This is a genomic window from Phyllobacterium sp. GQ127 (assembly GCF_059758635.1).
The window spans coordinates 112,157-335,707 of record NZ_JCAXDZ010000002.1; the positions used below are offsets into that span (position 1 = coordinate 112,157).

The following is a 223,551-nucleotide window of genomic DNA, read 5'->3' on the forward strand; positions in this document are numbered from 1 at the left end:
CCAGTGAGGTGCTGAAATACCCCGAAAAGCTGAAATCGCTGGACCTATATGAGGCCGATTTCGAAGCGCTGGAAGCTGCGAAAACCAATATTACGGGTGGCGCAATACCCGTTAAGTTCCACTGGCATGATGTAAATAGCGAAGCAATTACAGAGATTTACGACACGATCGTGATGAATCCGCCATTTCATGCCGGGCGAAGCGCCGATCCCACAATGGGGCAGGGATTTATCGCAGCGGCTGCAAAACGAATGAAGCCGGGTGGTCGGCTCCTACTCGTTGCCAACCGGCAAATGCCCTACGAAGCAGGACTGAAATCGTTGTTCAAGCACGTGACGCCCATTGAGGACAATTCCGGGTACAAAATCATTGAAGCGAAGAAGTAGCTCTACCGCACGCAACTAATTTTCGATCTAGGGTAGAGAATTCTCGGTCATTTTCGATGGTTTTTCGGTGAAAATCTGCCGATTCTCTAAATTTTAGGTTCAAACCGGCAGATCAGTTCTCAATTATAGATACTGGCTGGAGATTATTCCTTGCCGTCATCGGATTTTTTCAGCTCTTCCAATGTAGGCATTGAAACAATGTTATAGCCGGAGTCCACATAGTGGATTTCGCCAGTCACGCCGCTTGATAGATCTGACAGGAGATAGAGGGCCGAACGGCCAACGTCGCCAATATCAACCGTGCGTCGCAAAGGTGCGTTGCGCTGCTGATAGGAGAACATGGCGCGGGCATCGCCAATGCCAGCACCCGCTAAAGTCCGCACAGGACCCGCAGAGATTGCATTGACGCGAATTCCTTCTGGACCATAATCAGCGGCCAGATAACGCACCATGGCTTCAAGAGCGGCCTTGGCGACACCCATGACATTGTAGTTCGGCATAACGCGGGTGGAGCCGCCATAGGTCAGCGTCAGGATAGAGCCACCTTCCTTCATCAGCTTTGAAGCGCGCTGCGCAACCTCGGTGAAGGAATAGGCTGAAATAACCATTGTCCGCGAGAAGTTATCGCGCGTGGTTACATCCGCATAGCGGCCCTTCAATTGTGATTTGTCGGAAAAACCGATGGCATGCACGACAAAATCGATCGTACCCCATTCTTTTTCCAGCGTCTCGAAAACAGCATCGACTGTTGCAATGTCTTCGACATCACAGGGGAGCAGCAACTTGGAGCCAAGCTGTTCGGCCAAAGGTGCCACACGCTTGCCAAATGCATCACCCTGATAGGTGAAGGCAAGCTCAGCACCATTGTCGGCGAGTTCCTTGGCAATGCCCCAGGCAATGGAATGGCTGTTCGCGACTCCCATGATGAGACCGCGCTTGCCCTTCATCAGATCACCCATTTTGATTCCTCAACCCTCGTAGCGCTGGAAGACCAGCGACGCATTCGTGCCGCCAAATCCGAAGGAATTGGTCAGGACTGTGTTTAATTTTACATTGTCGATGCGCTTGCGCACGATTGGCATATCTTCAAATGCCGGATCGAGTTCTTCGATATTGGCGCTTTCCGCGATAAAATCATTGTTGAGCATCAGCAGCGAATAGATCGACTCATGCACGCCTGTCGCGCCCTGCGAATGGCCGGTCAAAGATTTGGTGGCAGAAATCGGCGGGCACTGATCGCCGGAGCCGAAAACTTCGCGGATCGCCTCAATTTCCTTCAGATCCCCAACAGGTGTAGAGGTCGCATGGGGATTGATATAATCGACCTTGCCCTTGACGTTGGCGATAGCCATACGCATGCAGCGTGCAGCGCCTTCGCCGCTCGGTGCAACCATATCGGCCCCGTCAGAGGTCACGCCATAGCCGACCAGTTCGCCGTAAATTTTGGCGCCGCGCGCTTTGGCATGTTCCAGCTCTTCAAGAACGAGAACACCTGCGCCACCGGAAATGACAAAGCCATCGCGATTCTTATCATAGGCACGCGAGGCGACGGCGGGCCGGTCATTGAATTTCGATGACATCGCGCCCATTCCGTCAAATAGCACGGAGAGCGTCCAGTCCAGATCTTCGCAGCCACCAGCAAACATCATGTCCTGTTTGCCATATTGGATCATCTCATAGGCATTGCCGACGCAATGGTTGGAGGTCGCGCAAGCCGAAGAGATAGAATAATTCACGCCTTTGATCTTGAACCATGTAGCAAGCGTTGCCGACGCAGTTGAAGACATGGCCTTTGGCACAGCGAAGGGCCCGACTTTTTTGCTGGAGCCGGATTCAATGGTCTTCTCAGCGGCCTCAACAATCGTTCGTGTGGAGGAGCCGCCAGAGCCCATGATGATGCCGGTGCGCTCATTGGAGATATGGCTCTCGTCAAGGCCGGCATCAGCAATGGCCTGATCCATGGCTACATGGTTCCATGCCGTGCCGCCGCCGTGAAAACGCATGGCGCGCCGGTCAACCAGAGTAGACGGGTCGAGCGTTGGAGCGCCCTTGACCTGGCTGCGAAAACCATGGGCTGCATATTCTTCTGCGAAGACGATGCCCGATTTCGCTGTACGCAGGGATTCGAGAACCTCCTGCACATTATTGCCTATAGAGGACACAATACCCATGCCCGTCACAACCACTCGCCGCATTGCGATCTCCTTAAAGGTATTGCATCGGCTTACGCCGCGCTTTCCTTGAACAAGCCAACCCGCAGGTCGGTTGCCTTGTAGATAGTCTCGCCATCGACCTTTAGCCAGCCATCGGCAATGCCAAGGACCAGACGACCGCGCATTACACGCTTGAAATCAATGCCATATTCGACAAGTTTATTTTTTGGCGTAACCATTCCGGTGAATTTTACCTCGCCCGTGGATAGAGCGCGGCCTTTGCCAGGCTCGCCGAGCCAGCCGAGATAAAAGCCGGTCAATTGCCACATTGCATCGAGTCCGAGACAACCTGGCATGACCGGATCGCCAATGAAGTGGCAGGGAAAGAACCAGAGGTCAGGCTTGATATCAAATTCAGCGCGGATATAGCCCTTGCCGTTTTCACCGCCCGTTTCAGAAATCTCGGTAATGCGGTCGAACATCAGCATAGGTGGTGCTGGCAGTTGGGCATTGCCCTGACCGAACATCTCTCCACGGGCGCAAGCCAGGAGCTCTTCGTAGCCGTAGCTTGATTTCTGTTCTGGCATTCTTTCTCCCATCGGTAACTTCAAATCTTGCGCTTGGGGCACACGACATCCAGGCTGCAGGACCCTATCATAGAGTGTTTCCGCCTGAAAACGCTTCCTAGAGCAAACCACGCGCAAATGGAACCCTTGCTTTCACTGGAAACAGTGCGAAACTTATGTGACTGAATCCTTGGCAAAGCACATATTATCGGCGTATTTGCTGCCTATTGATCGATTTCGCAAGACGGCATATATGAATGGTGTAGCACGCTGAATAAAAATCTGTTGTGCGACTTTGGATATCAGTTAACGGAGTGGCACAAGCGCCATGCATATTTCTTATGAAATTGACGCCGACGTTCCCTTACAGGAGCGCCTGCGCTTTGCTGGTCTGAGGCCCACCCGTCAGCGTATTGCCCTTGCAAACCTTATTTTCTCCAAAGGCGACCGCCATCTTTCAGCCGAAGAGCTGCACGAAGAGGCGCTTGGCGCCGATGTGCCCGTTTCGCTGGCGACGGTCTACAATACACTGCATCAATTCACGCAAGCCGGAATGTTGCGTATTCTGGCGGTTGAAGGTGCAAAGACTTATTTCGATACCAATACCTCCGACCATCATCACTTTTTCGTTGAAGGTGAAAACGAGGTCATCGATATTCCAGATGGCTCCGCCATGGTAGGTCATCTGCCGCCTGTTCCTGAGGGCATGGAAATCGTCAACGTCGATATCGTCATTCGACTGCGCAAGAAGCGCGGCTGAAGCGCAGAACGGTCGAGCGTCCACGGGAAAGCTTGATACGCATCTTTCTGTAAAGCGCCGACGCTGTAAACATCGCCTTCCGCCTCTTAACTTCGCTTTCAATGATGCGCTTTCCTGCCTATGCCGGAACCGTAATCTTTTGTGATTGCATGGGCGCACGGGACATTTCTTCGATCATTTTGCCAAATTCACAGGCCGCATCAGTTTTATTGCCTTCGCTCCATGCAAGAACAAAAGCAGCGTCGGGCAGCGGCGGCAAGCCATATTGACCATCAACAATTCGCATGCCGGGCCTCACATCATCATCGGGCATGATGGTAATTGCCAGTCCCGAGAGAACAGCGGCGTGAAGGCCATGCTGGCTTGGCGAGGTGAAAACAATGTGCCAGCCCAAATTGGTCTCTTCAAGGGCAGTGGCGCAGGCACGCCGATGAAAACAGGGCGAAGGGGACAAGGCAAGCGGCAGCGATGCACCGGGAGCAAGCGTAAAATTGTCAGCTGCTACCCATACTTGCCGTGTTTTACGCAGGACGGAACCACAATCAGCGTCATTTTCCTTGCATAGCAGCACTGCCAAATCGAGTTGCCCGGCGGCAACCATCGCTGTCAAATCAAGATTGGGGCTGACATTCACATCAAGGGTAATGGAGGGATATGTGCGGCCGAACTGGCAAAGCAGATGCGCCAATTTATCACCCAGGAAATTTTCGATAACGCCGAACCGTACGATCCCTGTGACTGGCGACGGATTGAACCGCTGGGACAGACTGTCCAGCATCACAATAATCTGTTTGGCGCATTGCAAGAAATCGACGCCGCTCGGGGTCAAAGTTAAAGCGCGCGTTGTCCTGTAGAGCAGAGGCGTGCCGACCTGCTCCTCCAAACGTCTTATCTGATGGCTGATTGCCGATTGGGTCAGGTGCAAGCGTTGCGCTGCATGAGTGAAGCTGCCGGTATCGACAACGGCAATGAAAGCACGCAAAAGCGGGGGATCAAAGTCGGGATTCATTTCATGACCAGTGTTAATTAATACGCGAAATTATATCATTTCTATCATAAGACATCTCCCTTTACAACGATAGCCACAGGGCACCTGCTGTTTGGCCCTCCGGCATCGTTTAACCAGAGAGTATTTACCCATGATCAGTTCTACCTCGGCCAGAACACCGCTTGCTTTGGCAGCGGTCTGTTTGGCTTCGCTCATGTTTGGGCTGGAAATCTCCAGCGTCCCGGTCATCTTGTCAGTCCTGGAGCAGGTTTTGCACGGCAGTTTCAATGAGCTGCAATGGGTCATGACCGCCTATACGCTGGCTTGCACCTCGGTCCTGATGGCAGCAGGGACGCTTGCTGACCGGTTTGGCCGCAAGCGGGTCTTTTTGATCAGTATTGTAATGTTCGGTGTGACATCGCTGGTTTGTGGTTTGGCACAAAATATGGCTGTGCTGATTGCCGCCAGATTTCTGCAAGGGATCAGCGGCGGCATCATGCTGATCGGTCATATATCGGTTCTGTCGCATTTATTTTCCGACGCCAAACAGCGCGCCCGTGCCTTTGCTGTATGGGGCGTCATTTTTGGCATAGGCCTAGGATTCGGACCCATTATTGGCGGTATGATTCTGGCATTGCTGGATTGGAAATGGGTGTTTCTGGTTCACGCGGTTGTCGCAGCTGTAACCTTTGTACTTGCCTATGCGGGCGTGACGGAATCCTCGGATCAGGAAGCCAAGTCGCTCGACTTTTTTGGCATGGGAACCTACTCGGTTGCGGTTTTCTGCCTCGTATTTTTCATCACGCAGGGGCCTGTTACCGGGTTTGCCAGCACTCTTGCTCTGAGCGCGATCGGGCTGTCTCTAGCTGGTCTTTTCGCCTTTGTAATGATCGAGCGGCACCATCCCTATCCCATGTTTGATTTTTCGGTCTTCAAGGTGCGGAGTTTTTCCGGTGCAATGTTTGGCTCCATGGGCATGAATTTTTGTTTCTGGCCATTCATGATTTATCTGCCGCTCTATTTTCAGGCCGCGCTTGGCTATAGCAATGTGGCGACGGGACTTGCCGTCCTTGCCTATACGCTGCCAACCTTGATTGTCCCGCCTATTGCCGAAAAGCTGACCCTGCGATTCGGACCCGGTACTGTCATTCCGATGGGACTTTTCATCATCGGTCTTGGCTTTGTTTTCATGTGGTTGGGATCAGGCATGGAAAATACAAGCTGGCTAACCATGCTGCCCGGTGCGGTGCTCGCGGGAACAGGCTTGGGCCTGACCAATACGCCAGTCACCAACACTGCAACTGGAGCTGTGGCAAGCAACCGTGCCGGCATGGCGTCGGGGATTGATATGAGTGCGCGCCTGACTGCGCTTGCAATCAACATAGCGCTTATGGGCTTTATCCTTATCAGTGGTGTTTCGGCGCATTTGCAAAGCGTTGCGCAAGAGGCTCTGTCCGGAACGACGCTCTATTCGGCAGCAGAGCGCATCGCATCAGGAAACCTTGCGGCAATAGCAACCGAATTGCCGGGCCTTTCCGCCTCGGTCATTCGGTCTGCGCTTATCCATGGCTATGGCTGGGTGCTGCTTTACGGTGCAGTCTCGGTGTGGATTCTGGCGCTTTGCAGCTATTTGGTTTTCCGGCCAAAGCAATTGTCGGAAAAAATAGCCTCGGCCTAATCCTCGAATTTCTCGCCGGGATAGGCACCCCAAATCTCGTTCTGGCGCATCCAGCCGCTTGCGCCACCAAAAACCACACGGCAGTAATCACCATTGCAATTCTTCAATGTGCCAAGAACACCCGGCTGTACTTTCGCAACAACGGGTGTCTTGTCATCTGCCTTGGCAAAGACATTGAGCATGACCCCGTCCTTGTCCTTTTGCCAAGGTGCAGTCATGCCGGTCCGTTTGCCTGACAGCAATGATTGATACACCCAGCCCTCAGTGCCTTCCGAATCGCGTATCCGCCGCCAATTATCATATTCCTGGACAATTTCGACTGGCAGTCCGGATTTAAGAAACAGCCATGTCACCGCATAATCGCGTCCGGGGCCAACACGAAGATTGACGCGTCCGGGCTTGAGGCTGACGAAACGCGGCAGGGGTAACCCACTGGGGCCGATCTGCCCGGCGGCCTCGGCTTTGACAAGCGCGGGCAGGCTCAGCGGTGCTGCCGTAACGAGCGCTGCGGCAAGACTTGTGGAAACGGCGAAAAGGTGGAATTTCTTAATCGTCAACAATATTGGTCCTTCATCGTTCCGTTCAACCTGGTGATTTTCATCTGATCGCGGAACGATCCTTGTTTTTCTTTGTCTTCTATGTCTGGCCTTGGTAGACAGTTGTTCAGGCGTGACAAGTTTCGCGCCAGAGCGGCATAACAGCAATTGCAGTTTGCAATGGTTTGGTTAAAGAGCTCTCAATATTGCAGGCGAAAGGGAGGGGAATATCGGTGAGCAAAAAGCCTCTGGTCGTAATTACCCGCAAATTGCCGGACCCCATCGAAACGCGCATGCGCGAACTTTTCGAGGCACGGTTGAATGTTGATGATCGGCGGTTGACCAAGGCGGAGTTGATCGAGGCGGTTTCGCAGGCCAATGTTCTCGTGCCGACCGTAACCGATCGTATTGATGAAGAGGTCATCAAGGCGGCAGGTCCAAATCTCAAGCTGATCGCCAATTTCGGCAATGGCACCGACAATATTGATGTTGTAGCCGCGGCTGCACGCGGCATCACTGTAACCAATACCCCAAACGTTTTAACCGAAGACACTGCCGACATGACCATGGCACTGATGCTGGCAGTACCGCGTCGTCTCGTAGAGGGTGCGTCCATTCTGCTCGATGACGGAAAATGGGAGGGCTGGGGTCCAACCTGGATGCTCGGCCGCCGTATCTGGGGCAAACGTCTCGGCATTGTTGGCATGGGCCGCATCGGCACTGCCGTTGCCCGCCGCGCCAAGGCCTTTGGCCTTTCAATCCATTATCATAACCGCAAGCCGGTGAGCCCGAAGACCGAAGAAGAGCTGGAGGCGACCTATTGGGAAAGCCTCGACCAGATGCTGGCGCGCATGGATATTATCTCGGTCAATTGTCCCTCGACACCCGCGACATTCCATTTGCTCTCTGCCCGCCGCATTGCGCTGATGCAGCCAACTGCCTTTATCGTTAATACGGCACGCGGCCAGATCATTGATGAGCAGGCGCTGATCGACCAATTGGATCAGGGCAAATTGTCAGGTGCGGCGCTGGACGTGTTTGAACATGAGCCAGCCGTTAATTCCAAGCTGCGCAAGCTGGCAAAAGCCGGCAAGGTGGTCATCCTGCCGCATATGGGCTCCGCTACGCTGGAAGGCCGTATCGATATGGGCGAGAAGGTCATCATTAATATCCGCACCTTTATTGATGGGCATAGACCGCCCGATCGCGTGCTGCCAAGGGACCGGTGAGAATTTATCGAGATTTGGCAAACCTGTTTTGCGTGGTTCGCCCTTCGACAAGCTCAGGATGAGCTCACCATGAGGAAGATTGGCTGATTGCAAGAGAACCAGAACGCAGAGAGCTAACAAGTTGGCTCTATCTGCTGCATCCCACCACATTCCTCATGGTGAGCCCCGTCGAACCGCGCACAGAGCCAATGCTAGGATTTAAATAACGCTGATCGAACCGTCGGCGCTTATACAAAGCTCCCGCTCAACAAACCCTGCAAAGTCTCCGCGATCCATCCGCAGGGCCATCGGCGTTGCATGGCCCATTTCCTGGGCAACGATGAGGCCAAGCAGCAAAATTGCGTCGGGCTCGTGCAGGACGATTGCGGCAGGCGCCAGACCCGCCGATACCAGTTCCAGCAAAACGGCTGCTGCCGAAGATGAGCCAATCGTTCCCGGCAGGCAAAGCACTTTGCCGGTGATCGAAACACGATGCTGCGGATGGCGGACATCGGCGATCAAGCCTGTCTTGGGGTTAACCCCGCCCCAGAAGCTGATCGGCGCGGTCAGCACCAGCGCATCGGCACGCGTCGCTTGCCCCTGAACCAGAATTTCCACCCTCATGCCGATGCACCAAAGACAGGACGCGCCAATACAGCGCTTTCCACGCACTCAGCCATGGAGCCGTAAATGACGCCATAGCCCGTATTGCCAGGTGCGTAATGCGCGAATTTGCCGGAATTGGTCATAAGCACCGCGCCTTCAATATCCGGCAGGATCGGCGTAACCACAACGCAGGTATCAGCGACAATGACCACGCCCGACGCCTCCAGCGACTGGCGGCGGCCATTGCTCTCTAATGCGGCAAGCGCGTGGCGTCCGGTGCAGGCGTAAAGCGGAATCTTGAGTTTGCGCCCGGCAATGAGGGTTTCAAGCCGGTCGAATTCACTAGCGGAAAGATGAGGGCTGCCAATGGCGACGGCATCAATGCGCTCCATATTACGCGCAGTGGAAAGACGCCGACGCGAATCCGCAATCATCCCGTTCGTTACATGGATGACCGCTTGCGGCGCTTGATGATGTAGCGCGGTCGCCAGATCCGGCGCTTCCGGTGTCACGCCTGCTACATGGAAAAGTCCGACAGCGCCCGCCGAAGCCGATGCAGCGCCGAAAGCTTTCAAGGCATCTTCCCCGGGATGGGCATGGACACCAGCCACAACGCCAATGGCATCGCCAATCTCGCGGCCAAACAGACTGCCAAGAATGGGCCATGCAACTTCCGAGCGCAAAAATGCCGGATCAATCGCACCGACGTCAAAAATGATTGTGGCGCGGCGATTTTCTGGCCGGTGCAACCCGTAATAGGGGGCAAAACCGGCGATGGCGCAGGCAATATCGAGAAAATCGCCATAGCGATTGGTGCGTGCGCCCAGCACTGAGTTGCAGAACACAACCGCATTGGATTCGCCCCATGCGACATCGCTGCCAAGCGCCGGACGATGACCGGCCTGATAGGGCGCGCAGGTCCAGCTTGGCTCGCAGCCAAGCACACGATAGGCGTCCATCATTCGCCGCGCCATATCGCGCTCATGGGCTGGCAAGCGATTTTTAGAACAGCCGGTAAGATCAAGCGAGCCGACATTCAGCGTGGCGCGTACGGCAACCTTGGCGCCGCCCTCAACCAGCTTTTCTGCGAAAAGCGTGCCGCTATCACCGTGGTAAAGCGCGCCGTCAATATGCGCTGAGGCAATCGGGATCAGCGATGGCGCACCCATTAGCCGCGCTGTCGCAGCAACGATGCGCATGGCCATGGCGGAACCTTCGCCGCGCGAACCGCTGGCGATTGCGCGCTGTTCCTCGGAAAGTTCAAGCGCCATCGGCTTTTCTGGCCCGGTATTTGATTGTTTCAAAGCGAGAGGTCAGCGCATCGTAAAGCAGGAGCTTGCCGATCAGCGGCTCGCCTATGCCGGTGACAAGCTTGATGACCTCGGTTGCCTGTAAGGTGCCGATGACGCCGGGAAGGACGCCAAGCACCCCCGCTTCGGCGCAGGCAGGAACAAGCCCGGGTGGCGGCGGGTTTGGAAAAAGATCGCGGTAGGAGGGATTTGAACCCCCGTCGCTGTTGGTGGCATAGGGCATGAGTGTTGTCAGCGATCCGTCAAACCGCCCCAGCGCTGCCGAAACCAGCGGGCGCTTTTGAGCAAGGCAAGTATCGGCCAGCAGATAGCGCGTATCGAAATTATCTGAGCCATCGACAACAATATCGTAGCGGCAAACGAGATCGGCGGCATTGTCGGGCGCAAGGCGCATATCATGCACCTCGGCGATGACATGCGGATTAATCGCTGCGATTGCTCGCGCCGCGCTTTCTCCCTTGGGGGAGCCGACCAGCTCGGTTGAATGGATGATCTGCCTTTGCAGATTTGACAGGGAAACACGGTCATCATCGACAATGCCGAGTGTGCCAATGCCCGCCGCAGCCAGATATTGCAGCACAGGCGCACCAAGCCCACCCGCGCCCACCACGAGCACGCGGGCGCGCTTCAGCTTTTGCTGACCAGGGCCGCCAATTTCACCAAGAATGATATGGCGGGCATAGCGTTCAACTTCAGAAGAGGAAAGGGCAGTATTCGGCTGATCGATCATGCTGCTACTCTAGGGGATGATGAACCTGAAACCAATGCGCCGAATTATCCCTCCCTCAAGGAAAACACCACCACCTCTTCGTCATCCTCGGGCTTGACCCGAGGATCCAATTTTCTACCATCTGTCTTTGGACCCTCGGATCAAGCCCGAGGGTGACGGAGAGGTGGTCTGGATGGAATGTCACGGAGATGCCCGCGGTATTATTGCGATCATCCCACCTTTCTTACGGTGAACCCCCTGAGCTTGTTGAAGGGCGAACCACCCAATATTTATGTGCAGCTCTCGTGCTACGCCAAAAACTTCAGCCCGCCGATACCGGCAACAATCAACCCGATACAGACAAGCCGCATTACAGTAGCAGGCTCGCCGAAAATATACATGCCAAGCAGCGCGGTGCCCACTGTGCCAATGCCGGTCCACACCGCATAGGCGCTACCAACTGGCAGATCGCGTAGGGCAATACCAAGAAGCACGACGCTGATAATCATGCTGCCAGCGGTGAGAATTGAAGGCGTAAACTTGGTAAAGCCATCGGTATATTTGAGCCCGATGGCCCAGCCGATTTCGAAAAGTCCTGCGGTTATGAGAATAATCCAGGCCATGACGACCATCCTTTTGAACTGTCGGGCCGTCCCGGATTTGTCTGAAGCGCATTATCGCGTGAAGGTCGTCCTTCACAGATTGATTTAAGGTCGGACGGCGAATTAGGCAAGCCAGCGACGCGATGAGTATTTTTGGTGTTTAACATCAAGGGGAGTGAAAGAGCAGAACAGTCCTTCCCACAAACGGTTTGAAACTATATTCTCCAACTCAGTCGCGAGGGTTTCTCGCCGCAAAAGCAAGGCAAGAGCCGGGGGAGAACGGATGCCATGCCCGAAACGCGCCGCAAGCTGACCACGATCTTTTCCGCAGATGTGCAGGATTATACGCGCATGATGCGCGCTGACGAAGAAGGCACGCTTGACACGCTCAAGCTTTACAGGGAAGCGATGAGCAGGCTGATTGAGGCACATTACGGCCGGGTCATCAACACTTGGGGCGATGGGTTGATCGCGGAGTTTTCCAGCGTCGTGGAGGCGGTGCGCGCTGCCCTCGATGTGCAAACGGAACTTGCCGGTTATAATGCCGACCGTCCGGATGAAACCCGCATGCTGTTTCGTATCGGCATCAATCTTGGCGATGTGATTGCAGAAGGCGACGATATTTACGGGGACGGCGTGAATGTTGCTGCGCGCTTGCAGGCATCGGCTTCTGCTGGCGGCATCGTTATATCCAATACGGTCTATGATCAGGTTCGCAACAAACTGGCGGTCGGATTTGAATGCCTCGGGCAACTTCAGGTCAAGAATATTGAGGGTGGCGTTCTCAGCTATGCGGTGCGGATTGGTGAAGACACAAAGCAGGCGCAGCCTGTTACTCCTGCAGTAAATGACGGGTACAGAGCTGATTTGACCAGAACAGGCGCGACGGCCGCAGCATCTAAAAGCACAAGCCTGGCTTTGCTTGCGATCATTGCCATCGGACTGGTCGGCATCAATTTTCTCTCATGGGACGGCACCTTCTGGTCGCGCTGGCCGCTTCTTGTGTTGGCAGCAATATGGGGGCTGCGCTGGGCTAAAACGGCGGAGCGCATTGATCGCTTTATTGCCGCTCTTGTGGTCATCGGACTGACAATAGCGGGCATCAACATGATTTCCTGGGAAGGGAGATTCTGGGCGGCATGGCCATTACTCGCCATAGCAGTTATTGGAGGTATTCGTTGGGTCATGCGCTATCGCCGCAGTGCTGGCGGTTGATTACCGGCTTGCACCGGGAGCGAAGAAGGACTTCAGACTGAATTTTCTCCCCATCAACCACTTGGTAACCAAGTTTCTTCATTCTCTGTTCTCATCAGTACCTGCCATGGGCGCATGTTTTGCCCTCGGCCTCAATCCTGCCTTGTAAGCAGTGATTTTGCGGGGCGCTGATATGTATCGAGTAAGAGTTCGGGAAGCTTGTATCATGGCGTTTGCAGTCAAGACGGTTGGAGGCGCCAAGCCTGAAGCCAAAAAGGGCCGTCAGCCGGCGCGCGGCTTCCTTTCCGCGGCTATTCTTGCCGGTTTCGGGGTCGTTGGATCACTGGGCACGGTTGCCGCTGTCGTCAGCCTGCAGCGCGCCTTTATCCCCCACGTTTCGGCAAGTGCCGGTGGCCAGGCTTTCAGCCCATTTTCCGGGCATGCCATGCAACATGTTGCCTATGATGCCAATCCAAGCGCACCAAAGTTCCCGCGTGTGCCGGAGTTGAACCGGACTGGCTGGCAGGTCAGTGACATGGATGAAGGCTCGGTTATCGGGAAGAACGGCGAAGTCATTGTCATTACCCCGCCCAAGCCGAAAGTGGTGGTGGCAGCAAAGCCGCCGCTTGAGGCAGATGCGTTCGATGCGCGGGCTGCAGGGCTTGATACAATGCAGGTTTCGTCAATCTATACGCCTGTCCGATCCTATAGTTCTCTGGACGCGCCTGCTCCTGCCGAAATCGTCGCCTTGCAGGAGCCCGGCCCAGCCCTTGGCACGTCGCCGCAAGAACCATTCAGCCTTGTTCTGGCGGAGACTGACGTCGAGACGGAAGTTCCATTGCCCGGCATGAAGCCAAAGCGGCTTGCGGATGCGGCAAAGCGCGACGCGCAAGTCATGGCTTACGCGCCGCAGGAAAACAACATTCAGGATATGGCGCCGAGCTACAAGCCCGCTCCTGTTATTACGGCTCGCGCTCGAACGGCGATCTACAGTATCGAGCAGAAGACGGTCTATATGCCGAGTGGGGAGCGTCTTGAAGCACATTCGGGTCTGGGGCCAATGCTAGACGACCCACGCTTCGTGCATAAGAAAATGCGCGGTGCGACGCCGCCACATACCTATAAGCTGACCATGCGGGAAGCCCTATTCCATGGAGTGGAAGCAATCCGGCTCAACCCGGTCGACCCGAGCAAGATTTTCGGGCGCGATGGCTTGCTGGCTCACACTTACATGCTGGGCAAGCGCGGCGATTCCAATGGTTGCCTCGTGTTCAAGGACTACAAGCGCTTCCTTGCCGCTTTCAAACGTGGCGAAATTACACAGCTGGTCGTGGTCGCCCGTTTGCCTGGCGGATCCACAAGTGTTGCGTCACGGTAAAGCCGTTGGTCTTGTGCAATTCCTGACGCAAAACCGCTGACGCTCTCGCTGCAATTGCTCCAAATGTTTTGCAAACTCAGTAATTTTGCATGGATGTTGTGCGTGCTTCGACAAGCTCAGCCTGAGGAAAGAAGTGGATTACAATGTCTACTTGCGACGTCTCAGACTAGGCTCCCTGCCAGTCTCTACATTCCTCATGCTGAGCTTGTCGAAGCACGCACTAGCCATTTACTGGTCAAACGCAAGATACTCCAGGCGGTATGACCGCCTACCAGCTTACTTTAAGGCCAATATTGCCTTCGAAGACCTCACGTTTGTCGCCATCAATATCAAACGTATAGTCAGCCACAGCGAAAGCGCTGACCGATTTGTTGAAACTGTGAACGATACCACCGCCAAGTTCCAGCGAGGTGTTTTCACCTTCCGTGACAATATCATCGCCGCCAAACTTCACGCTGTCCTTGGTTTTGAACGAATGCCAGAGATTGGCCTTCACATAAGGTTGGAACAGACCGGATGATGTCTGATAATTGCCTTGCAGCCTTGCGCCGACACGGCCTGTCCAGCCATCATCGGCGTCGAAGGCGATATCAGAAAACTCATCCGCCTGATCGTCCAGGGAGATATGCTGCCAGATGATCTGCGCCTGCGGCTCCAAAACCCAATTATCACTGAGCTTGAACGGATAACCACCCTCCAGCGATGCCGTTACGCCATTGCCCTCCACGTCAACGCCAACGCCCCGATCCGAACGGGCGGTACCGCTGAACCAGCTTCCCATGACAACGGCATCGACATACCAGTTTGTGGGACCGATATGGGTCCAATAAGCACCGGCGCTGTGGGTGTCCGTATCCATCTTGCCGGTCTTCAGATTGTTCCAACCAAGTGCTTGTCCCCGAATATCGGCATCAAGCGAAGCAAATCCGTAGAATAGCCCGGCTGTATCCTTATGGCCGCTCTCGCTCTCATAGCGCAGAATGTCGAGTCCTGCCTGTACGCCCCAGAGCGTACCATCGATGGTCGGGGAAACGGTGCCGCCCCAACCCTGTTCGACGTCTTCGCCAAAGACACGGGCCCATGCGGCTGAACCGATCTCGCCCGGAGCAAGAATTTCCTGAGCGCCGCGCCGCTCGTGGAATGTGCTGAGCGTTGCAAAGGCTGTCTGCCGCAGTGCTGGAATTGCTGCCGAATAGGTTGGCACTTCGATACGGTATAGAGACACAATATCGCCAAGGACGCGGGTTGCACCAGGCGTCGGCGGGGCTGAACCAGCCCCGGGCACCGGCGCCGGATTTCCGGGTATAGGCGGTGCGGATGGCGGCGGCGTTGGCGCTGCCGCTTCCGCCGGTGGTGGAGGCGCGACCGGTGCTATGTCTCCCGGCTGCACAGGCGGCGAGGGATCGACCGGATTCGGGTCGTCCGGATTTACCGGCAAAGGTGGCGCTGGCTCTTGCTGTGGTGGTGGCGGTGGCGGAGATACTTCCGGCGGTTGCGGCTCGACGACCGGGCCAGGATCAACAGGCGAGGGTGCCGGAGCCGGGGCAGGTGGCTCAGGGGCGCTTACCAGCGTGGAGCGCAGATACCAGTTTTGTTCGCTGCCGTCGCTGATGCCGCCCTTGAAGAGGTAATATTCATAGGCACCTGCCGCGACAGCATTGTTGAGCGCAAATGTATTGCTGGTGGTCGTTGCACCATTGACGGTTTCTACCAGAAGAATGCCGTCCTGTGTCGTGCTGGCGCCGGTGCCGCCATTATTGATAACGCTGATGCCAGTCGTACCGGAAGCAACGCCGCCGTCAATGATGAGCTTATCGGAAGCTGAACTGTCATCGCCAAGCACAGTGTCTAGAAACAGCAGCCCACCATTACCGGTATAATTACCGGCAATGCGGAAGCTGTCACTTGTGCCGGTGCCATTGGTCAGATCAATGCGGCCTGCATTGGCTACATTGACGAACTGGCCAGCCACGAAGGATGCAACGGCTGAGTTTGCGCCGCCGCCAAATATAGTGCTGGTTGAATCAACCGAGAGGTTGCCCGTCTGCGTACCCGCATCGCCCAGTGTCAAGGCGCCGTTGAAAGTAAGCTCGGTGTCATTGGTCGCAGCGATGTTTTCCCAATTTTGAAACCGCGAAACATTGTCTGCAGCGACATTGCTGAAGGTCAACGCGTCGCTGCCTGCGCCGCCCGTAATCTGTGTCGTCGCGCCAATATTTGCAGCGGTCAGATTGGTGAGTGTGGCAACGTCATTGTCGCCGCCCAGATCAATCGCTCCATAGATAATACCGCCACTGTCCCAGTTGAATGTGTCAGTGCCGAAACTGAGAAGGATGCTACCGCCGACGCTGCCGCCTGTAACTGTAACGCTGTCAGTGCCTCCGCTCACGCTGATATTGCCGCCGATCGTTCCGTTGGACAGTATGATCGTATCGTTGCCGAAGCCAGTAACAAGATTGCGGTCAATGACACCGCCGGACATATCGAACAGATTGTCATCGAGCTTCATGTTGACGCGCCCGATGCGACCGCCAGTCATGATTGCCCGGTCGCCGTCATCAAAGGCATCGATGATATGTCCGCCCGACATGAAGAAGGTATCGAGATTGTCACCCTGGTTGAGGGAGCCGACAGAGCCGCCAGTCATACTGAAATTGTCTATGCCGCTGCCCTGCTGGACATTGCCGGTAATTGTACCGGAGCCAATTGTCACATTGTCGGCGCCTGCGCCAAAAACAATGCTTCCATTGACCGCGCCGCTGCCACCCGCAGGCATGGTAAGCGTATTGTTGCCGGTATTATCGGTGAGGCCGGTGCTGACGCCGCTATCGCAGACATAGGTGCTGTCGCCAGCTGTCGGCGTAAGATCGCAGGCTGCTTGCGCAACGCCGGAGAATGCGAGAAGCCCAAATGTTGATGTAGTTGAGGCAAGAAGGATGCCGGTTAGTATCGTCCTGTGGAATCCATTGCACAAGACAGGTTTGCCGCGCAGAAAATCCAGAACCATCTACTTCCCCCCAAGTGCGATGTAGTGAACTCGATGCGGAAGTTAGGTAATACTTTAGGTGTAGACAAGCCATTTTATTGAAGAATTGTAGATTAACTTAATAAAACCGGCAGAGGTGCGAACATCTCTGCCGGTTTCTTTGTGATGCTGGCAGTTAAACAGCTGTTTTGAGCTGTACCTGCGGCTTGGGGCCGTATCTGAGGCAGAAGGCAAAGGCGGCGACGAATGCAAGCACGCCAGCGCCTACCGAAACATAGAAACCGCGGCTTGCGCCATATTCGTCAATTACCCAGCCTGAAAGGGAAGAGCCTAGCGCCATGCCGATCATGACGCCCGTCATTGCCCATGTGATGCCTTCGGTCAGTTTCGCCGCTGGAACGATACGCTCGATCAGGCCCATGGAGATGATAATGGTTGGGGATACCGCAGCGCCTGCCAGAAAAAGAGCAATAGAGAGGCCGCCAATGCCCTCGACGATGAGCAGGGGCAGCGTCGTCAGCATGGCAAGGCCGATTGCCAGCAGGAACTGTTTTGCCAAAGGCATCTGGAGCTTTAGAGCACCAAAGACGAGGCCAACAATGAGCGAACCTGCGGCGTAGCTCGCAAGCGTAATACCGGCGGCGGCCTTCTGGCCCTGCCCTTCGGCAAAGGCGATGGCGGTGACTTCGGCCGTACCGAACAGCGCTCCGATAGCTGCCAGTGTGACAGCGATAATTTGCAGCGATGGCAGGCGGATTACCGAGGCGTTGTCTGTGCGGTCCTGCGGATGGATGGCGGGTTCAGTGGATTTCTGTGCAACGAACAGTGCACTCCCGACAGCGAGAAGCAAAGTTGCGGCAAGAGGCCCAGCTTGCGGGAAAAGAGCAACACTGAAGCCGATGGCGATGATCGGGCCAACCATATAGATCACCTCGTCAACGACCGACTCAAAGGCAAAGGCTGTGCGCAACTTTGGTGTATCGCGATAAATTTCCGTCCAGCGTGCACGAACGAGTGCCGTCATGCTGGGCATGAAGCCGGCGAGCATGGCGAACAGGAACAATGTCCAGTCGGGGGTGCGATAGTGAGCGGCCAGCATAAGTCCGGCGAGCGCAGCGATTGTGATAAGGGACGAAATCGGCAGAACGCGGCTTTGACCGAAACGGTCCATAAGACGCGATACCTGCGGCGCAATGAGCGCATTGGACAATGCGAATGTCGCGGAGACTGCGCCGGCAAGCCAATAGGTGCCGTGAGTCTGCGATAGCATGGTGACAATGCCGAGCGTTACCATGCCGAGTGGCAGGCGGGCGATGAACCCAGATGCCGAGAAAGCGACGCTTCCCGGCGCAGCGAAAATTTCTTTATATGGATTTGCCATGAAAGACATCCTTTGTTGAACAGCCGCCATTTACATACGCGGCGTATATAAATGAAATAGTTGCATACGCCGCGTATGTCAACTAATATACGTTGCGTATGTGAAAGGAAATTTGATGGCCCATAAGCCCCGCAGTGAAATGATCGTCGAAACCCGAGCAAAACTATTGGCTTCTGCCCGGCACGCCTTTGGTACAGTGGGCTATGCGGACGCATCAATGGACGATTTCACCTCTTCGGCGGGGCTTACCCGCGGGGCGCTCTATCACCATTTTGGAGACAAAAAGGGATTGCTCGAAGCTGTTATCAAACAGATCGATGCGGAGATGAATGACCGCTTGATCAAGGTCAATGAGAAAGCAACCAACCGCTGGCAGGGCTATGTCGATGAATGCGTGGCCTATGTCGAAATGGCGATCGAGCCGGAAATACAGCGTATTGTATTGTTGGATGGGCCTGCCGTTCTGGGCGACCCGGCAAACTGGCCAACGACAAATAGCTGTATTCGCTCCATGACCGACAGCCTGACGCAACTTCGTGATGAAGGGGCGATAAGGGATGTCGAGCCGGAAGCAATGGCCCGCATTCTCAATGGAGCGCTAACCCACGCTTCGCTTTGGGTCGCGAATTCCACAGAGCCGGAAGCCACGTTGCGCAAGGCAGTCAAGGCCATCCGGCAGTTGCTGGATGGATTATTGCCAAAACCCTCAGCGCTCGACAAACACTCTTAAGCGTTCCAAAGCATCATCCCATTGCCGGGAAACGCCATCAAGGTAAGCACGAATATCTTTGATCGGCTCCGGCCGGAACGCAAAATGGCTCTCCCGGCCCACCTTGGTGCTGATCACCAATCCAGCGTCCTCAAGAACCTTGAGATGCTTGGTGACAGCCTGACGGGTAATCTGCGCATCCGAAGAAAGGCCCGCAATTGAACGAGTTTGGCCGTCGCTGAGCTTGGTCAGCAGCGACAGGCGGGTTCGATCACCCAAGGCCGCAAATAAAGGTGCGGGATCGGGATGGCTATCGTTCAACATAGGTCTTGATATTCATTATCTGTTCATCCCAACCGCCGTCATTTGAGCGGAGAGCTTCGTCGCGGCGATAGGCGGGCAGGGCGTCAAATCCGGACTCGGTGACGGTCAACCGCGTTCCCTTATCCGAAGGCTGCAAGCGAAACTCGACCAAGGTCGGTGTCTCATCTGAATAATCCACATCGGGATCAATTGCGTGGGGGTGCCACGTAAAACTGAACAGACGAGGCGCGTCCATAGCTTTCACCGTCGCGTGCCACTTCACATGTTCATAGCCCGGATAGGTAATATGGCCAGTGGAAACTTTACCGGGAACAAAGGGCCCATCAAGCTTGACACGAAACCATTCGCCAAATGCGAGATGATCGGTGAGCGCGCGCCAAACCTTTTCGACAGGCGCATTCAGTTCAATGTTCTTTTCAATTCGGTCAGACATTATGCAACCTCCTGGTTGCATTTAATCTGGCAGATCAAGAAAAGAAATGCAACCAAAAAGTTGCGGTTCTGGTTTGAATAGGCAGATCGGAATTTTCCTGATTAATATGTCTTTAGAGATCGACAGGAAGAACTATGACGAAATTCTATAATGGCAACACGGTTGAATGGAATTGGGGCAATGGTACCGGCAGCGGTAAAATTGTTCATACGTTCACGAGCAAGGTGACGCGGAAAATAAAAGGCGCGGAGGTAACACGCAAAGCTTCCAAGGAAGATCCTGCCTATCTGATCGAACAGGAAAATGGCGACAAGGTTCTCAAAAGCGGGTCGGAACTGAAGCCTGCTGAGTAACAGACAAGGCTCTAAATTGATATGGCAAGTCAACAAACCGAAAATTGGTTTCAAGCTGAACCAAACGACCCTTAGCGCGTTGCCCTTTCACGATAAAAGGGAGAAAACCATGAGCAAGAACATTTCCTATCTGGCAGAGAAGATGCGTGACATCGATATTTGCATGCTGATGACCCATACCAAAAACGGGGCAATTGCAGGACGCCCCATGAGCAATAATCGTGATGTCGAATATGATGGGGATTCCTACTTTTTCACTTGGGATGACTCTCACATGGTTTCAGATATCCAGGGAAATCCCAAGGTGGCTCTGACTTTTCAAGGTGAAAAGGCTTTTTCCATTTCTCTCGAAGGGAAAGCCGAGATCATCAAAGACAAGAAGAAATTTGAGGAACATTGGACACCGGATCTCGATGATTGGTTCAAGGACGGTGTCGATACAAAAGGAATGGCGATGATAAGGGTTAGCGCTGAGCGCGCTCATTATTGGGATGGCATGGAAGAGGGCGAAATAAAAATCTGATGCTTCCAACAAAAGGCGCTGCCGTAAGCAGCGCCTTTTGTTGTGCCATTATCGATCAATCAAGGCGGTGTCACGATCATCCAGGTGAAGACATAGGCCTGTAGCATGACGAGGATGCCAACGAGACAGGCCAGCACAATCGAGTGCTTGAAGACGAAGCGCAGGATTGTTCCTTCATGCCCGTACCAATTGGTCGCCGTGGAGGCGACAACAATGGATTGAGCGTCGATCATCTTGCCCATGACGCCGCCGGATGAATTGGCTGCACCCATGAGGATTGGTGATAGGCCAAGTTGCTCGGAGGTAATTTTCTGCAGATTGCCGAACAGAACATTGGATGCGGTATCGGAGCCTGTGAGCGCCACCCCGAGCCAACCAAGCAACGTGCCGAAGAACGGGTAGAGAACGCCGGTTGTCGCAAAAGCCAGCCCGAGGGTAGCATCTATGCCGGACAGCCGTGTGAGCGTGCCGATTGCCAGCATGGCGGAAATGGTAATGAGTGAATAGGAGCAGAGCTTGAGTGTGCGTCCATAGCTACGGACAAGCTCGCCCGGCGTATAGCCCATGAGAAAGCCGGAAATGATCGCCGCAATCAACATGCCCGAACCCGTATAAGAGAGCCATGTGAAGGCGAATACGGCTTTTTCCGGTGTCGGCGTTGCGGCAATTGGCGCGACCTTCATGATCTGCTCATTAAGACCGGGTACGGGATAGCTCCAGGTGGCCCACGGGTTGACCATGCCTTTGAACCAGTCAGTGCCCCACACCAAAAGCACGGCGCAGACAATGATCCATGGTGTCAAGGAAGCCCAGACTTCCGCTCTCGTAGGCTCTTTCTTTGTCTGTTTGACCGGCGGTACCTGGCTGGCGGAATCATCGCGGATGCGCAAGGCTGTCGATGTCCAGATGACCTTTGGCTGCCAGATGCGCAGGAAGCCAATTAGACAGGCCATCGAAATCAACGAAGCGCCAATATCAACGATCCATGGATTAACATAGTTGGAAATCAGGAATTGCGGGATGGCGAAGGACAGGCCGGTGACCAGAATGGCGGGCCAAACTTCCTTCATACCCCTGTAGCCCGCAAAGGCCCACACCACCCAGAACGGGATAATCACCGAAAAGAATGGCAATTGCCGCCCGACCATCGCGCCGAGCAAAAATGGATCGATTCCCGTCACGCTCGAAAGACCGGCTATCGGGGTACCAAGAGCGCCATAGGCAACAGGAGCGGTATTGGCGATCAACGATAGACCGGATGCCGCGAGCGGCGAGAAACCTAGGCCGATGAGAATGGCCGCCGTGACAGCGACCGGCGTGCCGAAGCCGGATGCGCCTTCAAAAAAGGCCCCGAACGAAAAGGCGATAAGCAGGATTTGCAGGCGCCTGTCGCGCGTCACGCCGCCAATCGTGTTCTGTAAGGTCTCGAAGACACCTTTCTCAACCGTTAGCCGGTAGAGAAAAATGACATTGAGAACGATCCAGCCGATCGGGAAAAAGCCCGTGATGACCCCCAAAAGCGAAGCGCGCAGGGACAGATCAGCAGGCATGGTGAAAATATAGATCGCAACCAGATTGGCAGCGATAAGCGCAATAATCGCGGCCAGATGCACTTTGACCTTGTTTGACGCTATCAGCGCAAGCAGAATGACGACAGGTATAGCTGCGGCAAGCGTCGACAGAACAGCATTGTTGAAGGGATTGTAAACCTGATTCCACATAATGAATGCTCTCCCATCATTAATATATGTGTCAGATTCGCTTAGTAGTTACGCGATCAGGAGATATTGCAAGCGCAACTTGTAAGTCATGGGATGTAGAGGGCATTAATCCACTTGATATTGCACCATGGGCTGCAAATGATGTGGTGTAACGCTATTTAGACGCCAGTTACCTCGCCATGCGACACATCGAAAAACTGCGCACGTCCTTCAAGGCTTTTAAACAGTGCTTGGTCCGTGCCAGTCATGAAAGCCTGACCGCCCAGCTCTTCGATAATGTCAAAGAGCGCCGCCCGGCGCCCTTCATCCAGATGGGCCGCAATTTCATCAAGCAGCAGGATCGGAGCCATCCCTGCAAGTTCGCCAGTGAGGCGAGCATGGGAAAGGATCAATCCTATCAGCAGTGCTTTTTGTTCACCGGTAGAGCAAAGTTCCGCAGGCATGGATTTGGGCCGATGGCGCACGAGCAGGTCGGACCGATGCGGTCCGTCAAGCGTGCGCCCCGCTGCCCGGTCACGCGAGCGGCCATCATGCAGCGCGCGGCGGAATGTTTCTTCCACATCCGTCGCGGACTCTATGCCAATGCGCTGTTCCAGCTCGCCCTCAAGCAGGCAGTCAGCCTTGGGGAAGGGGGTGTCGTCAGGCATTCGCTCTATCATGCCATTGATGAGGCGCATCAATTCCGCACGCGCCGCAGCAATAGCGATGCCAAGTTCAGCCATGGGCGTCTCGATCGCATCAAGCCATGAAGCGTTGGCACGCTCCTCTGTAAGCAGGCGGTTACGGCTTCGCATCGACTTTTCATAGTCTAGAACACGCTTGCCGTGGGCCGGATCGATGGCAAGGACCATGCGATCCAGAAAACGCCGCCTGTCACCGGCAGGGCCGGTAAACAACCCATCCATGGCGGGGACGAGCCAGAGAATGCGTGAATAGTCGAGAAGATCGTCTGCGCTGGTGGCCGTTACGCCATTAACGCGGACGCGGCGGGCCGTATCGCCTGGTGCATTTCCGGCCAAGCCTGTTCCAACATCGACCGTACCTTCGGCTGTGTCGATAGACGCATGAATGGCAAAGCCGTCAGTTGCACTATTGCGGGTAACATCAGTGTAGGTCGCGCGGCGCAGACCCCGACCTGGAGACAGAAACGAAACAGCTTCAAGCAAATTGGTCTTGCCTGCACCATTTTCGCCCGTCAACACCACATGCGAAGGCGCCAGCCGTAAGGACAAGCTTTCATAATTGCGGAAATTGCTGAGCTTCAGCCTGCTGATCGAAACGCGGGCTGGCTTGCCCGCGTCCATAGGGGGATCATCGGCCATGAGACTGCAAGGTGCAGCTAGACCCGCATCGGCATGAGCACATAAAGCGCATTCTCATCGCCCGTATCACGCACCAATGTTGGTGAGCCGGCATCGGCAAGCATGAAGATCGCTTCGGAGCCCGTCAGCTGGGCCGTGATATCGAGGAGGTATTTGGCATTAAAACCAATCTCGATAGCATCTGAATCATAGTCTGCCGCCAGCTCGTCAGTGGCACTGCCAGAGTCCGGATTATTAACCGTAAGCGTAACCTGACCTTCGGCGATCGTCAGTTTGACGGCGCGACCGCGTTCGCTCGAAATTGTCGAAACGCGGTCAACGGCGGCGGCGAAGCTCTGCCTGTCAATTGTGAGCTTCTTGTCGTTGCCTGATGGAATAACGCGCTGATAATCCGGGAATGTGCCATCGATCAGCTTGGATGTAAGAACAACGGAGCCAATCGTGAAGCGAATTTTGGTTTCCGATAATTCAACCGTCACCACAACATCGGGATCGTCGACGAGTTTTTGCAATTCAGCCACGGTCTTGCGCGGAATGATGATGCCGGGCATGCCCTCACTACCGGCGGGAGCCTCAAGCTCGGCCCGGGCAAGACGGTGTCCGTCCGTTGCAACGGCGCGGAGCTTCAGTGTGCCGTCGCTTTCAATGGTATGGAAATAGATGCCATTGAGATAATAGCGGGTTTCTTCGGTGGATATTGCAAACTGCGTACGGTCGATCAAGCCTTTGATGGCGCTCGACGGCAGCCGGAATGTATGGGTGAAGGTACCTGCTGTAAGCTCAGGGAAATCCGATTGCGGCAGGCACTGGAGACGAAAGCTTGAGCGACCGGACGTCACGGCCATGGAATTGCCATCCGCATTGGTTGCGAGCATGACTTCCGCACCATCGGGCAATTTGCGGACAATATCGTAAAGCAGATGTGCCGGAACGGTGGTGGCGCCCGCCTGCTCGATCTGTGCCGCAGTCGCTTCGGTCACTTCAAGGTCAAGATCAGTTGCTTTCAGAGCCAGGCTGGCCCCGTCGGCATGGAGAAGAACGTTCGACAGGATCGGAATAGTGTTGCGCCGTTCGACCACGCGGTGGACATGGTTGAGCGACTTCAAAAGGTTGGAACGTTCAAGAGTTACACGCATGATAAACCGGTCTCACTGACTTTTGCCAAACAAGTGTCTGGTGGTGGGGAGGCATTCCCCTTAGGTCAAGCAAATTGGCAGAAAACAGACGTAAAAAGCAAGCCTGCGGGGAGCAACACACGTTCTCGCCGCAGGCTTTCTGTTGATAAGCTGTTGAATGGCGCTGCTTATTGCGCCTGATCGTTGATGAGGCGCTTGAGTAGTTCAAGTTCCTGCGACAGTTTTTGATCCTTGCCGACAATATCCTCGATCTTGCGCACGGCATGGAGCACAGTTGTGTGATCCCGTCCGCCGAAACGGCGACCGATCTCGGGAAGCGAGCGTGGTGTGAGCATCTTTGCCAGATACATGGCAATCTGGCGTGGCTTGACGATGGTCCGCGTGCGTCGGTTCGACAGAAGATCCTGCTTGGAAACATTATAGTGACGCGAAACGATGCGCTGAATTTCTTCGATGCGAATACGCTTGGCTTCACCGCCACGCATCAGGTGGCTTAAAAGCTCGTCAACGCGATCAACCGAAAGATTGGGCTCGAAAGTCTGGCGGAACAGAAGCTGATTGAACGCGCCCTCAAGCTCGCGACCACTACCGGTAACGGAACGTGCGACGTGATCAAGAATTTCCGGCGTGATATCCAGCGACTTGTCCTCCGCCTGCGCAGCCACAAGCCGGCGCTGGAGAATTTCAAGGCGCATTGCATAGTCTGGCGAGATCATTTCGAGCGCGACGCCGCCCTGAAGACGCGAACGGACGCGTGGATCAAGCGATTCCAGCTCTGATGGGGGACGGTCGGCCGCAACAACGACCTGCTTGGCGCTGTCGAGCAGCGTATTGATAAGATGGCAGAACTCATGCTGGATCGACTTACCCTGCAGGAACTGCATGTCATCAATGATGAGAAGGTCGATATCGCGCAACTGCTCCTTGAAAGACAGCGCGTTATTGTCGCGAATAGCGGTTGCAAAGCGCCACATGAAATATTCAGCGGTAAGGTAGACAACGCGGGCGCGTTCTGGCCGCTTCAAGGCTTCGGCTGCAATGGCTTGCAGGAGATGGGTCTTGCCGAGGCCAACCGAGGCGTGAATGAACAGCGGATTGAAGCGGACAGCACTGGCGCCGGCATCCGCTATGGTGCGGGCAGCAGCCAAAGCGACACGGTTTGGTGTGCCGTCGACAAAGGTGTCGAATGTATAGCGGGGATCAAGCGGCGAGCCGAAAACAGCATTTTGCGCACGGTCGGTGAAGTGGGCAGGCGTTTTCTTGTCGGAAGCAAGGTTGCCCACCGGGAATACCGGCTTTTCGCGGGCGAAGCTGGACTTGTCAGATCCGGCGCGATCAGCTCCAGAGGCTTCGCTGCGCAATGCACTTTCATCGCAGGATGGGCGGATAGCGGCCCGGCTTGCGCTACGGAAAACGATCTCGACCTTGAGAACCTGTTCGTCTTCTTCGCGCCATAGCGCTGCAATCATGTCCGCGTAGTGATTGTTGATCCACGACCGGAGAAACGCTGTGGGGACAGACAGGCGAACGATGCTCTTTGATGTTTCATCCAGCTTCAGGCGGCCAAACCAGCTCGAATAAACTTCGCTTCCCAGTTTTGCTTTCAGTTTGAGTTTTACACGCTCAAAGATCGCTTCGCCCGGACTGGTGGCTATCTCCATAGCTTTCCCCTCACCCATATGGAGCGGGACTATGGCTGCTTTTGCGCCGTTTTCCATTATTCCGCTGTTCATTGTCATTCGCCTCATCCTGAAAGATATGTATCGGGTCTTTTTGTTTTGCCCGTGGTTTTTGCGTGCCAGCTTTCACCGCACAGTAAATCCGGACGTTCAGCTTTGCGAACGGTCCGTTCATTTTAAGCTAGTTGTTGAAGTTTGAAACGCTGACACGCATTTGGAATGAAGACCCGTATTGCGAATTTTCGATCAATGTCACCGTTCTATCCTTCTCAAGTTTTGAGCGCGACAAGACTCACGCCCGGCTCTCGCCAGCGCCGTCAACGCCCTCGTTTAATGAAATGACTCCAAGTCCGTTGGACCTGAGCACTGACAAAAACTACCCGTTACGCAAACTAGAAATCTGCGTTCACAACCAAAATTTTATAAGCCTGTTAATTGGGTTTTTCCCACCCCGTCGATGTCTGGACCTTACAAAAACCTTTGCGGTCAGGGCAAGGGCGAGTCGCGGGATTTTTAATGAAGCAAGGGTTAACGGAATTGCATTTTTTTTAACTGTTGTCGGGGCAAACGGGAAAAAGCGTTCGGATTCAACGCCTTTTTTAGAGCTCACATTTTGTTGCAGTGCGGAGTCCGACGACCAAAAAAAAATAATAAATATTCGCTTGACAGTAGCTCCAGCCGGAGAATCCGAACCCTCCATTTGATCTATGGAGACTACCTTCGCTAACTTATTGAAAATAAACGATAAAGAGTGGCTGTCGCTTTCTGTCTTACATTGCTTGTGACAAGCATATGACATTGCATGGGCAAGCCGTATTGTTTTCCTCGGGAAACGAATTTATTCCCAAAAAAACGCCAATAAAAAAACCCGGCTAAGGAATAGCCGGGTTTTCATATGTAAATTTAGAATGGTTTTAAGCAGTCATGCCCTTCAGGCGCGATGACAAGCGCGATACCTTGCGCGAAGCGGTGTTCTTGTGGAAGACACCCTTCGATGCAGCGCGCATTACTTCTGGTTCCACTGCCTTGAAGGCAAGAGCAGCAGCTGCCTGATCGCCACTTGCTACCGCATCTTCGAACTTGCGAAGGAATGTACGCACGCGCGAACGGCGGGACTTGTTTACTTCGGTGCGGGCTTCGATCTTACGCGCCGCTTTCTTGGCCGAAGGAGTGTTGGCCATGATGCCTCTCTTTTCTGTCAGCTAATCGACAGCTTCAGGCTGTCGTCACAAAATAATAGGGCGGCCAAGGGCCACCGAACGTTGACGGGCTTATAGATGAGGTTTGCTTATGCGTCAACTTGGAATCTGTGGAGAGTTCCCGCAAATTCGCAAGGTCGGCATCGACAGGCTGATCGGAGGGCAAAAAGGGCACTGGATCCGCCTGTCGAGCAATAGTTTTTACCTGTCCTTGAAGTTGGCGGCGCGTTTTTCGGCAAAAGCGGCCATGCCTTCTTTCTGGTCTTCCAGTGCAAACATGGAATGGAACACGCGCCGCTCAAAACGCAGACCTTCAGTCAGCGTCGTCTCATAAGCCCGGTTCACCGTCTCCTTTGTCATCATGACGACAGGCAGGGAGAAGGACGCGATCTTTTGGGCGGCCTTCAGCGCTTCCTCAACAAGTTCATTTGCTGGAACCACGCGGGAAACCAGCCCGCTGCGTTCTGCTTCATTCGCATCCATCATTCGGCCTGTCAGGCACATGTCCATGGCTTTGGATTTGCCAACAAAGCGAGTGAGCCGCTGTGAGCCGCCCATGCCGGGCATCACGCCGAGGGTAATCTCCGGCTGCCCGAACTTGGCCGTATCAGCAGCAATGATGAAATCGCACATCATGGCGAGTTCACAGCCGCCGCCCAGCGCATATCCGGCCACAGCTGCGATCATGGGTTTGCGGATAGCGGTAACGCGCTCCCAGCCGCTGAAATAGTCACCCGTATAGGCATCGGCAAACTGCAACGTTTGCATTTCCTTGATATCGGCGCCAGCAGCAAAGGCTTTTTCAGAGCCCGTAATCACGATTGCGCCTATTCGTGCGTTGGACTCAAAGAGTTCGAGCGCCGTTGTCAATTCGGCCAGCAAAGCGGAGTTCAACGCATTGAGCGCTTTGGGCCGGTTGAGCTGAATAAAACCAACCTTCTCCCGCGTCTCGACGATGATGTTCTCATAGGCCATGAATAAATCTCCTAATGCTGGCAGACAGGACAATAAAATGTTGAACGGCCGCTTTGGACAATGCGCGATATCGTGCCACCGCAGCCATTGCGGGGGCAAGGGGAACCTTCGCGATCATAGACAGAAAACGAGTGCTGGAAATATCCAAGCTCGCCATTGGTCTGTGCATAGTCTTTAAGACTGGAACCGCCTGCCTTGATCGCATCGGCGATAACAGCCCGGACCGATGTCGCGAGCCGATCGGACATGGGCGTCGCTTCGCCGTCCTTGCCCACAATACTGCCAGCCATGCGCACCGGAGAAAGCTCTGCACGCCACAATGCTTCACAGACATATATGTTGCCAAGTCCGGCAATGAGCTTCTGGTCAAGCAATGCTGCTTTCAAGGGCGCAGACTTGCCTGCAAAAAGCCTGGCGATCAGTGAGCCATCCAGGCGATTTCCCGTGGGCTCTGTTCCAAGGTCTTTTATAAGAGGGTGGGTATTGAGTTGGTCCGGCTCGGCAAAAAGCATGAATCCGAACCGCCGTGGATCATTATAGACGACACGGCGGTTAATACCGTCGACTCCTGCCAGATGCAGGATCACATGATCATGAGCGGAAAGTTTCGAGCGCTCGTGATGGAAGCTGCCGGGAATATCGCTGCCATCTTCCTGTTCGATACGGTAGGAGCCAGACATTCCAAGATGGCTTATGAGGCCAAGGCCATTATCGAGATGAAATATGAGATATTTTGCCCTCCGCTCCAGCGAAGAGATTCGGTGGCCGGTCAGTCGTTCTGCAAACTTTTCCGGAAAGGGGAAACGCAGATCAGGACGCCGCTGCTCCACCTGGCGAATGGTTGCGCCCTCCATTGAGGGTTGCAAGCCGCGCTTTACAGTTTCTACTTCGGGTAATTCAGGCATCGGTGCCCTTCAAAAAGCTTTTACCATGCTTGCCAGCGGCAATATTCAGATGGGCGGCAATCGTCTCGCCAATATCTGCGAAGCTGAGGCGAAGCCCCAATGAGGCATGGGGCAGGCCAGTCCCTGCGCACAGAACCGGAACCCGCTCACGCGTATGATCGGTTCCCTTATAGGTTGGATCACAGCCATGATCAGCCGTCAGGATCATGAGGTCGCCGGGTTTCAGCTTGGCAAGGGCTTCAGGAAGACGACGATCAAACGCCTCAAGCGCGGCCGCATAGCCCGCAACATCACGGCGATGGCCATACAGCATATCGAAATCGACAAAATTGGTGAAAACCAAGTCGCCATCCTTTGCTTCATCCATTGCTTTCAACGTCTCGTCGAACAGCGCCATATTGCCATTCGCCTTGCGCACATGGCTTACCCCGCGATGGGCATAGATGTCGCCAATCTTGCCGATAGCAAAGACAGTGCGCCCAGCCTCGGTGAGCCTGTCCAAAAGCGTCGGTTCCGGCGGTGGAACGGAGTAGTCACGGCGATTGCCAGTCCGCTCAAATGTGCTTTTGCTTTCCCCCAGAAAGGGTCGCGCTATGACGCGTCCGATATTGAGCGGGTCAACTAGCTCGCGCACGATCTGGCAAAGGTCATAAAGCCGTTGCAGTCCGAAATGTGTTTCGTGAGCGGCGATCTGGATCACGCTATCGGTGGATGTATAGAAGATGGGCTTGCCGGTCCGAATGTGTTCCTCGCCGAACTCATCTATAATATCCGTGCCGGATGCATGTTTGTCTCCAAGAATTCCGGGCAGGCTGGCACGCTGTACAGCCGCGCTGACAAGGCTTGCCGGAAAGGCGGGTATCGTTTGCGGAAAATAACCCCAGTTGAAAGTCACCGGCACACCAGCAATTTCCCAATGGCCGGACGGCGTGTCCTTGCCGTTGGAGACTTCCTGCGCTGCACCCCATAGGCCGGTAAGTTCTAGAGGCTGGGGTGGTAATTGAAAGCCGGAAGCCAGGTGGGCGGCGTGGGCCAGCCCGAGCGCACTGAGGTTAGGCAATGAAAGCGGGCCCGAGCGAAGTCCGGCTTTGTCGCCTCGTCCCGCCTCGCAAGCTTCAGCAATATGGCCATAGGTATTGGAACCCTCGTCGCCAAAGGCTGCGGCATCCGGCGCGCCACCAATGCCAAAACTATCCAGTACAAAAAGAAAAGCGCGAGACATGGCCCACTCCACGAAAGTTTGAGCAGATCTTGTTTTGCTCCAAAAACCACAGATAGGTGAAACGGCGCCCAAAGACAAATTGTGGATACATCATGCCTTTGAGTATGGATTTTTCAGGATCCGGGCAGACGTGCCAAGGCTCCTCGGCGTCGATAATTTTCTCGGATCAGCGATGTGCGGGGGGTCTGGATAAAATTACTAATTGCGCCCTGAGGTACGGTCGACAATCATGCAAGTGGAATGCAACCCTAACGCTATTTCGCCCTTGAAATACTCTTTACAGACTATCTCAGGTTGATCTGATCAAGCGAGATCGGACGAATGGGTTCAAGGGCAATCTTTAGAAGTTTCAGTTTGAATTAATATGCTTGCGCATTTACTGAAACTTGGTGGCGCTAAATACCGGTAAAACTACTGAGCATTCTGAAGAATAGCGGTTGCCGTTGTCAGGAAAAAATGGATTTGCGGAAGTAAATTTCGATTTTGGCATAGGATAGATTCTCGGAAGTTTATTTCTAATGTATACTTAACACGGTTCAAATTATTAAGTATTAAAAGTGCAATAATAAGTTGGAAATGATAAAAATTTAACAATTTGTCACAAGTATAGTAAAAACTTGTCACGAAATCCCAGATAAAATTCTATTAAAACTTGATGATTTTCATAAAATAGGTATCCGTACGGATAGAGTTGATGGTGAGGGCGGTATATATTTGTGGGGTATGTAAATATACAGACGTTGCTTTACTCAGTGCTCACGCTTCAGACAATTCATTCGCCTATAATGCAGATCAAAATAGAATCCTGATTTTCGCAAATCCGATGCCAAGTGAAAGATAGGTTGCGTTTTCTGCCCGGAAGGGTCTTGGCCAAGCTGAAGCATCGGCTTGAAAAGTGGAATTCCGGTTTTCGGATGATCTGATGCTAAGACAAAAGGAAAGGTTGCCATCTTGCGTCCGTGAGGAGGCCCGGCGATCTAGAGTTTTTGACAGGAGATAAGTGCAGTTCCAACAAACGTGAAGTGTTAGTTGGAATTTGTAAAAGCAAAGAATTGGAGCATTTGCTTGGCTCCATCTTCGCTGGAAACACTTGCAGATAGCCGTTGCTATGGCGCGAGGCGGAATGGAATGGGTGAAGGCGATGCGGACTGTCCCCTTTGAAAGAAGGTGCCATGTTAGTTTACTCTTATGCCCCCGCATTTGCGCGACATGATCCCCGCCGCGCTGTTTTCATAAAACCGGCGAAATTGGCTGCGTCGCTCTTGGTGGGCGTTGCATATATTTTCGTCGATTCCCAAAGCACCTGGGCACAGTGGGTTACGGCCGACGGTGTGGAGAAAAGCGTAAGCGGAACCATTGATACGGGATTTTGGTTGGGCGGCGCATCGGGCTATGCCTTGGCAGCCCGGAACAATGGGAAAATCTCAAGCAACGGCCCTCTTAGACTCGTAACAAGCGGCTTGTATGCAAGGGCTGTCTCTGCCGATGGCGGCGTGATCGACCTTACAGGGGCTGAAATTGAGACGCGGGGTTTCGAGGGTGTAGGCTTACATGCTGAAAACAACGGTATATTGACGATTGCGAATAGTAAAGTAACAACGGGCAACGCTCATACTGCTATCGGTTGGACGGGAGGTAAACTCACTGTTACGGGTGGCTCACTAGTCAGCAATGGAAGCAGGTCTAGGGCTGTTTGGGCCAATGGCGGAACTGTCGAACTGGATGGAGTGACGGTCACTACATCCCAGGAGGAGGCACATGGTCTGTGTTCGGGGTCGGGCAATAGCAAGCTTACGGCAAAAAATAACACCAAGGTAAATACACTTGGCGAACGTGCAAGGGCTGTCTCTGCCGCTGGCGGCGAGATCGACATTACAGCGGCTGAAATTGAGACAAAGGGGCGCGAATCTCCGGCCCTCTATGCTGCTGAGTCTGGCATATTGAAGGCCACAAATAGCATTGCGACAGCGGTTAATGGTTATGGCGCTTTCAGCGAGTCGGGAGGTAAAGTTAATATTACAGGCGGCTCACTGACCACCAATAGCGATGGGAACTATGGCGCCTTTGCCAAAAGTGGAACTATCGATTTCATATCAAGTGAAGTTCAGACGAAGGGATCTGGCTCTACCGGCCTATATGTTGAATATACTGGAGTATTGACGACTACGAATACCAAAGTGACGGCCGAGAAAGGCCATGCTGCTGCCAGCTATGCGGGAGGTAATCTGCGTGTAACTGGTGGCTCAATGAGCGCCAACGGAGACAATCGTTATGGTGCTTGGGCCAATGGCGGAACGATCGAGCTTGATGGAGCCACGGTCACCACGTTGGGTAAGAGCGCATATGGTCTGAGTTCGGAGGACGACAAGAGCAAGATTACGGCAAAGAATAATACCAAGGTGACAACAAATGGCCACCAGGCATCAGGCGTCTATGTCAAAGGCGGCGTGGTCGATATTACAGCCGCTGAGATTGAAACAATGGGTCCTAATTCTACAGGTCTATATATTGCCAACGGAGAATTGAAGGCCAAGGACACCAAAGTGACAACGACTACAGGTCATGGTGCTGCCAGTGATGGAGGCAAACTCAACATAAGTGGCGGCTCTGTAACTGCCAATGGCGATGAACATCGTGGTGTTTGGGCATTAGGCGGCGCGATCGAGCTTGATGGAGCCACGGTCACCACGTTGGGTAAGAGCGCATATGGTCTGAGTTCGGAGAACGGCAAGAGCAAGATTACGGCAAAAAATAATACCAAGGTGACAACAAATGGCTACCAGGCATCAGGCGCATATGCCTATGGCGGTGTGATCAATATTACAGACTCCGAGATTGAAACAAAGGGTTCCGATTCTACGGGTCTATGTATTATCAACGGAGAATTGAAGGCCAAGGACACCAAAGTGACAACGACTACAGGTCATGGTGCTGCCAGTGATGGAGGCAAGCTCAACATAAGTGGCGGCTCACTGACTGCCAATGGCGAAGGATTTCAAGGCACTTGGGCCAATGGCGGAACGGTGAAACTTGATGGAGTGACGGTTTCGACATCGGGTAAGAAGGCATATGGGCTGCGTTCCGTAAAGGCTGGTACATCACTGACAGCAACGAAAACAATAATAAGCACCAATGGGAATATGGCTCATGCGGTTTCCAGTGAAAATGGAGCAGAACTGCGGCTTGTCGATAGTACTGCTACTTCCCTTGGAACAGAAGCTGTTGGTATTTTTAGCGCGGGCGATGTTTCGACACCTCTTTCAAAGGTTTTCCTTACCAATAGCCGGGTGGAATCAACCTTGAATCCTGGAGCCCACACGAGCGGCGCTCCTTTGGAGATATTTGCGAGCAGTTCTTCCATAATAAAGGGAAAGGAGGCGGCACTTGTTGCAGTTGCCGGGGCGAAACTTAATGTAACCCTTGATGGATCGACGCTGGATGGTACGACATCCTTCGTCGACCCATCGACTCTTAATCTTACCTTGAAAAACAAGTCGCTCTGGTTGGTTCCCGGAGCAAGCTCTTTGTCTTCCCTGGTGACCGATGGGGCAACGCTACATTATGGCAGCCCTGCCAATGTGCGGGTTTTTAATACTGCCACTATAGGCTCTCAAGGAATTGACGTCGATACGAAGGGTTTCAATTCAAGTATCAACGCAGATTTCAGCTCAATTGGCGGCCTGACCAAGTCCGGACCTGGGCAACTAACCCTGCTTGGTCAGAACACATATACCGGCACTACGACGGTGAATGGCGGTGAGCTTTTGATCAATCAGGGCGGAAAAATTGACTCCGCTTCTATTGTCAACAAGGACGCTCTTCTCACTATTGCTGGCACAAGCAAAGATATTGAGGTGGCTGATGGGGGGAGGCTTGCCGTATTGGCAAGCGGCGTCTCCGGCAATCTGCTGCTGAATGGTGGTTCTGTAACGGTAAACGGGAAGGCGGGCAAGGCAACAATTAATGCAAGTGGCATACTTGGCGGCAATGGCAGCATTGATAAGCTGTTCGTGAATAGCGGTGGCATATCGCTGGAAAATTCGACCGACTTATTAAAAGTGAAGGGAGATGCAACCTTCGCCAAGGATAGTATTTTTGGCATCAAGATTGCCCCGGACACAAGCACAGCAAGCAAGGTCGCAATAAGCGGAAAAGCCTATCTTCTAGGCGGCGTTATCATGGTCACGATGGCTGATGATGCCGTAGTGCTTAGTGAAGAACAGATAGTCGATCTGACCGGCAAGAGTTTTGAGATTTTGACGGCAGGCAATGGAATCTCGGATCAGGGCTGTTTTGAGGACGTGATGCCAATGACCTCTGTCAAGGGCAAGGTCGCTTGTAGCGGCAACAAGGTTATTCTCGGTTTTGAACGGATACCGGAGCCCACGCCAAGCAAATCAGAAAATCCGGTGGACTTGGAATTCTCCATCGTTCCACCGATCAAGCCGAAAGTGGACGAAGAGGCCAAGTTGAGGGCGGAGCAAGAAGCCAAGCTGTGGGCCGAGCAAGAGGCCAAGCAGAAGGCTGAGGAAGAGGCCAAGCTGAAAGAGACTGTTGTTTCGCTGGTTGAGACTAAGGAGACTTTTGTCGCGCCGGTTGAGCCGAAGGAGACTGTTGCTCCGCCAGTTGAGACTAAGGAGGCTGTTGTTTCGCCGACCGAGCCAACGGAGACTGTTGCTCCACCGGTCGAGCCAACGGAGACTGTTGCTTCACCGACTGAGCCGAAGGAGGCTATTGCTCCGCCAGTTGAGGCTAAGGAGGCTGTTGTTTCGCCGACCGAGCCGAAGGAGACTATTGCTCCACCCGTTGAGACTAAGGAGACTGTCGCGCCACCGGTCGAGCCGAAGGAGGCAGACACTCCTCCTGCAGCTCCGCAAGTGGCTGCCATTCAGCCAACTGAGGTGGCCGCGACTGCTGATTCGATTGCCGGGAAGAAAGCTGAGCGAGTTGAGATTCAGATTCGTGATTTTGAATTGATTGGCGCAAACAGCGCAAACCAGAAAAGCGTAGGCGGAGCGATCAAGTCGTTGGGCCTTGGCAATGATCTGTTCACGGATCTACTCAGATCATCAAGAAACTCGACCCCCGATTATGATCTGTTGAGTGGTGAAATCCATGCAACACTCGCCGGTGTGCTTATCCAGGACAGCCGTTTCATCTCGAATATAGCCGCGAGCCGATTACGTGACGCCTTTGGAGATAACGCCGCTTTGAAGCAGGCAGTCGTGCAGCCACTCGCCTATGGCACTCAAAGCAAACCGCAAAGTTCGGGCGCAGCATTCAAGGCAATCACGCAGCGTGACGCAGCAATGGATACGAGCCTGGCTGTATGGGGGCAGACCTATGGTTCCTGGGCCAATGCGGCAGAAAATGGCAATGCGGACGGTTACAGTCGCACTGTCAGCGGGATCGTGACCGGCCTTGACGGTGCAGTTTCAGACACATGGCGTTTCGGACTTCTGGCGGGGTATAGCACGACCTCTCTGTCGACGCGCAATGGGGTCGCCTCCGTGAACAGCTATCACATGGGAGCCTATGGTGGCGCGCAGTGGGATGTTGCAGGCAATCCGCTAGGATTACGTTTTGGCGTCAATCTCGGACGTCACGACATCAGCACCGATCGGCAAGCAGAATGGTTTGCAACAGTGGACGGCAACCATGCCATCTATGGAGCGACAACTGTGCAAGGCTTTGGTGAAATTAGCTATGCGATCAACACGTCCTATGGGGTGATTGAGCCCTTTGCAGGGATCAGCCATGTGTATTTGAAGAGTGACGGCTTTTGGGAAGAGGGGGGGCGTACAGCTCTATCCGGGCGGTCAGGAAATTATAATGTTACAACGACAACGCTGGGTCTGAGAGCTTCGCATCACTTCCAGTTAAGCGAGAAGACCACGCTGACCGCTCACGGCATGGTCGGATGGAATCATGCAATGGGAGACGTGACAGTGACGGGGCAGCATGCCTTTGCAGGCGGCGGAAATTTCGCCATCCAAGGCTTGCCGATTGCAAAGGACGCGCTCAATGTTGAAGCTGGAATTGATATCGACATTGGTAAAAGTACCCGTCTTGGCATCAAATATACCGGGCAATTTTCACAACAAAGCCGCGATAATGCGGTCAAGGCAAATTTGTCGCTCAGGTTTTGAGTAGTCTATACAGTCCGAACCCGCCAGGTGGTGAGTTTGGACTGCACTTCGCATCTCGGCCGCCAGCCGGGTGATCGGCAAAACTTGCGCTAGGACTGCCTATCGGCTGTCATGATGATTTGAGCAAATTCGGCGGGAGATCTGGTCCCCAGTTTCTCACAAATATGGACGCGATGCGCATCCACAGTTCGCAGGGAAATATCCAGTGCTACGGAGATTTCCCGCGATCCCCACCCACGGCAAATGAGCCTGACAATCTCATCTTCGCGCGGTGTCAATGTTGCGAGAATTGCGCGTGCTTTTTCCACCTCAACCAGCGCTTCAAGCACTTGATCGGCTTTTTGGAGCGCTTCAAAAAGCAGACCAGAATCGATGGGTTTCGAGAGAAAGTCAATCATGCCGGATTTAAACGCAACCCGACAATGATGCACATCTCCGTGCCCGGTAATCATGATAATGGGCCATCGAAATCCACGCTGCAGGAGTTCGGCTTGCAGCTCCAATCCGGTCAGATGAGGCATCTGCAAATCAAGAATTAAACAGCCGGGTTTTGCACTGGGAATAGAGCGAAGAAAACCAACAGGGTCTTCATATGCCAGGGCTTTTCTGTCATGGGCCTCAAAGAGAATGCACAGCCCATTGCGAACGGCTGCATCATCATCGACCAAATAAACAGGATAATGCTTCGTCATGCGGCAGCCGGATCAGCACCAGCATCGGTCAAGCCGACCAGCTTCGGCAGAGCTATTGTAAAAACCGCGCCATCTGCACTTGCTGCGTGAAGGGTGCCTCCCACCCGCTCGAGCAATTTCGAGCAAAGGGACAAACCAAGGCCCATGCCATTTGTCTTCGTGGTGAAGAAAGGCTCGAATATTTTTGAAAGGACATGCTCCTTTATTCCGGGTCCATTGTCAGAGATACGGATGATATTCATCGGACCCACCATGTCTGTTTTTATTATGATTTTTTTCGCGAGCTGAGTTGTGGTTCCCAATGCATCCGTCGCGTTACGAATGAGGTTATGAATCACCTGCTCAAGCTCTATGGCACTGAAATTCGACCGGGGGGACGGTTGCAACAGCTGCAATTCAAGTACCACGTTTTGTTTATCCAGTTCACCCTGCAAGAGGTTGACGGTGTTGCTGACGACAATATTGAGGTCTAGCTCTTCATAAATAACGGGCTTTTTTACAATGTAATCTCTGATGCGATCCATGATCTCACCGGCTCGCTTGGCTTCAATAATATTGGCGCTCAAAGCCCGATTTAATAAATCATCGGTGATCTGAAGCTTTTCCATAATCATGATGCCGGCCTGGCTTTGGCTCAGGAGCGCCGAAAGTGGTTGTGTCAGCTCATGGATTATGCCGGACGCCAATTCGCCCACCTGATTGACCCGTGCGGCGTGACTGAGACGATTTTCGTGTTCGAGCATTGCCGAGCGTTTGATTGCTTTTTCCTCAGCTTGCTTTGATTGCCGGGAAACCAAGGTCTGATACCGCCCATAAGAGACGCCTAAAATGGTGGCCAGCGACAATAAGGCGAAGCGTATCACTTCGGGCAAAGTGACCAATTCACCAAACTCAATGGGGCGATGTACATGGATCTTGAAACGATAGCCGGACCGATCCCAATCAAGATCCGCATATAGAGCATTCTTGAGAATGGATGAAATATCCTTCTCATGATCGTGGCGTCCATTGTCATGGTCTGTGCTGCCAAAAACAAGCACGTCATTCAGGGTGAGATTAATTTCCGGAGGATATGATGCCGGGGGCAAATCGAAAAGTTTTGTTGAGTCGATTAGCAAAACCACTGCAATGAGGCCTTGCCGGTTATTCGAAACCATCGTCGAAAGATAATGATTGGGGATTGCCGGCGCATCATAGACGCGCACTTCGTTTGTCTCTTGTCTGGGCAAGGCATTCAAAACCGACATCGGAAATGCCGGGCTTTTGCTGGGAGCCTCATAGAGCAATTCAGGCTTTGCACTATAGGAACGGGAATCGAACCGGTAGATTTTGACGCTTTGAATTCTTGGGTAATTTTTGAAGACGTTTGACGTGAGCCGTTGGAAAATCTTGTCGGACGTGCCTCTCGTCAAAGCTTTGAGCGATCCCATGATCGCTTCATGATGGGCTAATCGATTGGAAACCAATTCCGCGATCTTTTGGTTTTGCTCAAGGAACTCGTCCGATATGGAGCTCCAGGCAATAAATCCCGATATAAGAATGTTGCCGATTTGAGCAGCAATCCACACTGTTAATACAAGAATTAGAAAACGTCTGGGGTTCATGAAATCTCATAAAGCAAAATCAAAACGTCATTAAAAAAATCTACAATAACAAGTCTCGCGCCAGATAACAGCGCCGAGCGGTTGAAATGCTGGTGCCGCACCGCTGAATTTCTGAGTTTCAGGCGATCGCGAATAAAATGAGGGTTTCCCGCAAGCTGGATAAGATCAGCAATCCGAGCATGTGGTTGACGATTGACCGATTCTGACGCGTCCGAACGATTGATCGGAAAGCCCAATACCGACAGCGGCACTGCCATCTGCCTTTTCGACCGCACCAGTTATGGTCCATGCGATCATGGGGACATAGGCGATGCTCATATCCACCCGTATCACGGATGTTTTCTTGATAAGCAGATTGGAATCGAGCGTAACCACTGTTCCCTTGGTAAAGGGCCGCGTCTCAATTCCGTTTACTTTTCGACGCGACCACTCGACGGTGGCTACACCTGCGTCAGAAACATTGATGGAGGTAACGGTTATCTTTGGCGTATCGCGTGTATAGGGTAGCAGCGTGGCTGTCCCGATATTCATGATATCGCTAATTTTCGCCTTGGTGATCGTGCCTTTTTCCTGAGTAAGCAAAGCAGACATCATCGTTGCTGCACGATTTAATTTGCGGTCGACATCCACGCCTGTGATTGTCTCCACGCTGCCCATGTACATCAGGATTAGTACGGGGGCGATGAGCGCAAATTCCATCGCCGCAACACCGCGCTGGTCAATACAAAACCGCTTGCCGGAGCGAAAGAGGCGTCCCATGGCCGAACTCATTTTATAAATAGGATTCATTTCGCCACGTCGCACTTGAGAAAAGGAGAATACGTGTTGTTCCAGTGATCCGCCGTGTCAGGAAATCCGTCACGACGGGATAACGGTAAAACACCCGCAAATGATTGATCGTACCGGCCCCGCCCGGCGTGCTGACAAACCCCGTACTGTTCACGTCACCAGTTGATGTTATGGGCAAGGTTTTGGGTATGGCTGCAAAGTTTGCATAGGACCGAAGATCAACCACCAGATTTGGGCAATCTTTTTCGGGCATGAGCAATCCAGCGCAAATCTTCGCCTTGAGGGAAGTCATCGTCAGGTCGGCAGGACGCAATTGCCCGGTGAGAACTTGGCGAGCCACAATATCGGTAGAATTGGCCATGGCCTGTTGCGCGGTAAAGCCGACGCCCACTTCCATAATCGAAAAGATCATGAAGAAGAACGGCAACGCGATCATTCCAAATTCAATTGCAACGGTGCCGCGCCGGTTGCCCCAAAACCGCGTCAGTAAACCCTGCCTATGGGGTGTTTTTCTTTTTATGGGCGACATGCATTTCCCCGCATTTTATTTCGGGGGAGAATTAACATGCCAATCGTTAGAAACCGGTTCCGGGAACCCCGTAAATTGCGAGCGGAGGATTCACTATTTCTCAACCTTGAAGTGTGGAGGGTTGAGGGTGTTTCCGATTAAACCAGGTCTCGCGAATGCTTTACTCGCTCGTGCCGATTGTGCGGTCAGACTCTTTTTCAGCGTCGGTCTTTTGCGCTGTTTCGCAATAGGGGGTGCAGGAAAGAGTTTGTACATTGGCGCGGCGATATACGCGCGTCGTATTGACGACGCTACGGCTGACCATGATCTCGTCGTCGACGATGGCCCCGCCCTCGGCGTCAAGAATAACAATATTGGTGATTCCGAAGCCTTTGCCCGTAAGGACGACAGTGCGGGCATCCTTCACAACAGCATCTGCAATCGCGGGGTCGCCGACCACAACCGTGTCAGCCGGGCGAGCAAGCTTGAGGATACGCGCTTGATTCATAACGACGTGAATACCGGTATCGGCCTGTGCGACAGGCAGTGGACCGAGCAAGGCTACGAGCAATGCCATTCCATATATTTGTATTGGCTGGAATTTAGTATAAAACATGGGAAGCCCTTCACCCGAAACTGTCGGCTATAGAATGGATAGTATTCATGAAGGAAGATTTAAATCTGCAATGAAATATTAAGCATAATATCGCGGGTATCAGCGCAGCAATAAACGTTGTTGAGCGGAATTTACTATTTCCTAAGTCTGTTTCTTAAACTGATTGCAATGCCGAAACGATATTTTTGGACCAGACAATATCCAAGAAGATGTGAGGCTGAAGATGAAGCGCGGCGTTAATCGCTTTCCTGCCATACTGGCCAAGCTTTTCAAGGAAGATTCAGGCACAACGGTCATTGAGTATACGCTCATCGCCTCCATCGTCAGCATAGGTATTCTAGCTGGTGCGAATTCCATGGGCAGAGCCGTAAACACGCTTTTCACCGATGTTGCGACGGAAGTCACCGCCTCTACGGGGAAATGAAAGATGATTGAAGCTGCAATCCTTATCATTTTCCCCTTTGCCATGGTTTTTGCTGCCATATCCGACTTGCTCTCCATGACAATTCAGAATCGCGTGTCAATTATACTGCTTGTATCGTTCGTTATCCTTGCGCCTTTAACGGGCATGGGTTGGGATGCCTATGCCATGCATTTCGTTGCCGGAGCCGCGGTGCTGGCGGCAACCTTCGGGCTCTTCGCGACCGGCACCATGGGCGGTGGTGACGCAAAGCTCATGTCCGCAACTGCGATATGGCTCGGATGGAATCTTGAACTCGTCAGCTATCTGTTGACGCTCTCGCTATTGGGCGGGGTTCTTACACTCGCAATCCTGAGTTATCGCAACTCACAGACCATTATTGTATTCGCCGCACGCTTTGCTTTCATGCGACGCCTTGCCCAGAAAGAAGAAGGCGTTCCATACGGTGTTGCATTGGGTCTCGCTGGACTGCTGAGTTTTCCCGCATCGCCGCTTGGCTCCTGGGTCGTGCAGCAACTAGCGAACTCCTGACCTAGAGCAGGTTTTCTCTATCGGCCTTCAAGACTTATGCTTTGATCTTCTTGGCGTAAAAGTAATACCCGCATAATCGCGCGAAAAATTAAGACGTTAAGCGACATTAATCATACTTATAAGCGTTTTATTAACCATAAATACACGAATGGCGGGCATTCTGCGACCTTAGTATCAAGACAAAAGTCTAACGGGGCGCATAAATGCAAAAAGCACGACTGGTCATCCTGATCGTGGCAGTGGCTGCTGCGGGTGCGGCCGGATATCTGGCCATGAACATGAAGCCGCAAGCGACCGTCGTTCAGCCCGCAGAGAAGCCACAGCTGGAACTTCAGGATATCTTGGTCGCCACGGAAAGTCTCGGTGTCGGAGCTGAAATGCAGGACCAGATGCGGTGGCAGGCCTGGCCTGTTTCAGCTCTTGCGGAAGGGTACATCACCCGCTCGGAACGCCCTAGCGCCGAAGAGGAGCTGAAAGGTTCCACCGTTCGTCTTCAGATATTTCCAGGAGAACCAATTCGCGAAGCCAAACTGATCGGCAAAGGTCAAAGCTTCATGTCAGCCCAGCTTCCAGCTGGCATGCGCGCAGTAGCGACGCAAATTGCGGCAGATACTTCGGCAGGCGGGTTCATTCTCCCCAATGATTATGTCGATGTCATCATGATCCGCCAGATGGAAGGCGAGCAGAAGCAATATGTTACGGAAACAATTCTAAGCAACATCCGCGTGCTGGCGATCGACCAGACCATTCAGGAAGATGAATCGGGTGAAAAAACAAAAGTCGGCTCAACGGCGACGCTTGAATTGACGCCGGAGCAGGCGGAAATCCTGACTGTCTCGCAACAGATGGCAACGCGCCTCGCGCTGGTGCTGCGTTCTATTCAGGATGCGCAGGAAGCAACCGGTCCTGGAGCTGGATATCTTGTCAATTCTCCCGGCCGTGCCGGCAATGTCAAACTCATCAAGTCCGGTACAGTCACCGAAATTCTGGGGCGCAAATAACATGGCAAACAAGCCAGGCAGGGTTTTCTCACGCGAGTATAAGAGTTCGATAGCAGCAAAATTTGCAGCAGCGGCCATGGGCTGTTTGCTCGCGTCAATAGCTGTGCATAGCCCAGCAACAGCACAGAGTAATGTCGTTCGACTCAATCAGGGGCATGGCGAGGCCAAACGCATCAATCTTGGCCTCAACAAGTCGCTGGTTGTCGATCTTCCAGCCGATGCCTATGACATTCTGGTTGCCAATCCGGGTGTTGCAGATGCGGTTACCCGCACAGCAAGGCGGATCTATCTGTTTGGCAAGCAGGTCGGCCAAACGAATGTTTTCGTTTTCGGCCCCAATGGCGAGCAGCTCGCCAGCTTCGATCTGGTGATTGAACGCGACGTGGCCGGTCTGGAAGGCAGTCTGAAAAAGTACATTCCGGATTCCGATATCAAGGTCGAGTTGATGAATGACAATGTCATTCTTACGGGAACGGTGCAGACCCCGCTTGATGCCAAACGCGCTTCAGAACTTGCCAATCTTTTGGTTTCAGGTGGTGAAGCCACGACGGGCCAATACGCCCAAACCTCGGTTAGTGCGGGCAATGGCGGTACGAGCGTCGTTGTCGGTGACCAGGACGAAGAGCGCCGGACGAGCAAGATCGTCAATCTCATTCAAATTGCCGGTGAAGATCAGGTGACGCTTAAAGTTACCGTGGCTGAAGTCAGTCGCACCGTCATGAAACAGCTTGGTGTCAATCTGGTTGCCTCGGGCTCAAGCAACGGCATCGAGTATGGCGCCATATCGCAAAACGCCACGGGACTGGGGCAGACCTTGAGCGGCTCAGGTCTGGGTCTATCCGGCTCCATCGGGAACACGTCCATTGGGGCCTACATGAATGCCATGGAACTGGCAGGCGTCATGAAGACGCTGGCCGAGCCTACATTGACCGCCATCTCCGGAGAGAAAGCCACGTTCAAAGTAGGCGGCGAGTACAATGTTCTGTCGGGGCAGGAAGTCGACGATAAGGGACAGATCACCCGCGAGCATGAAAAAATTGAATATGGCATTGCTCTCGAGTTTTTGCCCGTCGTGCTTTCACCCGGGCGTATCAGTCTGAGAGTGCGGACATCCGTTTCAGAACCTACGGTTGAAGGATCGCTCACCGTTGGAACTTCTGTCCGGGAGCCTAACGCCAACCTTATCTCAATCCGCAAGCGGCTTGCCGATACGGCGGTTGAACTTCCCTCTGGCGGTTCCATGATGATCGCCGGATTGATGCGGGATGAGTCACGACAGGCAATCTCCGGCTTTCCCGGATTGGCAAAGGTTCCGATCCTCGGAACTCTTTTTCGCAGCCGTGATTTTGTAAGAAACGAAACCGAACTGGTCGTCATCATCACGCCTTATCTGGTTCGCCCGGTGGCGCGCACTGCGCTGGCGAGACCGGATGACAATCTTAATCTGGCCAGCGATGCGGCCGGGATATTCCTCGGCCAGGTTAACCGCGTCTACGGGTCCAGAGAGGCAAAACTGCCTGATGCCCGTTACGAGGGCAATGTCGGATATATCTACAAATGAACAAGGACAGGATCATGTTCGACACCGCAAAGCGTTCGTATTGCAAGACTGTACTGGCTATCCTCGCCATGGCTTTGCTGGCGGGATGCGCATCAAAGAGCAATACGACCGGCAGCATTCCGGACGATTATCGTACGAACCATCCCATCGTCATTTCCGAACAGGAACAAGTTGCAGACATTCCTGTCGGCCATGCAGATAAGCGCTTGTCCATTACGCAGCGCAGCATCGTGGAGCGGGTCATCAGCAACTACCACGCCAACGGATCCGGCGTTATTCATATTCTGACGCCTGCCGGTTCGCCAAATGAGCGTGCGGCGGCAGCGTTGCGTAACGATATTACCGCTACTTTGAGGCGTGGTGGTGTGAAGCCGTTCAATATTTCCAGCGAAACATACCAAGCCCCGGGAGCTTCTGCGCCCGTGCGTTTGTCCTATTCGGCGATGACTGCCTCGACAAATCAATGTGGCCAGTGGCCCAAAGATATTTTGGATACGGCAGACAATAAACACTACGCGAATTTTGGCTGTGCCAGCCAAAATAACCTTGCTGCGCAGATTGCCAATCCCGCCGACTTGCTCGGACCGCGGGCATCTTCGCCGATTGATGCGGAGCGGCGCGGTACCGTCATTGATGGATACCGTAAAGCGCCAACATGGGTCTACAAGCCCGAAATGGAAGTAACCTATTAATCCCACCGGTGGAAACGACAATGAGTCAATTGGCCTTGGACACAGACCCATATTTGGAAGAGGCAAACCGTGTCGCTCATGTAGGGCGGCTGAATGCCCACAGGCCGATTCCGCGCATTTCGATACAGATATTCTGCGAAACGGAAGCGGTTGCTGAGCAAATGTCTCGCGCGCGTGACGACCGCCGCATGGCGAAAACTCATGCCCAGATTCATATGGGCGGGCTGGAAACTGCCGTTGAACTTTTCCAAACGGTGCCGACGCCAAACCTCATTCTGCTGGAAACAGGCGCGGCGCCCAAGGAAATGCTTGCGGCATTGGCTGCCCTGTCAGAAGTTTGCGACCCGAGCACCAAAGTCATCATTATCGGTCACTACAATGATGTGTGGCTGTATCGCGAACTGATGCGCAACGGCATTTCGGAATATATGGTCGCCCCGATCGATCTATCGGATATTATCGGCGTCATTGGCGGTTTGTACAGCGATCCGGGCCTGAAGCCGCTGGGTAGTTCGATTGCCTTCATCGGTGCAAAAGGCGGCGTCGGCGCTTCGACCATTGCTCATAATGTTGGCTGGGCCATTTCCTCGCTATTTAAAAGCGAAGTCGTGATTGCCGATATGGATTTACCCTATGGCACGGCGAATATAAACTTCGATCAGGATCCGGCTCAGGGTATCGCGGAAGCGGTGTTTTCCCCCGAACGCATCGACGACGTTTACCTTGATCGGTTGCTGGCACAATGTGCCGAAAATCTTTCGCTCCTGGCAGCTCCATCCAGTCTGGAACGCGTGTTCGATTTTCGCGATGACTCATTTGCGCATCTGATCGACATAGCGCAGCGTTCGGTTCCACATGTCATCCTTGATGTTCCGCATACATGGAACGGCTGGACACGCACGACGCTGGCCCGCGCAGATGAGGTGGTTATTGTCGCATCGCCGGAACTTGCCAATCTGCGCAACACGAAAAATCTCATCGACGCTTTAAAGCAATTGCGTCCGAACGATACGCCGCCGCAGCTTGTTCTTAATCAGGTGGGTATTCCAAAACGTCCGGAGATAGCTCCCACTGATTTTTGCAGCCCGCTTGGACTCAAGGCCATCGCGACAATCGCTTTTGACCCCGGCCTGTTCGGTCAGGCTTCCAACAATGGACGCATGCTGGGTGAAACGGAGCCAGCAAATCCAGTGGTCCAGAGCATCAATGAGATCGCCCATATTCTGACAGGACGGCAAAAGGTCAGTCCGCGGAAGAAGGCCGGTTTGGGTTCGGTGTTCTCGAAGTTAAAACGCAAGAAATAGTTGTGAGCAGGTAAAGCGACATCATGTTCGGTAAACGCGGTAATGCCCAGCCAAGTGAGTTCAGAGCTCCAACACCACCCCTCGCGTCAATCAAGCCGGAGGCGGGACGGCTGCCGCGCGATATTTTGGAGCCCAAACGCTCACCGATAGAGGTGCCGAAGATCGCCATGCCGGTGCGCGAGAGAAACGAGGCCTATTACGATACAAAGTCGCAGGTTTTTACCGCTCTTATCGATGCGATTGATCTGGCACAATTATCGAAGCTCGATCCGCAAGTGGCGCGCGAAGAAATCCGCGATATCGTCAATGACATTATTGCAATCAAGAATTTTGCCATGTCGATCTCGGAGCAGGAGGAACTGCTCGACGATATCTGCAACGATGTGCTGGGATACGGTCCGCTGGAGCCATTGCTGGCTCGCGATGAGATTTCCGACATCATGGTCAATGGTGCTCGCAAGACCTATATCGAAATTCTCGGGAAGGTTGAGGAATCTGGTGTCCGGTTCCGTGACAATCAGCAACTTTTGAATATTTGCCAGCGCATTGTCAGCCAGGTGGGGCGGCGTGTCGATGAATCCAGCCCGATATGCGACGCGCGTCTGCCGGATGGTTCGCGCGTCAATGTGATTGCTCCGCCACTGGCCATTGATGGCCCTGTTCTGACAATCCGCAAATTTAAAAAGGACAAGCTGACGCTGGATCAACTCGTGCGGTTTGGAGCTATTTCTCCGGCAGGAGCCGAGCTTCTCCAAATTATCGGACGTGTCCGCTGCAATATCGTGATTTCCGGCGGCACGGGTTCCGGCAAGACCACGCTGTTGAATTGCCTGACCAATTACATCGACAAGGATGAGCGCATCATCACCTGCGAAGATTCAGCTGAATTGCAATTACAGCAGCCGCATGTGGTACGCCTCGAAACACGCCCCGCTAACCTCGAAGGCGAAGGCGAAATTACCATGCGAGACCTCGTTAAAAACTGCCTGCGCATGCGCCCCGAACGGATCATTGTCGGCGAAGTACGCGGGCCTGAAGTTTTCGACCTCTTGTCTGCCATGAATACCGGCCATGACGGCTCCATGGGTACGATCCACTCCAATAGTCCACGCGAGTGTCTGAGCCGTATCGAGTCGATGATCGCCATGGGTGGTTTTGCGTTGCCGCAGCGAACAGTGCGCGAAATCATCGTCGGTTCGGTCGACATCATTATTCAGGCGGCTCGCCTGCGCGACGGTTCACGGCGGATTACCCATGTGACCGAGGTCATAGGCATGGAGGGCGACGTGATCATTACGCAGGATCTTCTGACCTATGAGATTACCGGCGAGGACGCCAATGGCAAGCTTACCGGACATCATGTCTCTACGGGGATCAGCCGGCCGCATATGTGGGAGAGGGCGCGGTATTACAATGAAGACAGGCGGCTCGCCAACGCACTCGACTCCATGGAAAAGGCCAAGCTATGAGCTTAGCCCGTATAGAAGGACAGTCGAATGGCCGGGCTTGATCTGACACAGCTGGCCTTCATCGGTCTGGTGGCATTCACTTTTGCTGCCTTGGCCTATGTCTTCCTCTTTGACTCGATGGCGCGTCAGAAGAAAACCGAGGAACGTCTCAGCACGATCAAATTGGCCAATGCCGAGTCTTTTGGCAAGTTCGCCATACGTGACAAGCAGGCCGAGGCGAACAAGCGTCGCAAGTCAGTTCAAGATACGCTGAAAGATATCGAGCAGCGCCAGAAATTGCGCGACAAGAATATCAAGTCACCTCCGCTGAAAATGCTTATTCAGCAGGCGGGCATGCGCGTGTCTCCATCGCGTTTCTATCTTTATTCAGCGATAGCCGGACTCGTCGTTGCGGTGCTGGGGCTGTTCTTTGGCTCGCCGCTTTATCTGCTGCCCGGGCTTTTCATTGCCGGAACAGTGGGCTTGCCACGCTGGTATGTCTATTTTCGTCGTGGCCGGCGGATCAAGGCATTCTTGCATGAATTTCCGAACGCCATCGACGTTATTGTCCGGGCCATTCGTTCGGGCCTACCCTTGAATGACGGTATCCGGCTTATTGCGCAGGAGGCGCACGAGCCGGTGAAGACCGAATTCCGGCGCATCGTCGACCAGCAGCAGGTGGGGATAAGCATCCCGGATGCCGCTATGCGCATGTCAGAATATATGCCCTGTTCGGAAGCAAGCTTCTTCGGCATCGTCATCCAGATACAATCACAGGCCGGTGGCAATCTTTCAGAAGCGCTGGGCAATCTTTCGCGGGTTTTGCGCGATCGCAAGAAGATGGCGGCCAAGGTACAGGCGCTTTCAATGGAAGCGAAAGCCTCTGCTTATATTATTGGCGCATTGCCCTTTGTTGTCGCCGCGCTGGTCTATCTGACAAGCCCCGATTACATTATGATCCTTTTCACAACTTCCAGCGGGAATTTCGTTCTGGCATGTGCAGGGACGTGGATGTCGATTGGCATCATGATCATGAAAAAGATGATCAACTTCAAATTCTAGTAGCGTGGGTATGCCATGATCAACACCTTCACCAAAGCCATTCACGATCCAGCCTTCATTTTTGCTGTTTTGGTGGCAGTGTCCATTTTCGGGACAATCGTGACGCTGCTCATGCCGGTGTTTTCTGGCTCCACGCTAAAATCGAGAATGAAGTCCGTTGCACTGGAACGGGATCAGATCCGCACGCGCGAACGAGCGCGATTGGCGACAGAAAGCGATAGCAAGCGGAAAAGCTCTTCGAATTCTCTACGCCGGGTTGAGCGGGAAGGCATTCGCCAATTCGTGGAACGACTTGATCTTCAACGTGCCCTGGCGGATGAGAAAACCGCAGGGGCACTGCGGATTGCTGGCTTTCGCGGGCAAAATGCTCTCAACATTTTTCTCGCGGCCCGTTTTGGCTTGCCTTTCCTGACGCTCGGAATTGCTGCATTCTGGATATTCGCGATGGGGGGGCTTGCCCATCAGAACACATTTGTCCGGATGGCCGCATGTTTCGCCGGGGCCTATGTCGGCTTCTATTTGCCCAATCTCTACGTGAAGAATGCCGGAACCAAACGTCAGACAGCGATACAGGCCGCATGGCCGGATGCGCTTGATCTTCTGTTAATCTGCGTCGAATCCGGTATGTCGATTGAGGCGGCATTCAAAAAAGTATCGGAGGAGATTGGCGTCCAATCTGCTGAGCTTGCCGAGGAACTTGTTCTGACCAATGCGGAGCTATCATTTCTGTCTGAGCGTCGTCAGGCCTATGAAAACCTGGCCCTGCGTACCGGGCTGGAAACGGTCAAATCGGTGGTGCAGGCGCTGACACAATCTGAACGCTATGGCACATCGATTGGTGGAGCGCTGCGGGTGCTTTCAGATGAAAGCCGCGAAATGCGATTGATGGCTGCGGAAAAGAAGGCAGCCGCATTGCCGCCGAAGCTTACGGTGCCCATGATCGTGTTTCTTTTGCCGGTATTGTTCTGCGTCATTCTTGGCCCGGCAATCATCCAGATCAACGCGCAAGGCGGCATTTTCGGTCACGCCACAGCGAAATAGCGGTGGAAGCCGCTATATACCGGAGGTCGCAGATCAGACGATCAGCCTTTCGGCGACTTCTTGTCCTTGAGCATGTTCCATGAATTCTGCTGCGAGAGCATGGACCGCAAATACTGAACATTTGTTTTTGCCTGCTGGGCGGAAAGCTCCTGACTGGCAATCTGTTCGGCTTCATCGAAGCGACCCTGCAAGCCGACAACAAGCGCGAGGTTTTGGCGAACACGGCTATCCGAACCCGGTGCACCAACTGCCTTACGCATATAGGTTTCAGCTGTACTCAGCTCGCCCGAGAGAACGTAGGACATCCCCATGTTGGAAAGGATGGAAGCTTCATCGGGCTTGACCTGCAAGGCCTTGCGGTAGAGGTCACGCGCTTCTCCAGTCTTGCCGAGCTGGTCGAGGATTGCGCCTTCAGCCGATAGCAATCTCCAGTCCGGATATTCCGGTGTTTGCGCCCGGCGCAAAGAGTCCAGCGCGGCTTCAAACTGGCCACTGCTCGCCAGTGCCTTGCCATAGGCCGCCAGAACATCGCGATCTTTGGGATAGGCGATGGCAAGACTGCGCATGACAGCCAATGCCTGATCGCTCCGATTTGTCATGCGAAGGACAGTGGCATAATTGATTGCAGTCGCTTTATCTTTCGGATTGCTTTGATAGCGTGTTCCAAGACTAGTCGATGCCTGCATCAATTGTTGCTGGTTCATCTGGTCGAAATTGCCGGCTGGCATTGTGGGTGAACTGCTGGCCGCCGGACTTATGGAACCGGTCGTCGTTTTATCCGTGGTGGAACACCCGGATATGCCGCTCAACAGAGCGATTAACGCTACTGACAAAATGAAACTGCGCTTACGTTGAATAAAAGCTGGACCTGTCATAATTTGCCCCACGCGCAGTTTATCGTCTGCGACTCATTCCCGTATGAAAGAAATAATCTGTTAACCCTAATGGACTCTTAACAACGTCGATCCGGGATGCAGAAGTTTGATCAGGAGAAACCCATGGCCGCCGAAATTACAGCGAGAAAGTCGCGTGACAGCAAACCCATATGGTTTGTACGCAAGGGCGAGTTGGAAACAGCCGGTCTTGAAAGCGCAACACTCAGCTGGGCAAAAGCAAATGGCTTTGAAGGACAGGCTGGACGTGTGTTGACGGTTCCTGGCGTGAACGGCGAAATTGCTGGTGCGCTCTTCGGTTTGGGTAAGGACGAAAATCGACTTGCAGCGGGGAAACTTGCAACGGCTTTGCCGGAAGGGGCCTGGCATATTGCAGGCGCTGTTAACGAACCTGATTTGACAGCTTTGAGCTTCCTTCTTGGAGGATACAAGTTCACCCGCTACACCAAAAAGGACAAGACAAGCATCAACCTGACGCTGCCCGAAGGCGCGGACAAGGCAGATGTAAAGCGCTTGGCCAAGGCAGTCGCCCTCGCGCGCGATCTCATCAATACGCCAACCAATGATATGGGGCCGGTTGCGCTTGAAGCTGCAGTCCGCGATGTTGCCGACGAGCATAAAGCCTCGGTCAATGTCGTAAAGGGCGATGCCCTGTTGAAGAAGAACTTTCCTATGATCCATGCGGTAGGGCGCGCTGGCAGCGAGGAACCCCGGCTGATTGATCTGGAATGGGGAAAAAAGAACGCGCCGAAAGTAACTCTGGTAGGAAAGGGCGTCTGTTTCGATACGGGCGGTCTGGATATCAAACCAGCCAGCAGCATGCTTCTGATGAAAAAGGATATGGGCGGCGCAGCCAATGTACTGGCGCTTGCGCAACTCATCATGGACGCGAAATTGCCGGTGCGCCTGCGGCTGTTAATACCGGCTGTTGAAAATTCGATAGCTGCCAATGCTTTCAGGCCGAGCGACGTGCTGACCAGCCGCAAGGGGTTGACGGTAGAAATTGGCAATACTGATGCAGAGGGCCGGCTGGTTCTGGCCGACGCGCTGGCGCTTGCCGATGAAGAAGAGCCTGAGATTCTCATCGACATGGCGACGTTGACCGGTGCTGCACGTGTGGCGCTTGGACCCGACCTGCCGCCATTTTACTCCAACGATGATGCTTTTGCCTGGGACGTGGCTGCCAGTGCAACCGCTGTTGCCGATCCGGTTTGGCGCATGCCGCTTTGGACACCTTACGAGGCCAAGCTTTCCTCGCGTGTCGCGGACATGAACAATGTCACCACGGATGGGTTTGCCGGCTCGATTACGGCCGCCTTGTTCCTGCAGCGCTTTGTGACCAAGACGAAGACTTGGGCCCATTTCGATATATTTGGCTGGAACCCGGTAGAGAAAGCGCATTCACCCATTGGCGGAGAGGCCCAAGCCATAAGGGCGCTTTACCGTCTTTTGAAAGAACGCTATCCAGCAAGTTGAGCGGCTTGCATCGCAAATGTGACAGAGTAGAATGGAACGGAACCGAAATGATTGCGGAAGCCGTTCATGCTTGAACTCAAGCCCTTGCAGGCACTGACATTGTGGAAGGAAATCGCCCTTTCAGAAGTGCGTGATGACGCCCATGATCTGACCATGCGCCAGCTTGCAATCCTGCTTACGATCTATCTGGAGCCGCCGCCGCACACGATCCGCGCGATGGCTGCAAAGCTGGCCGTAACAAAACCGGTCATCACCCGTGCTCTCGACACAATGGGCGCCTATGGTTTGGTTGATCGTCACCGTGACGAAAAGGACAAGCGCAACGTTCTCGTCAAGAGAACAGTAAAAGGTGCGCTCTATGTTGAAAGGCTCGGTGATCTTGTGATCGCCAAAGCGAGAGGATTGCCACTTTGAAATCACCCGAGAAACTCGACAAGCGGCTGAATGCATATAGGCCTGATCTTGCCGACGAAAGTCTGCGCGGGCTTGTCGAGGCTGAGCGCTTCGTCGAAGGCAAGCCGATGCGCATCGCCGACCCTGTGGTGGATGTCCGTTCCGAGCCGCGCGGCGATGCAGGCATGACAACGCAGTTTCTTTACGGCGATGATGTCCTTGTTTTCGAAGACGATAATGGCTGGTGCTGGGTGCAGAACGAGCGCGATGGTTATGTCGGTTATGTGGTGGATACATCGCTTGATCGCCGCGCCGATGAAGCGACGCATATTGTCATTGCCCCCCGTACATTCGTTTATGTCGGCTCCGATCTGCGTTATCCGCGATCCCGGGCCTTATCGATGGGTTCCCTCGTGACAATCACTGGCGGGCAGGAGCGTCGCGGCACGCTTTACGCCATGCTGCCAAGCGGTGAGGCGGTCATTGCCAAGCATCTCGTGCCTATTGATGAAGTGGCACAGGACCATGTCGCCGTGGCCGAAAGCCTTATGCACACGCCCTATCTTTGGGGAGGCGTTTCCGGCTTTGGCATTGATTGCTCAGGTCTGGTGCAACTGTCTCTGTTGATGACCGGTCAAGGCGTTTTGCGGGACACGGACTTGCAGGAGGGATCTGTCGGCGAATTGATCGAGCCCGATGAACATTACAAGAATCTCAAGCGCGGCGATTTCGTATTCTGGAAAGGCCATGTGGGCATCATGGCCAGCCATTCCACGCTGCTTCACGCAAGCGGCCATACAATGAGCGTAACACTAGAGCCTTTATCGGAGGCGATAGAGCGCATCGCCTATTTGTATGGAAAGCCAACAGCTGTTCGGCGGTAATAGGATTGGCAGTCATGTGGTGCGTGGTTCGCCCTTCGACTAGCTCAGGATAGCTCACCATGAGGGAGGTGGGTTCCTTGCAGGAACATAGCGCGTTAAATTGCGATTGTCGTTGCAACCAGCCCACATTCCTCATAGTGAGCCCCGTCGAACCACGCACCATTGATTATGCAAGCTTAGTATTGCGCAGCCTTATCGACAATGTTCTTTAAAGGCTCACCGCGCTCATAGGATTCGATCTGGGCGACGATTTCAGGCACCAGTGCTTGCGGGCTTGAACTTGCAGCTGCATGCGGTGTGACAATGACCTGCGGATGAGTCCAGAGAGGACTGTCCTTCGGCAATGGTTCCTTGTTGAACACGTCGAGGGTCACGGCAGAGAGCATGCCGCGATCAAGCGCTGCCAGAATATCCGCCTCATTTTGCAGGCCGCCGCGTCCGGCATTGATAAGGACAGGCGCGCCGAGAGGGCCTTCCGGCTTCAGCTGCGCAAATATGTTCATCGACAGGATGTTCTTCGTGTCCGGCGTCAAGGGAAGCAGGCAGACAAGAATATCTACATCCTTGAGAAAATCCTTCAATCCATCCTTGCCATAATGGGTTGTAACCCCTTCGATGGTTTGCAGGCGGCGGCTCCAGCCACTGACGCGGAACCCGAGCGTGCGAAGCTTTTGCGCGGCGTCACGTCCAAGCACACCAAGACCGAGAATGCCCACATTCACTTCATGAGCGGCTGGCTGGCGCCGATCTTCATGCCACACGCGCTGCTTTTGCTGCTCGCGGTAGCGAAGACCAAGACGGTGATGGTCCAACACCTGCCAGACCACATATTCGCTCATGCGCATGGTAAGATCAGGCGAGACAATACGGACGATTGGAACATCAGGGATTTGCGTGTCATGAAACACATGATCGACGCCTGCACCCAATGAGAAAATCACTTCGAGCTTGGGCAGATTCATCAGCGAACCGGGGCGCTGTTTCCAGACAAGTGCATAGCGAACATCATTCTTGTCAGCTTCACTATCAAGCACGAGTTTGCGCTTGGGCGCTGATTTAGCGAATTCCGTCTGCCAAACCTCCGGGTCCCAGCCGGTTACCGCCAGCAGGATCTTATCACTCTCCAAGCTTGTCATTCGCTAACCGCTCCCTGTTCGGCCGTTTCTATCCTGAAGGCCGCGGCCATCAGGGCTTTTGTATAATCTGTCTTCGGACGTGCGAAGATTTCCTCCGATGGTCCATATTCCACCGCCTTGCCATTGCGCATCACGAGAACATCATTGGCAAGCGCCCTGACAACTTTCAAATCATGGCTGATGAAAAGATACGCCAGATTATGCTTCTGCTGCAATGAACGCAAAAGATCGACAACCTGTGCCTGGACGCTCATGTCGAGCGCAGATGTGGGCTCGTCCAGCATGACGAAACGCGGGTTAAGCACCATGGCGCGCGCAATGGCGATGCGCTGGCGCTGACCACCGGAAAATTCGTGCGGATAGCGGAAACGATTTTCCGGATCAAGGTTCACTTCCTTAAGAGCAGTCACGACGCGCGCATCGCGTTCATCGGCAGAAAGTTTCGGCTCATGAACCTTCAAACCTTCTGCGATAATCTCTGCGATGGACATGCGCGGCGATAGCGAGCCGAACGGGTCCTGAAACACGATCTGCATTTCGCGCCGCAAGGGACGCATCTGTTTGAAGGAAAACTGGTTGATATCCTTTTCGCCGAAACGGATGACACCTTCCGAAGAAATCATGCGTGACAGGGCAAGGCCGAGCGTGGTCTTGCCGGAACCGGATTCGCCCACGACGCCCAATGTCTGACCGGCGCGAATGGTCACGTCGATGCCGTCAACGGCCTTCACATGGTCGATTGTGCGGCGGAAAAAGCCCTGCTTGATAGGAAACCAGACCTTCATATTCTCGCCGCGCATGACAGGCTCAGCCGAAAGATCAGCCGAAGGCGGATTGCCTTTCGGTTCGGCTGCAAGCAGATGCTTGGTATAGGCGTGTTGAGGATTGTCGAATATTTCCTTTGTCGGCCCCGTTTCGACAATTTTGCCACCTGTCATGACGCAGACGCGATCCGCGATTTTACGGACAATGCCAAGATCATGGGTGATGAAGAGCATCGACATGCCTTGCGCAGATTTCAGCTCCGCAAGGAGTTTGAGAATTTGGGCCTGCACGGTCACGTCAAGTGCCGTTGTCGGTTCATCGGCGATCAAAAGCTTTGGCTTGTTGGCGAGAGCCATGGCAATCATGACGCGCTGCCTCTGCCCGCCGGAAAGCTGGTGCGGATAGGCGTCCAGACGCTTTTCTGGCTCGCGAATGCCCACTTCTTCAAGCAGTTCAAGAGTGCGTTTGCGCGCAGCCTGATCACGCATGCCCTGATGCAGCTTGAGAACTTCAACGATCTGCTTCTCAATCGTGTGGAGCGGATTGAGCGAGGTCATCGGCTCCTGGAAGATCATCGTAATGTCATTGCCGCGCACACGGCGCAGGTCAGTTTCATCCTTGTCGAGTAAATCCTCGCCATTGAACAGAATCTGGCCTGAAGGATGCGAAGCAGGCGGGTAGGGCAGAAGCTTCAGCACTGAAAGGGCCGAGACGGATTTACCCGAACCGGATTCGCCAACCAGAGCGACCGTCTCACCCTCAGCAATATCGAAAGAAATATGATCAACCGCGAGTGTTTCCCGCCCGTTTTGCGTGAAGGCAACGGAGAGATCGCGGACGGAGAGGAGGGGAGCTTTGGTCATTTGAAAGCCTTGCGTGGATCAAAGGCGTCACGTGTTGCCTCACCGACAAAGATCAGCAGTGACAACATCAACGAAATCACGGCGAAGCCAGTAATGCCCAGCCAGGGAGCCTGCAGATTGTTCTTGCCTTGTGCGAGCAGCTCGCCAAGCGATGCCGAGCCCGGAGGCAGGCCGAAACCGAGAAAATCCAGCGAGGTCAATGTGGTGATTGATCCATTGAGGATGAAGGGCAGGAAGGTCAGTGTCGTCACCATGGCATTGGGCAGAAGGTGACGGAACATGATTGTCCGGTCGGGGACGCCAAGCGCACGCGCTGCGTTCACATATTCGAAATTACGAGCGCGCAAAAATTCGGCACGGACAATGCCAACAAAGCTGACCCAGGAAAATAGCAGCAGGATACCGAGCAAAATCCAGAAGCCGGGAGGCAATATGGATGACATGATAAGCAGGAGGTAGAGCGTGGGTACCGAAGACCAGATTTCGATGAAACGCTGGGCGATAAGATCGACCCAGCCACCGAAATAGCCTTGCAGTGCGCCCGCAGTAACACCAATGACCGCGGAGCAGGCGGTCAGGATAAGGCCGAACAGCACAGAAATGCGAAAGCCATAAAGTGCCCGGGCAAAGACATCGCGGGCCTGATCGTCCGTCCCGAGAATATTCATATTGCCGAAAGTGCAATTGGGATCATTGACGCCGAGCGCATAGCGATTGCAACGCTCTTCAGGCGTATAGAGCCAGAAGGGTTTTGAAGGCGCGGTTTCCGGCAGTTCATTATTGACTGTCCTGTAGGAGTAGCGCACCGGCGGCCAGATGGCCCAGCCATTGGCATTGATCTCATCCTGAATGACCGGATCGCGGTAATCCGTAACCGCATAAAAGCCGTTGAACTTTTCTTCTGGGTAATCGACCAGAACCGGAAAGAGAATCTCGCCTTTGTAGGAGACGATGATCGGCTTGTCATTGGCAACAAGTTCCGCACAGAGCGAGACAGCAAACAGGAAAAGGAAAATCCAAAGCGCCCACCAGCCGCGCCGGTTTGCCTTGAAGTTTTGCCAGCGTCGCGCATTGAGCGGCGAAAGGCGCGGTCGCTTCACGGAGGCGGGAGCGGTTCCCACGATATCGGTCATCACACGTCCCTCCGCTCAAAGTCGATGCGCGGATCAATCCAAGTGTAAAGCAGGTCAGATAACAGGGTCATGAGAATGCCGATAAGGGCAAAAATATACACGGTGGCTATAACCACGGGATAATCGCGGTTGAGGATCGACTCATAGCCAAGAAGGCCAAGGCCATCGAGAGAGAAGATGGCCTCGATAAGCAGCTGACCGGTGAAGAAAATCGAGATGAAAGCGCTTGGAAAACCGGAGATCACAATCAGCATGGCATTGCGGAAAACATGGCCATAAAGAATTTTTCGTTCCGAGAGGCCCTTCGCCCGTGCCGTCGTGACATATTGTTTGCGAATCTCATCAAGAAATGAATTCTTGGTCAGCAGGGTGGTCGTGGCAAAGGCCGACAGGAGTATCGCTGTCAAAGGCAGAACAAGGTGCCAGGCGTAATCCACGATCTTCTCAAACCCGGATAGCTGGCTAAAATTATTTGAGGTCAAGCCGCGCAGCGGAAACCAATCAAAGAACGAGCCGCCTGCAAAAAACACGATGAGCATGATACCGAACAGGAAGCCGGGAATCGCATAGCCAATGATGATAATTCCGCTGGTCCAGATATCGAAGGATGATCCGTCTTTGATGGCCTTGCGAATGCCCAAGGGTATTGAAATCATGTAGGACAGCAGGGTCGTCCACAAACCAAGCGATATGGAGACCGGCAGTTTTTCCTTTATCAGCTCGATCACACTTATATCGCGGAAATAGCTTCGCCCGAAATCGAAGCGGATATAATTCCAGACCAGAAGGCCGAAGCGCTCCAATGGCGGCTTATCAAGACCAAATTGTTTCTCAAGGCTGGCGATAAAGGCCGGGTCGAGGCCCTGTGCGCCGCGATATTTGGAGTTGCCCAATCCCGTCCCAAGCTGATCCTGAGCCTGGCCAATATCGCCGCCGCCACCGCTGATGCGGTCCATGGCATTGCCGCCCTGTCCGGTCAGTTGGCTGATAATACGCTCAACCGGCCCACCGGGTACGAATTGCACGATGACGAAGCAGACAAGCAAAATGCCGAACAATGTCGGTATCATCAGCAGAAGGCGTCGCAGAACATAGGCTCCCATCAGGGGCGCCCTCTCATCGCTTTCAGTCCATCAAACTTTGCCAATTGCCTTCGCCTTTGCTTCGTCGAACCACCACAGCGTTTCAACCGGGAAACCATAATCGGGTTTGGGCTCCTTGAAGCCGAACATGTCCCAATAGGCGATCGGATGATTCGCTGAGTACCAGTTTGGAATCCAATCACGCCTGATACGCAAGAGCCGATCTAAAACCCGCAATAGCGAAACCAGCTCGTCACGCGTTTTTGCATCGCTCACTTTAGCGATAAGCGCATCGACAACCGGATCGGCTGTGCCGGGAAAATTATACGAACCCGGGATATCCCTGCCCTTGGAGCCGAATATCTCCTCCAGTGATTCTCGTGTTGGCGTAGGGGAGAGTTGCACCGCCAAACCGATCATGTCGAAATCAAAATTCTGAATGCGGCTTTGATATTGCGCGGGATCGGCCAAGCGCAGATAGGCGTTGATGCCCAAGGCCTTCAGATTGTTTACGAAAGGTGAGTAACTGCGGGTGAAGACTTCAGCATAAATCAAGAGTTCAAGATTGAGCGGTCGGCCTTGCGCATCCACCAACTTGTCACCATCCCGTTTGAATCCCGCCTGATTTAAAAGGTCGGATGCCCGCTTCAAGTTTTTGCGGTCACGCCCGCTGCCATCAGAAGGTGTTTGCAACAATGCATCGCCGAATATGGCCTCGGGCAGCCTGTCACGAAAAGGCTCCAGAATGGCGAGTTCTTCCGCAGAGGGCTTTCCGCTTGCCCGGAAATCCGATTGCTCAAACACTGAATGGGAGCGCTCATATGCACCATAGAAAAGATTTTTCTGGGTCCACTCAAAATCAAAGCACAGTGCAATAGCTTCGCGTACCTGGGGGGCGCGGAAATGCTCGCGGCGCTGATTAATGGCCCAAGCCTGCAATTGCGGGCGCTTTTCCGTTGTAAACTTGCGTTTAATGACACGTTTCTGTTGTACCGCAGGGAAATTGTACTCTGTCGCCCATGTTTTTGCGGTTGCCTCATATCGCCAGAAAATATCGCCTTTTTTGAAAGCCTCGAATTCCGGTTGGCGCTCCCGGTAGAAATCAATTTTAATGCGATCAAAGTGGTTTTGACCGCGTTGTACATTCAGGTCCTTGGCCCAATAATCCGCCACGCGTTCATACTCTATGGTTTGGCCAGGAGCGACACGACCAACACGATATGCCCCCGAGCCAAGCGGCGGTTCCATTGTTGATGCCGCAAAGTCCCGGGTGGCGTACCATTTTTGGGAAAAAATAGGTATTGAGGCAATATCGAGTATCGCACGGTCAGAATGCTTGCCTGAAAAAATCAGCTGCACGGTATGCGCGTCCAGTGCAGCAATTTTGCTCAACTCCGTCAGAACCAGACGGAGTTGGGGATGCCCTTTGTCCTTGAGGGTTTCAAAGCTGAAAACAACATCTTCCGCAGTGATTGGCGAGCCGTCATGGAAGCGGGCTTCCTGCCGCAGTTTGAAGGTGAAGCTATTGCGATCGGCGGAAACGGTAACTGTTTCTGCCACCAGACCATAAATCGAGTCCGGTTCGTCCAGTGCAGATGCCATCAGCGTATCGAAACAGAGTTCCATACGGGGCGGAGCATCTCCCTTGTTCGAGAACGTATTGAGCGTATTGAAGGTTTGGGGCGACTGATTAAAAACCCACGTATTGGGCGAAAAAGCGAAGGTTCCGCCCTTGGGCGCATCGGGACTGGCATAGTCAAAATGCGTAAAATCCTTCGGGTATTTCAACTCGCCAAACGCAGAGAGGCCATGAAGCGGAACGTCCGTCTGCACATCTGCCAAGGCCAATTTTGGAGCCATGGCAGTGAGCATTGCAGCGCCCGAAAGCTTCATAAGTTCGCGGCGGTTAAATCCCGTCATTGGGCGCGCGCTTTCAAAGCCTGTTCCTTTGCGGTGTCGATCCACCATGAAAAGGGATCCATGCCAATATAGTCGGGCTGTTTTTCCGGCATTCCGAATTTGTTCCAGTATGCCACCCTGCTTCGGTCGTCATACCATTGCGGTACGACGTAGTAATTCCACAGGAGTACACGATCCAGCGCATGGGTTGCGGCAATAAGCTCTTCGCGATCCTTAGCAAGGATTACCTTGTCAATGAGTTTGTCGATGGCGGGGTTTTTAATGCCCATATAATTGCGCCCCCCCTTTACGTCCGCATTGGCTGAACCCCAGTAATCGCGTTGTTCATTGCCGGGAGAAAGCGTTTGTCCAATACCCATAATTGCCAAAACATCATAATCAAAATCATTCACTCTTGCCGCATATTGCGCGGCATCGACAGCTCTTATTTGTGCATCGATTCCCAGTTTGCGTAAACTGGCCATGAACGGCCCGATTGTTCGCTCATCACGAGGATCATCACCAAGAAACTCAATGGTCATTGGCTGGCCGGCTTGATTGACCAGCTTGCCATTCTTCTGTTCATACCCAGCCTCACGCAACAATCCCACTGCCTTGCGCAAATTCTCACGCAACGCTTGCGGTGTATCAGAAACCGGATTCTTGAATTCCTGAGTGAATACTTCTTCGGGGACTTCGCCTTTGACAGTTTGGAGGATTTCCAGCTCCTTGCCTTGAGGAAGTCCGCTCGAAGCGAGTTCTGTACCTGAGAAATAGCTGTTGATGCGCTTGTATTCGCCAAAGAACATATTCTTGCTCATGGTCTCAAAGTCGAAAGCCAGGTTTAGCGCCTGCCGAACTCGTATATCCTTGAACTTGTCGCGCCGTGTATTGAGCAGGAAACCCTGCATCCGGCCCGAAGATCGGGTCGGAAAGATCGTTTTAATGACATCTCCCCGGACAATTGCCGGAAAGTCATATTCACGTGTCCAGCGTCCAATGCTGGGTTCGCCACGAAAATCCTGAAAGCCACCCTTCTTGAAAGCTTCCCAGCTGGCATTGGCATCCCGAAAATATTCATACCGGATACGCTCAAAATTGTTGCGTCCAAGAACGGTCGGAGCATTCTTTGCCCAGTAATCAGCGACACGAACCCAGATGATTGTCTTACCGAAATCGACGCTTTCAATTTTATAGGGGCCAGAGCCCAACGGGATTTCCGATGTAGGCTTTGTTATATCGCGCTTATTGCCGTTTTTATCGGTTCCTTCCCACCAATGCTTTGGAAGTACCGGAAACTCACCGATGATACTTGGAAGTTCACGATTGCCCTTAACGCCAAAGGTGAATGTCACTTCACGTTCCCCTGTTTTCTCGGCCTTGGTCACGTCGTGATAATATTTGTTATATAGCGGGCTTTGCTCTTTCAGCACATTGAATGACCATATTACATCGTCGACCGTAATCGGCTGACCATCGTGCCATTTTGCTGTCGGGGTTAATCGGAACTTGGCCCATGAAAAGTCTTCAGGATAAGAGACCGCTTCGGCGAGCAAACCATAGCTCGTGGCGGGTTCGTCAAGGGCACGGTCGAGCAACGTATCGTAGAGATGCCCTCCCATAATTGTACCGCCGGGAAGGCCCGCAGCAGAGGTTCCTTGCACGATGAATGGGTTCAGACTGTCAAAGGAACCTTGAGCTATGAGATTGAGAGTTCCACCTTTGGGTGCATCCGGATTGACGAAGTCATAATGCTTGAAACCGGCCTTATATTTGGGCTCGCCCAAGGCACTCGTAGCATGACGCCATTCCGGTTCCGCCGCATGTGCAATCTGAAGGGTGCCAAGGGTTGTGGCAGCGAGCAGCGCAAGGCTGATAACGAAGCGGCGAAATCTCAAAACAGGTCTCCACAGTTCTATCTGACAGGCAGTCTAAGAGAAAATGCGGCAGAGAACAGGCCTTCGCTTAAAAAACACGGGGAGTTGATACAAAAAAGCCGGGCATTGAGCCCGGCTTTTAGATCGATATGAGTAGGTTTTAGTGTGCTGGCGCTGGCTGAGCAGGCGCTGCGGGTGTTTCGCCCGCTGGTGCCGGAGCGGCAGGTGCAGCGCCTTCAGCAGGCTTTTCACCGGCTGGAGCAGCATCAGCTGCAGGGAATGGCTTCGGGCTATCTGAAAGCGTCTGCAGATAGGCGATCAAATCGGCACGCTCCGGATCTTTCTTGTCACCCGCAAAGCCCATGGCGGTGCCTTTGATATAGCCCTTTGGCGAGGTCAGGAAGTGATTGAGGTGATCATAGGTCCACTTCTCCTGGCCACCCTTGGAGAATTCCTTCATGGCGCCGGAATAGCTGAAACCTTCATGGGTCGCGATCGGGCGCTCAACAATGTCCCAAAGATTCGGGCCGACCTTGTTAGCGCCGCCCTTTTCTGCGGTGTGGCAAGCAGCGCAACGCTTGAACACAGCTTCACCGCGCTTCGCATCAGCTGAAGCGAGCAGGGTTGCCACCGGCACCGCTGCGGCAGGAGCCTCTGCGCCTGCGGTTGCTTCGCCGCCCTCAGGTGCTTCAATAATAAAGCCTGGCTTTTCGGGAGCGTGCGAATTGAACAGGGAGTCGGACATGATGGCCGCGGACATGACAACGAACACTGTTGCCAGAAACGCCATGGCGTACTTATTAAATGCGGATCCCATCGTCGCTCATTACTCCTCTTGCGGAGGGCTTCAATATCTGATCAATGCAAACCGCTGCATTTGTGGCAGAAACCCCTCGTGATTGCGCGGAAACTAGGGGTTTTATCTCCCACTTGCAACACATATAAGGGCGGTTCTGCCTGAGACTTTTTGACACCGTAGGGGTGTGAGGAATGATGAGAATATTGAACCTGATACCGGCAAGAATGGCTTCGACACGGCTTCCCAACAAGCCTTTGGCCGATATTGCAGGCAAGCCGATGATTGTTCACGTTGCTGAGCGCGCCATAGCTGCGGGCCTTGGCCGCACCGTTGTGGCCACTGATACGGCTGAGGTAAAGTTGGCAGTCGAAGCTTACGGGCTGGAAGCTGTCATGACCCGAAGCGATCACGAATCCGGCTCCGACCGCATCTATGAAGCGCTGCAAGCACTCGACCCTGATGGGAATATTGATGCGGTTGTTAATGTGCAGGGTGACCTGCCAACCATCGAACCGGATGTTATAAAGCGCGCTCTATTGCCATTGCTCAATGGTCCTGCCGATATTGGTACGCTGGCGGTCGAGATTCGCCACGAAGCGGAAAAGACCAATCCCAATGTGGTCAAGATCATCGGCTCGCCTTTGAGTGAAACCCAGTTGCGCGCACTCTATTTCACGCGTGCGACAGCCCCTTGGGGCGAGGGGCCGCTTTACCACCATATCGGGCTTTATGCCTATCGCCGGGCCGCTCTTGAGCGTTTTGTCAGGCTTGGCCCTTCGCCGCTGGAGCGGCGTGAGCGGCTGGAGCAACTGCGCGCGCTTGAGGCTGGGATGCGCATTGATGTCGAGATTGTCGATTCTGTGCCGCTGGGTGTGGACACCCAGGAAGATCTGGATCGCGCCCGCGAATTATTGAATATGAAACAAGGCCAAGGATAATGACCAAGACCAACCGCATCTCTTTTCAGGGTGAACCCGGAGCAAATTCCGATACGGCTTGCCGCAACATGTTTCCAACGATGGAACCTATGCCTTGCCCGACCTTTGAAGATGCGTTCAATGCGGTTGAAAGCGGTGCAGCCGATCTGGCAATGATTCCAATTGAAAATACCATTGCCGGACGTGTTGCCGATATCCACCATCTGTTACCGGAATCGCGACTACACATTGTTGGCGAATATTTTCTGCCGATCCATTTTCAGCTGATGGTTCTACCGGGCACGAAGCGCAGCGAGATCACCTCTGTCCACAGCCATATCCATGCACTTGGCCAATGCCGCAAATATATTCGCAAGAATGGCTGGAAGCCGGTGATCGCTGGCGACACCGCCGGTGCAGCGCGGCTGGTCGCGGAAGTCAAGGACAGGACGATGGCTGCTTTGGCGCCGCGTCTGGCATCAAGCCTCTATGGTTTGGATATTCTCGAAGAGGATGTCGAGGACACTGAAAACAATGTCACGCGCTTCGTCGTGCTGACAAAAACCAAAAAATGGGCACCGCGTACCTCCGATGCGCTGATGATGACCACTTTTGTATTCCGCGTCCGCAACGTTCCGGCTGCACTTTATAAAGCGATGGGCGGTTTTGCCACGAACATGGTGAATATGACCAAGCTGGAAAGCTACCAGATCGACGGTAAATTCACGGCGACGCAGTTTTACGCGGACATTGAAGGCCATCCGGACGATAAGAATGTCGCCCAGGCGCTGGAGGAGCTGGAATTCTTCTCGAAGGAAGTGCGTGTATTGGGTGTCTACCCAGCTGACACGACATTCCGAAGCTCGCAAATAAGCGAAGACTAATTATTGAGCTGAGATTCGGTCGAGAAATTGCTGGACTGCTTGATTGAATTGGTCAGGCCGTTGCAGCGGCGCGAAGTGACTGACGCCCTGTAGCAGGAGAAACTCTGCGCCCGGGATGGTGCGCGCGAGATATTCGGCATGTTCCTGCTTGATAAATTCATCATGCTCGCTTTGAACGACAGTGACCGGCACCGTAATCTTCGCCAGCTCGGCGGCACCATAATTAGGTTCCGTTTTCATCATTCTGCCGACGGCTGCCAGAAAGTCCTCGAACTGATCAGGCGTTGCCGATAACTCGGCATAATCCTTGACATGGCGGCTGAAGCAACGATCGAGCGCTAGGCTTGGCTGGACTTCCTTGGTGCCGCTCGGGTCCATGTTGCAGCCAAAGAAAAAGACACCGGTGACGCGATGCGATGCCTTTATGCCGAGCACCATTGATGTGCAGGCGCCGTCGCTCCAGCCAAGTAGAGCGGCCTTGGCAATGCTCAATCGATCCATGACCGCAAGCACATCGGATGCCATCAGCTCATAGCTATAGGGTTTACTGTCACGCGTGCTGCGGCCATGTCCACGGCTGTCGATGAGAAGCGCGCGGTGTCCGGCATCGACAAGAGCTGGAACCTGATAGCCCCAATTGCCGCCATGGCCCAATCCGCCATGAAGCAGGATTACCGGCGCTCCGGCACCATAGGCAGAATAGTGGATGCTGGCTCCATCGTTCTCAACGAAACCCTCGTCGGTCGCGTCCGGTAATGGCAGCGCACCATTGGCTTCAAAGTTTTTCAGCTCATCATCGCGAAAGTCCACAGGCGTCGCCTTTCTATCCAATGATTAAAACTTGCTCTCCACCCAGCTGCGGATGAGGTGGGCTGCAATGGCCCCTGCGGGCGGCGTCATAAGGCCATCTGGATGCGTACGGTCCATCATGGTCCTGACTTCTTCGCGGCTGAACCAGCGTCCAGCCTCAAGCTCTGCCGTATCCAATATATAATCGTCCGAGAGGGCTTCGGCATGGCAACCGATCATCAAAGAATAGGGGAAGGGCCAAGGCTGGCTGGCATGATAGAGAACACGCCCTACAGGCAGGTTGGTTTCTTCCATGGTTTCGCGGCGCACTGCATTTTCGATAGTCTCTCCGGGTTCGATAAACCCGGCGAGGCAGGAATACATGCCGGTCCCAAAATGCGCCCCGCGCGCCAGCAGGCACTTGTCGCCGCGCACGACCATCATGATTGCCACCGGGTCTGTGCGCGGAAAATGCTGAGCCTCGCAATTGGGGCATGTACGACGATAGCCGCCATCCCGCATGACGGTTTCATGGCCGCAGCGCCCGCAAAACTTGTGGGTGTCATGCCATGAGAGCAGTGACACGGCTTGCGCCATGGCTCCTATCTGATCTGGGGGAATAAGCCCTTGCGTATAGGCCGAACGATAGTCAACCGCCTCAATGCCCATAGGTAGCGCTTCCGGAGAAAGGCCGCTCGGTCCTGCCAATATTGGCATATCGTCTTGAAGGCCGAGATAAATTGTCTTGTTCAACCCCGGGAGAAGCACCGAGGCTGCTTCCATCCCGAAAAACGCATTCCCTTCCGAGGCGCTGCGATCAACCAGTATCTTGCCATCGCCCACCAGCAACATGCGCGCATCGGCATTTGCCAGCGCAAGGGTGACAACGTCGTCACTCCGTTTTTCCGAATGCCGATTGATCCTGTTCCCGGCGAATCCCACAAAATGGCTGGGCTCGGCTAGCGGAGCATCAAAAAGACGAAACGACATGAATGGAAGCTCCAGAACGGGGAAACTGGACGGGGATTGTTTAAATAGCGTCGAGAATCGTTTTCGCAAAGACCTTTGCGTCGTTTTTGCTGTAAGGCTCGCGTGTTCCATGGCCCCAGACCGGCCCAGGCCATGCCGGATCGCCAGTGTTCCGTGCAATGACATGCACGTGTAGTTGGCGAACTATATTGCCAAGTGCAGCCGTATTGATCTTTTCGCAATTGGTAATCGACTTGAGTGCCTGCGCCGCGATGCCCGCCTCGAATGTCAACATCGTCTGATCGAGCGGCGTCAATTCATGAACTTCAGTGATTCCCGGTCTTTGCGGCACAAGAATAAGCCATGGCCAACGCCGGTCATTCATCAAGCGTAGGTCACAAAGACCCAGTTTAACGATGGGGAAGGTATCTGCGTTTAGTTTTGCGTCGAGTGCGAATGTCATGATGTACGAGTAAATAGCAGTTTTTTTCTGTGTGCGCTTGCTTTTTGCGTTGGGATTGCCGATATGAAAACCGGGAGGTTGGTGGTGGACGAGCCACTCGCCAACCGGGTCAGGTCCGGAAGGAAGCAGCCCCAACGAGCCAGGCACGGGTCGCCGTGCCAGCCTCCCACCCTTTTTATGTGTACCTGCCTGTGTCAAAGCCGCAACCGGCATTGACGCTATGGTGCATGGCGGTCCAAACTTGCGCCATATACAAGAAGTAAATGCAGGAGCGGAAACAAACGCGATGGACACGAAAAAGCCAGACAGCGCCTATCGCGTGCTCGCCCGTAAATATCGCCCCGAAAATTTCAACGATCTGATTGGCCAGGAGCCAATGGTCAGGACGCTGACCAATGCGTTCGAGACAGGACGGATCGCGCAAGCGTGGATGCTGACGGGTGTGCGCGGTGTCGGCAAGACCACGACTGCGCGAATTCTTGGCCGCGCCCTCAATTACAAGAATGGCGATATAGACAAGCCAACCATCGACCTCTCTGTCATGGGCGAGCATTGTCAAGCTATCATGGAAGGCAGGCATGTCGACGTGATCGAGATGGATGCTGCCTCCCATACGGGCATTGATGATATTCGCGAGATTATCGAACAGGTTCGTTATCGTCCGGTATCGGCCCGCTACAAGGTCTACATCATCGATGAGGTGCACATGCTCTCCAATCAGGCCTTTAACGGCCTGTTGAAGACGCTTGAAGAGCCGCCGCCCCATGTGAAATTCATTTTTGCGACGACGGAAATCCGCAAGGTTCCCATCACCGTTCTGTCGCGCTGCCAGCGTTTCGATTTGCGCCGCATAGATACCAGCCTGTTGACCGCGCATTTACGCAAGATCGCAGGTCTGGAAAACATAACGGTGGACGATACCTCGCTGTCCATGATCGCGCGGGCAGGCGAGGGTTCCGTGCGTGATTCGCTGTCTATTTTCGATCAGGCCATAGCGCATGGAGCAGGCACAGTGAATGGCGAGGCTGTGCGTTCGATGCTCGGCTTGGCGGATCGTGCGCGGATCATTGATTTGTTCGAAATGCTGATGCGCGGCGACGTGGCTTCGGCATTGCGTGAGTTCCGCTCGCAATATGATGTTGGAGCTGATCCCAGCGTAGTGTTGACCGACCTTGCCGACTTCAATCATTTGGTCACACGCATCCGTTTTACCCCGGATGTTGCCGACGATATTTCATTGTCAGAAGATGAGCGGCTGCGCGGACGTGATTTTGCAGAGAAATTGTCCATTCGCGTCCTTTCCCGGACTTGGCAGATGTTGCTGAAGGGTATGGCCGAGGTCGAGAATTCAAATCGCCCCGTTCAGGCAGCCGAAATGCTGCTCATCCGCATTGCCCATGCCGCAGATTTGCCCACGCTTGATGAAGCATTGAAGTCGCTGGATGACGGCACAGCTTTGCCTGGTACCGCCGGCGACAATAATGGGCCGCGTCCGAATCCGGGCAATGGCGGTGCCTCAATGGCACGTGCCAGCGATGCGGTGGCAACTGCTCGCGGCACTGTGAACGCGAGTGGCGGCGCAACCATGCGGCTGGTTGAACCAGCTATCCAACCGGAACCGGCCATGCTCGCTTCGCCGCAGATTGTTGAAGAGGCCGTGCCTTCGGTTCAGATAGGCAGTATTGAAGATATCATCGCACTTGCAGACAAGCAGCGTGATATGCAGTTCAAGATCATGGTCAAGAATTGCGTGCGGCTGGTCAGTATCAAGCCCGGGCGTCTTGAGATTAACCTGACCGAAGCTGCGCCGAAAACCCTGCTTACAGATTTGTCACAAAAGCTTGGCGAGTGGACCGGTATTCGCTGGATGGTTTCGCTTTCGCGCGAGGAAGGCAGCAAGACTCTCAACGAAGTCGAAACGGCAAAGCGTGAAGGCTTGCTGAGCGATGCGCGTGCAGATCCGGATGTGGCCGCCATACTTTCGAAGTTTCCGGGCGCCAAGATTATCAACGTGCGCATAGCCACGCCCGCGGGGCAAGCCGATGATGAATTATCTGCAGGTGCAGGTGATGATACGTTGGCGCCCGTTGAAGAAGATGATTGAACGATAGGAGATAACCCATGCGTGACATAATGGGCATGATGAAACAGGCCAAGGAAATGCAGGCGAAGATGGCTTCGATGCAGGAGGAAATTTCCGCACTTGAGGCCGAAGGGCAGGCGGGTGGCGGGCTTGTCACTGTCAAGCTTTCCGGCAAAGGCGCACTGACTGCACTGACCATTGATCCTTCACTCTTCAAGGAAGATGATATCGAAGTCATTGAGGATCTCATCATCGCTGCGCACAATGAGGCCAAGGCGAAGGTCGAGGCAATCATGGCAGAAAAAACGCAAGCCTTGACTGCGGGCCTGCCAATTCCTCCGGGATTCAAGTTGCCGTTTTAATCCTATTCGAAAGCAACCAGAAGTTTATTGGAAAGAATGTCTTATTAAGATAGACTGTTCTTGGAGTAGGGAACGAGCTTTCGCCCGTCCCCTGGTCTCATTTTGAAAATTGAACCCGGAATGTCAGTGACCAGCTGGTCCGGGTTCTTTTCACAATAAGAGTTACGCTAAACGGAAATCTCCGCATAGTTTCACCTCCAAGTCGAGAGCATGGCTGATGCCGCAGTTGGAGAAGCCCGTCCTCTCCAATACACTGGCTGGCACCGTGCTGCTGCTTTTGCCCTCAAACCCGTTGCGATCACCGATACGATCCTTATCGGGTCTTGGAGCCGGAACAACCAATCCAAGATTGTATTATTTCGACCAAAATGTTGGATGGGTTGAACACTCCGCCGGTCTTTGATTCCCTAAAGCCGCGAATTGCTCTAAACCGGCGATATGTCGAAACGAATCGCCGGTCCAGAAATTGAGCGCCTAATCCAGCTCCTAGCCAAAGTGCCGGGGCTTGGTCCGCGTTCTGCCAGGCGCGCCGCCCTGCACCTTATCAAGAAGAAAGAAGCGCTGCTGATTCCTCTTGGCACCGCGATGCAGGATGCGGCCGAGAAGGTGCGCATCTGCTCAACATGTGGAAATGTGGATACATCCGACCCCTGCATGATTTGCACCGATCCACGCCGCGAACGCGCGACACTGATCGTGGTCGAGGATGTTTCCGATCTTTGGGCGTTGGAACGTGCCGGGTCGATGAATGTCCGTTATCATGTTCTTGGCGGACGCCTCTCTCCGCTTGATGGTATCGGCCCGGATGATCTCAATATTGCGACGCTTGTCGGACGGGTTGCCGAAGGGGAGATCAAGGAGATTATTCTTGCGGTGAATGCGACTGTCGAGGGTCAGACAACAGCACACTATATCACCGATCAGCTGGCAGATTTTGATGTCCGAATTACCAGGCTTGCTCATGGCGTGCCGGTTGGGGGTGAGCTTGACTATCTTGACGAAGGAACATTAACGGCTGCCTTGCGCGCAAGAACCACACTGTGAAGCCGCTAACTTGTCTTTTTCGAGATTTATGGTCGTTATACTAAAATGCGATAGGACCGAAAAATTTCGGGGCCGGGCAACAGGGGCGAAGTTTCATGATTATCCAGGATATGACGCAGCAGGAAATCAAGGAGTTTCTGGCACGCGCAACAATCGGGCGATTGGCGTGCGCGAAAGATAATCAACCCTACGTTATTCCCCTGAGTTTCGCTTACGATGCCGTTTCTCTTTATTCACTCACGTCAGCGGGCACGAAAGTCGACTGGATGCGTGAAAATCCCAAAGTGTGCATAGAGTTTGATGAGATCGTTGCCACTAATAATTGGCAAAGCGTCGTCGTCACCGGAATTTTCGAAGAGCTGACAAGCGAACCCGGCCATATAGAGGCGCGCAATAATGCGCATCGTCTTTTGAGCCGAACGGCTGAGTGGTGGGAACCGGCCTATGTAAAAACGATTTCAAGAAATCATGTCCGTCCGCTGGAACCGGTATATTTCCGTGTTGCCATCATTCATACCACCGGCCACAAAACCGTTGCCAGTTAAGACGCCAACAGTGCGGGACTCAAAGATTTGATGAAAAAGCATTTTATCATTGGGTTGCGTATTGTGCTTGTGCTGAGCACAAGCACATTATCTGCCTTGGCGGCGTCCAAGCCCGAGGTTGATGCGCAATTCCAAAACTGGCTTGCCAATGATCTTTGGCCTGATGCCAAGACAGCGGGCATTTCGAAAGCAGTGTTCGATCAGGCTTTTGCCGGCGTATCGCCCAATCTGGACTTGCCTGATCTGATTCTGCCGGGCGAAAAGCCAAAGACACCAAAGAAGCAGGCTCAGTCCGAGTTCGGCTCGCCGGGAAAATACTTCAATGATAAGACCATAAATGCCACAACTGCTGGCGGCGTGGCGCGGGCAGGGCAATATGCCCGGACCCTGAAGGCCGTCGAAAGCAAATATGGTGTCCCGGGTGAGGTCGTGCTTGCAGTCTGGGGACGCGAGAGCGGATATGGCAGCGTAAAAATTCCAAATAACGCCTTTACCGTACTTGGTACAAAAGCATTTCTAGCCTCGCGAAAGGAAATGTTCCGCAAGGAACTGATGGCTGCGCTGGAGATTGTCCAGAAGGGATATATTGACGCTGGTGCCATGAAAAGCTCCTGGGCCGGAGCGCTCGGTCAGCCGCAATTCATGCCGACCTCTTACCTGCAACATGCGGTGGATTTTGACGGTGATGGCAAACGGGATATCTGGAACTCAGTGCCGGACACGCTGGGTTCTATCGGTCATTATCTCAAGCAATATGGCTGGCAGGCAGGGCGGGACTGGGGCTATGAGGTCACCGTGCCGGAAACCGTGAGCTGTTCCCTGGAGGGGCCGGATCAGGGCAAGCTGTTTTCCGCCTGGGAACAACTGGGTATCAGCCGGGTCAATGGCAAGGCTTTTCCGTCCAGCGAGATGAAGCGTGAAGGCTTCCTTTTGATGCCCGCCGGAAGGCACGGGCCTGCATTCATCGTTACCAAGAATTTTTATGTCCTAAAAGAGTACAATATGAGTGATCTATATGCTCTATTCATCGGGCATATTGGTGATCGGATTGCCCATGGTGCAAAAGGATTCAGCACTGGCTGGGGCGATGTTGGCGGACTTTATCGCTCTGACATTGCCAGCATGCAAAAGACGCTGGAAAAGCAGGGATATGACGCAGGCGGCGCGGATGGGTTTCCCGGTTTCAAGACGCGGCGGTCAATTGGAGCATGGCAGGCAAAACAGGGAATGGAGCCAACCTGTTTTCCGGACAATGCGCTGGTCAAAGCGATCAGATAAACGCTTATCCTGACCGTTTGCGCTGCTCAAATCCATTTTGGTTCAGGCTTGGATGCGAATTGATCGCGGTAATGACCGCCAAGGCAGCCAGAGAATTAATATCCTTATTGCCGCGGTTGAAGGCTGTCATAACAGTTTCTGCAATGATCTTGGCGTCGTCATCGGTACTCGACTTTACAACGAGCGTTTTGGCGGCTTTGTCGTAGGCCGCCTGCATGATATTCCAGTCTTCTTGCGAGTAAATTGACTTCGATGCATTATCGAAAGGCATCCTGTGGGCTCCTCCTCAGACCGAACCGAAGCAGCAAATTACCCTGCCAAATGTGGCATGGCAAACCTCAAGCATGTTTGTTCCGGTACAATGGTTCCGAGCGAGGAAGGCTCTAAATCGTTGATTCTGTCTCGGATGCTTGCCGGATATGCCGTGAAAGCCGGGACCACCTTTGGCTAAACCACGGGGTTACCAGCGATATTTTCTCAAAACGCCTGTTGGTAAATGTTGGAGCGTTCTCTTCGAACGTCCAGACTTTGAAATTGGTCAATTCATGCGGGCCAAACGTATAAATGAGGGGCGTGTCCGCTGCATCACGGCCGCGGGCAACGACAATCCGGCCGATGCGGCGCTGATTATGGCGGGCATCAAACGTGTGCCATTTGCCACCTAGAAAGACTTCGAACCATGCATTGAAATCCATCGGGGCCGGATCAGCGGGTACGCCAATATCGCCCATATAGCCATTCACGTAACGGGCAGGAATATTCATGCAACGGCAGAAGGCCACGGCAAGATGAGCGAAATCCCGGCACACGCCGACACGTTCTTCATGGGCCTGTGCAGCCGTGCGTGTGGCCCTTGCAAAACCATAGCTGAATGTCAGGCGTTGATTGACGTAATCGCAGATTGTCTGAACTCGTGTCCAACCCGGTTTGACATGCCCGAACAGGCTCCAAGCAAGATTGCTCAACTCGTCTGTTTCACAATAGCGGCTGGCAGAAAGGTAAGCCAGGCATTCCGTGGGAAGTTTGTCGACGGAAACTTCTTCGGCATTTTCATCGACCGGATCTGGCAGGCCATCATCGTTGACAACAGCATCATATTTCAGTGACAAATTGCCAGCCGGTGCAACCAGCCGCAGACAATTATTTCCAAACAGATCTGTGAATGTTTCCAGATTAACCTCTGGCGTTGCCGTGGGTCCACGTTCGCATTGAACATCTTTCAGCCGTGCGGATTCCAGATTTAGATAGGTCGTCATAGGGGTTGGCTCGTTGCAACGAATTCCTATCTCGTAACCAACACGGATCAACATGGGCATATCCTTTAATCTTTTCAGAACAACGCCGGGACGGGATGCTGGTTCCGCAGCCTTGAATTTTTTGCGTAGAAGGATTTTGCAATTCGGTTGATTCATAAACTGTTGACTATAAATCGCGGCAATTCGAACCAAATCAGCTTATTTGAGTTATGCTAGTACGGTGCGAGATGCGCCGCATGGAGTGGATTGGAATGATCATGGCACGACATCCAGTGAACGACCGGACTGCAAATGTGCTTCGCGAGCAGGTCGTGCGCGCTGATTATCGCCGAACGATCGAAACGGCCCGTCCATCAAAAGTTGAAAAGAATATTCCGGACGTTCTACGTGATCTTTTGCAAAGACTTGATGCGGCTGAAAAGAAGCAAATCCGTTAGCAGCGTGGCTATCTTATTAAAAACAGGTCATCAGGCTCAGTTTTTGATTTGCATCAAGCTGTCATGATAGGGCGCACGTCCTGATTTTGCATTGTGCACGAAGGATCCGAACGAGAGTGCAAAGGCGAAGAATATTACAAATACGATGCCAAGACGCTGAACAAGCATGACAAATCCCGTCGCTATTTGCTGCGAATAGTAACGCGCGCAGCAGTTGAATTTTTACAAATTATGTGTCGCAATATGAACGCCGCCTGAACCTCTTGTTCATCGAGCATTTGTGTTGTCGGTCGATCGCGAATTCAACGGGGGTTGGACTTTTATGATCATTACATGTGCACTTCTGATTGGTATCATTGCAGGTTTGCGAGCGATGACGGCACCGGCGGCTGTAAGCTGGGCTGCCTATTTGGGTTGGCTCAATCTGGGTGATAGCTGGCTGGCGTTTTTGGGCTATGCCCTCACGCCCTGGATCATTTCAATACTTGCCATTGGCGAGCTCATCACAGATCAGTTGCCATCGACCCCGAGTCGAAAAGTGCCGGTGCAATTTGGCACACGCGTTCTAATGGGCGCAGTCAGTGGCGCTGCCATAGGCATTGCCGGCGGCATGTTGGTTGCCGGGTTGATTGCCGGGGCAATAGGCGCTGTCATCGGCACCTATGGTGGTGCTTATATCCGTAGCGCGCTTGCTGCCCGCTTCGGACAGGATCGGCCTGCGGCATTGATCGAGGACGCAGTGGCTATTATCGGTGCCTATCTGATTGTTGCTTCGCTGCCATGAGTAATTCTTTCGACGCGATCATTATTGGGGCGGGGCAGGCGGGGCCCGCGCTGGCAGGAAGACTTACAAGCGCCGGCAGAAAGGTTTTACTCATTGAGCGGAAGCTTTTCGGCGGCACCTGCGTTAACACTGGCTGTATGCCGACCAAGGCGCTGGTGGCAAGCGCCTATGCAGCGCATTTGGCGCGACGTGGCGCTGATTTTGGCGTTACGATCGACACGCCCATCCGCATTAACATGAAACGCATATGGCAACGAGCCGATACGGTTTCCTCAACCGCCCGAAATAATATCGAGAGTTGGCTGAAGGGCATGGATAATTGCACCATTGTGCAGGGTCATGCGAAATTTATCGGTCCGCATGAAATAGTCGTTGGCGGCGAAACCTATACGGCGCCTCAAATATTCATCAATACCGGCGGACGCGCCGTCATTCCGGATATGCCCGGAATTGATGAGATCGATTATCTGACCAATACCGGCATCTTGCAGCTGGACACACTTCCCGAACATCTGGTCGTGATCGGCGGAAGCTATATCGGACTCGAATTTGCACAGATGTACCGCCGGTTCGGTGCAAAAGTGACAATTGTCGAGAAGGGTCCGCGACTGGTTTCCCGGGAAGATGAAGATGTTTCCGAGGCAATCAGACAGATAATTGAGGCCGAGGGCATTGAATGTCGTCTGAATGCCGAATGTATTTCGTTCAAACGTCATGCGAAGGGCGCGCAAGTCAGTGTCGATTGCAGTTCGGGCGCACCGGCTATCGTCGGTTCGCATGTGCTTTTGGCTATCGGGAGGCTACCCAATACCGATGATCTGGATGTAGAAAAAGCCGGTATCGAGATGGACGAACGCGGCTACATCAAGGTCCATGATGATCTTTCGACCAGCGCGGATGGAATTTGGGCGCTTGGTGATTGCAACGGGCGAGGGGCCTTCACGCATACGGCCTATAATGATTTTGAGATTGTCGCAGCCAATTTGCTCGATGGAGAAGATCGCAAGGTCAGCGCGCGTATTCCGGGCTATGCGCTTTATATCGACCCGCCGCTTGGCCGAGTAGGTTTGAACGAAACACAGGCGCGCAAGTCAGGCCGACCACTTCTGATTTCCAAGAGGCCGATGATACGCGTCGGGCGCGCAATTGAAAAGGATGAGACCAAGGGTTTCATGAAAGTTATTGTCGATGCGGAAACAAAGAAGATTCTAGGTGCCGCAATTTTGGGAACCGGCGGTGATGAGGCCATTCATGGCATACTCGACATGATGAATGCCGATGTCGATTATGGGAAATTGCAATGGGCAGTGCCTATCCACCCTACCGTTTCGGAGCTGATTCCCACCTTGCTTGGTGATTTGAAGCCTGTCGATAACTAGACAGACATTCATAATCGGATACATTTGCTTAAATGGACATACAAACGTATTGACAACTGCCGTATGATCTGGAAAGTCAAATGAAACGTTTCATATTGAAGAAACGGCGATGACCGGATGAATTCAAAAGAATGATTGCGGTTGTCAGGGAGAGATGGAGTTGGCGGGTTTGTGCTCGCTCCGAAAGAGCAACCAAGGGAGGAAGCCTCGTGAAGAAACTTTTAGCATTACTGGCAATAACGCTGGCACTGGCCGTGCCGGCGCTGGCTGAGGGTCCCGTCGACACCTCGAAGGTCAACAAGGAATATGTGACCGGAGCCGACGGCAAGTCCTATACGATCGCAACTGTCGTCAAGGTCGATGGCATTGCCTGGTTCGACCGCATGCGCGAGGGTGTCGAGCAGTTCAAATCCGAAACAGGCGCTGACGTCTGGATGGTCGGTCCTAGCTCTGCGGATGCTGCTGCACAGGTGCAGATCGTAGAAAATCTTATTGCCCAGGGCGTAGATGCCATTTGCATCGTGCCATTCTCGGTAGAGGCTGTTGAGCCGGTTCTGAAAAAAGCACGCGAGCGCGGCATCGTCGTGATTGCGCATGAAGCTTCGAACATCGTCAACGCTGATTATGTCCTGGAAGCATTTGACAACAAGGCCTACGGGGCCAAGTTGATGGAAGTTCTGGGTAAATCCATGGACGGCAAGGGTAAGTATCTTGCTACCGTCGGCAGCTTGACATCGAAATCGCAGATGGACTGGATTGACGGCGCCATTGAATATCAGAAGAAGAATTTCCCCGACATGTCGCTCGCGACAGAACGTCTGGAAACCTATGATGATGCCAATCAGGATTACACCAAGCTGAAGGAAGCCATGACGACCTATCCGGACGTCAAAGGTATCCTCGGCGCACCAATGCCGACCTCTGCCGGTGCTGGACGCCTGATCTCTGAAGGCGGATTAAAGGGCAAAGTCTTCTTTGCTGGTACAGGTCTTGTTTCGGTTGCAGGCGAATATCTCAAGAATGGCGATATCCAGTACATTCAGTTTTGGGATCCAGCAGTAGCCGGTTATGCCATGAATGAACTGGCTGTCATGGCCCTCAACAAAAAGACGGACCTTATTAAGGCCGGTCTCAATCTCGGACTGCCCGGCTATGACAATCTGCTGGCTCCAGATGCATCCAGACCAAATGTACTTTTTGGTGCCGGTTGGGTTGGTGTTACCGCAGACAATATGAATTCATATAATTTCTGATTTTTAACGTGACAGGAAAGCGGGGGCGTTGCAGAAGGCCCCCGCTTTCCTGATATTCGCGGATCTCCACCATAGCGGGGAAAGCATGAGCGAAAACCTTCTGGAACTTAAGAATATCAGCAAGCGGTTTGGCGGCCTTGTGGCGCTCGATAATGTTTCGCTTGTTGTGAAGCCCGGGGAAATCCACTGCCTTGCGGGTGAAAACGGCTGCGGCAAGTCGACGATCATCAAGACCATAGCAGGCGTGTATACACCCACCGAGGGGGAGATCCTGATTGACGGTAAGCCGGTAACAGGATTTACGCCTGCGCGGTCCGTACAACAGGGCATCCAAGTTATCTATCAGGATTTTTCTCTGTTCGGGAACTTGACCGTTGCAGAAAATCTGGCGCTGAACACGCTGCTTCTTGAAGGCAAAAAGTCAGTCAGCTGGAAACGGATTCGCGATCTGGCGACCAAAGCCCTGGCGCGTCTTGGCGTCACCATGGACCTTGATGCCGACGTGGAATCGCTACCGACATCCGGCAAGCAGATCGTGGCAATTGCCCGCGCCATGATGGGTGATGCCAGGCTTATCATCATGGATGAGCCGACAACTGCCCTTACACGCCCAGAAGTTGACGCCTTGTTCCGTATTGTCCGCGATATTCAGGCTCAGGGAATTGCAGTGCTTTTCGTCAGCCATAAAATGCGCGAAATGCTGGAAATCAGCGAGCGGTTGACTGTTCTTCGCAATGGCAAAAAAGTTGCAGAAGGCCCGATCAGCGATTTTAACGAGGCGGCCATTACCCGCGCTATGACAGGGCATGACCTCACGGATCAGACCTATGAATGGACGCCTGTAAAAGGTGATGAGCAGCCGCGTCTGAATGTCAAACAGTTGAGTATTCCGGGCACGTTGGAGAATATTGACCTGACATTGCGCGCGGGCGAAATCGTCGGCTTATCCGGTCTGATCGGCTCCGGTCGTACAGAGCTTGCGCTGGCACTTTTCGGGATGAACCCAAAATATACGGGTTCGGTGACAATTGACGGCAAGGCCGTCCACCCGAAGACCGTACAGGACGCCATCGCCAGCGGTCTTGCCTATGTGCCCGAGGACCGTCTGACCGAAGGGCTGTTTCTTACCCAGTCAATCGAGCGCAATATGCTCGCTACCTCCTTCGAAAACTTCGTCAGCGGTATGTTCATTGACCGCAAAAAAGCGGATGCGGCGACGAAAGCCATGTTTGGAGCGATGCAGATTGCAGCGCCCGGTCCCCAGACTCCGGTCAACCATCTTTCCGGTGGTAACCAGCAGCGCGTGGTGCTTGCCCGGTGGTTGTTGACAGGCGCGCGTGTCCTTATCCTCAACGGCCCTACCGTTGGCGTCGATGTGGGCTCCAAAGCCCAAATTCATCGGAAAATCCGTGAGCTGGCTACCGAGAATGGTTTGGCTGTGCTGATGATATCTGACGATGTTCCCGAACTCGTGCAGAATTGTAACCGTGTCATTGTCATGCATCGCGGACGTTTTGTTGATGAAGTCGCCGCAGATGCATTGAACGAAGACGCATTAAACGACCGGTTGAAGGCTTTGAAATGACGATTTTTCGCCGATCAGAATTTATCATCGCCGCCATTCTACTGGTCGCCATGATCTTTATTGGATTGATTAACCCGGCCTTCTGGTCGCTGGACAATATGTTCGGGTTGCTCCGCAGCAATGTCATTATCGGTATCATGGCGCTGGGCGTCCTTGTCGTAATGATTTCCGGCGGTATCGACGTATCCTTCACCGCCTTTGCGGTGGCGGCGATGTATCTGACCGTCAAGGGCATGCTCTATTTCGGTTATGAAGGCGTGCTTGTGCCCTTTATAGCTGCAACCCTTATCGGCCTCGTTCTTGGCGCGTTCAATGCGTTTTTCATTCATACATTCCGGATGATTCCGCTCATTGTCACGCTTGGAACCGGCAGTGTCGTGCGCGGTCTGTTGCTCGGCCTGGTCGGTACCAGCATCATCAATATCGATAAGATGCCGCCGGAGCTGATCAATTTTGCCAAGGTCAATCTCGTCAATTCAACATCGGCGACCGGAACGAATTTCGGCTTGACGGCCATGATCCTCATCTATCTCGGCCTTGCGCTCGTGACGCATCTTTTTCTGCGCTACACGATGATCGGGCGCAGCATTTTTGCCTATGGCGGTGCGCCGGAAGCTGCCAAGCGCGTGGGCTTCGATACGCGCAAGACATTGTTCTTTGTCTATTGTTTTGCAGGCGCTCTGGCAGGATTTGCCGGTCTTTTGCAGGGCTCGATGATCTGGCAAGCGAACCCGCGTGATTTCGCAGGTTTCGAGCTTGATGTCATTGCAGCGGTCGTGCTGGGCGGCGCATCGATCTTTGGTGGACGCGGCAGCGTTGCCGGAACCTTGCTCGGAGTGTTCATGCTCGTCATGGTCAAGAATAGCCTGATCATCATGAAGGTCGATACAACATGGCAACGCGTTGTCGTCGGCTTGATTATCGTTGGAGCGACTGCGCTGACAGCGTGGCGCGATCGCAAGAAACTGGTGTGAGAAGCACAATGTCAGACCGTTCAATCGCCAAACGTATTTTCGGGCAGGATCGCAATATCCTGCAGCTTATTGCCATCACCATTCTGGTTTTTGCACTGATGTCATGGCTGAATCCGGACAAGTTCCTGCGCTACTATAATTTTGAGTCCATTACCTACATCATGCCTGAGCTTGGCATTCTGGCGATTGCCATGATGATTGCCATGCTGACCGGCGGCATCGATCTGTCGGTGGTAGGCATTGCCAATCTTGCCGGTATTCTTGCCGGCGTATTCTTCCACTCGGTCATTGTCGGAACAGATCAATCCACCGGGATGATCCTGCTCTATACAGGTATCGGCATATTGCTCGCGCTCGGCATCGGATTGCTGGCGGGATTATTGAACGGGTTCCTGATTTCGAAGCTGCGGATTACGCCTATCCTTGCGACGCTGGGAACTGGACAGATTTTCACTGGTCTTGCCGTGGTTCTCACCGGCGGTCCCGCAATCACGGGCTTTCCGGATGGCTGGAACTTCATTGGCAATGGCAAGGTGCTGGGCTTGGCAACGCCATTCGTGCTGTTCGTTATCGTAGCAGGTGCAGTCGCCATCCTGCTGACGCGTACAACCTTCGGCGTCAACCTGATGCTCATCGGTACCAACCCCCGCGCTGCAATTTTTGCCGGTCTGCGCAAGGATCGCATGATCCTTTATTCTTATATGCTGACAGGCATGATGGCCGCCATCGCCGGGATTATCCTTTCCGGCCGCACAAATGCTGCCAAGTCGGATTATGGTGCATCCTATCTTCTGCAAGCTGTTTTGATTGCCGTTCTTGGAGGCACCAACCCTGCGGGCGGCAAAGGCAGGGTGCTTGGCGTCTCCATCGCATTGATTGCGCTGATGTTGCTTTCTTCCGGCTTCCAGATATTGCGGTTCTCCAACCATCTGATCGATTTCATATGGGGTGGATTTCTGCTCATCGTTATTGCCCTGAATGCTTTCCGCAATACAGATAGATAAGAGTTGTAATTTGAGGGACATACATATGGCACGACGCATCGCAGTGGTCGGCAGCAACATGACTGATCTGGTCACATCGATCATCCGCATGCCTGCACCCGGTGAAACACTGGAAGCGCCTGAGTTTTCCATGGGCTTTGGCGGCAAGGGCGCAAATCAGGCTGTTGCTGCGGCAAGACTTGGTGCTGACGTTTTGATGCTCACCAAAGTAGGTGATGATGTTTTTGGTCAAAGCACGATCAATAATCTCAAAGACAACGGAATTGATATCTCCCATGTCGGGACAGTTCCCGGCAAATCGAGCGGCGTTGCGCCAATATTCGTTGATGAAACGGGTGAAAACTCCATCCTCATTATCAAGGGTGCCAATAATGATCTGAAGCCTGCTGACATTGATGCGGCGGCGGACGATTTGAAAAAGTGCAGTCTGATACTGATGCAGTTGGAAGTGCCGCTGGAAACTGTGTATTACACGCTCGCCTTTGCCGAAAAACATGGAATTGAAACAATTCTCAATCCGGCACCTGCTGCACCGGATTTGGATCCTTCAAAAGTCACAACAGCCACTTTCGTCGTTCCTAACGAGTCTGAGCTGGCCTTGTTGACCGGATTGCCGACGGGAACAGATGACGAAATCGAACAAGCAGCGCGGTCGCTGATCGCCAAAGGTATACGCACAGTCATCGTCACGCTGGGCGCGCGCGGAGCCCGCTTGATAACAAAAGATCAATCAACAATGATTGCTCCGATCAAGGTCACGCCGAAAGATACAACCGGCGCTGGCGATGCCTTTATAGGCAGCTTCGCGCGGTTCTATGTCGAAACCGGTGAACTTGAACCATCGCTGAAGAAAGCTGCCATTTATGCGGCAGATTCCATCACACGCCCAGGCACGCAGAAGTCCTATGCCACAGCCAGGGAATTCGAGCAGTTTCTGACCACCCAATCCGCTTAAATGAAGAGGTAAGCAACCGTGCTGAAGAATCTCGATCCGCTGCTGAATGCCGATGTTCTCTACGCCCTGAAATCCATGGGGCATGGTGACCGGCTTGTTATTTGCGACACCAATTTCCCGGGCGATTCCATCGCACGGCAAACGAAATTGGGCCGTCTTTTGCGTATCGACGCCGTAACGGCGCCACGTGCTGCCCGAGCGATCCTTTCGGTTATGCCGCTTGATACATTCATCGACGACGCAGCGGCGCGAATGGAGATTGTCGGAAGCCCTGACGAAGTGCCGGATGTGCAAATCGAAATGCAGGCGGAGATTGATCAGGCTGAAGGTAAGCATTGGCCAATGGTTTCAATCGACCGGATGGCGTTTTATGAACATGCCAAAAACGCCTACTGCGTTATCGCAACAGGTGAGCGCCGCTTTTATGGATGCTTTATCCTGACGAAGGGCGTCATTGCGCCGGATAATGCTTGAGCCTGGAGCAAAGGCCGCTCCACTAGATGCTTACGAGTGTTTTAGCGCGGTGCAGCCGTTGAATTGCGTATAACCAAAGTCGCATCAAGCAATCCGGCGTTGGTACCCGCGGCGTTTTCACCGATAACAAACGCCACTGCTCGCGCTGCGATTTGTTCCACAGGCTGGCTGATCGTGGTCAGTCTTGGCGTGATCAGATTAGCGAGCGGAATATCGTCGAATCCGATGATTGAGAGATTATCGGGAACTTTAAGATCAAGATCGCTTGCCGCGCGCATCAAGCCAATAGCTTGCTGGTCGCTGGCGGTAGCGATTGCGGTGGGGCGGACGTCTTCAGGACTGCTCAGCAAGTGTTTTCCCAGAACCTCGCCCGACTGATAATCGAAATGCCCCTCTACAACCTCTGGCTGAATGCCGGCGGCAATAAGTGTATCTAGAAACCCTTTGCGTCGCTCCCGGGAAACGGGGGATTCATTGGGCCCCGCAATGTAGGCAATACGCCTATGGCCGAGTTGCAAAAGGTGCTGCGCGGCAAGGCCAGCACCCGCATAATGATCCACCGAAATCAGCGGATAATTTTTCAAGCGGCGGTCTACCGCAACAGTCGCAATATCGCTCTGCCACTTTGCAGGTGCGCCAAATTGCGTGGGAACGACGATCAAGCCGGTCGGATAACTGCGAAGCAGAGTTTCTATCTGTGAAAGCTCGATCTTCGGATCATCATTGGTGATGGACAGCAAAACGGAAAAACCGGCTTGCGACGCGCTGGCTTCCACGTGTTTTGCAAGTTCTGCGAAAAACGGATTGGTAATATCGGGAATAACCAGACCGATCATATCGGTTCGGCTGCGTCTCAAGCCCCTTGCAACGCCGCTTGGTCGGAAGTTCAGCTCCCGGATGGTTGCCTCTACCAGCTCGCGCAGTTCTTTCCCGACAGTTTCGTTTTTGGCCAGCACGCGAGAGACTGTACCGACGGAAACATTGGCCCGCGCCGCTACGTCCTTAATGTTGACCATCGAGAACCTTTTCCGAATCGCTAGTGGAGTGAATTTGATACTTGTATCCCATCCGGTCGCAAACTCTTATACAAATGTCAAATTCGTAAACGCCACCAGATACATATACTTAACTGAAGCCTTGTTGACGCTAACATTCGCTACGAGCCTGCCCAAGACAGTTAGAATCAGACAACCAGCTGACAATTGGTGTCAGCCTTACTCCAATCGCATGCTCTATTCCCGTGAGGCCAGCTCAGCCATATTTGCGTAAGTGCTCGCCAGCTCTTTGCAGGCCCCACTCAAGCAATTGTTCGGCCCGTGTATCAGTTGCAGCTTCCGCATAGCAGCGCAATTCTGGCGCATTGCCTGAGGCGCGATAATGGACCACCTCACCAGTCGCAAAAACAATGCGTATGCCATCAATGGCGTCATTAGCCTCAATAATGCCGAGCTGGGCAAAAAAGCTTGCGCGTTGCTCATCGTCAAGCAAAGCCTGCAGGAATGGGCTGCTCTTGCTGGATTCAACATGCTCAATGCGGCCGCTCCGCGTGAAGCGCGCGGGAAGGTCTTCCAGCAATTTCGACACCTGCACCTTGTCTCTCGCCGCCATACCAAGCACCGCGATGATCGGCAGCATGGCATCGCGCGTAGGCAATGCCACCACAATGCCGTCGCCCAAATCAACATTTGAACCCAGCAGCACACCGCCATTGGCCTCAAAGCCGACGATCCGCTGATAGCCATCCCTGGCAGCCTGTTGCATCGCCTCAATGACATAGGGCGAGCCTACTTTTGTGCGATAGACCTTGGCAAAAAGGCCACTTAGCTCAATAGCTGTATTGGAGGTGACGGGTGTCACGACGGCATCGGCATTCAAAAAGCGCGCCGTCAGCAAGCCAAGACTATCGCCGCGAATAAAGGTCCCGGTTTCGTCGGCAACCAGCGGGCGATCCGCATCGCCATCGGTTGAGACCATTGCATCGAGTCGGTATTTTTCGGCAGCGCCAGCGGCCAGCGTAATATCTTCAGGCCGCAATGCTTCCGTATCCACTGGCACAAATACATCCGAACGGGCGATGGCGACCGTTTCCGCGCCCAGTGCGCCGAGCACGCGCACGATCAGATCGCGCCCGACCGAGCTATGCTGATAGACGCCGATGCGCTTGCCTGCAAGTGCTCCGGCGTCGAGCATGGATATGCACCGGTTTTCATATTCTGCCAGCGCCTTTGGCGAAATATCCCCGGCATCATCGGGAACGGAGATATCATTCCCGGCAAGGTCGAGCACGGCGAGAATACCCGCCTCATCGCTCTTGTCGATCTCGCCATCCGGCCGATAGAATTTCAAGCCATTGCGGTCAGCGGGAATGTGGCTGCCAGTAACCATGATAGCCGGAAGCTTTTGGGCAAGCGCCCGCAGAGCCAGCGCAGGCGTCGGTAGAGGGCCGCTATTTTCAACCTCCATACCGAAAACCCGGGCAGCGTCGATACAGGCGGCGGCGATTCGCGGGCTGCTCTCGCGCAGATCATAACCGACCAGCAGCTTGCCGCCTGGCGCAATAGCATGAGCCTTTTGCATGTGATGCAGGAATGCCAGCGTATAGGCCCGGCAAATCGCATCGGGAAGTTCGCTTACCAGACCGCGAAGGCCGCTCGTTCCAAATTTCAAGCTTGTCATTGTTTATTCTTCATGCCCCCGGGCCTGCGCATATGTGGTAATGCACATATATAACAGTTTATGATCAGGGCAGCCTTTTCGACAAGATAAAACAATTGTCCAAAAGATGCGATCAAGGGGTTTGCAAGCCGATTGATTTCAACTATATGACGACCCGCATCACTGTTGTCCCTCGGGCAACTGTTGGGGAATAGGTTAACGGTAGACCCACGGACTCTGACTCCGTTAGTCCTGGTTCGAATCCAGGTTCCCCAGCCAACATTTTCCAGTGTAAAATCAGTTAGTTAAACCAAGGCAGGTGCTTGCCGTAGGCCAATTTCATGTTGCAACTCGATGCAACATGATACCATTGATTTACAAGGGTTTTCACTCAGGCACGGCAAATCCATGCGACATGAACTGCAACATGGATTGACGGACGCCATGGCTTCGTGTGCTGATATGGCAAAGGGGAGGGAAGTTTCCTCTGCAAGGTTGAGCGGACAGGGAGAAAAAAATGACTGACAGTCAATTTCCGGGACGATTTATTGAAGATGTTCCTTACACTGGTTTAGTAGAATGCCTTGCCAAGTTATCCGTCGTAATCGAGATGATTAACACGATTGGCAGCAAATGGGATGTCGAGACCATGCGCGAAGTCATGATCGCGGCGGATGAACACGTGCGGCATGCTTTGATCTTCTCCAAAATAGCTCCTGACGAGCTCAAGGATGTCATGGAAAAGATGGCCGCTGCTGTGAGTATAGCGTTGGAACGAACACACTAAAGTACAAGCGAATCTGCAATGACTTGTTTATTGGGAGTAAACATGCGGCGAACATCATTGGCAGTGGCGATTGTATTTGTGCCTTGGTTGGCCCAAGCTGATTCCCTTTCTGACTCTAATTTACGCAATGCAGGTCATCTCTATGCCTACAAACCCATATGCAATGGTGACGGGGATAGGCTCGCTCGGAGATACCGCGACCTTGCAATCAAGGGCGGTGTTAGCCGAAAGACTGCAGATCGTACGATAGCAAAGATATCAGGCGGTCTTGTCGCCAAGTCCAAGAAGGACAGCGAATTTATGCTTGGGTATTGTCTGGAAACGGAAAAGAACCTCCCCAACTTTAGCGCTGCTCTTGAAGATGGGAACAATGATCCGAGTCACAATCCTGTCGTGCCGGTCGTGGTCATTAGTCAAGCTGAAGCTGACTGTCGCGCCGTAGTGCCAGCGCGAACCAACGCAGAGCGACTCGCGCTCTATGATGAGTGTGTCGAAAGCCAAATTCAGATTTGGCGCATGCAACAGCGTTACAATTGATGGAACCGATCGCTGACAATGCAAGCGCTTGGTCGTGGTATGCTATCGTTACACTGGTCGTGGCCACTGGATTGGTTTCCGCACTATTTTCAACTGGAGTTGATGCGGTAAAAGCTTGGTGGCAAAAAAGGGATGACGCGAAATATGGTGCTATGAGGGCCGCGGTGGCACTCGAGCGATACGCTGTGGACTGCTGGTATATTTTCATTATGGGAGAGGGAGAGTATCAGAATCACCGCGATATGACGTCTATGCCTTTGCCAACTGCTCCAGATCTGGCAGACGACATTAATTGGAAGGCGTTAGATAAGAGTATCGCTGACGATATCCTCTCTTTTATGAACCAAACTGGCATAGTCGAAGCGTTGGCAGACTACGCAAATGCTTGGGAGCAGAATCCCTATGATTTTCATTCCGCAGCCAAAGAACGGGGGTTGGCAGCTTTGAAGTTGGCGGGGCGCATTAGAAATAATGCCAATATGAACGGTCGAAATGATTTCGATCGGCTATGGAAAGATTTCACAAAATAAGGCGCGAAATCTAGGCTTTCTCTTTACTCCACTCTAATAGTTCTGCTGTAACAAGGACAGGCCGATTGCTGTAAATGTGAGACAGAAGCTTTAGGCGGTCCAAATGCTTTTGATCAAGTGCTGCGCTGACATCGAAATCATCTAAGAAACGACGTGACGAATTTTCCCATAGATCCAGAACGTATTGGGCAAGATTTCCGTTGGCTGACAGATTGAATTGATCGTCAATGTTAGTTTGAATGCGTCTAAGGATGTCCAAGCGTTTGCCAAAACCTTCCGAGTCTTTAATCGGGCTGCCAAATTCTTTATGGATTAGCTGGCTGGCTTCCGAATTGGCTGAATTTAATGCATGGGTGATGGCGGACACATGCGGCGACGATAGATCGAATAAGAAATAATCGTCCATCGTTTTCTTAACATCAGAAAAGTCGATCTTTTGCCCCAATACGGCGTGCTGATTCACAAGGTCATCATAGAGTTTCCAGTGAGATTGCCAATCGGCACCGCTTCCCCATCGCCCTGCGGATACCTTCCCGATGATCACTTCTCTGGTGTATATGGCTACAACATTCTTCAGTCGTTCAATGAGATCAGCTGCCTCTTTTTGCTTATCCTCCCAAAGTTCGCCCTCAAAACCTAGTCCTTTGAAGCGTTTAAAGCGGGCAAGATTGGCATAAATGAAACTCAGGAAGCCGAGGCCGAACACGACAGCTGCGTTTGTTATCTTGTCCTCGTAGATTAGGAAGAGGGAGTATCCCAGCAGCGTTAGCCCAGCCAATGAGAAAACGATCCTCTCCCAATTCTTAGCGGCGAGCAGAGCATTCTGTTTAAAAGAGTTCATGAGGCGACCAATGTTGAGGGGAGTGTTTACAACTCCTTATCGGATACGCGGGGATTTGTCCTCGATATCTCGCGTCACACAGACTCACTGAGTGCGTTCTCGATCTCACAAGTCATATTCACCGGATTTTGCCCTCTGGCGTGTGGTGGCTTGATACGGGCCATTCTGTCGGCTTCCGCATGTCCATCAATGATTGACCCGAGCCTGTAGCAACATATACGAGCACTTGCAGCGATATAGCTTTCCCGAACCAAATGTCTTGAATGTGCGCGGATTGAAGTGGATGATCTGCGGCCCATCACGAACGAAGCAATCCAGTCACGAACGCAGCGCTGTGCGGATAAATGGCCATCGAAATTACCCGGACTGGAGCTAAGAATGCGGCCTCGATGGTCTTTGCGCCCACTCTTCGTAGTTCATCCTGCTGCTCCATCCCTTGTGAGTAGAAGATCTGCAAGCGAACTTATGGCGGCTTCGCGCAGTGTGATATCAGGATCATCGCCCTTATACTCCAGCAGCACCATGAGAGCCGCAAACATGGCCATTCGCTGAGCCTGTTCAATCTTGTACTGGCCTCCAGACCCGACGCAGCGTAACAACTCCTTGCTATGAGCCTCAACCATCTTGTTAAACAGATCTATCATACAGCTTCCCTTTCCATCCAATCCAATAGATCACCCTGCATCGGTGCGTAAAACCGCGGCGATAGTAACACTCGTAACACGTGGGTCGTGGCTATGTATTCTGGATTGGTCCACGCCCTTATCCACCTTGAAAAATTACAGACCACCTCCTGATTAGTCTGTGAGTAATGTCGTGTTTCCCACACTAGAGCCGCTTGACGTTCTCGATAATCAACTCCCTATTGGTCGATCATATTGAAAGATCGGGCAATGAGATTCGCAGAAAACGGCCCCTCAATACCAAACGAACTACTCACACTCCGTGATCAAGGAGAGGTAGTGTTTTTTTGCGGGGCGGGTGTTTCGAAACCCGCGGGGCTTCTAAGCTTCTTTGAGCTGACAGTTCAGGTGATGAAAAGGCTAGGTGTCTCTCCAACATCAAAGGTTGGGGCTCAGATGGCGAAGGCAATCGAAGAGAATGATCCCGAGCTTGCTCCACCGTTCGACCAGATTTTCGGGTTGCTTCAAAGAGAATACACCTCGGGAAAAGTCGAGAAAGAGGTAACCACGCTCTTAAAGACTCCACGCAACGCTCATGTCGACAACCATGATATCGTCTTGAGACTATCCAAGGACGCGACTGGAAATCCATTTGTGGTTACAACAAATTTCGATCTCCTTTTCGAACGCGCAAGGTCCGGTTTGAAAAAGTGGCATCCTCCGATGTTGCCTCCTGTGTCGGGAGATCAAATTCATTCCGGAATTGTATATCTTCACGGTCGCCTGGCAAATCCATTGCCGGCCGGTGCTTCAAATTCTCTAATCCTAGGCTCTAGTGATTTTGGACGAGCATACTTGGCGGACGGTTGGGCGACGACATTTATAAGGCAATTGCTAGAACGACGAGTTGTCGTTCTTCTTGGCTATTCCGCCGGCGATCCGCCCATCCGATATCTTCTAGAAGGGTTGCACGCCAGCACTTCTGCAAAACTGAGAACGATTTATGCATTCGACAGGGGTGAGGAAAGCGAAGTTGAAGCCAAGTGGCGCGATCTAGGTGTTATTGGGATTCCATTCGATCGTTTCGAAGATCTTTGGGCAACTCTAAAAATGTGGGCTGAGCGCGCTGATGACCCACAGATGTGGAGACAGACCACCCTATTGTTGACCCACGGATCTCCTCGTTGTCTCAAACCATACCAACGCGGACAAATTGCTGCGATAGCGGCGACCGCGGACGGTGCAAAGGCCTTTGCTGATACGATTCCGCCTCCTTGTGCCGAGTGGCTGTGCGTGTTTGATCGTCACGTCCGCTATGCTCAGCCTGCCCCCGAAGGATATGGAAAAGACAAAGTAGAAATAGACCCACTCGAGGAGTATGGATTAGACGACGATCCGCCCAGGCCGACGAATGCCATAACCCAAGCCGCCGGCATCGACCTTTTGTCAACTCTATTGGTTGATACCGACCAGAATACATTCACTCGACTTGCGGGTTTTTTACCGAACCGTCGTGGCCTTGTGCCACGCCGACTTTGGTCATTGGCGCGATGGTTCGAGGCCATCGCACATCAACCGGCTGCTATTTGGTGGGCCTCAAGGCAGCTTAATTTGCATCCTGATCTTATTTGGGGAGTGAATAGGCGATTAACCGGTCATGGCGAGAAATTTGATGACGTAGCGTGGCGGACGTGGGTTCTTTTATCAGAAGTCCAACAGCATAGTCATGATGATATTCATGATCTTGAATGGTTCGATTTTGTGGCTCTTCTGAAACGCGCTGGATGGACGAACACTACATTCCGCGCTTTCGAAAAGGCGATTTCGCCAAGACTCGTCATCGATACCTTCGATCTCACCAAATTGCCGCCATCAGTTGGTGACGATCAAGACTTGCACAATGTGGTTAGCTTTAGGGTCCATTGCCCATCTCGGCATGGTCAAGCAATTGAGATACCCGAAGATGCACTTTCGCGGGCCTTCTCAATATTAAGGAAAAGTTTGGAAAGCACGATCGTACTTCTGGAGGAGACGGGGCGTTCCGCTTCTTTCTTTCGCCTTCCATCGATTGAACCGGACAGCCGACCTGGTGAGCGATACGTGAGTACCGATGGGCCTGACGCGAATTTCCTGTGGGCTGTAGAACTTTTCGAATCGCTAACAAAGTTTGATCCGGCGTCGGCACTTCTCGAGGTCGCGAAATGGCCAGAGAACGATGGATATTTTTTCGATAAGTTTAGGCTATATGCGTGGAAGATCGAGAATCTCTTCACGACTGACTCTGTTTATTTAGGGCTCTTGAATCTTCAAGAGGGCTCCTTCTGGAGCCCCTATCTCCAACGGGACCTGCTTCATCTTCTTCGCGCAAGATGGCGCGATTTTTTACCTGAGTGGCGCCAAGAACTAGAAAAACGAATCTTTAAGGTCCCAAGTGCATTGTTGGACGTTGACTCCGATAAAATTACATCGAGAAGGCGGAACTACATTGGCAGCCGTCTTGGCTGGCTATATCAAAACAATTGCGCACTCTCCCCTGAGGCCTTGAGGATTCTCGAAGCATGCAGAAATCAGCCTGGTTGGCGAATTGCTTGGGAAGCCAACGCTGACGACGATATGGAAGGACGAGGCGGTGCGGTTGAACGGCGACTCGATGCAAGTGGGCTAACGCACATAAAGACTTCCGAAGTCATCGCGAAAGCTACCGAGTTATCTGGTCATGACTATGCCATGTTGGTGGAGTCTGCTCCGTTTGAGGGGTTAGTGCGTGAAAGCCCGGCTCGTGCTCTCGCCGCGTTAGCCGCAGAGAGCCGCAGAGGCAATTTTCCTAATCAGTTTTGGCAACAGATTCTTTCGAGTTGGCCCGATGAGACACCACCACGTCTCCTTGGTCTCTGTGGTAGGCGGATAGCGGCGCTGCCACTAAGTTCGCAAAAGGAATTGCGTTATTACACGACCAGCTGGATTGAGACCCATTTGGCTACGATTGCAGTTCGGGATAGCAAAACATTTTACCGGGTCTGGGACGCGGTGTTTGATGCTCTGTTAGATGGTGGCGAAGAAGTCACGGTCAGTGGGGTGGGGGACGCACGGATCGGTGGGCGGATAGTGGAGCGGTCTAGGAAGACGCTGATTCATGCGATCAATGCCCCAATAGGACATCTGGTGTGTGCACTGTTTAAGTCGCTCGGTGGGCGAAAATTCAAGCGCAATGAAGGACTTCCTGAGGACTTTACGAGGCGAGTTGAAAGATGCCTCTTGTCCTTAGGGGAAGGTGCTGACCACGCAGCATCCTTGGTCGGTGAGCAGCTCGATTGGCTTTACGCCGTCGATAAGTCTTGGGCGACGAAAGCAGTTCTGCCAATCTTTGATATTGCATCGCCACGTGGTGAGGCCTCATGGAACGGGCTATTATCTCGAGAACGCGTTCCCCAATCAGCGGAGCTCTTTGGCTTAATAAAAAAGAACTTTTTGAAAATATTTGATGAGCGATTGGATTGGCTAAGGGACGAGGAATTACAACGGCACACAGCTAAATTCTTAATACTTGCGACGTTCTGGAATAAACATGATCAACGATATCCAAGTGATGTCGAATGTAGAACGGCATTGCAAGGTATAGACGACATCGGCCGCCAATCAGCGCTGTGGATGCTCCACAAAATTGTTTCAGAAGATGACCAGTGGCCGTCGTTTGGGAAAAAATTCTTTTCAGCAATTTGGCCTCAAGAAGCCAGGTTCCAAACCGGGAATGCGAGCGAAACAATGGTGCGAATTGCGGAAGATAACCCTGACCGGTTCCCCGAGGTCGTTTCGGTGATTATCGACTATTTGAGACCAGTAGAACATCCAGATATGTTTATCTTTCGTCAAAGGCGCCAGAATGCCGAAGACGATCGCCAGACGCTAGCAAAGCGATGGCCCCGGGAGGTGCTAGCTGTTGCAGATCATATCATTGCGGCAGAGCCAGCCTACTCTCCGAACGAGCTCGCCAAGCTCTTAGATGATATTGCAGTCTCCGCACCAGACATGCGCAATACAAGAGCTTGGAGACGTCTGCGCGACCTGGTATCGAGGTGAACCTTCAGCAAGACATACAGGCTAGGTTGGCTTCAGAGGAACCCGTCACCGGCATGATCTTTGAACCGATCGGCACGTCTAACATAGGTTTCTACGGTGCGCGGGTCGCGGTGGCGCGTCACTTCCATAATGCGAGAGATGCTTGCACGGTTTTCGGCCGCTGAGGTCACGAAGCCGGCACGCAAGGAATGGCCGGACAGCTTCGACATGTCCAATCCAGCAGCGTCAGCATACCTTTTAACGATCAGTGCCACAGACTGCCCCGTAAGTGTGCCTGCGAGAACGTTACCGCCACGACTAATCGGCCGGAACAATGAACCAGTGGTTATGTTGGCCGCGGATAGCCATTCTTTGAGCTTATCAACTGGCGCCAGTGCTTTGCCATTGAGCAGTGCCACAGACTGCCCTTTGCCTTCCTGATCGGTTTTTGAGCGCGGGAGAAAGACATCGACGCCTAGTTCGTTGAATGTCAGGTCCTCGACATTGATCGCTACCAGCTCAGAGCGCCGGAATGCACCTGCAAAGCCGATTAGCAGCAATGCGCGATCCCGCTTGCCCTGAAGGGTGTTGCGCGGCACCTGAGCCAATAGAGCATGAATAACGTCTACGGTCGCCGGGGCCTTCTGGTGAGGTGCTGTGCCGACTGTGCGGCGTATTCCCTTGAGAATGGCCGCCACGCCAGCATGATCGGCTGGATTATCCATATCGGCGGCACGATGAAAGAAACGGATCGCTGCAAGCTTACGGGCGATTGTCGGCACCTTCTTACCGTCGCTGGCCAGCATCGAGGCGAAATTCGCTACAGTGGCCGGTAGAGCTGGCAGCGATGAACGCTCACGTGCCGCGCACCAAGTCTGAAACTCTTTCCAATCAGCTTTGTAGGCTCGGGTGGTGTTGGTCGACAAAGCGGCGCTACCGAAGTCACGCGATGTCTGGCTGAGTTCCTCGGCCGCAGAAACGGCGTTCGGTTCAAGGATGGCTATGGATTGGACAGCGTTCATTGTTTGCAAACCCTCCAGTCAGCATTGGTAGCGATAAGTGGTATTCGCGATATCTAGTCGACGCCCTTGCGCGATTCCTCTTCAAAGCCGTTTTCAAAGGCCTCATAAAGGTCGGTCCCGTGCGTAAAGGGGTTTCGGTCTAATCCGCTCACTGGATCATCCTGATAAGCTTCGCGTCCAAAATTCCATGCGCCGTCTAGCTCGCGTTGAGAGGATGGCGGTGCGTCGGTGTTGACAGCTAAGCGAACGCCCGGCTTCCCATGGTTCAAAAATTCAATACCAGCTACCTCAAGGATACGCTGTACAGTTTGGACATTCTGGGCTCGACCGGCAATCTGGTTTGATCCTGCCGCTTCCATGTTTCGAATTGTATTCACGTTGACCCCAGCGCGAACGGACAAGTCTGTCTGATCCATCCCGATCAAAGCGCGCGCTGCCTTTAGTTGATTTCCAGTAGTAAGCATGGATTACCCTATTTTCACTATTAAACTAGTTATGACACATAATTTGACGTTGACAAACCTTTTCTGCCTGTCATAGTTAACATAATACCAAATCTAGTTATTAAACACAAATAAGGAATCGACAATGCCGAAACAATCGTTTCCGGCGACCTGCGAAGCTTTGTCTACAGCTCGCCTCGCCACCATCACCAGCCTGAAAACGCTTCTAATTCAGCCGAAGAAATATGTCGGCCGTGCTGAGGGGTCAATGAAATGGCGCCGCAATCTCGAACGCCTCAGCAAAGGAGGCAATTAAAATGGTCAACTTTGCGCCGGATCTCACTCTTCTAAGCATCGAAGAACTAGCAACTGTGCACGAGCAGTTCCAGACCATCTCTCAAGTGGCAGCAGGCCTCGAAAGTCAACCGCGCTCGCTAAGCTCGGAACGAAAGTTTACGTTGAACAAGGCTGGCGAACTAATGAATGACCTTCTGGAGATGGTGAACGGCGTTCTAGGTGATGTCGTACGAGAAGCGAGAACACGGGTTCCATCATCAAGAAGCGAGCGAGGACGCTGGTTCTTTCTCGCAATAACGGACGAAGTTTGGACTAATGCCAATCCTGAGTTTGTGGCCGAGGTTGCGCAAAAGTTGATTACCGAAATGCCATCATGGCAAGAGCGGGAGACACGGCCATGAACGCCCGCGATAACATGATCGATGTGCAGGATAGTCTCCAGAAGGGCTTGGATATTACTCGCACTGCATGGGTCGCGTTGAACACAACGAGCCTTCTCACCGATGAAATGCTGGGGTCTGTTGCCAATACGCTATGTGGAGCGATTGAAGCCTTCGAGCGTGCAGAACAGGAGTTGAGAAATACCATATCGGCGGTGCAATTATGAGCGGAGCAAAGCACACTCTATTCATGCCGGTGACGCGATCTATGCGCAAAAGGCTGGAAAGCGCTATAGAAAGCCTTGTCGCACTCCTAGACGAGATAGACGGCGATCCTGACTACGAGGACGATGAACGCGAACTAGACCACGCTGAGGACGGCGTGGCTGATGGCCAGGCGTTAGACATCATAGAACACGCCTTGCATCCCGAAAGCCGTCAAGGGGCTTGGCGATGAGGTTATTTCGCATATGGCTGGCAATAGCGATCCTGCGGCTTGCACAAAGGCTGCAGGGTACTTCCGAACGCATGCTGGACCAGGTTGAGGATGAGCTCATACAGGAGCGCGTTTCGCGGATGTGGAAATAACCTCTTTCCATTAAGCCTAATTCGCAGCTCAGACGTCATTCGCATTGGTCTGTTTGCAATCTGGCATATCGAGCACACGGGCACGATTGGAACGAATATGCTGACGGACGCGATAGTAGGGCATGGTACTTCTGCTAGCTCTACGGACAGCGATAATGAAGTTGCTAGCTTGTGGTGGAATTTTGCTCACTCTATCTGGCGATGTTGGACGGCCAGGTTCGGAAAATTCTCCCCCTGTTAACAAAGACGTATAGTCTGATAAGACCTCGTCTGTGTTATCCAAAGCAAGTTTATGCAAACTTTCTCGAATGTCCGCATAGGTTCCGTCTATAAGAGATTGGATTCCCTTAATATGAGCCTCAGCGACAGCGAACTTGACAGTTTCTTTCCCTGAGGAAAAGTCATCCGACCAATATGCTACTCCTAACGCCGCCGAGTCACTTACGATCTTGCATAGGTCATCGCATCTTTTGTCAAACTCGTCCCGGCTGTGCTTCCAAAGATTGAAAAACAATGTAACGGTCGCGCCAAGGAATGCACCAAAGAGACCTGATAAAAGCAGCACTACGAATGCATCACTTGTGACGTAGATGCTTTAGCTTGTCGCTTTCTCTCTTCCTCAATGTACTTCAAGGCCGTAACTTTGTGGTGTTGAAAACGATTGGTACGCGCTTCGATACGCAGATGGCTCATGACATTTTCGTAGGAAAATCCATTGCGTAGTAACCCAGCAAACGCTTCGTCTAAAAACGATGAGCCGTAGCCTGCAACCTCATCCAACACTACGGTAACTATCGAAGAATCTTCAATAGCTTTCGTTAGTGCCGGTGCCAAAATGTTAATGCGGAACAGTTCGCCGCTGTCTGGGCCGTGAACCTCATAGCGAGGCCCTGGAAACTGCGAAAATTCCCTTGAAATGAAAATGGTGCGATCGGTCATCAACACGTCCATTAGAGCTTGAGCTTCCATTCGATCAGAGTTCCACCAATAGGAAATTCATGGGTAGAAATTTTCGGCTTTCTGCCTTTTTCCCAAATATAATCGCCGTTTCGGCTCATAATCCTTAGCCGCCCCGACTTTGCTCTTTCCACAACTTCTACCATACTATGTAGACCTTTTCCATGCTGTGGTAACCCTGTCGCTGACTTTGCAATCTTCATTGCGAGTGCAATAGCAACGCCGTCATTAGTATAATGATCCACTGGGTGTAGGATTTTTGCGCGCACCGCGAGTTTTTGAGCTCTCCGTTTTAGAAGTGGCCAATGTTCCCATTTGGGCAAGCTCACTGGTATTGATACTCCTTGATCAAATACCATAACCGTAACTAACTTTTCTTTAAAATTGACGGAACCGGTCATCCACCATCGCTTTAGCTGCGGAAAATCCCACTCCATATCGTTCGGATAAGCCCAACTGCGGGAGTTAAGTATTGCTTCGAGCATACCAGCGTACGGCTCAACATCCAGTAGACGTTCACCTTCCTGGTCGGGAAGAAGTTTTACCAAAGCACTTTGGATAGCACCGGCAGATGAACCGTCAGCCTGATCGCCTGAGACGAATTCCAGTATCCGCACGTTGTTATCTTTATGCACGGCTGGACTGTTCCGTTTCATCTCAAGCAATTGGTGAAAGCCTAGTGATTTTAGAACATTGAGTACATAAGGATCCCAAAGGTGCTCATCAACGGTGTTCAGCCGTCGACCAGCAATAAACTTTTGGCGATCATACAACGCCGCCAAAACGAGCGCGGCAGTGGGCGTAATTTGTTTAACGCTTTTAAAGTCGTAATAGGAAAAGAGTTGCTCTAACCCAAAGGGTTTGCGGTTAGCAGGAGACTTTGTGGCAACATCAACTGCCCGCCGAAGTATGGTATTTCGCATCCCGCTAAGGAACTTGATCGTTTCGGAAGTGTTCCCATCGAGGCAAAACACCTCCGGCATAAGAACTTTTGATGATGCAATAGCAGATGAAGTGCCAGTACTACGAAATACGGTTACGCGCTCACCGGTAGCTATCATAACGCGCTTATATTTTCTTTTTTCTTTTGAGCGCAATTCGCGGGCATGTAGGCGCATCGCGCGCCTAGCCATTACAAGCCGCCGACTATAGTCCATGAATTTCAATTAAAGCTTCCCCACCAATTATTCGGCGAAGGTCGCACATCATGGCCAGAGACTACAACCTAAAAGAGATTGTCATTTAAACTGGGTTGCGAGAGTGTGGCTGTTGGTAGTGATAATAACAGTTATCGTTGGTAACAGATTGAACCAAACAATCGCGCTCAGATACGATCAAAATTATGGGTCAGATTCAACGGCGTTTTGCGCGCACCAGATGACGAGATTGATCCGACCCAAGCTTCTACATCGTTCTGGTGACCAGTTGTTCGACAGCCTGCTCTATAGCAGGCATAGGATATTCGAACCCACCCCAGATGCCGAACAGTTCCGCCGTTGCATTTTTAATGTAGGGAGCGATTGCGTCGGTAGGCGTTTCTAAAGGAACCTCAACATAACCCACCGCACCGTTATCATGAGATACGCCCCAATCCGAGAAGTATCGACGACGGTCAGCCCATGCTTCGATTTTTCGACCTTTGAGATTGTTCCAACGAAAAGCGAAACCAAGCAAGGATGTTTCTTCTTCACACCCGAGTGCCTTAGCCATAGCAAGTCCAACGGCGATGGTTTCGGCCACACGATAAACCATTAGACTCGGATCAAAGATCGTACCGGGAGAGTACTTATCCGTTAAATCGTCCTGTAGAACCCTCCACAGATAGAATTCGCCACGGGCATGCATTCGGTAATAGTCAGCGTGTAGTCCGCTCCACTCGCTCTCAAGGTTGATAATAATGCTTTCCCATCCTTTTTCGATTTTTCGAGGATGAGAGGCTCTGTCTTTGAAATTGCGCGAGTCTAGCCAGACCGGCCAACCCGTATATCTTGGATTTGCTGACGCAACCCTGTTCAGAAACTCTTGATCGGAATCTATTTTAGGTAAAGCCGGGTCGATAATCATCTGCACCGACCAAGAGCCCTTCTTCATTAGGATACCCGCCGCCGACGTGAACTCTTCACTTTGAAAAACTTGATCCAATCGGCTTGTATTCTCGTCAAGAAGCTTCGTGGCTCGCTCTTCTAGCGACATGTTCCGAGTAATTTCACTACCAATGGACTGGAGGAAACGGGCTGCTCCTTCCACGCCGAGTTGGCGTCGGAGGAATCGCCCAATATCGGCCTCGCGATTCTCAAAACAGATGTCGACTATCTCGCGCCAATCATTGTAGGTAGCCAGGGATGAGCTAGGGATTCCGTTTGCATTTAGCGTTCGGAAATAGACACCATTCTGGTGAACCAGCTTCTTTGTTCCATCGACTAGTTCACGTTTGGAAGCCACTGGTACCGTTACCCCCGGGCCAACTGCTATGACCGGGAACTGCATGCCGTCGCGGTTCGCGAACCCAACCTGAATTTCAAATGGAATAGAGGCATACTTGGAGACCAGTGCCTGAACAATATCTTGATGGAATGCACTCTGCACGCCGGGTAGAGTGTTTGCTACGTCGGGCTGTAGAGTTTTGTCATCAATACCGACAATGAAGTACCCGCCGTTTCGATTCCGGAGCGCCATGCACCCGATGGCGAGCTTAGACGCGCCGTGATTAGTTGCGGGGTCTATCCATCGCTTTATTTCGACATTTAGACTTTCCGAAGGGTTAGCCACCAGATTGTCAATAAAATCTTGAGATATTTGCAAGCTGACACCTCGGGCTTTTAGCGAAAGTACATATGTAAGGATTAACATTCCTGCATCAATTCGTCGATGATCTTCTGCGCTTGGTGTTCTTGCTTTTCGCGTGGCTTTCAATCGCAAGTTACCCAAATGTATAAAACGACAGTATGCTTAAAGCGGACGAAGGCTTTCAGCCTGAGGACCTACTGATCGCTGCACTGTGAACCGAGAAGTTGGGAGATCATTAAATCTTGAACGCCACAACTCGTGATTACTTGATACTAGATGGACAGCGTTTCCAACGTTCCAAATTTTCTTCGTGCTGTGATTGACGACTGATCAGCGGTCTGCGAACTTGCGAGGGGCATAGGGGTGAAATTTTGAAAACAATCATATTGGGCTGTTTGGCTGTAGTAAGCATCTCGACTGCTGGCGCTCATATCGCTTTTACGCTGCATTTATGACCGACTATGTGCCACTGATTGCACCGGCCGCAGCATTAATCGGTGTCATTGTAGGAGCAACAATTAACTCTTGGTCACAAGAGCGCATTCGTAGGCGAACAGCACTTGAGGCAAAGTTATCATTGGCGCAAGGCATTGCGGCAGAAGCTGAATCATACCTCAAGCTGATTCAACGCCGCGAAATTATCCGTTACGCAAAAGAGATCATACGAGCTAATCAACTCCAAATAGTAGCTGGAGCTGGTGCACGTCCCGGCATGGTTCCAAAAATGTGGCTCTCCGGATTTGAAAAAGATAATGATCCGTTTCCGCTTCTAAGAGCAAATTTTAGCAGCTTGGGGGCCTTAGGCCAATTGAGCATCGACGTGGCAAGATTTTATAGCCAGGTTAATGGCATACGGGCCACTATGACGATGGCCGACGAAGGCAGATTCGATTATTTGTTGCCTTCGGATATCATTAAAATTATGTCTACCGAGATTAAGTTCTGGCACAATACAGAGCGTCTTGGCTGGGATATGATCAACAGATTACGCCAAATAAGAAAATAGCCAAAATTGCTACACAACCATCACAGCCACGGGTGAATTACTGAAGCAGACAGGACAATAATCAGCATCAATGGAAATCGCGACGATATTCTCAGGAATTGCCCTAGTACTAAGCGGTGCCAGCCTCGCAATCGCATATTGGAACCGGCAAACAATTTTGACGAACCAAACTATCGTCGGCCCCCGAGTTGAGCAGTGGACGCATTCTCGTGGTCTTCACGATGCTCCATATAGAATTGTCCGTTTAAACATCCATAATGATCCGAGCGGACTTTGGATGATTGGTTCGCTACAGTTAAAGTCGCCCGGTACCGCCCTATTCAGCCGTTGCGGAGATTCGGTCTCAGACGCACTTGGATCGGCAGTAGATTACGCTCCAATAGAATGGCTGCAGAACATTCAACTCGACGGCAATCAAACGTTTTTGGCGAAACCCTACAATGAAGAAATTTCAGTATTGGTAACGCTTTGCGCAAAAAGCGATGCCTCGATACAAACTACCCGGTCTCTTAAACTAACGATTGGACGATAGTGTGGGGGCGAGTAAAAAGAAAAAAGCCCAGTTCTTTTCTGAGCATCCACATTGCTATTTTTGTGGGGCGAAAGCCGACACTATCGATCACGTTCCGTCTCGAGAGTGCTTTAAGGACCGAATTGGACCCGAAGGATATGAATTTCCTGCGTGCGCGAAGTGTAACAATGGATCGGGGAAACTCGAACAAGTTGTCGCCTTGTATTTCCATATGGCAAATCACGATGTAGCTGACCCACCGGTAAACCAATATATGCGGCTGATTAGAGGCGTTCGAAACAATAGTTCAAAATACTTGCCGAGATTCATGTCAACAAATGAAAAGCGACGCGCTGCAAGATCTATGAACTATGTTCTAGGTCCTGGGGAAACCTATGCCCAAGCGCCCATCGCTGAACTGCCAGCTGAAAACAGGGAAGCATTCGAACTTTTTGAGAGGAGACTGAGCTGCGCGCTCTTTTATAAGCACATAGGGAAGATAATGCCGCAGGATAATATGCTGCGGACGCTACATTTGGCCGTTGTCGATCAAAAAGCCGAAAAGCTTTTGAATGGAATGGCGCCAGATATGGCGGAGCTTACAGAAACAACCCGCCAAAATACCGATATTGGCGACCAGTTCAACTATCTTTGGAGAGCAATGCCAGACGAGAATTTCTTTATCTATATTGCGCAATTTTCGAAAGCATTTTTTATCGTCGGTGTTTCGTCACCTCCAAACGAAGGCACGACCGGCCCTGATTACAAAGCGCATGCCTCTGACCTACAATAACGGCTCTGGGACCCTCGCGTTACCCTCTGTTATAGTTCTTAGGTAAGACGCCTCTCAACACTGCTTGTAATCCCGATGACCCTGTGACTAACAAGTCAGAGGTCACTTCTTCCACCAGATTGATTTAATATATGCACTGACAGTCGCGACCGAACCGGCACCGCTTTCATTCGTGACACGCTCCAAAACGTAGGTATTTGTGCTCAACGAATCTGCGCTGCAGCTCGGGTTCTCGCGGAAGAATGAGGATCCACTATCTACTTTGTTCGCGCAAAATTTCACGCCATGAGCGTGTCTCGGTCTGGATAGGCCCGCCATTCTTGCCCGTAAGCTCGCGGCGATTGGTGTACATATCCCCGCATTCTTTCGCTGCCTGTTCGAGTAGTGTAGCCGTGAGCGTAATATTTCCTTGTGCTTCTGTTTTTTCGCACATCCGCTGAAGAGCGCGTAGGCGCATAGCTTTATGCGCAATGGCAATCTTGGTGCTGTCTTCGAGGAATGCTTTTCGGGTCGCTTCAAACAAAATGCGCCATCTATCAGAAACAGCACGTCCAGCTAGTTTGTGGGGATCGTAGTTTTCAACCAACTGCCGACTGATCGTGATGCCGAAACGTTTTTTTACTGCGTCAGCTACAACGGTGGGAGCGTCGAAGCACGCTAGAGCCTGGACAATAAATGATTTCACCTCATCTGAAAGCTTACCCTTTGCCATTGGTCAGTGCCTATCGTTTCCACGCGTCGGCATCGCGGCTGAGCATTTGCTGATAGGCGCGGTCGCTGTCGGATAGAGTGGCGACCTCTCGTCCATCTTTGGTGAATTGCGGCACTGGAGCGCTTTGCCGGTTGTCGTTTACCGGTGTGCTACCCTGCCAAGCAGTTGCCTGCTTGTGGCACATATGGTCGTAAGCTGCCTGTCGGCGTGCCTCGGCGCGCTCTGCATCTGGGATTGTCGTCATCGGCTTCTCACTTCTATTTGCGCTATCCGCCATCATCAAAGAAACTCGGACAGTTTTGTTTGTGACAGCATCACCCGTTGTCAGTGAGCCGCATGTGCATTTGCCGTAAGCCTTGCAGGTCCCATCGCAGACGCTCATGGCAGTTCCTTTCGAATATGATGGGGGAGGCTGGCATCCCTACCGTCGCCTCCCCGTTCCGAAGCGTGACGTCCCATAAACATCAAAGCTTCGAAGCCTGAGGCCACACGTAACCCCCGTGTGCCCCGTTTCTCTTGAATGAAGGCAGCCGTACTGACTGCAGGAGTTTGGGGAGCGAGACGTCTACACTGACTTCCCAATTTGCTGGAGCACCGCGGGCGATTCCCTCGGCGCTTCGAAGGATAGGACCCGCTCCAAGCTTATTCACGGCCAGAAGACGTGCGTTATTTGCTTCAAGCTTGGAGAGAAGACTGACAAGCTCCAGAACTATCTCTGGATAGAGTTGGGATATTTCCTCAACAAGCTCATCCCGCTCGATACGGGCAAGCTCGTATTCTTTTTTGGCGGCCACTAACGCTTCACGCTGTTTGGCTTCTGCCAATAAACCGCCGAGCCTCTCAGCTGCGTTGTCGAGCCGTTCGCTGGTGAACGTTGTGTCCTCCATGTCACGGCGGGCTTTCGCAACGTCTTCTGGTCGCGTCGCAGGATCCAGCGCCAAAGCCTTTGCCTGCGCGTTTGTGTCCCGTGCAGCACGTGCCACGCGATCCGCTTCATCCAATAGAGCTTGGATTTCTGTGGATGGTAGTTGGACTGCGAATGCATCAGCGATGCGATGATCGAGCGATTGTTTCATGGATACTTTCCTGATTGTCGTTGTGTGCAGCCATGTCGCCGGGTTCGAATACCCCTGTGAAGGTCGCGCCCCGATTAGCTAGCTTTTCGGCCGTGGCTTGGATGCAGAACTCATTGATAGAAATGCCAGCACGAGCGGCGGCATCGAATAAAGCAGAACGGAATCCCCGAGTGACCCGTCCACCGGACAGCATGACGTTGCAGATTGCATCTGCGTCCGATGCTGAATTGGTAGCGATAATCGTCATTGTCGATAGCTTCCTGACTGAATTTTCGAATGTCAGGATGCCTGCAATTGTGACCAAAATCGACTGGACGTATGTGGACATGTTGACCGCTTATCAGGCGGGAACCCCAATGAAATCGAGGTAAAGCATTACGCTGGGTTCATTACGCCTTCCGGTGCGTAACAGCTCCAGCGCTTCCCAGTCTCCCTGCAGGACCATTTCCAGCGCGATTCTTGATATTTCGACTGGAGCTTGCGGGCTAGACTGACGACCAATGCCATAGGCCTTAACCCAGCGCCGAATGGTTTTGATATTCTTTCGGCTGTAATGCGCGGCAAACTTGAGGTCGCAGATATCATCCGGTCGCATCAATACCGGCCGGGGTGAACCCGAAAATGTCAAGGCTGGATCAAGGTTGACAGCGGCAGAAGTGCCGTCGTTGCGGGTTTTTTTCATTATCTCTTGGATTGACGACCGTTTAGCGTATCGCACCGCTGCCATAGTTGTTTGTTCCCTCTCACATAGCCTTTCTCAAAGCCCAACGACGTTGAAATGATCGAAAGCGTTGAAATCCTAGCGCACGCAAGAAGTTCGGTTTCTGTCTCTGTTTCTGTCTCTGTATGACAACACCCTATTTCGCCGGGAACTTCTGGTGTGGACACGGTGTCTGGACGGTGTGGGCATGGTGTGGTCACCGTGAATTCCTGTTTAAGAACTTTGTCTCTGCCAATCGGCTTAATCCCAAGACATTCTCTAGATTTTTCTCAGCCGCGGCGCGCTCTTGTTCGGCTAACTTCTTCGCTTTTTTCGCCTCAAGAGCTTCAAGGCGTTTCTGATTGGCTGCTTCCAATCTCTCCGTAGCGATCTGTCTTAACATTGGAGAATCGATGAACTCCAACTGCCGACAAGTGCCTGTCATATGGTCGTTGTTCATGGGAGGATTATGCTTAAACCAAAGGTCTACGAGTACCTCATTGGTCAATTCATCAAAGACGATCATTCCGGCCTGGATGAGCTCCGTACGGGCCGCTAAATATTCATCCAGCGATAACCCTAGATCCGCACAGGCGTATGCATCGGGGAGCAGGTAGCAACCGGAGCTGTTAACGTGCTTACTGGTCAACATGTAAAGGAACGTAAATCTGACTGTGATTGAGGAAAGCCCAAGGAAGCGCCTCGAATCCCATACGAAGGGGCTTACTTTGGAAAAATCCCTGGCACTCACCCAATCACCCTCCGGTTTGTCCGGAATTTCTGCGCCAAAGCGAGTGCCTCACAGCCTTGTAGTGCTGTAAGGCCGAAGCGCTCGCGTATAACTGGCAGGGCTGGGTGAAGGGTTAGAAGCTGCTCGCTGAGCCACATAGCAGCCTGTTTCACAGCGTCAGATTGTTCATGGTCAAGGCCGGTCATGGTCGGCGCTCGCTATCCAAACGATCCAGGCGATGTTCTCCACATTAGTTGCGGAAGACGCTGAGCCTGTGATATGCTTTGCCAAGTTCATTTTCTTTTCCTTCGCGGGGATTGAAGTGATCAATGGCGCGGGGGAGATTGCCGTCTCTTCCGTGCTTTTGCGTTTCTGGCTCATGCTGCACTCTCCATGAAAAACCGGATAAGAGCGCCTCTCTCAACCACCCATCGATTGCCGATCTGCTTTGCTGGAATTTTGCCGGTGGAAAGCATGTAGTGCGTCTGACGCACCGTCCGGCCAATGATCTTTGAGATCGCTTCCAGCCCCCAGACCAGTTCAAGTTCCTCGTTTTTGCTATTCATTGTAAAACCTCGTTAGCTACGCTGTGCGATTCGCCTTGTGCGTGTGCCATTGGTGTGGCATGAATTGTGTGTCATAGGTGTGGCATGGCTGTCAACGAGAAAGTGTGTCATAGGTGTGGCATGGCTAGAGAAGATTTACATTTCCGGCTCCGGATTCCGGAGGACCTCAAAAATCGCGTTGAGAAATCGGCAACGGACAACCATAGGAGTATGACTGCCGAGATAGTCGCGCGGCTCCAACGTTCGTTCGATGTGGATGATTTTGTTCCACCTGACGACGACATAACTAATATCGCGATCAAACAGTCGGAAAAAATCGTCAAATCAATGCGGGAGCAGAATTCCATTATGAAAGCTGTCCTTGAGCAGAACCGTGGTTTGTCGGAACTGGTTAAGGCAATTGCATCGACCGACGGCAAGATTAGTGATCAAGGTATGAAATCGCTACGGACTCTAATCGCAACCCAAGGAAAAGGCGACATTCTGGCAGCTGACGAACACGAAGAATAAAAATGTCGATCCGCAAGCGCACATGGACAAATGCCAAGGGTGAAGAAAAAACCGCTTGGGTGGTCGATTATGCCGATACCAAAGGTATTCGCCGACTGAAAACCTTTAAACTGAAAAAGGATGCTGACCAGTTCGCGGCTACTGCGACTGTCGAGGTGAGGCAGGGTGTTCATGTTGCCGATAGTGCCACAGTGACGATAAGGGAGGCTGGGAAGCTATGGCTTGCCAGTTGTGACAATGCCGGGCTGGAGCGATCGACGGTCGATCAATACACGCAGCACCTCAACCTTCACATCGAGCCAACAATCGGAGCCATAAAGCTCTCGAAGATCACAGTGCCAGCCGTCCGAGATTTTCAAGAGAAGTTACGAGAGAACGGCCGATCTGCAGCTATGGTCAAGCGCGTGACTGTCAGCCTCGGCAGCATCCTTTCCGACGCACAGGAGCGTGGGCTCGTTGTACGCAATGCGGTGCATGAAATGACCAGGCGCCGCGGCAACAGCGCAGGCAAGGCAGAGAAACGACAGAAAGCCCGTTTGCGCTATGGCGTGGATATCCCGACCATGGAAGAGATCAGGTCGGTTCTCGTTGCTGCTGAGGGCCGATACAGGCCTTTTTTGATTACAGCAACATTCACCGGTTTGCGGGCATCAGAATTGCGTGGGCTGACGTGGGATGATGTCGATCTGGATAAGGCGAAGCTTAATGTCCGGCAGCGGGCTGACAAGTATCACGTAATCGGTATGCCAAAATCGGACGCTGGACAGAGAACCATTCCATTAACGCCCATGGTCATCAACGCCCTGAAAGAATGGAAGTTGGCTTGCCCGAAAGGTGATTTGAACCTTGTCTTTCCAAACGGGGAGGGAAATGTCGAATGGCACCAGAACATTATCAAGCGCGGCCTGCATCCAACAATGATCAAGGCCGGCGTGGTGGTTGATACCGGGAAGAAAGATGATACTGGCAATCCCATTGTGAAAGCTAAATACACCGGCCTTCACGCCTTGCGGCACTGGTTTGCGTCATGGTGCATCAACAGCAAGACAGACGGCGGTCTAGAATTATCACCGAAGGCTGTGCAAGCGCGTGTGGGGCATTCGTCTATTCAGGTGACCTTTGACACCTACGGGCACTTGTTTCCGTCGGTAGATGAAGGGCAAGCTTTGGCTGACGCTGAGAACCGACTTATGACAGCCAGCGCAACATAGACGCGACATGACATAAAAAAGTATAATTAAAACAACGTGTAAAGAAACACTCTGACTCCGTTAGTCCTGGTTCGAATCCAGGTTCCCCAGCCAAATATCAATCCCCGATTATGCAAATTCTCCCGCCCGCTACCGTGACAACCACGCTGGTCACTGCTTGCGCGCCACGATATAGGGCCGATTGTCATTTCCCTTGGTTGCGTGGTTCTCCGAGGCAAGAATGCTAAAGCCAGCGGCGCTGATGATCTGGCTAAGCTCCGCAGCCCGGAAGACACCGGCGTAGGGCGCAAGCCCGACCGCTCGCATAAGCGGCAAGACCAGCCGAATGAGTGGGTTCATCTCGCCGACGCAGGGCGTCTTGGAGATAAACAGCCCGCCAGGCGCGAGCAAGGCATGGATATGGCGCAGCGTGCCGGGCAGATCGCGGACCAGATGGAGATAATTAAAACCGAGAACGGCGTTGTATGGGCCATCGCTGAGCGCCAATCCTTCGGCTGTGGTGACGCGGAAGGAAAGCCCTGCAATGGGATCTGCTGCCCGCTTGCCTTCGGCAATCGCGATCATCTCGCTGGAAATATCTGTCGCGAGATAGGCTTGTACATTGCCCGCAAGCCGCAGCGCCGTCGTGCCTGTGCCACAGCCGAGCTCCAATACTCTGTCGTCCGGCTGTAACAGAGCGCGGTTCCGGTCCAGCGTTTGCTCATATCCGGCCTGATCTGCGATTTTGCCCGCCGCATATTTCCGTGAAGATCGGTCCCAGAAACGGGCGTCACTCGCAGTGTTCATAATGGCGCTCTTTGTTTGTTTGAGTGGCAGGTGGACTGGCCAAGTCGAGGGAGACTGGCACCAATGCAACCCTTGTCAATAGTCTTTGCAAATGGCACGTTGAGGTTGTGTGATTCACGCTTGCAAAAGGAAGCTATATTTTGGCCCACAAGTTCGAAATTTATAAAGACAAAGCTGGCGAGTTTCGCGTTCGCTTTAAATATAACAGCGAAGTCATGTTCTCGACCGAGGGTTATACATCCAAGTCCAGCGCGCAAAACGCCATTGATTCAATCAAGAAAAATGGTCCAAGCGCTCCTGTCGAAGACATAAGCTAAGCCTATATTATATGGCGCCGGGCAGGCGCATAGACTGCGCCTGCCCGGCCAATTTTTTGCCCGCATTGCTACTGCGACGGCACGTTTGGTTTAAGTCTGTGCTTAACAGGACAGCTAAGCTTTATCGGATCGCAAATAGAGAGCGACGACACCTACACCTCTGCTTTGCGATAGACTGTGATGACAAGCCAGATTGCCGCAAGCAGGAAATAGAACGCGCCAAAGGCTGCATAGGGAACGATTTCCAGAATCGTCGGCACCACAGTGCCGATGGATTGGCTGATCATGAAGCCACCGGCAAGGGCCGATTGTGCGCCGCTCAGGATCATCGGCCATTGCGCGCCATAAGAACGCCAGCGCCTCAGACCCGTATTTAACTGCAACAAACCTGAAAAGATCGCCCAAACGCCGAACACGGCCAGAACCGCATACATGCTGTTGCTGACAGCAAGGATAACGGCGATGGTTGTTATCGTGCTGACCACGACATTGAACCCTTGAGACGGATTGGCTTTCAAGCCGCCAGTGACACGGGCATCAACCAGATTGGCGAGCGCATCCCATGCCGGATAGATGACGAGCAGAAGCACGACGAAAGAGGATTGCGCGTTGAAAAGAATGGCGGCGGTAACCCACGCGACAGAGAAGATGGCGCGTGTAAAATAATAGTTTCGCAGCCAGTTGGACGGGGTTGAAGGTTGAGTTTGCATGGGCGTTTTTCCTGTTTAAAATCTACCTACTAGTAGGAAGGTTAAAATCGTGAGTCAACCCTGTTTGTGAACACCTCATTGTGAAAGGGGCGGCGGCGCATGGTCTTGACATCCAGCCTACCAGAAGGTAGGCGAGCTTATGAAATCAATGGCTTCCACTTCAGAAAAGATTCTCGACGTCGCGCAGTCTCTCATTGTCGCGGGTGGCTATAACGGATTCAGCTATGCCGATATTTCGGCTGCAATAGGCATCCGAAAGGCGAGTATCCACCATCACTTTCCGACAAAGGCCGAACTGGTCGCCGTGCTGGTGGACCGTTACCGGGGGCAGGCTGAGGCGGGTTTGAGCTCGCTGCGAAGCCAGGTTGCTAGCCCTGACGAACAGTTACAGGCCTATTTGCGTTACTGGGACACATGCATCCGCGATGCCTCGCAGCCCTTTTGCGTCTGCGCGATGCTGGCTGGTGAGATGCAAATGCTGCCCGATGAGGTCGCCTCGCGCGTGCGCGCCCATTTCCAAAGCCTCGCAACATGGCTTGCGGCGGTGCTGAGCGCAGGAGCGGAGCAGGGTCTGTTCCGGTTGAACAGGTCCCCGGAAGAGGAGGCCCAAATGCTGATGGCTTCGGTTCATGGGGCTATGCTCTCTGCAAGGGCTTTTGACGATCCCGGATTGTTCATCGCAATCATCAGCAGCCAGATTGCCAAACTGACGAAGTAATCAGCGGAAGAGCATTAACGCTAGGCTTGCCTTTACCACAGCCATGGGTGCTCAGACGGCCTCAGAGCTTGTCAGAGGCTTGTGTGCTACCTGTTTTGGGGCATGTAACCCCTGCATGACCCGTTTAAGTACTCTGACAGTCTCTTAAGCGGGCGGGGCAAGGCGGTTTGGGTTTTGTGATGCAGGTTCGGAGTTGCTCAGAGGATCAAGCATGAGCAATGCCGGGTTGCCGTCAACAAGTGGGATATGTCTGACGATATGCAGCTGATTTCCCGCATCGCGGTGGACTGAATAAATCAGTTCACCCTTTGAGGTATGATTCATCTGTTTGTTTGCCATGCTGAAGCGCATCACAATCGCTATAAGGCCAAGCAGAAAACCGGGCGGGATGAGCAGCCATAAGGCCTTGATCCAGTCGGGTGACGATTGAAAGGTATCAAGAAAATCAGCCCAGAAATTGTAATTATCCATCTATCTAAACATCCATTGGCTAGATGAGTAGTATCCTAAAATGGGATAATCCGAAAGTGGGATTATTCCAAATGCCTCATGATCCGATTGAGGCATATGATGAAATCGCTACATTCTGATGGCTATACAGAACTGGTCTTGTTGCTCAAGGGCATTCGGCTAGACAACAGACTTACACAAAAGTTCGTTGCTGAAAGGCTTGGAAAGCCACAATCATATATTGCGAAAGTGGAAGGGAGCGAACGACGAATAGATATTGCGGAATTCATCGCTTATACGCGCGCTTTAGGTGTAGACCCAATTGAAGCTTTCAAAGAGTATGTAAATCGTGTTAAATAACCGGCTGGTGCCGCTTCCCGGAATCGAACCGAGGACCCCATCATTACGAATGATGTGCTCTACCAACTGAGCTAAAGCGGCGGGAACGCTGGTTTCCCTGATCCAAAGCGGCCAAACTTGATTGGCCGTGGATGACGCGCCTGATATCGTCATTGTGGCTGAATTGCAAGCCTTGCCATGCCAGCTTTGACGCAAATACCCACAATCCCTTTATGCGTGAACAAGCGGCAAGCCCTCTCGTCAGTGCACTCTAGCGCTTGCTCAGCACGATCACGGCATAGCGGCAGGGCGCATTCGTCTCATTGGCGAACACGCAGTCGCTGGGGGTGCCAAGCTCAAGGCAATCGCCTTCTTGCAAGGTGTGGGTCGTCTCCCCCTCGATGAAGGTCAGTGTCCCGCCAAGAACCCAGATCAACTGGCGCAGGAAAATATAGGCCGAGGCAGGCAGCGGCACACGCGTCTGTGGCGGCAGGTCGATATGAACCACGTCCATGGGAAGGTCCGAGACGGGCGAGACATGGCGCCGAGTATAGCCGCTTTCCGGGTCGGTCCATATGGGTTGGTCACCACGACGCAGCAAACGCCCCGCCTGCATTTCCGCTCGCGCCATCAATGTTGACATGCTCAAGCCAAAGGCGCCGGAAAACCGCGCCATCAGCATGGCTGTCGGGCTGCTCTGGCCGCGTTCCACCTTATTGATCATGGCGCGGGAGACGCCGGATTTTTGTGCAAGTTCTGTCAGAGACCAGCCGCGTGCTTCCCGCTCTATGCGGATGCGGAAGCCAATTTTTTGATCGACATTATCTATTTTATGAGACATATTAAAATTATAGTAGACAAATATTAAAGGTGCAAGTTGTGATTGTGCGTGCGGCTGTGGAATCGGATCTCCCAATTATCCTGGAAATATACAATGATGCTGTGCTCAACACGACGGCGATCTGGAATGAGACGCTGGTTGATCTCGATAATCGCAAGGCTTGGCTTCTCGACCGGCAGTCAAAGGGTTTCCCCGTGCTTGTCAGTGTCAATAATGAGGGGCAAGTCACCGGCTATGCATCGTTTGGCGATTGGCGAGCCTTTGAGGGCTATCGCCACACGGTGGAACATTCGGTCTATGTCCATAAGACTGCGCGTGGCGGTGGTATCGGCAAGATGCTCATGCTGGCGTTGATTGAAAAAGCGCGCGAGCTGGGCAAGCACGTAATGGTTGCCGGTATTGAATCCGGCAACGAAGCTTCCATCCGCCTGCATGAAAAACTTGGCTTTCAGGTGGTCGGCCATCTGCCGGAAGTAGGAACCAAATTCGGCAAATGGCTTGATCTGACATTTATGCAGATTGTCTTGGACAAGGCCGAAGCGCGTTAGGCGGCGCAGAGCGCTGCCTTAGCTTCCTTATATTCCCGCTCAAGCTGCGCGACGAGTTCGCCTGCCGGAACAATCTGTTTGATTGCGCCGATGCCTTGGCCGCAGCCCCATATGTCTTTCCAGGCTTTTGCGCCGGTGGTCGCCGCTTCGAAATCCATCTTGGAAGGGTCGGCTTCGGGCAAATGATCCGGGTCCATGCCCGATTTGGCGATGGATGGTTTCAGATAATTGCCGTGAATGCCGGTGAAATAGTTGGAATAGACAATATCGGAAGAGGCGCTATCGACAATCATCTGTTTGTAGTCGTCAACAGCGCGCGCTTCTTCAGTGGCGATGAAGGAGGAGCCGATATAGGCAAGGTCTGCGCCCATGGCCTGCGCGGCCAGCACGGCCTTGCCTGTGGCTATAGCGCCGGAAAGCAGCAGCGGGCCGTCAAACCATTCGCGGATTTCCTGTACAAGCGCGAAGGGGGAGAGCGGGCCCGCATGGCCGCCTGCACCGGCAGCAACGGCAATCAGCCCATCGGCGCCCTTGCGGATGGCGGAGTTTGCGTGGCGGTTGTTGATGATGTCATGCAGGACAATGCCGCCATAGGAATGGATCGCGTCATTTACCTCGGGAACTGCGCCCAGCGACGAGATGACAATCGGCACCTTGTATTTCACGCACATGGTCAGGTCATGTTCTAGCCGCTTATTGGAGCGGTGGACGATTTGATTGACCGCAAAAGGCGCGGCGAGGCTGTCCGGGTTCTTCTCGTCATGGTCGCGCAGAGCCTCGGTGATTTCCGCCAGCCATTCATCAAGCTGAGCTTCCGGCCTTGCGTTGAGCGCGGGGAAGGAGCCGACAATGCCAGCCTTGCACTGCGCAATGACCAAAGCCGGATGGGAAATGATGAATAAGGGCGCTCCGACAACCGGAATCCGCAGGTTTTTCTTCAGAATTTCCGGCAATGCCATGACTACCTCCCAGATATGACAAATTTTGACGTTTGCGTAAACGTAAGCCTTTTTATCATGCCTTTGATTTTGAGCAAGCAAAAGCTATGTGGACCAAAAATGATCTCATCAAAAAGTATGATGCGGCCATGATTGCGCCGCCTCTGTCTTGAATAAGCAGTCAGATAGGTTATGGCTAGCCTCTGATTCTTTTAAGGGATAATCGTCGGTTTGGAAGCGATCGAACAAGCAATCCGCAATGCATTGGCCAAGGCTGATGCCAAGAACCCTGCAATACGGCAGAAGGTTTACGAGTCGGCCTGGGGCGCGCATGAGCGTTCGCTGGCGGCCAATGGGGCGCTTGACGACGCGCAGCGCGAGGAACGGCGCGAGCGCCTGAAGCTCGCCATTACCAAGATCGAAAATGAAGCGCAGGCTGCGCGCCCGGTAGTTAATGCTGCGCCAGCGCCGGTTGTCGAGCCGCGTGAGCCAAGCTTTTCCGCAGCGCCTGCGGCCCCTCGTGGCCGTGATGCACGTATCGAGCCGACCATCGGCAACGCACCAGCCCCAGAGCTCGGTGCCCCGGAACTGGCCACAGACAGGCCTTTTACTGCCGGCAATGAACGCCCGGACTATGTGAAGAAAGATCGTTACCGGCGCGAGAAAAAGCAGCGCCAGGAGAGCAAGAAGGCTACAGGCTTGACAAAGCTTTTGATTGTTCTTGCCCTGTTTGTCGTCGCGATCGTTGTATTGTGGATGGTGGCGACGGGCATAATCAATTCGAAGCCTTCCAGCGTCCCGGCCAGCACGGGCAATCCCGCAGCCAGCGGCAGCCACGAACCTTTGAAAGAAGGGCAATTGCCCAGCGAAGGTACGTGGATTGGCATTTTCGAACCTTCGGATACAACACAGGTTTCCGTTTCGGGGCGGGCAACGGCAACCATTGATGGCGATCAGGTGCAGAAATATCTGCGTATAAAATCGCCGGGCGAAGCAGATGAGATCAGCTTCCAGATCGGTGAGGGCGTATTGCAGCAACTGGCGGGCAAGACCGCGCTGTTTGATATCGTGGCAAGGACGCCGGATGGCACCGCGACGCAAATGGCGGTCAGTTGCAACTTCGGCAATCTTGGCGAATGTGGCCGCAAGCGCTACGATGTTTCCGACGCCAGCAAGGAATATCTTGTGCAGGTTGATTTTCCCGCCAACAAGAAACCGTCGGGTAATGGCGTTATCAGGATCAATTCGGATATTTCCCAAACCGGCAAGGTTGTCGATATTATCGCCATCCGCGTGCAGATCACGAACTGACAATAGTGGCGCGTGCGTTCCACTCATCTGGTGATCTGATAGCCGACCGCCGCGCTTCCTATGCCGATATGCTGTTCGACAGCGGCGATCATGCCGCTGCTGCCGATCTTATGGCGCAGGCGCTGGAACTTGTTCCGGATTGGACTGCAGGGCGGTTTCGCCTCGGTGAAATGTGGGAAGCCGCCGGGCAGCATGAATCAGCTGCTGCGGCTTGGCGCAAGGTGCTGGAATGCGATCCGGAAGATCGCTTTGGTGCAGGCCTGAAGCTTGCCGCGACCGGTTATGCGCAAGTGCCTGCAACGCCGCCTTTGGCCTATGTCGAAACTCTTTTTGACGCCTATGCGCCGACTTTTGAAAGCGCCTTGCTAGACAAACTCGACTATCGCGTTCCAGAGCTTTTGGCACAAGCCATTGAAGTGCATGGCGGTGCACGCAGATATCATCGGGCGCTTGATCTGGGCTGCGGCACGGGTTTGATGGGTCCATATGTGCGACCGGTCGCTGACCGTCTGGACGGAATGGACTTGTCGGAAGCCATGTTACAAAAGGCTGCCGAAAAGCAAATCTATGATGATCTACGCAAGAGCGATGTCAACGAATTCGAGGTGGAACCCGGTAGCCTCGATCTAGTGATTGCCGCCGATGTTTTCGTATATGTGGGCGATCTTGAGCGCGCCTTTGCAACGATCGCAAAGTCACTGGCGGTGGATGGACTCTTTGTCTTTTCGGTCGAAAATCAAGAGGGCAGCGATGAGCCGATCCTGCAACCTTCGCTACGCTATACCCACTCGCAATCCTATATAGAGCGGCTTTTGTCGGCGCAGGGCATGGCTTTGGTCTCGCTTGCCAGAGAAACCATTCGGCTTGATCGCGGCGAACCTCTGCAAGGGCTGATTATTGTTGCAAGACTGCGGGATTGAGGATCAATCCTTACGGAAAATCAGGCGGCCAGCCCAGCCGGTAACCACGGCCAGCAACACGGCGAAAATACCGTAAAGCAAGCTATATTGGTTCGCTGCACGATAAATGCGGAACTCAAGCCCAGCCTTTACAATATTGAGACTGGTGGCATTTTCGCGCAAGAACTCACCATTGCGGAAGAGAAAAGCCCGCGCCACATGCTTGCCAACAGGAACATTGGCAGGCAGGGATAGCGTCGCGCGGAAAAGAGTCGCCGACAAAAACTGAACATCGCCGGGACGCTGGTTATACAGCCTTTGCTTAAGCTTGAGGCGCGGCAATTCGGTCGTGAATTCCTTGAGTGATTCACTGGAGCTGAAACCGTCCGGCATCGGTTCATAGTACATATTGTTCACGCCAAGCCCAAGCTGGGTGAAGATTTTCGGCGTCGCGATGTCCTGTAGATTTCGCGTGGAGGCAAGGGAATAGGATGCTGGAATGTGCTGGAACGAGGCAGATTCGGCATTGACCCAAATACCCAGATAGCGGTCCTTGCGGCGGACAACAAAACTGCGTTCCGGTCCTTCTAGAACCACGACAATATCGTAGCGCCCCTGCCGTTGAATGAGCGGGTCGGCATTATCCAAGGCCCCGAATACGATCAGGTCAGTGCCGCGAAAGCCCGAGGTGATGGCAATCGTATCGGTCGAAAGGCCAATCTCCACCGTTTCCGTATTTGCTGGGCGCTGCTGGGCCAGGGCAGGTTGCCCGGCAAGAAACGCGGCAAGCAGGAAGAATGAATACTGGGCCAGCCTCATAAGCCGCCCCCGGTTACAACTGCAAGGCTGATCGAATAAAGATCATCAGGAGTGACAAAAAGCTCGATAGCAAGACGCAGGCCAACAGCGAGAACCAGCATAGCCAGCAAGGCGCGCAGTTGCTCGCCGCGCAATTTCTGGCCGATACGCGCTCCATATTGCGCGCCGATGACACCGCCGGACATCAACAGAAACGCAAGCACAATATCGACTGACTGGTTGGTGGTTGCCTGCATGATTGTTGCAAAGGCGGTAACGAAGACGATTTGATAGAGCGACGTGCCGATAACGACATTGGTTGGCATTTTAAGCAGATAGATCATGGCTGGAACCATGATGAAGCCACCACCCACACCCATAATTGACGACAGGAAGCCGATTGCTGCGCCCAATACCAGAATGGGAATAATGCTCACATAGATCTTTGAGGCACGAAACCGCATTTTGAATGGAAGCCGGTGCACCCAATTGTGCTGCCCCGGTTTTTTCAACGTTGCCAATTGTCCTGCTCGGGTTCGTCGCATGGCCTGGACGCTTTCAAAAAGCATCAGACCACCGATTGTTGACAGGAAGACCACGTAAAGCAGGGAAACTATCAGATCCAGCTGACCAAGTTCGCGCAAGAGAACGAAAACATAAATGCCTACGCCAGCACCAACAATGCCGCCTATAACCAGCAATGACCCAAGTTTGACGTCCAGCGTGCCGCGCTTGAAATGCGTAAGAGCGCCGCTGAAAGAAGAGGCGATGACCTGATTTGCACCCGTCGCAACGGCGACAGCAGGGGGAATATTGTAGAAAATCAGGAGCGGGGTGATGAGAAATCCCCCACCGACACCAAACATGCCAGACAGGAATCCCACAGCCGCTCCCATGCCGAACAGCACGAAGATATTGACCGAAATCTCGGCTATTGGCAGGTAAATACCCAAGTCTCTTCAAACCCCATTATGGTGCTCAAGCACCACGATGACAGCAATTCTTTAAGGTTTCTTGCTCGCTTGCGGGCTTTATTGGAGTTTAGACTGAGAGTTTGACTTTAATATAGGTTTAAACGCGAAACCCTTTGTCGCAATGGATTTTTTCGGGTCCTGAGGCAATTTTATCACGGCAAAGCGCTTGGAGCGTTCAGCCGTTTTTCTTCAACAGGTTTTGTACCAGATCCTTGTCGATATTGCCGGTCGGCTTCAGACCATTATCCTTCTGGAACGCCATGATCGCCTCGCGGGTTTTGGAGCCGATTCTCCCGTCAGAACCACCAGCATCATAGCCGTTCTTGTTCAAAATCAGCTGGATGTTGCGCACGGCCTTTTCCATGTCGAGCGAACCGGTCTTCACAGGCGTTTCGCGCCATTGTTCAGGAATATTCAGCGCATTGGCGTCGGCATCCATCGCCTTTGGCTTCCACAGGGCAAAGGCAGCCTTGGCACGGGCAAGCTGATCGGGAGTCATCGCGTGCGCAACATCCTCACGCTTGGAAGCAGCGTCGCTATCACCGGCTTGCGCCGCGATGGCGAACCATTTGTAGCTTTCTTCCAGATTTTGCTTCATGCCAACGCCCTTCGCCGAAAGTATGGCAAGGTTGAACTGGCTATCCTTGACGCCAAGCTCGGCAGCACGCGTGAACCAGCGTGCCGCCGCTTCATTGTCCGGTGCGCCATTTGTCCCGGCGGCCAACAGTACAGCGAGATTATGCATGGCGCTGGCGTTGCCTTGATTGGCGGCAAGTTCGTACCAGTGCTTGGCCTTCGCGGCATCGCGGTCTACGCCAAGCCCTTTTTCGTAGAAGTTGCCGATCCTGTATTGAGCAGGAGCAAAACCACGCTCTGCGGCCAGCCTGTACCACTCGGCGGCTTTGCCATAATCGCTCGCAAGGCCACGCCCATCCATGTAGCGGTCGCCAATTTCAAACAGCGCCTTGTTATCGCCCGAGACGACAGCTGTGTGAAGTTCATCCGGCAATCCATCGGTTGGGATGGCAGGGATCGCCACGGGTTCAGATGACTTCGGCGGCACGGATTGGGTCGTCATGCTGGTGTCGACCGCTTCATTGACGGTCGCCGGCATTTGTTGCTGCGCAGCAATAACGCTTTCCACGCTTACCGGCGCAGGTTGCACAGCGGCAAGTTCGCGTGCAGCTGCTATCGGAGCGGGCTTTTCCACGACCTTGGCTGGCTCGGCTTGGGCTGGCGCGGCTTTGGACGCTGTAGCTTGAGGTGCGACAGGATGGTCCAGAAAGGTTGCCTTCAACTGCAGTCCGGCAATAGCAATCATAATGGCGCCAATGGCCAAAAGAATAGGTTTGCGCTGCCTTGCGAGAAAACTCCGCTTGGGGTGATCCTCGCCAGCCAGTTCATCGGCCGTGGATGGTGAATTTTGCTGATTCTCCATTTCCGATGCCGCAGCCTGTGCTGCGCGGCGTGCGGCGGCAATGAAGTCCGCCTTGCCGTTGCCGGATCCAGCCAGTTGCATCTCGCGCCGATCTTCACGCACACGCTTGAGAATGGAATTCAGATCAGGCATGCCGGAACCCGGCTCAAGCGGACGATTAAGCAGGCTTGGATCGATATCCAGCTTCAAATCGGGTTCATCGCGCCCCATGTCGATTTCTGGGTCTTGTGCCGGAGCTTGTTTGCTACGGCTCTTCAGACCGCGGGTCAGACCTCCAAATATCGATGCCTTTGCATTCGGCTCAGGGTCAGCCATCTCGCTATTGTAAGCGGCTGCTGCTTCGGGAGACATTTCTTCGGACTTGGAGAACGTCGGAGTTGCAAAAGCAGGTTCGGTTATCGTCGGTTCATTTGTTACGGTATCCTGAACATGACGATAGACTGGAACAGGTCCGCTTTCCAAAGATGCCAGACGATCAACGATCTTCAACAGCGTGTCGTGGATCGCTTCAAATGTCTTTGTATTCCGGTCTTCCGACTTGCGGGCAAGACTTTCAAGAGTCTTCAGGTCGCCAGCAAGTTCGCGTGCAACCGCGCTATCATGGACATTCGTCACGCCAGAAATATTGCGTACAGCTTCAACGGCAGCATTACGCGCGGTTTCGACAATAAAATCCCGGTTGGCGGCGATTGATTCCTCAATTGCTTCCAGACGGGGAGGAATGGCGGCCATTTCAGCGTAGTGATCATTGGACTTGGCTAAATGCTCTGCAAGACCCGCAATCTGCAATTCGAGATTATGGATAGCGTCGGAAGTCTTATCATTTTGCGGAGCGCTTTCCCAAATGAAGCGGGCCATATCATCGAAGCGCGATTCAATACTGTCTGACAGTCGGATACCGCTATGCTCGCTCATCTGGTGGTGATCGTCGAGCCGCTGCGTAAGCTCTGCAAATCGCTGATCGATCGTGGCACTGAAGAGGGGATCAATCGCAGACTGCTGCGGCATGGCTTCGAGCTTTTCGATGACCTGCAGTACCCGATCTTCAAGATCGCGGAAATCCGAAATGCTGATGGCGGCAGGCGCATTCTGCAAATGACGCGCTACGGCGGCAAGATGTTCGGAAAGCGCATCAATGTTGATAGCGGGGCGCTTGGCCTGTTCGGCGAGATGGTCAACACGCTGTGCCAGTTCGCCCATGCGTTGCAGTATGACATCAGAAGTGCGATCTGGCGTTGTTGCTTGCACGCTGCTTGCCAATGATGCGATGCGCGCTTCCAGGCGTTCCAAAGCATCGGCTTCGGCAAAGCGTGCTGGCGTCTGGTGGGAGGTCGCAACGAGCGCCCGACTTATTTCGTCGAGGCGATCATCGATCTGCTGCATATAGCGGACTGGCATTGAAGCATTGTGTTGAGGTGCGTCATTGCGGCCAAGTTTGGCTACTGCCTGCTTCAATTCGTTAAGGTCGCCCCGCAGCATGGAAATCGCTGCCGGATCGTTGTCCAACTGCTTATTGTTAAAATGGTTGGCAGGTGCCGATGACTGCTGCAGCCGATTTAGCGTCGTATTGTGCAGGATCGAATTATTGGATGTTTCGGCATCGTCGCGCATTTCCGTACGCAACTGCTTTAATTGCGCGGCTATGGCAGAAAGGTCATGCTTGCCATTTTGCAGCGGGCTTGAAGGCGCAACCTCACGGCGGGATGGTGATGCCAATCCGGCGCGCGAAGCCAATGCAGCAAAGCGATCAGCAATATCACTGCCGTCCTGCTCGTTTTCCGGCGCTTTGGGCCGCATGGCATTGCGCAACTGGCTTTCGAGTGCTTCGAGCGTGCGATTGAGATTGTCCAGCGACGTGGCATCGCGGCGGGCGCGATTGACATTGACCTGTTCCATCAGTGACCTCTGGTTCGTCATGAACGTCTGCTGCTCAAATTAACTCGCCAGTTGCCTGGCAATTTATAGTGTGGATGCTCGAAGGAAAGCCGAGGCCGCGTTGCGCGTCGGGGCCAATCCGGAGAGCCGGGGCCCATGCCCCATGCGTTCCGACAAGCCGTGAAAAACAAATCACTTATAGACACGGTTCACCGTCGCGTTGACATTGGCGAAACGTGGTAAACAAGTGGTTAAGACCCCGGTTAAAGCGCTAAAATAACGACTAATTTCGTGGCAGTGATCTGATACAACGCGCGAAAGCTCAGATAACCGATTGCAGTCTGCATCCTGCGGAGAAATATTGAATGATACATCGCTGTTTATTGCTGCTGCTGGTCGCGGTATTTGCCCATATTGCATCAGCGATCGCCTTTGCAGATGAATTGTCCATTCGCACCAACCAACTTGGCTATTTGCCGGATGGACCAAAGCTGGCGACGATTATATCGCCGTCAGATGCGCCTTTGGAATTTCAGCTTGTGGATGCTGAAAATGTACCGGTGTTGCAGGGCAGGACGAGGCCTATGGGTTTCGACGCGATGGCGGGACTGAAAACCCATCTGGCGGATTTCACGAATTATCGTAAGACAGGCGAAGGCTATCATCTGGTCGTGGGCGAAAGCACGAGCCCGGTTTTTTCCATCGAAGCCAATATCTATGATCGGTTGAGTGTGGATGCGCAGTCCTGGTTTTATCTGGCCCGAAGCGGCGCAGAAATCAGAAAGGATATTGCCGGATCACTCTATGCGCGCCCCGCAGGACATCTGGGCATTGCACCGAACCTGGGCGACACATCTATTCCATGTCTTGATCGCGACGCCGCTGCAAAGTTTTATACCGAACTAAAATGGGACTGCAGCTACAAGCTCGACGTGACGGGTGGCTGGTATGATGCAGGCGACCAAGGCAAGTATGTCGTGAATGGTGGTATCGCTGTTTCCCAGCTTATGGACACAGTCGAGCGGGGAAAGCTCTTTGCGAGCAATGCCGAAAAAGTCCTGAGCGACAGGCGGTCACGTTTGCCGGAGCAGGGCAATGGCGTGCCGGACATTCTCGATGAGGCCCGGTGGGAATTGGAATTCATGCTGAAAATGGTGGTTCCGCATGACGAGCCATTGGCTGGCATGGTTCATCATAAGGTTCACGATACAAGTTGGACCGGTGTGCCCATGCTGCCTCATAATGATCCGCAACCGCGCGCACTGTATGCTCCTTCCACAGCAGCCACTCTGAATCTGGCGGCCGTCGCAGCCCAGGGTTCCCGCGTGTTCAAGAATTACGACGAAACATTTTCAACACGGCTTTTGACCTCGGCAAAACAGGCATGGTCTGCCGCACAAGCCCATCCTGATATTATTGCGCCATCGGCAAATTTCGACGGCGGTGGCGCCTATGGCGATGATGACGTCAGTGACGAATTCTATTGGGCCGCCGCTGAACTTTATCTTGCGACCGGCGATGCGATCTATTTTTCCGCAATCAAAAGCTCGCCTCACTGGCGTGGTGACGTCTTCAGCCGGAGCGGGCATGGTGCCTTCGACTGGGCGAATGTTGCCGGGCTTGCTCGTTTGCACCTCGCTCTTTACGGAAGCAAGCTGCTGGGAAGGGAGGACTGGGATGACGCTAGAACCTCTGTAATTGGCGCTGTCGCGGATTTTATTGAACTCCAGAAGAAAGAGCCATTCGGACAAATATATCATCCCGACAATGGCCGATATGATTGGGGGAGCAATCATTCCATCCTGCAGAATATGATCGTCGTGTCCGCTGCTTACGATTTGAGCGATAAGCAGGAATATCTCGATAGCGTTCGCGAAAGCATGGATTATCTTCTGGGCCGCAATGCCATGAACATTTCTTATATTACCGGACACGGCTCGATTTTTTCAAAGAATCAGCATAGCCGCTGGTTCGCTCACCAAATTGATTCCGACCTTCCAAATCCGCCGCCGGGTTCTCTTGCGGGAGGCGCAAACTCGTCGCTTGTTGATGATATTTCCAAGGAGAAGCTTGCTGGCTGTGCTCCCCAGCGATGCTATCTTGACGATATTGAAGCCTATGGCTCCAACGAGATTGCGATCAACTGGAATGCCCCTCTGGTCTACATTGCCAATTTTCTCGACAATACACGCACGAAGTGATCGGTATATCTGATCTTGCATTGTTCATTTCAAATCATGATGTACATGCTCTGCCATTTCAAAAAAGCCAGTGCCTGCAAATTTTGACGTTTACGGAAACGTCAAAATTTGCTAAGAAGTACGAAATATTGGCAGCACGGATGCTCTGCGTGCTGTTTTTACTCGTTTTTGTTTTGGAGGAAGCTTATGCCGAGTTACCGCGCGCCCGTTGAAGACACGCTTTTTGTTCTCAATGATGTTCTGGGTTTTGAGCGTTACAATAATCTTGAAGGATTTGCAGATGCGTCGCCGGATATCGTTGACGCAATCCTCGGCGAAGGCGCAAAGCTTGCGGAAAACACCCTGTTCCCGATTAATCAATCAGGCGACCGGGAAGGCTGTGTACGCAATGCCGATGGTTCGGTAACAACGCCGAAAGGCTTCAAACAGGCATTTGATCAGTATCGCGAAGGTGGTTGGGTCGGATTGGCTGTGCCCCAGGAATTCGGTGGGCAGGGCCTGCCATACGCGCTCCATGTGGCGGTTGGTGAATATATGGCTTCTGCCAATATGGCGCTGGTCATGTATCCGGGACTTACGCAAGGGGCTATTGCCGCAATCCTTACGCACGGAACGGATGAGCAAAAGCAAGCCTATCTGCCAAAGATGGTTGACGGCACCTGGACCGGTACCATGAACCTGACAGAACCGCATTGCGGCACTGATCTTGGACTGTTGCGCACAAAAGCTGTTCCAAATGGCGATGGCTCGTACAAGATTTCAGGACAGAAAATATTCATTTCCGCTGGCGAGCACGATATGGCGGAGAATATTGTCCATCTGGTACTCGCTCGCATTGAAGGCGCGCCAGAGGGCGTAAAGGGCATATCCCTATTCATTGTCCCCAAGTTCAATCTCGACGATAATGGCAATCCGGGAACCCGCAATAGCGTCTCCTGTGGTTCCATCGAAGAGAAAATGGGAATTCACGCCAATTCGACGTGCGTGATGAACTATGATGAAGCCAAGGGTTTCTTGATCGGCGGCGAGAACAAGGGCCTGCGCGCCATGTTCACCATGATGAACGAAGCTCGGCTTGGTGTTGCCTTGCAGGGCCTTTCAATTGGCGAGATCGCTTATCAGAACGCCGCCATTTATGCGCGTGAGCGTATTCAGGGCCGCTCTCTGACAGGTCCAAAAGCGCCGGATAAAAAGGCTGATCCACTTATCGTTCATCCTGATGTGCGCCGCATCCTTATGACGATCAAGTCGTTCAACGAGGCGGGGCGGGCCTTCATTCTCTGGTCTGCATTGAAATCCGATGTTGCACATCGCTCCGCAGACGAAGCGGAAAAGCAGTTGGCCGACGATATTCTCAGCCTGATGACCCCTGTGCTCAAAGGCGTTCTGACGGACAAGGGTTTTGAGCATGCCGTCATGGCACAGCAGGTTTTTGGTGGCCATGGCTATATTGAAGAGCACGGAATGAGCCAATATGTCCGCGATGCGCGCATTGCCATGATCTATGAAGGCGCAAGCGGTGTTCAGGCCTTGGATTTGGTCGGACGCAAGCTTGGCGCCAATGGCGGCCGCGCTATCATGGCTTTCTTTAAGGAGGTCGGCGACTTCTGCGAAGAAAATCGTGGTGACGAGAAGCTTGCCTTCTACACCAAGCATTTGAAAAAAGGTCTCAATGACCTGCAGGCAGCGGCCATGTGGCTGATGCAAAATGGCATGGCCAATCCGGACAATGCCGGAGCGGCATCCACCGATTTCATGCATCTCTTTGGCTTGGTGTCGCTGGGTTATATGTGGGCGCAGATGGCCAAGGCGGCAAATGCAAAATTGGATGATGGCGCAGAAAACAAAGCGTTTTACGAAACCAAGCTGATCACGGGCAAGTATTTCATGGAACGTGTAATGCCTGAGACCTCTGCCCATCTGGCACGTATCCAGACTGGAGCCGATACAATGATGGCGCTTGCGGCAGAAGCATTCTAAGCTGATGCAACGCAGCCACGGGCCGCGGTCGCGCGGCCTGCTTTAACAAATCTCGGGAGGATTGTCATGGGTGTGCGACCAGAAGACGTGTTGGGTGTTCCAAGGCCTGAATGGAAAACTGACGACGTCGTCATGCTGCAGGAAATGGCCGCAAAATTCCTTGAGGCCGAGGTTCTGCCGCATTATGACCGCTTTGAAAAGCAGGAAATTTTTGACCGTTCCGTATGGGAACTGGCAGGCCAAAACGGGCTTCTCTGCGCCTCTATGCCAGAGGAATATGGTGGTTCTGGCGGTACCTACGCCCATGAAAGCGCCATTCTCGAAGCGATCAGCCATGTCGGTGTCGATGGCTTTGGCATTGCCCTGCACAATTCCATCGTAGCACCCTATATCCTGCATTATGGCTCAGAAGAGCAAAAGCAGAGATGGTTGCCAAAAATGGCAACTGGCGAATTGATCGGCGCTATTGCCATGACTGAACCCGGTGCAGGTTCCGATCTGCAAGGCGTTAAGACCAGCGCAAAGAAAGATGGCAATCACTATGTCATCAATGGTTCAAAGACCTTTATTACCAATGGTCAATTGGCAAATCTGGTCATTGTTGTCGCCAAGACTGATCCGGCTCAGGGCGCCAAAGGTACCTCGCTGCTGATTGTTGAGACTGACGGGCAGGAGGGTTTTGAGCGTGGCCGTAACCTCGATAAGGTCGGGTTGAAATCCAATGATACATCCGAGCTGTTCTTCAACGAGGTGCGGGTACCGACATCTAATCTTTTGGGCACCGAAGAAGGACAGGGATTTGTCCAGCTAATGCAGCAATTGCCGCAGGAGCGGTTGCAAATTGGCGGTACTGCCATTGCCATGGCGGAACGCGCCATTGCAATTACCAGTGACTATGTGAAGGAGCGTAAAGCCTTCGGCAAGGCTGTGATCGAGTTCCAGAACACCCAGTTCAAGCTGGCGGAATTAAAAACCGAAGCAACGATAGGCCGGGTGTTCTACAATCATTGTGTTGAGCGGCATGTAAATGGCGGGCTTGATCCGGTGACAGCCTCGATGGCCAAATATTGGCTGACAGACCTGCAAAACAAGGTCGTGGATGAGTGCCTCCAGCTACATGGTGGCTACGGCTATATGAATGAATATCCAATCGCCCGCATGTTCCGTGACGCTCGCGTCCAGCGGATTTATGGCGGCACCAACGAAATCATGAAGCTTTTGATCGCCCGCAGCCTTTGAGCCTGCGGTAGCAACAGGGAGTATATTATGGCCGACGCATATATTTACGATCACGTCCGCACACCGCGTGGCAAGGGCAAGAAAGATGGCAGCCTGCATGAGGTTCCTGCCGTTCGCCTTGGTGCGCATGTTCTCGAAGCCTTGCGTGACCGCAATGGGTTGGACACTGGCCTGGTGGACGATATCATTTATGGCTGCGTCGATCCGGTCGGCGAAGCTGGCGCTGTTATCCCTCGCTCTTCCGCTTTTGAAGCCGGGTATGATTTCAAAGCTCCAGGCATGCAGATATCGCGTTTCTGCGCTTCCGGCCTCGATGCAGTAAATTTTGCTGCGGCCAAGATTGTGCAAGGCGCAGATGATATCGTTATCGCTGGCGGCGTTGAATCCATGTCACGCGTCGGAATGGGCATGTCCGGCGGTGCCTGGTATATGGATCCGTCAGTCGGCTTGCCGGGCTATTTTATGCCTCAGGGCGTCTCGGCCGATCTTATCGCCACGAAATATGGTTTCACCCGCGATGATGTCGATGAATACGCTGTCGAGAGTCAGAAGCGTGCGGGCGAAGCCTGGAAGAAGGGTTATTTCAAGAATTCCGTCCTGAACATCAAGGATGTCAACGGTCTGACAATCCTGGACCATGACGAGCATATGCGTCCAACAACAGATATGCAGGCTTTGGCATCGCTCAATCCTTCCTTTGTCATGCCCGGCGAAATGGGCGGTTTTAATGCTGTCGGCATTCAGGCCCATCCGGAAGTTGAAACTATCAATCACGTGCATCATGCCGGTAATTCATCCGGTATTGTTGATGGTGCCGCCGGTGTTCTTCTTGGCTCCAAGAGTGCTGGTAAGGCGCTATCGGCCAAACCGCGTGCCCGCATCCGAGCATTTGCCAATATAGGTTCTGATCCGGCTCTGATGTTGACTGGTCCTGTCGATGTGACAGAGAAGTTGTTGAAGCGCGCCAAGATGAAAATCTCGGACATCGATCTGTTTGAGCTCAACGAAGCCTTTGCCGCTGTCGTTCTGCGTTACATGCAGGCATTCGACATTCCGCGTGACAAGATCAACGTCAATGGTGGCGCGATTGCCATGGGCCATCCACTCGGCGCAACAGGCGCAATGATCCTTGGCACGGTTCTTGACGAACTTGAGCGCCGCGATCTGAATATCGCGCTGGTAACCCTATGCATTGGCGCTGGTATGGGCACTGCAACCATCATCGAACGCGTTTGAGGAGAGAGAATATGACTTATACAAACTTCAAATTCGACGTCGATGCAGATGGTATTGCTCTCGTCACATGGGACATGCCCGACAAATCCATGAACGTCTTCACAGAAGAGGTCATGAAGGAACTGGATGCCATCGTCGACAAGGTTGCAGGTGATGCTGCGATCAAGGGCGCTGTGATCACATCCGGCAAAGATACGTTCTCTGGCGGTGCGGATTTGACCATGCTCAAGCGCATGTTCCAGCTCTTTCAGGACGAGAAAGCAAAAGATCCTCAAAAAGCAGTAGAGCTGCTTTTCGAAACGACAGGCAAAATGGGCGGGCTGTTCCGCAAACTCGAAACATCGGGCAAGCCCTGGGTTTCGGCGATCAATGGCACTTGCATGGGCGGTGCTTTTGAAATGTCGCTCGCTTGCCATGGCCGTGTGGTTTCTGACGATCCTTCGGTCAAGATGGCTTTGCCTGAAGTCAAGGTCGGTATTTTCCCCGGTGCCGGCGGAACGCAGCGCGTCCCGCGCCTGACCAATCAGCAAGATGCCTTGCAGATGATGACAACTGGCTCAAGCCTGACTGCATCGCGCGCCAAGGCTATGGGATTGGTGCATGAAATTGCTCCGGCCAAGAAACTGGTCGAAGCTGCCAAGAAGATGATCAAGGATGGCTTGAAGCCGGTGCAGCCTTGGGACGAAAAGGGTTTCAAACTGCCAGGTGGGGCAATCTATTCTGCCGCCGGTGCTAATCTGTGGCCAGCTGCCACGGCTATTTTGCGCCGTGAAACCTATGGCAATTATCCAGGTGCCGCATCGATCCTGAAATCGGTCTATGAAGGTCTGCTCGTCCCCTTCGATACAGCTCTTAAGATCGAACAGCGCTACTTCACGAAAATTTTGCAGACGACTGAAGCAAGCATGATGATCCGCTCGCTGTTCATCTCCCTGCAGGAATTGAACAAGGGCGCGCGCCGTCCTGACGATGTGAAGCCCACGAAATTCAAGAAGGTCGGCGTTGTCGGCGCTGGTTTCATGGGGGCAAGTATTGCCTATGTTACCGCGAAAGCCGGCATTCCTGTCGTTCTTATCGACCAAAGCGTTGAAGCCGCGGAGAAGGGTAAGGCTCACTCTGCTGATCTGATTACCAAGGAAGTACAGAAGGGCAAAGCGACTGCTCAGGATAAAGAGGCGCTTCTCGACCTGATCACCACCTCGTCGGACTATGCCGATCTTGATGGTGCTGACCTTGTTATCGAGGCGGTGTTTGAAGATCGTGAAGTGAAACGGGTCGTGACGGAAAAGGCCGAGGCCGTGCTTAAACCCGGCGCTGTTTTCGCGTCAAACACTTCGACGCTTCCCATTACTGGTCTAGCAAAAGTTTCTGTCCGGCCAAAAAACTTTATCGGCATTCATTTCTTCTCGCCCGTCGACAAGATGATGCTGGTGGAGGTCATTATGGGCAAGAAAACCTCCGAAAAGGCGCTTGCCGTGGCGCTCGATTATGTGCGCGCTATCAAGAAGACGCCCATTGTCGTCAACGATACCCGTGGGTTCTACGTCAATCGCTGCGTCCTGCGGTACATGTCAGAGTCCTACAACATGCTGATTGAGGGCGTTCCTCCGGCAATGATCGAGAATGCCGCTCGCATGGCAGGGATGCCCGTTGGCCCATTGGCTCTCGGCGATGAAACGGCAATCGATCTTGCTCAGAAAATCCTGAAGGCGACGCTTGCTGATCTTGGCCCCAAGGCGGTCGACCCGCGTCACGTAGAGCTGATCAATACGCTGGTTGATAAATATGATCGTCGTGGCCGCAAAAATGGCAAGGGCTTCTACGACTATCCTGCCAAGCCTGCGAAAAAACATTTGTGGCCGGAGTTGAAGACACTCTATCCGCAACAGGATGCCGATAAGATCGACGTTGAAGTGCTTAAACAGCGTTTCCTTGTAACGATCGCTCTGGAAGCGGCACGCGTGATGGAGGAGGGGATCGTTACCGATCCGCGCGAGGCAGATGTTGGCTCCATTTTGGCCTTCGGCTTTGCTCCTTATACGGGTGGAACGTTGTCATATATTGACGGTATCGGCGCAGCGAAGTTCGTTGAGATCGCCAAGGGGCTGCAGCGGAAATATGGAGCGCAATTCAAAGCTCCAAAGCTCTTGCTCGATATGGCCGAAAAGGGCGATACGTTTTACGAGCGCTTCAATCCCTATCCTGCGGCAAAGACAAAGAAAGCCGCTTAGTATCAAGGCGGGGACCGTTTGAACGGTTCCCGCCTTTTCTAGAATAATAAAATAATGGCGGTTTGAATAAGCGGAATAAGAAAGTTTTCCGTAATTTCTCTCGACTTTTGTTAAGATGCCGCTTAAAATCATGTTCAAGGTATTTTTTCCTTTTACTTGGATATGTCCATGTTTTCACATGACCGCATATGGGCGGCCATCGATGCGCTGGCTCAACGTCATTCTCTTTCCGTGTCCGGGTTGGCGAAGCGTGCCGGCCTTGACCCGACGACATTCAACAAATCCAAGCGATATGCTGCGGATGGCCGCGCGCGTTGGCCCTCAACCGAGTCACTGGCAAAGATCATGGAAGCAACTGGCGCTTCTCTGGATGAGTTCATGACGCTAGTGCACGGAAAAGCATTCAATGCTGCTGGCGCAGCGATGCGATCCATCCCGCTTCTGGGTTTCGCGCAAGCTGGTGCAGGCGGATTTTTCGACGATGGCGGCTTTCCTGTCGGCCAGGGATGGGATGTTGTGGAGTTTCCTATCGGACCGGACGATGCGGTCTATGCGCTTGAAGTGTCGGGAGATTCAATGCTGCCTCTTTACCGGGATGGCGATACAATCATCGTGGCGCCCGGCGCGGCTATAAGGCGGGGTGACCGTGTGGTTGTTCGAACCAAGGACGGCGAAGTCATGGCAAAAATTCTTTCACGTCAGACGCCTCGGACAATAGAACTACAGTCAATGAATCCCGAGCATACAAACAGGACTTTTGACGCAGCCCATATTGATTGGATTGCGCGTATCCTTTGGGCGAGCCAATAGGAATTCGCACTCATGCGCCAGATACCGCTCTATATCCTGACCAGTCTGGTCGCGCTGGCGCTGGCTTATTCTTTCATTGCACCCTTCCATGGAGCGCTTGAGTCAACCATTGCGTCGGATCAGGAAGTGAGTGCTGCTGTCGAGGATTTTGAGCTGCCGGCCGAAATGCAGAGCGGAGCTTCGCCAGAGCAGGATCAACCAGCCCCACAAGATGAGGCTCAATCAACCATTGGTCAGCTTCCTCTGCGTCAGGTGGATCCGGATGATGGCACTGCTCCCACGAAGGTGGGACCATTGGAGCGCATAGCTCCCCGCCAGCCTTTAAGCGATATCGGTCAGGCTACGCCTCCTGCTCTACCCCCCGCACCTGTGGCAGTGGACGATACCGCAAAACCGGCCTTGCTTTACCGGCCTGTCGCGACAAGTGCAGGCGACATCGAAGTATCCGGATATAAGATTTCACTTAAGGGGATAAATGCGCCGGCTATTGAAGAAACCTGCAATGCCGATGGCGTTGATTGGCCCTGTGGGATGGCTGCGCGCACTGCCTTGCGCAATTGGCTGCGCTCACGCGCAATCGAGTGCAACGTACCGGGGCAGCCCTCGGATGAACTGATTGCAACAGAATGCAAGCTGGGAAGTATGGATATTGCCGATTGGCTCGTGTCAAATGGCTGGGCGCGTGCCCAAGACGGTACGCCTGCGGTTGAGATGATGAAAAAAGCTCAGGAGCAAAAGCTTGGTATGTTCGGCAATGCGCCGCCATCCTTACCAACGGACACGGAGCTGCCGCTGCCTCAGCCGGCAGAAACACCCGAGATCATTGAAAATCCCGTCGCACCCCCGCCACTTACCTCTCCCGACGCTCCGTTTCCGCCCGCCCCACATTAATGTCTCAAGGCAGGTGGCATACGGCTTCGATATTGTGCCCGTCGGCATCACGAATGAACGCCGCGTAATAGTTTGGATGGTAGTGAAGCCGTAACCCGGGTTGCCCATTGTCACTGCCGCCTGCTGTTAATCCCGCTTTGTGGAAAGCATCGACAATATCGCGGCTGTTCACTCTAAAGGCCACGTGGAGGGGCGGCTTGTTCGGTGTGCCGCTGATCACCCAAAAATCAGGTTTACCATTTTCGCCGAAACCGGCGACGTCGGCATCGCCGGTGATCGAAGCCGGGATTTCGGTAATCAACGTGTATCCGATTGTAGCCAGCATATCGACGTAGAACTTTTTACTCTGCTCGAAATCGCTGACTATTATCCCGGTATGGTCAATCATTCACGTCTCCAAATGAACTCCGATCAGAGTAATTCACCAGCCAGCGCTTTAGCAATCAAAGCACGTGTTTCCTCGATACCATATAATGCCACGAATGAACCAAAACGTGGCCCGCGTTCCTGACCGATTAGAACTTCATAGAGCATCTGGAAGAACGATACGGCGACGCCGGGGCCACCCTCCGGGCTTTTCTTGGTGTGATCCTGATAACGCTCTATTGCACGCGCAACATCCAGAATTGCATTCTGTATGGTATTGCCATCGGCACCGGTCGGCAATGTCGACAATTTTTCCGACATTTCTTGCAGCGCGACCCGCTCTACCTCATCGGGCATGCGGAACTTCTTGGTGGGTTTGACGAAATCGTTGAAGTACCGAATGGCGTAGGTCACCAATGCGTCGAGCTCTGGGTTTTTCTCCGGCGTAACACCTGCGGCGTGGCGCGAAATAAATCCCCAAAGAACGCTGCTGCTATCCGCATTGGATGCGCTGACGAGATTGAGCAACAGGGCAAAGGGCACAGGCATTTCCACGGTTGGCGGATTACCGCTGTGCAGGTGCCAAACCGGATTATTCAGCCGGTCTTTCCATGATTGCCGCTCATAGGTCGAAAGATACGTGAAATACTCGTCTACAGCCTTGGGAATAACATCAAAATACAAGCGCTTTGCGGTGCGCGGCTTCTGGAACATGTACAGCCCCAGACTTTCAGTCGGAGCATAGGACAGCCACTCATCGATGCTGAGGCCATTTCCCTTGGACTTGGAAATCTTCTGCCCGATATCATCGAGGAACAATTCGTAGACGAAGTGCTCGGGCGCGCGTCCGCCCAGTATCTCGCAAATACGATCATATATAATCGCATTTGTTTGATGATCCTTGCCGAACATCTCAAAATCAACACCAAGGGCTGCCCAACGCATGCCGAAATCCGGCTTCCATTGCAGCTTGACGTTGCCCCCCGTTACGGAAAGGGTCGTTTCCTCACCATTTTCATCGTCAAAGGTTATCGTGCCATTCTTCGCGTCGACCTTCTTCATCGGCACATAGAGAACCCGCCCGCTTGTTGGCGAAATTGGCAGGAATGGGCTGTAAGTTGCCTGACGCTCTTCACCAAGTGTCGGCAACATGACCTTCATTATGTCATCATAGCGTTCGACGGCGCGCAGCAAGACCTCATCAAAGCGGCCATCCTTGTAATATTCAGTTGCGCTGGCAAATTCGTAATCGAAGCCGAACGTATCGAGAAACCGGCACAGCATGACGTTGTTATGGTCAGCGAAGCTCTTATAGTCACCGCCATAGGGATTAGGGACCGATGACAGCGGCTTATGCAGGTGAGGTTGCAGCATTGACGGGTCCGGCACATTGTCCGGTATCTTGCGCATACCATCCATATCGTCGGAGAAGCACAAAAGTTTCGTTTTCACGGTGTCATTGGTCAAAACCCGGAAGGCATGCCGCACCATAGTAGTGCGAGCAACTTCACCGAATGTGCCGATATGCGGCAAGCCGGAAGGGCCGTAACCAGTTTCGAAAAGAACCGTCTCTGGATATCCGGTCTTCTGGTAGCGTTTGACAATCTTCTGCGCCTCTTCGAAGGGCCAAGCTTTGGCCTCTGCTGCCGCCGCGATCAATTCGGGGGTCAGTTCGATATGGGTGTTTGGGCGCGAAGTCATTCGTTTATCCTGTATTGCTGCTATATTGTGGAGCGGGCGGACACTATGGCGGCAGATATCCCGCGTCAATCGCATGTGTCCCTGCAGCGCCCGGTCAGAATTGATTTTTTACGCTTATAGGGTGCCGTTAATAAAAATCGACGGGGAAATACCGCAAATACAGCTCCGATATCGTACCCTTTGCTTCCATTGACTTCAGGGCAAAATTGAAGCCTTCGGCAAGGTCATTGTTCTGAAGCGTTGTAGCAATCATCAATCCGTCGCCGAGAAATTGCGGGGCGGTATAGGGGCGTCCTGCAAAGACACAGCAGTTTGCAGCATCGGTGCTGCCGATCCAGAATGACAAATCTGAACCATCACCAAATACGGCATCAATCTTTTTTGCTTTAAGATCCTTGAGCATAAGATCGCGTGTGGGATAGCCAATCCAATGAGCTTTTGGAAAGTAATCTGCGAATATCGCCTGATGCACGGAGTCTGAAATCACGCCGACATTCTTGCTTTCCAATACTTTGTCGATTGGGTCGCTCAATTGATTGTCTCTTAATGTCACAAAGCGCGCCACCAAGCGTATATATGGTGCCGTAAAGGCATATTTTTGCCTAAGCGCAGCCGTAGGTCTTAGTCCGGCAAGTATGGCTTCCGCCTCACCGCTCTCCAGAGCTGTCTGCAGTTCGTTCCATGGCCGCGCTTCTATTTGACAGATCGCTGTAACATCAAGCTCGGCGCATATCGCCCGCGCCAGATCAATATTGAAACCCGATATGCGGCCGGTATTGTCAATGAAATTAAATGGCGGGTAGTCGACGGTTGTAACAAAACGGATGCGCTTGACCGCCGTCAGATCAGGTTTGGACACCCGCTCGCGTCCGTCCCAATAATGGGGAAAATCCCCGGCATAAGCCGTCTGCGCTATCATTAGCAGAAGAAGCCCCAACACAAAGGTGACGATAGATCGAAGATACATGAGGTCTCGGAACGCACTGATTTGCACAGAGGCTAGCGCATAAGGCGGAAAACCGAAACCGCTATTTGAACGCATAGGTTTATATAATTGCGCGGACTGCACGCAGCAGTGTTGTATATAGACTAAAATACTATTGACCCGCGTATATATTGAATAATTATAGTGATTTATTGAATAGTTGTTTTACAAAAAGCAATAATTACTTATAATTGTAGGTATATTTCGATGCAACCAAAAGACGATTATTCTCGTATCTATGTGTGGGCACGGAATGAGCCTTTTGCGATATTGAGTTTGCGATGACGGAGCGCCGTCTGGAGCCATCCATTGCAGCACGGCTTTGTTATGCGGGCCTGCCAAAAACCGCCTTGATAGAGGCATTCACGCGGTATCGTCAAAACGGCACGTCATTTATCGAGGAACTTTACGCGGTAAATGGCATAGACCATTTGCTGCTCACGCAATGTCTCGCAGAGGAAGCAGGCCTGGTCTTTGAGAACATAGACGATGATCTTCATATTATCTCACCAAGCGGCGCGGAATTTGTGGATATGCGCCACAGGCGGCATATCGTGGGAGTCACTGCGGATTTTACGCTGAAGATTTATACTGCACCCACGCTCTCAACCATTGCCCGGATCAAGCAGGGTCTTGTCGATAGAAGTGTTGAGGGTCCTCCCGTCAACATAATTTCCCCAGCACGCCTGACGCAGTTTTTTCTGGCAAAGCATTCGGATCATCTAGCACGCAACGCTGTTAATATGCTTGAGAATGGTCCAAGACATTCGGCTCGCACCGTGGCCGACGGTCAGCAAGGCGTTATTATCGGAATGATAATTACTGTTTGCCTGTTCCTCGCAATGCTCGCTCCGAACTCGCTTTGGCAGGCATTTCACGCTCTTTTCTCTCTGCTGTTTATGGGCTGTATTCTTTTGCGGTTTCTGGCGGGCCGCCATGCCTCCAATCAAACCGTGCAACTCATGAAGAGTACGAGCGGCAGCTTACCAAAATACACCGTTATGGTGGCGCTGTATAAGGAAGCTGAGGTGGTTCCTCAGCTTGTAGAAGCGATGAAGCAGCTTGATTGGCCGCGCTCGCGTCTTGAAGTTCTGTTCCTTTGCGAAACGGACGATTATCACACCCGCGGGGCCTTCGAAAAAGAAATGCTACCCGCCAGTTTCAAAATTATCTGCGTGCCTTGCACAGGCCCACGAACCAAGCCGAAAGCGCTTAATTATGGCCTGCAATTGGCGGAGGGCGATTACGTCGTTATCTATGATGCGGAGGATCGCCCGCATCCCGGTCAGTTGCGCGAGGCCTGGCAAAGATTTTCAGAAAGCACCGACGGGAAGCTGGCGTGTCTTCAGGCCCCGCTCGTCATTACCAATGAAAGGGACAGCTGGATCGCACGGCAATTTGCATTTGAATATGCAGCGCATTTCAGAGGGCTCTTGCCTTGGCTGGCCGATGGTCGATTTGTGGTTCCGCTCGGCGGCACATCCAACCATTTTCGTCGTGAGTGTCTGGTGGAGGTTGGAGGCTGGGATCCCTTCAATGTAACCGAGGATGCAGAGTTGGGTTCAAGGTTTGCGCGTCATGGATATCGCATCGAAATGCTCACTCTGCCCACAGCAGAGGATGCACCAATCGAAGTTGGAATATGGCTGAAACAGAGAACGCGATGGTTGAAAGGTTGGATGCAAACATGGCTGGTTGAGATGCGGCAACCCAGGGAAATGCTCCAGCAGGCCGGATTAAAGCGCTTTCTGGTTTACCATGTCCTGACGGCAGGCGTTTTGGGTTCTGCGCTGCTCTTTCCCTTCATGGTGCTTTTCGTCAGCTACATGCTGCTTATGATCACGCTTGTGAAGGGTACCGGTTTTGCGGGTCCCATCCTCATTTTTGATTTGATGAATATTGTTTCGGGTTTCCTCTCATTTCATTCCCTCGGCCGGGCGGCTCTGAAAAAAGAGAAAATGTCGGGTTGGATATTACCGGGCTTGCCAATCTATTGGGCGCTCATATCTTTGGCGGCGTGGCGGGCGCTTTGGCAATTATATGTCGCGCCTTTTCTTTGGGAAAAGACGCCGCATCGTCCCGTTCACTCGGCAATTTCTTTCAAATAAAATCTGGACCGTTTCCGATGATCAGGGAATCTTCATTGCCGATTACCGCCAGGTCACGATCCGCATAGGGCAGGCTCAACAAAATTCGCCGTATGACGGCAATTCGCGCACGACGTTTATCGTTTGATCGGACGATCGTCCAAGGTGCATATGCCGTATGGGTTCGCGCCAGCATGCTATCGCGTGCTTTGGTATAAGCATCCCATTTTTCGGCACCGGCAATGTCGATAGGCGAAAACTTCCAGTTTTTCAGTGGACTGTGTCGGCGATCATGAAAACGTTTCAGCTGCATCGTCTGGCCAATGTCCAGCCAAAATTTGAAGAAGTGGATACCATCCGCAACGATCATGCGTTCGAAGCCGGGCGTCTCCTCCAGAAAAGACTCGTGCTGTTCGGGCGTGCAAAACCCCATAACAGGCTCCACGCCGCCACGATTATACCAGGAGCGGTCGAAGGTCACGAACTCACCCGCACTTGGGAAATGCGAAACATAGCGCTGGTAATACCATTGTGTGCGCTCGGTTTCACTCGGTTTGGGCAAGGCAACATTGCGTGCAGAACGCGGATTCATGTATTGGCGCAAGTTGAATATTGTGCCGCCTTTGCCAGCTGCATCTCTTCCCTCGAACACCGAAATCAAGCGGCCGCCTGTCTTCTGAAGCCAGCTTTGCATCTTTACAAGCTCGATCTGGAGCTTCTCCAGTGTCTCCGCATACTCATCGCTGGGCATTTTTTCGGTGTAAGGAAAGCCTCCCGATGTCAGGTCTCCATCATCAATCCAGTCTGGCAATGTTGGATTGTTGATATCAAACTTACGCTTCTTGCCATCAATCTTCAGCTTGAGGGGCGCGATCTCGGGTTTGGATGATGTTGATTTCTTTTTTGAATCTTTGCCCAATGCGAGGTCCTCAATTGACATAAATCCATGTTATTGGGACAGCAGTGTGGCGTCTAGTGGTTAAAAACACTGACTGATCGGGAGGTTAGTGGATGAGTATCTGGGGGCAGGATGGTAGCGGGCTAAGGCGCCGGGCATTGGAGCGCATTATCCGTTCGCGTTTCATACTTGCCGCCGCCGCTTTCATTACCGCCTTGATACTTGGAGTAAGTGAATCCTGGTGGCTAAGTTTTGCCGTTCTGATGATCGTTCTTGTGAGCGTCGTGGTGGTATCCGCAGCATTGCCGAGGACGGAAAAACCCGTAACAGCGGATCCCGGCGATCCGGCGATATTCCACTTGTCGGGCCAGCAATTGGCGGCGCAATTACCGGACCCGCTGATAATTTTCGATCATGAGGGCACTATTCTTTACGTCAACCCGGCGGCGAGCGGCGCATTTCGCTCGGTGGAGCGCGGCGGGGTTCTCATGTTGCATTTCCGCGCGCCGGAAATGCAGTCGCTGGTTCATTCGGTCATGGCGGATGGCGTAGCACGTTCGGTGGATTATTTTGAGCGGGTGCCGGTCGAGCGCTGGTACAGCGCGACGGTTCTTTTGCTGGATCAAGCGCGAGCGGGTGATCGGCAATATCTTCTATCCTTCCGCGACCAGACAGAAGCCCGTCGGCTTGAGCGCATGCGATCAGATTTTATCGCCAATGCCAGCCATGAGCTGCGCACGCCGCTTGCCTCGCTCTCAGGCTTCATTGAGACATTGAGAGGCCCGGCACGTAAAGACGAAGCGGCTCGCGATAATTTCCTGGAAATCATGCAAAAACAGGCCGAACGCATGGCTCGGCTGATAGACGATCTTCTGTCGCTGTCGCGCATCGAAATGAAGGCGCATATTGCTGTGAAAGATCAGGTTGATCTGGCCGCTATTCTTAATCACGTTGCCGATTCACTTCGTCCCGTTGCCTCCGATTTGGGTATTACTATCGAGCGGGATATCGATCCGGGGCCAGTCAACGTGCTTGGGGATCGTGACGAGCTCACGCAGGTGTTTCAAAATCTGCTGGAAAACGCCTGCAAATATGGACAATCCGGAAAACGTGTCATTCTGGAGCTCAAGCAGACGGGCGATATGACCAAGGTGACCGTGCAGGATTTCGGGCCGGGGATACCCGATGAACATATTCCGCGCCTCACCGAGCGATTTTACCGGATTGATGTGGAAACAAGCCGGGCGCAAAAAGGCACTGGTCTGGGACTTGCCATTGTAAAACACATTCTGACGCGGCATCGCGCGCGACTTATAATCCGCTCGCAGGTCGGAGAAGGTTCATCCTTCACGGTGGTTTTCGGTCCGCAAAAAGTGTAGCCGCCGACCTACAAAAAAGGCGCCAATTGGCGCCTTTTTTGTTTAACTCTGATACGCGGCTCAATTAGCGACGGCGACGATCCGAAGCTGGCTGATAGGCCAGACGCGAGTGGTATGTGCAATAAGGCCCGCCTTCGCCCACATCATTGCCGCAGAAATTGAAGCCAGGCAGCAATGGATCACCAACCGGCCACTTGCAGGTGCGTTCGCTAAGCTCGACCAATTCGAGTTTGCGAGAGATCGGCACCACAACATCGGTAACCGTCCGCGTGACCATGGGCACGAGATCGGTACTGTATTCCGCCTGTAATGCGGTCGCTCCAACGCTGCGATTTACAACCCGGCTCGACATGTGACCGACGGTTGCACTGCTGCTGCGCTGGCTGCTGGATGCTGCGGTATTGACCTTCTTGCTGCGGGTCTGCGACGAGGTTGTCTTGCCGCGTCCGGACAGCTTTAGCCGGTGCACTTTGCCGATGACGGCATTGCGGCTGACGCCGCCCAGTTGTGCTGCGATCTGGCTTGCACTCAGGCCTTCGGCCCAAAGTTTCTTCAGCTGCTCTACGCGCTCATCTGTCCAGTTCATTGTTCCCTAGCTCCATATGGGGCTTTGTTTTGTACGGCTTGCGGACTGAATCCTTCCTCGCATCTGGATTGCTCCAGATTGTATCAATACTATATCTATTCAGATGACGAGGACGCCGTACGAAATCTAGCTATTTCGTTTCCCAAGCTACAATATGCGATGACTCCGTGACAAGAGTCAGGCTTGGGTTGCAGGGCTGCTTTTTTTGGTTTTCCCCAACTTGCGCGTTAAACTGTTGCAAAAATGACGTTTTACGGCTTTGTCGACAAACCAAATAATATCGGGCCGTTGAGCCCGCCGGTTGCAATCAAAATACAGCAATATTTGTGATGTAAGTCTTTTGAACTGTTTATTTGACAATTGGAAACTGAATGATGATATTGATTTGGTGTGGCCGCCCCCAAAAATGGCATTGTGGGGCGGCTTTTTGATTTAATCATTGCCGATTTCCTTTAAGGGTCAGCAGTACGAAAAATAGGGTTATGGAGGCCCGGAAAAAATGACGGACGCAAACGCGCAACCGCTATACGACACTTTTGCTCGTGCGGATCTGCGCTTTGAGCGAGGAAACGGTGTATGGCTGACGACCGAGAGTGGCGAAAACTATCTTGATTTTGCTGCCGGTATCGCCGTGAACCTGCTTGGTCATTCGCATCCGCATCTGGTCGAAGCTCTGAAGGCCCAAGCCGAAAAGCTTTGGCATTTGTCGAACCTCTATGAAATTCCCGGCCAAACCCGGCTGGGACAGCGCCTTGTCGACAATACATTTGCCGATAAGGTGTTCTTTGCGAACTCCGGTGCCGAAGCACTTGAATGCGCCATCAAGACCGCGCGCCGCTATCATTATGTAAATGGCAATCCGGAACGCTTCCACATCATCACTTTCGAGGGTGCTTTCCATGGCCGGACGCTTGCGACAATCGCCGCAGGTGGACAGGCGAAATATCTCGAAGGATTTGGTCCCAAGGTTGAAGGTTTCGACCAGGTGCCTTTTGGTGACGAGAAGGCTTTGAAAGCCGCAATTGGTCCTCAGACCGCAGCTATTCTGATCGAGCCGATCCAGGGCGAGGGCGGCGTTCGCCCGGTTCCCGATGCGGATCTGCGAGCCCTGCGCAAGCTTTGCGACGACGAGGGTATTTTGCTCATCCTGGACGAAGTGCAGTCAGGAATGGGTCGTACCGGCAAGCTTTTTGCCCACGAATGGTCAGGCATCACGCCTGATATCATGGCTGTGGCCAAAGGTATTGGAGGCGGTTTTCCGCTGGGTGCATGTCTTGCAACAGCTGAAGCTGCAAAGGGCATGACCGCTGGCGTGCATGGCACTACCTATGGTGGCAATCCCTTGGCAATGGCCGTTGGCAATGCCGTGCTCGATATCGTTCTTGCGGACGGCTTCCTTGATCACGTGCAACAAATGGCTCTGCTGATAAAGCAGGGACTGGCTTCTATTTCCGATCGCTATCCGGATGTTATTTCCGAGGTCCGGGGGCGTGGCCTTCTTGTTGGTCTTAAAGCGGTTGTTCCGAACACGACGCTGGTACAGGCGCTGCGCGATGAACATCTTTTGACTGTGGGTGCCGGCGACAATGTTATTCGTCTTCTGCCACCATTGATTGTAAGCGAAGAAGAAATGCGCGAAGCATTGTCGAAAATCGAAGCTGCGGCAGCACGTCTTGCTCCAGCATCCAGACAGAAGATCGCGTGAGGGTAATCCAATGACAATCAAGCAGGATCTCCGTCACTTTACGGATCTTTCGGCGCTTTCATCAGGCGATCTTAGGCTTATTCTTGACGATGCGCGCGCGCGCAAGACGCGCTTGAAATCCGGCAATATTGAAAAGCCATTCGCCGGTAAGGTGTTGGCGATGATTTTCGACAAGCCATCGACCCGTACTCGCGTGTCTTTCGATGTTGGCATGCGTCAGCTCGGTGGTGAAACACTTATGCTGACCGGCTCGGAAATGCAGCTAGGGCGTAGCGAAACCATTGCCGACACCGCCAAGGTTTTGTCGCGTTATGTCGATATTATCATGATGCGTACGACAACCCATGAACGGCTCATCGAGATGGCGGAAAATGCCACTGTGCCGGTTATCAATGCGCTGACCGATGATACACACCCCTGTCAGATCATGGCTGATATCATGACGTTTGAAGAGCATCGCGGCCCCGTCAAGGGCAAGACGTTTGCCTGGACAGGCGATGGCAACAATGTTCTGCATTCATTGGTCGAAGCGGCAGCGCGATTTGACTTCAATCTGAATATTGCGACGCCCGACGGCAGTGAGCCGGAGCGGAAATATCTCGATTGGGCGCGTAATGCCGGGGGCAAGATCAAGCTTACCACCGATCCTGTTGCTGCTGTTGAAGGTGTGGATTGTATTGTCACCGATACCTGGGTTTCCATGGGGCAGGAAAACCGCGCCCGTGGTCACAATGTATTCATGCCCTATCAGGTCAATGATGCGTTGATGAAGCATGCAAACCCTGATGCATTGTTCATGCATTGTCTGCCCGCGCACCGGGGCGAGGAAGTTACGGATTCTGTTATTGACGGACCGCACTCGGTGGTTTTCGATGAGGCTGAAAACCGGTTGCATGCGCAAAAGGCCATTCTCGCATGGTGTCTTGAAGGAGGGCGCCCTGGTGTCTGAATCATCAAGCTTTCCCGATGAATATGTATTTGCAGGCGATGACGCTGTAGTCCCGTTTCAGGTTCAGGGTCTGGATGCCCGCGGTCGAGCGGTCCAGCTTGGGCCTGCGCTGCATGATATATTGAGCCGCCACGATTATCCGGAGCCTGTTGCGCAACTCCTGGCTGAGGCGATTGTTCTGACTGTCCTGCTCGGCACTTCATTGAAATTTGAAGGCAAGTTCATTTTTCAATCGCAGTCAGACGGTCCCGTCGACATGCTGGTTGTTGATTTCCGCACCCCGAATTCTGTGCGTGCCTATGCACGCTATGATGAAGAACGTCTTGCTGATGCGATTGAAGCGGACGAGCTTTCCCAGGTCGAACTCATGGGCAGCGGCACGCTGGCATTGACCGTGGATCAGGGTGAGTATTCGCAGCGATATCAGGGCATTGTCGCGCTTGACGGTTCCAATCTTGAAGAAATCGCGAAAACCTACTTTCGTCAGTCGGAGCAGATTCCTACCGATTTGCGGTTGTCGGTCGCCAAGTTGATCGAGCGCGGAGAAGATGGCAAGCCTGTTGAGCAATGGCGTGCTGGCGGCTTGATTGTCCAATTCCTTCCCGAGTCTGAGTTGCGCATGCGGCAGCGTGATCTGCCTGCTGGCGATGCTCCGAATGGCGATTCTGAAGATGATGCCGAACTCTTCGAGGATGATGATTGGGCGGAAGTAAAGGCGCTGGTTTCCACGATCGAAAGCTCAGAGCTTACTGATCCGCAGGTGGGCGCGGAGCGATTGCTCTATCGCCTTTTCCACGAACGGGGCGTCCGGGTTTTCGACGCGGTTCCGGTCAATGATGATTGTTCCTGCTCTCGCGAGAAGATTGCCGGGGTTCTTTCAGGTTTCACCGCTGAAGAAATCAATGACAGTATCGAGGAAGGCAAAATCAGCGTTACCTGCGAATTTTGCTCGACACAATATGATTTCGATCCAGCAGAATTTCTGCCAAAAAACTAGGAATTCGCATTATGACAATCAGGGATAGTAACGGCGCCGAACTGACCGACGGCGATTCTGTAACCTTGATCAAGGATCTCAAAGTTAAGGGTACGTCGGAAACAATCAAGCGGGGAACCTTGGTCAAGAATATCCGCTTGAATGGCCGCGACGGTGAAATTGAGTGCAATACGAAGCAGGTAAAAGGGCTCGTGTTAAAGACAGAGTTCGTCAAGAAGGCCTGACCTGCGGGGGCTTAGGCTCGAAACTCGGTCGTCATTTCATGTGCGATCGTTACCACAATCAACAGGACGATAAAGGCGCTGACGATCAACCACAAAGGCCATGGCCGGGTTGATTTCTTGGCCAGCAGGCCAACGATCAATCCGGGCACGGCAACGAGTGCCACGAGCTGGCTGGCGGCTTCTGCATTTGTGGTAAAGCTTGGAAGCCGAAATCCGAAAAAAAGCGCGGCAAGTCCAACCAACAAGGCGATGGCGGAGCAGCTAAGCGCCTTGATGTAAGGGGATTGGGTTCGGTTGGTTTCCTGCATTATTTCTTCCCTAATCAGTTTAATGTCCGCAATTGATCGGGAAGATCAAGCGAAAATGCTGGAATCTCTATGTTGAAACGATCGCCGCCATTGGTTTGCATGACATAGTGCCCAACCATGACGCCCGAAGCGGTCTTGAGCGGACAACCAGATGAATACTGAAAACTGTCTCCTGGATTGAGTACGGGCTGTTCTCCAATAACGCCAGCGCCGCTTACTTCTTCCACGCGGCCATGGGCATCGGTTATTTTCCAGTAACGGGAGCGCAATTGAACCGTACGCTCAGATTCATTGGCGATGGTTATACGATAGCCCCACACATAATGGTTAGCGGCCGGGTCGGATTGCTCCTCCAGATAAAACGGTTCGACACTAACCTCTATGTCGCACGTGGTGGCTTTATACATTCCTGCTCTCATCGCGTGAGCCTTCTCCATCTCATCCGGAAAGCATTACGCGCAATTGAAGTATCCGCGATCAGTACAATCATCGTGACGTATGTATTTGATATCACGGCTCAAAGCCGTGACGTCAACCTTCTCAATCTAAATCATTTGTGATCGCAGCTTGGGAGCTTCAAATGAGACAAACCGCGCCGGTTTCATTCCCGGCGCGACAGCTACCCGATCAAAGAGTAGCCTTCAATGCAATGTCGAGATCTTCGATCAGGTCGTCAGCATCTTCCAGCCCGACAGACAAGCGCAATAATCCGTCGGAAATTCCGAGCTCAGCCCGCGCTTCATCGGTAAGGTTCTTATGGGTTGTCGTCGTCGGATGCGTAACGAGGCTTTTTGAATCGCCCAGATTGTTGGAAATCAGGACAATCTCAAGAGCATTCTCAAATTTGAATGCTGCCTTTTTGCCGCCCTTTACTTCAAAGGCAAGCAGGGTGGAACCGCCCTTCATCTGCCGGGAAATAATATCGGCTTGCGGATGGTCCGCACGCCCCGGATAGATGACTTTCGAGATCGCGGAATGGGTGGAAAGGAAGTCTGCGATTTTCGCAGCACTTTCAGTTTGCTGCCGAACACGAACGGATAGTGTTTCCAGACCCTTGAGCATCACCCATGAATTGAATGGGCTCAGGCCCGGACCAGTATGGCGGAAATATTCATGCAGGTTTTCGTCGATCCATGCCTTGTCCGAAAGGATCATGCCGCCGAGGCAACGGCCTTGTCCATCAATATGCTTGGTCGTTGAATAAACGACGATATGCGCGCCAAGTTCGAGGGGCTTCTGGAAGAGCGGTGTGGCAAACACATTATCGACGATCAGCTTTGCGCCAACCGAATTGGCGACGTCTGCCACCGCGCTGATATCAATGACTTCTAGCGTCGGATTTGTCGGGCTCTCCAGGAACAGGACCTTTGTATTCGGCCGAATGGCATTTTGCCAATTCTCAATTTTGGAACCGTCAATCAAGGTGAAGTCCACGCCATAGCGCGGCAACAATGTCTCGATGATATACCGACACGAGCCGAACATGGCGCGGGCGGCCAACACGTGATCACCGGCCTTGACCTGACAGATAATGGCCGCTGCGACCGCTGCCATGCCCGATGCAGTGGCGCGTGCATCCTCAGCGCCCTCGAGGGCGCACATGCGCTTTTCAAACATGTCTGTCGTCGGGTTGGCATAGCGCGAATAAATGAAACCGGGTTCTTCGCCCTTGAAACGGGCTTCCGCCGCCTCCGCATTGGGATAGACAAACCCTTGCGTCAGAAACAGGGATTCGGATGTCTCGCCAAAACCGGAGCGAAGCGTTCCGGCATGAACGAGCTGAGTGGCAGGGCGGAGCGTGCGGGTAATGTTCCCGATTTTTGTATCTTCTGGCATCGTCTTCTCAATCTGCCTGATCAGGCAATAAAAAACCGGCCTTGCGTGTCTCGCAAAAAGGCCGGAACGATACCGGGCCTCTTTTAGCAAATTATTTTACGTGGCTGCAAGCCGGCCGGCCAAATCACCACGGGATAAAACTGCTTTAATCCTCTCTGGCGCTTGCGTCAACGGGGTGAAACGCTAAAGCTTTCCTCATGTTTTACGGGGTTGAACGGCTAACATGAGCAGACACCAAGCGGGCATTCTTGCCGATAACGGTATCAGGGCATTGTATCAGGCGGGGTCGCTAAAGACTGCGCGTGATTTTGACAGCGATCAAATTCAACCGGCGAGCCTGGATTTGCGGCTTGGAACCAAAGCCTATCGGGTGCGCGCCAGTTTCATGCCGGGGCCTGGAACGGCTGTCTTGTCGAAGCTGGAGCGTCTAAAGCTGCACGAGATCGACCTGAGCGAGGGCGCTGTTCTTGAAACCGGCTGTGTCTATATCGTCCCGCTTCTGGAAAGCCTCGATCTCCCGCCGGACATTTCTGCTTCAGCCAATCCGAAAAGTTCAACTGGCAGGCTCGACATTTTCACACGTGTCATAGTCGACGGCGCGCAGGAATTTGACAAGGTGCCCGCAGGGTACAAGGGGCCACTTTATCTGGAAGTCAGCCCGCGCACATTCCCTATCGTTGCAAGAGCAGGCTCCAGGCTGTCACAGATACGTTTTCGTACAGGCAGGGCGCAATTGGAAGAAGTTGAGCTGACAGCGCTCCATGCCAATGAAATATTGGTGGCTTCGGAGACGCCGAATATATCGGGCGGAGGTATCGCTCTCTCCATTGATCTGACAGGCGATGCAAACGGGCTGGTCGGTTATCGCGGCAAGCATCATACGGGCGTGGTCGATGTCGACAAGCGCGGCGCTCACGATCTGTTCGATTTTTGGGAACCAATCCATGATCGCGGTGCGCGTGAGCTCGTGCTCGATCCGGACGAGTTCTATATTCTAGTTTCCCGGGAGGCAGTGCATGTCCCCCCCCTCTATGCGGCTGAAATGACGCCCTTTGATCCTCTGGTTGGTGAGTTCCGTGTTCACTATGCAGGGTTCTTCGATCCGGGCTTTGGACATACCGCTGCCGGAGGCACAGGAAGCCGTGCTGTGCTGGAAGTGCGCAGCCATGAGGTGCCGTTCATTCTTGAACATGGGCAGATCGTTGGAAGACTGATCTACGAGCATATGCTGGAACGCCCAGCCGCGCTTTACGGCACTGACCTCGGTTCAAACTATCAGGCTCAAGGCTTGAAACTCTCCAAGCATTTCAAATAGACTTACGGTGCTAAAGCCCGGCTTGACAAAGCCGGGCTCAACCGATCCTGATAAGGTAATGCGGGTGTAGCTCAATGGTAGAGCAGCAGCTTCCCAAGCTGAATACGAGGGTTCGATTCCCTTCACCCGCTCCAGATTGAAACCTTCAAGCCTGATAGCTCCGCCTTGATTGCAGTCTGCAAAGGCCATAAGAGTTATCGCGATGAAGAGCGAGCCCCGGAGTTAAAATGTCAGAACGCACAAACCGTTTCTTGGGAGATACGCCGGGAAGGGTATTGCTGAAACTGATAATTGTTTCGCTGGTTGTTGGCGTCGTCATGAGCGCCTTCAATTGGTCACCGATGGATATTGTTTACGGGGTCGAAAACTTCGTCCGGCGTATCTGGAATCTCGGATTCGGGGCGATTGAAGGTTTTGCATCCTACTTGCTGCTTGGAGCAGCGGTTGTTGTTCCATGTTTCATCATCCTGCGGATTTTGAATTACCGCCGGTAAAACAAAAATTACTTGCACAGCAGCTTTAACGTGAAGCAGCCATAATTGGGCGCTACCCGCATGCGCTCGATATTCAAGGGTTGCTTATGCCAAACACCAGTTTTCAAATTTCCCGCCGCTACTTTATCGGTCTGGCTGCCGTTGGAACCTTGCTCCCGCTGGCCGCCTGTCAGACCATCGGGCCTGCCGGAAACAGCATGGGCGCTTCGGCTTCTGCGAGCGCAAACATCAATAATATTCGTAACGGCAATGGACTTTCTGGTTTGGAGAGCGATGCCACTCTGGAGCGAGCCGCCGGGCAACAGGCAGCCTATATGGCGAAGGCCGGGCGCATGGTTCACACCACGGGCTGGGGAAAGAGTTTCGAAGCACGGGTCAAGACCAACGAAATTCATGGTGCCGCTGCAGAGAATATTGCAATGGGGCGCATGGACATCGACCGGCTTTTCGCGATGTGGATGGCGTCCCCGCCACATCGTCGCAATATGCTGGATGCTCGTTTCAAACGCTATGGCTTGGCCTATGCCGAGGCAAAGGGTGGTAGCGGAGAGCGATACTGGGCGCTGGTTCTTGCAAGCTAAGGTAGTTGTCGCAATTACTCTGGCAAGGTTTGATGCGCGGTGGCATAGAGAAACAGCAGCTGATTCCGGTTGCAATGCCGGTGCCATAGATGATGATCGATACGCCACCTGTTCTCAGTTCAAAAACTATTCGCCCTTTTGAGGTAACGAATCGCCTCATGTTGGCCATTACCATTCCAGTAATGCTGGCATCGCTGACAACGCCATTGCTGGGGCTCGTCGATACTGCCGTGGTTGGTCAGCTTGGTGATCCGCATTTGCTGGGTGGTCTTGCCATTGGGGCGTTGGTCTTCGATTTTCTGTTTTCGACCATGAACTTCCTGCGCGCCGGGACGACCGGGCTGGTTGCGCAAGCCATGGGGCGGCACGACAATATTGAGCAACAGGCGGTCTTCTGGCGCGCTATCGGCATCGCGGTTGTTGCGGGACTCGTCTTTATAGCGGCAACGCCACTTATCCTCAGTGCTACGATCAGCTTCATGAATCCGGGTAAGGCAATCGCCGATGCCATATCGACATATGTATCGATCCGGTTGCTTTCCTCGCCCATGGCGCTTGGCAATTTTGTGGTACTCGGCCTCCTTTTGGGGCAAGGCAAGGCGATGCAGGGTCTTTATCTTCAATTCCTGCTGAACGGCATCAATGTCATCATGACGATCTGGCTCGGACTTGTTATGGGATGGGGCGTTGTGGGTATTGCATGGGGCACAGTGCTTGGCGAAACCGCCGCGCTTCTTGTCGGGCTCGCCCTCGTTTACAGGCAGTTTCGTGCTGTACCCAATCCATCCCGCGCGCGCATTCTGGATATGCACGAAATACGCAGGATGTTTACCGTCAATCGCGATATCATGTTGCGTTCGTTCTTCCTGTTGATCGCCTATACCTATTTCACGCGCGCAGGGACGGAAGCAGGCGCTGTAACGCTTGCAACCAATGCTGTCCTGATGAATTTCCTGCTGATCTCTGGCAATTTGATCGACGGCGTTACCACTGCCGCAGAACAGATTGCCGGGCGAGCCGTGGGTGCGCATTATCGCCCGGCATTTGACCGTGGTATCAGGCTGTCATTTTTGTGGGGGATGGTGCTTGCATCCCTCATGGCGCTGTTTTTTCTGATCTATGGCAATGCCATTGTCGCGGTGCTGATAAAATCACCCGAAGTGCAGGCTCTTGCCGCGATCTATTTGCCCTGGGCGGCCCTATCGCCGGTCGTCGGCCTGTTGGCGTTCCATATGGACGGCGTATTTATCGGCGCAACCTGGTCACGCGATATGCGCAACATGATGGTTCTGTCATTGCTGGGCTATTTTGTGGCCTATTTCATATTGCCGAAATATTTGGGCAATCACGGGCTATGGCTTGCCTTGTACCTGTTTCTCGGACTGCGTGGAATATCGCTCTTATACATCCTGCCCAGCAGAGCACGCGTACAGTTTGCCGATTAGTCTGGGGTGCTTCTTGATGCCCAATCATTGACATCGCGATCGCGCAATTCTGCAATATTGGAGATAGCTTCCCTGCGCATGATCGCCGAAATTTCCTTGATGATCTGGCCAGCAAATCCCGGCCCTTGGTAGATCATACTGGTATAAAGTTGCACAAGATCAGCTCCTGCGCGAATTTTGCTAATCGCCGCTGCGGCGCTGTCTATACCGCCTACGCCTATGATGGGAAGGCGTACGCCGACCCGCTGGCGCATTTTGGCGAGTATGATCGTTGAACGCTCAAAAACAGGACGGCCTGAGAGGCCGCCGGATTGGGCAGCGTTGCCGGTATTCTTCAAGCCAGATCGAGCCAAGGTCGTATTGGAAATGATAAGCCCATCGAGCGGATGCAAGGCAATTTCCGCCGCGATGTCATCAAGGCTGGCATCGGGCAAATCCGGTGCAATCTTGAGAAAAACCGGTCGTTTGACTCCAGAGCGCGCAGCGAGATCGTCACGCGTTTCCAGAACTTTGCCAAGCAACTCTTTCAGGCTGTCTCGAGTTTGCAAATCCCGCAAGCCGGGCGTGTTTGGTGATGAAATATTGACGGTGAAATAGCTTGCAAGATCATGGAACTTGCGAATTCCCGCCACATAATCGGCGATCCGATCAGAGGAATCTTTATTCGCGCCAATGTTGACGCCGACAATACCGCCGCGCCCGCGTCGCTCACTCAGACGTTTAAATGCAGCATCGTGCCCGCCATTGTTGAAACCAAGGCGATTGATCACTGCCTCGTCCTCGACAAGACGGAAAATACGTGGCTTTGGGTTGCCCGCCTGGGGCAGCGGCGTCAACGTGCCGACTTCAGCAAATCCAAATCCGAGCTTGAGCAAGGCATCGGGAATTTCAGCGTTCTTGTCATAGCCAGCCGCCATGCCAAGCGGGTTGGGAAAGTCGAGGCCTGCTACGTTGACACGCAATGCCGGGTCGCTGATCGGGGCACAGGCTGGGACAAGGCCAGTCTTGAGCGCCTTGATCGAAAGGCCGTGAGCGTCTTCCGGATCGAATTTGAAGAGCAGATTGCGACCGATTGATTGAAACAGGCCGCTCATGCCGTTAGCTCCGGAAATATGTGTTTGCCATCACTGCCGAGAGGCAGCGGCTTTACCCATTCAACAGCATCGAGCGGCAATAGTGCATAAAGATGGGGGAAGAGGGCGCCGCCCCGCGATACTTCGAATTTGAGCGCCTGACCAAGTCTGTCGGCACGTACAGCGACCAGAAGCAGATTATCTTGTCCGGCAAAATGCTTGTCGGCCGTTTCCCGAACCTGCTCTGCTGTCGAAAAATGGATATAGCCATCGGCATGGTCGATAGGCGCGCCATCGAATACACCCTTACTTTCGGCCACCTGCCAAAGCGCACGCGGTGTCAGCTTATAAATCATTTGTGTCATTACAGGTTTACTAGACGCAAATCCGCCATGCGCAAAGCGTAGACTGCACTCGATAACAGAAATATCGGTCGTTTTCGGATTTTTGGCGTATTGTTTGATCATGATGGATCGTCTGCAAAGGCTGGAGGAACTCAATGTCACGCACACTCGTACCATTCGCCTTTCTTGCTGCTGCATCGCTATTTGCAGGATCAGCAACGGCACAAGAAACAACAAGTTACTCGCTGGAGAAAACCGCAGACGGTTATGTCCGGATGAATAATAAAACTGGTGAAATGTCGATCTGTCATGAAAAGCTTGGCCAACTGGTCTGCAAAGTTGCAGCGGAAGAACGCACGCTTTACGAAGAAGACATTGCCGATCTGAAGGCTCGTGTTGCCAAGCTGGAAGATACGGTGGCCGGAATCGGCAAGCTGCCGCCGGTGGTCCGCGATAATCTTCCTTCAGATGAGGATTTTGAAAAAGGCCTGAGCTACATGGAAAAGTTCATGCGGCGCTTCATGGGATTGGCCAAGGAACTCGATGGCGAAAACAAGGATGCGCCGTCAAATCCGGCTGTTCCGCAAAAGACCTGAATGCCTTGATTTTTGACAGTAAGTTGGCAGTAGGGATTGTGTATTGAATCGCATTTGTTCTTGATTTGTTCTGCAACTTCGTGCACCTTTATCGCTTGGAATTCTTCTCTGGGAGCGATGAAATGTTTGCCGTACCAACATTGATTGGAGAGGTTTCGATCAGGCTTTTTGTGCGACATGGTGATCAGCAGGATGCCCTCGATTTTTATGAGAATGTATTCGGGGCAAAACTGGCGGGTCGTCCTTATTTGCATGACGGTGTTTTGATTGCCGCCGAAATACGCATGGGTGAATCGGTAATTATGATTGTGGGAGCCAACCCGAAACGTGACGCTGATGCCTCGCTGGGTGGTCCTCGCTCTGCCCATGCTATTGGCGCAACACCCGTTATGCTGGATATCCATGTGGATGATGCGGATCGCGTGATGCATCATGCAATCTCGGAAGGTGGAACGGCACGCAACGAAGTGGAGACACTTGAGAGCGGCGATCGCGCTGGCGTGCTGGTCGACCCGTTCGGCCATATTTGGGTCATCAAGTCACGCCGCAAGCATCTGGCAGCGTGACTGGTCAGAAAAATGGATGCCGGCCTTTTATACTGCCGACATCAGGTGGCAAAGCGTTTCGTCGCCGCCACAAGCTCATGCACTATCCCGGGTTCGCTTACCGCATGTCCCGCATCTTCCACGATACGCAAGTCGGCTTCCGGCCACACCTTCTTTAAATGCCATGCGTTCAGAAGGGGAGTGCACATGTCGTAACGGCCATGCACGATGATCCCTGGAATATCGCGGATCAGATGTGCATTGCGCAGCAAATGATCATCCGTATCGAAAAAGCCCTTGTTCTGGAAGTAATGGCATTCGATACGCGCAAAAGCGATGGCGAAATGGTCGGAGGCGAAGGCATCCGCTCTGGCGGGATCAGGTAGCAAGGAGAGGGCTGAACCTTCCCAGCGCGCCCACAGCTTGGCCGCTGCCAGACGCACAGCTTCATCAGGATCGGTCAGGCGCTTGTAATAGGCCGCGATCATATCGCCGCGCTCTTCTTCAGGAATATGCTCCTGATACGCTTCGAAGCGATCCGGGTATATAATGCTGGCACCGTTTGAATAGAACCAATCAATCTCGAAGCGGCGAATAAGGAATATGCCGCGCAAGATAAGTTCGGTTACTTTTTCAGGATGGGTTTGCGCATAGGCCAGCGCAAGCGTTGATCCCCATGATCCGCCGAATACTTGCCATTTTTCCACGCCAAGATGCGCACGAATACGCTCCATGTCGGCGACCAGATCCCATGTCGTATTCTCATTCAATTCGGCATAGGGCGTTGATTTTCCGCAACCACGCTGATCAAACAGAATAATACGATAAAGTTCCGGGTCGTGCAGCCGACGCATGGTGGGGTTTATCCCACCACCCGGACCGCCGTGAATCATGATGACAGGTTTGCCATCAGGATTACCGCACTCTTCCACGTGGATTGTGTGCAATTCGGAAACTTCCAACATTTCTTCCGAATAAGGCTGCGCCTCAGGGTAGAGAGTATGTGTGATCATCCAGTTCTACTTTCAAACTTTTCCCCACAAGCGATAATCGCTTGGGAATAAGATTTTAACAAGGCATTTCATTTCTCTGACCCTAATAGGTTTGAGTAGGGCGCAGTAAAATTGCGACCTGTAAAAATCTAGTTGATATATCAGATGAATTGGATTTAGTCGTTTGAATTAGATATTTCGCATTAATAACTGCAGTTATTTTCAATACCAAGGGATCGTTTGGACTATGAAATATACAATTGTCATTGTGGATGACCATCCCTTGTTTAGAGGCGCTTTAAAATTAGCGCTTTCCTCTTCAAACGAACATGTAGAAATTATTGAAGTTGGCGATCTTGATGGTGCCAAGCGTCTTATTGAGTCATCGGCCGAGATTGATCTTGTATTACTGGATCTCTCATTGAATGGCATTGGTGGGATGACCGGTCTTATCACCTTGCGGGCGCTGCAGCCACTTGTTCCGATAGCTATCGTATCAGCCACGGATGATCCGGTAACCATACGGGCTGCGCTCGGACTGGGCGCTTCCGGATTCATTTCCAAATCCTCCACACCAGATGTCATTAATGCAGCCGTGCAAACCATTCTTGACGGGGGTATCTGGTCCCCATTGGATGGAAGCGAAGAAGGTGAATTGGACGCCGATTTAGCCGATCTGATCCGGTGTATCCGCAAGTTGACGCCGCAGCAGGCGCGCGTGCTCGATATGATGGCGGATGGAATGCTGAACAAGCAGATCGCCCATGACCTGAATGTGTCAGAAGCCACGATCAAGGCCCACGTTTCCGCGGTGCTTTACAAACTGGGCGTGGAAAGTCGCACCCAAGCCGTTATCAGGCTGGCCCGGTTCAGGGACGAAATGCAACCGGTGGAACTGCCACAGGGCTAGAGTAAAATTTGGCCTAACCTTCGAGAATCACTCGGCTGCGATACTTTGCCGGAAATGTGAGAGCAGCGCGCGCAATATGGCTGGCCGCACTGGCTTGTTGATCAGCGATACACCCAATGCGGCTGTCCGACGCTGGACCTCTTCAGATCTGTCGGCTGTAATCAACGCCGCATCAATATCACTGCCATAATAGTCCCTTGCCGATTGAATGACGTCGAGTCCGTTCTCGTCCTCGAGATTATAGTCAGCCAGAATAGCATCAGGCGGGGACTTGTTTTTAGAACAATACTCCAGGACTGCTTTGCCCGTTCGAAATGCCACTATGCTGCAACCCCAGGCATTCAACAGTTCTTGCAGACCAGCCAGCGAATCCGCATTATCGTCAATGCAGACTATGCGCATTCCTGTCAGCGAACTCGCTGGACGCAATGTGGATGCGGTTTCACTGGAGGATAAGGCAAGTTTATCGGAAAGCGGCATCGTGACTGAAAATATCGAGCCCTTGCCGACAACCGACTGTACGTTGATACCCAAGTCAAGGATTTTGCCAATCCGTTCCACGATAGACAGACCAAGGCCAAGTCCGTCAGATTCTTTCATGCCTTCTGATAACCGGGCAAACTCATGGAAAATATAATCGAGTTTTGACTGGGCAATACCTATGCCTGTGTCACAGACACTCAGCTGTGCAGATTGGCCGCGTTTACGCATGCCCACCAATATTTTGCCGCTTCGGCTGTATTTAATCGCATTGGAAATCAGGTTTTGGATCAGACGTCGCAGCAAGTTGCGATCCGTCGTTACGATAGCAGAGGTTTGCACGAGGCGAAGATCCAGCCCTTTTTCACGCGCTGCGGGAGCAAAATCCCTGACTATCTGCTGCAGGAGCGGATCAAGGCGAAAGACAGACATGACCGGTTTCAATGCGCCTGTATCCAGCCGGGAAATATCGAGGAGTGCACTGATAATGGACTCGACAGCTTCAAGCGATGAGTCAACATTTTGTACAAGCTCTCGCTCACGCAAATCGCCCAAGCGTTCGATCAATGCCGATGAGTAAAGGCGCGCGGCATTTAACGGTTGAAGAATATCGTGGCCGGCATCTGCCAGGAAACGGGTTTTCTCGATATTGGCCTCTTCCGCACGCTTTTGGGCCTTCGCCAATTGCTGATTGGCCAATGTCAGTTCGCTTGTGCGATCGCGCACGCGCTGTTCGAGAGACTCGTTTATTTGCCGCAGCAATTCATCAGCATTGATGGTGTCGCTGATATCAGTGAAGGTTGCAACCAATCCGCCGTCAGGCATGGCGTTGGAGCGAATTTCGATGGTTTTTCCGCTCATTCGAAGCTTCACGCGCAGGGGTTCTTTGGCATTGATGAATGCGTCCATATTGAGCGGCTGTTGCGCGTTCAAACTATCCCCATTGCGAAATAATGCGGTCAGAATCCGGTCGAGCGGTGTCCCCATCCGCTGTTGTTCACTGAGCAAATCCAAAGTGAGTTGAAACTGCAAATTCCAGCAGCTCAAGCGATATTGACTGTCGAAGACGCCAATTCCCTGATCCATCTGGTCCAAAGCGGTCTGGAGAAGCTGGCGGTTCTGCGAGAAGGCATCGGTAGCGTGATCCAGCAGAATTTGCGCCTGCCGTTGCGCTGTGCTGGCCGGTCCCATCGCCAGCGACAAGATCAGTCGGGCTGATGGTGGCCCAACGATGCCGGACAAAAACTGTTCGGCAAAATGTATGGTGTTAAAGTCCGCCGGTTCATCATCGCCCAGCGTGATGTTCGACTGTTTGTAGAAATTGTTGAAAGCAAATTCCGTCTGCGCGCTGCCAATATATTTTGCCAGCGTAGCCTTCAATTGCCTGACCGTGAGGTTCGATTCCACACTATTGAGTGGGTTTTTTGAATGAACCTTATCTGCAATGAATATCGATGCCTGGATGCGTTCGCTTGGAGTAGCGGTTCTGGAAACCGATCCGATGATGAAGAGCGCAACATTCACCACCAGCGTCCAGAAGAGACTATTGACCAGTTCGGATGTCTCGAAGCCAAACAAGGCCTGTGGTCGTAGCGTTACAATGCCGAATGGGCCATTGGTGAGAAGACTGGAATCCATCGGCACGAGACTTGGCAGGGCCATTGTGTAGAACCAGATGGAAATGCCTCCGAATATGCCAAGAAAAACGCCGCGCGCATTGGCACGGCTCCACAGCATTCCGCCCAAAAAGGCAGGAGCAAGCTGGATCATGGCCGTGGCGGAGATAAGTATCAGTGATGCAAAGCTCACATGCACCGAAAGGACAAATTGATAGCCGAATGCGGCCAGAAGAATCGCGAAAACAACGACGCGGCGGAGCCCAAGAATGATTTTTGAATAATCCTTGGCTGCATTTGTGCCCACCGATGTCCGTTTCAGAAAAAGCGGCAAAAGCAGGTCATTTGAAATCATGACGGACAATAATATCGATGGAAACAGCATCATCGTCGCGGCTGCTGCCAACCCGCCCGCAACCCCGATTATTCCCAGCCAGAATTGTCCTGCGGCCACGGGCAGTGCCAGGAAATAGAAGTCGACGGAAGCATTGGCCGGAAGAACGATCGAGCCAACAGTCGCTATGAGAAAGATGAAAACTCCGAGGACCAGCATGGTTGCCGAAATGAACCAGCGGGCCGTGCGCAGCTCGCTATCATTCCTGTTTTGAACGATGATGAGATGAAATTGACTGGGGAGAAGAAATACCGAAGACACTCCGAATATGACAAGACTGATGAAGTCCCCAACGGAAAACTTATGCTTGAGAGCGGTTATGTGGCTTGGATTGGTCGAAATCATAGCAAGAATTTCTGACGGCGAGCCGAAGAGCCAAGTGGCAGTGGCTATTCCAATGGATAAAATCGCCGCATATTTGATCACAGTGTCCAAGGCCAAGCTATGAACGATTCCATTGTAGCGCTCTGCTGAAGGATTGGACCGGCCGCTGTAAAAGACAATGAACACGGCGATCAGTGCGATAAACAAAAATGGAACGACAAGGTGGTCGGTGTGGTCATGGCCGGTTTGCGGCGTATAAGCGCCTGCCAGCACGTCGAAGAGGTAGTGAATCGAACTCATCAACAGGGCGAAATAGGGGATTAAACCCACGGTCGTGATGGACGTTACGACGGCGGCCACCAGGAAGCTTTTACCGTATCGCGCACCAATCATGTCGGAAATCGAAGTGATACCTTCTGCCCGCGCCAACTGTCGCAATTTGAGCAGGAAGGGGAAGCCGACAGTAAAGATCAGTAGAATTCCCACATACAGACCAACAAATTCTATGCCATGCAGTACAGCGTAGCCCGTCGACCCGTAATAGAGCCAACTACTGCCACTCGCGGCAATTGCGAGTGAATATAGCAATGGGCGTGATCGGTTTATTGTGGCTTCGCTCTGATGATCCGTAATGTAGATCGTACAGAATTGTATCGAGAAGTAGAGAATCGCGACGATTATCGCGGTCCAGCTTGCCATTCGCTATGTCCCCGTATTGGGCCGAAAACGTTGAGTGATTTACGCTGAAGCAAGCAAGTCAGCCGGCAAATCAGCTGTAGAAACATTCAACCGGTCTATTAATTAATACGCAAATTCTGTTAGTGTGGCGCTTGTAATAAAGACTATCTGGGGCGGATGATTCGCTTTATCACACAATACTGGAGAGTGGTATATCATGCTAAAGGAATTCAAAGAATTTGCCTTGAAAGGTAACATGGTTGATCTTGCAATCGGTGTGATCATCGGTGGCGCTTTTGGCAAGCTGGTAGAATCCATCGTAGCTGATCTGTTGATGCCAATTATCGGCCTCTTGACCGGCGGTATTGATTTTACAAATCTCTACATCCAATTGTCGGGTGCTCCGGCCCCAACCCTTGCAGCTGCGCGCGAAGCCGGTGCAACCATTGCTTACGGCAATTTCATCACTCTCCTGATCAACTTCCTGATCATCGCCTGGGTGTTGTTCATGGTGGTTAAAGCCATGAACAGATTCAAGAAAAAGGAAGTGGCGGCCGATCCCGCTCCAGCCAGAGAAGAAGTTCTACTTACGGAAATTCGCGATCTGCTTGCGAAGAAATAAGTTTTCCCCAAACCCCAGCCAGCAAGCTGGGTTTTTCTTTTGTCATCTTCTGTCAGCAGCACATCATTTCGGCTGATGGAAACATCACAAATATCCGCGTGATAAAAGACCTGCGTTGCGTTAGGCCTTCTGCTCAATGGGTCTCTACGGAATGATCCTTGGAGACCTGCAAAATATTGAGTGGGAAGCGCCATGAGTTTAATTCAACATCTCCGGCACGAAGCGGCAGTGGCACCGGAAAGCGGCATCGTCGCGGTTATGAACCACGGCAGAAAGCAGGAGGGAGTTATTCCTCTCTGGGCCGGTGAGGGCGATCTTCCAACCCCGGAATTCATTCGGGCCGCAGCGGGCGAAGGTCTTGACAATGGCGAGACATTTTACACCTGGCAGCGCGGCATTCCCGAGTTGAGGCAGGCTCTATCCGACTATTATAAGCGTCATTTCTCTGTCGATCTTCCTGTCGAGCATTTCTATGTGACAGGCTCAGGCATGCAGTCCATTCAACTCGCCGTACAAGCCACCGCCGGGACGGGCGATGAAGTTATTTATCTTTCTCCCGCATGGCCAAATTTTGCTGCCGCCGCCGCCATTGGCGGAGCAACGCCCGTTGCGGTGACGCAGGATTTTACCGGCAATGGCTGGACCTTCGATCCGCAAAAGATTCGCGATGCAATCACGCCAAAAACCAAAGCTTTATTTATCAACACGCCATCCAACCCATCCGGCTGGACTGCGGATGTGGAGACATTGCGGGAGATGCTGGCAATAGCGCGCCAGCACGGCCTATGGATAATTGCCGATGAGATTTATGCGCATTTTTACTATGGCGCGCGCAGGGCTCCGTCATTCCTTGACGTCATGGATCCGGAAGATCGCATCATCTTCGTCAATAGTTTTTCGAAAAACTGGGCCATGACTGGATGGCGGGTGGGGTGGCTCGTTGCCCATCCTTCGCTCGGCCAGACCATTGAAAACCTGATTCAGTATTCCACGTCAGGTGTTGCGCAATTCATGCAGCGTGGGGCCGTAGTCGCGCTGAATCAGGGTGATGATTTCATCCGTTCGCAGGTAGAACGCGCCCACAAGGCTCGCGATATCCTGTGTGCCCGCCTGGCTGCCACGGGACGTGTGCACCTATCGCCACCTGCCGGCGCATTCTATCTCATGTTCGGAATTGAAGGCATCAGTGATTCTTATCGGGCTGCCTTCGATATTGTCGACCAGGCGAAGGTTGGCCTCGCGCCCGGAACAGCTTTTGGCGATGGAGGAGGGGCCTTTTTGAGGCTTTGCTTCGCCCGTAGGCTCGATGAGATTGAGACCGCTGCCGATCGACTGGCCGAATGGATCAGGTCCCGGTAGCGGACGGCCTTATCAGCCGCCTGCCTTGGATACGGCCAGCGTTACCACCCGGTCACTGGCTTCCACAGGTGTCGCTTCTCCGGTGGAGAATGGAATGCCGAGCGCGATCCAGACTTCCACGAGGGCATCCTTCAGCTCAACAATCAGCTCATTGCTGTGGAACGGTGTTGGCGTAATGCGCAGCCGTTCGGTGCCGCGAGGAACTGTCGGATAGTTGATCGGCTGGATATAGATGCCATGCTTTTCAAGCAGGCGATCACTGGCCTTCTTGCACAACTCCGGATCGCCCACATGAACCGGCACAATATGGGTTTCTGAGGGCATGACCGGAAGATTGGCCTGTGCAAGAACATGTTTGGTCAATTGCGCCTGTTGCTGGTGCAATCGGCGCTCTTCCTGAGACACCTTCAGGTGCCGGATGGATTCTGTCGCGGCAGCGGCGATCACCGGCGGCAAGGCCGTTGTGAAGATAAAGCCCGGTGCATAGGAACGAACTGCATCGATGACACTTTTGGGCCCGGTTATATAGCCGCCCAAGGTGCCGAATGCCTTTGCCAGCGTTCCCTCAATAATGTCGATTCGATGCGAAAGGCCTTCGCGATCGGTGATTCCACCGCCCCGCTCGCCATACATGCCGACCGCATGAACCTCATCAATATAGGTCATGGCATTGTATTTTTCGGCAAGATCGGCAATGGCATCAATGGGGGCGATATCGCCATCCATCGAATAGACAGATTCGAACACAATCAGCTTGGCGCGTTCGCGTCCGGCAGCCTTCAGGAGTTCTTCCAGATGCGCCAGATCATTGTGACGGAAAATGCGCTTCTCTGCACCCGAACGCTTGACGCCCTCGATCATGGAAGCGTGGTTCAACTCATCGGAAAAAATCAGGCAGTTGGGCAGAAGCCGGGCAATGGTTGAAATCGAAGCTTCGTTGGAAACAAAGCCCGACGTGAAAACAAGCCCGGCCTCCTTGTCGTGAAGATCGGCAAGTTCAGCTTCAAGCTCGACAAGCGGGTGATTGTTGCCTGAAATATTGCGGGTGCCGCCAGCGCCCGAACCCATGCGGCTCGACGCGTCATGCATCGCTGCAATCACCTTGGGATGCTGGCCCATGCCGAGATAATCATTGGAGCACCAGACAGTAATCTCGCGCGTGTCCTCCGCCGAGCGCCAGAGCGCGCGCGGGAACTTTCCCACAATCCGTTCCAGATTGGCGAAGACTCTATAGCGCTTTTCAGCATGCAGCTGGTCAATAGCGTCTTCGAAAAAACGACGATAGTCCATGAAGTGCTCCTGTATGCTTCATTTACTACCGTTTTTGCCCGCCAAAATCCACGACTGCGGGGTGGGCAATTTGCCACGCTTCGCATAATGCGCGATGGACAGTGGAAACCTTATGGAAATGCTGACCTATCAGCAGCCTGCACTTGATAATTACGCAGGACAATGCCGGGGGGCCATCCCCCGGCGATTGCTATTACGTCAGAAACGCACGGCGATATCGGCGTTGACACCATTGGCATGGCCCGATTGCGAGAATTGGCCTGTATAAGTTACACCCAGTGTCGTCCGTTGGCTGACATTAAAATCCATTCCTGCCTCGATGAAGGCGGCATCACGCGCCGTGGGCAGCCCTTCAACCGTGAAGGGGGATGCGCCTGCAAACGACAATCTTTGTTGCGGTGTCAGGTCACCGAAGCCATGATTCCAGCCTATCGTACCGCGCAACATGGCTGAAATATCGCCACTAAAGACCATTTGGTAGGAAGTGCGCAGGCCGAGTGTCGAGCTTGTACTGTCCGTTCTGTTTGCGAGCGCCGCAAGCTGACTGACCGCACCACTTTCCTCAAATGCCTCAGTTTTGACCGAAGCATGCCTGATACCGGCAAATGGTTCGACCACAAGCCCCTGCACAGGTTTGAACTCATAGCCGAGTTCGCCGAAAACGTGAACCGAGTTCGCGCCATAATCCGCATGATGGTCGCCGTTAATATTACCGAAATGCACTTCGCGCTCGGTTTCGATCTCGTGATGAGCTAGATTGACGCCGAAGCGCAAGCCAAGCGCATCCCAGTTTGCCCCGCCATAGACACCCATCTGGTAGCTGTCTATATCGGCTTTGCCATAGGCGGTATTGACGGAACTGCTGCCGTAGCCTCCCAGCAGACCGGCACGCCACTGTGCACCGAGAAAATCATCTTCGATGATACCGTCAAAGCCGGTGACCAGACCGCCCGTCTTGCTGCTGACGCCGCTTGCATTGCCATTGCCATCAAGCCGCGCCCAGAAGCCGTAGCCCTGTCCCCAAAGCTGCGTTGTCGCTTCTGGTTCGGTGAGGGCGAAAGCTTCAGGGATTTTCGTCCGGTCCGGTCCGTAGGCAAGAGGTGCCACGCCGACAGACTGCGCCGACTGCCCCTTGGCAGCAATGCCGTCAAATGCACTGCGGATACGGCTTGCGGCAGCATCGCCTATCATCTGGTTGTTCTGCACAAGAGTATTGCTCAAGGAGGCATGAACCTCACCGGTCAACGTGTCATAATCCAGAGGCCTGTCCTTTGTGGAGAATAGAACAGTATTGAAAAGCGGGCTTTTTGTGCCAAAGGACTTGAACCCGCCCCAGACGCTGCGGTGGTTACTGGAACTCGCGTAAATGGGGTCCTCCATCGCCAGCATCCTGTCCAAAACCGATTTGGTCGGATCAAAATGGACATTGACGCTTTTTGCATCCTGAATGAGAGACGGGCTAATAAAGTTGAACTGTGGAGAAACCGCTTCAAATTGGCCCTCCACTCCACCATTCGCATGTAAAATCTCATATTGTTTGAGAAATAGCTGATCGACCTGCTCCGAGGTGAGTAACTCGGGGTGACTAAGCATGCGGAGCTGAACATGGCCGCCGCGCAACATGGCCTTGCCACCTATGTCGATTCGATCGGCAGAGGATAGATCATCAGCAATCTCAATATCGAGCAGAGCCCCTTTTTCTATGGTTGCGTCACGGGCGATGCGAAGATCACCTATACGATCCCTCGTTCCAGGAGCAATCTTGGAGCCCGTTTCCGCATGAAGCGAACCGACGCTCCCATTTCCGTCTATGAACGTATTACCTTGGGCGGTAACGTCCGAAATCAGTGAACCGGTAACACTCAATCCGCCATGCGAAATTGTTGTTGGACCGGTATAGGTGCTGTTACCCGTTAAAATGGTCACGCCCGTTCCCAATTGCACCACAGTGCCTTCGCCGCTGATCGAGCCGGCAAAAGTATAACTATTAGATCGGTTGAAACCGAGCTCGGCTCCTTTGGATACCGCAACATCCCCGACGATAGAGCCGCTCAGTCCGCCATTTCCAATCTGAAGCTTTCCTCCCTCGATGAAGGTTCCGCCCGTATAATTATTGGCATCGGTCAGCGTGAGGGTCGCATCATTCAATTTGTATAGAGCATTGTTGCCGTTCAGCTGATCGCCGAAGGTGAGGTCATTTGTGGGAAAGAAATAGTGGCGCCTCGTGTCGTAAAAGCCTTCAGGTGATGAGAAGTAGGATCCGGCAAGGTCAGGGTGCTGCCAATGGGTGGCGAAATAATTCGCGATATATCCATGCGCACGCGTGGTCGCATGAACGCCGTCCCAGAAGAGATAGCCAGTTTCCAATGGCGTTGGATTTAGCCGACAGGTTTCATCGTCAATGCATTTATCGGTTGTATTTGAGAAGCCGAAGGCGCTCGGGTACCGCGTAACAACACCCATAAGCTTCAGCATGTCAGGCTTATAGATCGTCACCTCGCCGGAGTGCTTTGCCTCGAAATTGGCTGCAACCGATGCGATCGTATCGTTTATTACCTTTGTCAGGGCGCGAGCTGTATCACCATTGTTTTTGAACTCGGGAGTCAGGGAGGCATCCGGCACATTTGGCAGCAGGAAAATGCGCCCATTGGCAGAATAGAGCGTCTCCAGCCCTTGCTCCAGATTGTCTTTCACTTCCTTCACCAAGGGGGCAGGATCTGCACCAGACGCGAGGAGCTTGCTCAGCGCAAACAAATCATTGCCGCCGAACCAGCTGACAATAAGCGTATCCTTTTCGATGTGAGCGTAATCCAATTCTTCCAGCTGATCGAGTAAGCCGGGGATGAGCAGTGTTGAAATAAGGTCATCACCCTTACGCCCCACGCGCGCGCCCCCGACGGCATAATTCATCGACGAGCTGTCAGAAGCAGGCTGCGCTGGATATTCCCAAAGGTGTCCCGTAGCCTGTGCAAGGGTGCTCAGGAGGTATTTAAGTCCAACATCATCTTGTTGGTAAACAGCCTCAATGAGCGCTCTTGATATAAGCTTGTCGACATTGTCGGGATAGCTTGTTGCTTGGACCTGATCACCCGCAAGATACTGGTTCCAGACCGGGCCGTTGCTAAACCTGCCAAACGGCATATTAGCGCCATACTCTGCCATGTCTTTGATTTTGTTCTCAACGTCTTTCAGGGTAGCAACAATCGCTTTCTTGGTCTCAGAAGACAGAGACTTGCCGAGCGTAGCTAAAGTTTGCCTGGGAACAGAGTATGGAGGCTCGGAAAATGCACGAAGAGCATTAGAATACTCATGTGATTTCCACCAGTCGAAATCTGGAGTGTCCGCAGGAGGAGACTCAATCAAACCAGAAATATCTCTGAGCGTCTGCGTTATTTTTTGCTGGTTTTGCCTAATGAGGTCCAGTGGTGGTTTGAGCGCCCCTATATCCGAAAGGCTGTCGCCAAATGTAACCATTCGCTTAAAGGGAAAGGGCTTGCTTACAAATTCTTCTGCCTTGGCCTGCGTAATGCACAAAGCCGCCGCAACAATTGCCAGAGTGCTTACCCTGTTGAACTTCCGTAAAATGCTCAATTTAAATCCTCCCAGTATAAAAAATACGCAATGAAACTCGAGCTGTGCGCAGACACGCGGACGGCATGTCAGTATGAAGCAAGAATCGCAGATGATTTCTTTGGCTGGATAACATTCCGGCCTAAATCAATTGTTCTTTAGTATATATCGGTGACAACGTCAGAAATTTTCAACTGATCGCATTATAAGATTAGAATAATACAAAAAAATATTTTTGTAGAAACGCGATTCATAATAAATCATCCCAAATTTATATGAAGTAATATCCTTCATATAAACGTTATTTGGCAAATGACGTCAAGCTACTGTAAGTTGCGGATGGTTGATCTTCACTCTAGTTTTTCGGCGAGCATTCAGCAGCAAGGTTCGGTTGAAGGAATGGGCCGGTAAGTATCTCAGCAATTGGACGTATAAATGATCGGAAACCGGATAGAAATGCGTTCCGAGGCAGTCACAAGGCTTTTCCGTTGCGCCAGATGCTGCAATATAGGTTGGAGTGAGGACATAAAGGATAGGCGATCGCAATGACTGTACTTGTGACGGGTGGTGCTGGATATATAGGCAGTCACATGGTTTGGGACCTGCTTGAGGCTGGCGAATCTGTCGTCGTCGTTGATGCTCTTTCCACGGGTTTCAAATGGGCGGTGCCGCCTGAGGCAAAGCTGGTCGTAGGGGACATTGCCGATCAGGCACTGATGCGTCAGACTATTGAGCGCAATTATGTCGACGCCATCATCCATTTTGCGGGTTCCGTCGTTGTGCCCGACTCTGTCCGCGACCCGCTCGCCTATTATGAAAACAATACGTCAAAATCCCGCACGCTTATTGACGCCGCAGTTAAGTCTGAGGTCAAGAATTTCATCTTTTCGTCAACCGCCGCTGTATATGGCGATGCTGGTCTGCTGCCGGTAGATGAGGAACATCCCCCCCGTCCGGAATCGCCCTATGGCCTGTCGAAGCTGATGACCGAATGGATGTTACGCGATACCGCCGCCGCCCATAATTTTCACTACACGGCCCTGCGTTATTTCAACGTAGCAGGCGCTGATCCAAAGGGCCGCACGGGCCAGTCAACCCGTGGCGCAACACATTTGATAAAGATCGCCTGTGAAACCGCGCTTGGCAAACGCCGGTTCATGGAAGTCTTTGGCAATAATTATTCCACGCCCGACGGCACCTGCGTAAGAGATTACATACATGTCTCTGACCTGGTTGCAGCGCACCGTCTCGCACTGGAGCGGTTGCGTTCGGGGGGCAGCAGCATGGTTGCCAATTGCGGCTATGGCCGTGGTTATTCTGTCAAGGAGGTCATTGCCAGTGTTGAGCGCGTACACGGTGCGCCGATCGATGCCCGCCCCACCAGTGCGCGACCGGGCGATGCCGCCTCGGTTGTGGCCGACAGCAGCAAGGCCCGCAATGAGCTGGGCTGGGTGCCGCAGCTGGATGATCTGGACAAGATCGTTGAGTCCGCGCTGAAGTGGGAGGCGGCGTTGCAATTCCGCAATCAACAATAGGTCAGGGGGACAGGCTATTCCTTTGGCTCTTTTTTGAAGGGCAGCATCAGCCGCAGCGTCAGGAATGTGAACAGTGAAATGATGATCGCGACATCATAGCTTGCCAGCCCAGCCGAAATGCCAATGGCGCCTGTTGCCCATATGCTTGCCGCCGTAGCCGTCCCGCGCACGGAATTCTTCAATTGGAGGATGGCGCCGCCGCCAATGAAACCGACACCGGTAATCAGGCCCTCAACAATGCGGGCCATTGCCTCGGGATTATCAGTGGTCAAATGCTCCGTCCCTTGGATGACACCGCAACTGGCAAGCGCCACCAGCGGGAAAGTCCGCACGCCGGCGCTACGCTCTTCCGCCTCGCGCTCAATGCCAATCGGGACGGCAAGCGCATAGGCTATAAAGAGGGCAATCACGTGCGGAACGACAGGCAAGGAATTGAGATAATGGAACGTCTCGATCAATGAATTTTCCCCTGAAATGATTTGGCGGTTAACGTTTGGCACGACCAGACGTTCCACCAAGCTGTTGAAAACCGGGGAGATACGTTAGGCTGCGGCGCAGCGACACATTGCGTTAAGACCTTGCAATGTAGGAAAAGGGGAACCTTCGTCGTAGCGAACGGGTTTAAAGGACAAGAAAGTTGGAGTCTAAAACAATGGACGGCAGCAACCGGACCTACGAAAAACAACTCTCTCAAATGTTGCGACGACATATATCGCAGTCTTGTTACCGGTCGGCAATTAGAGCTGCCGGAATATATAAAATAGAAGAAACCGTGCCTGAAAGCCTGCTGGATCAATTGAAGCGGCTTGATGATGCAGAACGGAATCGCCAAGGATAGACTATCAATTTTATTGCAGACCAAACAAAAAGCGGGCCGTTAAGCCCGCTTTTGTTTTTCATGCCGCTCAATTCAGGCCGCGAGTGCAAGACCGTTGGTCAGTTCGATGGCCGATGAAACGGCTTTCGCTTCTGCATCCGCACCCATGGCAACGCCTTCGATGCGAATAAATTCCACGTCAGTCATGCCGATAAAACCAAGCGCTGTCTTCAGATAGGGTGTGGCATGGTCAAATGATGCGCCCGGACCATTGGAGTAAACGCCGCCGGAGGCGAGAACGACATAAACCTTTTTGCCGGTTACAAGACCTTTGGGACCCTCTGCACCGTAGCTGAAGGTTTTGCCGGAACGCATAACATGGTCGAGCCACGACTTAAGCGTCGACGAGATGTTGAAATTGATCATGCCGGTTGCCAGAACGATGGTGTCGGCCGCCATAAGCTCATCGACAACCACATCAGAGACACCCACCACCTTTGCTTGTGGGGCTGTACGTGTTTCCTCGGGTGTGTAGATGCCTGCCGCAAAATCGGAATCGATATGGGGAAGGGGAGTGGTGGCGAGGTCACGTGTGACGAGTGTATTGCCAAGCTTTGCCGAAGCCAGCTTTTTTGCAAATTCGGTTGCAACACGGGTTGAGTGAGATGCTTCACCGCGTGGGCTCGAAGTAACGAGAAGAATGGATGACATCGTATTGTCCTTTCAGGAACGAAACTGATAGGCAATATTTGGCACTGGACATCTATCTATAAAACTGGGAAAATATCTATTGAACCCATCTATAAGATAGATATTTAAATGCTGCCCAATCCTACACTTGATCAGTTGCAAGTCTTTGTAGCAGTTGCCGAAACCGGGAGTTTCTCGTCCGCCGCAAGACGGCTCAATCGTTCGCAGTCAGTAATCAGCTATACAATCGCCAATCTGGAAGCACAGCTCGAATTGCAGCTTTTCGAGCGCGGCGGAGTACGGGAACCGCGATTGACTGATGCTGGCACAGCCATGCTTGAGGATGCGCGGCGCATGATTTCGGTGCTTCAAAACCTGCGCTCGCGGGCCGAGGGTTTAAAACAGGGGCTGGAAGCGGAAATTGCAGTGGCGGTGGATGTCACTCTGCCGTCGCCTGTCCTCATTGCTGTGTTGACTGCATTTCAAACGCAGTTTCCCACCGTCAGCCTGCGTTTGCACGTCGGCGCACTGGGTGTTGTCTGGGATCTGGTTCTCAAGAAGCAGGCGGATATCGGATTTGGCGGGCAGCCATTGGAGCCTTACGACGAGTTGGCCATTGGCCGCTTGGGGCAAACAACGATGATGCCTGTGGCAGCGCCTGATCACCCGCTGGCACTATATGAGGGGCCGGTGCCATTGGCTGTTATCCGCAACCACATCCAATTGGTGGTGACGGATTTGAGCGAACATACAAAGGGTAAGGACTTTGGCGTGTTTGCCTATAAGACATGGCGCCTGACTGATGTCGCGACAAAGCATTCGCTCATGTTGGCTGGCCTTGGCTGGGGTGGTTTGCCTAAATGGATGGTCAAGGATGATATTGCCGAAGGCAGGCTTGTTCCCCTTGATCTGGAGCCCTATCCGGAACTGCCTTATAATTTAGTTGTTCTTCATCCTGTTGATGCAGCAATGGGCCCCGCAACGACGTGGATGGTTGAACGATTCAAACAAGAGCTGGCAAAGTTCGATTAAAGCGAGATGACCAATACAAGCCACTCAATATCGCCTTGTACTGCGATCGGAACTGTCTTCGGCAATATAGGAGTGGGAATTGGAATTGTCATAGGCATCGCGATTGGCCTTACTCCGGGCAAAACCGACGATAAGGAATAGCCATATTGTCTGCTTGGAAAACTGGTGCTGCGAGAGAGGATTGAACTCTCGACCTCTCCATTACCAATGGAGTGCTCTACCACTGAGCTACCGCAGCCGATTTGCGAACGCGGCGGACTTCTGGCATATCATTGCTGAAATCGCAAGCAAGCAATCGTAATCTCTTGGGTAAAATATCCATAGAGAGCAAAAAACATAGGCTGGCTACCGGCAGATTGCTGTCGGCACTGGTCAAAATACCGGATAAAACCAATGTCCTTATTGCCCAAAAACCCGAGCCGCGAACAAGAGGAGCGGGAAAAACGCCGCTCGGAACAACTGCGCGCAAATCTTGCGCGGCGCAAACAGCAGACGAGATCGCGCCGCTCAGGCGCTGAAGATGGGCGCGATGAAGGTTTAAAAGCCGCGGCGTCGCAAAATGAGTCAGCCGATAGCGAAAAATAGAGCATTATTTTTCTGCCTCTCCTTCTTTGACGCAGAAACGACGCACTCACAATCAAGATCGAAAGATCTGTGTAAGGCCGATTCGAAGATCAGCGTTATGCACAGGAATGACAAGCCTTTCTTGAACCAGCACACGTGATGGTTTAAATGAACCCGCTCTGCAAAGGGCCTTTAACGACAGGACGGGTATTTCCCCCGCGAAAGTGACAAATTATGGATCGCATCAAGATTGTTGGCGGTAACAAGCTCAACGGCATCATTCCTATTTCGGGCGCCAAGAATGCGGCCCTGCCGTTGATGATTGCTTCTCTTTTGACCGATGACACGCTGACGCTGGAAAACGTGCCGCATCTGGCGGATGTCGAGCAGCTTATCCGCATCCTTGGCAATCACGGGGTTGATTATTCCGTCAATGGACGCCGCGAGCGTCAGGACGGCGCTTATTCACGCACGATCCATTTTACTGCACGCAATATCGTCGATACCGTAGCGCCCTATGAACTTGTCTCCAAGATGCGGGCAAGTTTCTGGGTTATCGGGCCGCTTCTCGCCCGTATGGGCGTTGCAACCGTTTCTTTGCCGGGCGGTTGCGCAATCGGTACCAGGCCGGTTGATCTGTTCATTGAGGGCCTGCGCGCTCTCGGTGCCGATATCGAGATTGAAAACGGCTATGTCAAAGCCAGCGCGAAGGGCGGTCTTGTCGGCGCGCGCTACGTGTTCCCGAAAGTATCGGTCGGTGCAACCCATGTTTTGATGATGGCAGCAACGCTCGCCAAGGGCGAAACAATCATTGAGAATGCCGCACAAGAGCCCGAAGTCGTCAATCTGGCTGACTGCCTGAATGCCATGGGTGCAAAGGTCAGCGGGGCTGGCACGGCGACGATCACAATCGAGGGCGTAACAAGTCTTTCCGGCGCGCGCGTCCGCGTCATTCCTGATCGTATCGAGACAGGAACCTATGCCATGGCTGTGGCCATGACGGGTGGCGATGTCATCCTGGAAGGTGCTGACGCCAATCTTTTGACTGCTGCCCTCGCAACGCTCGGCCAGGTCGGCGTTGAGATTTCAGAAACCAATTCCGGCTTGCGCGTTGTGCGTAATGGCCACGGCATCATGCCCGTCGATGTGACAACGCAGCCATTCCCGGGCTTTCCAACCGACTTGCAGGCGCAGTTCATGGGCCTGATGACCAAGGCCAAGGGCACGTCCCATATTACCGAGACCATCTTTGAAAACCGCTTCATGCATGTGCAGGAATTGGCTCGGCTCGGTGCCAAAATTTCGCTGTCAGGTCAGACCGCGAAGATCGAGGGTGTCGAGCGCCTGCGCGGTGCCCCGGTCATGGCGACAGATCTGCGTGCATCTGTTTCGCTGGTTATTGCCGGTCTTGCGGCCGAAGGGGAGACGACGGTCAATCGCGTCTATCATCTCGACCGCGGTTTTGAGCGTCTCGAAGAAAAACTGACACGTTGCGGTGCGGTGGTTGAGCGCATCAGCGACTGATCATCCGGAATTTCCACGTCGATTATGCATCTTGCATAATTCCCTTTGCCTTCGCTTTCCTCTAACAGGGAAGAGAGCAGGCTTCCCCACCGGAAGCCCTGATCCCGCAAATTAAGGCAAAGGGTAGACATGGACACTCTCAAACTCATCGCGCTTGATGAGGAAGATCTGCAAATCCTATCTGCGCACCTGCAGGATTCCGTGCTTAAAGTCAGCGATATCGACTATCTGGCAGCGGAAAAGAAGCTGGTACTTGGCGTCAATCGCTTCGTCTGGGAACTGGCCGATGATGGCAAGCGCCATCGTAGTTTCGAGCGTCGGCGTACAGCACTCCATTTTGGTCAGGTCTTGAGTCTCAAAGCCACGGGCATCGACCGCCATTATCCGGATGACGTTCTTTCCGTATTGGCAATTCGTTTCATCGTTACCGAGGCTCCATCCGGGTTTATCGAGCTGGTTTTTGCCGCCAATAAAGCCTTGCGTCTCGAAGTTGAAGCTATTGAAGCCCAAATGGCGGATTTGGGCCCGGCCTGGGAAACACAATCGCGTCCAGAGCACGAAGTCTAGCTTCTGACCCTAAGGAATATGTATCGTGGCAATTGTGCTGAAACAGTCTGACTCTGACTTTAACGAGAGTTTTTCCGCATTTCTTTCGACTAAACGCGAGGTCTCCGAAGATGTTGACCGCGTGGTCGAGACGATTATCAAGAATGTTCGCACCAATGGTGATGCAGCGCTGATCGACTACTCGAAGCAATTCGACCGTATAGATTTGGCGCAACATGGTATCGCCATTTCTGCGGACGAGGTTAATGCGGCCATGGAATCGGCGCCGCAAGCAACGGTCGAGGCACTCAAGCTTGCGCGCGATCGCATCCATTCCCACCACGCAAGGCAAATGCCCAAGGATGACCGTTATACGGATGCATTGGGCGTTGAACTTGGCTCGCGCTGGACCGCAATTGATTCAGTCGGGCTCTATGTTCCAGGCGGTACTGCGAGCTATCCAAGTTCTGTCTTGATGAATGCTGTTCCGGCACAAGTGGCGGGTGTTGAGCGCATTGTCATGGTGGTTCCCTCACCAGACGGCAAGCTCAATCCGCTGGTTCTGGTTGCAGCGCGTCTTGCTGGCGTCTCCGAGATTTACCGTGTGGGCGGCGCGCAGGCGGTTGCGGCACTTGCCTACGGCACGGAAACCATTGCGCCGGTCGCCAAGATTGTCGGCCCCGGAAACGCCTATGTGGCTGCTGCCAAACGCCGAGTTTTCGGCACCGTCGGTATCGACATGATTGCCGGCCCATCCGAAGTTCTCATTTTAGCCGATGCTGATAACAATCCGGATTGGATCGCTGCTGACTTGCTGGCTCAGGCCGAGCATGACAGCGCCGCGCAATCAATTCTCATAACGGATGATGAGACTTTCGGTGAGGCGGTCATGGCCGCTGTCGAGCATCAACTCAAGACATTGCCGCGCGGCCAGACCGCGAGCGAGAGCTGGCGGGATTATGGCGCGGTCATTTTGGTCAATGATTTGCCGTCAGCTTTGCCTCTGGTCAACCGCATCGCGCCGGAGCATCTGGAGATTGCAGCCGCCGATACAGAAGAGCTTTTGGCCGGCGTCCGCAATGCAGGCGCGATCTTTCTTGGCCGCTATACCCCGGAAGTCATCGGTGACTATGTTGGTGGTTCCAACCATGTTTTGCCCACAGCCCGTTCAGCCCGTTTTTCTTCGGGGCTTTCCGTGCTTGACTATGTCAAGCGAACCTCCATTCTGAGGCTTGGCGTTGAGCAACTGCGTGCCTTGGGACCGGCAGCGATTGAACTGGCGCGTGCGGAGGGGCTTGATGCGCATGGCAATTCGGTTGCAATCCGGTTGAACCTTTAGGAATCTGATGACGGCAAGTGATGCGAGATTGATCGATGTGGAACTGGACGACACGATCGGCCGTTCAACACCCGACGTCGAGCATGAACGAGCGGTCGCAATTTTTGACCTTATCGAAGAGAATAGTTTCCGTCCTGTCAGCGATGAGGGGACTGGGCCCTACAAGCTGAAGATTTCTTTGGTCGAATCACGTCTGATTTTTGCGATTTCACGGGAAAGCGGCGACGATGTTGTCACGCACATCCTTTCGCTCACGCCTTTACGCAAGGTCATCAAGGACTACTTCCTTATCTGCGAAAGCTATTATGATGCCATTCGCGCATCCAGCCCGAGCAAGATCGAAGCCATCGATATGGGTCGGCGAGGGCTGCACAACGAGGGATCGCAGGCTCTGATGGATCGACTTGGCGGCAAGATAGATGTCGATTTCGACACTGCCCGCCGGCTTTTTACACTGGTATGTGTGCTCCATTGGCGGGGATAGGCGCACCCGTGCCGGGAATGCCCGACCATCTGCCGGATGATGCGGCAGGTGGCAAACCGAGGATTCCGGGCGCCGTTCTTTTCATATGCGGCATGAATGCCATTCGCTCTCCCATGGCCGAGGCACTGGCTCGAAAAATACTGCCGTCAAAGGTCTATGTGGCATCAGCGGGCGTTGAAAAGGGCGATCCCGATCCCTTTGTGGATGCCGTGCTCGAAGAAATCGGATTGAAGCGGCTGTCCGTAGCGCCGCGCACCTTCAAGGAGCTTGAAGACGATTATTTCGATCTGATTATTACATTATCACCCAAGGCGCACCATATGGCTCTGGAGCTGACCCGGACGACGTCGGTGCATGTGGAATATTGGCCCACGCCTGACCCGACATTAGTGCGCGGTCGCAGGGATCAGATTCTGGACGCTTATCGTGATGTCCGGGATCATCTGAAACAACATATTGAGGATCGTTTCGGTCCATTGACTTGATACTCTTGTGCGTCCGTACAATTGGATCGAACTCCCTTGTTCACAAATGCTACGCAATACTATAGGTTCCGCGCAAAATTGCGGTCGAACACGGCCGCAAATTCAATTTCTGGAGATAGAACTACGCATGGCGAAAGAAGAAGTACTGGAGTTTCCTGGCCTCGTGACGGAGCTGTTGCCCAACGCGATGTTCCGGGTAAAGCTCGAAAACGATCATGAAATCATTGCTCACACGGCTGGGCGCATGCGCAAGAACCGTATTCGCGTTCTGGCAGGCGACAAGGTTCTGGTTGAAATGACCCCCTATGACCTGACCAAAGGTCGCATCACCTACCGTTTCAAGTAAACGTCCTTCAGCCTGCCCGCAGGAATTCTCTTTATGAGCGATCAGCACAAATTCGTTCTTGCCTCCGGTTCACCGCGCCGCCTGTCGCTGCTCGGTCAGATCGGTATTGAGCCGGATAGTCTGCTGCCCGCCGACGTGGACGAGACGCCGCTACGGGCGGAGCACCCGCGTTCACTGGCACGTCGGCTTTCCCGTTTGAAGGCGGAAAAAGTTGCCGCAGAACTGAAGGGAAGTGCCGAGTTTGGCAAGTCCTATATCCTTAGCGCTGACACGGTTGTCGCTGTCGGGCGGCGCATTTTGCCGAAGGCGGAAATACTTGATGATGCGACCGCATGCCTACGTCTGCTGTCCGGTCGCTCCCACCGCGTCTATACGGGCCTTTGCCTGATAACGCCGGCAGGAAAATTGCGTCAGGACCTCATTGAAACCCGCGTTCGCTTCAAAAGGCTTTCGCGGGAGGAGCTGGAAAGCTATCTTGCGTCAGGCGAATGGCGCGGCAAGGCAGGCGGCTATGCAATTCAGGGTTTGGCGGGCAGCTTCGTTATCAAGCTGGTCGGCTCATACACCAATGTTGTTGGCTTGCCGCTTTACGAAACCATGAACCTTTTGCAGGGTGAGGGGTTTCCCGTTTATGCCAATTGGCAGGCCTCAGGCCACTAGCAACTATATGTTTCCAATGGACTGCAATAGTGACTGACAACAAAAACAGTATGGCGAATGTTACGCCCCTGCGACCGACACGTCCTTGCCCCGAATGCAAGCGGCCATCCCAACGTGAACACTATCCATTCTGCTCGTCACGTTGCCGCAATGTAGACCTTAATCGTTGGCTGACGGGCGCCTATGTATTGCCCGCCGTCGAAAGCTCGGAAGACAGCGACGGCGAAGAAGACATGTAGCTGTCGGCCCGGGGGGCTGACGAGCTCTAAAGTCTTATCACCCGCTGCGTTGCAGGCTGCGACAATACAATATTGATAGCCCGCAATGCGCTTATGCTATCTGCTATCGGCATGATAGCAGAGCCGGTTTTGCCCTGCCTCATCGCATCCATCAATGCAATTGCTTCAAACTGGCGGCCATTGCCGTCAAAATCGTATTCCTCAACAGTCCGGCCCGGCACAGGAAGGCGATCCAGTATTTTTCCGATAGTTCCGCCTGGGCCTGATAGAGGGCTGAACAGCGCTTGCCGGGAAAACCCTTGGTAGATCGTCAGTTCCCTTGCCTCGGTAAACGGAGCATTCAGCCGAATCGTGCCGGTTGTGCCCTCGATGATAAAATGATTCTTGCCATTTCGGTCGAAGCCGCAGGAAAGTTCTGCTTTCACATGATCATAATGCAGCACGATTTCAGAACTCATGTCGATGCCGTTTGGGGCCGCATGCCACAGCCCCGAAACCTTTTGTGGTTGACCAAGGAAAAACATTGCCAAGGAAACACACGAGATCCCGAGATCCCGACTGGCACCGCCGCCCAATGATCTGCTGAAATAGCGCGTCTTGGGATCATATGGATGTTCATAGGCCAATTCGGCGGTGATTTTGCGGATTGCTCCGATTTCTCCGGCATCCACTTTGGCTTTTGCGGCCGCGATTGCTGGCAGGAATCTTGTCCCCATCGCTTCCATGGCGAATACATCGGCGCGGGTGGCTTCCCGTTCGATGACGGAGGCTTCCGTATGGGAAGGTGCGAGCGGCTTTTCCGTCAGAATCGCTTTGCCTGAGCGGATGGATTTGAGAGCCTGCGCCACGTGGACCGAATTTGGCGTTGCAATGTAAACCGCATCAATCTCGGGATCGGCTACAAATGCATCAATGTCGGAATAGGCACGCTTGCTGCCAAAGTTTTCTTGAAACCGTTTTGCATTGGCTGTTGTCCGCGAAAAATTACCCACAAGCGACGCGCCGGGCACCAGCGCCAGATCAGCGGCAAATTGTCCAGCAGTTTGACCGCTGCCAAGAATGCCCCAGCCAAAAGGCGTCGCTTTGGCGGTTTTATCCCCCGTATCAATCATATAAAACGAATCCTGTCTGTAACCCCATCAAGAACGCATCGATCTATGCCCTTTGCAAGAGGCAGAAAAACGGCGAAAAAATCCTTAGTTGATGCTGGACAGCAGGATTTTTAGTGTTATAACCCACCCGCTTCCAACGAAAACCAACGCGTCGGAATGGCCTGCCAACTTTGGCAGCCAAAAGTGCCCAGATAGCTCAGTTGGTAGAGCAGCGGATTGAAAATCCGCGTGTCCGTGGTTCGAATCCGCGTCTGGGCACCACTATCCTTTTCCCATATTGTTTTTATTGGTTAATTTCGCCCATAGTGGCCAGGAAATGCGCACCACTGGAAAAAGCTGGACACTTTTGTTCCTGTTTTAGGTCAGTTGCATCGGCTCGATCAAGCGCCATTCAAAGTCCGTCAGGTAATATCGGCTCATGGTAAGCGCTGAATCAGAATCCAACGTACGTGAAAACTCCGAGTTGGCAAACTACCCTATTATCGCCGTTACGTAAGCGTCCTTCGTCGCCCGAAACTTGCCGTTTGTTAAAGTCTCGCTATACCGCAGAGGGTCAAGGCAGGAAAGGGATGAGCCGAGGCTAGCTGTTCAAGTAGAAATCTGACATTAGAATGATGCAAAACATTTCGCGTTCTTAAGGCTTAAGCGCTTTGACTGCAAACACCGCTGTTGAGGATAGAGTTATACAATTGGGACCTGGGCTCTCCGCAATCCCGGAGCGGCTCCTTCTGGCTCATGCGCGCGGGGAAGTGCTGTTCATTTGCGGTGCAGGCATATCCCTTCCCGCTGGGCTTCCGGATTTTCGTCAACTTGTCCTCGACGTCTACGCGAAACTCGATACTTCGACACACAGCGTTTTAACTCTGTTGCCACCGGGCGCTTGCAACCATTGGCAGGCGAATTGTGCAGGCCTGACCGATCGGCAGACTGCTGAAGTGAAGCGATTCATCCTCGGGGACTATGATGTTGTCCTCGGCATGCTTGAGCGTCGACTAGACGATCAGACACGTGGCGACAGCCAAGTGAGGCGGACAGTCGCGACGATCCTGCGTTCAGGCGCAGTAAACCCAGCCTCGATCCACAAGGCGCTGATAGCCCTTGCTGATCGGGGCGGCGCCAAAACTATCGTGACAACAAACTTCGATCTCCTGCTTCAAGTGGCTGCGCAACGCCTTCGGTCGTCCGTTGAGACCTATTCTCTTGGTTCGATTCCAAGGCCATCGCGGCATTCTGAGTTCTCTGGCGTGCTTCATATTCATGGGGCACTCGACAAGAGCCCAGCGCGAATATCTGAGCTTGTTCTGTCGGATCAGGATTTTGGCGAGTTCTATCTGCGTCGTCGCGTTGTTCCAGATTTTATCTATGATGCAGCACGCCTGTATCATCTTGTGCTTGTCGGCTACAGCGCTAACGATCCGCCTATGCGCTACCTCTTGAACGCGGTCGCAGCGGACGGCAACCGCTTTGACGACTTGAAAGAGCGCTTCACTTTTTATGGTACGAACTCGCCTGATGCGGTCGCGCTCGCGGACTGGAATGGGCGCGGCATCACGCCGATCCACTACGACTCAGGCGTGGACAAAAAGCATTCCGCCCTGCGAGCGACTCTAGAGCGTTGGGCGGCTTTGTCTGCGATCAATGGGAAGAAAGAACTTGTCGATGCCGAATTGCGAAGAATAGTGAAAACATCGCGGTTGACGGCGAAAGAATCAGACCGCGACCTCTTCGACCATTTCTTCCGGAGAAGCAACGCGAGCGAACGCGTGCGTCTTTCAGTGATGGTTTCTGATGCAAAAGCCGAGATAGGGTGGCTCGATGCAATTGTGAAGGTTTGTACTGAAGCCGAGCGGGGACAGCAGCCATGATCCCGCCCTGGGCATATCTTGGTCCGCAGGATCGCGAGACATTCCGAACGGTGATCGCATTTCTGGACAAGCGCCTTGCTGAGCAAGGAACGATTGACTGGGCGCTGAAGTTCAAACCTGGGCAGCGGATTGAGCGCATCGCAGTCGAGGACTTATTGACTGGCCCAGGCGCACGCGACCTTTCGGAGCCATGGGCCTCCGCTTGGCGGTTAATTGAAGAAAGCTGGACGGCACCTCAATCAGAAGGACGTGACGGAACGGCCATTTACGGTATTCAGAAGCGGCTACGCGCAGGCGATCGGTCTGGCGCGGCGGTCGCCGCCATTGTTGCTCTCGTCTCGCCGCGACTCAAAGTCGAACCAATTGATGCATGGCGATGGAACTACATCAAGAAGCCGCGCAAGCCGAAGACAGTTGAGCACATCCTGTCAGCCGGTTTGACGAGTGGAGATCTGATTGATCTGAATGTGCTCGATCTCGCGAAGCTTAACGATGTCGCTTTTCTGATTTCGCTGGCGAATGCTCTGGAAGCGGCAGTTAATCACGGCCTCGATATTGCTCGCAGGCTGGGATGGGATGGCAAAAGGCGCTTATGGCAACTTGGCGACCTGGGACGTGCCTACTACGTGGCTGACGCTCCAAGAGCGCGCGAGGATGGAGATCCGGACGCGTACCGTCATGGTATTGCGCCGTCATTGAAACTGCTGCATGCCGTCGTCGCTAGGATTTCGGAACTTGATCTTGCTGCTGCGCAGAGTTTTGTTCTGCGCTGGAGCATGAATGGCTCGCCGGTCCACCTTCGTTTGTGGGCAGCGATGTCGCGGAGTGAACAGATAACGACCGCTGGTGAGGTGACGGACTTCCTCACGGCGCTCGATCAGAACCGGTTTTGGGATGTGCACGGCTTCCCGGAGATCGCAGAGCTTCGAGCCGTCCGGTTTCGCAGCTTGAACGCAGAAGCGCAAGACGCCATCGTCACTCGGATCCAGAAGGGCCCACCACGGGATCATTGGCCAAGGAAGGCGGATGCTGTGGAGGTTAAGAATGCGCGGCTGTTTTGGTCTTTGCGGGAACTGCGGCGCATCGAAGTCGGCGGAGGGGTCTTACCGGATCGAGCGAAGACTTGGCTTGATGCTCGAAGGGCGCAATTTGCCGTACTTACGGAGATGGCGATTGATGGAGGTTTCCCCGGAGGGATTACCGTCACCAGTCGTGAAGCGGAACCGGATGCGAAGTTGGACACGGTTTCAGGCGTAGAACGGCTAAAGGCGCTCGAAGCGGCTCTGGGGACTGGGCGTCGTGGCTGGGATGACGACCCTGCGGAACGCGCAAATGACTGGATCAACCAGAAGGGCAATGTCGAGAAGGTACTTGCTGACTTTGAGACCACTAACAATGGCGGAGACAACTTCCCGAAGGTCTGGAACCGGTTTGGCTGGGCGCATAGGCCTCACCAGCACGATAGCGATGCTGGAAAGGATGCAGACTTGGGTGGAGAAACCGGCAGGGTCCTCGTCCTGTTGAACCAGCTGTCCGAGGCAACGCTGTCGAGCGCAATTGACGGTATTTGCGCCTGGCTGGATGCCTGGGACAAACACGCCGTTGAGCTGCCGTTGACCTTGCCGATCTGGTTACGTCTTTGGCCCATCGCTGTAGAGGCAACCAACCACAAACCTGAAGACAACAGCGATGAAGAACTAACAGTCATTGCTGAGCCAAAAGACAACGAGAATGATCGGGACGGAAGCGCAGCGTTGAATACGCCTGCAGGCAAGCTTACTGGCGTTTTCGTTGCCGCTTGGCGAACACACGTAGGTCCGCAGAATCCATTTCATGACGGGAGTGGGTTGCGCCAGATGCGCGACACGCTGATCGCGACTGATGGCCGGAGCGGTTTGCTCGTGCGATACCGTTTAATCGAATACCTGCCTTATTTCCTTCAAGCTGATCCTATTTGGGCGCAGGAACATCTCATCACGCCGTTGCTCAAGGATGATGGCGATGCGTTGGCGCTATGGCGAGCCGTTGCAAGGCGCACGCACTTCAACAAAGTTTTAGAGATCATCGGCCCGGCGATGGCTGAACGCGCCAATGATCATAGACTGGGCAGGGCAACGCGCAGCCGACTTGTTTTCAGTCTCGTCATCGAGTCCCTACATGCTTTCCGCGATGGTCGTGCGCCTGCAGTGCCTAACCTACGCGTTCAGCAGATGCTGCGAACGCTGGATGATGAAGTGCGCGCATCAGCGGCAAATGCGATCCAGCAATTCGTTCGTGAACTCTCAGCGAAGGGAGCAACCAGCACATCAGAGGATGGCGAAGAGCAAGTTGCCCCTGCCGCCGCTCTCTTTCGTTCAAGTGCTGCGCCGTTTCTTCGCGAGGTTTGGCCGCAGGAGCGGTCGCTGGCGACGCCTGGGCTCAGCGGCGCGCTTTCTGATCTTCCAGCGACATCAGGCGAGGCATTCGCCGAAGCTGTGGACACGATCGCCCGCTTTCTTGTGCCTTTCGATTGCTGGTCGATGCTCAATTACGGCCTTTATGGCGACGAAGGCGAAGCAAAGAAGCTCGCTACAATCAATGACGCGGCTAAGGCGCGGGCTCTCTTGAAGCTGCTTGATCTCACAGTCGGCACTTCAGAAGGAGCCGTCATTCCTCACGACCTTACCGATGCATTGGATCAAATTTTGAAGGTCGATCCTACACTTTCTACAAACGCAGTTTTCCGTCGTCTAGCGACTGCGGCTCGGCGCTAGAAAAACACTGGCAAACAAGGAAATTAGTGTCAGCTACGGGCAGTACTGAATTGGGAGGGAGTGCTTCGCATGCGATGTGCGGTGCCACTTGAACGCCGCTTTCCCAACTCCGCCGCCCAGTAGCAGTCGGGCAGGTTTCCATCATCTAAGCCGTTCGCTTTTACGCGTTCACCGCCTAATCGTCCACATCGGCGATGGTCGCACGTCCAAGCATCCCGGCAACACTTTTCGCAAGTACTTTTTGCCGGGCCGCTTTCGTGTACCGGTTAACTTCTTTCGAGGTCTGGTGACCTGTAATCGCCATAATCTGATTCTCGGAAGCGCCATGGTCTGCGAGGCGAGATGCAGCAGCCTTGCGTAGTCCATGGGCAGAACAATGCGTAAGGTCGGCCTCATTGCATCTTCGCCGAAACCAGTTGCCGAAACCTGCGGGTGTGTACGGCTTACCGAATTCGGTTACCAAAAAGGTTAAGTCGCCGCGGGGGCTTGCATCGATGACCTTCTGCAAATCGTCGTGGATTGGAATTTCGAGCGTTATTGGCTTGTTGCGGCGATTTTTTTGCTGTGTGAATTTCAGCCAGCCTTGGCTGACGTGTTGTTTTCCGAAAAGTATGATGTCGCTACGTCTCTGGCCGGTGTAAAGCAGCAAAGCCAGCGCCAATCGTGCTTTTGTGCCCAAAGGGTGAACTTCTTCAAATTTCTCAACTTCAGCTATGCTCCATGAATGGAAGCCCTCAGAGCCAGTTTTAAAGTATGGAGTATCTCTGGCCGGATTAACAACGACAAGCTCTACATCGGGCAATACAGCCCAAGCGAATACCTGCCGAAGTGCTTTCACTCTGCCGTTGGCTGACTCTGGGAAGTCCGCCTTCCTATCGCGAAGCACTCGCATCGATTTGGCGGAGAATTTGCTCAACGGCATATCAGCAAATAGGTTCGTTGAGTCTGGTTTAACCGGCTCAATCCAACATGACTCTATGATCAGTTTCCGAACGTGCTTAGTTCGAGCATCGAGCAGTTTATACTCTGCTGATTGAAAATACTGCTCACACAACCACCGCAGCGTGCCTTTGGTCGAAAGCACCGGCCCAGTCTTTGGTTTCTCTTCGTTGACCCCGTTTAACGCGGCGTAGTATTGCTTGTTAAAATCGTCGGTGCCTGGAATACCAAACAGGCGAATTTTCTTCTGTCCCTTTTTCCGAAAATAGAACCGGTAAACCCCATCGGTCTTGTCCTCTACGATGTATTTTTTAGAGAACTTTTTGGCCATTACACTTCGGCGTCCCATTCATCGGTGTCACTGTCAGGTGCAAGCGAACCGCCCGGCAACCTGTCAAAGGCCATGTCTATAGCCATGCGATCCCACACAGTACGGCTGTTAATGCTTTTCGGCTTCGGCATTCTGCCATCCTTCACCATCTGATCAAACAGGCCTGGGGAGACACCGATATAAGCAGATGCCTGTACTCGGTTCAATCCTCGTGCCGTGGGAATGGGGCATGCCGGTTCTGGCCTGTGGTTGTCGGCGCGCATCATGACCGTTGGCTCCAGTTTTGAAGCGCCTCGACAAGAGCAGTTTCCGTCGAGGGAAAGTCTCGATGATGTATGCCTATACCACCTTCGGCATTCCAACCCGCAATGTTGCTCTCGTAGTCATCAATGAGAATGTCGCCGGGAGCGTGCATAAACATCGGCTTGAATCGGCTTCCATGAACCGGCAGTACGGTGACGGTTGACGACAGGTGCTTGCGCACCCATTTCCGCTTCTGCCGGGCGACATTGATAAAATTCGATTTCGAACAGGCCGTCAAAACGATCGGATTGAACCTCTCGATCAACTTGAAAAAGTCCAGAGCGCCAAGACACGGCGGCATGTCAATGAAGTAGGTTGGATGAGAATTAATCTTGGCCCAAACTTCGTCGCCAGCCAGACTGCGATGATCAAGGTTAAATGTCGCCGGAAAATGGTGGTTGAAATCAGCCATCACACCGTCAAGGTCGAGGTAAATGCGGGGCGTCGTCATTCCGCCACCGCGTCAATGTTCTGCTTGATGACTTGAAGATCAATGAGCAACGGCGCGTTCATTGCAATTCACCCAACGGTTCATGTCCTGCAATCTCGCGAGCCTGATCAAAGCAGTGCGGCACCAGGGCAATAAGGTGCGCACGTATTTCGTGGTGGCTATCCACCGTGACAAGAGATCCAGCGCATCCGCAGGCGCCAACCATCAATCCGACGATAAGAGCATCGATTCTTTGACCGTCGTCGATATCGAACTTGTTTGATTGCTTTAGCGCTCGAAGGAATGCCGCGGCGATTTCGCTTTTTGCCGTGTGCGCAATAGCATCATATGGATCTGATGCGTCGAACAGTTTACGATCAACCATGGGCGACACCTCGCAGCATGGCAGCAATGAAGATGCACCCCATAAGTCCGATAGCTGCTATCAGGATCGCGGCTGACCACGCGTCGGCGAAGCGGGTCATTGAAACCTTGATAGGCTCCAGTTCGCCGAGGAAAATACGTTGTGATTTCTGCATGTCAGGCTGTCTCCCGTGAAACTGCACGCAAGCCCTCAGCGGGCGCGTGTGGGCGGAAACTGATGGTGATTGGACCGTTGCGGAGGTCGCCGGCAATGATGCCGTGACACTGATCCCGCTCTCGGTCTGTCAGGGTTTTCCATTTCGCGATCAGTACGTTTCCATACATCAGGCCAATAGGATGCTTGCCGCTCGCGCTGCCATATGACCATCCGCGAGCAGTTAAAAACCGCTGTGCCGAACCGAGCGCGGAGAATGCGCCGGGGTTACTGAAGGTGATGGGGGTTGGCGTAAGCCAGCATGTGTTCATAGCGGGCACACCCAATAGCCAACCAGTACGAGCGCGATAATCGCAATGTAGCCGCACACGAACTGTCGGCTTTCACCGTCGAGGCGATCACGCATCCGCATGACCAATGACCTTTACTGAACGGCGGCGCGCCATGCTGACTGCGGCTTCGCCGTACCGCTCGATGACGGCAGCGTTAAAGCCGTGCTGCATCAAAGTTTCAGGGGTAACGTTCTCTCCTGCATGCGCCATTTCGCGCATTTTGAATTCAAGACGGTCCACCCATTGAACGCGGCAATTGCCGGGTGTCGCATGCTTGGTGGCTCGTTTCACAAACTGAATCATAGGTCATCCTTTTTTCATTGAAATTCCCGAAAAAAGGGCCGCGCCGGTTTGGGCTCCCCAGCGCGGCCAGTTAAGGGCGCGCGATATTCATACCGCGATAAAAATACCCCGTCAATATTGTAACGATAAAAATACCGCACAATAGCGGACTTGTGGATAACGGTGATTCTTACCCAACCGTTAAAAACATTCTTGTTTTGTTCTCATGTGTGAGTCATGTTGCCGCAATCTAAGGTTGCGGCGGAGTAGAGGGTAATGAGTGCATATTTCGTGGTGCAGAGTTTTACGCGGGGCAAAAAGGGCGGAGTCATTCCTGACATTCCGGTCCAAGCTACAAATACCGGTCACGCGCGCAGAATGGCGGAGCAACTGTCGTTGCAAAAAGCAGCCGTCATCGCTTTCATGCGCGAAGGTGACCCCACCACTGGCGAGTTTGAAGACGCAAAGTTAATAACTGCATTTGGCGAAGTGCCAACTGAAATTTATGAAATGGAAAGTGTCAATTAGCGGGTATTGTATTTCCCCACCACGCGGTGGCAAATCGGCCATTCCGCTCGGAATTCGCTGAATTGTTGAAGTGGGTTGTACTGCTCCAAAGACCACTCTCGATCATTGATTCCTACCAACCTTTTTATGATCGCCTCACTCTCGCTCGTGGCGTTCGTGTGGTAAAGAACCACGTCTGTATCGCGGGCAGGCGGAAGGTTTGGGTTGATTAAAGCCGTCTCGCCTGGCCTGTAAGCAGGCACCATGGAGTCGCCCGTAATTAGCAGTCCGTAACCACCTTTTACATTTTCTAAGACGGCTGGTCGCTTCATATAGTCAATCGGCTCAAATGTGACAATCACATGACCGTCTCCGCCCTTTGCTGCGGCATAGATCGGCAAATCGCGGTTGGAGCTTACCAACTCCGCGCCCGGTATGAACTGAGGTTGAAATGCGGTCGCCCGTGCTTGGCTTAGGCCGGGTGAGGACGCATTACCTTGGTCGCCTTCACCTTTCAGCAGCCACATTTCTGTCGTGTCCAGCACTTCAGCTAGCCGCGATAGCGTATCGCCGCGCGGAGACTTCGACTTCCCGGTCAGAATGTTCCTGATGAAGGATTCACTTAGACCTGCGCGAAGCGAGGCTGACCGGGCGCTTTGGCCGGTTTCGGAAAGCTTCAAAGAAATTCTGTCAATCATTGTCTTGTCCATGTGCGGTAATCTAACCGCGATACGAAAAATGTGTGAGCGGTAAAAATATCGTTGATAATGCGGTAAACATATCGTACTTGTACCGCATGATGACGCTCAAAGAAAACCTGCTCACAATTTGCGAGGGATACGCCGCGGCGAAGTCTCTCAGTCATTCCCGCGTTTCAACGCTTGTTTTCGGAGACGGCAAGGTCGTCTCGCGTCTGCAAGCCGATAGCGATCTTACAACCGGTAGATATGAGGCGGCGATGCAATGGTTTTCCGATCATTGGCCGGTTGATGTCTCTTGGCCCGACAATGTCGCACGTCCATCCCCTCTTGTTGTCGAGGCTGCAGAATGAACCAGATCTGTGCAGTGCGTCACGTTGATTGTTTCTCTTTCACTTTACACGGTTTCGTTCACCACCTCCTCCCGGTGAACGGAAAAGCGCGCCCCGGCGTCCTCCTCCCAGCCGGGGCGCGCAGCATTTCTGAGGTGACTTCATGACTAGGACATCATCCGATAAGCAGCGCGTTACCCTCAAGATTGCTCCCCGTATCGCAATTGAAACCTGTGGTGGCGGCAAGTTCGTTTCACAGGTCACGCGGGTGAGTGATGCGGCATTGTCTCTCTACATCGCACCGCATGAACTGGAGCGGTATATCCCGCTGGATGTCGCGCTGGACATTGATCTGGCGTCCGGGGAACCGGTTATCGCGCGCGCCTTTGCGTCTGCGCAGGGTTACGACCTGATCAAGGCAACCCCGAGTGATACTGCGGGAACTTTGGGTATTTCCGACCTCTGCCGTTGGATCAGCGAAGGCAATGACGTGAGCAAAGTCATCGGCAACGCATTGGCAGATGGCCAGCTTTCAGCATCCGAACGGGCCAATATCAAGCGGGAAATCGCGGACGCTCGCGCTGTCCTGTCGGCGCTTGAAGCAAAGGTCGATCAGCAATGAGCAAGTACGGTTTTCAAAATGTACCACTGTTGGCGCTAGAAGATCGCGACTGCATCTGGCCTGTCAATTCTCCGCCCGCTGGCGGCACTTTCAATTTCTGTGCTGACGTATGCGAGAAGGGTAGCCGGTACTGTGCTGCACACACGCGGCTCGCCTATCAGCGCAAACCTGCGGAGGCCGCATGATGGAGTTGCATCCTCTCGCAAACCTCTTTCCGATGATTGACGAAGTGGACTTGCAGCAGCTGGCCGACGACATCAAGACGCGCGGTCAGGAAGAGCCAATCGTCATTTATAAAGACATGGTCCTTGACGGGCGAAATCGCCTGAAAGCATGCGAGCTGGCGGAAGTCGACCCGCTGACCATTGATTACGAGGGCAGTGACCCGCTCGGATTTGTCCTATCGCACAATCTGCATCGCCGCCACCTGACTGCTAGTCAACGGGCGATTGTCGGCGCTAACATTGTCGACTGGACCAACGGTATCAATCAATACTCGGAAGGGTCTGCAAATTTGCAGACCCAAAAGAGTGTCGCAAAAACGTTGTCGATTTCCGAAAGGGCGATCGCAGCGGCTAAGCGCGTGCGCGATCGCGGAGTACAGGAATTGTCCGACGCAATACGCGACGGCAAGATATCAGTGCACTCTGGCGAAGCGATTTCTCATCTTGCATGCGAGGCTCAGAAAGCCGCTCTTGAGCAAGAGGCAAGAGAGATTATTGCACGAGCGAAAGTAATCAGAGCGGAGCATCGCCGGTTGCGGTTTGCCGAGGTAAACGAAAAGTTGGCAAGCATCAGTAGAGGCAACCGCGAGCTGGTCACCGACCAGCGTTTTCCCATCCTGTATCTTGATCCGGCTACGCGATTTGTTTCCGGCTTCGGTGACCGATCCATCGAGAATCACTATCCAACGATGACGTGGGATGAAATCCGCGCTCTGCCAATACAACAGCTCGCGACGGATACGGCATTGATGTTGTGTTGGACCACGGTCCCGCATCGCGCCAACTCAATGGCGACGATTGAATTTTGGGGATTTGAAAACGTCAGTGAGTGGGTTTGGGATAAGGTTCACCAAGGCACAGGCTATTGGGGGTTTAACCAGCACGAGATTCTCCTGATAGCCAAGCGAGGGCAGTTTCCTGCGCCGTTGCCCGGCAATCAACCCCGCTCGCTTTACAGCGAAATAAAGGAAGAGCACTCCGCCAAGCCTGCTTGGTTCGCAGAACAGATTGAGCGCATCTGGCCGGACCTTCCGAAAGTTGAATTATTTGCTCGTACCGCTCGGCCCGGCTGGTCGGTTTGGGGCAATCAATCAGGCGGGGGAGCCGGATGACCCAGCCTGTTCCTCAATACTCCCCGCAAATGCTGAAATTCTTCCTGCGAGCTGGTGCGGCGTATCGCTGCTTCAGTGCACCGCTTCGTGCAGAACGTGCGGCAACCATCAAGCGCTACAAAGCTGATATGCGCCGCGCCGCCCGCGTCACTGAGGCCGAACTTGAACTGGCGTGGCGGGGACGTTTGGGCGCAGCAAAACCGCGAAACAATGTGTGGGCAGCGCTCAAGATCTATCCAGCTGATCATGGCGTCAGGCTGGTCGACGGCGGCGGGCAGGAGGTGGTCAAGTGACTGAAACACACCTCGATGAACCTATGGGCAGGGCGGACTATGATTGGCGAAATTTTGGATTGTTGTTGCGTGGCCGATTGCAGGATGACGGGCGCGGGTATCGTGCTTTAGCTCATCTGATTGGTGTGACGCCTGCTGATTTGTCGAGGATGGCGAGCGGGCAGGCGGTCGCGGCACATAAGGTCATCGCGGCCTGCGACTGGATGAATATCTCGTTTAGGTCGTTTTACATTTCTCCAACGATTTCAAGCTGTTTCAGTGTGTCGCGCGTGAAACAATCGGCGGTGCCGCATGAATGAGGAAGCGGCGAAGCTCCGGCAGATACGTAATCGGCTAGTTATGCTCGGTGAGTGTCAATGGCTGGTTGCTGTGAGTGGCGCTGACACGTTTGTCGAGGCCAAAACGGCGACCGAAACCAGCATCGTGGCGCAATTCTCCAAGGGCGCTTCACCCGATGAGATTGAGTTTTTCGCGAACGCGCCAACCGATATGGCATTCATGATGCTGTTGATTAATCGCGCCATAGAGGCAGCGCGGCAACGATCCCCTCATAAGGTACAAAAGCCTCGCCAGCCTGACCCGAAAGACTTTGCGGCGGAATCTGCCATGAAATGCGAAGAGCCAGCGTTCAAGGCTTTTCTCGAAGATCGCCACGGGCTGGAGCGTCCTTTGACGACTGACCGCGTGGCGCAACGGTTGCGTACAATCCTCTCCATTTCCTCTCGGAAAGAACTCAATAACGATATGGCTGCGGCAGATCGGTGGCGCAGCTTGCGCGCCGATTTTGAGGCGTGGCGGAAGGCAAGCCGATGAACCACCCACGACTTTCTATTATTCCGGCACGCGCAGCGACTGACAGGGCGCTCAAGCCGCGCGATTTGCAGGTGCTATGCGTGCTTGGACGGCACACTGATGATCTTGGCTGGTGTCGCCGGTCGCAAGTTAAGATGGCGCAGGAAATGGATTGCGCGCGCGCCACCGTGTTTGAATCCATCAAACGCCTTGTCGATACCGGTTACCTTGAAAAGCACGTTCAGGAGACTGACAGCGGGCGGGATAGCGCACACATTTATCGTGTCATTCTCGATCCGAAACACCCTGATCCGACGACAATTTGTGACGCCGATGACCCCTGCCGGTATGTCGGCACCCCTGCCGGTATATCGGCACCCCCTGCCGGTCTAGAGGCGGCACCCCCTGCCGGTTCTGGACCGGCACCTATTAACGACCCTTCTTTAACGACCCCTCTTAACGGGGAGAGAGAGCGCGGGGGCGAAAATCCCGAAAAGGCAAAATCCAGCCATGAGGCGGAAGCGCGGAAGGAATGCAATCGAGCGCATCGGATTTGGCCAACGTACATTGACGATTCCGAACCGAGAGCGATGGCGCAATGGTTGGCCTTGTCGGAAACAGATCGACAGGCAGCGGTTGGGCGCATGCAGGATTACATCAGCGTTGCAGGCAAGGCGGGTGGCAGGAAAACCATTTGTGCTTTCGACACCTATCTTCGGGAGAAGCGATGGGAAAAGCTTCCACCCGCTTCGGAAACCAAGAAACCCGATACCTTGGACGCCGCACCGTTCGGCGCATTGTGGGCAATCGCCCGCGCCAAACAACTCGTCGCCGGTCCAAAAAATCCATTCGTGTCGTTTACGGCTTTCCAGAAGCATCTGATCAGCAACAGCGACGATCCAGACAGGTTGAGTGACCAACTGCGCCGGGAAAGCCTTGCTAAATCCGGTTGGCCACACATCAACACCATGCACGAACGGGCAGCAAATCATCAGGGCGTTGCGGTCGCTGCCTCGCTGGAAGCTTTCAAGGATTGGGTCGAGGCCGTGCCGGTTGGAAGCACGCGGTACGAAGAATGGAAAACTCATCACGAGCAGTCTGGTTGGCCGTGGATACCAGACCCCGGCAGACAGCCGGTTGTCTATTTTCCGGTCGGTGGACCGGCTCGGTTAGATGCATTCAAGCAGGCTGTTTTGGGGAATGATCATGATGGCAATCGATAAGAAACAACTCGAGAAAGCTGCTGCCATCAACCTTGATCGGGCATGGATTGCCAGCGAACGGCAGGCGAATCGGTCAGCAATACAGCAGCGGTTTCTAGCAACCGCTGCTGGAAAACCCGAATCAACGAGGCTCTGGTACGTCATTCGTGTGACTACCGGGAGCGATAAAGCTGTGCACAATCTTCTGTTGGAGGCGGGTATCCAGTCGTGGATTCCGACTTACACACAGCAGATGGCGGCGCGGAAAAGCGCTCCAAAGATCATGAAAGAGGTGCTGGCCTGTCGTGGTTATCTGTTTGTTTTCATAGTGCCGAGCCCTGATAGTTGGGCCGGTTTGAAGGCGGTAAAAGGCGTTGAAGCGATCCTTGGTGACGGTCAAAAACCGCTGCCGGTTGATGTGAAAAACATCAACAAATTCATGGAAAAACTGGCAATTGAGAGCGCCATGCAGGGTGATAAGGATAAGGCTTCATCGGCATTCAAAGCCGGTGAGAAGGTTCGGGTGGTTGACGGGCCGTTCTCATCATTCCTGGGGCTGGTCATTGAGTGTCGAGAGAAGGGGCGTGCGCAGGTTGAAGTTGAATTATTCGGTCGCGCCACGCCCGTTGAAATGGAACTTGATCAATTCGAAAAAGTCTAGTAGCGAATCCTGCCAGATGACCCGTAGACAGTGAAGCGCAAGCTTCCGAGACGGTGAGATGCCGAAAGGTAGAACTCCCTGCGGACCTTCAGAGAAGCGAATGCCAATAGGCGGATAGCTTCTCCCCAAGTGCTACGCAATGATTAGGTGTTCATTCTACAGCAGCGGTTTTATCGGGGCGGACAAAAGTCTGCCTGACTCGCGTAGAGAAGATCATATACAGGATCACGGCTGCGCACAGGGCAATATTCACGATGCTCTCCCTGATCGATCCTTTGAGAAAATCGTTGTACGTTCGAGTATGATACGCATCGGACGCCCAAAGTAGCGCAACGACAGCAGCCGAGAAAACCGCATTAAAGACAGTGTAGCCAATTATCCACTTTGGGGCTCTCTCACTGCTGGTCAACGTCAGTTTCAAAACGAATAGCGCCAACAGGCTGGTTGTGAACAGCTGGATGGTTGTGAGATTGCCATACCAACCAACTTGGGGAATGACCTCATTCATCGCCCATCGCCCGTATTTGTGAAACACATGAAGGTTCACAATCAGGGCAAGTAGAGATCCATGAATTCCATCCCACGCTTGTTTAGCCAGCAATATAACGATGAGGATGAGCCATCCACCTATAGGTTTAGACCAGACCGTTGTGGAGTTTTCGTCGCTCATAGATTTCCGGTCGCTCCATTGTGAAGTTTGATATGTCACTAGATGTCACGTCGTCTCTCTCCAGTCCATCGTCCAATGCGGGTACTGCGGCCTTTCTCAACTTCGATACCAAGGGTTGGGAACGTTTTCTTGATCGCGTCGAGCGGTCGGTTCTGCCGGAAGCAACGATAGCAGCGTTGAACAGGACAGCCGCTGTCGGTCGTCTGGAAGTTCAGAGCCAGATGGATCAGCAGCTAGACCGGGTGACACCATTCGCCAAGAAGGGTGTAGCCTACGAGCAAGCGACAAAGAACAAGCTGACCTCAACGGTTATCATCGCGGGCAAATCGTGGGCAAAGAACTCGACACCGCCTGCAAACTTCCTCACGCCTCAGTTCTTTGGTGGCCAGCGCAATCTCAAGTCCTTCGAAGTGCAGTTGCAGTCTGCCGGGCTATTGCCATCGGGATATTATGCTGTGCCTGCAAAGGATTGTCCGCTTGATCAGTACGGAAACGTTCGCGTTGCGCTGATCGTTCGCATTCTTGCTGACCTTCAGATCAATGCGCGCACCGAAGGTTTCAACCGCAAGCGCACCGATGCCTCGGCCAAGCGGAACAAGAGCTATCGCAATGCGCGGTTCTTCGTGCCCGCCAGAACTTCCAGTCTGTTTCCGGGTGTTTGGCAGCGCGATCCGCGTGACAACGGGATCAAGCCCTTGTTGCTGTTTGTGAAGATGCGCAGCTATTCGAAGAAGATTGATTTTCAGCTGACCGTGCAGACCATCGCAGAGCGCAAGTTCCCTCAATACTTTGCCGAGGCGATAGGCAAAGCCCTCGCAAGGTGAGCCAACCGGCCTCAAAACCATCCGGAATCATTTGGGGTCCTTCCTGTGCAGATCGGTCTGCGGGTATTTCGCGCCGCGACCCTTCGTCAGTCTGACCCTGAAATTGAAGCCTAAAGAGCAGAGCCTAAACAGCTAAAGTCAGGGCTAAAGGATCGCTCAACTCGCAATCACATCCGGACAGACTGCGCACCTGTTCGCTATTGCGCTTGAGGAATTTTCAAATGGAAATGCCGACCGGCCAGATTGTGAGCAAGGGAGAGTTTGCGCGGCTGTTGAATGTCACGCCGGGCCGCGTCTCGCAGTACATCGCAGCCGGGCAGATCACACGGGATGCGATCGAGGGCGAGGGCCGCAATGCCAAGATCATCGTTGATAAGGCGAGGGCGCAACTAACCGGACGGCTTGATGTTGCGCAGCGTGTCGGTTCGAACGGGATGACCACGCGGCTCGGGACATCAAGCGAAACCCCGGATACGGTAGCCGCCGCGCAGCAACCGGCACTCCGGTTTCCGACCGATGTCATCGCCGAACAGATCGCGCGCGAGAAACTAGAGCAGGCCCGCTTCCAGACCGCCCGCGCCAAGCGCGATGAAGCGCTTGCCGTTGGCCGCTACATGCTGACTGAGGATGTTAGGTCGGAAATGACCAGAGCGGTGGCAGTAGCTTTCCGCGTTATGGAAAGCGGGCTTGTCGATATGGCGGCGGCAATTGCCGCACAGTTTGATATTCCGCAGCGTGATGTTCAGCATCACCTGCAAAAGGCCTTTCGGGCGGTACGGGTTCGGGCAGCTGGTGAATTCAAGGCGCAGGCCGCCGATGAGCCGTTGACCGTCGATGATCCTGCTAGCGACGATCGCGATGATGAGGCGGCATGAGCTATCTGGTTAATCCGCGCCGTCTTGTTTTCGAGATACTGGGGCAGGAATGCGAGCCACCGCCGCCTGTTGATTATCTGGCATGGGCGAAACAGAACATCGTGTTCTCGGAACGCATCACCCAGTATCCGGGGCCATATAATGAGGCGCTGTTTCCGTTCTTCTCGGAAATCCTCCGCGCGCTGTCGCCGGAAGACCCTTGCCGTGTTGTCTCGATCGCAAAATCTGCGCAGGTCGGCGGCACGGTACTGGCCAACATCTTCACGCTCGGGACCATCGACATGGACCCTTGCGATTTTCTCTATGTCCATCCGACCGAAGAGAATGCGTCGCGTTGGTCGAAACAGAAATTGATGCCGCTCATTCGCGAAACGACTGCGTTGACGGCATTGTTTCCTGAAAAGAGCCGCGATGGCGGCAATTCGATCCACTACAAAGAACGCGCCGACGGAAGGGGCGCTATTCAGGCGGCGGGTGCCAACTCACCATCCGGCCTTTCGATGATCTCGCCGCGCAAACAGGTGCAGGACGATCTGTCGAAATGGCAGGACAATGATGCGGGCGATCCTGAGAGTCAGGCGGAAAGCCGCTCGAAAGCGTTTCTCAATGCCAAGCTCCTGAAGATATCGACACCGCTGATATCGCCGGGCTGCCGGATTTCAGCGAATTATGATCAGGGAACGCAGGAACGCTATCATGTTCCCTGTCCGCATTGCCGTCACCTGCAACCGCTCGAATGGGAGCAGATGCGCGACCACATTGATCCGGAGCATCCCGAGAAGGCGTGCTTCTACTGCGTATCCTGCGGTGCTGAAATCAAGGAACATCACCGGGCATGGATGGTTGCGCCGGAAAACGGGGCGAAATGGGTTGCGAAATACCCCGAGCGTGCGCGCTATCACCGCTCTTTCCATATCTGGGTTGCCTATTCGCCGCTTGAATCATGGGAGGCTCTGGCGCGTGCCTGGCTGAATGTCCAGCGCGGCGGTCCCGACGATAAAGGCAAGAAGGCCGGGGCCGAGCAGGTTTTCTGGAATGACTGGCTTGGCCTTGCATTCGAGACCGAAGGCGAGGCGATCGGCTGGGAAATCCTGCGCGAACGGGCCGAACAGCTCAAGTACAAACGCGGTGTTATCCCGCCGCGCGCCTTGATTGTAACAATCGGCATTGACGTGCAGGGTGACCGTGTCGAATGGCTCGTGCGTGGCTGGGGCAAGAACCGCTACAGTTGCGTCATAGATTGCGGTGTCATTGATGAGCGGGCAGGCAAGGGGCTTCCGGGCTTCGTAGAACACTCCGGGCATATTTCCGAACCGCAGGTAAAAGCGGCGCTTGACCAGATCATCAAGCGGGAATGGCCGGACACATATGGCAACAAGCGCCGCGCCGACCTCGCTGCAATCGACGGCAATGCCTATACGGAAGATGTGTGGGAATGGGCACGGCGTCACCCGATCACTGATGTGATCATGGTGCGTGGTGACAACCGCGAAACCTCGCCAATGCTGGCGCAGGTGAAGAAAGAAAAAGACCGCAAGGGTAAGCCGCTCAAATATTCACGGCGCTTTTTCAACTTCAATCAGGCGGTGATGAAGGCAGGTCTCTATCGTTCCTACCGCAAGGAAGATCCAGAGCAGACCGGCTACATCGATTTCGTTGAAGGCCTCGGCGACGAATTTTACAAGCAGGCAACATCGGAGCGGCGTGTTGCCAAGAAGAGCAAAAAATCCGGCCACGTTCACTATGAGTGGACGTTGCCTGCGGGAATGCGCAACGAAATCCTCGATATGATGAACCAGGCGCAGGCGGCGGCGCTGCGCATCGGTGTCAACTTTTGGACGGAAGATGAATGGGACGCACTTGCCGAGCGTCTCGCCAATGAGCCGGCACCTGTCCAGCTCGATCTGGAAGATCAGTTGCACAACCCACGCCAATCGAGCGTGACGACCACAAAAACAGAAACGAAAGTCAGTCCGCTCGTTGCGCAGGCGATTGCCAGAGCGCAGGCGCGTGCCGCCCGCAGGGCTTGATTACAGGAGCGTCATTAATGGTTGATCGTGCAGTTCTCCAGATGCGTCTGGATGAAGCCGAAACGGCTTTGCATCAGTTGATCACTGGCAGGGCAACCGTGTCTTTGAGCTATCAGGGTGAAAGCGCCACGTTCTCGACTGCTGACGAAGGTCGTCTGCGCGCCTATATCGCCGACCTGAAGGCACAGCTTGGCCTTGGTGTTCGCCCGCGCACTCCAGCCCGCAGGGTAATATTCGGATGAACCAGATTGTTCTTTTCGATGCCAACGGCCAGCCTTTGCCGCCCGAGGTTCGGGCGACAGCGCGTCGCCAATATGCCATGAACTCTGCCTATCAGGCGGCGGGAACGGATCATGCTTCCATGGCGAGTTGGCAGCCGGGCACTTGGTCGGGCCAGTCTGCGCTCAGCTTCTCGCGTGATTTTATTTCCGATCGCGTGCAGGATGCTGTTCGCAACAACGGCTGGGCGTCTGCCGGTGTCTCGCGTCTTGTAGATACAATTATCGGCTCGGGCTGGCGGCTGTCATCTCAGCCGAATTTTCGCACGCTGGGCATTGATGCCGATCAGGCAGACGAGATCGGCGACCAGATTGAGGCGCTGTGGTCCGATGTTGCAACTGATCCCGGCAACTGGTTTGACGCAGAGCGCACCAAATCTGTAGCAGGAATCCTCGGCCTTGCAGCTCGTCATCGCTTTTCTGACGGAGAAGCCTTTGCCGTCTTGCCTTATCGTATGGGTGCCAATGGCTATGGAACCTGCGTCCATGTGATTGATCCGGCGCGTATCTGCAATCCTTACGGCGTTGTAGACAGCGACATCATGCGCGATGGGGTCGAGATTGACGCTTATGGTGCGCCGATTGCCTATCATGTGCGCCGATCGCATCCCGGCGATATCGCTCGGCCATTGCGTGATGCATTCATATGGGACCGCGTGGAGAAGGAAACAGAGTGGGGCAGGCCGCTTGCCGTTCATGCCTTTGAGGCGAGCCGCGCCGGTATGACCCGTGGGCCGTCACCATGGGCGTCGGTTCTGCAATCGCTCAAACAGGTTTCCGATTACAATGATTATGAATTGCAGGCTGCATCGCTCAATGCCGTTATGGCCGCATTCATTTCGACGCCGCTTGATATGGATCAGCTTGCCGACAGTATTGGTGCAGCCGAACCATCCAAGGCAGTGAATGCCCTCTATGAAGCGCAGGCCGCAGCGCAGGGAGCAGCGTACAAGGCTGATCCGATCCGCCTGAAAGGCGCGCAGATCAACTTCCTCAATCCCGGCGAGGAAGTCACATTCACCAAATCCGAGCATCCGAACGTTGCCTTTGAGGTGTTCGTCAATGCTGCCCTGCGCAACGTCGCGTCGGCGATCGGGCTGACCTATGAGCAGCTCACCATGGACTGGTCGAAGGTCAATTATTCCAGCGCTCGCGCAGCGCTTCTGGAAATCTGGCGCGGGCTGACCTCGCGCAAAACCAATTTTGCCCATGGCTTCATGCAGCCGATCTACATGGCCTGGCTGGAAGAAGTGTTCGATCAGCGCCGCATCAAACTGCCTGCAAATGCAGTTTCCTTCGAGGCTAACCCGGTTGCATGGGCACGGGCCGCATGGATCGGAGCCGGTCGCGGCTGGGTTGATCCAGAGAAGGAAGCGAAAGCCGCTGCCATTCGCCTTGCCACTGGCCTCACCACGCAAGAATCGGAAGCTGCCGAACAGGGCCGCGACTGGAAAGAGGATATTCTGCAGCGATCCCGCGAACTTAAATTTGCAGCCAAACACGGTGTTACCTCCGGCGAAACAGCAAGTGCCGGTGTCGTCTCGCGCTTTGCTGCTGAACCCACTCGCGACAATGACGAAGAGGAAAAGAAATGACGCCGTTCGCAATGCCAGAAATCGCCGCGCGCCTCTTCAATACCCCGTTGATGCTGCATGCCGCGAAGGGCGATGTCATTGCCCGCGCTTTCGGGCCGCGCGTTTTGGGGCAATCTGTCGACGTGCATTCGTCGATCGAAATGGGCGCGCTTGCCGAGCCGGTGCGCCAGCTTCGCGACGGATGGACTGGCGAGAAGGTTTACAGCGGGCCGAAGATGATTGGCAGTGTTGCTTTGATTGAGGCGGAAGGCTCGCTTGTCAACAAGGGGTCATGGATCGGCAAATCTTCCGGCATGACCAGCTATGAAGGAATTTCCGTACAGACCGCCGATGCCCGCGCCAGCGCCGATGTTACCGCCGCTGTCTATGAAGTCGACAGTTTTGGCGGCGAAGTTGATGGCTGTTTTGCCTGTGCCGAAGAAATTTATGAATTAAGTCAGGTCAAGCCGACCATCGCCATTTTGACCGATCATGCCTGTTCTGCCGCTTATCTGCTCGCCTCCGCCTGCCGCCAGATCATCATTCCCGAAACCGGTTTTGCCGGTTCGATCGGCGTCATCACCATGCATGTCGACCTGTCGGGATGGGCAAAGAAGGAAGGGCTGGAAGTCACAATCCTTCGCGCCGGTGCCAAAAAAGCCAAGCCGGGCATGTTCGAGGCTATGAGCGAGGAAGAATACAACACCTATATCGCCGATCTTGAGGCGATGCGTGTGACATTTGCCGAGACGGTTGCCCGCTATCGCGGTGACCGGATCACATCGCAATCCGCCCTCGCTACCGAGGCGGACACCTACCGTGGACAGGCGGCGGTCGATATCGGCCTTGCTGATGCCGTGGGCCGGCCGAAGGAAGCCTTTCGCGCTTTCGTCGCGGCAATGGATGCATCCGCATCCTGATCTGAACCAACAATCCCAACGTTTCAAAGGAAAAGCCGATGTCGCTTGCAAGCGCAATCCGGGCCGCAGTCGGCGGTCGGGTCAACCGTTCACGCCTTGAGGAAGAAAAGCCCGAGGATTTGGAAGAAGAAACAAAGCCTGAAGAGGCCGAAGACGATGAAACCATTCCCGTCGAGGATGAGGACGAGCCTGAAGAGGCCGAGGGTGATGAAGAAAATCCCGACGACGAAAAGAAAGATGGCGAGTTTGCCAAGGGTCGCAAGGCAGAGCGCTCGCGCATGGCAGCAATTCTCGGCAGCTCAAAAGCCGATGCCAATCCAACCCTTGCCGCCCACCTTGCTTTCAATACAGGCATGAGCGCCAAGCAGGCTGTCGCGACGCTTTCTGCTTCCGCGCCTTCGCAAGGTCCGGGCCTTGCAAGCCGCATGCAGGGTCGTGTTCCAGCGCTCGGCAATGGCGGCAAGACGCCGTCCGCCCTGACCGGCGATGCCGCTTTGATTGCACACGCCAAAGCCCGCAACGAAGCGCGCAAGAAGAAGTAACCGCCTCGCGCATTCAGCGCGAGCGAATGATCCATCCATCATCTTTCAAGTCCCAAAAGGAGACTTTGACATGCCAACAGAACATTACACACCCGGCGATCTGCTCGTCGGCGATCATCCGGTCGTTGTCCGCACGGTCGTTATCGCCAGCGGGCAGAACATCAAACGTGGTGCCGTGCTTGGCCGCATCACCGCATCCGATAAGTACGTCGTATCGCTGTCGGCGGCGGCTGACGGTTCGCAGGTTCCTGCAGTTGTTGCGGCTGTGGACGTTGACGCCACCGCAGGCGACGTTGCCAAGCGCGTCTACACCTCGGCGGAGCTCGATGCATCCAAGCTCATCTACGGGGCGGGTCATACCGCTGCGACCGTAGAAGCCGCATTCCGCACGGCTGACGCTTCGCTTTACGTCCGCACGCTCGCTTAAGCGCCAGCCTTACATCCCCTTTTTCTCAATCGCACGCTCAGACAAGCGGTGCTTCAAGAAGGAACTTTTGACATGAATCTGTTCAGCACAACCGCGCTGCTTACTGTTATTGAGTCGCGCGATCGTCCGACTGCATTCATCCGGGATACATTTTTCCCGAATGGATTCCAGTCGGACAGCGAGGAAATCGCTTTCGATAAACTCAAGCGTCGGCGTAACATCGCGCCTTACGTGTCGCCGCTCATTCCGGGCCGGGAACGCGCCATCCGTGGCCGTCAGACCTCGACATTCACCCCTGCGTACCTCAAGCCAAAGAACACAGTTCGTCCCGGTGAAGGTTTCCGCCGTCGCCCCGGAGAGCCTATCAATGGCAATCTGACAGCTCAGGAACGTTATCTCCAGACAGTCACCGATATCCTTGCCGATCAGGATGACGAAATCACCCGCCGCGAGGAAATCATGGCGGCGGAAGCGCTGCGCACCGGCAAGATCGTTGTCACCGGCGAGGATTATCCGACCGTTGAAATCGATTATGGCCGTCCTGCCGGTCAGACCCTTGCTCTTGCCGGAGCAAGCCGTTGGGGCGAGGCGGGTGTTTCCATTCGCGGCACTCTGCGTTCGTGGGCAACCACGGTCGCAACTGCATCAGGCGGTGCTGTAACGGAAATCATTCTTGGTGCGGAAGCTGCCGAACTTGTACAGTCCGACGAAGAAATCCGCACCATCCTCGACAACCGCCGCCAACAGGGCGGTGAATTCCAGTTCGGCCCTGTCGCCGCTGGCAGCGAGGACATGGTCGCGATTTACCTCGGCACGGTCGGTCAGTTCAATTTCTGGCAGTACACACAGAAGTTCCAGGATGATGCGGGCAACAACATCGATGTCTGGCCGAGCTATGGTGTCGGCGTGATTGCGCCGTCGCAATTGCAGGGGTTCATGGCGCATGGCGCCATTCAGGATGTGGAAGCTCAATTGCAGCCGCTTTCTCGTTTTCCGAAAATGTGGGTCCAGCCCGATCCTTCGGCAACCATGGTCATGACCCAGTCGGCACCATTGCCAGTGCCGGGCGATCCATCCGCCTCGATGTTCGTGTCCGTCCGCTAACCGAGCGGAATTCCAGATCGCTGCACCCCCAGCGGTGCAGCGATCGCCAGTCTTTCCCGAAACAAACAGGAGCCAGTCAGATGGCAAAGAATGAAAAAACTATCCGTCAGGCATATCCGGCAACGGTCATTGTCGACGGCGAATCAATTGCGCCCGGCACCGCGGTTACCCTGCCGGAATCTGAAGCCAACAGCCTTGCCGCAACCTTCGGCGTTATTCCCGCAACTGCCGAGCACAAGCGTTCGTCCGGCAAGTCGCAAGGGCCTGATCTCAGTGTCTTGGATAAGGCCGTCGCTGATGCCCGTGCCACCTATGATGCGGCTGAAGCTGCCTTGAAAGCCGAGAACTCCGGAGACAAGGAAGCCAAGGCGTTCGAAGCGGCTGAAAAGGCGCTCGACAAGGCAGAGGCAGCTTTGGCCGAGGCCAAGGGGCAGTGATCCGTCCGGCAATCTTTTCGCCGTTGGGGGCGGCGTTCGTCGCCGCCCTCGGCAATGTTGATGCGATTGTCACGGTAGGAGGCGTCCCGCTGCCGACGCTGCGCGGGATTTTTCGCGGGGTCCGCGAAACCGATCTTCTCGAACTTGAAGGTGTCAGCGCTGAAGGCGTCAAACACGTATTCTCGGCGCAGAGCCATCTTCTCGACGGTATCAAGCGCACGGATACTGTGACAATTGCCGGAAAAACCTACGGGATTGTCGGCCACATTGACGATGGCCGCGCCATGAAACGGCTCTATCTGAGTGAGGATGAGTGATGGTTCATGTCCGCCAGCAAATCCTAGATGAATTCCGTGAACGGCTGGCACCGGTCGCTACGGAAGTGGGCGGAAACGTATCGCCGATGCGTACCGGCTCGGTTCCTGAAGAAGATATGCCCGGATTCACTGTGCTCTATACCAATGACACGTCAGAGCCTGACGGAGTTGTCTTTGACGAGATCACCGGTGAGGAACTCACCCGCTACAATCACAATCTGGCGGTCAACATCGTCCTGCATTTTAAGGGCAGGAAAGACCCGTCGCGCGAATTTGATGCTCTGGCCGAGAGGGTGGAAGCCGCGCTGCCCCCATCAACCCTTGGCGGTCTCGCCATTGATGTGCTGTTGACCGCCACCGATCATTTCATAGATCCGCAAACAGCTCTGAGCCTCGGCGCTGGCCGCATGGTGTTTGCCGTTCGCTACCGCACCTTTGCTGGCGTGCCTGACCGACCAGCCTGACCATCACGGCAAACCCGTCCGGCAAAAACCTTTCATTAACCATAGGAGATGACCATGGCCCTCGGTCGTGAGCTTGTTATCAAACGCAAAATGCCCCCTGTTGAACCGGCGACGGAAGGCTTGTTTGTTTCGGTCTGTGTAACCGAGGCGCGCTCGCTGGAAATCAACAATGAAGAAATCGACATCACCAAGCCGAACTGTGCCGATCCCGGCAGCAAGCTTGTGCTGGCGCTGATGTATGGCGTTCAGCGCATCAACGTCCAGATCGACGGCGCGGTTGTCAATAATACTGCCCGCGCAGCAATGACGGCAGATGCGGTCAATCAGGTGCTGTCGGAATATCAGATTGTTGTGCCTGGCGTCGGTACGTTCGAGGCAAATTTCCTCGTGTCTTTGACATTTTCCGGCGACAAAACCAACGAGCTGCAATGTCAGGGACGCATGTCGGCAACCGGTGTTGTCGGCTTTGAGGCTGTTGCACCATGATGGATGCGATCGCCAACCCGCTGCGCGGCGAAGCGGACTGCAAGATCGGGTCCGTTAATATCGTTCTTGTCGTCGAGTTTGCCCGCCTTGCCACACTTTGCGAGGTGGCAGGTTGTGACACGATGGACCTGCTTTATACACGGCTGATCGGGTTTCATCCAAAAACGGTCATTTCAGCCATCCGGGTTCTGACCATCCATCCGGACGGCGACAAGGAAGCCCGTGAGCTTGCCTACAAGGCGATCGGCGAACTGACCGGCGCTGATGAACCTGAGTTTCGCGATGCCATTACCAAGGCGCTCAAGGGCCATATCGACGCCGGAAAGAAGCTGCGGGGAGAACCTGATATTCTTTCCGACCTTGAAGCTGCCGTGCAGAAAGCAGCCTCGGGAAAAAAACGCAAAAGCCCTCGCTTGTAGCCGACAGCATAGGCCAGTGCCAACGCATTGCGACGGGTATCCTGAAATGGTCGCCCTCGCAGTTCTGGCGCGCGACATGGCCGGAGCTTGAGGCTGCAATCGAAGGGCATACCGGCAAGCGTAGCGACGAAGTGATCACGCCTGAACGGGCTCGTGAAATCGTCAGACATTACCCGCCGACAACCAGCATCCGAAAACAGGTGACGACATGAGCCGCACGGACATTATGGCGTTCATCGGCGCGAACGCCCAAGGCTTCTTTGATGCCATGCGACGCGTTCGCTCCGATACCAAGAATACCGCCGACAAGGCTCAGCGGGATTTTTCCGGATTATCCTCCGGGATCAACCGCTCGCTCGGCATGGTCAAGGGCGCTCTGGCTGTCGCCGGTGTTGGTTTCGGCATTGAAGGCATAACGCAAACCATATCCGAATTTGCCGATCTTGACCGCGAGGCAAAGCGGGCAGGTGTCAGTGTTCGGGCGTTTCAGGAACTGAAATTTGTCGGCGAGCGCAACCGTATTGATGTCGACGCCATGGTGGACGGCATCAAGGAACTTAGTTTGCGCACGGATGAATATCTGCAAAATGCTGGCAAGTCCGGTGTTGCGGCGGAATCCTTCAAGCGCCTCGGCTACAGCGTTTCTGAACTTGCTACCAAATTGCAGGATCCATCGGCCCTGTTTACCGAAATCATCGGCAAGCTGCAAAAGCTTGATCGCGCTGCGCAGATCCGCATTGCCGATGAATTGTTCGGTGGCTCTGCAGGCGAACGCTTTGTCCAGCTGATTGATCAGGGTGCCGATGGCATCCGGGAAACGATAGAGGAAGGTCATCGCCTCGGCGTCATCATTGATGAAGAACTGATCCGCAAGGCAACCGAGCTTGATCAGGCTTTCAATACAATTGTCACGACTGTTGGCAGCAATCTGAAACAGGCGATTGTCACCGCAGCCGACCAGCTGCGTTACTTCCTTGACCTTTTGAATGATGTCGACAGCCGCAGCATATCGACGCTTGAACAGCAGCTCACGACGAAACGCAAGCAACTTGCCAAAACCAACAGGTCCACAATGGCTCGCTTTGTCGTCAATGGTTCGGATGGCGGCGGCATTGACCGGCTCAAAGCCGAAATCGCCGAAATGGAAAAGGTCATTGCCGATCGCAAGGCGGCTGTTGAGGAAAAGCCGATCAAACTTGCCCCCATAACGATCGGCTCGGGTGAAAGCGGTGGCTCGCGCAAACCCAAGATTACCGAGGCTGAACGGGAAAAGAAAGCAATCGAAGAGCTGATTGAAGCGTTGGAAACCGAAGCGGCGGTCGCCGGATTGTCGGATGAAAAGCGCGACATTGAAGTTGCGTTGCGCAAGGCGGGTTCTGCCGCGACCGCCGATCAGAAAGAAAAGATCGAAAGCCTTATCGAGACGCGATACCGGGAAGAAAAGGCGCTAAAGGCTGTCGAAGATCAGCAAAAACGCAATGCCGATGCTGCCGAGGACTTCGCCGACATGGCGATGGACGGCATTGACGAAATTATTGACGGGACTTTCTCGGCAGAAAAAGCTCTGTCCGGGCTGGCGAAATCCATGGCGCGTGCCTTGCTGACCGGGCAGGGGCCATTTGCCAATCTGTTCGGTACTACGTCTGCAACCAGTGGCCTTGGTGGTCTCTTCAGCATGTTCTTCGGTGGCCCGAAGGCTGCGGGCGGGCCTGTCTCTCCCGGAAGTTTCTATCAGGTCAACGAAAAGGGGCAGGAGTTTTTCAGCCCCGGCACGCATGGCAGCATTATTCCGGCTGGCGGCGGCTCCGGCGCAGGTTCTGGCGGTGCACCCATATTCAATATCGATGCGCGCGGCTCGGAAGCCGGTGTTGAACAGAAAATCAAAGATGCAGTGAACGAAGCTCTCGACCAATACGACCGTGGAAACACGGCTCGCGTTGCGCAAGGCTATTCGGAAGCTGCCAGACGGAACATGATCTGATGGCCGCAGAAGCTCTTCCAGATGTTGAATATCGAGCCATGCGGTTTGTCCTGGCTGATGAGGCTGCTGCCACCGCATCGGGCGGGCGCATGCTCAATATGATCCGTGTGAACGATCCGCTGTGGACGCTCGCCTGCGAAACAATTCCATTGCATGAGCCGGACGTCCAGAAGGTTCTGGCATGGAAAGAACGCCGTCGCGGCGGGCTGCGCTCTGTGCTGGGCGTCCAAAATGTCATCTGCCGTCCTATGGCTCATGCTGCCGAGGCAAATGCGCAGCCCGCCCGCACAACCGGCACCGTCACTGTCGTCAACGGCAATACAATCACATTTGGCGGCGTGAATGCCGGATTGATCCTTGCTGCCGACGATTTGTTTGGGCTGAAGTTTGGCGAGTATCGCGCGCTCTGCCGTATTCAGACCGTCAGTTCTCCGACAGCGAATTCGCGGTCCGTTACCGTCGAGCCAATCCCTCCGGATTATGCGGCCAAGGTCGGCGCGACGGTTATCTTTGAAAACCCGTCGCTTGTCATGCGCATGGTGCCGAATTCGTTCACCTCGCCATCCGGCAATCTTCCTGTCATCGGCTGGCAGCTTGTGGAGTCTGCATTGTGATCAATCATTCCGCCGAGGTTCTCGATCTACTCGACAAAGGTCTTTGTGACGTGCGCGGTCTTTTGCGCTTTGAGTTTGGAACCGGAACTTACGGGTTCATTCGTGGCCGCTCTGTCTTCAATTGGCAGGGTCTCGATTATGTGCCGGGCGGCGTGATCGAAGTCTCCGATCTGCCGGGAGGCATCGGCTTGCAGGCGCGCCAGTTCACCATCCGTCTTTCGGCATCTGCCGAGGATAATCTTACTCCGGAAGCCTTGCAGACTATTGAGAATGAAGATTATCGCGACAGGCCGGTTCGCATTTATGACGCCTTCTTTCATCCCGATACCGGGGCGCTTCTCGACGTTCGCGGCATCAAGCGTGGCTACGTCGATATCATCGAGCATGAGGATGATGAAAAGAACGGCTACACGCTCGTAGCAAACTGCGAAACGCGTGCTCTTGATTACAGCCGCACCAATGGCCGCGTGCGCTCCGATGAAGACCAGCAGCGCCGCATAGCCAGCATCAAGACGCAACTCGGTATTGAGCGCGATCGCATTCTTGAACATGCCGTCACGCGCGGTCGTGTCGAGGTGTTTTGGGGAAGGACTTCCAAGCGATGAGAGTAAACGGTTGGGAACGGCTGCTGACCGCAGCTGTCGAGAAACATATGGCGCTTCCCTCACAGTACGGGATCTCCGATTGCTTTGTTTTCCCCATGGATTGCGTTGAGGCGATCACAGGCGTGCGCCACTGGTCTGATTGCCGCCAGTACCGGACCGAGCAGGGTGCGGGCAAATCCCTGCGCCGCAAGGGCTTTGCCAATGTCGAGGAAGCCTTCTCCTCCAAGTTTGAAGAGATACCGGTACTGATCGCCCAGCGCGGCGATATCGGCGTCATTGAAATTGATGGCGTTGTGTCAGGCGGTGTTTTTACACCGCTCGGCTTTGCCGTGCGCGATACCGAACGGGTACAGTTTCGCCCTGTCACTGATGCCAAAACCGCCTTTCGGGTGAAATAATGCCGTTTATCGCACCTGTTGTTGCCGCGATCGCCGGTGCGGTCGGCTCGGTCGGCTCGTTTTTTGCCGGTCTTGGTCTCTTTGGCAAGATTGCCATCGGCCTCGGACTTAATCTTGTCACCGCCTATCTCGACAAAAAAGCGCAGGAAAAAGCAAAGAAAGAAGCTGCCGGCGTCCAGTTCGACAAGCAGTACGGTCAGGATGTTCCGCGACAGGTTCCGGTCGGAATGGTCGGCCAGACAGGGCATGATTGCTACGTCAACACGTGGGACAAGTCCAACAAGCGTCTGCAAAATCTCTATATTCTTGGTGACTGGCCAAGCGGCGGTCTGACTGACCGCATCGGCATCAATGGCAAGTGGGAAGTTCTCGGGCCGATCGATGATGAGAAGGGTCGCGGCGTCAAAGGCGAATGGGAAAACCTGATATGGGTGAGGGATATTCCCGGAAGCCTCGCGCAGCCTGTTGATCCATATTTGCTGGCACATGCCAATCCGCAAACGCGCTGGACCGCCGAGCATCGTGGCATCGGCATGGCGATGGCAGTTGTCACCCTGAAATATGATCAGGAAAAGAACAACCAGTTTCCGGAAATCTTCTTCGAAAACCGGGGCAGCGTGTTCTACGATTTCCGCAAGGATAGTTCGGTTGGCGGCAGTGGTCCGCACCGCTGGACTGACGTATCGACTTGGGAACCCACAAGAAACCCCATGGTTGCACTGTACTGCTATATGCGCGGCCTCAAGGTCGGCGATGATCTGTTCTGCGGTATGGGCATTCTTGCGGCTGATTTGCCACTGGCAAAATGGTCACTGGCAATGTCTCTGTGTGACGAGATTGTAGAAGGGGAGCCGCGCTATCAGGTGTCGGCAATTCTCGATTGCGGCCCCGATGCAACCCATGCGACCAATGTCGAATCGCTGTTGAAGTCATGCGGCGGCTATATGATGGACGGCGTCGAGGGTATCTGGCCTGTTGTCGGTTCCGATCAGCCTATCGTCGCGACACTGACCGATGACGACATTGTCAGGCCGCGCCGTGGCCGCTTTCAACGCTGGCGCTCGCAGGGGCAGCTCGTCAACAAAATTGCCGGAACTTACCCGAACCCGGACAATCTTTGGGCCATGGAAGGCTATCCGGCGCAGATCGCCACCAATCTGCTTGCCTCCGATCGGCGTTCGCGCGACGTGCCCATGGATTTCCCCATGGTGCCGTCAAAACGGCAGGCCGCGCAGCTCGCCTCCATCTACCTTCTGGAAAACCGGCTTGAAGCGACAGCATCATGGACACTCAAGCCGCGCTGGATGGGGCTTGAGGCTGGAGACTGGATACGGGTTAATTCCAAGCGTTATGGCGACTTCACCTATCTGATTTCTGAATCGGTGCTTGCCTCTTTGGATTCCGCAGGGCCACGAAACATCAATGTCGAATTGCAGGAACGCAACGGCAGCATCTACGATGCCACTGCCAATCCGGACATTCTGTTTCCGCCTGTACCAAGCGACCCGCCAGATTATCTGTCAGAGGTGCAAAACTTCAGTGCGGTGGGCGTGGTCGTCGATGTTGGCGATGGCAAGAAATACGTTGCAATCCGCACGCTGCGCGATCCGATCGAGGATGATACTGTCGTTGCTGTTGATTTCCGCTACTGGCCGACATTGCAGCCCGGTGTTATCTTCAATCATTCCGCCAAGGCAGATGTACAGACCGTGGCACTGGTTGAAGGCATTGTCTCTAAAACTCAGTATCAGGTTCAGACGAGGCTTGTGACTGATCCGCCGAGGGTTGTTCCTTGGGCAGCACCGTTCCCCGTTACTACGCCGGATCAACCTTACACCGACGCCTATCCTCCCGGCATGGTCGAGGAAGTTCAGAAAAGTTTTCGCGAAAAACTGGCATTTATTCAAGAGAGCCTTCGCTATCATATTAAAGCAGCGCAGCAGCTCGACGAGTTCGTGGCAGAGCAGAGTGCTCAGTCGTTCGAGGACCGCAAGGAAATCGTCGCAACGGTAGGCGCGTTCAAGGCTGAGTACACCGAGACAATCCGGGTTGTCGCCAGCGATACGGCGGCTGCGGTTCTCAAGGTCGAAACACTTGAGGCCACCGTCAACGATCCTGTCACCGGTCTTGCTGCCACGGCGAACGTCACCAATACACTGTCGGTAATGGTCAATGACCCGGGAACCGGTTTGCAGGCAACATCCAATGCGGTGCAGGCCGCAACCGTCACCATAGGCAAGTTCTCGGCCAGTGGGTTGTTGCGATCAGAACAAGTCGCAACTCAGGCGGGTGCGCTATCCACGATTGCCCTTGGAATTTCGGCAACGGCTGGCGCATTGATGTCGCAAGCCGCGTTGTTCATGAGTGCCATCGCCGGTGGCCTGAGTGAACTAGGGATGGTTGCTGATCGCATTTACATGATCAATGGGAGTGATAAAGCCCGACCCTTCGTATTCCAGTCCGGCATTCTCTATCTCGATCAGGTGAAGGTCAATTCACTCGCTGCTCTGTCGGCAACGCTCGGGGCAGTGGATATCAGCAATGCCATCATCGGCAATCTGATTGTCGGCACTTCAAACCTTGGGTTTCGTGCTGTAACCGCACAGGCCAGCTACAGTTTTCCGGCAACGACAGAAGTCACTGGCAGCAATGCGCAGGACGCCGTGTGGGTGGTGAAATCCACTCAGGTCACCCAGAATCCCGAAGCGGTGCCGGTTTTTGTCGAGTATGGGCTTTTTGCCAATGCCGATGCACCAAATACGGGCGGGAGAAGTGCCATCGCGCGGGTTCGATGGCGACACGTTGAATCCAATACCGTCCTGAAGAGCGTTACCGCAAATACGTTTCAGGGTGTGGGCTCTCACAACGACACGGGGTTCTTCCTGCATGATGGCATTCTTGCCGGAACGAACACCTACGTCCTTGAGATAGCCACCAATGTTAATGGCGGCACTGCCACCACTCGCGCTTACATCAAATCAATCTGGTGGAAGAAATAGCCAGTTAAATCCCACCATTTTTCTCAACAGCAACCCGCCAGTGCGGGAAGGAGAACCCATGTCAACAATGGTCGAAAAGACAGTCGAAATTACAATTGCCGATCATGCCGAAGAAGCGCTGGCGCTCAACCAGTTCTACCAGCAACGCACCCTTGGCGTTCAGGCGATGCGCCGGACAGAGGCCGAAAAGGTGCGCGTTCTCGCCGAACAGCTCGAGGTCGCCGAGAAAGCACTTTCCGAAGCTATGGCAGAAATCGAACGGCTTTCTCCGGCAAAACCCGCCGAACACCCTGAAAAGTCTGGAAAGGCAAACTGATGGCTATTACCAATCCAGACTACAATGTGGGTACGGTCTCTATCACAGAAAATACGAAGGTTCTGACCGGCGTTAACACCATGTGGCTGTCAGCCGATCTGGAAAAAGGCGACCAGTTCGGCTTCGATGGCTATGCTCCAGCACGCATCGATACGATCAACAGCGATGGCTCCATCACGCTGCTTGATACCTGGCGCGGTCCCACTCTTGCGGATAGCCCGTACTTTATTCGTTATCAGGCGGACGGATCGGGACTGACTAGCCAGTCCATTTCGCTTCGCCGTATGCTGAGTCAGCCATTGCTGACCGCATTTGCCGGTCTTGCAGCCGCTGCCGACAAGCTCATGTATTTCACCGGTGCCAATACAATGGCACTTGTAGACTTCAAAGGGTGGGCACGGTCGCTGCTTGGCCTGACACCCGCTGCAAATAAGAGTATCTATTTCACCGATGCTAACACTGCGGCAACTTATGATCTTACAGCCGCTGGCAGAGCGCTGCTTGATGATGCTAACGCATCTGCGCAGCTTGATACACTCGGCTTCTCGGCGTTTATCAAAACGCTGATTGACGACGCAAATTCCGCCGCAGCGCGCACCACGTTGGGAGCCCAAACTGCGCTTGGATATACTCCAGTCCAGCAAGGGACAGGTACTGGGCAAACTTCCAATATAGTAAAATTAGGTTGGAATGGTGCGAATGCCTTGAAGGCGACAATTGATTTTACAGATTTGGGACGGATTTGGGCGGATTTTGAAGCCGGTCGGTCGCTAACAAGCAACGGTTATCAAAAGTTCCCCGGCGGATTAATTCTTCAGTGGGGGAGTGTTGCAGGTGCACCGACCGACTATGCACAAGCGTTTCCTATTGCATTTCCGATCTCCTGTTTTTCGGTAGTAATAATGCCGAATTTCAATACAGCTGCAATTACTTGTTACGGAGTGAATACCAGTAATATAGGAACTACAAGTTTTGATATCCGCGCCCGAAATATGACCAACGGTGGTATTCTTACCGCTCAAGGTAATCTGCCGGTTGTGTGGATGGCGGTAGGGATATAAGACCATGAAAACATTTGCTGTGTTTGACGAACAAGGTTTACCGTTAGCATTCTACAATGAAGATATGCACGGTTCTAAGACTATACCGATTTACGGTTCGGTCCCGGAACCAACTGAAGATGAGCCGAACGCCGTTGCACCTGTTCTTGGTGAGAAGCCAAACCCTGATTGTAAAATTCCGTCTAACGCAATCGAGATTACACGTAATCAGTGGTTGGAATTAATAAACAATAGCGGTCAACGTAAATGGCAAGATGGAAACGTTGTTACGTACGAGCCACCGACCCCGGAGCCAGTCGTTCCGGACCGGTTATCCCGCCGCCAGTTTCGCATGGCCCTGATCGATGCGGGACTGCTTGAACAGGTCGAGGCTTGGGTTTCCGCTCAGGACATTCGCACGCAAGCTGCCTATGCCGACAGCGGCACGTTCCTGCGCACCGATGAAATGCTCCAGCAAGGTTTTGCGAGCTTGGGCTTCACTAATCAGCAGGTAACAGAGTTCTTCTTAGCTGCTTCGGCTTTATAGACAGGTCAAATTGAGAGAGAGGCGATCCAGCAGAATATCGCCCCTCCTACGAGACCGCCGCAAATGTACAGAACGTCCCATCGGTCAAATTCAGAAGCTGTTTTATTTTTCATTCATCTAGCTTGGCGACATCGCATTAACATTTAGTGCATCGTGGCTAGCCTGATCGTGCGCCCTTTGCTCCTACACTTCGCGCGCCGCTAATTCGATGCGCAATCTAGCCCTTAAGTCCCAAACATAAACGATGCCGCGTAAAGCAGGGCAGTGACAGCAGCGGTCATAAGAAAAATCGCGATCAATCCATTTGTCATTTGATGCCCCCTATTCTTCGGCTGGCAGCATACATAAAATTCACTCCCGGGATACGAACGTCGAACCTCCCGCTGCGCTCCCGACATCGTGAGTAATTGCGCTTACACGGTATCCCGGTTCGTGCTTAACCGAGCAAAAACGACCCAGAGTGATGGACGCGACGCATAGTAATGCGACTGCCAGCAAATATGGCCAAACGCGGGTGAGGTAATTTTTGTCTTCCGGGTCCATGCTCCCTGATCCCTGGCTGACCAGTCTGCCTCAGCACGTCTGATGCAGCAATAATCAAATAGTTCTAGATCCAACCTTTAGGAAATCATCATGAAACTGACAGCAGAAATGCTGCGTCGGATCGCTATGGCGTCTCCGAATGCGAACATCGTTGCCTTGATCGTCGATGGCATAAACACCTATGGCACACGGTTCGGCCTAGATCAGCCGCACCGGATGGCCCATTACCTTGCCAATGTCGCTTTGGAAAGCGGCGGCTTCACGCGCCAGACCGAAAACCTGAATTATACAAACGCACAGCGCATCTACGATGTGTTCAAGGGATTCCGCAATAATCCTCGGTTCAAGACCGTTGCCGAGTGCCAGCCGTATGTTCGTAATCCAGAAAAGCTGGCAAACAAGGTCTACGGCAATCGAATGGGCAACACCAAGCCCGGCGATGGTTGGCTCTATCGGGGACGCACGCCGAAGCAACTGACAGGTAAATCCAACTACGCGGCATTCACCAAATGGGTGAGGGGTGTCTTTGCCGATGCGCCAGACTTCGTTGCAGATCCCGATGCGATCACTGAAAATCCTTGGAGCTTTCTTGCAACTGTATGGTTCTGGGATGTCAATGATTGCAATCGCTTTGCCGACAGGAACGATCCTGAAAACCTTCGCAGGATGATCAATGGCGGGCTGAACGGCTATGCCGATGTGCTGATCTATTATGATCGTGCCGCGCTCGTTCTACTGGGTTACGGCGTCAATGAGCTGGTCCAGTTCCAGAAAGATGCCAGGATTGATTATATGACCGGGTCTGGCCCGATCACCCGCGGCGAACTGCACAAGTCGCTCGTTGCGCTGACCGCCAAGCCTGAACAAGCAAAGACTGTTCAGGCCGCTCCTGTGGTCGAGGTAAAGGAAGTGCCGGTCAAGCTCGGCAATCCTTATAAGCCTTTCTGGCAGTCGAAAGAGTTCGTTGCTACGGCGCTGACCGGGGGCGGGGTGACCGGCACGGTATCCGCTGTCGGAACCATACCTTGGCAGAACCTTATCATTCTCATCGTGGCTGCTTTCCTCGGACTCATCGCATTCCTTGCCTGGTCCCGCCTTCAGGACCGGAAAAAGCAGCATGCAACAGCGGAGGCGATCAAATCATGATTGGACCCTTCAGCTACATTCAGATCGGGGCGGGGATCGCACTTGGTGTACTTCTCGCTTCCGGCCCCGTCTATCTCTTCGGCAAGCATGAAGGCCGTAGAGCGATCGCCATCGAGCGATTGCAGTCCGACATCAAAGCAGAGCGCGAAAGGATCGATAGCGATGCCCAAGTACAAAACCTCAGTGATTACGACTTTTGTGTTCAGTCTCTTCGTTCTCGCAGGATGCCAATCGAACCCTGCGAACCCTTGCGCGGGATTTAGAGCTGTCAATCTCAATCCGGCTGCCACGGTTGCCGTGATCCGGTTAGACCGCCCCGGTGCAGAACGTATCGAGGGCAATGATCAGAACGGCACAAGACGAGGATGCTGGAAATGACTGACCGGCAGATGATGGGAATGAGCATAGAAATGAAAATGAGCCTGGGGAACATCCTCACGATCCTGACGGTAGTTGTGGGTATCACCCTCTCATATGCGGTTATTCGGGAAGGGGTAGATCGGACAAAGATCGATGTTACCAAGCTCGAAACCCGGATCGAACGATTAGAAACCCAGAATGGTGACGTTCGGGATCGCATGACCAGAATGGAAGTCACACTCCAGAATATGGCAATCAATATTGATCGTGTGGCGCGATATGTGGACAGCACTCAAGCGCGGGGAAGTGCACAGAAGTGACGTTGGATCGGCTGAAACGAACTGAATAGTATAGCGGAGCCGCTGTTTGCAATAAGCGTCCTTAACGGTAAGGGGTCGGATTTGGCACAGAACGATCATAAGTGAAGGTTTCTACTGTCTTTGCCCCCTTTATATCGAACGGAAATCCCTTGTCGGTTAGTGTCATTTCGCGAGTTACTTCAATCGCCCGACCGGTGTCAGCGGATGTTCGGAACACAACATTTGCGCGGCGACGCCCGCGTTGCCATTCTCCGACGTATGTAATTATTTTCTGCCCATGGACGGTTTCATCCGGTTGGCGGACGCAACTGGAAAAGGCTGGGTAGTCGGGATCAAGCACCATAAGGTCTCTATGATGCAATGACCAGTTTCCATTGGCGTCACGTTCAAATTGGTCTAGGCCGTTATATCTGACCTCAACCAGGAAATTAATTTGTGTCGAACCGGGTGGTGTATGTGTCATTGTCACCTGGTACCGGCTGACGTTTCTGGTGTTTTCATAAAACTTGTTCACCTCAGCACATGAGCGATCCGCCGAGGCAGGTGAGGCAATGAATACTGCCACGAAAAATGTGAGAATTCCTGCCTGCATCATTGTTGCCCGCCTCCACCGCTCCAGAATGCAATAATTATTTGCAGACATGGCTAAAGCAAGCCATCACACGATTCGATCAGACACAATACGGCTTCTTCGGCCAGCGTGACTTGAATATGCAGATGTTGGATAGGCTGGAGCATGTAGAGCGCGACCGGCGGCAAGCGCCGCCTTAGAGGATATTGAGTGGAATTGTATGTTCAGGGAAATTCAGATTATGAAGCCAACAGCATTCACCAGAGATGCAATCGCATCGGACAGTTCCCATAGCACCGGCTTCAACGTTGCCAATATTGTAGACATTAACTGTCTGAGTGCCAAATTGAAATGCACCATCTGTGATTCGAATGACATTCAATTACCGAATTCGAATGGCGCGGGATAAACACGCGACCAGTTTCACTTTTGGTCGTTTTGCTGCTCGTTATCGCAATAGGAAAATTGAAACGTTTTTTTGAAATAACTGCGCAATCGTCGGCCCATCATGCCATGGGTGCCTGGCCTCGTGCTCCTGTTTGTCAAATAACGAGTCCATAATTATCTGCTGACGCATTGTCGCAAATTGTCTTGTGCACTGTACAAGACCTCGTAGAAGTATTCGTCACAACGTCGGGGAGTAGAGCATGACGAATTCCGCGGAAACAAGCCCTATTATTATTTGTGGTTGCCAGAGGAGCGGCACAACTGCGCTTGTCCGCATACTCAATGAAAACGAAGTTATGATTTCCAACGAATGGGCTTTATTTGCATGGCCGGCATGGGAACAGCAGTTTTCCTTAGCTGCATGGCTTGAGAACAAGAATGCCGCCGTGGAACGGAATACGTGGTTGCAACATTGGAACCATAAAATGCAATACTCTGGCCATGAGGCAGAACTCGGATTCACCTCAGCCCTCCATTCGATTTATCGTAATCGTAATGCGTGGCGATGGGGCGACAAGTGGTCAGATTATGTGTTTCACGTAGATTCCATCAGGAGACATTTTCCCCAAGCGAAGATTATTTATATTTATCGTGATGGACGCGATGTCGTTGCGAGTATGCTTCGAAAAGGCATGGCCAAAACAGTCCAAGAGGGGTTCGAACGTTGGGTAAACTCAATCAACGCTTGGCGGTCATGGGAACATGAGGTTGAGCACCTTGCTGTGAGGCAAGAAGATTTAATGCAACATCCTGACCAGCTTGCCGGCAGGATTGCTGAGTATTGCGAATTTCCATTGTTAAGTTCAAAACACGCCGCCCATGTGTTGCTCGGCGCCGATAAAGAAGTCGGGCAGGACCATGTTTCCGAGAATCCGTTCAAACATATGGGTGCTTACCGTGACCAATTCTCTGACGATGAGATACCAGCGGAAGCAGAGCATCACCTTACTGCATTAGGATATTGGTAGTATACGTGCGAGCAGCGTGTTTAGTTCAATTGCGCCGTTTAAGCCCTGCGCCGAATCTCACCCTTGCGCCGTCTAGTTCGGCTGGGGATTCTTCGACCAATGATCGATGGATGAGTCGTCTATGTATCGCCCTAGCGAACGCAGATGTGCGACAATCTCAAGTTTGAGATGATCCCGATCCCCGTATTTTTCCTGTATTCGTTGCCCATGTATGGCAACTTCATGATAGTCCTCGTAAGGGATTTCAGCATCCCCATATACGTACATGTCGTGACCGATAGCGCATATATCGCAGCCGGATTTCATCACGTCCTCAACGAAATCCGGAATCTCGCTTTCCAGCATCAATCTCCGTCGTTTGTCTGCCATCTGATACTTCCCTTCGTGGTTTTGGCTTTCCGCGCCGCTCTGGAAAGACAAACCAGTAAGGCAGGTGCTTCGATATTTTCTACTGTGTAATCCTACAGTGCCAATCAACGTAAACATGCAAACGTCGGCGTTGGAACTGATTCGCACGCTCCGCATTGAGTCCGTTTCGTAGGAGTTAGTGCCATGAGTATCGCATCCCCTAGATTTGATTACGAAGATGAGCAACAGCGTGAAGCCGAATGCCGGGAGTCATTGAAAGATCGGTTCCTCGACAAGGTATCTTGGAAGGACATGTACGCTATCCACCAAGAAGCGATCAAAGCGGGTTGGGGCTTGCCTGAGGTACAGAGGGCTATTGATGCTCTGTGCTGGAAAAGGCGATAGACTCCGGCGAAGAGTTGCCTTGTTGAACTATTGCACCTGATCAATAGCGCTTGGAGGCGGTAGTGGATCGTCTGCCCTGTTCTTAAGCGGGTTCATTCGTAAAGGCGATAACCGCAGCGTAACCGGTGTTCTCCCTCCACATTGTCCTCCGCCGTCTGATCTGTGATCGGCTGTCCATGGATGAAGAACGGGAGTTTCTCCATGGAGACTACATTGGAGTTTCTCACAACCGGGAAGCCTGGACGTGAGGTTCACCGACATTGGCCTGATGAGGTCAAGGCGAAGATCGTTTCGGAAAGCTTGAGGCCTGGCACGACGGTCAATGAAGTTGCGCAACGCTATGGATTGCGAGCGAACAGCCTTTCCACCTGGCGGACGATGGCGCGGCAGGGCAAGCTGATCGTGCCAGCACCGGAGGATGCGGTAGAGTTCGCGGCGGTGATCGTCGATCCGCCTGTTTCGGAGTCGATCCGCTGGCTTATCTGACCGCCACACTCACTGCCATCGTCAACGGCCACAAGCAGGGCCAGATACATGAGCTTTTGCCTTGGAACAATTTGCCCTTGGAGCGGAGCAACAGGCAACGGTAGCGGGGCAGATGGCTGCGCACAAATGTACGCAGCCACGTTGTTCAGTGCAGTGAGGCGCTTGCCGCAAGCCGCTCATCCTTGTCGTGTAGTGCGAAGCGGTCAATCATGTCGGCACTCGCCTCGTTAAAGCCGAGAACCTCGACCTCGTCGCCCACCTGACGGAACTTGAATACGATCTTGTCCAACGCGCCAATTGCGGTGATGTCCCAGAGATGGGCCTTTGTCAGATTTATGATGATCCGCTTCCCCTTATCCGTGAAGTCGAACGCATGGATAAAGGCTTCCGCCGACGCAAAGAAGACCTGCCCCTCTACTGCATAGGTGACACTGTTTTGTTCGGCATCCTCCACGCGCGTGACCCTGAACAGACGGGCTACCTTGCCAGCAAAAAAGATGCCGGACAGCAGGACGCCAACGATCACGCCCTTTGCCAGATCATGCGTTGCGACGACAGTAATGATCGTCGCCAACATGACCACAGAGGACGGAAGCGGATGGCGTCTCAGGTCGAGGATCGACCGCCAGGAGAAAGTGCCAATGGAAACCATAATCATAACCGCAACAAGCGCGGCCATGGGGATGATCTGGACGAGGTCGTTAAGGACGACGATTAGGAACAACAGGAAAGCACCCGCGACGAACGTTGAAAGCCGTCCTCGACCGCCAGATGTTACGTTGATGACCGACTGTCCGATCATGGCGCATCCGCCCATGCCGCCGATCAGTGCCGAGGCGATATTCCCCGCGCCCTGTCCAACGCATTCCTGACTTTTGTTGCTGGGCGTATCCGTCATATCGTCGACGATCTGCGCGGTAAGCAGCGATTCTAGCAGTCCTACGGCAGCGAGCGTCACTGAGTATGGGAAGATGATCTGCAGCGTTTCCCAGGTCAACGGAACCTGCGGAAGCATCAGGAATGGGATCGAAGACGGAAGTTCGCCGAGGTCGCCGACGGTGCGTAGGTCCATGCCAAACCACCATGCCATGGCCGTGAGGACCGCGATGGCCACGAGCGGCGATGGGATCGCCTTGGTCACGTATGGAAAGAGGTAGATGATGGCGAGGCCGCCCGCGATCATCACGTAGGTGAGCGTCGGGACCCCAATAAGTTCAGGCAACTGGGCCATGAAGATCAGGATCGCAAGTGCGTTGACGAAGCCCGTGATGACCGACCGGGAGACGAAGCGCATCACGCGGCCGAGCCTCAGCCATCCCGCGACGATCTGGATGACGCCCATCAAGATGGTGGCGGCGAACAGATACTGAAGACCGTGCTCTTTGACCAACGAGATCATGACGACAGCGGTCGCGGCCGTCGCAGCAGAGATCATGCCCGGCCGACCGCCCACAAAGGCCGCCACGCAGGCGATTGCGAAGGAGGCGTACAGGCCGACCTTGGGATCGACACCCGCAATCACCGAGAAGCCTATCGCTTCCGGGATAAGCGCGAGAGCGACGACGATACCCGAAAGCACATCGCCACGGATGTTGGAGAACCACTCCTGACGGTAGTTTGAAAGAGTTCGCATGGGAGATTTTTCACAGTTGAGGCAACGGGCCGAGCAAAACTCGGTCCTCGAAAATGGAACAGGTTGCGTTGCTGTGTTGTCTGGCGGATCGGCGGCCAGAAGAGCCACCCGGAGTTTCACCGGGTCCTTGTGGATGACACTAAGTAGCTCACGCAGTCCAGTTTTGCAATTATGTCTCGGTCTGAACCAGCCACAAAACATAGGACGCGGCGGTCAAGGTGCGGATGCGACACCGGTTACACCGCAGCAGCAACAATTGCAACTATTGTCCAAGACACTTGCCTTGTCATTTTATATCAGTTCCCCTTGGGCACAGCATAAACCTCCGCATGGTCAGCGGCCTCGCGCATGCCTTTGAACGACGCGTGCCGAAGTTTGTTGTCGCCGGTCCACGCACGGTATTCAATTTCCGCGACCAGGATAGGGTCGGTGAAGATAAGCTTCTTGCACTTGATCGTGTCTGCGGGCTTATCAATTTGAATCGCATCAAGCTGTTTGCGGATGTCCTTGGCTTGCTGATGTTTAAAGCCGGTGCCAACGGAACCAACATACACCAGCCCATCGCCTTGCTTGGCGGCAAGCAACAGGCTGGCGATCGCGCCGCGCACTGCTGTTGAGGGGTTCGTAACCAATGACAACAAAGCTGTCGCTCTGTATGCACTTGATCTTCAGCCACCGTAAATGAAGGGCCTTACTTCCAAGCCCAGAGCTTGTTGCCCGCAATCTGCGACATTTCATTAATGAACCGATCGGGTCTGGATGAAAGATAATCGTCCATCTGCTGAAAGCGATTAAATTCTCCATGTATATAAGGAGAGAACTGAAGGCGGACCTGTTTCAACAATTCATTCGCTTCAGGAGAGGCCGCGAACATTCTGTATAGCTCAAACGATGACTTCGGCTCACGGGTATCGTCCAGAGAACGCCACATCGTGATGAACTTGTTGATGAGTGCCAGACTGGAATCTGGCTTTGTCGTGACCTTTGAAGGCGCAATCGCCAGAGCGAATTGTTCCGCCTCTGTCATTATCTCCGCATATCTGTGTGTGGATTGAGGTATGTGCGCGCCATTTACCGTCAAAGCACCCATTGCCACCGCGATTGGAAACTGAACCAATCCATCGAACTGTATAAAGACATGAAAGGCCGTGTCGATTCTCACAATCGCACAACACTGATTCTCCGCTGGGTCCGGAACAGGGCCTTTCCACCGCGTTGCTTTGGCAGTCGATTGAACAAATTTCCTCGTGGAAAGGATATCTATCTCACTGACAATAACTTTTGACACGAACTTTACTGGCTCAAGCCCGTTGTTAACAGCGTCAAACTGCGTCATTTATTTACCATTTCTTAATGATTACAAGGGCTTGACGTTAACAAGTGGTTAAATGTGGCCATTTTCGTGATAAAATGGCAACACCAAGGCACCAAGCGATACTCAAACATGACTTGGCGATTGCTGTATCCGATAAAATTGGATTAAACAGTGTTGGTCCACAAGACATTACGTTGAAACTTTGACTGGAGGTCAAAATGAACATTAAGAGCCTACTTCTCGGCTCCGCTGCAGCCCTCGTTGCAGTATCCGGCGCACGCGCTGCAGACGCAGTTGTTGTTGCAGAACCAGAACCAGTCGAGTACGTTCGCGTTTGCGACACATACGGCGCTGGCTTCTTCTACATCCCAGGCACCGAAACCTGCTTGAAGATCAGCGGTTACGTTCGTTACGACGCAGTTGCTGGCGACGATCCATACAGCGGCGTTGAGCTTGACACATGGGCAAAGCAGGCACGTGCTGTTCTCCGTTTCGACGCTCGTAGCGAAACAGAACTTGGCACATTGCGTTCGTTCATCGAAACACGTTTCGATCACAAGGCATACGGCGGCCGTGACAATGCAGACATCGATGCTTATTACAGCAACGGTGGTTACGTTTCACACGCTTACATCGAACTCGGTGGTTTCCGCGTTGGTGTTTCCGACTCGCTGTATGATACATGGACCGGTTCAGCTGGTAACGTAATCTCCGATGACGTTATTGCTTATGCAAACGGCCGTACAAACCAGATGAGCTACACCTTTGCTGGTGGCAATGGCTTCTCTGCAATGATCGGTTTGGAACAGGGCGACTCTGATCACCTGATCGAAGACTACATGCCACACGTTGTTGCTGGTGCGAAGTTTGAGCAGGCTTGGGGCGCAATCTCCGCTGTTGCAGCTTACGACTCAGTTGTTGAAGAATTCGCTGGTAAGGTTCGTTTGGACGTTAACTTCACAGACACAGTATCCGCTTTCGTAATGGGTGGTTACCAGTCTAACGAAGACGATCTGGATGTAATTGCTGAAGGCGGCAACTACTACGGTTCGTGGAACGGCGACTACGCAATCTGGGGCGGTCTGTCTGCTAAGGTTTCCGAGAAGGCAACTGTCAATGCGCAGGTTGCTTACGAAGAAGCTGGCACATTCGCTGCTGCTTTGAACGTGAACTACGAAATCGTACCAGGCTTCGTAATCACTCCAGAAGTAAACTACGCTTCGTTTGACGAAAGCCGTGGTTCAGGCGACGACGCTTTCACAGGTATCGTACGTTTCCAGCGTAACTTCTAATCCTTCACTGGATTTAGGTTGAATGATCAGAGGGCTTCGGTCCTCTGATTTTTTTTGACTTTCTTTCAATTTCGCGTAATGCTTGATTGTGTCTTCAGCGGCGTAGAAGGACTGCGCTACTGGTCGTGATGAGATCTCCAGTCACATCACTTTGACAAAAACGGTGGGCTTAACGGCTCACCGTTTTTTATTGTAGGTTGCCACAGTTCGGAAGAGAACGCTCCCAGCGCGTCTAAACTCAGCAAGTGCTACATTTCATAAAAGGTAATTGGCTGGCGCTTTGAGCGCGCCACTTCGTCCTATCTCGAGGACATGCGACTTGCAGCACGCAACTATCACAAGCGCAGTGGGGTGTGAATTAGAATGGCATGTTGGGCCACATTGCGGGCCACTTACTGGGCCACATTCTTGCTTCATGCTGAAAAAAATCCAGCAATCGTTGGCACTATTTTTTCTTGGTGAAGCGACCCGTCGGTACCATCGTTACGCCACATAACCCATTCACGCCGTCGAAACAGTTGCACTACACGGGGACTGCCCTCAGAATGTATCCTAATACGTAATTTCCCTTTGGCAGATTTCAAATTCATCGGCAAGGTTCTCACATGAAAGACATTCTGCCTGGCTACTTTACTCCAACTGAAGCAGAATTCGGCTCATTGTGGGCCGATGCAATAATCGTACCCGATGCGAATGTACTTTTATCACTACTTCGGCTTGGAAAAGAAGCACGGGAAGAGGTGCTAGCCACGCTAAAGTCCTTCGATGCACGGCTCTGGATTCCACACCAGATTGCACTCGAGTTCGCAAGAAATTGGCGAAATATCGAAAAGTTGAATGTAGTACATTTCCAGAAAGAAAAAGACTCGATTTCCAAAGCGAAGAATCAAATCATCGAAGCATTGGGGAAAGTCACGCGGTTCTCTGTGGTTGACGTACCTCTTCATAAGGGGAAAGTCGAAGAAATGGTAAGTTCCTTGTTAAGGGAACTTGAGCAGGCTGCAGAAAGACTCCCTCGTTCCGATACTGCCGAACAGATCGTCGCGGAGATTGCTGCGTTGTTTGCAGGTAAAGTCGGGCCGGAGACAGATCACGAAACGCTCGCACAGTGGTTTACTGAAGGCAAAAAGCGATATGAGCTGAAAATTCCACCCGGCTACGAAGATGCGAAAGAGAAAGAGGGTAATGAGATATTTGGCGATCTCGTTCTATGGAAACAAATTAACGGGCATGCCGCGTTGAGTGAACGGGACGTCATTTTTATAACAGACGACCGGAAAGAGGATTGGGTGTTAAAGCAGGACGGTCGCCTAATTTGCCCCCGACCTGAACTGCTACAAGAATTTTGGAAAAACACGGGTCAACGATTTTATTTGTATCAACCAGCACCTTTTTTGGTCATTGCGAAAAAGACTAGCGGTATCAACGTTTCAGAGAAATCGTTGGAAGAGGTACAAAACTTGGAGCCCGTCGTGCGACAGCCGACAAACAATATTGAACGAGCAAAATTGATAAATTCCTTGCTGGGGGACATTGATCCCATCAAAGAACAGGTTGAGGCATTGAAAGAGGAGATTGCCATAACCGATGCCTGGTTCGATACGTTGCCTTCTAAACAACAAGCCGAGTTACTGTCTGCCCACGTCGCAAATAAACGTCGAATGCTTGATGAGATAAATAGAAATCTTGAACGGGCAAGCGTTATAACTGATAAGGCGCTTGAGATGCGATCAGGTATAGTCAATTTTGGGACCATTCCTGGAACGGCGTTCGATTGACCCTAACCGGCTGAGAACTACTTTTTTGCGACGTTTAACATTATTCAGCAATTCGGCCAATGCCGACATTGGTAAATCCAATCGTGCAATCGGATATCGCTGTGCTCCGCGTCATTCGCGGTGCACTCTATCAGCACCATCACTGGTAGCCCCATCAGGCTTTCTCGTCGCGAGCAATACTCCAGAGATCATTGCGAACAATTGTTTCCAGCTCCTTGATCAGTTCCTTGCCAGGATTAGTAATTTTGTCCCTAGCCTCACGCTTATCCCTTCCATAAGCACCTTCCCACATCTCGTGCTCAGTGAGTGCACCCCAAACGATATCGTGTACTTCCGCGAACTTGGTGGCAATTTCCTTCGGAATAAAGATCCCGCTTTCGAGTAGAAATTCTCGCGAAGCGAAATAGAGATCGCGGCAATTTTGCATCCTGAACCATAAGATCGCTTTGTTGTAGTACGTGACCTTGTCACGGGCTAAACGGAGTTCATCTTTTTGCCAGTTCGTGAGAGGCGAGGTTTCCAAGAACTCCTCCAGTTGTACTTCATTCATACGGTCAACATTAGGAAACGATTGGAACGGGCTAACGAGAGACATCGTGGCGTAGTAGGCTTTAGTAAAAAGCTTCCATGCTTCTGGTAAGGTTTCAAATTCTCGTTGATGGAGCTTGGTGAGTCGATCCAACTGTGTGCTGATTTGAAAGCGCAGATCCTCTAGCTCTCTTTGTTGTGCATGTTTGTATGCCTCAAGGCGCTGTTCAAATTTCTCGTCAAGCCACTTCGCGCCGAGTTTTTTGAATATGATCCAGACGAACAACGCTATACCACCGAGGCCGCCGGCTAGTATGCCGAGGTCGCCAATGAGTTCTTTCAATGTCAGATAAAGCGCGATCAAAATATCCCCCTCGGTGCCATGCTTCACGCCACTTCATGGAAGAAAAGGAGCTCCCACATCAGTTTTAACTGTTACTGTTTTTACTCAACCGCACGATTTGAAGCGACCCATTTGTACACAGATTGCAAGGAAAAATTGCGTTTGTTTTGTTTACGGATCGCAAAATCTCTGGAATGGGTTTGTTGAAGGCATTATGAGGTGACTACTTTGCAACCCGTCCATTTCTTCTCACTTGTTACCGCACCTGTCGATGTATTGACTTCAAATGGAAAGGTCATTTCCAAAGCAACCTGTTTTCTTTTCAAGCGCGATTCTCTCTGGATATATCTGGTAACTAATTGGCACGTGGTCACGGATCGATCCCCCCTGACGCCAAGCCACAGTGTTACGGGAGCTGTGCCAACTGAATTGCAAATTAAGTTCCACAACAAGCATGACTCTGGCGGTATTAAACTGTCTGATATGAGACAGCTTTCAATAAAGATCAACGACGACTTGGGAGAAGCACCGGAATGGTTAGAGCATCCGGACTTTCGCGAAAAGGTTGATGTCGTTGTTATCAAATTCCCCAACAGTAAAGACTGGCAACAGAAGATACGATGCAATTATCTGAATGAGTACGACAAACTTGAGCCTCGGTTTTCCCCATCAGTAATGGATGACGCATTCATTGTGGGCTATCCATGGGGCCTTTCCGGTGCAAGCCCCGCATTGCCTTTATACAAGCGAGGAAGCGTTGCATCCGATCCTGGTGCGAATCATGGAGGTTTACCGAGGTACTTGATAGACTCCAGAACATCATCGGGAATGTCGGGTTCCCCGGTCATCTGTTCCAGTGCGGGCGGCATCTGGTCGCCAACTGGAGAACTGACGGATGACACCGTGTTCGGTTCGGTGGAGAACTTAGCGGGTGTCTACTCGGGCCGCTTGCTTGCGCAGAAAGATGACAAACCCCTGTCACAGAAAGATAACGAAATATCCGACATTGGTATCGTTTGGAAGCCAGAAGCTTTGATGCGCATTTTAACTCATGGCGTTCGTGGGCGAAAGCTCTCAGAGATGGGGAGGTTATCGGACTAATCGGGCTGGACCCCGCTTCAAAATGCTCTGCAAAAACATGGAAAGAAAAAGTGTCCAGAAAGCATGTAAGCGATTGATATAACTTAATATAGACACCCCGCGTCTGGGCACCACTTCTCATTTTACCCATTGTTGTTGATGATTATTCTCGCCCAAGTGGCCTTAAAACGCATGCCAACCGGAAAAGCTAAACACTTTTTTCCTTTTTTAGTGCGTTTGCGGCGGCTCGATCACGTGCCACTCAAAGTCCGTCAGATCATTGCGACTCCAGTGACCCACAATCGAACCAATGGCGTGCGAATTGTGGTGAAGCTCTCGTGGACAGATGATTGCAAATATTTTTAAGCGCAAGTTAAAAAATAGTATAGAATGGGTATAAAAGAATGGAGGGCCATTTCAACTTTGATAAAATTGTAACTAATGCTTGAGTAGTGTGTTGTTTGTTTTCGCATCCCGTTGGATGAGTTAGAGATTTGTTTGAATTTTTAATAGTATTATGAATAGTAATTAGCTTAGTATTAGATTTACTTGTAATTTTGAAATAAATAATGAATACTATTCTCCAACCCAAGCTGCCATTGTATTTCACATTGGTTTGAAAATTGGGATAAGGGAGGACATAATGACTAGAATTATAACCAATGTTACCAAGTTACTCTCATATTCTGTCATCATAACAGCACTTACTGTTCCAGCATTTGCAGGCGGTATCTCCGTCGGTGGCTCGCGCAATGGCGGCCTCGGTGCGAGCGTTGGTGCAGATCTCGGCGGCATCAAGGCTGGAGTGGACGCTTCAATTGGCGGATCCAGAGGAACGACGGTCGGCGCTGGAGCAAATGTCGGCGGCACGAGCGGTATTTCGACCGGAGTGGGAGCTTCTGTCAATAACGGGGTCAATGCAGGTGCAGGCTTAAACGTTGGCGGGGCAAGCGGCGTAAATGCGGGCGCGGGTGCTTCGATCGGCGGATCCGGAGGAACGGCGGTCGGCGCGGGAGCGAATGTTGGCGGCACCAGTGGT

At 53.1% G+C, this 223,551-nt stretch carries 231 protein-coding genes, 5 tRNA genes, 1 other RNA gene, 1 pseudogene, 1 riboswitch and 1 other annotated feature (2 of these 240 only partly in view); of the genes and pseudogenes, 140 read left to right on the forward strand and 98 right to left on the reverse strand.

Annotated elements, in window-relative coordinates; genetic code table 11:
* A protein-coding gene (locus AC6CHM_RS08800; RefSeq protein ID WP_498172743.1) for a class I SAM-dependent methyltransferase crosses the window boundary here: on the forward strand, window positions 1–386 show its 3' portion. The gene continues 631 nt to the left of window position 1, outside the view; 386 of the gene's 1,017 nt are visible here — the last part of the coding sequence; its start codon lies beyond the left edge, outside the window; it ends in the stop codon at window positions 384–386.
* A 143-nt stretch (window positions 387–529) separates the two neighbouring features.
* Here the strand turns inward: AC6CHM_RS08800 and fabI are convergent, their stop codons facing one another.
* From fabI to fabA, 3 genes are read right to left on the reverse strand one after another with little or no spacing between them, the layout of a single operon-like run.
* Complete coding sequence (fabI, locus tag AC6CHM_RS08805; protein WP_115051414.1) at window positions 530–1,345, reverse strand: enoyl-ACP reductase FabI; 816 nt, start codon at window positions 1,343–1,345, stop codon at window positions 530–532.
* A 9-nt stretch (window positions 1,346–1,354) separates the two neighbouring features.
* Entirely contained in the window at window positions 1,355–2,581 is a 1,227-nt protein-coding gene (gene fabB / locus AC6CHM_RS08810) for a beta-ketoacyl-ACP synthase I (protein WP_498172745.1), read from the reverse strand.
* Window positions 2,582–2,610: 29 nt separating this feature from the next.
* Entirely contained in the window at window positions 2,611–3,126 is a 516-nt protein-coding gene (gene fabA / locus AC6CHM_RS08815) for a 3-hydroxyacyl-[acyl-carrier-protein] dehydratase FabA (protein ID WP_008122449.1), read from the reverse strand.
* A gap of 307 nt (window positions 3,127–3,433) precedes the next feature.
* On the opposite strand from fabA, the gene irrA reads away from it, so the two are divergent.
* Window positions 3,434–3,865: an iron response transcriptional regulator IrrA gene (gene irrA, locus AC6CHM_RS08820; RefSeq protein WP_115051412.1), complete on the forward strand. Its 432-nt coding sequence runs from the start codon at window positions 3,434–3,436 to the stop codon at window positions 3,863–3,865.
* Between the two features lie 118 nt (window positions 3,866–3,983).
* Here the strand turns inward: irrA and AC6CHM_RS08825 are convergent, their stop codons facing one another.
* Window positions 3,984–4,874: a LysR family transcriptional regulator gene (locus AC6CHM_RS08825; protein WP_115051411.1), complete on the reverse strand. Its 891-nt coding sequence runs from the start codon at window positions 4,872–4,874 to the stop codon at window positions 3,984–3,986.
* Between the two features lie 130 nt (window positions 4,875–5,004).
* Here AC6CHM_RS08825 and AC6CHM_RS08830 point away from each other — a divergent pair, with 130 nt between their 5' ends.
* Complete coding sequence (locus AC6CHM_RS08830) at window positions 5,005–6,531, forward strand: MFS transporter (protein WP_498172747.1); 1,527 nt, start codon at window positions 5,005–5,007, stop codon at window positions 6,529–6,531.
* Here the strand turns inward: AC6CHM_RS08830 and AC6CHM_RS08835 are convergent.
* Window positions 6,528–7,094, reverse strand: coding sequence for an SH3 domain-containing protein (locus AC6CHM_RS08835; RefSeq protein WP_370878853.1), 567 nt, complete (start codon window positions 7,092–7,094; stop codon window positions 6,528–6,530). The genes AC6CHM_RS08830 and AC6CHM_RS08835 overlap by 4 nt on opposite strands.
* Window positions 7,095–7,294: 200 nt before the next feature.
* On the opposite strand from AC6CHM_RS08835, the gene AC6CHM_RS08840 reads away from it, so the two are divergent.
* Entirely contained in the window at window positions 7,295–8,296 is a 1,002-nt protein-coding gene (locus AC6CHM_RS08840; RefSeq protein WP_115051612.1) for a 2-hydroxyacid dehydrogenase, read from the forward strand.
* 198 nt (window positions 8,297–8,494) lie between these two features.
* On the opposite strand, the gene AC6CHM_RS08845 is transcribed toward AC6CHM_RS08840, so the two are convergent.
* The 4 genes from AC6CHM_RS08845 to sugE all read right to left on the reverse strand — a co-directional run bounded on the left by AC6CHM_RS08845 (window position 8,495) and on the right by sugE (window position 11,523).
* Entirely contained in the window at window positions 8,495–8,899 is a 405-nt protein-coding gene (locus AC6CHM_RS08845) for an aconitase X swivel domain-containing protein (protein WP_498172748.1), read from the reverse strand.
* Window positions 8,896–10,152, reverse strand: coding sequence for an aconitase X (locus tag AC6CHM_RS08850; RefSeq protein ID WP_498172750.1), 1,257 nt, complete (start codon window positions 10,150–10,152; stop codon window positions 8,896–8,898). Before AC6CHM_RS08850 ends, AC6CHM_RS08845 begins: the two co-directional genes overlap by 4 nt.
* Window positions 10,142–10,921, reverse strand: coding sequence for a molybdopterin-synthase adenylyltransferase MoeB (locus AC6CHM_RS08855; protein ID WP_336440674.1), 780 nt, complete (start codon window positions 10,919–10,921; stop codon window positions 10,142–10,144). Before AC6CHM_RS08855 ends, AC6CHM_RS08850 begins: the two co-directional genes overlap by 11 nt.
* A 287-nt stretch (window positions 10,922–11,208) precedes the next feature.
* Window positions 11,209–11,523, reverse strand: coding sequence for a quaternary ammonium compound efflux SMR transporter SugE (gene sugE / locus AC6CHM_RS08860; protein ID WP_498172752.1), 315 nt, complete (start codon window positions 11,521–11,523; stop codon window positions 11,209–11,211).
* Between the two features lie 267 nt (window positions 11,524–11,790).
* Here sugE and AC6CHM_RS08865 point away from each other — a divergent pair, with 267 nt between their 5' ends.
* Window positions 11,791–12,717 (forward strand): adenylate/guanylate cyclase domain-containing protein, encoded by a 927-nt coding sequence (locus tag AC6CHM_RS08865; protein WP_307282403.1) that lies wholly within the window; start codon window positions 11,791–11,793, stop codon window positions 12,715–12,717.
* A gap of 205 nt (window positions 12,718–12,922) precedes the next feature.
* Window positions 12,923–14,074, forward strand: a complete 1,152-nt coding sequence (locus tag AC6CHM_RS08870; RefSeq protein ID WP_337353537.1) for a DUF2778 domain-containing protein — start codon at window positions 12,923–12,925, stop codon at window positions 14,072–14,074.
* A 268-nt stretch (window positions 14,075–14,342) separates the two neighbouring features.
* Here the strand turns inward: AC6CHM_RS08870 and AC6CHM_RS08875 are convergent, their stop codons facing one another.
* On the reverse strand, window positions 14,343–17,081 hold the full coding sequence (locus AC6CHM_RS08875) for an autotransporter family protein (protein ID WP_498172754.1): 2,739 nt from the start codon (window positions 17,079–17,081) through the stop codon (window positions 14,343–14,345).
* 154 nt (window positions 17,082–17,235) lie between these two features.
* A complete protein-coding gene (locus AC6CHM_RS08880) occupies window positions 17,236–18,441 on the reverse strand; it encodes an MFS transporter (protein ID WP_498172756.1) in 1,206 nt (401 codons plus the stop codon).
* Between the two features lie 115 nt (window positions 18,442–18,556).
* Between AC6CHM_RS08880 and AC6CHM_RS08885 the strand changes: the two genes are divergently transcribed.
* The gene (locus AC6CHM_RS08885; RefSeq protein ID WP_115051402.1) at window positions 18,557–19,171 is read left to right on the forward strand and encodes a TetR/AcrR family transcriptional regulator; all 615 of its coding nucleotides are present in this window, start codon (window positions 18,557–18,559) and stop codon (window positions 19,169–19,171) included.
* Here the strand turns inward: AC6CHM_RS08885 and AC6CHM_RS08890 are convergent.
* A complete protein-coding gene (locus AC6CHM_RS08890; protein ID WP_498172757.1) occupies window positions 19,148–19,474 on the reverse strand; it encodes an ArsR/SmtB family transcription factor in 327 nt (108 codons plus the stop codon). The genes AC6CHM_RS08885 and AC6CHM_RS08890 overlap by 24 nt on opposite strands.
* A complete protein-coding gene (locus AC6CHM_RS08895) occupies window positions 19,461–19,907 on the reverse strand; it encodes an SRPBCC family protein (RefSeq protein ID WP_498172759.1) in 447 nt (148 codons plus the stop codon). The genes AC6CHM_RS08890 and AC6CHM_RS08895 overlap by 14 nt, the downstream gene beginning before the upstream one ends.
* A 134-nt stretch (window positions 19,908–20,041) precedes the next feature.
* Between AC6CHM_RS08895 and AC6CHM_RS08900 the strand changes: the two genes are divergently transcribed.
* Complete coding sequence (locus AC6CHM_RS08900; RefSeq protein ID WP_307282415.1) at window positions 20,042–20,260, forward strand: hypervirulence associated TUDOR domain-containing protein; 219 nt, start codon at window positions 20,042–20,044, stop codon at window positions 20,258–20,260.
* A 109-nt stretch (window positions 20,261–20,369) separates the two neighbouring features.
* Window positions 20,370–20,783, forward strand: a complete 414-nt coding sequence (locus AC6CHM_RS08905; protein WP_498172760.1) for a pyridoxamine 5'-phosphate oxidase family protein — start codon at window positions 20,370–20,372, stop codon at window positions 20,781–20,783.
* Between the two features lie 59 nt (window positions 20,784–20,842).
* On the opposite strand, the gene AC6CHM_RS08910 is transcribed toward AC6CHM_RS08905, so the two are convergent.
* From AC6CHM_RS08910 to dnaA, 4 genes are all read right to left on the reverse strand, one after another.
* Complete coding sequence (locus AC6CHM_RS08910; protein WP_498172761.1) at window positions 20,843–22,504, reverse strand: L-lactate permease; 1,662 nt, start codon at window positions 22,502–22,504, stop codon at window positions 20,843–20,845.
* A gap of 158 nt (window positions 22,505–22,662) precedes the next feature.
* Window positions 22,663–23,826 carry a DNA replication/repair protein RecF gene (gene recF, locus AC6CHM_RS08915; protein WP_336440669.1) on the reverse strand — a complete coding sequence of 388 codons (1,164 nt, stop codon included), beginning with the start codon at window positions 23,824–23,826 and terminating at the stop codon, window positions 22,663–22,665.
* A 17-nt stretch (window positions 23,827–23,843) separates the two neighbouring features.
* Complete coding sequence (dnaN, locus tag AC6CHM_RS08920; RefSeq protein ID WP_115051396.1) at window positions 23,844–24,962, reverse strand: DNA polymerase III subunit beta; 1,119 nt, start codon at window positions 24,960–24,962, stop codon at window positions 23,844–23,846.
* A gap of 167 nt (window positions 24,963–25,129) precedes the next feature.
* Window positions 25,130–26,710, reverse strand: coding sequence for a chromosomal replication initiator protein DnaA (gene dnaA / locus AC6CHM_RS08925; RefSeq protein WP_115051395.1), 1,581 nt, complete (start codon window positions 26,708–26,710; stop codon window positions 25,130–25,132).
* 119 nt (window positions 26,711–26,829) lie between these two features.
* On the opposite strand from dnaA, the gene AC6CHM_RS08930 reads away from it, so the two are divergent.
* The gene (locus AC6CHM_RS08930) at window positions 26,830–27,345 is read left to right on the forward strand and encodes a hypothetical protein (RefSeq protein ID WP_498172764.1); all 516 of its coding nucleotides are present in this window, start codon (window positions 26,830–26,832) and stop codon (window positions 27,343–27,345) included.
* Between the two features lie 210 nt (window positions 27,346–27,555).
* On the opposite strand, the gene rpsT is transcribed toward AC6CHM_RS08930, so the two are convergent.
* The 4 genes from rpsT to AC6CHM_RS08950 form a co-directional block, all read right to left on the reverse strand.
* Complete coding sequence (gene rpsT, locus AC6CHM_RS08935) at window positions 27,556–27,822, reverse strand: 30S ribosomal protein S20 (RefSeq protein ID WP_008122492.1); 267 nt, start codon at window positions 27,820–27,822, stop codon at window positions 27,556–27,558.
* A gap of 219 nt (window positions 27,823–28,041) precedes the next feature.
* Window positions 28,042–28,815: an enoyl-CoA hydratase gene (locus AC6CHM_RS08940; protein WP_115051393.1), complete on the reverse strand. Its 774-nt coding sequence runs from the start codon at window positions 28,813–28,815 to the stop codon at window positions 28,042–28,044.
* Between the two features lie 11 nt (window positions 28,816–28,826).
* A complete protein-coding gene (gene mutM / locus AC6CHM_RS08945; protein WP_498172766.1) occupies window positions 28,827–29,720 on the reverse strand; it encodes a bifunctional DNA-formamidopyrimidine glycosylase/DNA-(apurinic or apyrimidinic site) lyase in 894 nt (297 codons plus the stop codon).
* Entirely contained in the window at window positions 29,713–30,942 is a 1,230-nt protein-coding gene (locus AC6CHM_RS08950; RefSeq protein WP_307282425.1) for a phosphopentomutase, read from the reverse strand. The genes mutM and AC6CHM_RS08950 overlap by 8 nt, the downstream gene beginning before the upstream one ends.
* A 1,172-nt stretch (window positions 30,943–32,114) precedes the next feature.
* Between AC6CHM_RS08950 and AC6CHM_RS08955 the strand changes: the two genes are divergently transcribed.
* Entirely contained in the window at window positions 32,115–37,091 is a 4,977-nt protein-coding gene (locus tag AC6CHM_RS08955) for an autotransporter domain-containing protein (protein WP_498172768.1), read from the forward strand.
* Window positions 37,092–37,180: 89 nt separating this feature from the next.
* Here the strand turns inward: AC6CHM_RS08955 and AC6CHM_RS08960 are convergent, their stop codons facing one another.
* The 5 genes from AC6CHM_RS08960 to AC6CHM_RS08980 form a co-directional block, all read right to left on the reverse strand.
* Entirely contained in the window at window positions 37,181–37,783 is a 603-nt protein-coding gene (locus AC6CHM_RS08960) for a response regulator transcription factor (RefSeq protein ID WP_498172769.1), read from the reverse strand.
* The gene (locus tag AC6CHM_RS08965) at window positions 37,780–38,823 is read right to left on the reverse strand and encodes a sensor histidine kinase (RefSeq protein ID WP_498172770.1); all 1,044 of its coding nucleotides are present in this window, start codon (window positions 38,821–38,823) and stop codon (window positions 37,780–37,782) included. The genes AC6CHM_RS08960 and AC6CHM_RS08965 overlap by 4 nt, the downstream gene beginning before the upstream one ends.
* A gap of 729 nt (window positions 38,824–39,552) precedes the next feature.
* Window positions 39,553–40,146, reverse strand: coding sequence for a TadE/TadG family type IV pilus assembly protein (locus AC6CHM_RS08970; protein ID WP_162802385.1), 594 nt, complete (start codon window positions 40,144–40,146; stop codon window positions 39,553–39,555).
* A gap of 13 nt (window positions 40,147–40,159) precedes the next feature.
* A complete protein-coding gene (locus AC6CHM_RS08975) occupies window positions 40,160–40,705 on the reverse strand; it encodes a TadE/TadG family type IV pilus assembly protein (protein ID WP_307282434.1) in 546 nt (181 codons plus the stop codon).
* 160 nt (window positions 40,706–40,865) lie between these two features.
* Window positions 40,866–41,300, reverse strand: a complete 435-nt coding sequence (locus AC6CHM_RS08980) for a pilus assembly protein N-terminal domain-containing protein (protein WP_498172771.1) — start codon at window positions 41,298–41,300, stop codon at window positions 40,866–40,868.
* Between the two features lie 223 nt (window positions 41,301–41,523).
* Here AC6CHM_RS08980 and AC6CHM_RS08985 point away from each other — a divergent pair, with 223 nt between their 5' ends.
* From AC6CHM_RS08985 to AC6CHM_RS09025, 9 genes are all read left to right on the forward strand, one after another.
* Entirely contained in the window at window positions 41,524–41,724 is a 201-nt protein-coding gene (locus tag AC6CHM_RS08985) for a Flp family type IVb pilin (protein WP_115051383.1), read from the forward strand.
* A gap of 3 nt (window positions 41,725–41,727) precedes the next feature.
* Window positions 41,728–42,252, forward strand: a complete 525-nt coding sequence (locus AC6CHM_RS08990; RefSeq protein WP_498172773.1) for an A24 family peptidase — start codon at window positions 41,728–41,730, stop codon at window positions 42,250–42,252.
* A 203-nt stretch (window positions 42,253–42,455) separates the two neighbouring features.
* Window positions 42,456–43,253 carry a Flp pilus assembly protein CpaB gene (gene cpaB / locus AC6CHM_RS08995; RefSeq protein WP_115051381.1) on the forward strand — a complete coding sequence of 266 codons (798 nt, stop codon included), beginning with the start codon at window positions 42,456–42,458 and terminating at the stop codon, window positions 43,251–43,253.
* A 1-nt stretch (window position 43,254) separates the two neighbouring features.
* Window positions 43,255–44,814, forward strand: a complete 1,560-nt coding sequence (locus AC6CHM_RS09000; RefSeq protein WP_498172775.1) for a type II and III secretion system protein family protein — start codon at window positions 43,255–43,257, stop codon at window positions 44,812–44,814.
* Window positions 44,815–44,828: 14 nt separating this feature from the next.
* Complete coding sequence (locus tag AC6CHM_RS09005; protein WP_498172776.1) at window positions 44,829–45,506, forward strand: CpaD family pilus assembly protein; 678 nt, start codon at window positions 44,829–44,831, stop codon at window positions 45,504–45,506.
* 20 nt (window positions 45,507–45,526) lie between these two features.
* Window positions 45,527–46,810, forward strand: coding sequence for a CpaE/TadZ family protein (locus AC6CHM_RS09010; protein ID WP_115051379.1), 1,284 nt, complete (start codon window positions 45,527–45,529; stop codon window positions 46,808–46,810).
* 23 nt (window positions 46,811–46,833) lie between these two features.
* A complete protein-coding gene (locus tag AC6CHM_RS09015) occupies window positions 46,834–48,279 on the forward strand; it encodes a TadA family conjugal transfer-associated ATPase (RefSeq protein WP_307282447.1) in 1,446 nt (481 codons plus the stop codon).
* Window positions 48,280–48,306: 27 nt separating this feature from the next.
* Window positions 48,307–49,320 (forward strand): type II secretion system F family protein, encoded by a 1,014-nt coding sequence (locus AC6CHM_RS09020; RefSeq protein ID WP_115051377.1) that lies wholly within the window; start codon window positions 48,307–48,309, stop codon window positions 49,318–49,320.
* Window positions 49,321–49,335: 15 nt separating this feature from the next.
* Window positions 49,336–50,361 (forward strand): type II secretion system F family protein, encoded by a 1,026-nt coding sequence (locus tag AC6CHM_RS09025; RefSeq protein ID WP_336440657.1) that lies wholly within the window; start codon window positions 49,336–49,338, stop codon window positions 50,359–50,361.
* A 41-nt stretch (window positions 50,362–50,402) separates the two neighbouring features.
* Here AC6CHM_RS09025 and AC6CHM_RS09030 read toward each other — a convergent pair whose 3' ends face one another.
* Complete coding sequence (locus AC6CHM_RS09030) at window positions 50,403–51,236, reverse strand: tetratricopeptide repeat protein (RefSeq protein ID WP_498172781.1); 834 nt, start codon at window positions 51,234–51,236, stop codon at window positions 50,403–50,405.
* 123 nt (window positions 51,237–51,359) lie between these two features.
* On the opposite strand from AC6CHM_RS09030, the gene AC6CHM_RS09035 reads away from it, so the two are divergent.
* From AC6CHM_RS09035 to AC6CHM_RS09045, 3 genes are all read left to right on the forward strand, one after another.
* Window positions 51,360–52,730, forward strand: coding sequence for a M17 family metallopeptidase (locus AC6CHM_RS09035; protein ID WP_115051374.1), 1,371 nt, complete (start codon window positions 51,360–51,362; stop codon window positions 52,728–52,730).
* Window positions 52,731–52,796: 66 nt separating this feature from the next.
* The gene (locus AC6CHM_RS09040) at window positions 52,797–53,144 is read left to right on the forward strand and encodes a MarR family transcriptional regulator (RefSeq protein ID WP_115051373.1); all 348 of its coding nucleotides are present in this window, start codon (window positions 52,797–52,799) and stop codon (window positions 53,142–53,144) included.
* A complete protein-coding gene (locus AC6CHM_RS09045) occupies window positions 53,141–54,007 on the forward strand; it encodes a C40 family peptidase (RefSeq protein ID WP_498172783.1) in 867 nt (288 codons plus the stop codon). Before AC6CHM_RS09040 ends, AC6CHM_RS09045 begins: the two co-directional genes overlap by 4 nt.
* Window positions 54,008–54,183: 176 nt before the next feature.
* On the opposite strand, the gene AC6CHM_RS09050 is transcribed toward AC6CHM_RS09045, so the two are convergent.
* The 7 genes from AC6CHM_RS09050 to AC6CHM_RS09080 form a co-directional block, all read right to left on the reverse strand.
* Window positions 54,184–55,143, reverse strand: coding sequence for a 2-hydroxyacid dehydrogenase (locus AC6CHM_RS09050; protein WP_307282457.1), 960 nt, complete (start codon window positions 55,141–55,143; stop codon window positions 54,184–54,186).
* Entirely contained in the window at window positions 55,140–56,771 is a 1,632-nt protein-coding gene (locus AC6CHM_RS09055; RefSeq protein ID WP_337353553.1) for an ABC transporter ATP-binding protein, read from the reverse strand. The genes AC6CHM_RS09050 and AC6CHM_RS09055 overlap by 4 nt, the downstream gene beginning before the upstream one ends.
* On the reverse strand, window positions 56,768–57,904 hold the full coding sequence (locus AC6CHM_RS09060) for an ABC transporter permease (RefSeq protein ID WP_307282462.1): 1,137 nt from the start codon (window positions 57,902–57,904) through the stop codon (window positions 56,768–56,770). The genes AC6CHM_RS09055 and AC6CHM_RS09060 overlap by 4 nt, the downstream gene beginning before the upstream one ends.
* Entirely contained in the window at window positions 57,904–59,007 is a 1,104-nt protein-coding gene (locus tag AC6CHM_RS09065) for a microcin C ABC transporter permease YejB (RefSeq protein ID WP_307282463.1), read from the reverse strand. The genes AC6CHM_RS09060 and AC6CHM_RS09065 overlap by 1 nt, the downstream gene beginning before the upstream one ends.
* A gap of 30 nt (window positions 59,008–59,037) precedes the next feature.
* Window positions 59,038–60,906 carry an extracellular solute-binding protein gene (locus tag AC6CHM_RS09070; RefSeq protein ID WP_498173293.1) on the reverse strand — a complete coding sequence of 623 codons (1,869 nt, stop codon included), beginning with the start codon at window positions 60,904–60,906 and terminating at the stop codon, window positions 59,038–59,040.
* Window positions 60,903–62,783 carry an extracellular solute-binding protein gene (locus AC6CHM_RS09075; RefSeq protein ID WP_440807245.1) on the reverse strand — a complete coding sequence of 627 codons (1,881 nt, stop codon included), beginning with the start codon at window positions 62,781–62,783 and terminating at the stop codon, window positions 60,903–60,905. Before AC6CHM_RS09075 ends, AC6CHM_RS09070 begins: the two co-directional genes overlap by 4 nt.
* Before the next feature lie 139 nt (window positions 62,784–62,922).
* Window positions 62,923–63,579, reverse strand: a complete 657-nt coding sequence (locus tag AC6CHM_RS09080) for a c-type cytochrome (protein WP_336440653.1) — start codon at window positions 63,577–63,579, stop codon at window positions 62,923–62,925.
* 176 nt (window positions 63,580–63,755) lie between these two features.
* Here AC6CHM_RS09080 and AC6CHM_RS09085 point away from each other — a divergent pair, with 176 nt between their 5' ends.
* A complete protein-coding gene (locus tag AC6CHM_RS09085) occupies window positions 63,756–64,499 on the forward strand; it encodes a 3-deoxy-manno-octulosonate cytidylyltransferase (protein WP_115051364.1) in 744 nt (247 codons plus the stop codon).
* Window positions 64,499–65,362: a prephenate dehydratase gene (locus tag AC6CHM_RS09090; RefSeq protein WP_307282471.1), complete on the forward strand. Its 864-nt coding sequence runs from the start codon at window positions 64,499–64,501 to the stop codon at window positions 65,360–65,362. The genes AC6CHM_RS09085 and AC6CHM_RS09090 overlap by 1 nt, the downstream gene beginning before the upstream one ends.
* On the opposite strand, the gene AC6CHM_RS09095 is transcribed toward AC6CHM_RS09090, so the two are convergent.
* Genes AC6CHM_RS09095 through AC6CHM_RS09105 form a run of 3 tightly spaced genes read right to left on the reverse strand, consistent with a single transcriptional unit; the run spans window position 65,363 to window position 67,586 of the window.
* The gene (locus tag AC6CHM_RS09095) at window positions 65,363–66,172 is read right to left on the reverse strand and encodes an alpha/beta fold hydrolase (protein WP_336440652.1); all 810 of its coding nucleotides are present in this window, start codon (window positions 66,170–66,172) and stop codon (window positions 65,363–65,365) included.
* Between the two features lie 24 nt (window positions 66,173–66,196).
* Window positions 66,197–67,141 carry an NAD(+) diphosphatase gene (gene nudC / locus AC6CHM_RS09100; protein ID WP_337353556.1) on the reverse strand — a complete coding sequence of 315 codons (945 nt, stop codon included), beginning with the start codon at window positions 67,139–67,141 and terminating at the stop codon, window positions 66,197–66,199.
* 40 nt (window positions 67,142–67,181) lie between these two features.
* Window positions 67,182–67,586 carry an HIT domain-containing protein gene (locus AC6CHM_RS09105; protein ID WP_115051608.1) on the reverse strand — a complete coding sequence of 135 codons (405 nt, stop codon included), beginning with the start codon at window positions 67,584–67,586 and terminating at the stop codon, window positions 67,182–67,184.
* Window positions 67,587–67,656: 70 nt separating this feature from the next.
* On the opposite strand from AC6CHM_RS09105, the gene ffs reads away from it, so the two are divergent.
* From ffs to AC6CHM_RS09135, 6 genes are all read left to right on the forward strand, one after another.
* An RNA gene (gene ffs, locus AC6CHM_RS09110) (signal recognition particle sRNA small type) lies at window positions 67,657–67,753 on the forward strand.
* A gap of 50 nt (window positions 67,754–67,803) precedes the next feature.
* Window positions 67,804–69,687: a DNA polymerase III subunit gamma/tau gene (locus tag AC6CHM_RS09115; RefSeq protein WP_498172786.1), complete on the forward strand. Its 1,884-nt coding sequence runs from the start codon at window positions 67,804–67,806 to the stop codon at window positions 69,685–69,687.
* A 17-nt stretch (window positions 69,688–69,704) separates the two neighbouring features.
* Window positions 69,705–70,028 (forward strand): YbaB/EbfC family nucleoid-associated protein, encoded by a 324-nt coding sequence (locus AC6CHM_RS09120; RefSeq protein ID WP_008122553.1) that lies wholly within the window; start codon window positions 69,705–69,707, stop codon window positions 70,026–70,028.
* A gap of 438 nt (window positions 70,029–70,466) precedes the next feature.
* Entirely contained in the window at window positions 70,467–71,072 is a 606-nt protein-coding gene (gene recR / locus AC6CHM_RS09125; protein WP_307282478.1) for a recombination mediator RecR, read from the forward strand.
* Window positions 71,073–71,167: 95 nt separating this feature from the next.
* The gene (locus AC6CHM_RS09130) at window positions 71,168–71,617 is read left to right on the forward strand and encodes a pyridoxamine 5'-phosphate oxidase family protein (protein WP_115051358.1); all 450 of its coding nucleotides are present in this window, start codon (window positions 71,168–71,170) and stop codon (window positions 71,615–71,617) included.
* Between the two features lie 30 nt (window positions 71,618–71,647).
* On the forward strand, window positions 71,648–72,895 hold the full coding sequence (locus AC6CHM_RS09135; RefSeq protein ID WP_498172789.1) for a lytic murein transglycosylase: 1,248 nt from the start codon (window positions 71,648–71,650) through the stop codon (window positions 72,893–72,895).
* A 4-nt stretch (window positions 72,896–72,899) separates the two neighbouring features.
* On the opposite strand, the gene AC6CHM_RS09140 is transcribed toward AC6CHM_RS09135, so the two are convergent.
* Both AC6CHM_RS09140 and AC6CHM_RS09145 read right to left on the reverse strand, forming a co-directional pair.
* Entirely contained in the window at window positions 72,900–73,166 is a 267-nt protein-coding gene (locus AC6CHM_RS09140) for a hypothetical protein (protein WP_498172791.1), read from the reverse strand.
* A 112-nt stretch (window positions 73,167–73,278) separates the two neighbouring features.
* Entirely contained in the window at window positions 73,279–74,205 is a 927-nt protein-coding gene (locus tag AC6CHM_RS09145; RefSeq protein WP_498172792.1) for a transglutaminase-like domain-containing protein, read from the reverse strand.
* 203 nt (window positions 74,206–74,408) lie between these two features.
* Here AC6CHM_RS09145 and AC6CHM_RS09150 point away from each other — a divergent pair, with 203 nt between their 5' ends.
* The 9 genes from AC6CHM_RS09150 (at window position 74,409) to AC6CHM_RS09190 (ending at window position 82,996) form a co-directional block, all read left to right on the forward strand.
* Window positions 74,409–74,588 (forward strand): nucleotide exchange factor GrpE, encoded by a 180-nt coding sequence (locus AC6CHM_RS09150; protein ID WP_336440648.1) that lies wholly within the window; start codon window positions 74,409–74,411, stop codon window positions 74,586–74,588.
* A gap of 322 nt (window positions 74,589–74,910) precedes the next feature.
* Window positions 74,911–75,372: a DUF4126 domain-containing protein gene (locus tag AC6CHM_RS09155; protein WP_498172794.1), complete on the forward strand. Its 462-nt coding sequence runs from the start codon at window positions 74,911–74,913 to the stop codon at window positions 75,370–75,372.
* Window positions 75,369–76,751 carry an FAD-containing oxidoreductase gene (locus tag AC6CHM_RS09160; RefSeq protein ID WP_498172796.1) on the forward strand — a complete coding sequence of 461 codons (1,383 nt, stop codon included), beginning with the start codon at window positions 75,369–75,371 and terminating at the stop codon, window positions 76,749–76,751. Before AC6CHM_RS09155 ends, AC6CHM_RS09160 begins: the two co-directional genes overlap by 4 nt.
* Window positions 76,752–76,960: 209 nt before the next feature.
* Window positions 76,961–78,004, forward strand: coding sequence for an autoinducer 2 ABC transporter substrate-binding protein (locus AC6CHM_RS09165; RefSeq protein ID WP_115051353.1), 1,044 nt, complete (start codon window positions 76,961–76,963; stop codon window positions 78,002–78,004).
* 85 nt (window positions 78,005–78,089) lie between these two features.
* Window positions 78,090–79,589, forward strand: a complete 1,500-nt coding sequence (locus AC6CHM_RS09170; protein WP_336440646.1) for a sugar ABC transporter ATP-binding protein — start codon at window positions 78,090–78,092, stop codon at window positions 79,587–79,589.
* On the forward strand, window positions 79,586–80,563 hold the full coding sequence (locus AC6CHM_RS09175) for an ABC transporter permease (protein ID WP_115051351.1): 978 nt from the start codon (window positions 79,586–79,588) through the stop codon (window positions 80,561–80,563). Before AC6CHM_RS09170 ends, AC6CHM_RS09175 begins: the two co-directional genes overlap by 4 nt.
* 8 nt (window positions 80,564–80,571) lie before the next feature.
* Window positions 80,572–81,567 (forward strand): ABC transporter permease subunit, encoded by a 996-nt coding sequence (locus AC6CHM_RS09180; RefSeq protein WP_115051350.1) that lies wholly within the window; start codon window positions 80,572–80,574, stop codon window positions 81,565–81,567.
* A gap of 25 nt (window positions 81,568–81,592) precedes the next feature.
* Complete coding sequence (gene rbsK, locus AC6CHM_RS09185; RefSeq protein WP_498172799.1) at window positions 81,593–82,522, forward strand: ribokinase; 930 nt, start codon at window positions 81,593–81,595, stop codon at window positions 82,520–82,522.
* An 18-nt stretch (window positions 82,523–82,540) separates the two neighbouring features.
* Complete coding sequence (locus AC6CHM_RS09190) at window positions 82,541–82,996, forward strand: RbsD/FucU family protein (RefSeq protein WP_307282496.1); 456 nt, start codon at window positions 82,541–82,543, stop codon at window positions 82,994–82,996.
* Window positions 82,997–83,037: 41 nt separating this feature from the next.
* Here AC6CHM_RS09190 and AC6CHM_RS09195 read toward each other — a convergent pair whose 3' ends face one another.
* On the reverse strand, window positions 83,038–84,012 hold the full coding sequence (locus tag AC6CHM_RS09195; RefSeq protein WP_307282499.1) for a LacI family DNA-binding transcriptional regulator: 975 nt from the start codon (window positions 84,010–84,012) through the stop codon (window positions 83,038–83,040).
* Window positions 84,013–84,247: 235 nt separating this feature from the next.
* Window positions 84,248–85,672 carry a phosphomannomutase gene (locus AC6CHM_RS09200; protein WP_498172801.1) on the reverse strand — a complete coding sequence of 475 codons (1,425 nt, stop codon included), beginning with the start codon at window positions 85,670–85,672 and terminating at the stop codon, window positions 84,248–84,250.
* 184 nt (window positions 85,673–85,856) lie between these two features.
* On the opposite strand from AC6CHM_RS09200, the gene AC6CHM_RS09205 reads away from it, so the two are divergent.
* From AC6CHM_RS09205 to AC6CHM_RS09220, 4 genes are all read left to right on the forward strand, one after another.
* Window positions 85,857–85,930: transfer RNA gene (locus tag AC6CHM_RS09205), tRNA-Gln, on the forward strand.
* A 238-nt stretch (window positions 85,931–86,168) separates the two neighbouring features.
* Window positions 86,169–86,438 carry a hypothetical protein gene (locus AC6CHM_RS09210; protein WP_498172802.1) on the forward strand — a complete coding sequence of 90 codons (270 nt, stop codon included), beginning with the start codon at window positions 86,169–86,171 and terminating at the stop codon, window positions 86,436–86,438.
* Window positions 86,439–86,480: 42 nt separating this feature from the next.
* Window positions 86,481–86,975: a hypothetical protein gene (locus AC6CHM_RS09215; protein WP_498172804.1), complete on the forward strand. Its 495-nt coding sequence runs from the start codon at window positions 86,481–86,483 to the stop codon at window positions 86,973–86,975.
* Window positions 86,975–87,505, forward strand: a complete 531-nt coding sequence (locus AC6CHM_RS09220) for a hypothetical protein (protein ID WP_498172806.1) — start codon at window positions 86,975–86,977, stop codon at window positions 87,503–87,505. Before AC6CHM_RS09215 ends, AC6CHM_RS09220 begins: the two co-directional genes overlap by 1 nt.
* 10 nt (window positions 87,506–87,515) lie before the next feature.
* On the opposite strand, the gene AC6CHM_RS09225 is transcribed toward AC6CHM_RS09220, so the two are convergent.
* Window positions 87,516–88,346, reverse strand: a complete 831-nt coding sequence (locus tag AC6CHM_RS09225) for a hypothetical protein (RefSeq protein ID WP_498172808.1) — start codon at window positions 88,344–88,346, stop codon at window positions 87,516–87,518.
* 416 nt (window positions 88,347–88,762) lie between these two features.
* Window positions 88,763–88,990, reverse strand: coding sequence for a hypothetical protein (locus AC6CHM_RS09230; protein WP_498172809.1), 228 nt, complete (start codon window positions 88,988–88,990; stop codon window positions 88,763–88,765).
* 435 nt (window positions 88,991–89,425) lie between these two features.
* On the opposite strand from AC6CHM_RS09230, the gene AC6CHM_RS09235 reads away from it, so the two are divergent.
* Entirely contained in the window at window positions 89,426–93,046 is a 3,621-nt protein-coding gene (locus tag AC6CHM_RS09235; RefSeq protein ID WP_498172810.1) for an SIR2 family protein, read from the forward strand.
* Between the two features lie 32 nt (window positions 93,047–93,078).
* Here the strand turns inward: AC6CHM_RS09235 and AC6CHM_RS09240 are convergent, their stop codons facing one another.
* Both AC6CHM_RS09240 and AC6CHM_RS09245 read right to left on the reverse strand, forming a co-directional pair.
* Entirely contained in the window at window positions 93,079–94,047 is a 969-nt protein-coding gene (locus AC6CHM_RS09240; protein ID WP_498172812.1) for a site-specific integrase, read from the reverse strand.
* 53 nt (window positions 94,048–94,100) lie between these two features.
* Window positions 94,101–94,511: a helix-turn-helix domain-containing protein gene (locus tag AC6CHM_RS09245; RefSeq protein WP_498172813.1), complete on the reverse strand. Its 411-nt coding sequence runs from the start codon at window positions 94,509–94,511 to the stop codon at window positions 94,101–94,103.
* 124 nt (window positions 94,512–94,635) lie between these two features.
* Here AC6CHM_RS09245 and AC6CHM_RS09250 point away from each other — a divergent pair, with 124 nt between their 5' ends.
* From AC6CHM_RS09250 to AC6CHM_RS09265, 4 genes are read left to right on the forward strand one after another with little or no spacing between them, the layout of a single operon-like run.
* The gene (locus AC6CHM_RS09250) at window positions 94,636–94,806 is read left to right on the forward strand and encodes a hypothetical protein (RefSeq protein WP_498172815.1); all 171 of its coding nucleotides are present in this window, start codon (window positions 94,636–94,638) and stop codon (window positions 94,804–94,806) included.
* 1 nt (window position 94,807) lies between these two features.
* Window positions 94,808–95,188 carry a hypothetical protein gene (locus tag AC6CHM_RS09255; RefSeq protein ID WP_498172816.1) on the forward strand — a complete coding sequence of 127 codons (381 nt, stop codon included), beginning with the start codon at window positions 94,808–94,810 and terminating at the stop codon, window positions 95,186–95,188.
* On the forward strand, window positions 95,185–95,394 hold the full coding sequence (locus AC6CHM_RS09260) for a hypothetical protein (RefSeq protein ID WP_498172818.1): 210 nt from the start codon (window positions 95,185–95,187) through the stop codon (window positions 95,392–95,394). The genes AC6CHM_RS09255 and AC6CHM_RS09260 overlap by 4 nt, the downstream gene beginning before the upstream one ends.
* A 41-nt stretch (window positions 95,395–95,435) precedes the next feature.
* Window positions 95,436–95,624, forward strand: a complete 189-nt coding sequence (locus AC6CHM_RS09265; RefSeq protein WP_498173313.1) for a hypothetical protein — start codon at window positions 95,436–95,438, stop codon at window positions 95,622–95,624.
* Between the two features lie 695 nt (window positions 95,625–96,319).
* Here AC6CHM_RS09265 and AC6CHM_RS09270 read toward each other — a convergent pair.
* The 3 genes from AC6CHM_RS09270 to AC6CHM_RS09280 form a co-directional block, all read right to left on the reverse strand.
* Window positions 96,320–96,694 carry an STAS-like domain-containing protein gene (locus tag AC6CHM_RS09270; RefSeq protein ID WP_498172819.1) on the reverse strand — a complete coding sequence of 125 codons (375 nt, stop codon included), beginning with the start codon at window positions 96,692–96,694 and terminating at the stop codon, window positions 96,320–96,322.
* 11 nt (window positions 96,695–96,705) lie between these two features.
* Window positions 96,706–97,878: a hypothetical protein gene (locus AC6CHM_RS09275; RefSeq protein ID WP_498172821.1), complete on the reverse strand. Its 1,173-nt coding sequence runs from the start codon at window positions 97,876–97,878 to the stop codon at window positions 96,706–96,708.
* Between the two features lie 238 nt (window positions 97,879–98,116).
* Window positions 98,117–99,625, reverse strand: a complete 1,509-nt coding sequence (locus AC6CHM_RS09280) for a hypothetical protein (RefSeq protein WP_498172822.1) — start codon at window positions 99,623–99,625, stop codon at window positions 98,117–98,119.
* 325 nt (window positions 99,626–99,950) lie between these two features.
* On the opposite strand from AC6CHM_RS09280, the gene AC6CHM_RS09285 reads away from it, so the two are divergent.
* Complete coding sequence (locus AC6CHM_RS09285; protein ID WP_498172824.1) at window positions 99,951–100,505, forward strand: hypothetical protein; 555 nt, start codon at window positions 99,951–99,953, stop codon at window positions 100,503–100,505.
* Window positions 100,506–101,038: 533 nt separating this feature from the next.
* Window positions 101,039–101,809, forward strand: coding sequence for a hypothetical protein (locus AC6CHM_RS09290; RefSeq protein ID WP_498172825.1), 771 nt, complete (start codon window positions 101,039–101,041; stop codon window positions 101,807–101,809).
* Window positions 101,810–102,062: 253 nt separating this feature from the next.
* Here the strand turns inward: AC6CHM_RS09290 and AC6CHM_RS09295 are convergent, their stop codons facing one another.
* The 8 genes from AC6CHM_RS09295 to AC6CHM_RS09330 all read right to left on the reverse strand — a co-directional run bounded on the left by AC6CHM_RS09295 (window position 102,063) and on the right by AC6CHM_RS09330 (window position 105,593).
* A complete protein-coding gene (locus AC6CHM_RS09295; RefSeq protein ID WP_498172826.1) occupies window positions 102,063–102,521 on the reverse strand; it encodes a DUF2280 domain-containing protein in 459 nt (152 codons plus the stop codon).
* Between the two features lie 10 nt (window positions 102,522–102,531).
* The gene (locus tag AC6CHM_RS09300) at window positions 102,532–102,765 is read right to left on the reverse strand and encodes a hypothetical protein (protein WP_498172828.1); all 234 of its coding nucleotides are present in this window, start codon (window positions 102,763–102,765) and stop codon (window positions 102,532–102,534) included.
* A gap of 220 nt (window positions 102,766–102,985) precedes the next feature.
* The gene (locus AC6CHM_RS09305) at window positions 102,986–103,597 is read right to left on the reverse strand and encodes a hypothetical protein (RefSeq protein WP_498172829.1); all 612 of its coding nucleotides are present in this window, start codon (window positions 103,595–103,597) and stop codon (window positions 102,986–102,988) included.
* Complete coding sequence (locus tag AC6CHM_RS09310) at window positions 103,566–103,925, reverse strand: hypothetical protein (protein ID WP_498172830.1); 360 nt, start codon at window positions 103,923–103,925, stop codon at window positions 103,566–103,568. Before AC6CHM_RS09310 ends, AC6CHM_RS09305 begins: the two co-directional genes overlap by 32 nt.
* A 12-nt stretch (window positions 103,926–103,937) precedes the next feature.
* Window positions 103,938–104,279 carry a hypothetical protein gene (locus tag AC6CHM_RS09315; RefSeq protein ID WP_498172833.1) on the reverse strand — a complete coding sequence of 114 codons (342 nt, stop codon included), beginning with the start codon at window positions 104,277–104,279 and terminating at the stop codon, window positions 103,938–103,940.
* A 235-nt stretch (window positions 104,280–104,514) separates the two neighbouring features.
* Window positions 104,515–104,949 carry a hypothetical protein gene (locus AC6CHM_RS09320; RefSeq protein ID WP_498172836.1) on the reverse strand — a complete coding sequence of 145 codons (435 nt, stop codon included), beginning with the start codon at window positions 104,947–104,949 and terminating at the stop codon, window positions 104,515–104,517.
* 270 nt (window positions 104,950–105,219) lie between these two features.
* On the reverse strand, window positions 105,220–105,408 hold the full coding sequence (locus AC6CHM_RS09325; RefSeq protein WP_498172837.1) for a hypothetical protein: 189 nt from the start codon (window positions 105,406–105,408) through the stop codon (window positions 105,220–105,222).
* Window positions 105,405–105,593, reverse strand: coding sequence for a DNA-binding protein (locus AC6CHM_RS09330; RefSeq protein WP_498172839.1), 189 nt, complete (start codon window positions 105,591–105,593; stop codon window positions 105,405–105,407). The genes AC6CHM_RS09325 and AC6CHM_RS09330 overlap by 4 nt, the downstream gene beginning before the upstream one ends.
* A 120-nt stretch (window positions 105,594–105,713) precedes the next feature.
* Between AC6CHM_RS09330 and AC6CHM_RS09335 the strand changes: the two genes are divergently transcribed.
* Both AC6CHM_RS09335 and AC6CHM_RS09340 read left to right on the forward strand, forming a co-directional pair.
* Window positions 105,714–106,103, forward strand: a complete 390-nt coding sequence (locus AC6CHM_RS09335; protein ID WP_498172843.1) for an Arc family DNA-binding protein — start codon at window positions 105,714–105,716, stop codon at window positions 106,101–106,103.
* Window positions 106,104–106,105: 2 nt separating this feature from the next.
* Window positions 106,106–107,314 (forward strand): tyrosine-type recombinase/integrase, encoded by a 1,209-nt coding sequence (locus tag AC6CHM_RS09340; protein ID WP_498172845.1) that lies wholly within the window; start codon window positions 106,106–106,108, stop codon window positions 107,312–107,314.
* A 150-nt stretch (window positions 107,315–107,464) separates the two neighbouring features.
* Here the strand turns inward: AC6CHM_RS09340 and AC6CHM_RS09345 are convergent, their stop codons facing one another.
* A complete protein-coding gene (locus tag AC6CHM_RS09345) occupies window positions 107,465–108,100 on the reverse strand; it encodes a class I SAM-dependent methyltransferase (protein ID WP_498172847.1) in 636 nt (211 codons plus the stop codon).
* A 140-nt stretch (window positions 108,101–108,240) separates the two neighbouring features.
* On the opposite strand from AC6CHM_RS09345, the gene AC6CHM_RS09350 reads away from it, so the two are divergent.
* On the forward strand, window positions 108,241–108,417 hold the full coding sequence (locus AC6CHM_RS09350; RefSeq protein WP_115051345.1) for a YegP family protein: 177 nt from the start codon (window positions 108,241–108,243) through the stop codon (window positions 108,415–108,417).
* A gap of 152 nt (window positions 108,418–108,569) precedes the next feature.
* Here the strand turns inward: AC6CHM_RS09350 and AC6CHM_RS09355 are convergent, their stop codons facing one another.
* A complete protein-coding gene (locus AC6CHM_RS09355) occupies window positions 108,570–109,127 on the reverse strand; it encodes a DUF308 domain-containing protein (protein ID WP_498172850.1) in 558 nt (185 codons plus the stop codon).
* Between the two features lie 139 nt (window positions 109,128–109,266).
* On the opposite strand from AC6CHM_RS09355, the gene AC6CHM_RS09360 reads away from it, so the two are divergent.
* Window positions 109,267–109,845: a TetR/AcrR family transcriptional regulator gene (locus AC6CHM_RS09360; protein ID WP_498172852.1), complete on the forward strand. Its 579-nt coding sequence runs from the start codon at window positions 109,267–109,269 to the stop codon at window positions 109,843–109,845.
* A 144-nt stretch (window positions 109,846–109,989) separates the two neighbouring features.
* Here the strand turns inward: AC6CHM_RS09360 and AC6CHM_RS09365 are convergent, their stop codons facing one another.
* Window positions 109,990–110,316: a hypothetical protein gene (locus AC6CHM_RS09365; RefSeq protein WP_498172854.1), complete on the reverse strand. Its 327-nt coding sequence runs from the start codon at window positions 110,314–110,316 to the stop codon at window positions 109,990–109,992.
* A gap of 96 nt (window positions 110,317–110,412) precedes the next feature.
* Here AC6CHM_RS09365 and AC6CHM_RS09370 point away from each other — a divergent pair, with 96 nt between their 5' ends.
* Window positions 110,413–110,655 (forward strand): helix-turn-helix domain-containing protein, encoded by a 243-nt coding sequence (locus AC6CHM_RS09370; protein WP_440807282.1) that lies wholly within the window; start codon window positions 110,413–110,415, stop codon window positions 110,653–110,655.
* Between the two features lie 5 nt (window positions 110,656–110,660).
* Here the strand turns inward: AC6CHM_RS09370 and AC6CHM_RS09375 are convergent.
* Both AC6CHM_RS09375 and AC6CHM_RS09380 read right to left on the reverse strand, forming a co-directional pair.
* Window positions 110,661–110,736, reverse strand: a tRNA-Thr gene (locus AC6CHM_RS09375).
* Window positions 110,737–110,905: 169 nt separating this feature from the next.
* Complete coding sequence (locus AC6CHM_RS09380) at window positions 110,906–111,475, reverse strand: helix-turn-helix domain-containing protein (RefSeq protein WP_498172856.1); 570 nt, start codon at window positions 111,473–111,475, stop codon at window positions 110,906–110,908.
* Between the two features lie 38 nt (window positions 111,476–111,513).
* Here AC6CHM_RS09380 and AC6CHM_RS09385 point away from each other — a divergent pair, with 38 nt between their 5' ends.
* Window positions 111,514–112,023 (forward strand): GNAT family N-acetyltransferase, encoded by a 510-nt coding sequence (locus AC6CHM_RS09385; protein ID WP_498172858.1) that lies wholly within the window; start codon window positions 111,514–111,516, stop codon window positions 112,021–112,023.
* On the opposite strand, the gene AC6CHM_RS09390 is transcribed toward AC6CHM_RS09385, so the two are convergent.
* Window positions 112,020–112,982, reverse strand: a complete 963-nt coding sequence (locus AC6CHM_RS09390) for an NAD(P)H-dependent flavin oxidoreductase (RefSeq protein WP_498172860.1) — start codon at window positions 112,980–112,982, stop codon at window positions 112,020–112,022. The genes AC6CHM_RS09385 and AC6CHM_RS09390 overlap by 4 nt on opposite strands.
* A 210-nt stretch (window positions 112,983–113,192) precedes the next feature.
* Here AC6CHM_RS09390 and AC6CHM_RS09395 point away from each other — a divergent pair, with 210 nt between their 5' ends.
* Both AC6CHM_RS09395 and AC6CHM_RS09400 read left to right on the forward strand, forming a co-directional pair.
* The gene (locus AC6CHM_RS09395) at window positions 113,193–114,272 is read left to right on the forward strand and encodes a hypothetical protein (protein WP_336440633.1); all 1,080 of its coding nucleotides are present in this window, start codon (window positions 113,193–113,195) and stop codon (window positions 114,270–114,272) included.
* 5 nt (window positions 114,273–114,277) lie between these two features.
* Complete coding sequence (locus AC6CHM_RS09400) at window positions 114,278–115,192, forward strand: methyltransferase domain-containing protein (RefSeq protein ID WP_498172864.1); 915 nt, start codon at window positions 114,278–114,280, stop codon at window positions 115,190–115,192.
* A gap of 3 nt (window positions 115,193–115,195) precedes the next feature.
* On the opposite strand, the gene AC6CHM_RS09405 is transcribed toward AC6CHM_RS09400, so the two are convergent.
* The 3 genes from AC6CHM_RS09405 to AC6CHM_RS09415 form a co-directional block, all read right to left on the reverse strand.
* Entirely contained in the window at window positions 115,196–115,990 is a 795-nt protein-coding gene (locus tag AC6CHM_RS09405) for a TIGR02186 family protein (protein WP_115051336.1), read from the reverse strand.
* Complete coding sequence (locus AC6CHM_RS09410; RefSeq protein WP_498173295.1) at window positions 115,987–116,865, reverse strand: sulfite exporter TauE/SafE family protein; 879 nt, start codon at window positions 116,863–116,865, stop codon at window positions 115,987–115,989. The genes AC6CHM_RS09405 and AC6CHM_RS09410 overlap by 4 nt, the downstream gene beginning before the upstream one ends.
* Window positions 116,866–117,118: 253 nt before the next feature.
* Window positions 117,119–120,298, reverse strand: a complete 3,180-nt coding sequence (locus tag AC6CHM_RS09415; protein ID WP_498172866.1) for a peptidoglycan-binding protein — start codon at window positions 120,296–120,298, stop codon at window positions 117,119–117,121.
* Window positions 120,299–120,621: 323 nt separating this feature from the next.
* Here AC6CHM_RS09415 and AC6CHM_RS09420 point away from each other — a divergent pair, with 323 nt between their 5' ends.
* From AC6CHM_RS09420 to AC6CHM_RS09450, 7 genes are all read left to right on the forward strand, one after another.
* The gene (locus tag AC6CHM_RS09420) at window positions 120,622–122,457 is read left to right on the forward strand and encodes a glycoside hydrolase family 9 protein (protein ID WP_498172867.1); all 1,836 of its coding nucleotides are present in this window, start codon (window positions 120,622–120,624) and stop codon (window positions 122,455–122,457) included.
* A gap of 186 nt (window positions 122,458–122,643) precedes the next feature.
* Complete coding sequence (locus AC6CHM_RS09425) at window positions 122,644–124,437, forward strand: acyl-CoA dehydrogenase C-terminal domain-containing protein (RefSeq protein WP_337353572.1); 1,794 nt, start codon at window positions 122,644–122,646, stop codon at window positions 124,435–124,437.
* Between the two features lie 66 nt (window positions 124,438–124,503).
* On the forward strand, window positions 124,504–125,676 hold the full coding sequence (locus AC6CHM_RS09430) for an acyl-CoA dehydrogenase family protein (RefSeq protein WP_115051331.1): 1,173 nt from the start codon (window positions 124,504–124,506) through the stop codon (window positions 125,674–125,676).
* 27 nt (window positions 125,677–125,703) lie between these two features.
* Entirely contained in the window at window positions 125,704–126,912 is a 1,209-nt protein-coding gene (locus AC6CHM_RS09435) for an acetyl-CoA C-acetyltransferase (protein WP_498172868.1), read from the forward strand.
* Window positions 126,913–126,923: 11 nt separating this feature from the next.
* A complete protein-coding gene (locus tag AC6CHM_RS09440) occupies window positions 126,924–129,143 on the forward strand; it encodes a 3-hydroxyacyl-CoA dehydrogenase NAD-binding domain-containing protein (RefSeq protein ID WP_115051329.1) in 2,220 nt (739 codons plus the stop codon).
* Window positions 129,144–129,311: 168 nt separating this feature from the next.
* A complete protein-coding gene (locus AC6CHM_RS09445) occupies window positions 129,312–129,953 on the forward strand; it encodes a S24 family peptidase (protein ID WP_115051328.1) in 642 nt (213 codons plus the stop codon).
* Window positions 129,954–129,965: 12 nt separating this feature from the next.
* Window positions 129,966–130,844 carry a thermonuclease family protein gene (locus AC6CHM_RS09450; RefSeq protein WP_498172872.1) on the forward strand — a complete coding sequence of 293 codons (879 nt, stop codon included), beginning with the start codon at window positions 129,966–129,968 and terminating at the stop codon, window positions 130,842–130,844.
* A gap of 4 nt (window positions 130,845–130,848) precedes the next feature.
* Here the strand turns inward: AC6CHM_RS09450 and AC6CHM_RS09455 are convergent, their stop codons facing one another.
* From AC6CHM_RS09455 to AC6CHM_RS09465, 3 genes are all read right to left on the reverse strand, one after another.
* Window positions 130,849–131,232 carry a VOC family protein gene (locus AC6CHM_RS09455; protein ID WP_498172874.1) on the reverse strand — a complete coding sequence of 128 codons (384 nt, stop codon included), beginning with the start codon at window positions 131,230–131,232 and terminating at the stop codon, window positions 130,849–130,851.
* A 23-nt stretch (window positions 131,233–131,255) separates the two neighbouring features.
* The gene (locus AC6CHM_RS09460) at window positions 131,256–132,911 is read right to left on the reverse strand and encodes a lysine--tRNA ligase (RefSeq protein ID WP_498172875.1); all 1,656 of its coding nucleotides are present in this window, start codon (window positions 132,909–132,911) and stop codon (window positions 131,256–131,258) included.
* A 127-nt stretch (window positions 132,912–133,038) separates the two neighbouring features.
* Window positions 133,039–133,878 carry a transporter substrate-binding domain-containing protein gene (locus AC6CHM_RS09465; RefSeq protein ID WP_498172877.1) on the reverse strand — a complete coding sequence of 280 codons (840 nt, stop codon included), beginning with the start codon at window positions 133,876–133,878 and terminating at the stop codon, window positions 133,039–133,041.
* A 299-nt stretch (window positions 133,879–134,177) separates the two neighbouring features.
* On the opposite strand from AC6CHM_RS09465, the gene AC6CHM_RS09470 reads away from it, so the two are divergent.
* Entirely contained in the window at window positions 134,178–136,004 is a 1,827-nt protein-coding gene (locus AC6CHM_RS09470; RefSeq protein ID WP_498172879.1) for a glycosyltransferase, read from the forward strand.
* Here AC6CHM_RS09470 and ppk2 read toward each other — a convergent pair.
* On the reverse strand, window positions 135,997–136,902 hold the full coding sequence (gene ppk2 / locus AC6CHM_RS09475) for a polyphosphate kinase 2 (protein ID WP_498172881.1): 906 nt from the start codon (window positions 136,900–136,902) through the stop codon (window positions 135,997–135,999). The two genes, AC6CHM_RS09470 and ppk2, sit on opposite strands and share 8 nt — an antisense overlap.
* A 92-nt stretch (window positions 136,903–136,994) precedes the next feature.
* Between ppk2 and phoR the strand changes: the two genes are divergently transcribed.
* Window positions 136,995–138,260: a phosphate regulon sensor histidine kinase PhoR gene (gene phoR / locus AC6CHM_RS09480; RefSeq protein WP_115051322.1), complete on the forward strand. Its 1,266-nt coding sequence runs from the start codon at window positions 136,995–136,997 to the stop codon at window positions 138,258–138,260.
* A gap of 64 nt (window positions 138,261–138,324) precedes the next feature.
* Here the strand turns inward: phoR and AC6CHM_RS09485 are convergent, their stop codons facing one another.
* Entirely contained in the window at window positions 138,325–138,846 is a 522-nt protein-coding gene (locus tag AC6CHM_RS09485) for a GcrA family cell cycle regulator (RefSeq protein WP_115051321.1), read from the reverse strand.
* A gap of 499 nt (window positions 138,847–139,345) precedes the next feature.
* Between AC6CHM_RS09485 and AC6CHM_RS09490 the strand changes: the two genes are divergently transcribed.
* Genes AC6CHM_RS09490 through AC6CHM_RS09505 form a run of 4 tightly spaced genes read left to right on the forward strand, consistent with a single transcriptional unit; the run spans window position 139,346 to window position 142,721 of the window.
* Window positions 139,346–140,551 (forward strand): aspartate aminotransferase family protein, encoded by a 1,206-nt coding sequence (locus tag AC6CHM_RS09490; RefSeq protein ID WP_440807314.1) that lies wholly within the window; start codon window positions 139,346–139,348, stop codon window positions 140,549–140,551.
* A 10-nt stretch (window positions 140,552–140,561) separates the two neighbouring features.
* On the forward strand, window positions 140,562–141,500 hold the full coding sequence (argF, locus tag AC6CHM_RS09495; RefSeq protein ID WP_115051319.1) for an ornithine carbamoyltransferase: 939 nt from the start codon (window positions 140,562–140,564) through the stop codon (window positions 141,498–141,500).
* A complete protein-coding gene (locus AC6CHM_RS09500; RefSeq protein WP_307282664.1) occupies window positions 141,445–142,497 on the forward strand; it encodes an Hsp33 family molecular chaperone in 1,053 nt (350 codons plus the stop codon). Before argF ends, AC6CHM_RS09500 begins: the two co-directional genes overlap by 56 nt.
* 11 nt (window positions 142,498–142,508) lie before the next feature.
* Window positions 142,509–142,721 carry an alkylphosphonate utilization protein gene (locus AC6CHM_RS09505; protein WP_115051318.1) on the forward strand — a complete coding sequence of 71 codons (213 nt, stop codon included), beginning with the start codon at window positions 142,509–142,511 and terminating at the stop codon, window positions 142,719–142,721.
* Between the two features lie 11 nt (window positions 142,722–142,732).
* Here AC6CHM_RS09505 and AC6CHM_RS09510 read toward each other — a convergent pair whose 3' ends face one another.
* From AC6CHM_RS09510 to AC6CHM_RS09520, 3 genes are all read right to left on the reverse strand, one after another.
* Window positions 142,733–143,029, reverse strand: a complete 297-nt coding sequence (locus tag AC6CHM_RS09510) for a hypothetical protein (protein WP_498172884.1) — start codon at window positions 143,027–143,029, stop codon at window positions 142,733–142,735.
* 14 nt (window positions 143,030–143,043) lie between these two features.
* On the reverse strand, window positions 143,044–143,436 hold the full coding sequence (gene apaG / locus AC6CHM_RS09515) for a Co2+/Mg2+ efflux facilitator ApaG/CorD (protein WP_336440620.1): 393 nt from the start codon (window positions 143,434–143,436) through the stop codon (window positions 143,044–143,046).
* 220 nt (window positions 143,437–143,656) lie between these two features.
* Complete coding sequence (locus AC6CHM_RS09520) at window positions 143,657–144,865, reverse strand: O-succinylhomoserine sulfhydrylase (RefSeq protein WP_440807320.1); 1,209 nt, start codon at window positions 144,863–144,865, stop codon at window positions 143,657–143,659.
* A gap of 61 nt (window positions 144,866–144,926) precedes the next feature.
* A riboswitch (SAM riboswitch) is annotated at window positions 144,927–145,006 on the reverse strand.
* An 82-nt stretch (window positions 145,007–145,088) separates the two neighbouring features.
* On the opposite strand from AC6CHM_RS09520, the gene AC6CHM_RS09525 reads away from it, so the two are divergent.
* The 5 genes from AC6CHM_RS09525 (at window position 145,089) to AC6CHM_RS09545 (ending at window position 148,700) form a co-directional block, all read left to right on the forward strand.
* A complete protein-coding gene (locus AC6CHM_RS09525) occupies window positions 145,089–146,180 on the forward strand; it encodes a 2'-deoxycytidine 5'-triphosphate deaminase (protein ID WP_115051314.1) in 1,092 nt (363 codons plus the stop codon).
* Between the two features lie 60 nt (window positions 146,181–146,240).
* Window positions 146,241–146,314, forward strand: a tRNA-Gly gene (locus AC6CHM_RS09530).
* 93 nt (window positions 146,315–146,407) lie between these two features.
* Window positions 146,408–146,674 carry a DUF6460 domain-containing protein gene (locus AC6CHM_RS09535; protein WP_115051313.1) on the forward strand — a complete coding sequence of 89 codons (267 nt, stop codon included), beginning with the start codon at window positions 146,408–146,410 and terminating at the stop codon, window positions 146,672–146,674.
* 86 nt (window positions 146,675–146,760) lie between these two features.
* Window positions 146,761–147,255 (forward strand): CAP domain-containing protein, encoded by a 495-nt coding sequence (locus tag AC6CHM_RS09540; protein ID WP_498172887.1) that lies wholly within the window; start codon window positions 146,761–146,763, stop codon window positions 147,253–147,255.
* Window positions 147,256–147,344: 89 nt separating this feature from the next.
* A complete protein-coding gene (locus AC6CHM_RS09545; protein WP_440807327.1) occupies window positions 147,345–148,700 on the forward strand; it encodes an MATE family efflux transporter in 1,356 nt (451 codons plus the stop codon).
* Here AC6CHM_RS09545 and AC6CHM_RS09550 read toward each other — a convergent pair.
* Complete coding sequence (locus AC6CHM_RS09550) at window positions 148,697–149,794, reverse strand: quinone-dependent dihydroorotate dehydrogenase (protein ID WP_498172888.1); 1,098 nt, start codon at window positions 149,792–149,794, stop codon at window positions 148,697–148,699. The genes AC6CHM_RS09545 and AC6CHM_RS09550 overlap by 4 nt on opposite strands.
* Entirely contained in the window at window positions 149,791–150,138 is a 348-nt protein-coding gene (locus tag AC6CHM_RS09555) for a DUF952 domain-containing protein (protein ID WP_115051599.1), read from the reverse strand. The genes AC6CHM_RS09550 and AC6CHM_RS09555 overlap by 4 nt, the downstream gene beginning before the upstream one ends.
* 134 nt (window positions 150,139–150,272) lie before the next feature.
* Here AC6CHM_RS09555 and AC6CHM_RS09560 point away from each other — a divergent pair, with 134 nt between their 5' ends.
* Entirely contained in the window at window positions 150,273–150,713 is a 441-nt protein-coding gene (locus tag AC6CHM_RS09560) for a hypothetical protein (RefSeq protein ID WP_336440616.1), read from the forward strand.
* A 122-nt stretch (window positions 150,714–150,835) separates the two neighbouring features.
* On the forward strand, window positions 150,836–151,279 hold the full coding sequence (locus AC6CHM_RS09565) for a VOC family protein (protein WP_115051308.1): 444 nt from the start codon (window positions 150,836–150,838) through the stop codon (window positions 151,277–151,279).
* 41 nt (window positions 151,280–151,320) lie between these two features.
* Here the strand turns inward: AC6CHM_RS09565 and pip are convergent, their stop codons facing one another.
* Window positions 151,321–152,271, reverse strand: a complete 951-nt coding sequence (pip, locus tag AC6CHM_RS09570; protein WP_115051307.1) for a prolyl aminopeptidase — start codon at window positions 152,269–152,271, stop codon at window positions 151,321–151,323.
* 226 nt (window positions 152,272–152,497) lie between these two features.
* Here pip and AC6CHM_RS09575 point away from each other — a divergent pair, with 226 nt between their 5' ends.
* Window positions 152,498–153,160, forward strand: coding sequence for a response regulator (locus AC6CHM_RS09575; protein WP_115051306.1), 663 nt, complete (start codon window positions 152,498–152,500; stop codon window positions 153,158–153,160).
* A 27-nt stretch (window positions 153,161–153,187) separates the two neighbouring features.
* Here the strand turns inward: AC6CHM_RS09575 and AC6CHM_RS09580 are convergent, their stop codons facing one another.
* Complete coding sequence (locus AC6CHM_RS09580; protein ID WP_498172891.1) at window positions 153,188–156,673, reverse strand: PAS-domain containing protein; 3,486 nt, start codon at window positions 156,671–156,673, stop codon at window positions 153,188–153,190.
* A gap of 196 nt (window positions 156,674–156,869) precedes the next feature.
* On the opposite strand from AC6CHM_RS09580, the gene mscL reads away from it, so the two are divergent.
* Complete coding sequence (gene mscL, locus AC6CHM_RS09585; RefSeq protein ID WP_115051304.1) at window positions 156,870–157,274, forward strand: large conductance mechanosensitive channel protein MscL; 405 nt, start codon at window positions 156,870–156,872, stop codon at window positions 157,272–157,274.
* A 192-nt stretch (window positions 157,275–157,466) separates the two neighbouring features.
* On the forward strand, window positions 157,467–158,633 hold the full coding sequence (locus AC6CHM_RS09590; RefSeq protein WP_307282709.1) for a pyridoxal phosphate-dependent aminotransferase: 1,167 nt from the start codon (window positions 157,467–157,469) through the stop codon (window positions 158,631–158,633).
* A gap of 12 nt (window positions 158,634–158,645) precedes the next feature.
* Here AC6CHM_RS09590 and hemA read toward each other — a convergent pair whose 3' ends face one another.
* Together hemA and AC6CHM_RS09600 are read right to left on the reverse strand one after the other, a co-directional pair.
* Window positions 158,646–159,923 (reverse strand): 5-aminolevulinate synthase, encoded by a 1,278-nt coding sequence (hemA, locus tag AC6CHM_RS09595; protein ID WP_498172893.1) that lies wholly within the window; start codon window positions 159,921–159,923, stop codon window positions 158,646–158,648.
* Between the two features lie 198 nt (window positions 159,924–160,121).
* Entirely contained in the window at window positions 160,122–163,514 is a 3,393-nt protein-coding gene (locus AC6CHM_RS09600) for an autotransporter domain-containing protein (protein WP_498172894.1), read from the reverse strand.
* 524 nt (window positions 163,515–164,038) lie between these two features.
* On the opposite strand from AC6CHM_RS09600, the gene galE reads away from it, so the two are divergent.
* Window positions 164,039–165,028, forward strand: coding sequence for a UDP-glucose 4-epimerase GalE (gene galE, locus AC6CHM_RS09605; RefSeq protein WP_498172895.1), 990 nt, complete (start codon window positions 164,039–164,041; stop codon window positions 165,026–165,028).
* Window positions 165,029–165,042: 14 nt separating this feature from the next.
* On the opposite strand, the gene AC6CHM_RS09610 is transcribed toward galE, so the two are convergent.
* Together AC6CHM_RS09610 and AC6CHM_RS09615 are read right to left on the reverse strand one after the other, a co-directional pair.
* Window positions 165,043–165,486: an MgtC/SapB family protein gene (locus tag AC6CHM_RS09610; RefSeq protein WP_115051299.1), complete on the reverse strand. Its 444-nt coding sequence runs from the start codon at window positions 165,484–165,486 to the stop codon at window positions 165,043–165,045.
* A 452-nt stretch (window positions 165,487–165,938) separates the two neighbouring features.
* On the reverse strand, window positions 165,939–166,556 hold the full coding sequence (locus AC6CHM_RS09615) for an FMN-dependent NADH-azoreductase (RefSeq protein ID WP_307282719.1): 618 nt from the start codon (window positions 166,554–166,556) through the stop codon (window positions 165,939–165,941).
* 108 nt (window positions 166,557–166,664) lie between these two features.
* Here AC6CHM_RS09615 and AC6CHM_RS09620 point away from each other — a divergent pair, with 108 nt between their 5' ends.
* Window positions 166,665–167,567 carry a LysR family transcriptional regulator gene (locus tag AC6CHM_RS09620; protein WP_307282722.1) on the forward strand — a complete coding sequence of 301 codons (903 nt, stop codon included), beginning with the start codon at window positions 166,665–166,667 and terminating at the stop codon, window positions 167,565–167,567.
* A 163-nt stretch (window positions 167,568–167,730) separates the two neighbouring features.
* Here the strand turns inward: AC6CHM_RS09620 and AC6CHM_RS09625 are convergent.
* Window positions 167,731–167,805 (reverse strand) — tRNA-Thr (locus AC6CHM_RS09625).
* Window positions 167,806–167,960: 155 nt separating this feature from the next.
* Here AC6CHM_RS09625 and AC6CHM_RS09630 point away from each other — a divergent pair.
* From AC6CHM_RS09630 to yacG, 9 genes are all read left to right on the forward strand, one after another.
* Complete coding sequence (locus AC6CHM_RS09630; protein ID WP_115051296.1) at window positions 167,961–168,152, forward strand: hypothetical protein; 192 nt, start codon at window positions 167,961–167,963, stop codon at window positions 168,150–168,152.
* A gap of 213 nt (window positions 168,153–168,365) precedes the next feature.
* Window positions 168,366–169,655: a UDP-N-acetylglucosamine 1-carboxyvinyltransferase gene (gene murA, locus AC6CHM_RS09635; protein ID WP_498172896.1), complete on the forward strand. Its 1,290-nt coding sequence runs from the start codon at window positions 168,366–168,368 to the stop codon at window positions 169,653–169,655.
* 129 nt (window positions 169,656–169,784) lie between these two features.
* Window positions 169,785–170,222, forward strand: a complete 438-nt coding sequence (locus tag AC6CHM_RS09640) for a DUF2948 family protein (protein WP_115051294.1) — start codon at window positions 169,785–169,787, stop codon at window positions 170,220–170,222.
* A gap of 25 nt (window positions 170,223–170,247) precedes the next feature.
* The gene (hisD, locus tag AC6CHM_RS09645) at window positions 170,248–171,540 is read left to right on the forward strand and encodes a histidinol dehydrogenase (RefSeq protein WP_115051293.1); all 1,293 of its coding nucleotides are present in this window, start codon (window positions 170,248–170,250) and stop codon (window positions 171,538–171,540) included.
* Window positions 171,541–171,547: 7 nt separating this feature from the next.
* Window positions 171,548–172,024: a UPF0262 family protein gene (locus AC6CHM_RS09650; RefSeq protein ID WP_115051292.1), complete on the forward strand. Its 477-nt coding sequence runs from the start codon at window positions 171,548–171,550 to the stop codon at window positions 172,022–172,024.
* A gap of 17 nt (window positions 172,025–172,041) precedes the next feature.
* Window positions 172,042–172,509: an arsenate-mycothiol transferase ArsC gene (locus tag AC6CHM_RS09655; protein ID WP_115051291.1), complete on the forward strand. Its 468-nt coding sequence runs from the start codon at window positions 172,042–172,044 to the stop codon at window positions 172,507–172,509.
* A gap of 127 nt (window positions 172,510–172,636) precedes the next feature.
* Window positions 172,637–172,855: a translation initiation factor IF-1 gene (gene infA / locus AC6CHM_RS09660; RefSeq protein ID WP_008122731.1), complete on the forward strand. Its 219-nt coding sequence runs from the start codon at window positions 172,637–172,639 to the stop codon at window positions 172,853–172,855.
* A 33-nt stretch (window positions 172,856–172,888) separates the two neighbouring features.
* A complete protein-coding gene (locus AC6CHM_RS09665; protein WP_498172897.1) occupies window positions 172,889–173,515 on the forward strand; it encodes a Maf-like protein in 627 nt (208 codons plus the stop codon).
* Between the two features lie 29 nt (window positions 173,516–173,544).
* The gene (yacG, locus tag AC6CHM_RS09670; RefSeq protein WP_370878797.1) at window positions 173,545–173,754 is read left to right on the forward strand and encodes a DNA gyrase inhibitor YacG; all 210 of its coding nucleotides are present in this window, start codon (window positions 173,545–173,547) and stop codon (window positions 173,752–173,754) included.
* Between the two features lie 26 nt (window positions 173,755–173,780).
* Here the strand turns inward: yacG and AC6CHM_RS09675 are convergent, their stop codons facing one another.
* Window positions 173,781–174,866 carry a Gfo/Idh/MocA family protein gene (locus AC6CHM_RS09675; protein WP_498172898.1) on the reverse strand — a complete coding sequence of 362 codons (1,086 nt, stop codon included), beginning with the start codon at window positions 174,864–174,866 and terminating at the stop codon, window positions 173,781–173,783.
* Window positions 174,867–175,051: 185 nt separating this feature from the next.
* Between AC6CHM_RS09675 and AC6CHM_RS09680 the strand changes: the two genes are divergently transcribed.
* The 3 genes from AC6CHM_RS09680 to AC6CHM_RS09690 all read left to right on the forward strand — a co-directional run bounded on the left by AC6CHM_RS09680 (window position 175,052) and on the right by AC6CHM_RS09690 (window position 179,484).
* Window positions 175,052–175,127: transfer RNA gene (locus AC6CHM_RS09680), tRNA-Phe, on the forward strand.
* Between the two features lie 428 nt (window positions 175,128–175,555).
* Complete coding sequence (locus AC6CHM_RS09685; RefSeq protein ID WP_498172901.1) at window positions 175,556–176,731, forward strand: SIR2 family protein; 1,176 nt, start codon at window positions 175,556–175,558, stop codon at window positions 176,729–176,731.
* On the forward strand, window positions 176,728–179,484 hold the full coding sequence (locus tag AC6CHM_RS09690; protein ID WP_498172903.1) for a hypothetical protein: 2,757 nt from the start codon (window positions 176,728–176,730) through the stop codon (window positions 179,482–179,484). Before AC6CHM_RS09685 ends, AC6CHM_RS09690 begins: the two co-directional genes overlap by 4 nt.
* Window positions 179,485–179,659: 175 nt before the next feature.
* Here AC6CHM_RS09690 and AC6CHM_RS09695 read toward each other — a convergent pair whose 3' ends face one another.
* The 7 genes from AC6CHM_RS09695 to AC6CHM_RS09725 all read right to left on the reverse strand — a co-directional run bounded on the left by AC6CHM_RS09695 (window position 179,660) and on the right by AC6CHM_RS09725 (window position 182,660).
* Window positions 179,660–180,754 carry a tyrosine-type recombinase/integrase gene (locus AC6CHM_RS09695; RefSeq protein ID WP_498172904.1) on the reverse strand — a complete coding sequence of 365 codons (1,095 nt, stop codon included), beginning with the start codon at window positions 180,752–180,754 and terminating at the stop codon, window positions 179,660–179,662.
* Window positions 180,754–181,020, reverse strand: a complete 267-nt coding sequence (locus tag AC6CHM_RS09700; RefSeq protein WP_498172906.1) for a hypothetical protein — start codon at window positions 181,018–181,020, stop codon at window positions 180,754–180,756. Before AC6CHM_RS09700 ends, AC6CHM_RS09695 begins: the two co-directional genes overlap by 1 nt.
* Window positions 181,017–181,508 carry a hypothetical protein gene (locus AC6CHM_RS09705; protein ID WP_498172907.1) on the reverse strand — a complete coding sequence of 164 codons (492 nt, stop codon included), beginning with the start codon at window positions 181,506–181,508 and terminating at the stop codon, window positions 181,017–181,019. Before AC6CHM_RS09705 ends, AC6CHM_RS09700 begins: the two co-directional genes overlap by 4 nt.
* Window positions 181,509–181,566: 58 nt before the next feature.
* Window positions 181,567–181,872, reverse strand: coding sequence for a hypothetical protein (locus AC6CHM_RS09710; RefSeq protein WP_498172908.1), 306 nt, complete (start codon window positions 181,870–181,872; stop codon window positions 181,567–181,569).
* The gene (locus tag AC6CHM_RS09715) at window positions 181,865–182,026 is read right to left on the reverse strand and encodes a hypothetical protein (protein WP_498172909.1); all 162 of its coding nucleotides are present in this window, start codon (window positions 182,024–182,026) and stop codon (window positions 181,865–181,867) included. Before AC6CHM_RS09715 ends, AC6CHM_RS09710 begins: the two co-directional genes overlap by 8 nt.
* A gap of 1 nt (window position 182,027) precedes the next feature.
* Entirely contained in the window at window positions 182,028–182,336 is a 309-nt protein-coding gene (locus tag AC6CHM_RS09720; protein WP_498172910.1) for a hypothetical protein, read from the reverse strand.
* Window positions 182,337–182,423: 87 nt separating this feature from the next.
* Entirely contained in the window at window positions 182,424–182,660 is a 237-nt protein-coding gene (locus tag AC6CHM_RS09725) for a hypothetical protein (protein WP_498172912.1), read from the reverse strand.
* A 255-nt stretch (window positions 182,661–182,915) separates the two neighbouring features.
* Here AC6CHM_RS09725 and AC6CHM_RS09730 point away from each other — a divergent pair, with 255 nt between their 5' ends.
* Window positions 182,916–183,167 (forward strand): hypothetical protein, encoded by a 252-nt coding sequence (locus tag AC6CHM_RS09730; RefSeq protein WP_498172913.1) that lies wholly within the window; start codon window positions 182,916–182,918, stop codon window positions 183,165–183,167.
* On the opposite strand, the gene AC6CHM_RS09735 is transcribed toward AC6CHM_RS09730, so the two are convergent.
* Entirely contained in the window at window positions 183,164–183,844 is a 681-nt protein-coding gene (locus AC6CHM_RS09735) for an XRE family transcriptional regulator (protein ID WP_498172915.1), read from the reverse strand. The genes AC6CHM_RS09730 and AC6CHM_RS09735 overlap by 4 nt on opposite strands.
* 44 nt (window positions 183,845–183,888) lie before the next feature.
* Here AC6CHM_RS09735 and AC6CHM_RS09740 point away from each other — a divergent pair, with 44 nt between their 5' ends.
* The 9 genes from AC6CHM_RS09740 to nusG all read left to right on the forward strand — a co-directional run bounded on the left by AC6CHM_RS09740 (window position 183,889) and on the right by nusG (window position 189,082).
* Window positions 183,889–184,197 carry a hypothetical protein gene (locus AC6CHM_RS09740; protein WP_498172916.1) on the forward strand — a complete coding sequence of 103 codons (309 nt, stop codon included), beginning with the start codon at window positions 183,889–183,891 and terminating at the stop codon, window positions 184,195–184,197.
* Between the two features lie 142 nt (window positions 184,198–184,339).
* Window positions 184,340–184,798, forward strand: a complete 459-nt coding sequence (locus AC6CHM_RS09745; RefSeq protein WP_498172918.1) for a phage regulatory CII family protein — start codon at window positions 184,340–184,342, stop codon at window positions 184,796–184,798.
* Window positions 184,795–184,983, forward strand: coding sequence for a GcrA family cell cycle regulator (locus AC6CHM_RS09750; protein ID WP_498172919.1), 189 nt, complete (start codon window positions 184,795–184,797; stop codon window positions 184,981–184,983). The genes AC6CHM_RS09745 and AC6CHM_RS09750 overlap by 4 nt, the downstream gene beginning before the upstream one ends.
* The gene (locus tag AC6CHM_RS09755) at window positions 184,980–186,134 is read left to right on the forward strand and encodes a Spo0J and IME4 domain-containing protein (protein ID WP_498172921.1); all 1,155 of its coding nucleotides are present in this window, start codon (window positions 184,980–184,982) and stop codon (window positions 186,132–186,134) included. Before AC6CHM_RS09750 ends, AC6CHM_RS09755 begins: the two co-directional genes overlap by 4 nt.
* On the forward strand, window positions 186,131–186,427 hold the full coding sequence (locus AC6CHM_RS09760) for a hypothetical protein (RefSeq protein ID WP_498172922.1): 297 nt from the start codon (window positions 186,131–186,133) through the stop codon (window positions 186,425–186,427). Before AC6CHM_RS09755 ends, AC6CHM_RS09760 begins: the two co-directional genes overlap by 4 nt.
* The gene (locus AC6CHM_RS09765) at window positions 186,424–186,726 is read left to right on the forward strand and encodes a hypothetical protein (RefSeq protein WP_498172923.1); all 303 of its coding nucleotides are present in this window, start codon (window positions 186,424–186,426) and stop codon (window positions 186,724–186,726) included. Before AC6CHM_RS09760 ends, AC6CHM_RS09765 begins: the two co-directional genes overlap by 4 nt.
* A complete protein-coding gene (locus AC6CHM_RS09770) occupies window positions 186,719–187,240 on the forward strand; it encodes a hypothetical protein (RefSeq protein ID WP_498172925.1) in 522 nt (173 codons plus the stop codon). Before AC6CHM_RS09765 ends, AC6CHM_RS09770 begins: the two co-directional genes overlap by 8 nt.
* Complete coding sequence (locus tag AC6CHM_RS09775) at window positions 187,237–188,442, forward strand: helix-turn-helix domain-containing protein (protein ID WP_498172927.1); 1,206 nt, start codon at window positions 187,237–187,239, stop codon at window positions 188,440–188,442. Before AC6CHM_RS09770 ends, AC6CHM_RS09775 begins: the two co-directional genes overlap by 4 nt.
* Complete coding sequence (gene nusG, locus AC6CHM_RS09780) at window positions 188,426–189,082, forward strand: transcription termination/antitermination protein NusG (protein WP_498172929.1); 657 nt, start codon at window positions 188,426–188,428, stop codon at window positions 189,080–189,082. The genes AC6CHM_RS09775 and nusG overlap by 17 nt, the downstream gene beginning before the upstream one ends.
* A gap of 151 nt (window positions 189,083–189,233) precedes the next feature.
* Here the strand turns inward: nusG and AC6CHM_RS09785 are convergent, their stop codons facing one another.
* Window positions 189,234–189,752, reverse strand: coding sequence for a DUF2569 family protein (locus AC6CHM_RS09785; RefSeq protein ID WP_498172930.1), 519 nt, complete (start codon window positions 189,750–189,752; stop codon window positions 189,234–189,236).
* Window positions 189,753–189,784: 32 nt separating this feature from the next.
* On the opposite strand from AC6CHM_RS09785, the gene AC6CHM_RS09790 reads away from it, so the two are divergent.
* The 26 genes from AC6CHM_RS09790 (at window position 189,785) to AC6CHM_RS09915 (ending at window position 211,318) form a co-directional block, all read left to right on the forward strand.
* Window positions 189,785–190,576: a hypothetical protein gene (locus tag AC6CHM_RS09790; RefSeq protein WP_498172932.1), complete on the forward strand. Its 792-nt coding sequence runs from the start codon at window positions 189,785–189,787 to the stop codon at window positions 190,574–190,576.
* Between the two features lie 221 nt (window positions 190,577–190,797).
* Window positions 190,798–191,451: a hypothetical protein gene (locus AC6CHM_RS09795; protein ID WP_498172934.1), complete on the forward strand. Its 654-nt coding sequence runs from the start codon at window positions 190,798–190,800 to the stop codon at window positions 191,449–191,451.
* Window positions 191,448–193,481, forward strand: coding sequence for a phage terminase large subunit family protein (locus AC6CHM_RS09800; RefSeq protein ID WP_498172935.1), 2,034 nt, complete (start codon window positions 191,448–191,450; stop codon window positions 193,479–193,481). The genes AC6CHM_RS09795 and AC6CHM_RS09800 overlap by 4 nt, the downstream gene beginning before the upstream one ends.
* A gap of 17 nt (window positions 193,482–193,498) precedes the next feature.
* On the forward strand, window positions 193,499–193,723 hold the full coding sequence (gpW, locus tag AC6CHM_RS09805; RefSeq protein ID WP_498172937.1) for a gpW family head-tail joining protein: 225 nt from the start codon (window positions 193,499–193,501) through the stop codon (window positions 193,721–193,723).
* Window positions 193,720–195,354: a phage portal protein gene (locus tag AC6CHM_RS09810; protein ID WP_498172938.1), complete on the forward strand. Its 1,635-nt coding sequence runs from the start codon at window positions 193,720–193,722 to the stop codon at window positions 195,352–195,354. Before gpW ends, AC6CHM_RS09810 begins: the two co-directional genes overlap by 4 nt.
* Window positions 195,351–196,253, forward strand: a complete 903-nt coding sequence (locus tag AC6CHM_RS09815) for a S49 family peptidase (RefSeq protein ID WP_498172940.1) — start codon at window positions 195,351–195,353, stop codon at window positions 196,251–196,253. Before AC6CHM_RS09810 ends, AC6CHM_RS09815 begins: the two co-directional genes overlap by 4 nt.
* A gap of 38 nt (window positions 196,254–196,291) precedes the next feature.
* Entirely contained in the window at window positions 196,292–196,795 is a 504-nt protein-coding gene (locus AC6CHM_RS09820; protein ID WP_498172942.1) for a hypothetical protein, read from the forward strand.
* 70 nt (window positions 196,796–196,865) lie between these two features.
* Window positions 196,866–197,222, forward strand: a complete 357-nt coding sequence (locus AC6CHM_RS09825) for a head decoration protein (protein ID WP_498172943.1) — start codon at window positions 196,866–196,868, stop codon at window positions 197,220–197,222.
* A 72-nt stretch (window positions 197,223–197,294) separates the two neighbouring features.
* Entirely contained in the window at window positions 197,295–198,326 is a 1,032-nt protein-coding gene (locus AC6CHM_RS09830) for a major capsid protein (protein ID WP_498172944.1), read from the forward strand.
* 80 nt (window positions 198,327–198,406) lie between these two features.
* Window positions 198,407–198,763 carry a hypothetical protein gene (locus AC6CHM_RS09835; protein ID WP_498172945.1) on the forward strand — a complete coding sequence of 119 codons (357 nt, stop codon included), beginning with the start codon at window positions 198,407–198,409 and terminating at the stop codon, window positions 198,761–198,763.
* Complete coding sequence (locus tag AC6CHM_RS09840) at window positions 198,760–199,080, forward strand: head-tail joining protein (protein WP_498172947.1); 321 nt, start codon at window positions 198,760–198,762, stop codon at window positions 199,078–199,080. Before AC6CHM_RS09835 ends, AC6CHM_RS09840 begins: the two co-directional genes overlap by 4 nt.
* A complete protein-coding gene (locus AC6CHM_RS09845; RefSeq protein ID WP_498172948.1) occupies window positions 199,080–199,544 on the forward strand; it encodes a hypothetical protein in 465 nt (154 codons plus the stop codon). Before AC6CHM_RS09840 ends, AC6CHM_RS09845 begins: the two co-directional genes overlap by 1 nt.
* A gap of 54 nt (window positions 199,545–199,598) precedes the next feature.
* A complete protein-coding gene (locus AC6CHM_RS09850; protein WP_498172950.1) occupies window positions 199,599–200,030 on the forward strand; it encodes a phage tail tube protein in 432 nt (143 codons plus the stop codon).
* Window positions 200,027–200,449, forward strand: a complete 423-nt coding sequence (locus AC6CHM_RS09855; protein WP_498172952.1) for a hypothetical protein — start codon at window positions 200,027–200,029, stop codon at window positions 200,447–200,449. The genes AC6CHM_RS09850 and AC6CHM_RS09855 overlap by 4 nt, the downstream gene beginning before the upstream one ends.
* A gap of 26 nt (window positions 200,450–200,475) precedes the next feature.
* Window positions 200,476–200,661: a phage tail assembly chaperone gene (locus tag AC6CHM_RS09860; RefSeq protein WP_498173296.1), complete on the forward strand. Its 186-nt coding sequence runs from the start codon at window positions 200,476–200,478 to the stop codon at window positions 200,659–200,661.
* Window positions 200,658–202,430, forward strand: coding sequence for a hypothetical protein (locus AC6CHM_RS09865; RefSeq protein WP_498172954.1), 1,773 nt, complete (start codon window positions 200,658–200,660; stop codon window positions 202,428–202,430). Before AC6CHM_RS09860 ends, AC6CHM_RS09865 begins: the two co-directional genes overlap by 4 nt.
* Window positions 202,430–203,044, forward strand: a complete 615-nt coding sequence (locus AC6CHM_RS09870) for a hypothetical protein (protein ID WP_498172955.1) — start codon at window positions 202,430–202,432, stop codon at window positions 203,042–203,044. Before AC6CHM_RS09865 ends, AC6CHM_RS09870 begins: the two co-directional genes overlap by 1 nt.
* Window positions 203,041–203,649, forward strand: coding sequence for a DUF2163 domain-containing protein (locus tag AC6CHM_RS09875; protein ID WP_498172957.1), 609 nt, complete (start codon window positions 203,041–203,043; stop codon window positions 203,647–203,649). Before AC6CHM_RS09870 ends, AC6CHM_RS09875 begins: the two co-directional genes overlap by 4 nt.
* Window positions 203,646–204,047, forward strand: coding sequence for a DUF6950 family protein (locus AC6CHM_RS09880; protein WP_498172958.1), 402 nt, complete (start codon window positions 203,646–203,648; stop codon window positions 204,045–204,047). The genes AC6CHM_RS09875 and AC6CHM_RS09880 overlap by 4 nt, the downstream gene beginning before the upstream one ends.
* Window positions 204,047–207,046: a phage tail protein gene (locus tag AC6CHM_RS09885; RefSeq protein WP_498172959.1), complete on the forward strand. Its 3,000-nt coding sequence runs from the start codon at window positions 204,047–204,049 to the stop codon at window positions 207,044–207,046. The genes AC6CHM_RS09880 and AC6CHM_RS09885 overlap by 1 nt, the downstream gene beginning before the upstream one ends.
* 58 nt (window positions 207,047–207,104) lie before the next feature.
* Entirely contained in the window at window positions 207,105–207,362 is a 258-nt protein-coding gene (locus AC6CHM_RS09890; RefSeq protein WP_498172961.1) for a hypothetical protein, read from the forward strand.
* Entirely contained in the window at window positions 207,362–208,423 is a 1,062-nt protein-coding gene (locus AC6CHM_RS09895; RefSeq protein WP_498172963.1) for a gp53-like domain-containing protein, read from the forward strand. Before AC6CHM_RS09890 ends, AC6CHM_RS09895 begins: the two co-directional genes overlap by 1 nt.
* A 4-nt stretch (window positions 208,424–208,427) precedes the next feature.
* Window positions 208,428–208,949: a hypothetical protein gene (locus AC6CHM_RS09900; RefSeq protein WP_498172964.1), complete on the forward strand. Its 522-nt coding sequence runs from the start codon at window positions 208,428–208,430 to the stop codon at window positions 208,947–208,949.
* A 633-nt stretch (window positions 208,950–209,582) separates the two neighbouring features.
* Window positions 209,583–210,638 carry a glycoside hydrolase family 19 protein gene (locus tag AC6CHM_RS09905; RefSeq protein WP_498172966.1) on the forward strand — a complete coding sequence of 352 codons (1,056 nt, stop codon included), beginning with the start codon at window positions 209,583–209,585 and terminating at the stop codon, window positions 210,636–210,638.
* On the forward strand, window positions 210,635–210,901 hold the full coding sequence (locus AC6CHM_RS09910) for a hypothetical protein (protein ID WP_498172969.1): 267 nt from the start codon (window positions 210,635–210,637) through the stop codon (window positions 210,899–210,901). The genes AC6CHM_RS09905 and AC6CHM_RS09910 overlap by 4 nt, the downstream gene beginning before the upstream one ends.
* Window positions 210,902–211,012: 111 nt before the next feature.
* Entirely contained in the window at window positions 211,013–211,318 is a 306-nt protein-coding gene (locus AC6CHM_RS09915) for a hypothetical protein (RefSeq protein ID WP_498172971.1), read from the forward strand.
* Window positions 211,319–211,379: 61 nt separating this feature from the next.
* On the opposite strand, the gene AC6CHM_RS09920 is transcribed toward AC6CHM_RS09915, so the two are convergent.
* A complete protein-coding gene (locus AC6CHM_RS09920) occupies window positions 211,380–211,913 on the reverse strand; it encodes a hypothetical protein (RefSeq protein ID WP_498172972.1) in 534 nt (177 codons plus the stop codon).
* A 623-nt stretch (window positions 211,914–212,536) separates the two neighbouring features.
* On the opposite strand from AC6CHM_RS09920, the gene AC6CHM_RS09925 reads away from it, so the two are divergent.
* The gene (locus AC6CHM_RS09925; RefSeq protein ID WP_498172973.1) at window positions 212,537–213,304 is read left to right on the forward strand and encodes a sulfotransferase family protein; all 768 of its coding nucleotides are present in this window, start codon (window positions 212,537–212,539) and stop codon (window positions 213,302–213,304) included.
* 72 nt (window positions 213,305–213,376) lie between these two features.
* On the opposite strand, the gene AC6CHM_RS09930 is transcribed toward AC6CHM_RS09925, so the two are convergent.
* Window positions 213,377–213,673, reverse strand: a complete 297-nt coding sequence (locus AC6CHM_RS09930; protein WP_498172975.1) for a Y4lK-related protein — start codon at window positions 213,671–213,673, stop codon at window positions 213,377–213,379.
* A gap of 183 nt (window positions 213,674–213,856) precedes the next feature.
* Here AC6CHM_RS09930 and AC6CHM_RS09935 point away from each other — a divergent pair, with 183 nt between their 5' ends.
* The 3 genes and pseudogenes from AC6CHM_RS09935 to AC6CHM_RS09945 all read left to right on the forward strand — a co-directional run.
* Entirely contained in the window at window positions 213,857–214,057 is a 201-nt protein-coding gene (locus AC6CHM_RS09935; protein WP_498172976.1) for a hypothetical protein, read from the forward strand.
* A 201-nt stretch (window positions 214,058–214,258) separates the two neighbouring features.
* Window positions 214,259–214,543 carry a transposase gene (locus AC6CHM_RS09940; RefSeq protein ID WP_498172977.1) on the forward strand — a complete coding sequence of 95 codons (285 nt, stop codon included), beginning with the start codon at window positions 214,259–214,261 and terminating at the stop codon, window positions 214,541–214,543.
* A pseudogene (locus AC6CHM_RS09945) lies at window positions 214,522–214,647 on the forward strand (transposase domain-containing protein); the annotation flags it as partial. The gene AC6CHM_RS09940 and the pseudogene AC6CHM_RS09945, both read left to right, overlap by 22 nt.
* 41 nt (window positions 214,648–214,688) lie before the next feature.
* Here the strand turns inward: AC6CHM_RS09945 and AC6CHM_RS09950 are convergent.
* From AC6CHM_RS09950 to AC6CHM_RS09960, 3 genes are all read right to left on the reverse strand, one after another.
* On the reverse strand, window positions 214,689–216,176 hold the full coding sequence (locus tag AC6CHM_RS09950; RefSeq protein WP_498172978.1) for a SulP family inorganic anion transporter: 1,488 nt from the start codon (window positions 216,174–216,176) through the stop codon (window positions 214,689–214,691).
* Between the two features lie 74 nt (window positions 216,177–216,250).
* Window positions 216,251–216,306: a sequence feature (sul1 is cis-regulatory element that is thought to sense ions involved in sulfur or methionine metabolism; They are found in Alphaproteobacteria), on the reverse strand.
* Between the two features lie 166 nt (window positions 216,307–216,472).
* The gene (locus AC6CHM_RS09955; protein WP_498172980.1) at window positions 216,473–216,814 is read right to left on the reverse strand and encodes an ATP dependent DNA ligase; all 342 of its coding nucleotides are present in this window, start codon (window positions 216,812–216,814) and stop codon (window positions 216,473–216,475) included.
* A gap of 53 nt (window positions 216,815–216,867) precedes the next feature.
* Window positions 216,868–217,512 (reverse strand): hypothetical protein, encoded by a 645-nt coding sequence (locus AC6CHM_RS09960; RefSeq protein WP_498172981.1) that lies wholly within the window; start codon window positions 217,510–217,512, stop codon window positions 216,868–216,870.
* Between the two features lie 197 nt (window positions 217,513–217,709).
* Here AC6CHM_RS09960 and AC6CHM_RS09965 point away from each other — a divergent pair, with 197 nt between their 5' ends.
* Window positions 217,710–218,783, forward strand: a complete 1,074-nt coding sequence (locus AC6CHM_RS09965; protein WP_498172983.1) for a porin — start codon at window positions 217,710–217,712, stop codon at window positions 218,781–218,783.
* 605 nt (window positions 218,784–219,388) lie between these two features.
* The gene (locus AC6CHM_RS09970) at window positions 219,389–220,561 is read left to right on the forward strand and encodes a PIN-like domain-containing protein (protein ID WP_498172985.1); all 1,173 of its coding nucleotides are present in this window, start codon (window positions 219,389–219,391) and stop codon (window positions 220,559–220,561) included.
* Between the two features lie 154 nt (window positions 220,562–220,715).
* Here AC6CHM_RS09970 and AC6CHM_RS09975 read toward each other — a convergent pair whose 3' ends face one another.
* Window positions 220,716–221,480, reverse strand: a complete 765-nt coding sequence (locus AC6CHM_RS09975) for a hypothetical protein (protein ID WP_498172987.1) — start codon at window positions 221,478–221,480, stop codon at window positions 220,716–220,718.
* Between the two features lie 171 nt (window positions 221,481–221,651).
* On the opposite strand from AC6CHM_RS09975, the gene AC6CHM_RS09980 reads away from it, so the two are divergent.
* Both AC6CHM_RS09980 and AC6CHM_RS09985 read left to right on the forward strand, forming a co-directional pair.
* Window positions 221,652–222,533, forward strand: a complete 882-nt coding sequence (locus AC6CHM_RS09980; RefSeq protein ID WP_498172989.1) for a trypsin-like peptidase domain-containing protein — start codon at window positions 221,652–221,654, stop codon at window positions 222,531–222,533.
* A gap of 622 nt (window positions 222,534–223,155) precedes the next feature.
* A protein-coding gene (locus tag AC6CHM_RS09985) for a hypothetical protein (RefSeq protein WP_498172992.1) crosses the window boundary here: on the forward strand, window positions 223,156–223,551 show its 5' portion. 354 nt of this gene lie beyond the right edge of the window; the window shows 396 of its 750 coding nt (coding positions 1–396); the start codon lies at window positions 223,156–223,158; the stop codon falls past the right edge of the window.

What these genes read in the sequence shown, in the direction of transcription:
- fabI (WP_115051414.1), bottom strand. Translation starts at nt 1,345, where the DNA reads ATGGGTGATCTGATGAAGGGCAAGCGCGGTCTCATCATGGGAGTCGCG.
- fabB (WP_498172745.1), bottom strand. Translation starts at nt 2,581, where the DNA reads ATGCGGCGAGTGGTTGTGACGGGCATGGGTATTGTGTCCTCTATAGGC.
- fabA (WP_008122449.1), bottom strand. Translation starts at nt 3,126, where the DNA reads ATGCCAGAACAGAAATCAAGCTACGGCTACGAAGAGCTCCTGGCTTGC.
- irrA (WP_115051412.1), top strand. Translation starts at nt 3,434, where the DNA reads ATGCATATTTCTTATGAAATTGACGCCGACGTTCCCTTACAGGAGCGC.
- AC6CHM_RS08825 (WP_115051411.1), bottom strand. Translation starts at nt 4,874, where the DNA reads ATGAATCCCGACTTTGATCCCCCGCTTTTGCGTGCTTTCATTGCCGTT.
- AC6CHM_RS08830 (WP_498172747.1), top strand. Translation starts at nt 5,005, where the DNA reads ATGATCAGTTCTACCTCGGCCAGAACACCGCTTGCTTTGGCAGCGGTC.
- AC6CHM_RS08845 (WP_498172748.1), bottom strand. Translation starts at nt 8,899, where the DNA reads ATGAGGGTGGAAATTCTGGTTCAGGGGCAAGCGACGCGTGCCGATGCG.
- AC6CHM_RS08850 (WP_498172750.1), bottom strand. Translation starts at nt 10,152, where the DNA reads ATGGCGCTTGAACTTTCCGAGGAACAGCGCGCAATCGCCAGCGGTTCG.
- AC6CHM_RS08855 (WP_336440674.1), bottom strand. Translation starts at nt 10,921, where the DNA reads ATGATCGATCAGCCGAATACTGCCCTTTCCTCTTCTGAAGTTGAACGC.
- sugE (WP_498172752.1), bottom strand. Translation starts at nt 11,523, where the DNA reads ATGGCCTGGATTATTCTCATAACCGCAGGACTTTTCGAAATCGGCTGG.
- AC6CHM_RS08865 (WP_307282403.1), top strand. Translation starts at nt 11,791, where the DNA reads ATGCCCGAAACGCGCCGCAAGCTGACCACGATCTTTTCCGCAGATGTG.
- AC6CHM_RS08870 (WP_337353537.1), top strand. Translation starts at nt 12,923, where the DNA reads ATGGCGTTTGCAGTCAAGACGGTTGGAGGCGCCAAGCCTGAAGCCAAA.
- AC6CHM_RS08875 (WP_498172754.1), bottom strand. Translation starts at nt 17,081, where the DNA reads ATGGTTCTGGATTTTCTGCGCGGCAAACCTGTCTTGTGCAATGGATTC.
- AC6CHM_RS08880 (WP_498172756.1), bottom strand. Translation starts at nt 18,441, where the DNA reads ATGGCAAATCCATATAAAGAAATTTTCGCTGCGCCGGGAAGCGTCGCT.
- AC6CHM_RS08885 (WP_115051402.1), top strand. Translation starts at nt 18,557, where the DNA reads ATGGCCCATAAGCCCCGCAGTGAAATGATCGTCGAAACCCGAGCAAAA.
- AC6CHM_RS08890 (WP_498172757.1), bottom strand. Translation starts at nt 19,474, where the DNA reads ATGTTGAACGATAGCCATCCCGATCCCGCACCTTTATTTGCGGCCTTG.
- AC6CHM_RS08895 (WP_498172759.1), bottom strand. Translation starts at nt 19,907, where the DNA reads ATGTCTGACCGAATTGAAAAGAACATTGAACTGAATGCGCCTGTCGAA.
- AC6CHM_RS08900 (WP_307282415.1), top strand. Translation starts at nt 20,042, where the DNA reads ATGACGAAATTCTATAATGGCAACACGGTTGAATGGAATTGGGGCAAT.
- AC6CHM_RS08905 (WP_498172760.1), top strand. Translation starts at nt 20,370, where the DNA reads ATGAGCAAGAACATTTCCTATCTGGCAGAGAAGATGCGTGACATCGAT.
- AC6CHM_RS08910 (WP_498172761.1), bottom strand. Translation starts at nt 22,504, where the DNA reads ATGTGGAATCAGGTTTACAATCCCTTCAACAATGCTGTTCTGTCGACG.
- recF (WP_336440669.1), bottom strand. Translation starts at nt 23,826, where the DNA reads ATGGCCGATGATCCCCCTATGGACGCGGGCAAGCCAGCCCGCGTTTCG.
- dnaN (WP_115051396.1), bottom strand. Translation starts at nt 24,962, where the DNA reads ATGCGTGTAACTCTTGAACGTTCCAACCTTTTGAAGTCGCTCAACCAT.
- dnaA (WP_115051395.1), bottom strand. Translation starts at nt 26,710, where the DNA reads ATGAGGCGAATGACAATGAACAGCGGAATAATGGAAAACGGCGCAAAA.
- rpsT (WP_008122492.1), bottom strand. Translation starts at nt 27,822, where the DNA reads ATGGCCAACACTCCTTCGGCCAAGAAAGCGGCGCGTAAGATCGAAGCC.
- AC6CHM_RS08940 (WP_115051393.1), bottom strand. Translation starts at nt 28,815, where the DNA reads ATGGCCTATGAGAACATCATCGTCGAGACGCGGGAGAAGGTTGGTTTT.
- mutM (WP_498172766.1), bottom strand. Translation starts at nt 29,720, where the DNA reads ATGCCTGAATTACCCGAAGTAGAAACTGTAAAGCGCGGCTTGCAACCC.
- AC6CHM_RS08950 (WP_307282425.1), bottom strand. Translation starts at nt 30,942, where the DNA reads ATGTCTCGCGCTTTTCTTTTTGTACTGGATAGTTTTGGCATTGGTGGC.
- AC6CHM_RS08955 (WP_498172768.1), top strand. Translation starts at nt 32,115, where the DNA reads ATGTTAGTTTACTCTTATGCCCCCGCATTTGCGCGACATGATCCCCGC.
- AC6CHM_RS08960 (WP_498172769.1), bottom strand. Translation starts at nt 37,783, where the DNA reads ATGACGAAGCATTATCCTGTTTATTTGGTCGATGATGATGCAGCCGTT.
- AC6CHM_RS08970 (WP_162802385.1), bottom strand. Translation starts at nt 40,146, where the DNA reads ATGGGACGCCTCTTTCGCTCCGGCAAGCGGTTTTGTATTGACCAGCGC.
- AC6CHM_RS08975 (WP_307282434.1), bottom strand. Translation starts at nt 40,705, where the DNA reads ATGTCGCCCATAAAAAGAAAAACACCCCATAGGCAGGGTTTACTGACG.
- AC6CHM_RS08980 (WP_498172771.1), bottom strand. Translation starts at nt 41,300, where the DNA reads ATGTTTTATACTAAATTCCAGCCAATACAAATATATGGAATGGCATTG.
- AC6CHM_RS08985 (WP_115051383.1), top strand. Translation starts at nt 41,524, where the DNA reads ATGAAGCGCGGCGTTAATCGCTTTCCTGCCATACTGGCCAAGCTTTTC.
- AC6CHM_RS08990 (WP_498172773.1), top strand. Translation starts at nt 41,728, where the DNA reads ATGATTGAAGCTGCAATCCTTATCATTTTCCCCTTTGCCATGGTTTTT.
- cpaB (WP_115051381.1), top strand. Translation starts at nt 42,456, where the DNA reads ATGCAAAAAGCACGACTGGTCATCCTGATCGTGGCAGTGGCTGCTGCG.
- AC6CHM_RS09000 (WP_498172775.1), top strand. Translation starts at nt 43,255, where the DNA reads ATGGCAAACAAGCCAGGCAGGGTTTTCTCACGCGAGTATAAGAGTTCG.
- AC6CHM_RS09005 (WP_498172776.1), top strand. Translation starts at nt 44,829, where the DNA reads ATGTTCGACACCGCAAAGCGTTCGTATTGCAAGACTGTACTGGCTATC.
- AC6CHM_RS09010 (WP_115051379.1), top strand. Translation starts at nt 45,527, where the DNA reads ATGAGTCAATTGGCCTTGGACACAGACCCATATTTGGAAGAGGCAAAC.
- AC6CHM_RS09015 (WP_307282447.1), top strand. Translation starts at nt 46,834, where the DNA reads ATGTTCGGTAAACGCGGTAATGCCCAGCCAAGTGAGTTCAGAGCTCCA.
- AC6CHM_RS09020 (WP_115051377.1), top strand. Translation starts at nt 48,307, where the DNA reads ATGGCCGGGCTTGATCTGACACAGCTGGCCTTCATCGGTCTGGTGGCA.
- AC6CHM_RS09025 (WP_336440657.1), top strand. Translation starts at nt 49,336, where the DNA reads ATGATCAACACCTTCACCAAAGCCATTCACGATCCAGCCTTCATTTTT.
- AC6CHM_RS09030 (WP_498172781.1), bottom strand. Translation starts at nt 51,236, where the DNA reads ATGACAGGTCCAGCTTTTATTCAACGTAAGCGCAGTTTCATTTTGTCA.
- AC6CHM_RS09035 (WP_115051374.1), top strand. Translation starts at nt 51,360, where the DNA reads ATGGCCGCCGAAATTACAGCGAGAAAGTCGCGTGACAGCAAACCCATA.
- AC6CHM_RS09040 (WP_115051373.1), top strand. Translation starts at nt 52,797, where the DNA reads ATGCTTGAACTCAAGCCCTTGCAGGCACTGACATTGTGGAAGGAAATC.
- AC6CHM_RS09050 (WP_307282457.1), bottom strand. Translation starts at nt 55,143, where the DNA reads ATGACAAGCTTGGAGAGTGATAAGATCCTGCTGGCGGTAACCGGCTGG.
- AC6CHM_RS09055 (WP_337353553.1), bottom strand. Translation starts at nt 56,771, where the DNA reads ATGACCAAAGCTCCCCTCCTCTCCGTCCGCGATCTCTCCGTTGCCTTC.
- AC6CHM_RS09060 (WP_307282462.1), bottom strand. Translation starts at nt 57,904, where the DNA reads ATGACCGATATCGTGGGAACCGCTCCCGCCTCCGTGAAGCGACCGCGC.
- AC6CHM_RS09065 (WP_307282463.1), bottom strand. Translation starts at nt 59,007, where the DNA reads ATGGGAGCCTATGTTCTGCGACGCCTTCTGCTGATGATACCGACATTG.
- AC6CHM_RS09070 (WP_498173293.1), bottom strand. Translation starts at nt 60,906, where the DNA reads ATGACGGGATTTAACCGCCGCGAACTTATGAAGCTTTCGGGCGCTGCA.
- AC6CHM_RS09080 (WP_336440653.1), bottom strand. Translation starts at nt 63,579, where the DNA reads ATGGGATCCGCATTTAATAAGTACGCCATGGCGTTTCTGGCAACAGTG.
- AC6CHM_RS09085 (WP_115051364.1), top strand. Translation starts at nt 63,756, where the DNA reads ATGAGAATATTGAACCTGATACCGGCAAGAATGGCTTCGACACGGCTT.
- AC6CHM_RS09090 (WP_307282471.1), top strand. Translation starts at nt 64,499, where the DNA reads ATGACCAAGACCAACCGCATCTCTTTTCAGGGTGAACCCGGAGCAAAT.
- nudC (WP_337353556.1), bottom strand. Translation starts at nt 67,141, where the DNA reads ATGTCGTTTCGTCTTTTTGATGCTCCGCTAGCCGAGCCCAGCCATTTT.
- AC6CHM_RS09115 (WP_498172786.1), top strand. Translation starts at nt 67,804, where the DNA reads ATGGTGCATGGCGGTCCAAACTTGCGCCATATACAAGAAGTAAATGCA.
- AC6CHM_RS09120 (WP_008122553.1), top strand. Translation starts at nt 69,705, where the DNA reads ATGCGTGACATAATGGGCATGATGAAACAGGCCAAGGAAATGCAGGCG.
- recR (WP_307282478.1), top strand. Translation starts at nt 70,467, where the DNA reads ATGTCGAAACGAATCGCCGGTCCAGAAATTGAGCGCCTAATCCAGCTC.
- AC6CHM_RS09130 (WP_115051358.1), top strand. Translation starts at nt 71,168, where the DNA reads ATGATTATCCAGGATATGACGCAGCAGGAAATCAAGGAGTTTCTGGCA.
- AC6CHM_RS09135 (WP_498172789.1), top strand. Translation starts at nt 71,648, where the DNA reads ATGAAAAAGCATTTTATCATTGGGTTGCGTATTGTGCTTGTGCTGAGC.
- AC6CHM_RS09140 (WP_498172791.1), bottom strand. Translation starts at nt 73,166, where the DNA reads ATGCCTTTCGATAATGCATCGAAGTCAATTTACTCGCAAGAAGACTGG.
- AC6CHM_RS09145 (WP_498172792.1), bottom strand. Translation starts at nt 74,205, where the DNA reads ATGTTGATCCGTGTTGGTTACGAGATAGGAATTCGTTGCAACGAGCCA.
- AC6CHM_RS09150 (WP_336440648.1), top strand. Translation starts at nt 74,409, where the DNA reads ATGGCACGACATCCAGTGAACGACCGGACTGCAAATGTGCTTCGCGAG.
- AC6CHM_RS09155 (WP_498172794.1), top strand. Translation starts at nt 74,911, where the DNA reads ATGATCATTACATGTGCACTTCTGATTGGTATCATTGCAGGTTTGCGA.
- AC6CHM_RS09160 (WP_498172796.1), top strand. Translation starts at nt 75,369, where the DNA reads ATGAGTAATTCTTTCGACGCGATCATTATTGGGGCGGGGCAGGCGGGG.
- AC6CHM_RS09170 (WP_336440646.1), top strand. Translation starts at nt 78,090, where the DNA reads ATGAGCGAAAACCTTCTGGAACTTAAGAATATCAGCAAGCGGTTTGGC.
- AC6CHM_RS09175 (WP_115051351.1), top strand. Translation starts at nt 79,586, where the DNA reads ATGACGATTTTTCGCCGATCAGAATTTATCATCGCCGCCATTCTACTG.
- AC6CHM_RS09180 (WP_115051350.1), top strand. Translation starts at nt 80,572, where the DNA reads ATGTCAGACCGTTCAATCGCCAAACGTATTTTCGGGCAGGATCGCAAT.
- rbsK (WP_498172799.1), top strand. Translation starts at nt 81,593, where the DNA reads ATGGCACGACGCATCGCAGTGGTCGGCAGCAACATGACTGATCTGGTC.
- AC6CHM_RS09195 (WP_307282499.1), bottom strand. Translation starts at nt 84,012, where the DNA reads ATGGTCAACATTAAGGACGTAGCGGCGCGGGCCAATGTTTCCGTCGGT.
- AC6CHM_RS09200 (WP_498172801.1), bottom strand. Translation starts at nt 85,672, where the DNA reads ATGACAAGCTTGAAATTTGGAACGAGCGGCCTTCGCGGTCTGGTAAGC.
- AC6CHM_RS09210 (WP_498172802.1), top strand. Translation starts at nt 86,169, where the DNA reads ATGACTGACAGTCAATTTCCGGGACGATTTATTGAAGATGTTCCTTAC.
- AC6CHM_RS09215 (WP_498172804.1), top strand. Translation starts at nt 86,481, where the DNA reads ATGCGGCGAACATCATTGGCAGTGGCGATTGTATTTGTGCCTTGGTTG.
- AC6CHM_RS09220 (WP_498172806.1), top strand. Translation starts at nt 86,975, where the DNA reads ATGGAACCGATCGCTGACAATGCAAGCGCTTGGTCGTGGTATGCTATC.
- AC6CHM_RS09225 (WP_498172808.1), bottom strand. Translation starts at nt 88,346, where the DNA reads ATGAACTCTTTTAAACAGAATGCTCTGCTCGCCGCTAAGAATTGGGAG.
- AC6CHM_RS09230 (WP_498172809.1), bottom strand. Translation starts at nt 88,990, where the DNA reads ATGATAGATCTGTTTAACAAGATGGTTGAGGCTCATAGCAAGGAGTTG.
- AC6CHM_RS09235 (WP_498172810.1), top strand. Translation starts at nt 89,426, where the DNA reads ATGGCGAAGGCAATCGAAGAGAATGATCCCGAGCTTGCTCCACCGTTC.
- AC6CHM_RS09240 (WP_498172812.1), bottom strand. Translation starts at nt 94,047, where the DNA reads ATGAACGCTGTCCAATCCATAGCCATCCTTGAACCGAACGCCGTTTCT.
- AC6CHM_RS09245 (WP_498172813.1), bottom strand. Translation starts at nt 94,511, where the DNA reads ATGCTTACTACTGGAAATCAACTAAAGGCAGCGCGCGCTTTGATCGGG.
- AC6CHM_RS09250 (WP_498172815.1), top strand. Translation starts at nt 94,636, where the DNA reads ATGCCGAAACAATCGTTTCCGGCGACCTGCGAAGCTTTGTCTACAGCT.
- AC6CHM_RS09255 (WP_498172816.1), top strand. Translation starts at nt 94,808, where the DNA reads ATGGTCAACTTTGCGCCGGATCTCACTCTTCTAAGCATCGAAGAACTA.
- AC6CHM_RS09260 (WP_498172818.1), top strand. Translation starts at nt 95,185, where the DNA reads ATGAACGCCCGCGATAACATGATCGATGTGCAGGATAGTCTCCAGAAG.
- AC6CHM_RS09265 (WP_498173313.1), top strand. Translation starts at nt 95,436, where the DNA reads ATGCGCAAAAGGCTGGAAAGCGCTATAGAAAGCCTTGTCGCACTCCTA.
- AC6CHM_RS09270 (WP_498172819.1), bottom strand. Translation starts at nt 96,694, where the DNA reads ATGACCGATCGCACCATTTTCATTTCAAGGGAATTTTCGCAGTTTCCA.
- AC6CHM_RS09285 (WP_498172824.1), top strand. Translation starts at nt 99,951, where the DNA reads ATGACCGACTATGTGCCACTGATTGCACCGGCCGCAGCATTAATCGGT.
- AC6CHM_RS09295 (WP_498172826.1), bottom strand. Translation starts at nt 102,521, where the DNA reads ATGGCAAAGGGTAAGCTTTCAGATGAGGTGAAATCATTTATTGTCCAG.
- AC6CHM_RS09300 (WP_498172828.1), bottom strand. Translation starts at nt 102,765, where the DNA reads ATGACGACAATCCCAGATGCAGAGCGCGCCGAGGCACGCCGACAGGCA.
- AC6CHM_RS09305 (WP_498172829.1), bottom strand. Translation starts at nt 103,597, where the DNA reads ATGAAACAATCGCTCGATCATCGCATCGCTGATGCATTCGCAGTCCAA.
- AC6CHM_RS09310 (WP_498172830.1), bottom strand. Translation starts at nt 103,925, where the DNA reads ATGTCCACATACGTCCAGTCGATTTTGGTCACAATTGCAGGCATCCTG.
- AC6CHM_RS09315 (WP_498172833.1), bottom strand. Translation starts at nt 104,279, where the DNA reads ATGAAAAAAACCCGCAACGACGGCACTTCTGCCGCTGTCAACCTTGAT.
- AC6CHM_RS09320 (WP_498172836.1), bottom strand. Translation starts at nt 104,949, where the DNA reads ATGTTGACCAGTAAGCACGTTAACAGCTCCGGTTGCTACCTGCTCCCC.
- AC6CHM_RS09325 (WP_498172837.1), bottom strand. Translation starts at nt 105,408, where the DNA reads ATGAGCCAGAAACGCAAAAGCACGGAAGAGACGGCAATCTCCCCCGCG.
- AC6CHM_RS09330 (WP_498172839.1), bottom strand. Translation starts at nt 105,593, where the DNA reads ATGAATAGCAAAAACGAGGAACTTGAACTGGTCTGGGGGCTGGAAGCG.
- AC6CHM_RS09335 (WP_498172843.1), top strand. Translation starts at nt 105,714, where the DNA reads ATGGCTAGAGAAGATTTACATTTCCGGCTCCGGATTCCGGAGGACCTC.
- AC6CHM_RS09340 (WP_498172845.1), top strand. Translation starts at nt 106,106, where the DNA reads ATGTCGATCCGCAAGCGCACATGGACAAATGCCAAGGGTGAAGAAAAA.
- AC6CHM_RS09345 (WP_498172847.1), bottom strand. Translation starts at nt 108,100, where the DNA reads ATGAACACTGCGAGTGACGCCCGTTTCTGGGACCGATCTTCACGGAAA.
- AC6CHM_RS09355 (WP_498172850.1), bottom strand. Translation starts at nt 109,127, where the DNA reads ATGCAAACTCAACCTTCAACCCCGTCCAACTGGCTGCGAAACTATTAT.
- AC6CHM_RS09360 (WP_498172852.1), top strand. Translation starts at nt 109,267, where the DNA reads ATGAAATCAATGGCTTCCACTTCAGAAAAGATTCTCGACGTCGCGCAG.
- AC6CHM_RS09365 (WP_498172854.1), bottom strand. Translation starts at nt 110,316, where the DNA reads ATGGATAATTACAATTTCTGGGCTGATTTTCTTGATACCTTTCAATCG.
- AC6CHM_RS09370 (WP_440807282.1), top strand. Translation starts at nt 110,413, where the DNA reads ATGATGAAATCGCTACATTCTGATGGCTATACAGAACTGGTCTTGTTG.
- AC6CHM_RS09380 (WP_498172856.1), bottom strand. Translation starts at nt 111,475, where the DNA reads ATGTCTCATAAAATAGATAATGTCGATCAAAAAATTGGCTTCCGCATC.
- AC6CHM_RS09390 (WP_498172860.1), bottom strand. Translation starts at nt 112,982, where the DNA reads ATGGCATTGCCGGAAATTCTGAAGAAAAACCTGCGGATTCCGGTTGTC.
- AC6CHM_RS09405 (WP_115051336.1), bottom strand. Translation starts at nt 115,990, where the DNA reads ATGAGGCTGGCCCAGTATTCATTCTTCCTGCTTGCCGCGTTTCTTGCC.
- AC6CHM_RS09410 (WP_498173295.1), bottom strand. Translation starts at nt 116,865, where the DNA reads ATGGGAGCGGCTGTGGGATTCCTGTCTGGCATGTTTGGTGTCGGTGGG.
- AC6CHM_RS09415 (WP_498172866.1), bottom strand. Translation starts at nt 120,298, where the DNA reads ATGACGAACCAGAGGTCACTGATGGAACAGGTCAATGTCAATCGCGCC.
- AC6CHM_RS09420 (WP_498172867.1), top strand. Translation starts at nt 120,622, where the DNA reads ATGATACATCGCTGTTTATTGCTGCTGCTGGTCGCGGTATTTGCCCAT.
- AC6CHM_RS09425 (WP_337353572.1), top strand. Translation starts at nt 122,644, where the DNA reads ATGCCGAGTTACCGCGCGCCCGTTGAAGACACGCTTTTTGTTCTCAAT.
- AC6CHM_RS09430 (WP_115051331.1), top strand. Translation starts at nt 124,504, where the DNA reads ATGGGTGTGCGACCAGAAGACGTGTTGGGTGTTCCAAGGCCTGAATGG.
- AC6CHM_RS09435 (WP_498172868.1), top strand. Translation starts at nt 125,704, where the DNA reads ATGGCCGACGCATATATTTACGATCACGTCCGCACACCGCGTGGCAAG.
- AC6CHM_RS09440 (WP_115051329.1), top strand. Translation starts at nt 126,924, where the DNA reads ATGACTTATACAAACTTCAAATTCGACGTCGATGCAGATGGTATTGCT.
- AC6CHM_RS09445 (WP_115051328.1), top strand. Translation starts at nt 129,312, where the DNA reads ATGTTTTCACATGACCGCATATGGGCGGCCATCGATGCGCTGGCTCAA.
- AC6CHM_RS09450 (WP_498172872.1), top strand. Translation starts at nt 129,966, where the DNA reads ATGCGCCAGATACCGCTCTATATCCTGACCAGTCTGGTCGCGCTGGCG.
- AC6CHM_RS09455 (WP_498172874.1), bottom strand. Translation starts at nt 131,232, where the DNA reads ATGATTGACCATACCGGGATAATAGTCAGCGATTTCGAGCAGAGTAAA.
- AC6CHM_RS09460 (WP_498172875.1), bottom strand. Translation starts at nt 132,911, where the DNA reads ATGACTTCGCGCCCAAACACCCATATCGAACTGACCCCCGAATTGATC.
- AC6CHM_RS09465 (WP_498172877.1), bottom strand. Translation starts at nt 133,878, where the DNA reads ATGTATCTTCGATCTATCGTCACCTTTGTGTTGGGGCTTCTTCTGCTA.
- AC6CHM_RS09470 (WP_498172879.1), top strand. Translation starts at nt 134,178, where the DNA reads ATGACGGAGCGCCGTCTGGAGCCATCCATTGCAGCACGGCTTTGTTAT.
- phoR (WP_115051322.1), top strand. Translation starts at nt 136,995, where the DNA reads ATGAGTATCTGGGGGCAGGATGGTAGCGGGCTAAGGCGCCGGGCATTG.
- AC6CHM_RS09485 (WP_115051321.1), bottom strand. Translation starts at nt 138,846, where the DNA reads ATGAACTGGACAGATGAGCGCGTAGAGCAGCTGAAGAAACTTTGGGCC.
- AC6CHM_RS09490 (WP_440807314.1), top strand. Translation starts at nt 139,346, where the DNA reads ATGACGGACGCAAACGCGCAACCGCTATACGACACTTTTGCTCGTGCG.
- argF (WP_115051319.1), top strand. Translation starts at nt 140,562, where the DNA reads ATGACAATCAAGCAGGATCTCCGTCACTTTACGGATCTTTCGGCGCTT.
- AC6CHM_RS09500 (WP_307282664.1), top strand. Translation starts at nt 141,445, where the DNA reads ATGCGCAAAAGGCCATTCTCGCATGGTGTCTTGAAGGAGGGCGCCCTG.
- AC6CHM_RS09505 (WP_115051318.1), top strand. Translation starts at nt 142,509, where the DNA reads ATGACAATCAGGGATAGTAACGGCGCCGAACTGACCGACGGCGATTCT.
- AC6CHM_RS09510 (WP_498172884.1), bottom strand. Translation starts at nt 143,029, where the DNA reads ATGCAGGAAACCAACCGAACCCAATCCCCTTACATCAAGGCGCTTAGC.
- apaG (WP_336440620.1), bottom strand. Translation starts at nt 143,436, where the DNA reads ATGTATAAAGCCACCACGTGCGACATAGAGGTTAGTGTCGAACCGTTT.
- AC6CHM_RS09520 (WP_440807320.1), bottom strand. Translation starts at nt 144,865, where the DNA reads ATGCCAGAAGATACAAAAATCGGGAACATTACCCGCACGCTCCGCCCT.
- AC6CHM_RS09525 (WP_115051314.1), top strand. Translation starts at nt 145,089, where the DNA reads ATGAGCAGACACCAAGCGGGCATTCTTGCCGATAACGGTATCAGGGCA.
- AC6CHM_RS09535 (WP_115051313.1), top strand. Translation starts at nt 146,408, where the DNA reads ATGTCAGAACGCACAAACCGTTTCTTGGGAGATACGCCGGGAAGGGTA.
- AC6CHM_RS09540 (WP_498172887.1), top strand. Translation starts at nt 146,761, where the DNA reads ATGCCAAACACCAGTTTTCAAATTTCCCGCCGCTACTTTATCGGTCTG.
- AC6CHM_RS09545 (WP_440807327.1), top strand. Translation starts at nt 147,345, where the DNA reads ATGATGATCGATACGCCACCTGTTCTCAGTTCAAAAACTATTCGCCCT.
- AC6CHM_RS09550 (WP_498172888.1), bottom strand. Translation starts at nt 149,794, where the DNA reads ATGAGCGGCCTGTTTCAATCAATCGGTCGCAATCTGCTCTTCAAATTC.
- AC6CHM_RS09555 (WP_115051599.1), bottom strand. Translation starts at nt 150,138, where the DNA reads ATGACACAAATGATTTATAAGCTGACACCGCGTGCGCTTTGGCAGGTG.
- AC6CHM_RS09560 (WP_336440616.1), top strand. Translation starts at nt 150,273, where the DNA reads ATGTCACGCACACTCGTACCATTCGCCTTTCTTGCTGCTGCATCGCTA.
- AC6CHM_RS09565 (WP_115051308.1), top strand. Translation starts at nt 150,836, where the DNA reads ATGTTTGCCGTACCAACATTGATTGGAGAGGTTTCGATCAGGCTTTTT.
- pip (WP_115051307.1), bottom strand. Translation starts at nt 152,271, where the DNA reads ATGATCACACATACTCTCTACCCTGAGGCGCAGCCTTATTCGGAAGAA.
- AC6CHM_RS09575 (WP_115051306.1), top strand. Translation starts at nt 152,498, where the DNA reads ATGAAATATACAATTGTCATTGTGGATGACCATCCCTTGTTTAGAGGC.
- AC6CHM_RS09580 (WP_498172891.1), bottom strand. Translation starts at nt 156,673, where the DNA reads ATGGCAAGCTGGACCGCGATAATCGTCGCGATTCTCTACTTCTCGATA.
- mscL (WP_115051304.1), top strand. Translation starts at nt 156,870, where the DNA reads ATGCTAAAGGAATTCAAAGAATTTGCCTTGAAAGGTAACATGGTTGAT.
- AC6CHM_RS09590 (WP_307282709.1), top strand. Translation starts at nt 157,467, where the DNA reads ATGAGTTTAATTCAACATCTCCGGCACGAAGCGGCAGTGGCACCGGAA.
- hemA (WP_498172893.1), bottom strand. Translation starts at nt 159,923, where the DNA reads ATGGACTATCGTCGTTTTTTCGAAGACGCTATTGACCAGCTGCATGCT.
- galE (WP_498172895.1), top strand. Translation starts at nt 164,039, where the DNA reads ATGACTGTACTTGTGACGGGTGGTGCTGGATATATAGGCAGTCACATG.
- AC6CHM_RS09615 (WP_307282719.1), bottom strand. Translation starts at nt 166,556, where the DNA reads ATGTCATCCATTCTTCTCGTTACTTCGAGCCCACGCGGTGAAGCATCT.
- AC6CHM_RS09620 (WP_307282722.1), top strand. Translation starts at nt 166,665, where the DNA reads ATGCTGCCCAATCCTACACTTGATCAGTTGCAAGTCTTTGTAGCAGTT.
- AC6CHM_RS09630 (WP_115051296.1), top strand. Translation starts at nt 167,961, where the DNA reads ATGTCCTTATTGCCCAAAAACCCGAGCCGCGAACAAGAGGAGCGGGAA.
- murA (WP_498172896.1), top strand. Translation starts at nt 168,366, where the DNA reads ATGGATCGCATCAAGATTGTTGGCGGTAACAAGCTCAACGGCATCATT.
- AC6CHM_RS09640 (WP_115051294.1), top strand. Translation starts at nt 169,785, where the DNA reads ATGGACACTCTCAAACTCATCGCGCTTGATGAGGAAGATCTGCAAATC.
- AC6CHM_RS09650 (WP_115051292.1), top strand. Translation starts at nt 171,548, where the DNA reads ATGACGGCAAGTGATGCGAGATTGATCGATGTGGAACTGGACGACACG.
- AC6CHM_RS09655 (WP_115051291.1), top strand. Translation starts at nt 172,042, where the DNA reads ATGCCCGACCATCTGCCGGATGATGCGGCAGGTGGCAAACCGAGGATT.
- infA (WP_008122731.1), top strand. Translation starts at nt 172,637, where the DNA reads ATGGCGAAAGAAGAAGTACTGGAGTTTCCTGGCCTCGTGACGGAGCTG.
- AC6CHM_RS09665 (WP_498172897.1), top strand. Translation starts at nt 172,889, where the DNA reads ATGAGCGATCAGCACAAATTCGTTCTTGCCTCCGGTTCACCGCGCCGC.
- AC6CHM_RS09675 (WP_498172898.1), bottom strand. Translation starts at nt 174,866, where the DNA reads ATGATTGATACGGGGGATAAAACCGCCAAAGCGACGCCTTTTGGCTGG.
- AC6CHM_RS09690 (WP_498172903.1), top strand. Translation starts at nt 176,728, where the DNA reads ATGATCCCGCCCTGGGCATATCTTGGTCCGCAGGATCGCGAGACATTC.
- AC6CHM_RS09695 (WP_498172904.1), bottom strand. Translation starts at nt 180,754, where the DNA reads ATGGCCAAAAAGTTCTCTAAAAAATACATCGTAGAGGACAAGACCGAT.
- AC6CHM_RS09700 (WP_498172906.1), bottom strand. Translation starts at nt 181,020, where the DNA reads ATGATGCGCGCCGACAACCACAGGCCAGAACCGGCATGCCCCATTCCC.
- AC6CHM_RS09705 (WP_498172907.1), bottom strand. Translation starts at nt 181,508, where the DNA reads ATGACGACGCCCCGCATTTACCTCGACCTTGACGGTGTGATGGCTGAT.
- AC6CHM_RS09710 (WP_498172908.1), bottom strand. Translation starts at nt 181,872, where the DNA reads ATGGTTGATCGTAAACTGTTCGACGCATCAGATCCATATGATGCTATT.
- AC6CHM_RS09715 (WP_498172909.1), bottom strand. Translation starts at nt 182,026, where the DNA reads ATGCAGAAATCACAACGTATTTTCCTCGGCGAACTGGAGCCTATCAAG.
- AC6CHM_RS09720 (WP_498172910.1), bottom strand. Translation starts at nt 182,336, where the DNA reads ATGAACACATGCTGGCTTACGCCAACCCCCATCACCTTCAGTAACCCC.
- AC6CHM_RS09725 (WP_498172912.1), bottom strand. Translation starts at nt 182,660, where the DNA reads ATGATTCAGTTTGTGAAACGAGCCACCAAGCATGCGACACCCGGCAAT.
- AC6CHM_RS09730 (WP_498172913.1), top strand. Translation starts at nt 182,916, where the DNA reads ATGAGTGCATATTTCGTGGTGCAGAGTTTTACGCGGGGCAAAAAGGGC.
- AC6CHM_RS09735 (WP_498172915.1), bottom strand. Translation starts at nt 183,844, where the DNA reads ATGATTGACAGAATTTCTTTGAAGCTTTCCGAAACCGGCCAAAGCGCC.
- AC6CHM_RS09745 (WP_498172918.1), top strand. Translation starts at nt 184,340, where the DNA reads ATGACTAGGACATCATCCGATAAGCAGCGCGTTACCCTCAAGATTGCT.
- AC6CHM_RS09750 (WP_498172919.1), top strand. Translation starts at nt 184,795, where the DNA reads ATGAGCAAGTACGGTTTTCAAAATGTACCACTGTTGGCGCTAGAAGAT.
- AC6CHM_RS09755 (WP_498172921.1), top strand. Translation starts at nt 184,980, where the DNA reads ATGATGGAGTTGCATCCTCTCGCAAACCTCTTTCCGATGATTGACGAA.
- AC6CHM_RS09760 (WP_498172922.1), top strand. Translation starts at nt 186,131, where the DNA reads ATGACCCAGCCTGTTCCTCAATACTCCCCGCAAATGCTGAAATTCTTC.
- AC6CHM_RS09770 (WP_498172925.1), top strand. Translation starts at nt 186,719, where the DNA reads ATGAATGAGGAAGCGGCGAAGCTCCGGCAGATACGTAATCGGCTAGTT.
- AC6CHM_RS09775 (WP_498172927.1), top strand. Translation starts at nt 187,237, where the DNA reads ATGAACCACCCACGACTTTCTATTATTCCGGCACGCGCAGCGACTGAC.
- nusG (WP_498172929.1), top strand. Translation starts at nt 188,426, where the DNA reads ATGATGGCAATCGATAAGAAACAACTCGAGAAAGCTGCTGCCATCAAC.
- AC6CHM_RS09785 (WP_498172930.1), bottom strand. Translation starts at nt 189,752, where the DNA reads ATGAGCGACGAAAACTCCACAACGGTCTGGTCTAAACCTATAGGTGGA.
- AC6CHM_RS09790 (WP_498172932.1), top strand. Translation starts at nt 189,785, where the DNA reads ATGTCACTAGATGTCACGTCGTCTCTCTCCAGTCCATCGTCCAATGCG.
- AC6CHM_RS09795 (WP_498172934.1), top strand. Translation starts at nt 190,798, where the DNA reads ATGGAAATGCCGACCGGCCAGATTGTGAGCAAGGGAGAGTTTGCGCGG.
- AC6CHM_RS09800 (WP_498172935.1), top strand. Translation starts at nt 191,448, where the DNA reads ATGAGCTATCTGGTTAATCCGCGCCGTCTTGTTTTCGAGATACTGGGG.
- gpW (WP_498172937.1), top strand. Translation starts at nt 193,499, where the DNA reads ATGGTTGATCGTGCAGTTCTCCAGATGCGTCTGGATGAAGCCGAAACG.
- AC6CHM_RS09810 (WP_498172938.1), top strand. Translation starts at nt 193,720, where the DNA reads ATGAACCAGATTGTTCTTTTCGATGCCAACGGCCAGCCTTTGCCGCCC.
- AC6CHM_RS09815 (WP_498172940.1), top strand. Translation starts at nt 195,351, where the DNA reads ATGACGCCGTTCGCAATGCCAGAAATCGCCGCGCGCCTCTTCAATACC.
- AC6CHM_RS09820 (WP_498172942.1), top strand. Translation starts at nt 196,292, where the DNA reads ATGTCGCTTGCAAGCGCAATCCGGGCCGCAGTCGGCGGTCGGGTCAAC.
- AC6CHM_RS09825 (WP_498172943.1), top strand. Translation starts at nt 196,866, where the DNA reads ATGCCAACAGAACATTACACACCCGGCGATCTGCTCGTCGGCGATCAT.
- AC6CHM_RS09830 (WP_498172944.1), top strand. Translation starts at nt 197,295, where the DNA reads ATGAATCTGTTCAGCACAACCGCGCTGCTTACTGTTATTGAGTCGCGC.
- AC6CHM_RS09835 (WP_498172945.1), top strand. Translation starts at nt 198,407, where the DNA reads ATGGCAAAGAATGAAAAAACTATCCGTCAGGCATATCCGGCAACGGTC.
- AC6CHM_RS09845 (WP_498172948.1), top strand. Translation starts at nt 199,080, where the DNA reads ATGGTTCATGTCCGCCAGCAAATCCTAGATGAATTCCGTGAACGGCTG.
- AC6CHM_RS09850 (WP_498172950.1), top strand. Translation starts at nt 199,599, where the DNA reads ATGGCCCTCGGTCGTGAGCTTGTTATCAAACGCAAAATGCCCCCTGTT.
- AC6CHM_RS09855 (WP_498172952.1), top strand. Translation starts at nt 200,027, where the DNA reads ATGATGGATGCGATCGCCAACCCGCTGCGCGGCGAAGCGGACTGCAAG.
- AC6CHM_RS09865 (WP_498172954.1), top strand. Translation starts at nt 200,658, where the DNA reads ATGAGCCGCACGGACATTATGGCGTTCATCGGCGCGAACGCCCAAGGC.
- AC6CHM_RS09870 (WP_498172955.1), top strand. Translation starts at nt 202,430, where the DNA reads ATGGCCGCAGAAGCTCTTCCAGATGTTGAATATCGAGCCATGCGGTTT.
- AC6CHM_RS09880 (WP_498172958.1), top strand. Translation starts at nt 203,646, where the DNA reads ATGAGAGTAAACGGTTGGGAACGGCTGCTGACCGCAGCTGTCGAGAAA.
- AC6CHM_RS09885 (WP_498172959.1), top strand. Translation starts at nt 204,047, where the DNA reads ATGCCGTTTATCGCACCTGTTGTTGCCGCGATCGCCGGTGCGGTCGGC.
- AC6CHM_RS09890 (WP_498172961.1), top strand. Translation starts at nt 207,105, where the DNA reads ATGTCAACAATGGTCGAAAAGACAGTCGAAATTACAATTGCCGATCAT.
- AC6CHM_RS09895 (WP_498172963.1), top strand. Translation starts at nt 207,362, where the DNA reads ATGGCTATTACCAATCCAGACTACAATGTGGGTACGGTCTCTATCACA.
- AC6CHM_RS09900 (WP_498172964.1), top strand. Translation starts at nt 208,428, where the DNA reads ATGAAAACATTTGCTGTGTTTGACGAACAAGGTTTACCGTTAGCATTC.
- AC6CHM_RS09905 (WP_498172966.1), top strand. Translation starts at nt 209,583, where the DNA reads ATGAAACTGACAGCAGAAATGCTGCGTCGGATCGCTATGGCGTCTCCG.
- AC6CHM_RS09910 (WP_498172969.1), top strand. Translation starts at nt 210,635, where the DNA reads ATGATTGGACCCTTCAGCTACATTCAGATCGGGGCGGGGATCGCACTT.
- AC6CHM_RS09915 (WP_498172971.1), top strand. Translation starts at nt 211,013, where the DNA reads ATGACTGACCGGCAGATGATGGGAATGAGCATAGAAATGAAAATGAGC.
- AC6CHM_RS09920 (WP_498172972.1), bottom strand. Translation starts at nt 211,913, where the DNA reads ATGATGCAGGCAGGAATTCTCACATTTTTCGTGGCAGTATTCATTGCC.
- AC6CHM_RS09925 (WP_498172973.1), top strand. Translation starts at nt 212,537, where the DNA reads ATGACGAATTCCGCGGAAACAAGCCCTATTATTATTTGTGGTTGCCAG.
- AC6CHM_RS09930 (WP_498172975.1), bottom strand. Translation starts at nt 213,673, where the DNA reads ATGGCAGACAAACGACGGAGATTGATGCTGGAAAGCGAGATTCCGGAT.
- AC6CHM_RS09935 (WP_498172976.1), top strand. Translation starts at nt 213,857, where the DNA reads ATGAGTATCGCATCCCCTAGATTTGATTACGAAGATGAGCAACAGCGT.
- AC6CHM_RS09940 (WP_498172977.1), top strand. Translation starts at nt 214,259, where the DNA reads ATGGAGACTACATTGGAGTTTCTCACAACCGGGAAGCCTGGACGTGAG.
- AC6CHM_RS09950 (WP_498172978.1), bottom strand. Translation starts at nt 216,176, where the DNA reads ATGCGAACTCTTTCAAACTACCGTCAGGAGTGGTTCTCCAACATCCGT.
- AC6CHM_RS09960 (WP_498172981.1), bottom strand. Translation starts at nt 217,512, where the DNA reads ATGACGCAGTTTGACGCTGTTAACAACGGGCTTGAGCCAGTAAAGTTC.
- AC6CHM_RS09965 (WP_498172983.1), top strand. Translation starts at nt 217,710, where the DNA reads ATGAACATTAAGAGCCTACTTCTCGGCTCCGCTGCAGCCCTCGTTGCA.
- AC6CHM_RS09970 (WP_498172985.1), top strand. Translation starts at nt 219,389, where the DNA reads ATGAAAGACATTCTGCCTGGCTACTTTACTCCAACTGAAGCAGAATTC.